This is a genomic window from Paenibacillus chitinolyticus, from assembly GCF_045038035.1.
Classification (GTDB): Bacteria; Bacillota; Bacilli; order Paenibacillales; family NBRC-103111; genus Paenibacillus_F; species Paenibacillus_F chitinolyticus_A.
The window spans coordinates 1205465-1436150 of record NZ_CP173427.1; the positions used below are offsets into that span (position 1 = coordinate 1205465).

At 56.2% G+C, this 230686-nt stretch carries 218 protein-coding genes, 1 pseudogene and 1 riboswitch (2 of these 220 cut by a window edge); of the genes and pseudogenes, 177 read left to right on the plus strand and 42 right to left on the minus strand.

Features of this window, described 5'->3' with window-relative positions; genetic code table 11:
* The 3 genes from ACI48J_RS05600 to ACI48J_RS05610 form a co-directional block, all read right to left on the minus strand.
* A protein-coding gene (locus ACI48J_RS05600) for an LLM class flavin-dependent oxidoreductase (protein ID WP_405082075.1) crosses the window boundary here: on the minus strand, positions 1 to 207 show its start. 807 nt of this gene lie to the left of the window's left edge; 207 of the gene's 1014 nt are visible here — the first part of the coding sequence; it begins with the start codon at positions 205 to 207; its stop codon lies beyond the left edge, outside the window.
* Between the two features lie 305 nt (positions 208 to 512).
* Positions 513 to 2525 carry a putative bifunctional diguanylate cyclase/phosphodiesterase gene (locus ACI48J_RS05605; RefSeq protein WP_405082076.1) on the minus strand — a complete coding sequence of 671 codons (2013 nt, stop codon included), beginning with the start codon at positions 2523 to 2525 and terminating at the stop codon, positions 513 to 515.
* Entirely contained in the window at positions 2512 to 3030 is a 519-nt protein-coding gene (locus ACI48J_RS05610) for a DUF5317 domain-containing protein (protein ID WP_326056987.1), read from the minus strand. Before ACI48J_RS05610 ends, ACI48J_RS05605 begins: the two co-directional genes overlap by 14 nt.
* A 355-nt stretch (positions 3031 to 3385) precedes the next feature.
* Between ACI48J_RS05610 and ACI48J_RS05615 the strand changes: the two genes are divergently transcribed.
* Positions 3386 to 4156: a metallophosphoesterase gene (locus ACI48J_RS05615; protein ID WP_405082077.1), complete on the plus strand. Its 771-nt coding sequence runs from the start codon at positions 3386 to 3388 to the stop codon at positions 4154 to 4156.
* 153 nt (positions 4157 to 4309) lie between these two features.
* A complete protein-coding gene (locus ACI48J_RS05620; RefSeq protein ID WP_405082079.1) occupies positions 4310 to 4492 on the plus strand; it encodes a hypothetical protein in 183 nt (60 codons plus the stop codon).
* Between the two features lie 178 nt (positions 4493 to 4670).
* Here the strand turns inward: ACI48J_RS05620 and ACI48J_RS05625 are convergent, their stop codons facing one another.
* The 3 genes from ACI48J_RS05625 to ACI48J_RS05635 form a co-directional block, all read right to left on the minus strand.
* On the minus strand, positions 4671 to 5978 hold the full coding sequence (locus ACI48J_RS05625) for an aminotransferase class I/II-fold pyridoxal phosphate-dependent enzyme (protein WP_405082080.1): 1308 nt from the start codon (positions 5976 to 5978) through the stop codon (positions 4671 to 4673).
* 283 nt (positions 5979 to 6261) lie between these two features.
* A complete protein-coding gene (locus ACI48J_RS05630) occupies positions 6262 to 6588 on the minus strand; it encodes a hypothetical protein (RefSeq protein ID WP_009676401.1) in 327 nt (108 codons plus the stop codon).
* An 89-nt stretch (positions 6589 to 6677) separates the two neighbouring features.
* Positions 6678 to 8930 carry a PrsW family glutamic-type intramembrane protease gene (locus ACI48J_RS05635; RefSeq protein WP_405082082.1) on the minus strand — a complete coding sequence of 751 codons (2253 nt, stop codon included), beginning with the start codon at positions 8928 to 8930 and terminating at the stop codon, positions 6678 to 6680.
* 378 nt (positions 8931 to 9308) lie between these two features.
* On the opposite strand from ACI48J_RS05635, the gene ACI48J_RS05640 reads away from it, so the two are divergent.
* The 4 genes from ACI48J_RS05640 to ACI48J_RS05655 all read left to right on the plus strand — a co-directional run bounded on the left by ACI48J_RS05640 (position 9309) and on the right by ACI48J_RS05655 (position 13877).
* Positions 9309 to 11123 (plus strand): aminotransferase class I/II-fold pyridoxal phosphate-dependent enzyme, encoded by a 1815-nt coding sequence (locus ACI48J_RS05640; RefSeq protein ID WP_405082084.1) that lies wholly within the window; start codon positions 9309 to 9311, stop codon positions 11121 to 11123.
* Positions 11124 to 11231: 108 nt separating this feature from the next.
* Positions 11232 to 12692 carry an NAD-dependent malic enzyme gene (locus ACI48J_RS05645; RefSeq protein WP_405082085.1) on the plus strand — a complete coding sequence of 487 codons (1461 nt, stop codon included), beginning with the start codon at positions 11232 to 11234 and terminating at the stop codon, positions 12690 to 12692.
* 42 nt (positions 12693 to 12734) lie between these two features.
* Positions 12735 to 13214, plus strand: coding sequence for a GAF domain-containing protein (locus ACI48J_RS05650; RefSeq protein WP_405082086.1), 480 nt, complete (start codon positions 12735 to 12737; stop codon positions 13212 to 13214).
* A 261-nt stretch (positions 13215 to 13475) separates the two neighbouring features.
* A complete protein-coding gene (locus ACI48J_RS05655; protein WP_326054203.1) occupies positions 13476 to 13877 on the plus strand; it encodes a hypothetical protein in 402 nt (133 codons plus the stop codon).
* 98 nt (positions 13878 to 13975) lie between these two features.
* On the opposite strand, the gene ACI48J_RS05660 is transcribed toward ACI48J_RS05655, so the two are convergent.
* Entirely contained in the window at positions 13976 to 14233 is a 258-nt protein-coding gene (locus tag ACI48J_RS05660) for a hypothetical protein (protein ID WP_405082087.1), read from the minus strand.
* A gap of 196 nt (positions 14234 to 14429) precedes the next feature.
* Between ACI48J_RS05660 and ACI48J_RS05665 the strand changes: the two genes are divergently transcribed.
* Positions 14430 to 15695, plus strand: a complete 1266-nt coding sequence (locus tag ACI48J_RS05665) for an enolase C-terminal domain-like protein (RefSeq protein ID WP_405082088.1) — start codon at positions 14430 to 14432, stop codon at positions 15693 to 15695.
* Between the two features lie 27 nt (positions 15696 to 15722).
* Here ACI48J_RS05665 and ACI48J_RS05670 read toward each other — a convergent pair whose 3' ends face one another.
* Both ACI48J_RS05670 and ACI48J_RS05675 read right to left on the minus strand, forming a co-directional pair.
* Positions 15723 to 16394, minus strand: coding sequence for a hypothetical protein (locus ACI48J_RS05670; protein ID WP_326054209.1), 672 nt, complete (start codon positions 16392 to 16394; stop codon positions 15723 to 15725).
* A gap of 144 nt (positions 16395 to 16538) precedes the next feature.
* On the minus strand, positions 16539 to 17354 hold the full coding sequence (locus tag ACI48J_RS05675; protein ID WP_405082090.1) for an alpha/beta fold hydrolase: 816 nt from the start codon (positions 17352 to 17354) through the stop codon (positions 16539 to 16541).
* Positions 17355 to 17577: 223 nt separating this feature from the next.
* Here ACI48J_RS05675 and ACI48J_RS05680 point away from each other — a divergent pair, with 223 nt between their 5' ends.
* The gene (locus tag ACI48J_RS05680) at positions 17578 to 17703 is read left to right on the plus strand and encodes a hypothetical protein (RefSeq protein ID WP_326054213.1); all 126 of its coding nucleotides are present in this window, start codon (positions 17578 to 17580) and stop codon (positions 17701 to 17703) included.
* 73 nt (positions 17704 to 17776) lie between these two features.
* Here the strand turns inward: ACI48J_RS05680 and ACI48J_RS05685 are convergent, their stop codons facing one another.
* Complete coding sequence (locus ACI48J_RS05685) at positions 17777 to 19030, minus strand: MFS transporter (protein ID WP_326054215.1); 1254 nt, start codon at positions 19028 to 19030, stop codon at positions 17777 to 17779.
* Between the two features lie 24 nt (positions 19031 to 19054).
* Positions 19055 to 19846, minus strand: a complete 792-nt coding sequence (gene asd / locus ACI48J_RS05690; protein WP_009676406.1) for an archaetidylserine decarboxylase — start codon at positions 19844 to 19846, stop codon at positions 19055 to 19057.
* Between the two features lie 212 nt (positions 19847 to 20058).
* Between asd and ACI48J_RS05695 the strand changes: the two genes are divergently transcribed.
* The 3 genes from ACI48J_RS05695 (at position 20059) to ACI48J_RS05705 (ending at position 22355) form a co-directional block, all read left to right on the plus strand.
* On the plus strand, positions 20059 to 20385 hold the full coding sequence (locus tag ACI48J_RS05695; RefSeq protein WP_405082091.1) for a hypothetical protein: 327 nt from the start codon (positions 20059 to 20061) through the stop codon (positions 20383 to 20385).
* 92 nt (positions 20386 to 20477) lie between these two features.
* On the plus strand, positions 20478 to 20789 hold the full coding sequence (locus ACI48J_RS05700; RefSeq protein WP_326054217.1) for a DUF485 domain-containing protein: 312 nt from the start codon (positions 20478 to 20480) through the stop codon (positions 20787 to 20789).
* 30 nt (positions 20790 to 20819) lie between these two features.
* Positions 20820 to 22355 (plus strand): cation acetate symporter, encoded by a 1536-nt coding sequence (locus ACI48J_RS05705; RefSeq protein ID WP_405082092.1) that lies wholly within the window; start codon positions 20820 to 20822, stop codon positions 22353 to 22355.
* 98 nt (positions 22356 to 22453) lie between these two features.
* Here the strand turns inward: ACI48J_RS05705 and ACI48J_RS05710 are convergent, their stop codons facing one another.
* Entirely contained in the window at positions 22454 to 23908 is a 1455-nt protein-coding gene (locus ACI48J_RS05710; RefSeq protein ID WP_326054220.1) for an amino acid permease, read from the minus strand.
* A gap of 122 nt (positions 23909 to 24030) precedes the next feature.
* Positions 24031 to 24220, minus strand: a riboswitch (Lysine riboswitch).
* 204 nt (positions 24221 to 24424) lie between these two features.
* Between ACI48J_RS05710 and ACI48J_RS05715 the strand changes: the two genes are divergently transcribed.
* From ACI48J_RS05715 to ACI48J_RS05820, 22 genes are all read left to right on the plus strand, one after another.
* Complete coding sequence (locus tag ACI48J_RS05715; RefSeq protein WP_405083184.1) at positions 24425 to 25027, plus strand: glycerol-3-phosphate responsive antiterminator; 603 nt, start codon at positions 24425 to 24427, stop codon at positions 25025 to 25027.
* 394 nt (positions 25028 to 25421) lie between these two features.
* The gene (locus tag ACI48J_RS05720) at positions 25422 to 26249 is read left to right on the plus strand and encodes an HAD-IIA family hydrolase (protein WP_405082094.1); all 828 of its coding nucleotides are present in this window, start codon (positions 25422 to 25424) and stop codon (positions 26247 to 26249) included.
* Between the two features lie 92 nt (positions 26250 to 26341).
* Entirely contained in the window at positions 26342 to 27664 is a 1323-nt protein-coding gene (locus ACI48J_RS05725) for an ABC transporter substrate-binding protein (protein WP_326054226.1), read from the plus strand.
* Positions 27665 to 27755: 91 nt separating this feature from the next.
* Positions 27756 to 28646, plus strand: a complete 891-nt coding sequence (locus tag ACI48J_RS05730) for a carbohydrate ABC transporter permease (protein ID WP_016423545.1) — start codon at positions 27756 to 27758, stop codon at positions 28644 to 28646.
* Between the two features lie 161 nt (positions 28647 to 28807).
* Positions 28808 to 29584, plus strand: coding sequence for a carbohydrate ABC transporter permease (locus ACI48J_RS05735; protein WP_326054277.1), 777 nt, complete (start codon positions 28808 to 28810; stop codon positions 29582 to 29584).
* 389 nt (positions 29585 to 29973) lie between these two features.
* Positions 29974 to 30309 (plus strand): L,D-transpeptidase, encoded by a 336-nt coding sequence (locus ACI48J_RS05740; protein ID WP_326054229.1) that lies wholly within the window; start codon positions 29974 to 29976, stop codon positions 30307 to 30309.
* A 13-nt stretch (positions 30310 to 30322) separates the two neighbouring features.
* Positions 30323 to 31474 (plus strand): glycosyltransferase family 4 protein, encoded by a 1152-nt coding sequence (locus ACI48J_RS05745; RefSeq protein ID WP_326054231.1) that lies wholly within the window; start codon positions 30323 to 30325, stop codon positions 31472 to 31474.
* 123 nt (positions 31475 to 31597) lie between these two features.
* On the plus strand, positions 31598 to 37489 hold the full coding sequence (locus tag ACI48J_RS05750) for a WIAG-tail domain (protein WP_405082096.1): 5892 nt from the start codon (positions 31598 to 31600) through the stop codon (positions 37487 to 37489).
* 260 nt (positions 37490 to 37749) lie between these two features.
* On the plus strand, positions 37750 to 38472 hold the full coding sequence (locus tag ACI48J_RS05755; protein ID WP_405082097.1) for a sugar phosphate nucleotidyltransferase: 723 nt from the start codon (positions 37750 to 37752) through the stop codon (positions 38470 to 38472).
* Positions 38472 to 39488 (plus strand): dTDP-glucose 4,6-dehydratase, encoded by a 1017-nt coding sequence (gene rfbB / locus ACI48J_RS05760; RefSeq protein WP_405082099.1) that lies wholly within the window; start codon positions 38472 to 38474, stop codon positions 39486 to 39488. Before ACI48J_RS05755 ends, rfbB begins: the two co-directional genes overlap by 1 nt.
* Positions 39485 to 40354, plus strand: a complete 870-nt coding sequence (rfbD, locus tag ACI48J_RS05765) for a dTDP-4-dehydrorhamnose reductase (protein ID WP_405082101.1) — start codon at positions 39485 to 39487, stop codon at positions 40352 to 40354. The genes rfbB and rfbD overlap by 4 nt, the downstream gene beginning before the upstream one ends.
* Positions 40347 to 41459 carry a glycosyltransferase gene (locus tag ACI48J_RS05770; protein ID WP_405082102.1) on the plus strand — a complete coding sequence of 371 codons (1113 nt, stop codon included), beginning with the start codon at positions 40347 to 40349 and terminating at the stop codon, positions 41457 to 41459. Before rfbD ends, ACI48J_RS05770 begins: the two co-directional genes overlap by 8 nt.
* A gap of 28 nt (positions 41460 to 41487) precedes the next feature.
* Complete coding sequence (locus ACI48J_RS05775) at positions 41488 to 42606, plus strand: glycosyltransferase (RefSeq protein WP_405082104.1); 1119 nt, start codon at positions 41488 to 41490, stop codon at positions 42604 to 42606.
* A 134-nt stretch (positions 42607 to 42740) separates the two neighbouring features.
* On the plus strand, positions 42741 to 43157 hold the full coding sequence (locus tag ACI48J_RS05780) for a hypothetical protein (RefSeq protein ID WP_405082106.1): 417 nt from the start codon (positions 42741 to 42743) through the stop codon (positions 43155 to 43157).
* Positions 43158 to 43437: 280 nt separating this feature from the next.
* The gene (locus tag ACI48J_RS05785) at positions 43438 to 45348 is read left to right on the plus strand and encodes a glycosyltransferase (protein ID WP_405082108.1); all 1911 of its coding nucleotides are present in this window, start codon (positions 43438 to 43440) and stop codon (positions 45346 to 45348) included.
* A gap of 72 nt (positions 45349 to 45420) precedes the next feature.
* Positions 45421 to 46515, plus strand: a complete 1095-nt coding sequence (gene wecB, locus ACI48J_RS05790) for a non-hydrolyzing UDP-N-acetylglucosamine 2-epimerase (RefSeq protein ID WP_405082110.1) — start codon at positions 45421 to 45423, stop codon at positions 46513 to 46515.
* Entirely contained in the window at positions 46505 to 47491 is a 987-nt protein-coding gene (locus ACI48J_RS05795; RefSeq protein ID WP_405082111.1) for a polysaccharide biosynthesis protein, read from the plus strand. Before wecB ends, ACI48J_RS05795 begins: the two co-directional genes overlap by 11 nt.
* Positions 47488 to 48330, plus strand: coding sequence for an SDR family oxidoreductase (locus ACI48J_RS05800; RefSeq protein ID WP_405082113.1), 843 nt, complete (start codon positions 47488 to 47490; stop codon positions 48328 to 48330). Before ACI48J_RS05795 ends, ACI48J_RS05800 begins: the two co-directional genes overlap by 4 nt.
* On the plus strand, positions 48315 to 49385 hold the full coding sequence (locus ACI48J_RS05805; protein ID WP_405082114.1) for an NAD-dependent epimerase/dehydratase family protein: 1071 nt from the start codon (positions 48315 to 48317) through the stop codon (positions 49383 to 49385). The genes ACI48J_RS05800 and ACI48J_RS05805 overlap by 16 nt, the downstream gene beginning before the upstream one ends.
* Before the next feature lie 37 nt (positions 49386 to 49422).
* Positions 49423 to 50268: a glycosyltransferase gene (locus ACI48J_RS05810; RefSeq protein ID WP_405082115.1), complete on the plus strand. Its 846-nt coding sequence runs from the start codon at positions 49423 to 49425 to the stop codon at positions 50266 to 50268.
* A 31-nt stretch (positions 50269 to 50299) separates the two neighbouring features.
* Entirely contained in the window at positions 50300 to 51043 is a 744-nt protein-coding gene (locus ACI48J_RS05815) for a glycosyltransferase (protein WP_405082117.1), read from the plus strand.
* A gap of 43 nt (positions 51044 to 51086) precedes the next feature.
* Complete coding sequence (locus ACI48J_RS05820; RefSeq protein WP_326054256.1) at positions 51087 to 52169, plus strand: glycosyltransferase; 1083 nt, start codon at positions 51087 to 51089, stop codon at positions 52167 to 52169.
* Between the two features lie 79 nt (positions 52170 to 52248).
* Here the strand turns inward: ACI48J_RS05820 and ACI48J_RS05825 are convergent, their stop codons facing one another.
* From ACI48J_RS05825 to ACI48J_RS05835, 3 genes are all read right to left on the minus strand, one after another.
* Positions 52249 to 53445 carry a glycosyltransferase family 2 protein gene (locus ACI48J_RS05825; protein ID WP_405082118.1) on the minus strand — a complete coding sequence of 399 codons (1197 nt, stop codon included), beginning with the start codon at positions 53443 to 53445 and terminating at the stop codon, positions 52249 to 52251.
* 65 nt (positions 53446 to 53510) lie between these two features.
* The gene (locus tag ACI48J_RS05830; protein WP_326054258.1) at positions 53511 to 53642 is read right to left on the minus strand and encodes a hypothetical protein; all 132 of its coding nucleotides are present in this window, start codon (positions 53640 to 53642) and stop codon (positions 53511 to 53513) included.
* A gap of 164 nt (positions 53643 to 53806) precedes the next feature.
* Entirely contained in the window at positions 53807 to 54160 is a 354-nt protein-coding gene (locus ACI48J_RS05835; RefSeq protein WP_326054259.1) for a hypothetical protein, read from the minus strand.
* Between the two features lie 199 nt (positions 54161 to 54359).
* Between ACI48J_RS05835 and ACI48J_RS05840 the strand changes: the two genes are divergently transcribed.
* From ACI48J_RS05840 to ACI48J_RS05850, 3 genes are read left to right on the plus strand one after another with little or no spacing between them, the layout of a single operon-like run.
* Positions 54360 to 55586, plus strand: a complete 1227-nt coding sequence (locus ACI48J_RS05840) for a glycosyltransferase family 4 protein (RefSeq protein ID WP_405082120.1) — start codon at positions 54360 to 54362, stop codon at positions 55584 to 55586.
* 32 nt (positions 55587 to 55618) lie between these two features.
* Positions 55619 to 55801, plus strand: coding sequence for a hypothetical protein (locus ACI48J_RS05845; protein ID WP_326054262.1), 183 nt, complete (start codon positions 55619 to 55621; stop codon positions 55799 to 55801).
* A 56-nt stretch (positions 55802 to 55857) separates the two neighbouring features.
* Positions 55858 to 56898, plus strand: coding sequence for a glycosyltransferase family 4 protein (locus tag ACI48J_RS05850; RefSeq protein WP_405082121.1), 1041 nt, complete (start codon positions 55858 to 55860; stop codon positions 56896 to 56898).
* 262 nt (positions 56899 to 57160) lie between these two features.
* On the opposite strand, the gene ACI48J_RS05855 is transcribed toward ACI48J_RS05850, so the two are convergent.
* Entirely contained in the window at positions 57161 to 58072 is a 912-nt protein-coding gene (locus tag ACI48J_RS05855) for an NAD-dependent epimerase/dehydratase family protein (protein ID WP_405082122.1), read from the minus strand.
* A gap of 255 nt (positions 58073 to 58327) precedes the next feature.
* On the opposite strand from ACI48J_RS05855, the gene ACI48J_RS05860 reads away from it, so the two are divergent.
* The gene (locus ACI48J_RS05860) at positions 58328 to 59560 is read left to right on the plus strand and encodes a glycosyltransferase family 4 protein (RefSeq protein WP_405082124.1); all 1233 of its coding nucleotides are present in this window, start codon (positions 58328 to 58330) and stop codon (positions 59558 to 59560) included.
* A 246-nt stretch (positions 59561 to 59806) separates the two neighbouring features.
* On the opposite strand, the gene ACI48J_RS05865 is transcribed toward ACI48J_RS05860, so the two are convergent.
* A complete protein-coding gene (locus ACI48J_RS05865) occupies positions 59807 to 60271 on the minus strand; it encodes a hypothetical protein (RefSeq protein WP_405082125.1) in 465 nt (154 codons plus the stop codon).
* Positions 60272 to 60378: 107 nt separating this feature from the next.
* Entirely contained in the window at positions 60379 to 60774 is a 396-nt protein-coding gene (locus ACI48J_RS05870; protein WP_405082127.1) for a hypothetical protein, read from the minus strand.
* A 175-nt stretch (positions 60775 to 60949) separates the two neighbouring features.
* Between ACI48J_RS05870 and ACI48J_RS05875 the strand changes: the two genes are divergently transcribed.
* The 7 genes from ACI48J_RS05875 to ACI48J_RS05905 all read left to right on the plus strand — a co-directional run bounded on the left by ACI48J_RS05875 (position 60950) and on the right by ACI48J_RS05905 (position 65854).
* Positions 60950 to 61579 (plus strand): DUF1796 family putative cysteine peptidase, encoded by a 630-nt coding sequence (locus ACI48J_RS05875; RefSeq protein WP_405082129.1) that lies wholly within the window; start codon positions 60950 to 60952, stop codon positions 61577 to 61579.
* Positions 61580 to 61607: 28 nt separating this feature from the next.
* Positions 61608 to 62216 (plus strand): DUF1796 family putative cysteine peptidase, encoded by a 609-nt coding sequence (locus tag ACI48J_RS05880; RefSeq protein WP_405082131.1) that lies wholly within the window; start codon positions 61608 to 61610, stop codon positions 62214 to 62216.
* A gap of 238 nt (positions 62217 to 62454) precedes the next feature.
* On the plus strand, positions 62455 to 63282 hold the full coding sequence (locus ACI48J_RS05885; protein WP_405082133.1) for a glycosyltransferase family 2 protein: 828 nt from the start codon (positions 62455 to 62457) through the stop codon (positions 63280 to 63282).
* On the plus strand, positions 63260 to 64519 hold the full coding sequence (locus tag ACI48J_RS05890; protein WP_405082134.1) for a hypothetical protein: 1260 nt from the start codon (positions 63260 to 63262) through the stop codon (positions 64517 to 64519). The genes ACI48J_RS05885 and ACI48J_RS05890 overlap by 23 nt, the downstream gene beginning before the upstream one ends.
* A gap of 136 nt (positions 64520 to 64655) precedes the next feature.
* Complete coding sequence (locus ACI48J_RS05895; RefSeq protein ID WP_326054274.1) at positions 64656 to 64946, plus strand: hypothetical protein; 291 nt, start codon at positions 64656 to 64658, stop codon at positions 64944 to 64946.
* Positions 64947 to 65075: 129 nt separating this feature from the next.
* A complete protein-coding gene (locus tag ACI48J_RS05900; protein WP_326054275.1) occupies positions 65076 to 65405 on the plus strand; it encodes a hypothetical protein in 330 nt (109 codons plus the stop codon).
* The gene (locus tag ACI48J_RS05905) at positions 65402 to 65854 is read left to right on the plus strand and encodes a hypothetical protein (RefSeq protein WP_405082136.1); all 453 of its coding nucleotides are present in this window, start codon (positions 65402 to 65404) and stop codon (positions 65852 to 65854) included. Before ACI48J_RS05900 ends, ACI48J_RS05905 begins: the two co-directional genes overlap by 4 nt.
* A gap of 199 nt (positions 65855 to 66053) precedes the next feature.
* Here ACI48J_RS05905 and ACI48J_RS05910 read toward each other — a convergent pair whose 3' ends face one another.
* The gene (locus tag ACI48J_RS05910) at positions 66054 to 67037 is read right to left on the minus strand and encodes a ketoacyl-ACP synthase III (protein ID WP_405082137.1); all 984 of its coding nucleotides are present in this window, start codon (positions 67035 to 67037) and stop codon (positions 66054 to 66056) included.
* 214 nt (positions 67038 to 67251) lie between these two features.
* Positions 67252 to 67893 carry an ANTAR domain-containing response regulator gene (locus ACI48J_RS05915; protein WP_405082139.1) on the minus strand — a complete coding sequence of 214 codons (642 nt, stop codon included), beginning with the start codon at positions 67891 to 67893 and terminating at the stop codon, positions 67252 to 67254.
* A 371-nt stretch (positions 67894 to 68264) separates the two neighbouring features.
* Between ACI48J_RS05915 and ACI48J_RS05920 the strand changes: the two genes are divergently transcribed.
* From ACI48J_RS05920 to ACI48J_RS05930, 3 genes are all read left to right on the plus strand, one after another.
* Positions 68265 to 69014 carry a molybdenum cofactor guanylyltransferase gene (locus tag ACI48J_RS05920; protein WP_405082140.1) on the plus strand — a complete coding sequence of 250 codons (750 nt, stop codon included), beginning with the start codon at positions 68265 to 68267 and terminating at the stop codon, positions 69012 to 69014.
* Between the two features lie 2 nt (positions 69015 to 69016).
* Entirely contained in the window at positions 69017 to 70282 is a 1266-nt protein-coding gene (locus tag ACI48J_RS05925; protein ID WP_405082141.1) for a molybdopterin molybdotransferase MoeA, read from the plus strand.
* 117 nt (positions 70283 to 70399) lie between these two features.
* Positions 70400 to 71707 carry a purine/pyrimidine permease gene (locus tag ACI48J_RS05930; protein WP_405082142.1) on the plus strand — a complete coding sequence of 436 codons (1308 nt, stop codon included), beginning with the start codon at positions 70400 to 70402 and terminating at the stop codon, positions 71705 to 71707.
* 309 nt (positions 71708 to 72016) lie between these two features.
* Here ACI48J_RS05930 and ACI48J_RS05935 read toward each other — a convergent pair whose 3' ends face one another.
* Together ACI48J_RS05935 and ACI48J_RS05940 are read right to left on the minus strand one after the other, a co-directional pair.
* Entirely contained in the window at positions 72017 to 73765 is a 1749-nt protein-coding gene (locus ACI48J_RS05935; RefSeq protein WP_405082143.1) for a sensor histidine kinase, read from the minus strand.
* On the minus strand, positions 73762 to 74520 hold the full coding sequence (locus ACI48J_RS05940; protein WP_405082145.1) for a response regulator transcription factor: 759 nt from the start codon (positions 74518 to 74520) through the stop codon (positions 73762 to 73764). Before ACI48J_RS05940 ends, ACI48J_RS05935 begins: the two co-directional genes overlap by 4 nt.
* Before the next feature lie 238 nt (positions 74521 to 74758).
* Between ACI48J_RS05940 and ACI48J_RS05945 the strand changes: the two genes are divergently transcribed.
* On the plus strand, positions 74759 to 75763 hold the full coding sequence (locus ACI48J_RS05945) for a M23 family metallopeptidase (protein WP_405082146.1): 1005 nt from the start codon (positions 74759 to 74761) through the stop codon (positions 75761 to 75763).
* Positions 75764 to 75901: 138 nt separating this feature from the next.
* Entirely contained in the window at positions 75902 to 76822 is a 921-nt protein-coding gene (locus tag ACI48J_RS05950; protein ID WP_326056562.1) for an S-layer homology domain-containing protein, read from the plus strand.
* A gap of 636 nt (positions 76823 to 77458) precedes the next feature.
* On the opposite strand, the gene glpX is transcribed toward ACI48J_RS05950, so the two are convergent.
* Positions 77459 to 78433, minus strand: coding sequence for a class II fructose-bisphosphatase (glpX, locus tag ACI48J_RS05955; RefSeq protein WP_009675444.1), 975 nt, complete (start codon positions 78431 to 78433; stop codon positions 77459 to 77461).
* Positions 78434 to 78704: 271 nt separating this feature from the next.
* On the opposite strand from glpX, the gene ACI48J_RS05960 reads away from it, so the two are divergent.
* From ACI48J_RS05960 to ACI48J_RS05990, 7 genes are all read left to right on the plus strand, one after another.
* The gene (locus ACI48J_RS05960; protein ID WP_217558289.1) at positions 78705 to 78896 is read left to right on the plus strand and encodes a GapA-binding peptide SR1P; all 192 of its coding nucleotides are present in this window, start codon (positions 78705 to 78707) and stop codon (positions 78894 to 78896) included.
* Positions 78865 to 81555, plus strand: coding sequence for a pyruvate, phosphate dikinase (gene ppdK, locus ACI48J_RS05965; RefSeq protein ID WP_405082147.1), 2691 nt, complete (start codon positions 78865 to 78867; stop codon positions 81553 to 81555). The genes ACI48J_RS05960 and ppdK overlap by 32 nt, the downstream gene beginning before the upstream one ends.
* A 90-nt stretch (positions 81556 to 81645) precedes the next feature.
* Positions 81646 to 82257, plus strand: a complete 612-nt coding sequence (locus tag ACI48J_RS05970; protein ID WP_042230609.1) for a helix-turn-helix transcriptional regulator — start codon at positions 81646 to 81648, stop codon at positions 82255 to 82257.
* A gap of 20 nt (positions 82258 to 82277) precedes the next feature.
* The gene (locus ACI48J_RS05975; RefSeq protein WP_009675440.1) at positions 82278 to 83096 is read left to right on the plus strand and encodes a pyruvate, water dikinase regulatory protein; all 819 of its coding nucleotides are present in this window, start codon (positions 82278 to 82280) and stop codon (positions 83094 to 83096) included.
* Positions 83097 to 83294: 198 nt separating this feature from the next.
* A complete protein-coding gene (locus ACI48J_RS05980) occupies positions 83295 to 83639 on the plus strand; it encodes a DUF3139 domain-containing protein (RefSeq protein ID WP_405082148.1) in 345 nt (114 codons plus the stop codon).
* A 54-nt stretch (positions 83640 to 83693) separates the two neighbouring features.
* Positions 83694 to 84032, plus strand: coding sequence for a hypothetical protein (locus tag ACI48J_RS05985; protein ID WP_405082149.1), 339 nt, complete (start codon positions 83694 to 83696; stop codon positions 84030 to 84032).
* A gap of 102 nt (positions 84033 to 84134) precedes the next feature.
* Complete coding sequence (locus ACI48J_RS05990; protein ID WP_405082150.1) at positions 84135 to 84767, plus strand: hypothetical protein; 633 nt, start codon at positions 84135 to 84137, stop codon at positions 84765 to 84767.
* A gap of 473 nt (positions 84768 to 85240) precedes the next feature.
* Here ACI48J_RS05990 and ACI48J_RS05995 read toward each other — a convergent pair whose 3' ends face one another.
* Positions 85241 to 85597 (minus strand): hypothetical protein, encoded by a 357-nt coding sequence (locus tag ACI48J_RS05995; RefSeq protein WP_405082151.1) that lies wholly within the window; start codon positions 85595 to 85597, stop codon positions 85241 to 85243.
* Between the two features lie 1043 nt (positions 85598 to 86640).
* Between ACI48J_RS05995 and ACI48J_RS06000 the strand changes: the two genes are divergently transcribed.
* Positions 86641 to 87960 carry a hypothetical protein gene (locus ACI48J_RS06000; protein ID WP_405082152.1) on the plus strand — a complete coding sequence of 440 codons (1320 nt, stop codon included), beginning with the start codon at positions 86641 to 86643 and terminating at the stop codon, positions 87958 to 87960.
* 322 nt (positions 87961 to 88282) lie between these two features.
* On the opposite strand, the gene ACI48J_RS06005 is transcribed toward ACI48J_RS06000, so the two are convergent.
* Both ACI48J_RS06005 and ACI48J_RS06010 read right to left on the minus strand, forming a co-directional pair.
* Complete coding sequence (locus ACI48J_RS06005) at positions 88283 to 88441, minus strand: hypothetical protein (protein WP_405082153.1); 159 nt, start codon at positions 88439 to 88441, stop codon at positions 88283 to 88285.
* 66 nt (positions 88442 to 88507) lie between these two features.
* Positions 88508 to 88660 (minus strand): annotated as a pseudogene (locus tag ACI48J_RS06010) (LuxR C-terminal-related transcriptional regulator); the annotation flags it as partial.
* 437 nt (positions 88661 to 89097) lie between these two features.
* On the opposite strand from ACI48J_RS06010, the gene ACI48J_RS06015 reads away from it, so the two are divergent.
* The 3 genes from ACI48J_RS06015 (at position 89098) to ACI48J_RS06025 (ending at position 91673) form a co-directional block, all read left to right on the plus strand.
* Positions 89098 to 89901 (plus strand): hypothetical protein, encoded by an 804-nt coding sequence (locus ACI48J_RS06015; protein WP_405082154.1) that lies wholly within the window; start codon positions 89098 to 89100, stop codon positions 89899 to 89901.
* 552 nt (positions 89902 to 90453) lie between these two features.
* Positions 90454 to 91296 (plus strand): serine protease, encoded by an 843-nt coding sequence (locus tag ACI48J_RS06020; protein WP_405082155.1) that lies wholly within the window; start codon positions 90454 to 90456, stop codon positions 91294 to 91296.
* A gap of 194 nt (positions 91297 to 91490) precedes the next feature.
* A complete protein-coding gene (locus ACI48J_RS06025; protein WP_405083185.1) occupies positions 91491 to 91673 on the plus strand; it encodes an HNH endonuclease in 183 nt (60 codons plus the stop codon).
* A gap of 274 nt (positions 91674 to 91947) precedes the next feature.
* On the opposite strand, the gene ACI48J_RS06030 is transcribed toward ACI48J_RS06025, so the two are convergent.
* Positions 91948 to 92172, minus strand: a complete 225-nt coding sequence (locus ACI48J_RS06030) for a response regulator transcription factor (RefSeq protein WP_009672290.1) — start codon at positions 92170 to 92172, stop codon at positions 91948 to 91950.
* 234 nt (positions 92173 to 92406) lie between these two features.
* On the opposite strand from ACI48J_RS06030, the gene ACI48J_RS06035 reads away from it, so the two are divergent.
* The 3 genes from ACI48J_RS06035 (at position 92407) to ACI48J_RS06045 (ending at position 94453) form a co-directional block, all read left to right on the plus strand.
* On the plus strand, positions 92407 to 93132 hold the full coding sequence (locus tag ACI48J_RS06035) for a stalk domain-containing protein (protein WP_405082156.1): 726 nt from the start codon (positions 92407 to 92409) through the stop codon (positions 93130 to 93132).
* Between the two features lie 109 nt (positions 93133 to 93241).
* Positions 93242 to 93940, plus strand: coding sequence for an aspartate/glutamate racemase family protein (locus tag ACI48J_RS06040; protein ID WP_405082157.1), 699 nt, complete (start codon positions 93242 to 93244; stop codon positions 93938 to 93940).
* 36 nt (positions 93941 to 93976) lie between these two features.
* On the plus strand, positions 93977 to 94453 hold the full coding sequence (locus ACI48J_RS06045; RefSeq protein ID WP_405082158.1) for a hypothetical protein: 477 nt from the start codon (positions 93977 to 93979) through the stop codon (positions 94451 to 94453).
* A gap of 181 nt (positions 94454 to 94634) precedes the next feature.
* Here ACI48J_RS06045 and ACI48J_RS06050 read toward each other — a convergent pair whose 3' ends face one another.
* Positions 94635 to 95318, minus strand: a complete 684-nt coding sequence (locus ACI48J_RS06050; protein ID WP_326050902.1) for an LrgB family protein — start codon at positions 95316 to 95318, stop codon at positions 94635 to 94637.
* Positions 95315 to 95791, minus strand: a complete 477-nt coding sequence (locus ACI48J_RS06055; RefSeq protein WP_405082159.1) for a CidA/LrgA family protein — start codon at positions 95789 to 95791, stop codon at positions 95315 to 95317. Before ACI48J_RS06055 ends, ACI48J_RS06050 begins: the two co-directional genes overlap by 4 nt.
* A 132-nt stretch (positions 95792 to 95923) precedes the next feature.
* On the opposite strand from ACI48J_RS06055, the gene ACI48J_RS06060 reads away from it, so the two are divergent.
* The 6 genes from ACI48J_RS06060 to ACI48J_RS06085 all read left to right on the plus strand — a co-directional run bounded on the left by ACI48J_RS06060 (position 95924) and on the right by ACI48J_RS06085 (position 100481).
* The gene (locus tag ACI48J_RS06060) at positions 95924 to 96817 is read left to right on the plus strand and encodes a LysR family transcriptional regulator (protein WP_405082160.1); all 894 of its coding nucleotides are present in this window, start codon (positions 95924 to 95926) and stop codon (positions 96815 to 96817) included.
* Positions 96818 to 96935: 118 nt separating this feature from the next.
* Positions 96936 to 97886, plus strand: coding sequence for a magnesium/cobalt transporter CorA (gene corA, locus ACI48J_RS06065; protein WP_405082161.1), 951 nt, complete (start codon positions 96936 to 96938; stop codon positions 97884 to 97886).
* A 54-nt stretch (positions 97887 to 97940) separates the two neighbouring features.
* Positions 97941 to 98696, plus strand: a complete 756-nt coding sequence (locus ACI48J_RS06070) for a class I SAM-dependent methyltransferase (RefSeq protein ID WP_405082162.1) — start codon at positions 97941 to 97943, stop codon at positions 98694 to 98696.
* The gene (locus tag ACI48J_RS06075) at positions 98693 to 99679 is read left to right on the plus strand and encodes an MBL fold metallo-hydrolase (RefSeq protein ID WP_405082163.1); all 987 of its coding nucleotides are present in this window, start codon (positions 98693 to 98695) and stop codon (positions 99677 to 99679) included. Before ACI48J_RS06070 ends, ACI48J_RS06075 begins: the two co-directional genes overlap by 4 nt.
* 168 nt (positions 99680 to 99847) lie before the next feature.
* On the plus strand, positions 99848 to 100048 hold the full coding sequence (locus tag ACI48J_RS06080) for a helix-turn-helix transcriptional regulator (protein ID WP_326050911.1): 201 nt from the start codon (positions 99848 to 99850) through the stop codon (positions 100046 to 100048).
* Positions 100049 to 100076: 28 nt separating this feature from the next.
* On the plus strand, positions 100077 to 100481 hold the full coding sequence (locus tag ACI48J_RS06085) for a hypothetical protein (protein ID WP_405082164.1): 405 nt from the start codon (positions 100077 to 100079) through the stop codon (positions 100479 to 100481).
* A gap of 299 nt (positions 100482 to 100780) precedes the next feature.
* Here the strand turns inward: ACI48J_RS06085 and ACI48J_RS06090 are convergent, their stop codons facing one another.
* Positions 100781 to 101308, minus strand: a complete 528-nt coding sequence (locus ACI48J_RS06090; RefSeq protein WP_405082165.1) for a phosphatidylglycerophosphatase A — start codon at positions 101306 to 101308, stop codon at positions 100781 to 100783.
* Between the two features lie 306 nt (positions 101309 to 101614).
* On the opposite strand from ACI48J_RS06090, the gene ACI48J_RS06095 reads away from it, so the two are divergent.
* From ACI48J_RS06095 to ACI48J_RS06125, 7 genes are all read left to right on the plus strand, one after another.
* Positions 101615 to 102670, plus strand: a complete 1056-nt coding sequence (locus ACI48J_RS06095) for a GerMN domain-containing protein (protein ID WP_326050913.1) — start codon at positions 101615 to 101617, stop codon at positions 102668 to 102670.
* Between the two features lie 264 nt (positions 102671 to 102934).
* Entirely contained in the window at positions 102935 to 103684 is a 750-nt protein-coding gene (rph, locus tag ACI48J_RS06100; RefSeq protein ID WP_405082166.1) for a ribonuclease PH, read from the plus strand.
* On the plus strand, positions 103677 to 104402 hold the full coding sequence (locus ACI48J_RS06105; protein ID WP_405082167.1) for a non-canonical purine NTP pyrophosphatase: 726 nt from the start codon (positions 103677 to 103679) through the stop codon (positions 104400 to 104402). The genes rph and ACI48J_RS06105 overlap by 8 nt, the downstream gene beginning before the upstream one ends.
* Before the next feature lie 262 nt (positions 104403 to 104664).
* Positions 104665 to 105561, plus strand: coding sequence for an ABC transporter ATP-binding protein (locus ACI48J_RS06110; protein ID WP_405082168.1), 897 nt, complete (start codon positions 104665 to 104667; stop codon positions 105559 to 105561).
* A 16-nt stretch (positions 105562 to 105577) separates the two neighbouring features.
* The gene (locus ACI48J_RS06115) at positions 105578 to 106333 is read left to right on the plus strand and encodes an ABC transporter permease (RefSeq protein ID WP_405082169.1); all 756 of its coding nucleotides are present in this window, start codon (positions 105578 to 105580) and stop codon (positions 106331 to 106333) included.
* A complete protein-coding gene (locus tag ACI48J_RS06120; protein ID WP_326051105.1) occupies positions 106334 to 107485 on the plus strand; it encodes a sensor histidine kinase in 1152 nt (383 codons plus the stop codon).
* Positions 107482 to 108084 carry a response regulator transcription factor gene (locus ACI48J_RS06125; protein WP_218228195.1) on the plus strand — a complete coding sequence of 201 codons (603 nt, stop codon included), beginning with the start codon at positions 107482 to 107484 and terminating at the stop codon, positions 108082 to 108084. Before ACI48J_RS06120 ends, ACI48J_RS06125 begins: the two co-directional genes overlap by 4 nt.
* Positions 108085 to 108352: 268 nt before the next feature.
* Here the strand turns inward: ACI48J_RS06125 and asnB are convergent, their stop codons facing one another.
* Positions 108353 to 110197, minus strand: a complete 1845-nt coding sequence (gene asnB, locus ACI48J_RS06130) for an asparagine synthase (glutamine-hydrolyzing) (protein WP_405082170.1) — start codon at positions 110195 to 110197, stop codon at positions 108353 to 108355.
* A gap of 241 nt (positions 110198 to 110438) precedes the next feature.
* Between asnB and ACI48J_RS06135 the strand changes: the two genes are divergently transcribed.
* From ACI48J_RS06135 to ispG, 17 genes are all read left to right on the plus strand, one after another.
* Positions 110439 to 110792 carry a hypothetical protein gene (locus ACI48J_RS06135; protein WP_217558551.1) on the plus strand — a complete coding sequence of 118 codons (354 nt, stop codon included), beginning with the start codon at positions 110439 to 110441 and terminating at the stop codon, positions 110790 to 110792.
* A gap of 160 nt (positions 110793 to 110952) precedes the next feature.
* Positions 110953 to 111066: a DUF4023 domain-containing protein gene (locus tag ACI48J_RS06140; protein WP_016423522.1), complete on the plus strand. Its 114-nt coding sequence runs from the start codon at positions 110953 to 110955 to the stop codon at positions 111064 to 111066.
* Between the two features lie 90 nt (positions 111067 to 111156).
* Positions 111157 to 111285, plus strand: coding sequence for a hypothetical protein (locus tag ACI48J_RS06145; RefSeq protein WP_256123684.1), 129 nt, complete (start codon positions 111157 to 111159; stop codon positions 111283 to 111285).
* 273 nt (positions 111286 to 111558) lie between these two features.
* Positions 111559 to 112758 carry an ROK family transcriptional regulator gene (locus ACI48J_RS06150; protein WP_405082171.1) on the plus strand — a complete coding sequence of 400 codons (1200 nt, stop codon included), beginning with the start codon at positions 111559 to 111561 and terminating at the stop codon, positions 112756 to 112758.
* A gap of 31 nt (positions 112759 to 112789) precedes the next feature.
* Complete coding sequence (locus ACI48J_RS06155; RefSeq protein WP_405082172.1) at positions 112790 to 113878, plus strand: extracellular solute-binding protein; 1089 nt, start codon at positions 112790 to 112792, stop codon at positions 113876 to 113878.
* 143 nt (positions 113879 to 114021) lie between these two features.
* A complete protein-coding gene (locus ACI48J_RS06160) occupies positions 114022 to 115104 on the plus strand; it encodes an ABC transporter ATP-binding protein (RefSeq protein ID WP_405082173.1) in 1083 nt (360 codons plus the stop codon).
* A 52-nt stretch (positions 115105 to 115156) separates the two neighbouring features.
* Positions 115157 to 116863 carry an ABC transporter permease gene (locus ACI48J_RS06165; protein ID WP_369994055.1) on the plus strand — a complete coding sequence of 569 codons (1707 nt, stop codon included), beginning with the start codon at positions 115157 to 115159 and terminating at the stop codon, positions 116861 to 116863.
* Between the two features lie 161 nt (positions 116864 to 117024).
* On the plus strand, positions 117025 to 119550 hold the full coding sequence (locus ACI48J_RS06170; protein ID WP_405083186.1) for an NEW3 domain-containing protein: 2526 nt from the start codon (positions 117025 to 117027) through the stop codon (positions 119548 to 119550).
* Between the two features lie 163 nt (positions 119551 to 119713).
* Positions 119714 to 120460 (plus strand): creatininase family protein, encoded by a 747-nt coding sequence (locus tag ACI48J_RS06175; RefSeq protein WP_009674203.1) that lies wholly within the window; start codon positions 119714 to 119716, stop codon positions 120458 to 120460.
* Positions 120461 to 120518: 58 nt separating this feature from the next.
* Positions 120519 to 122030 carry an argininosuccinate lyase gene (argH, locus tag ACI48J_RS06180; RefSeq protein WP_405082174.1) on the plus strand — a complete coding sequence of 504 codons (1512 nt, stop codon included), beginning with the start codon at positions 120519 to 120521 and terminating at the stop codon, positions 122028 to 122030.
* Positions 122027 to 122989 carry an N-acetylglucosamine kinase gene (locus ACI48J_RS06185; protein ID WP_405082175.1) on the plus strand — a complete coding sequence of 321 codons (963 nt, stop codon included), beginning with the start codon at positions 122027 to 122029 and terminating at the stop codon, positions 122987 to 122989. Before argH ends, ACI48J_RS06185 begins: the two co-directional genes overlap by 4 nt.
* 24 nt (positions 122990 to 123013) lie before the next feature.
* Positions 123014 to 123751, plus strand: a complete 738-nt coding sequence (locus ACI48J_RS06190; protein ID WP_405082176.1) for a PIG-L deacetylase family protein — start codon at positions 123014 to 123016, stop codon at positions 123749 to 123751.
* A gap of 237 nt (positions 123752 to 123988) precedes the next feature.
* Positions 123989 to 124912: a hypothetical protein gene (locus tag ACI48J_RS06195; protein WP_405082177.1), complete on the plus strand. Its 924-nt coding sequence runs from the start codon at positions 123989 to 123991 to the stop codon at positions 124910 to 124912.
* Between the two features lie 154 nt (positions 124913 to 125066).
* The gene (tig, locus tag ACI48J_RS06200) at positions 125067 to 126434 is read left to right on the plus strand and encodes a trigger factor (RefSeq protein WP_405082178.1); all 1368 of its coding nucleotides are present in this window, start codon (positions 125067 to 125069) and stop codon (positions 126432 to 126434) included.
* Positions 126435 to 126637: 203 nt separating this feature from the next.
* Complete coding sequence (gene clpP, locus ACI48J_RS06205; RefSeq protein ID WP_009674201.1) at positions 126638 to 127231, plus strand: ATP-dependent Clp endopeptidase proteolytic subunit ClpP; 594 nt, start codon at positions 126638 to 126640, stop codon at positions 127229 to 127231.
* 12 nt (positions 127232 to 127243) lie between these two features.
* On the plus strand, positions 127244 to 128509 hold the full coding sequence (gene clpX, locus ACI48J_RS06210) for an ATP-dependent protease ATP-binding subunit ClpX (RefSeq protein ID WP_326051083.1): 1266 nt from the start codon (positions 127244 to 127246) through the stop codon (positions 128507 to 128509).
* 146 nt (positions 128510 to 128655) lie between these two features.
* Complete coding sequence (gene ispG, locus ACI48J_RS06215) at positions 128656 to 129804, plus strand: flavodoxin-dependent (E)-4-hydroxy-3-methylbut-2-enyl-diphosphate synthase (RefSeq protein ID WP_009674222.1); 1149 nt, start codon at positions 128656 to 128658, stop codon at positions 129802 to 129804.
* A 188-nt stretch (positions 129805 to 129992) separates the two neighbouring features.
* Here the strand turns inward: ispG and ACI48J_RS06220 are convergent, their stop codons facing one another.
* Positions 129993 to 130916, minus strand: coding sequence for an N-acetylmuramoyl-L-alanine amidase (locus ACI48J_RS06220; protein WP_405082179.1), 924 nt, complete (start codon positions 130914 to 130916; stop codon positions 129993 to 129995).
* A 165-nt stretch (positions 130917 to 131081) separates the two neighbouring features.
* Here ACI48J_RS06220 and lonB point away from each other — a divergent pair, with 165 nt between their 5' ends.
* From lonB to ACI48J_RS06430, 42 genes are all read left to right on the plus strand, one after another.
* The gene (lonB, locus tag ACI48J_RS06225) at positions 131082 to 132806 is read left to right on the plus strand and encodes an ATP-dependent protease LonB (RefSeq protein WP_326051111.1); all 1725 of its coding nucleotides are present in this window, start codon (positions 131082 to 131084) and stop codon (positions 132804 to 132806) included.
* A gap of 149 nt (positions 132807 to 132955) precedes the next feature.
* Positions 132956 to 135295: an endopeptidase La gene (lon, locus tag ACI48J_RS06230; protein ID WP_326051079.1), complete on the plus strand. Its 2340-nt coding sequence runs from the start codon at positions 132956 to 132958 to the stop codon at positions 135293 to 135295.
* A gap of 67 nt (positions 135296 to 135362) precedes the next feature.
* On the plus strand, positions 135363 to 136001 hold the full coding sequence (yihA, locus tag ACI48J_RS06235; protein ID WP_405082180.1) for a ribosome biogenesis GTP-binding protein YihA/YsxC: 639 nt from the start codon (positions 135363 to 135365) through the stop codon (positions 135999 to 136001).
* A gap of 252 nt (positions 136002 to 136253) precedes the next feature.
* Entirely contained in the window at positions 136254 to 136946 is a 693-nt protein-coding gene (locus ACI48J_RS06240) for a hypothetical protein (RefSeq protein ID WP_405082181.1), read from the plus strand.
* A gap of 78 nt (positions 136947 to 137024) precedes the next feature.
* Positions 137025 to 137306 carry an autorepressor SdpR family transcription factor gene (locus tag ACI48J_RS06245; RefSeq protein ID WP_405082182.1) on the plus strand — a complete coding sequence of 94 codons (282 nt, stop codon included), beginning with the start codon at positions 137025 to 137027 and terminating at the stop codon, positions 137304 to 137306.
* The gene (locus ACI48J_RS06250; RefSeq protein ID WP_326051073.1) at positions 137299 to 137967 is read left to right on the plus strand and encodes an SdpI family protein; all 669 of its coding nucleotides are present in this window, start codon (positions 137299 to 137301) and stop codon (positions 137965 to 137967) included. Before ACI48J_RS06245 ends, ACI48J_RS06250 begins: the two co-directional genes overlap by 8 nt.
* Positions 137968 to 138271: 304 nt before the next feature.
* A complete protein-coding gene (locus ACI48J_RS06255; RefSeq protein ID WP_009674206.1) occupies positions 138272 to 138859 on the plus strand; it encodes a hypothetical protein in 588 nt (195 codons plus the stop codon).
* Between the two features lie 408 nt (positions 138860 to 139267).
* On the plus strand, positions 139268 to 139669 hold the full coding sequence (gene speD / locus ACI48J_RS06260) for an adenosylmethionine decarboxylase (RefSeq protein ID WP_016423520.1): 402 nt from the start codon (positions 139268 to 139270) through the stop codon (positions 139667 to 139669).
* 141 nt (positions 139670 to 139810) lie between these two features.
* Complete coding sequence (locus ACI48J_RS06265) at positions 139811 to 140344, plus strand: hypothetical protein (protein WP_405082183.1); 534 nt, start codon at positions 139811 to 139813, stop codon at positions 140342 to 140344.
* A gap of 145 nt (positions 140345 to 140489) precedes the next feature.
* The gene (hemA, locus tag ACI48J_RS06270) at positions 140490 to 141887 is read left to right on the plus strand and encodes a glutamyl-tRNA reductase (protein WP_326051070.1); all 1398 of its coding nucleotides are present in this window, start codon (positions 140490 to 140492) and stop codon (positions 141885 to 141887) included.
* 36 nt (positions 141888 to 141923) lie between these two features.
* A complete protein-coding gene (locus ACI48J_RS06275) occupies positions 141924 to 142766 on the plus strand; it encodes a cytochrome c biogenesis protein CcsA (RefSeq protein ID WP_326051069.1) in 843 nt (280 codons plus the stop codon).
* Entirely contained in the window at positions 142763 to 143518 is a 756-nt protein-coding gene (locus tag ACI48J_RS06280) for a bifunctional precorrin-2 dehydrogenase/sirohydrochlorin ferrochelatase (RefSeq protein ID WP_405082184.1), read from the plus strand. The genes ACI48J_RS06275 and ACI48J_RS06280 overlap by 4 nt, the downstream gene beginning before the upstream one ends.
* Before the next feature lie 81 nt (positions 143519 to 143599).
* Positions 143600 to 144553: a hydroxymethylbilane synthase gene (gene hemC, locus ACI48J_RS06285; protein ID WP_405082185.1), complete on the plus strand. Its 954-nt coding sequence runs from the start codon at positions 143600 to 143602 to the stop codon at positions 144551 to 144553.
* Positions 144554 to 144864: 311 nt separating this feature from the next.
* Positions 144865 to 146427 (plus strand): uroporphyrinogen-III C-methyltransferase, encoded by a 1563-nt coding sequence (gene cobA, locus ACI48J_RS06290; RefSeq protein WP_405082186.1) that lies wholly within the window; start codon positions 144865 to 144867, stop codon positions 146425 to 146427.
* Between the two features lie 95 nt (positions 146428 to 146522).
* A complete protein-coding gene (gene hemB, locus ACI48J_RS06295) occupies positions 146523 to 147518 on the plus strand; it encodes a porphobilinogen synthase (RefSeq protein ID WP_326051063.1) in 996 nt (331 codons plus the stop codon).
* 257 nt (positions 147519 to 147775) lie between these two features.
* Positions 147776 to 148879 carry a uroporphyrinogen decarboxylase gene (gene hemE, locus ACI48J_RS06300; RefSeq protein WP_405082187.1) on the plus strand — a complete coding sequence of 368 codons (1104 nt, stop codon included), beginning with the start codon at positions 147776 to 147778 and terminating at the stop codon, positions 148877 to 148879.
* 3 nt (positions 148880 to 148882) lie between these two features.
* Complete coding sequence (hemH, locus tag ACI48J_RS06305) at positions 148883 to 149827, plus strand: ferrochelatase (RefSeq protein ID WP_405082188.1); 945 nt, start codon at positions 148883 to 148885, stop codon at positions 149825 to 149827.
* A gap of 98 nt (positions 149828 to 149925) precedes the next feature.
* On the plus strand, positions 149926 to 151419 hold the full coding sequence (gene hemY, locus ACI48J_RS06310; RefSeq protein WP_405082189.1) for a protoporphyrinogen oxidase: 1494 nt from the start codon (positions 149926 to 149928) through the stop codon (positions 151417 to 151419).
* Between the two features lie 96 nt (positions 151420 to 151515).
* Positions 151516 to 151812, plus strand: a complete 297-nt coding sequence (locus ACI48J_RS06315; protein ID WP_405083187.1) for a hypothetical protein — start codon at positions 151516 to 151518, stop codon at positions 151810 to 151812.
* A 38-nt stretch (positions 151813 to 151850) separates the two neighbouring features.
* The gene (gene hemL / locus ACI48J_RS06320; RefSeq protein WP_405082190.1) at positions 151851 to 153152 is read left to right on the plus strand and encodes a glutamate-1-semialdehyde 2,1-aminomutase; all 1302 of its coding nucleotides are present in this window, start codon (positions 151851 to 151853) and stop codon (positions 153150 to 153152) included.
* A gap of 291 nt (positions 153153 to 153443) precedes the next feature.
* Positions 153444 to 153587, plus strand: a complete 144-nt coding sequence (locus ACI48J_RS06325) for a hypothetical protein (RefSeq protein WP_326051055.1) — start codon at positions 153444 to 153446, stop codon at positions 153585 to 153587.
* A complete protein-coding gene (locus ACI48J_RS06330; protein ID WP_405082191.1) occupies positions 153556 to 154422 on the plus strand; it encodes an RluA family pseudouridine synthase in 867 nt (288 codons plus the stop codon). The genes ACI48J_RS06325 and ACI48J_RS06330 overlap by 32 nt, the downstream gene beginning before the upstream one ends.
* Positions 154423 to 154524: 102 nt before the next feature.
* Positions 154525 to 156042, plus strand: coding sequence for a LysM peptidoglycan-binding domain-containing protein (locus tag ACI48J_RS06335; RefSeq protein WP_405082192.1), 1518 nt, complete (start codon positions 154525 to 154527; stop codon positions 156040 to 156042).
* Between the two features lie 959 nt (positions 156043 to 157001).
* Positions 157002 to 157769: a CpsB/CapC family capsule biosynthesis tyrosine phosphatase gene (locus ACI48J_RS06340; protein WP_326054783.1), complete on the plus strand. Its 768-nt coding sequence runs from the start codon at positions 157002 to 157004 to the stop codon at positions 157767 to 157769.
* 147 nt (positions 157770 to 157916) lie between these two features.
* Positions 157917 to 158672, plus strand: a complete 756-nt coding sequence (locus ACI48J_RS06345; protein WP_405082193.1) for a YveK family protein — start codon at positions 157917 to 157919, stop codon at positions 158670 to 158672.
* Entirely contained in the window at positions 158656 to 159339 is a 684-nt protein-coding gene (locus tag ACI48J_RS06350) for a CpsD/CapB family tyrosine-protein kinase (RefSeq protein ID WP_326054786.1), read from the plus strand. Before ACI48J_RS06345 ends, ACI48J_RS06350 begins: the two co-directional genes overlap by 17 nt.
* Before the next feature lie 84 nt (positions 159340 to 159423).
* On the plus strand, positions 159424 to 161259 hold the full coding sequence (locus ACI48J_RS06355) for a nucleoside-diphosphate sugar epimerase/dehydratase (RefSeq protein WP_326054780.1): 1836 nt from the start codon (positions 159424 to 159426) through the stop codon (positions 161257 to 161259).
* 30 nt (positions 161260 to 161289) lie between these two features.
* Positions 161290 to 162642 carry a flippase gene (locus ACI48J_RS06360; protein ID WP_326054778.1) on the plus strand — a complete coding sequence of 451 codons (1353 nt, stop codon included), beginning with the start codon at positions 161290 to 161292 and terminating at the stop codon, positions 162640 to 162642.
* Between the two features lies 1 nt (position 162643).
* Entirely contained in the window at positions 162644 to 163867 is a 1224-nt protein-coding gene (locus ACI48J_RS06365) for a polysaccharide pyruvyl transferase family protein (protein WP_326054776.1), read from the plus strand.
* Entirely contained in the window at positions 163857 to 164990 is a 1134-nt protein-coding gene (locus ACI48J_RS06370) for a glycosyltransferase family 1 protein (protein WP_326054775.1), read from the plus strand. The genes ACI48J_RS06365 and ACI48J_RS06370 overlap by 11 nt, the downstream gene beginning before the upstream one ends.
* A 49-nt stretch (positions 164991 to 165039) precedes the next feature.
* Positions 165040 to 166302, plus strand: a complete 1263-nt coding sequence (locus ACI48J_RS06375) for a hypothetical protein (RefSeq protein ID WP_405082194.1) — start codon at positions 165040 to 165042, stop codon at positions 166300 to 166302.
* Positions 166214 to 166816 (plus strand): acyltransferase, encoded by a 603-nt coding sequence (locus ACI48J_RS06380; protein ID WP_405082195.1) that lies wholly within the window; start codon positions 166214 to 166216, stop codon positions 166814 to 166816. The genes ACI48J_RS06375 and ACI48J_RS06380 overlap by 89 nt, the downstream gene beginning before the upstream one ends.
* Positions 166794 to 167981, plus strand: a complete 1188-nt coding sequence (locus tag ACI48J_RS06385; RefSeq protein ID WP_369993038.1) for a glycosyltransferase — start codon at positions 166794 to 166796, stop codon at positions 167979 to 167981. The genes ACI48J_RS06380 and ACI48J_RS06385 overlap by 23 nt, the downstream gene beginning before the upstream one ends.
* A gap of 4 nt (positions 167982 to 167985) precedes the next feature.
* A complete protein-coding gene (locus ACI48J_RS06390) occupies positions 167986 to 168993 on the plus strand; it encodes an NAD-dependent epimerase (protein ID WP_405082196.1) in 1008 nt (335 codons plus the stop codon).
* A 36-nt stretch (positions 168994 to 169029) separates the two neighbouring features.
* Entirely contained in the window at positions 169030 to 170823 is a 1794-nt protein-coding gene (locus tag ACI48J_RS06395) for a sugar transferase (RefSeq protein ID WP_405082197.1), read from the plus strand.
* A complete protein-coding gene (locus ACI48J_RS06400; protein ID WP_405082198.1) occupies positions 170820 to 171455 on the plus strand; it encodes an acetyltransferase in 636 nt (211 codons plus the stop codon). Before ACI48J_RS06395 ends, ACI48J_RS06400 begins: the two co-directional genes overlap by 4 nt.
* A gap of 285 nt (positions 171456 to 171740) precedes the next feature.
* Positions 171741 to 172982, plus strand: a complete 1242-nt coding sequence (locus ACI48J_RS06405) for an aminotransferase class I/II-fold pyridoxal phosphate-dependent enzyme (RefSeq protein ID WP_326053789.1) — start codon at positions 171741 to 171743, stop codon at positions 172980 to 172982.
* 22 nt (positions 172983 to 173004) lie between these two features.
* Positions 173005 to 173916 (plus strand): UTP--glucose-1-phosphate uridylyltransferase GalU, encoded by a 912-nt coding sequence (gene galU / locus ACI48J_RS06410; protein ID WP_009672971.1) that lies wholly within the window; start codon positions 173005 to 173007, stop codon positions 173914 to 173916.
* A gap of 1 nt (position 173917) precedes the next feature.
* Complete coding sequence (gene tuaD / locus ACI48J_RS06415; protein ID WP_405082199.1) at positions 173918 to 175270, plus strand: UDP-glucose 6-dehydrogenase TuaD; 1353 nt, start codon at positions 173918 to 173920, stop codon at positions 175268 to 175270.
* Between the two features lie 10 nt (positions 175271 to 175280).
* A complete protein-coding gene (locus ACI48J_RS06420) occupies positions 175281 to 175784 on the plus strand; it encodes a VanZ family protein (RefSeq protein ID WP_405082200.1) in 504 nt (167 codons plus the stop codon).
* Positions 175781 to 176476, plus strand: coding sequence for a hypothetical protein (locus ACI48J_RS06425; protein WP_405082201.1), 696 nt, complete (start codon positions 175781 to 175783; stop codon positions 176474 to 176476). Before ACI48J_RS06420 ends, ACI48J_RS06425 begins: the two co-directional genes overlap by 4 nt.
* 43 nt (positions 176477 to 176519) lie before the next feature.
* Positions 176520 to 177458, plus strand: coding sequence for a hypothetical protein (locus tag ACI48J_RS06430; RefSeq protein ID WP_405082202.1), 939 nt, complete (start codon positions 176520 to 176522; stop codon positions 177456 to 177458).
* A 72-nt stretch (positions 177459 to 177530) separates the two neighbouring features.
* Here the strand turns inward: ACI48J_RS06430 and ACI48J_RS06435 are convergent, their stop codons facing one another.
* Positions 177531 to 177695 (minus strand): hypothetical protein, encoded by a 165-nt coding sequence (locus ACI48J_RS06435; RefSeq protein WP_009672975.1) that lies wholly within the window; start codon positions 177693 to 177695, stop codon positions 177531 to 177533.
* Between the two features lie 498 nt (positions 177696 to 178193).
* Between ACI48J_RS06435 and ACI48J_RS06440 the strand changes: the two genes are divergently transcribed.
* The 3 genes from ACI48J_RS06440 (at position 178194) to murC (ending at position 183710) form a co-directional block, all read left to right on the plus strand.
* Positions 178194 to 180860 carry a valine--tRNA ligase gene (locus ACI48J_RS06440; RefSeq protein WP_326057132.1) on the plus strand — a complete coding sequence of 889 codons (2667 nt, stop codon included), beginning with the start codon at positions 178194 to 178196 and terminating at the stop codon, positions 180858 to 180860.
* A gap of 79 nt (positions 180861 to 180939) precedes the next feature.
* Positions 180940 to 182316, plus strand: a complete 1377-nt coding sequence (locus ACI48J_RS06445; protein ID WP_405082203.1) for a bifunctional folylpolyglutamate synthase/dihydrofolate synthase — start codon at positions 180940 to 180942, stop codon at positions 182314 to 182316.
* Between the two features lie 8 nt (positions 182317 to 182324).
* Positions 182325 to 183710, plus strand: coding sequence for a UDP-N-acetylmuramate--L-alanine ligase (gene murC / locus ACI48J_RS06450; protein ID WP_405082204.1), 1386 nt, complete (start codon positions 182325 to 182327; stop codon positions 183708 to 183710).
* Between the two features lie 155 nt (positions 183711 to 183865).
* On the opposite strand, the gene ACI48J_RS06455 is transcribed toward murC, so the two are convergent.
* Positions 183866 to 184183, minus strand: coding sequence for a hypothetical protein (locus tag ACI48J_RS06455; RefSeq protein ID WP_405082205.1), 318 nt, complete (start codon positions 184181 to 184183; stop codon positions 183866 to 183868).
* Between the two features lie 152 nt (positions 184184 to 184335).
* On the opposite strand from ACI48J_RS06455, the gene ACI48J_RS06460 reads away from it, so the two are divergent.
* On the plus strand, positions 184336 to 186174 hold the full coding sequence (locus ACI48J_RS06460; protein ID WP_405082206.1) for an SPOR domain-containing protein: 1839 nt from the start codon (positions 184336 to 184338) through the stop codon (positions 186172 to 186174).
* A 61-nt stretch (positions 186175 to 186235) separates the two neighbouring features.
* On the opposite strand, the gene ACI48J_RS06465 is transcribed toward ACI48J_RS06460, so the two are convergent.
* A complete protein-coding gene (locus ACI48J_RS06465) occupies positions 186236 to 187444 on the minus strand; it encodes an N-acetylmuramoyl-L-alanine amidase (protein ID WP_405082207.1) in 1209 nt (402 codons plus the stop codon).
* 148 nt (positions 187445 to 187592) lie between these two features.
* On the opposite strand from ACI48J_RS06465, the gene ACI48J_RS06470 reads away from it, so the two are divergent.
* The 18 genes from ACI48J_RS06470 (at position 187593) to obgE (ending at position 202985) form a co-directional block, all read left to right on the plus strand.
* The gene (locus tag ACI48J_RS06470) at positions 187593 to 187835 is read left to right on the plus strand and encodes a DUF4321 domain-containing protein (protein WP_009672966.1); all 243 of its coding nucleotides are present in this window, start codon (positions 187593 to 187595) and stop codon (positions 187833 to 187835) included.
* A 51-nt stretch (positions 187836 to 187886) separates the two neighbouring features.
* Positions 187887 to 188513, plus strand: coding sequence for a Maf family protein (locus ACI48J_RS06475; RefSeq protein WP_326052095.1), 627 nt, complete (start codon positions 187887 to 187889; stop codon positions 188511 to 188513).
* 86 nt (positions 188514 to 188599) lie between these two features.
* A complete protein-coding gene (locus tag ACI48J_RS06480; protein WP_042230469.1) occupies positions 188600 to 189055 on the plus strand; it encodes an Rrf2 family transcriptional regulator in 456 nt (151 codons plus the stop codon).
* A gap of 857 nt (positions 189056 to 189912) precedes the next feature.
* The gene (radC, locus tag ACI48J_RS06485) at positions 189913 to 190602 is read left to right on the plus strand and encodes a DNA repair protein RadC (RefSeq protein WP_009672984.1); all 690 of its coding nucleotides are present in this window, start codon (positions 189913 to 189915) and stop codon (positions 190600 to 190602) included.
* A gap of 149 nt (positions 190603 to 190751) precedes the next feature.
* Positions 190752 to 191783 (plus strand): rod shape-determining protein, encoded by a 1032-nt coding sequence (locus ACI48J_RS06490; RefSeq protein WP_009672964.1) that lies wholly within the window; start codon positions 190752 to 190754, stop codon positions 191781 to 191783.
* A 36-nt stretch (positions 191784 to 191819) separates the two neighbouring features.
* Entirely contained in the window at positions 191820 to 192698 is an 879-nt protein-coding gene (mreC, locus tag ACI48J_RS06495; RefSeq protein WP_009672970.1) for a rod shape-determining protein MreC, read from the plus strand.
* Between the two features lie 2 nt (positions 192699 to 192700).
* A complete protein-coding gene (gene mreD / locus ACI48J_RS06500) occupies positions 192701 to 193228 on the plus strand; it encodes a rod shape-determining protein MreD (RefSeq protein WP_009672985.1) in 528 nt (175 codons plus the stop codon).
* A gap of 54 nt (positions 193229 to 193282) precedes the next feature.
* Entirely contained in the window at positions 193283 to 193951 is a 669-nt protein-coding gene (locus ACI48J_RS06505) for a septum site-determining protein MinC (protein ID WP_405082208.1), read from the plus strand.
* 63 nt (positions 193952 to 194014) lie between these two features.
* Positions 194015 to 194809: a septum site-determining protein MinD gene (gene minD / locus ACI48J_RS06510; RefSeq protein WP_009672982.1), complete on the plus strand. Its 795-nt coding sequence runs from the start codon at positions 194015 to 194017 to the stop codon at positions 194807 to 194809.
* A 7-nt stretch (positions 194810 to 194816) separates the two neighbouring features.
* Positions 194817 to 195971, plus strand: a complete 1155-nt coding sequence (locus ACI48J_RS06515; RefSeq protein WP_405082209.1) for an FtsW/RodA/SpoVE family cell cycle protein — start codon at positions 194817 to 194819, stop codon at positions 195969 to 195971.
* 95 nt (positions 195972 to 196066) lie between these two features.
* Positions 196067 to 197002: a peptidoglycan DD-metalloendopeptidase family protein gene (locus ACI48J_RS06520; protein ID WP_405082210.1), complete on the plus strand. Its 936-nt coding sequence runs from the start codon at positions 196067 to 196069 to the stop codon at positions 197000 to 197002.
* On the plus strand, positions 196995 to 197870 hold the full coding sequence (locus ACI48J_RS06525; RefSeq protein WP_405082211.1) for a site-2 protease family protein: 876 nt from the start codon (positions 196995 to 196997) through the stop codon (positions 197868 to 197870). Before ACI48J_RS06520 ends, ACI48J_RS06525 begins: the two co-directional genes overlap by 8 nt.
* 142 nt (positions 197871 to 198012) lie before the next feature.
* The gene (locus ACI48J_RS06530; protein WP_405082212.1) at positions 198013 to 199176 is read left to right on the plus strand and encodes an Rne/Rng family ribonuclease; all 1164 of its coding nucleotides are present in this window, start codon (positions 198013 to 198015) and stop codon (positions 199174 to 199176) included.
* A 567-nt stretch (positions 199177 to 199743) separates the two neighbouring features.
* The gene (rplU, locus tag ACI48J_RS06535; protein WP_009675460.1) at positions 199744 to 200055 is read left to right on the plus strand and encodes a 50S ribosomal protein L21; all 312 of its coding nucleotides are present in this window, start codon (positions 199744 to 199746) and stop codon (positions 200053 to 200055) included.
* An 11-nt stretch (positions 200056 to 200066) separates the two neighbouring features.
* Positions 200067 to 200414, plus strand: coding sequence for a ribosomal-processing cysteine protease Prp (locus ACI48J_RS06540; RefSeq protein ID WP_405082213.1), 348 nt, complete (start codon positions 200067 to 200069; stop codon positions 200412 to 200414).
* A 4-nt stretch (positions 200415 to 200418) separates the two neighbouring features.
* A complete protein-coding gene (gene rpmA, locus ACI48J_RS06545; protein WP_009675465.1) occupies positions 200419 to 200730 on the plus strand; it encodes a 50S ribosomal protein L27 in 312 nt (103 codons plus the stop codon).
* A gap of 168 nt (positions 200731 to 200898) precedes the next feature.
* Positions 200899 to 201672, plus strand: a complete 774-nt coding sequence (locus ACI48J_RS06550) for a Spo0B domain-containing protein (RefSeq protein WP_405082214.1) — start codon at positions 200899 to 200901, stop codon at positions 201670 to 201672.
* A 5-nt stretch (positions 201673 to 201677) separates the two neighbouring features.
* The gene (gene obgE / locus ACI48J_RS06555; protein ID WP_326054308.1) at positions 201678 to 202985 is read left to right on the plus strand and encodes a GTPase ObgE; all 1308 of its coding nucleotides are present in this window, start codon (positions 201678 to 201680) and stop codon (positions 202983 to 202985) included.
* A 67-nt stretch (positions 202986 to 203052) separates the two neighbouring features.
* Here obgE and ACI48J_RS06560 read toward each other — a convergent pair whose 3' ends face one another.
* The 4 genes from ACI48J_RS06560 to ACI48J_RS06575 all read right to left on the minus strand — a co-directional run bounded on the left by ACI48J_RS06560 (position 203053) and on the right by ACI48J_RS06575 (position 206313).
* Complete coding sequence (locus tag ACI48J_RS06560) at positions 203053 to 203910, minus strand: IS3 family transposase (protein WP_405082215.1); 858 nt, start codon at positions 203908 to 203910, stop codon at positions 203053 to 203055.
* Entirely contained in the window at positions 203907 to 204209 is a 303-nt protein-coding gene (locus tag ACI48J_RS06565) for a helix-turn-helix domain-containing protein (protein WP_326054379.1), read from the minus strand. Before ACI48J_RS06565 ends, ACI48J_RS06560 begins: the two co-directional genes overlap by 4 nt.
* A gap of 197 nt (positions 204210 to 204406) precedes the next feature.
* Complete coding sequence (locus ACI48J_RS06570; protein WP_405082216.1) at positions 204407 to 205777, minus strand: aldehyde dehydrogenase; 1371 nt, start codon at positions 205775 to 205777, stop codon at positions 204407 to 204409.
* A gap of 29 nt (positions 205778 to 205806) precedes the next feature.
* A complete protein-coding gene (locus tag ACI48J_RS06575; protein WP_405082217.1) occupies positions 205807 to 206313 on the minus strand; it encodes an NUDIX hydrolase in 507 nt (168 codons plus the stop codon).
* 381 nt (positions 206314 to 206694) lie between these two features.
* Here ACI48J_RS06575 and ACI48J_RS06580 point away from each other — a divergent pair, with 381 nt between their 5' ends.
* From ACI48J_RS06580 to yajC, 16 genes are all read left to right on the plus strand, one after another.
* A complete protein-coding gene (locus ACI48J_RS06580; protein WP_009675461.1) occupies positions 206695 to 207168 on the plus strand; it encodes an ACT domain-containing protein in 474 nt (157 codons plus the stop codon).
* Positions 207169 to 207222: 54 nt separating this feature from the next.
* Positions 207223 to 208512 carry a homoserine dehydrogenase gene (locus tag ACI48J_RS06585; protein WP_326054374.1) on the plus strand — a complete coding sequence of 430 codons (1290 nt, stop codon included), beginning with the start codon at positions 207223 to 207225 and terminating at the stop codon, positions 208510 to 208512.
* A 36-nt stretch (positions 208513 to 208548) separates the two neighbouring features.
* On the plus strand, positions 208549 to 209619 hold the full coding sequence (gene thrC, locus ACI48J_RS06590; RefSeq protein WP_405082219.1) for a threonine synthase: 1071 nt from the start codon (positions 208549 to 208551) through the stop codon (positions 209617 to 209619).
* The gene (thrB, locus tag ACI48J_RS06595; protein ID WP_405082220.1) at positions 209619 to 210581 is read left to right on the plus strand and encodes a homoserine kinase; all 963 of its coding nucleotides are present in this window, start codon (positions 209619 to 209621) and stop codon (positions 210579 to 210581) included. Before thrC ends, thrB begins: the two co-directional genes overlap by 1 nt.
* A 2-nt stretch (positions 210582 to 210583) precedes the next feature.
* Positions 210584 to 211522 (plus strand): prephenate dehydratase, encoded by a 939-nt coding sequence (locus ACI48J_RS06600; RefSeq protein WP_405082221.1) that lies wholly within the window; start codon positions 210584 to 210586, stop codon positions 211520 to 211522.
* Positions 211523 to 211531: 9 nt separating this feature from the next.
* A complete protein-coding gene (gene ilvE / locus ACI48J_RS06605; RefSeq protein WP_405082222.1) occupies positions 211532 to 212413 on the plus strand; it encodes a branched-chain-amino-acid transaminase in 882 nt (293 codons plus the stop codon).
* A 293-nt stretch (positions 212414 to 212706) separates the two neighbouring features.
* A complete protein-coding gene (locus tag ACI48J_RS06610; protein ID WP_405082223.1) occupies positions 212707 to 215322 on the plus strand; it encodes a LysM peptidoglycan-binding domain-containing protein in 2616 nt (871 codons plus the stop codon).
* A gap of 214 nt (positions 215323 to 215536) precedes the next feature.
* Positions 215537 to 216214: a BofC C-terminal domain-containing protein gene (locus ACI48J_RS06615; RefSeq protein WP_405082224.1), complete on the plus strand. Its 678-nt coding sequence runs from the start codon at positions 215537 to 215539 to the stop codon at positions 216212 to 216214.
* Positions 216215 to 216412: 198 nt separating this feature from the next.
* A complete protein-coding gene (locus ACI48J_RS06620; protein ID WP_326054364.1) occupies positions 216413 to 216829 on the plus strand; it encodes an organic hydroperoxide resistance protein in 417 nt (138 codons plus the stop codon).
* 286 nt (positions 216830 to 217115) lie between these two features.
* Positions 217116 to 217619 (plus strand): crossover junction endodeoxyribonuclease RuvC, encoded by a 504-nt coding sequence (gene ruvC / locus ACI48J_RS06625; RefSeq protein WP_009671937.1) that lies wholly within the window; start codon positions 217116 to 217118, stop codon positions 217617 to 217619.
* Positions 217616 to 218242 (plus strand): Holliday junction branch migration protein RuvA, encoded by a 627-nt coding sequence (ruvA, locus tag ACI48J_RS06630; RefSeq protein ID WP_009671933.1) that lies wholly within the window; start codon positions 217616 to 217618, stop codon positions 218240 to 218242. The genes ruvC and ruvA overlap by 4 nt, the downstream gene beginning before the upstream one ends.
* Positions 218243 to 218260: 18 nt before the next feature.
* Positions 218261 to 219268 (plus strand): Holliday junction branch migration DNA helicase RuvB, encoded by a 1008-nt coding sequence (ruvB, locus tag ACI48J_RS06635; RefSeq protein ID WP_405082225.1) that lies wholly within the window; start codon positions 218261 to 218263, stop codon positions 219266 to 219268.
* Positions 219269 to 219514: 246 nt separating this feature from the next.
* On the plus strand, positions 219515 to 221587 hold the full coding sequence (locus ACI48J_RS06640; protein WP_405082226.1) for a SpoIID/LytB domain-containing protein: 2073 nt from the start codon (positions 219515 to 219517) through the stop codon (positions 221585 to 221587).
* 9 nt (positions 221588 to 221596) lie between these two features.
* Positions 221597 to 222718, plus strand: coding sequence for a tRNA preQ1(34) S-adenosylmethionine ribosyltransferase-isomerase QueA (gene queA / locus ACI48J_RS06645; RefSeq protein ID WP_405082227.1), 1122 nt, complete (start codon positions 221597 to 221599; stop codon positions 222716 to 222718).
* A 20-nt stretch (positions 222719 to 222738) separates the two neighbouring features.
* Positions 222739 to 223875, plus strand: a complete 1137-nt coding sequence (gene tgt, locus ACI48J_RS06650) for a tRNA guanosine(34) transglycosylase Tgt (protein ID WP_103993343.1) — start codon at positions 222739 to 222741, stop codon at positions 223873 to 223875.
* 19 nt (positions 223876 to 223894) lie between these two features.
* A complete protein-coding gene (yajC, locus tag ACI48J_RS06655; protein WP_217558169.1) occupies positions 223895 to 224215 on the plus strand; it encodes a preprotein translocase subunit YajC in 321 nt (106 codons plus the stop codon).
* An 88-nt stretch (positions 224216 to 224303) separates the two neighbouring features.
* Here the strand turns inward: yajC and ACI48J_RS06660 are convergent, their stop codons facing one another.
* Positions 224304 to 225149, minus strand: coding sequence for a phosphatase PAP2 family protein (locus ACI48J_RS06660; protein WP_326054352.1), 846 nt, complete (start codon positions 225147 to 225149; stop codon positions 224304 to 224306).
* Between the two features lie 93 nt (positions 225150 to 225242).
* Positions 225243 to 225635, minus strand: a complete 393-nt coding sequence (locus ACI48J_RS06665) for a TIGR04086 family membrane protein (RefSeq protein WP_405082228.1) — start codon at positions 225633 to 225635, stop codon at positions 225243 to 225245.
* Positions 225636 to 225755: 120 nt separating this feature from the next.
* Between ACI48J_RS06665 and ACI48J_RS06670 the strand changes: the two genes are divergently transcribed.
* Positions 225756 to 227075 (plus strand): SLC13 family permease, encoded by a 1320-nt coding sequence (locus tag ACI48J_RS06670; protein WP_405082229.1) that lies wholly within the window; start codon positions 225756 to 225758, stop codon positions 227073 to 227075.
* Positions 227076 to 227157: 82 nt separating this feature from the next.
* Positions 227158 to 227847, plus strand: coding sequence for a DUF421 domain-containing protein (locus ACI48J_RS06675; RefSeq protein WP_009671932.1), 690 nt, complete (start codon positions 227158 to 227160; stop codon positions 227845 to 227847).
* Between the two features lie 64 nt (positions 227848 to 227911).
* Here ACI48J_RS06675 and spoVB read toward each other — a convergent pair whose 3' ends face one another.
* Positions 227912 to 229483, minus strand: a complete 1572-nt coding sequence (gene spoVB, locus ACI48J_RS06680) for a stage V sporulation protein B (RefSeq protein ID WP_405082230.1) — start codon at positions 229481 to 229483, stop codon at positions 227912 to 227914.
* 182 nt (positions 229484 to 229665) lie between these two features.
* On the opposite strand from spoVB, the gene ACI48J_RS06685 reads away from it, so the two are divergent.
* Both ACI48J_RS06685 and secD read left to right on the plus strand, forming a co-directional pair.
* The gene (locus tag ACI48J_RS06685; protein WP_405082231.1) at positions 229666 to 230367 is read left to right on the plus strand and encodes a post-transcriptional regulator; all 702 of its coding nucleotides are present in this window, start codon (positions 229666 to 229668) and stop codon (positions 230365 to 230367) included.
* A 111-nt stretch (positions 230368 to 230478) separates the two neighbouring features.
* Positions 230479 to 230686, plus strand: the 5' end (the start) of a protein-coding gene (gene secD, locus ACI48J_RS06690; protein ID WP_326054345.1) for a protein translocase subunit SecD. The gene runs 1025 nt beyond the window's last position; the window shows 208 of its 1233 coding nt (coding positions 1-208); its start codon is at positions 230479 to 230481; its stop codon lies off the right edge, out of view.

Consider the following 230686-nt stretch of genomic DNA (forward strand, 5'->3'; position numbering starts at 1 on the left):
GCGGGAAGTCGCCGCCGCGAGATGGGCCAGGAGCACCTCGGGGCTCGAGTGGGCCAGCGATTTCGAAGCGTGATGCTCCGAAACCCAGTAACGGGTGAAGCCGAGACGGTCCGCTTCCTGCGCAAGCCGGGTCGTTTCTTTAAGAGCGTCGGAGGCCGTACGGCCTTCGGCTATTTGCGATTGATCCAGAATCCCCAATTTCAACATAAGCTCACCTCTTGTGGGTAACTGTAACAAAAAAGATTTAACTGTAATCTTAACTGTAACAAAATTAAGTTCCAAGGTCAAAGTTCCGTCCGTTTTCGTTCCATACACCTTGATGCGTGAGGGAGAGGCGGCTTCTTGCAGGAGAATTGCTTTCCCGGAAGATATGAAATTCGGCGGGACGGCTTCTTAGCTGTCTGGGGGACTTTCCTAAAACTTTCTCCCGGGCCGCCGCCCATGCCGTTCCTTGGCGCCCCCGACCCGCCCGAACACGGAAAAGACCCGCAGCCGCCTGCGGGTCTTCCGTATTAAACCGGCCGGGTATCCGGCGTTCCGCTTCCGCCCCAGAGCTTTTCACGCAGCCGGGACGGGGCCAGGGGCTTGCTGATCAGGAAGCCCTGAATGCAATCGCAGCCCTGCTCTTTCAAATAAGCGAGCTGCTCTTCCGTCTCGACTCCCTCGGCAACGACTGTCATATGGAGACCGTGGGCCAGTTGGATGACCGTGCGGACGATCCATTCATCTCCCGTGCGGTCGTTCATATGATGGATGAAGGACTTGTCGATTTTAAGCCGGTCGAACGGATAGTAGTTCAAGTAGCTGAGAGAGGAGTAGCCGACGCCGAAATCGTCCATGGCGATGTGAACGCCAAGTTCCTTGAGCTGCCTGAGCGTACGCATCGTTTTGATTTTATTGCGGAGCAAAAGACTCTCCGTGATTTCCAGCTCCAGCCACCGGGCTTCCAGTCCGGTTTCGTCCAATATGCGCCGGATCGTGGGGATCAGTTCGTCGTGTTCAAACTGGATGGAAGATAAGTTGACCGCCATTCTGACGGGCGGGAAGCCTTCGTTCTGCCAGGCTTTGTTTTGCTCGCAGGCTGTCCTCAGCACCCATTCGCCGATCGAAAGAATTTGCCGGCTTTCTTCCGCAAGCGGGATAAAATCTTCGGGAGATACGAGGCCAAGCTCCCGGTTGTTCCAGCGGACGAGAGCCTCCATGCCTTGAATTTGGCCCGTATCCAGCTGGAGCTGGGGCTGATAGACGAGATGGAATTCGCCGCGTTCCAGCGCCTTATGTAGATTTCTCTGTAAGATCAGTTTCTTTTCAATATTTTCTTCCAGGTCGGAGGTGAACATGGAGTACAAATTGCCGCCGAGCTCCTTGGCCCTGTACATGGCGGTGTCCGCGTTTTTCACGATCGTTTCCGAATCGTATCCGTTGTCCGGATACAGGCTGATGCCGATGCTCGGCGTAATATAGATGTCTTTACCCTGAAGGAAAAAGCCCGTTTTCAGGGCGGAAAGGACTGTTTCGGCGACCAGAACGCAATCCTGCGCCCCCGCAATGTCCCGCACGATAATCGTAAATTCATCGCCCCCGAGCCTGGATACCGTGTGGTCCTGTCCCAGACAGCTTTGCAGCCGTCCGGCCACTTGAACGAGCAGGGCGTCCCCGCTGATGTGTCCCATGGTATCGTTAATATTTTTGAACTGGTCGAGATCTAGAAAGAGCAGTCCGATTTTTCCCTTCGTTTCCCGTGCCACGGCAATGTCCTGAGTCAAGCGTTCGTTAAAATGAGCCCGGTTGGGCAGACCCGTGACCGAGTCGTAATAAGCCATCTTTTTATAGCGCTTGTTGCTTTCTTCAATGATATCGATCTGCTTCAAATATCCGGAAACAAAATAATGAATGATTTTAATCGCAATGATCGTGAATACGATTTCCGAAATGAAAAGTTCGTAGCTGGGCTGCTTCAGCATCTTATAAAGCACGACCGAGGCGATCAGGATACCGATTTGAAGACTGCGCGCCTCATAAATGGCTTTGCCTGCGGAAACGGGCTCACCTGTGACCGAACGTATGATGCCGAGCCTCAGCAGGAGGTTCACTCCCTCGAACGCGAGAAATACGCATACGATTTTGACGTACAGAGGGGCCTGAGCGGTCAGAACGCCCGTACCCCAGGCAGCCAGCATACTGATGCCGTACATGCCGAGCGTAGAGAAGAAGCGGAACCATCTTATTTTATAGAAAGGCTTGGAATGCAGCGTAAAAAACGTAAGCGTGTTCAGGACAAGAAAGAAAGTGCTTGCAAAAAATCCCATTTCAAAGAGAGAAAGAATAAAACCGATCGTGACCCCGCTGAAGTAAGTGCCGTTAGGCATTTTAAGGGGCATCATTTCAAAGACGATGACCATGACGGCGATAGGCAGCAAAATTTTCGGATCGTAAGCGTTTTGCGCGATAAAAGCCGATGCGGTGATCAGGGTGAGGATTCCGAGAGCCGACAGCAGGGAAGTAAACGGGTTATGGTCCTTCATTCTTCCTCCTCATCACCGAATTTCCGAGCATAAACCGGATGAGTCCGGCTCCGATTCCTATATCGCCGATGCTGATTACTCTTCGTACAAGGGGAATCCAATCGCCCATCCACCAGAAGGCGGACGCGGCCATGAGCTGATGGCGGGGTTCATTCTCCGGCAGGGAAGCAAGTCCCGCCCATGCAAGCGCCGTATCGGATACGGGCATCAGTCCTCCGTGTATGACAAGAGCCGTCCAGTTCCAGAGAGCGCCCAGGAAAATAAGGGGGATGCCGGGAACTTTCCGGTTCAGCCACAAAAACAGAAGCACAGCCAAAATGGCCGCTTCCGTCCAATAGGGGTACGTCCGGTTTGTCCGGACCGTTACGGCGAAAATCACGATCTGGGCGGCAAAACTTCCGAGCAGGAGATAGGGTAATTTGAAGTTCACTTTCTCTACCAGGGAGAGCGGATTACGTCCGGACAGAAGGGTAATGACGACAGCCAGAACGATGAAGTAGATCATATTAACCTCCAAATAAAAAAAGAACCAGGCTCAGCCCAGTTCCTCTAAGTGGCTCACGGACCCCAAGGAAAAGCCAGTCCGGATGAGTAAACCAATGCCGCAACCGTAAGAATAGCAAAAACCCAGCGTTTCATCGCGTTTACCTCCAATCCTTCAAAATAATAGGTACTAATTGCCATTATGTAATCTCATTATAGCTTCCGGGCTCTATTTGTACAAGGTGTCCTATTCGACAAAAATAGACACATTTTGAGTTTGTTTTTATCGGCATTATCCGGGATACCCGGTCTCTTGACGAACGCCGGATGTGTGGCTTATGGTGGAAGGAACCTTTATCTGGAACAGGATGAGACTAATGACCGTACTTGTGTGGCTTTTGCCTGCGGCAGCCTGCGCGTATCTCTTCTTGATCGTTCCTACCATGTGGCTCAAAGTGGAGCGCGTGAGGGTACCGGCCGGGCTCGGCATTAAGATTTTGCAGATCAGCGATCTTCACGTCGAAAAGCTGAGGGTCCGCCCCGGCAGGCTTACTCGGCTGATTGACGCGGAAAAGCCGGATTACATCGCGCTAACCGGCGACTTCACCCGCAGAAGCAAGTATTTGCCGGAAGTTGAAAAGGTGCTGAAGGCGGTCGCTTCCCGCGGAATTCCGGCCTTTGCCGTTCTCGGCAATCACGATCACCGTCTGGATCCTGCCGGGATGAGGAAGCTCAGCGCGATTCTGGACGAAGCGGGCATTGCTCTGCTGAACAACCGGTCGGCCGATCTCGGCGCCTTCCAGTTCGTCGGCGTGGACGACCTCGGCACCGGACACAGCCGGATCGGAAAAGCGTTCCGGCATACCGCGGCGCACAAGCCGGTCGTGGTGCTGACCCACGATCCGAACCTCGTCCTCCGTTTAAAGCGCCCGTTTACTTACTTGATGGCGGGGCATTTTCACGGCATGCAGTTTCATGTTCCGTTTCTGTTCCGTTTTATCCGGAAGGGGGAGCTCGCGGCGAGAGGGATCACGAAGGGCTTGCATGAAACCTCTTACGGACGATATTACATTTCAAAAGGGATCGGCCAGGCGGGTCCTAACGCCCGGTTTATGATCCGCAGCGAAGTTACCGTCCATGAGCTGTGACGACGGGAGGAGTGTTCGGCTGCCGGATGCTAACCCGTCACGCGGCGGGCAAATACCGAGCACCGGGAGCAGCGCCAGAGCAGGGTGCACTTCCCGGCGGGACAGGGAACGAAAGACGCCCGGATTAAAGACACGACAACGGAGGTACAACTAATGCAGGAGAAAAGCGGCTGCAAAATCCGGCGTTCCGGTCTCGTGCGGGAGCTGGACGGATCGTCGGCGGTTCTGGAGATCGAGGGCAGGAAGGTGCGTGTGCCCGCCGGTAAAATCGCGGCCGGAACGGCCGCGGGAACGCCGGTGCAGTGGAATGGAACCTTGTGGATTCCGTTCAAGTGACTCCGCGTTCTCGTGTGCACTGCCGTGACTCTTGCGGCTCCGATGACTTTCATGATCTGCGACACGCCTATGGGTCTGAGGTCTGAATGGAATCGCTTCTGTGACTTCCTGCATACAAATATAAAAAGCCCGGCTGCAGCAGCCGGGCTTTTTGCATATGGAGCAACGGAAGCAGCGCTTATTTCGCGGAAACCGTCTCAAGGTCGCGTACTCCCTGATAAATCAGGTCGAAAAGCTCCTCAATGTTTTCTTCGTCGATGCAGGAGAAAGCGACGCGAAGATCCGTGTCGCTGAGGGCGATCGTTCCGACGCCGTAAACTTCCAGCAGACGCTGGCGGAGCGCTTCCGCATCGACGGTCTTCAACTTCAGGCACATGAAGTAGCCGGAGTTGAACGGATAGTAATCCCAGGAGTCTCCGTACTTGCCGCTGTCGAGCAGAGCTTTCACTTTGTTCGCGCGGCCCTTCATGATTTCGAACTTTTCCTGCTTCTGAGCGTTGAATTCCGGAGAGTTCAAGGCGTGCAGGACAAACGTCTGCGAAGGATGCGAGCACGAGGAGATCGTGGCCCGGATAATCCCGAGCGTTTTCTGTTCCAGCGCGCTGAGCAGCGCTTCATTCTTGCCGGCGTAAGTGATAAAACCTACGCGGAAGCCCCACACGTACTCTTCTTTCGTAGCACCGTCCACTTTAACCGCGAGTACGCGGTCGTGAAGGTCGGCAAGCTGGCCGAAAAGAGATTCCTGGAGGGAATTCTCGAAGAAGAGGGCGAAGTACGCATCGTCGGTAACGGCCACGACATTGATGCCCGCTTCAGCGGCTTCGCGGATTACGGAAACGATCTGGCGTCCTTCTTCCGGTCCCGGTGTATATCCCGTCGGATTGTTCGGGAAATTCAGAACGACGAACGCTTTGCCTTTGTCTTGCTGGGCAAGAAGCTGTTCGCGGAGTCCCGCGGAATTAAACGTGTTGTCTTCATTGTAAAGCGGGTACGTAACGATTTCGGCGCCCCGGCGGATTCCGAAGGTGAGCTCGTAGTTTTCCCAGTTTTTATCCGGAATAATGACGCGGTCCCCCGCTTCTACGAACAGGTCGGCCGCAATGCTCAGGCCGTGTGTGAGGGCATTGGTCACGATCGGGTTGCCGAACGTTTTATTGCTTAAGGACGGATTCTCCTTCAGCATTTTTTTGCGCCAGGCGGTACGCAAACCGGGTTTGCCCGCAGGAGGCGCGTATTCGTATAGATCTTTCGGATCATAGGCGGACAGCGTGTCCTGAATGACCTTCAGGTGCATAGGCTGACCCTTCTCGATGGCAGTACCGATCGTGGCATTATATTTACCGGCTTTGGTTTTCGCCTCGGCCGATTGGCTCAAAATGCCGACTTTCGGGAAATAGATTTGCTTGCCCAATGACGACAACATCTCATACACATAGGCGTTTTCTTTTTCGATGGTTTCATTCAACTGCTTAGCAAGGGGGTTCATTCCGCTCCATCCTTCCGGGGTTATGGAAATTCATTTTAGCCATTATTATAGCACTTCTTACCGGAATGCGTCACTGCGTTACCTAAAAAAAACGGCTCCCGGTATCCGGAAGCCGTTTGAACCCGCAAGAACCGGTGATAAAGCTCCGGAAAAGCGTGCGGAAAGCCGAAGAGAAGCGCCGAATGTATTGCCGAAGGAATAAGAAACCCGGGCAAAGAACAAGCGAATTTGCAGCTAGAGAGTAAGGAGACACAGAGAGAGACGCGCTATCAAGTCCGGTACGTTAAGCTTCCATCCCCGCGTCGTACAGCAAAAGGATTTTGCGGATATGAGCGGCCAGCGATTCCCGCGGACAGACCAGATTCGTCTCGTAGTATTCCATTTCGACAAGCTCCGGGTGCTCGAGCACGCGCTCGAACTGGATTTCACGGAACCCGATTCCCTGATTCGTTTCGCTCTCCAAGGCGGAGGCGACGGCTTGAAGCGCCGGGGGATCCAGGGCATCTTCTTCCATATTCAAAATCATATAATGCCAGATATCATCGGCGTCGCTATCGACGGGGCGGTGAATCTGGGCCAGATGCCGCAGCAGCTCTATGTTGGCTTCCATGGTTGTCCTCCTTTCCGGACGTTCCGTATATCGCCTTCTTCCTTAGCGGTGGTACATGAGTCCGTGTACTTGCGACATTGCGGTAAAATTTAGTCCTGCTCCGCAGAAATCCGTCGGAACGACACCGTCCGGCGGTGATTGTAAGGAAAATGGTCGATAATTTCCGTCAGATTGCCTTCGGCATCGGGGAGGACTCTTCCCTGAACTCCGATGATTTTTCCGTCGGGTCCAACCACTTCTTCTCTAAATGTGTATGCTTGAAGTCGGCCGCGATGGTCATTCTGGGATTGCAGCCGGTTATGAAGAATAGCCTTGTTCAGCGCATCTTCCCCTAAACGATCAATCTCCGAATCGTTGTAGTGTTTGGGATAAAACGTTTTGCCGTACGTCAGGGAAGTGAACGTTTCCCCGGTAAGAGGGTCCGTTCCCTGCCGTCTGATAACGGCTCTGCGGATTCCGTTCTCCGGCAGTTCCTCGGTTCTCACAACGGTGAAGCGGTCCCGGCGGGCGGCGTCTATAAAGCCGTTCCAGTTATGCAGCCCCCCGATCGTCCACCCGCCTCCATAGCGGGTTCCGGCAGGCAAATAAGCCTGCTTCCCTTGGTGGACGGTCTGCCGCGTGCGCTCCGTTGTGAAACGGTGTCTGCGTTCCGGAACAGTTCCGGAACGCGCCGCGCCAGCCGCACCGGCCGTATCGTCAGCGCCGCAGCCGGCGTCCGCCGCGCTTTCCGCGGCGGGCGGGGCTTCTGCGGACGGGGCCGCGGAAGGCTGTTCCTGCGCGCCGGAGGAAGCCGCGGGCGCGCTTGGCGCGGAAGGCTTCCTCCCGGCTTCGAGACCTGCCAGGAGGTCGAGGAGCCGCCGCAGGCCGGCGGCCGCCGCCATGCGCGGAGTGAACGCGCCGAGCAGCGGCAAAATCTCTCCGGGCTGAAGCCGCCCGGCGTGTTTGCGGCGGGCTTTGAAGTCGCCCGCGAGCGTATCGCTTACCGCGCCCCACAGCGGGAAGAAGGAAGTGAAGAGAAAGGCGGTGCCGAGCAGGAGCACCCCTTTCGCGGCGGCGCTCTGCCCGCTCCACCAGGCCGCGGTGGGGGCGTACAGGCAGGAGACGCAGGCGCTGCCGCCAGGGCTTGATCCTGCGGCGGCTGCAAGCCCCCCGGTCCAGGTTGCGGCGCTCAGCAGAAGGAACCCCGCCGCAAACAGGACGGGGACAGCCGCCTTGTTCAGCGTCTTCATTTCATCCTGGAGATCTCCGAGGCTGCGCTTGGCGTCTTTTTTGCCGTACAGCAGGGTGAAGGCCAGGCGGCGCCGGATTCTGTAGAAACGAAGAAGGCTGACGTAGCGTTTGGCACCTTCCGGCAGCATGCTCAAAGAACGGTAGAGCTCGCGGAACGGTTCGATCAAGTTTTCGGAGCGGAACAATGTCAGCCCCTTCCGCGTGCGGTTCAGGTCGGCGTAGTCGTATGCGACAGCACCGATCAGCAGAACGATAAACAATGCCTTGGTATAAGCGCCGCCGCCCAGCGTCATATGGAACCCGTTCAGCCAGGTCGCCTGTGTTCCGTTATGCACCGCGTGATCCGCGGCGACCCAGACAAGCAGAAAGACGGGCAGCGCGTAAGCGGCTTTCCCGATGACCCGGCGCAGGCGGATGGCGATTCCGAGGCCGAGGGCGCATAGGGCGGTGGCCGCCGTATGCCCGGCCCAGGGCGACGCGAGACCCTGCTCGAGGGACGGCAGGAAGTGAAACAGGTTCCAGCTCATCGCGCTATCCGGCGAAACCGCCGCGGACCCGGCCGGCTCCAGACCGGTATGCAGCCGCATCCAGTACTCCTCCAGGAACTGGAGTCCGGCTCCGGTAGCCCCGCCAATCAGGGCGAAGTCGGCCAGACTAAGCGAGGTTGCTTTGCGCGAGCCCCACAAAAACAGGAGCAGGGGAGCCAGCTTCATCAGTTCTTCCGTCAGCGGAGAAACGAGCGACGCATTCCAGACGGCGTAAACCGCCGGATCGAACGGCAGGAAGACCAGCTGAATGAACAGTGTATTGAGCGGAGCCACGATCCAGGTGCCGATGATAAAAAAAGCGGCGTACGCGGACCAGCCGACGGTTTTGGAACGGCAGACGATCCACAGTTGCCAGAGTACGTAAAAAGAGGCCAAAGCCTGCACCAGCAAAGTGCGGCTGTCTTTCATAAACGGCAGGGACAGGCATAAGAGAGCCAGGCCGAGCCAAGATAAAATCGAATAGAAGGCGAACAAACGCGGAGCCTGCAAGGCTCTTTTTTTCCAATGGGTACGAAACCGGTCGATAGCGGTCCGGATGGTTAAACGCAAACCAGGCAAAATCATATCATTTTCCTTTCTGTGCGCCGAAGGCAGACAACAAGCGTCTGTCCTGTTACCGGAGTGCGGGTGGAGACGGGCACAGAACCCGTGCTTCGCTCCGCTGCCGGAAACAGCCCCCTTAAACGGGGCGGCGGCTTCGAATATGCCTAAACGGAACAGGTGAAACGGCTTATGGAGCTTCCTTGATAGGGGATCGGGAAGTTCCTCAAGCCTGCTTCCTCCTCATAAAAGTTCGTAGAGACCGCCTGAAATGGGACTCAGGTGAACGGGGCCGGAGCCGGCTGCCGCGCTGTTGATTTTGAACACGTCTCTGTGAGATGGTAAGAAGATAGAAACGATCAGGCGGCTTTTTATTTTCACCGGAATTCGGCGGAGGTTTATGTGAAGATTTTAATCCCTTTTAATCACTATGCACAACTGTTTCCCCATAAAAATACCGCCCTCTACCGAGCGCTGCGGGAAAGTATAGTAGAAGGAAGACTGGAATCGGGCTCTAAACTCCCTTCAAGCCGGGAGCTGGCGGAGGTATACGGAATCTCCCGTGGACTCGTTATGCAAGTGTACGAGATGCTGATGTCCGAAGGATACATAGAAGGCAAACCGGGAAAAGGAACGTTCGTTGCCTACCGGAGCGATCAGGCGGCGGGAACCGGCTCCTCTTCGGATGAGCCCCTCCTTTTGTCGGCATGGGGACGCCATTTGATGGAACCGGGGGGCGGCGCAGGAAGGCGGGAAGATGGGAGCGGCGCCTCGGCAGGAAACAAGGAGGAGAGCCGCGAGCAGGAGTACGGCGGAGCAGAACGGCGGCCGGGCGGCGCACCCGCAGGCGAATCGGGAGGCGGAGTGCAAGAAGAGGAGAGCGGGGTAAACGCCGCGGATGCAGGGACTGTCGGGCAAGGGCAGACAGGCGGCATGGAGCGAGCCGAAGCAGGTACGGCGGGTTACGTCGAATCGAGAGGCGGAGAACTGACAAAGGCGAGCGGGGTAAGCCCCGAGGATGCAGAGACTGCCAAGCAAACCGCGGCCCTTGCAAGCCCCCGCGCGCGGGCGGACGACGCGCGCAGCCGCAGTGCGGCCTCCTGGAGCGCGGACCCGCATACACCCGCGGGTCCGGCTTCCGTCGTCTTCGAGCTGTCCGGCACCGACAGCTCGGCCTTCCCGCGGCAGGCCTGGAACCGCTGCCTGCACGAGCAGGTGCGCAGCGCCGCCTTCCTTGAGAGTCCGCTGCGCGACCCTCAAGGCGATTATTCGCTGCGCTCGGCTATCGCGCTGCATCTGCGGCGCTCGCGAAGCATCGACGCGGACCCCGATTGCGTCGCAATCGTGAACGGGTCGATGCAGGCGATCGCGCTGACGATGCAGCTGCTGGTAGGCCCGGGCGACGAGGTAGTCGTCGAGTCGCCCGGTTACAGCGGCGCCGTTCGCGCTGCGGCCGCCGCAGGCGGCGTGCCCGTCGATGCGCCCGTCGACGGGCAGGGCATCGTCCCGCAGCCATGGAATGCGCGGCTGCTGTTCGTCACCCCCGGACGGCAGTTTCCGACCGGGGCGGTTCTTCCGCTGAAGCGGAGGCAGGAGCTGCTCCGCTGGGCGAAGGAACGCGGCGCGGTCATCATCGAGGACGATTACGACACCGAGTTCCGCTACGCGGGCCGGCCCCTGGAGCCGCTTAAGGCGCTGGACCGCGAAGGCCGAGTCCTGTTCGTCGGCACGTTCTCGCGGACGATGTACGCGGGCCTGCGCCTCGGCTATGCGGTGCTGCCGCCGTCTCTCGTCGAGCCTTTCCGGCGCGCCAAGCAGCATTACGAGCCTTTGACGACGGGGATGATGGAGCAGCGGGCCCTGGCGGCCTTTGTGAACAGCGGCGCCTACGAGCGTCATCTGCGCAGGATGCAGCGGGTGTACGGGGAAAAAGCCGCCTTGCTGCGTTCGAGGCTGGCCGCGCTTGATCCCGCTTTTGAATGGATGCCGAGCGAAGCGGGACTCCATATTTTCGGCTGGTGGAAAGGCGGCTCGGAAGAGTATAGGCGATTTGCCGCCGAATGCGCCGGGCGGGGTGTCTTCTGGCGGGACGCCGGACAGCATGTCCGCTGCGGGGGAAGACCCGCGGCATGTTTCGGCTTCGGACATCTGTCCCGGGAGGAGATCGGCCGCGGCATCGCCGTGATGGCGGAAGTCCTGAGGGAAACTTTTTTGTAAACATACAGGAATCTCCAAAAGGTTTGTGCTATGATGTGAATGAAGGACGAGCCCGGTTTGACTCGCCGAGGCTTTTCCGTAATAGAAATACCGTAGGAGTGATTGGATATGGCCGGATTTACCGGAGGTACAAGTATTATTTTGCGGCTTGAGATGATGAAAGAACGCACGAATTTCGGACAGATCGCGACTACGATCGGCGACGCCGGCGGCGATGTCGTGGCAATTGACGTCAACCGTTCAACGAAAACCGTTACCGTCCGGGACATCACCGTCAAAGTCAGCGACCAGAATCAGACGGATGCCATCGTGAAGGCTCTAAACGAGCTGGATGGCGTAAAAGTCATTAACGTGTCTGACCAGACGTTCCTGCTTCACTTGGGCGGTAAAATCGAAACGACGCCGAAAATACCGATCAAGAACCGTGATGATCTGTCCCGCGTGTACACACCTGGGGTGGCAAACGTTTGTATGGCCATTCATGAAGATCCTTCGAAAGCGTTCTCATTGACGATTAAACGCAACACCGTTGCCGTTGTATCGGATGGTACGGCAGTTCTGGGGCTGGGCAATATCGGTCCGGAAGCGGCCATGCCGGTTATGGAAGGTAAGGCGATGCTGTTCAAGCAGTTTGCCGGCGTAGATGCTTTCCCGATCTGCCTCAATACACAGGACCCTGAAGAAATCATATCGATCGTAAAAGCGATTTCCCCGGCTTTCGGCGGAATCAACTTGGAAGATATTTCGTCCCCGCGCTGTTTTGAAATCGAGAACCGGCTTATCGAAGAGCTGGATATTCCCGTTTTCCACGATGACCAGCACGGCACGGCGGTCGTTCTGCTTGCCGGCATGCTGAACGCGGTCAAAGTTGCGGGCAAGAAGCTCGAGGACTGCAAGGTTATCGTCTGCGGCATCGGAGCTGCCGGTATCGCATGCACCAAGATTCTGCTCGCGGCAGGCGTTAAGAATGTAATTGGAGTCGATCGTCAGGGTGCGCTGGTCCGCGGCGAATCGTACCCGTACGAATCGTGGCAGTGGTACGCGGAGAATACGAATCCGAATGAGGAAAAAGGCCGTCTCTCCGACGTGATCGAGGGAGCCGATATTTTTGTCGGTCTGTCGGGTCCGGGTGTGCTTAAAGTGGAGGACGTCAAGAAGATGGCGGCTGATCCGATCGTATTCGCCATGGCGAATCCGACACCGGAAATCGCCCCGGAAGAAGCGGAGCCTTACGTGCGCGTGATGGCGACGGGCCGCTCCGACTATCCGAATCAGATCAACAACGTCCTGTGCTTTCCGGGTCTGTTCCGCGGTCTTCTGGACTGCCGCGCTACGCGGGTCAACGAGCAGATGAAGCTCGCGGCCGCCAAAGCTATCGCGTCCGTCGTGTCGGAAGAAGAGCTCAACGAGCTTTACATTATACCGAGCGTGTTCAACAAGCAGGTCGTGAAAAAGGTCCGCGAGGCCGTGATTGCGGCCGCTTACGAAACCGGCGTAGCCAGACGGAAAAGTGCGGATATCCGCAGTGACGAAGCCGCCCAGTCCGCAGACGTCGCGGGTATGCTATAATAAATTCCTGGTTAAAGTCTTACTAGGAAAGCAGGCGAGAACATGTTTCATACGGAAACTTACGGAGGAACCCGTGAGGAGCAGTACACTCTGGTCATTGCCCAGTTGAAGGCGCTGATCGAGGGGGAGCCGAGCCGGATCGCCAATCTGGCGAACGCTTCGGCGCTGCTCGGCCAGTTTCTCCGGGATATAAATTGGGTCGGTTTCTACTTGCTCGAAGGAGAGCAGCTGGTGCTCGGACCTTTCCAGGGGCTCCCGGCTTGCGTGCGCATACCGCTCGGACGCGGAGTATGCGGTACCGCTGCGCAGAAGCGCGAGACGCTGGTCGTCGAGGATGTGGAGCAGTTTCCCGGGCATATTGCCTGCGACGCGGCCTCCCGCTCGGAGATCGTCGTACCGCTTGTTAAAGACGGCGAGCTGCTGGGCGTCCTGGATATCGACAGTCCGGACCTGTCCCGTTTTGACGAAACCGACCGCGTTATGCTGGAGCGTTTCGTGACGGAGCTGGCGGCTCAGCTGTAAACTCCCGATCGGGGTACCCTATGCACGACGTTAGTTTTTTAATGTAAGGACAGGTTCTTAGCTTTGAGAAGCCCTCGTACCAGCCGGTGCGGGGGCTTTTTTAACAGGCCCGCAAAACATTTTGTAATTTTGTATTTATTTTCCAAGATGGATTCGTTAGAGTAGAAGAAGAGAACACATCGGCGCTTTAGGCCGGAGGACGAAATATAGAAGATAAGGCTTGCTGTAAAAAGAAACGCTCATTGCCGAGGAGGAGAGCCTATGAAAACGATTGAAATACGAAATCCGCTGCTGCCTCTGCTGGCCGGGTCGGTATTCAGCGCTTTTATGTTTGCCACGCTGATGATACAAGGCTGGGAACAGTCCGCCTTTCTTAGGCCGCTGACGGTTCTCGGCCTGCTTTTTGCGCTTTTTACCGCCGGATATGTCCTGTTCGATCTGATCGAATCCCGTCACGTTGAATTTGAAGGCCGGGTAACGGACTATAACAACGGCAGGCTGTCGCTGAAGACGCGGGAGGGCAAGGTAAAGCGCTACAAGCTGCCGTCCAGGGAAATACCGCCGGAGGAAAGCGGAGAGCTTCTGGAGCCGGGGAACCAGGTGAAGGCTACCGTGACGAAAAGAACCGGTCAGCTGCTGACCTTGGAGGTCTTGTCCGGCTAACCGGGCGGACTTCCCGCAAGCGATAAACATCGCCGGTAGCAGGGCTGCGTCCCGAGGAGTTCCGATTCCGATAGAGGAGGGAAAAGCCGAATCGGGCCTTATCCGGGCTCTTGATCCGGCTCTTTTTTCGGCCTGTCGGCCAAATATAGAGTCAGATAAAAAAACGTCATGATCAGAGCCAAAACGGCGCAGGGCAAGCCTTTCGAAAACAAATTCTCAAAATGCTGCGCGTTTCCCAGAGGCCCGGTCCGCTGCTTGTAAACTTCCGGCATCCCGCTGATAAATTGGACGGTGTATATGACCGTCATTAGCAGGGACATACCTCCATAGAACAAATAAATCGGTCTTGTACGCATGGTTTTCACCCCTTCCTCTTTCTACCATTTTACGGCTTCCGTGTCTATAAAGTTGCGATAAATGGCCGATTCATTGACAGGCTCTGTCGTGACTCCTAAGATATGGGTACAATGAAATGTGCTTATGCGGGTATGAAGTTAAGCTGCCCGACAAAGAAAGCCCCGGCGAACGGGGAGAAAGAGGGCGAGAAAACGCATGCTGACAATTACGGAAAGCAACCTGCGAGCCGACCGGGAACCGCTGCTTCATCCTTTCGGATTTAAAGGAGGACAATTAACGGAGCTGTGGCAGCCGATTGTTACGCTAACTAGTGAAAGCGGTCACAAGGGTACGGGAGTGGGCGTCCAGAGCCCATTGTGGTCGGATGCGAATCTGATGGCGTCTCTCGGGGAACAGGGAGCTAACGAGCTTATGTACAAATTTGCGGAGGAGACCGTAAAGTCCCTGGAAGGAGCCTCCTTCGGGCATCCGATGGAGCTGTTCGAAGAATTGTATGCGCGGCCTTCGCAGTCCTGGTTCGCCCGTCAGGGGTATTCGGATGTCCGGCCGACTTATGTTCTGAACGCGCTGGCGGCGGTCGATTTCGCGGCCTGGGTTCTCTACGCGCGGGAGCGGGAGATTTACCGCTTCTCGGATCTGCTGCCGGGCGAATACCGCAGCCTAGGCGAGCAGAAGACGGAGGCGGTTGCAGCCGTTCCTGCTATCGCGTACGGTACGGACGACGGGGAAATCACCGGGTTGCTGGAGCAGGGCTGTACCGTGCTCAAAATCAAGCTGGGGTCCGGCGGCAGTGATATGATCGACTGGGACAGCAGGCGCCTGAGGCATATTCACGAGCTGACCCAAGCTTATTTGCAGACCCGTCCGGCCCCGGCAGCGGTGTCTTACTATCTCGATCTGAACGGCCGTTACGCGGCCAAAGACGACCTCCTGCGGCTGCTGGAGGATGCGGACCGCAGCGGATCGCTGCCGTATGTCATTCTGGTGGAAGAGCCGTTCCTGGACGGACGTGAAATCTCCGTCGAGGATGTGCCGGCCCGTATTGCCGGGGATGAAAGCATTCAATCTGAAAACGATGCCCGCTACTATATGGATCTCGGCTATGGAGCCCTTGCCCTTAAACCGGCGGCGAAGTCGATGAGCCTGAGCCTGAAAGTGGCCGCTCTGGCCGCCGAGCGGGGAGTGCCGTGCTTCTGCGCCGACCTTACCGCCAATCCGCTGCTGGTGGAGTGGACCCGCGTGCTGGCCGCTCACCTCCGTCCTCTGCCGGGGATGGCTTACGGCCTGATCGAGTCCAACGGCGGGCAAAATTACCGCGGCTGGGACCGTCTCGCAAGCTATCATCCGGCGGCGGGAGCGGGTTGGACCCGCACGCGCGGCGGGTTGTTCGAGCTGGACGAGGCTTTCTACGCGGAAAGCGGCGGCGTATTCCGGCCGAGTTTTTACTACGAGAACCGCTAGGTATTTGCCGCAGGCTGTGTGCCCGTGTCAGCGCCCTACGGCTTCGAGGCTGAGAATATCTTTCAGATAGCCCGGAAGGGCGTCGAGGTGGTTGCCGAGGAACGCGTCGCTTTCCCTGCCGACCCGCTGGGCGGCGGGCACCATGGAAAGCTGGGCCGCGAACACCGTTTTGCGGGGATGGTCTTCGATGGCATGGAACAGCCCTCTGGAAACCGCTTCGATATAATCGTTCTTCTTGCCCTGCATGACGAGCTGGAACGTATTTTCAAGTAGGACCGGCTCCGCCTGAATCTCCTGGCCGGCCGCGGCCGCAAACTTATGGAGCTGTTCCATCGTGCCTTCGACAGTCGAAGGATTGGTGAAAACGAGAACCGAAGGCCGGTTCAGCTGCAAGATTTTATGAAACAAAGGATCGTCGATCTTAATAATCGGCACCGGGCAGGAGAAACTTTCCGGCAGATGAGCCGTAAAATACGTACAGGTAATCAAAATGGCATCCACATGACAGCTGGCTAACCAGTCGAGTGTGGATTTTATTTTGTTCAGGGCCAGTTCCTCCGTAAAATCGCTGTCGTTCTTAATCCGGTCCAGACCGGGATCGACGAAATGCACCAGCTCGATGTCATAAGAGCCGAGGGCTTTCTCGATATGTTCGATATTGGAGTAGTGGGCATGATAGCAGCCAAGTTTTCTTTTCATCCGATAGACACCCCGTCCGAAGTTTTCTATGAAGTATAGCAAGGTTAACAATATTTGGCAATGGGAACACGGGGCCGGGCGGGTAAAAAAATGTCTTTTCACCCTGTGCCAAGAGCCGGCTGAACCGAATAACGAACCGGATGACTAGGAACCGGCGAACCGCATCAGCTCCCGGTTGAATTTGCCCATTTCACAGTAAAACAAGCCGTGTCCGCTGTACGCGAACGGCACGAGCTCCGAGTTCTTGATGCCCGCTTGTGTCGCCTGGGCTAACGGATAGGGACAGATCATGTCCTGCGCCCCCTGGAAAATCACGGTGGGCACCGTAATCTTGGACAGATCGGGACGCAGATCCTCGTCTCTCAAAAGAGCCGCCCCCATGGCGGTCGCGTGCCCGGAGGATGACAGGGCGATCCCGTGAAACCAGTTTTGAAGAGGGGCCGACACATACCGGGCAAAAAAACGGCCGCCGAGATCTTCGAGCATTTTAGGGCGGTCGGTATAGGTTCCTTCTATGAAATGGTTCAGCTCTTCGATTGAATTGCCGTACGGGAAGTCCGGACGTTTGGTAAATAGTGGAGCCGCCGGAGCGAACAGAGCCAGCCTGGAAACGCCAAACCCGCCGTGTCTGGCCATATACCGGATCGCAATGGCTCCTCCCATGGAAAATCCGCCCAATATAATGCCTTCGAGCCTAAGCGCCTCGATCACACGGCGGATATCGTCCGCCATCCGGTCGTAGGAATAGCCTCCCCAAGGGCGGTCGGATTTGCCGAACCCTCTCAAATCGACGCCGATACAGCGGTATCCGGCTTTGGGAAGCTGATCGAACTGGTACTCGAACATCGTGTGGTTAAGCGGCCAGCCGTGAATGAACAGAATCGTTTTGCCGCGGCCCCCGGGGTTCAAATCCTCGACATAAAGGTTAACTCCCTGCTCTACGGGGATATAGATGCCCATGCTGCGCCTCCTCTTTGAAGAAAAATAAATAAGGACGGTGAACGGGAACGGGGATTGATTGCATGAAAGAGACCGCAACTCTTATGAACCGAACACCGGTCGGTGTTTAAAGAATATCCGCATTTTCTAGTGTATGTGTGAAGGTTTGGACGATATTTCTACCAGCTTGAGCGATTGCGGAGGGAACGGACGTAGTACATAATAAGCGAAGGAGGGGAGTTGGATGAGAAGAGCGTTTTTAGTGTTTGCAAAAATCGCGGGGGCCGCCGTGGCGATCGGGATCGGGGCGTTCTATCTCTTATCGCTGATCGCTTTCACGATCTTGGCATTAAACGAATGGTTGGGTTGAATCATAGTACGAATAAACACCTTTATGACAAAAAACCGGTATTCCCCGAGGGAATACCGGTTTTGGCTTATGCTTATACTTCTGCGGACCATTCACGCAGCTTGCGGTCTGACGGAAGAAAGAGCGTTAAGATGCCGAGAATCGGCAGAAGGCTGGACAGCTTCATGATGAGGCTGATCCCGTGCGCGTCGATCAGGTTGCCCAGAACGAGCGCTCCTATCCCGCCCATGCCGAACGCGAAGCCCGTAATCAGGCCGGATACCATGCCGACTTTCCCCGGAATCAGCGTCTGCGCATACACGACGGTGACGGAAAAGCTGGAGAACACGATGAATCCGGTCAGCACGAGCAGCACGGTTGCCCATCCCAGACCGACGTAGGGGATGAGGGCGGCCAGCGGAGCCGCGCCGCACATCGAGACGAAGATGACGGTTCTCTGTCCGAACCGGTCGGCGAGAGGTCCGCCGAAGAACGTTCCGAGCGCGCCTGCGGCGAGGAACAGGAAAATATAGATTTGCGCCTGGTCGATGGTCGTGCCGACGACATCGCGCAAATAGAAGGCGTAATAGCTCGTCATGGCCGCCGAGTACCACGAGCGGATAAAGACCAGGAACACCAGCACGACGATCGCGGCGGCGATCTTATTCCGCTTGGCGGGGTCCATCGTGCGCTGCACGGTCTTCTTCGCCGTCACGGCTCCGGCCTCGATCACACCCTTATACCAGCGGGCGATAAAGGTTTGCACGAGCATGGCGGCGCCCGCCACGAGGGTGAACCAGATCGAGCCGAACTGGCCCAGCGGGATGAAGATCCACTTCGTCAGCAGCGGAGCCAGCGATTGCCCCGCGTTGCCGCCGACCTGGAAGATCGACTGGGCCAGTCCCTTGCGGGAGCCAGCGGCCAGGTGGGCGACCTTCGAGCCCTGCGGATGGAAAGCCGCCGACCCCAGACCCACCAGCGATACGGCCAGCAGCACAAACGCGTACGAAGGCGCGAACGCGAGCAGGAGCATGCCGAGGAAGGTGGAGGCCATGCCGAGCGGCAGCATGTAGGGTTTGGGCTTCCGGTCGGTATACATGCCGATGACCGGCTGCATGATGGAAGCGGTCAGATTGAAGTAGAACGAGATCCATCCGATCTGGGCGTACGAAAGCGTCATGCTGTCTTTTAAAATCGGATAGATAGCCGGGATAACCGACTGAATCGAGTCATTGAACAGATGCACGAGACTGATGGCAAGGAGTACCTTATAAACCGTCGGTTTCGACGTAGGGATTCCTGCTGAGGGTCGTGCTGTGCCGGCATTGACTGTCGCCTGCGACGCCATAGGGCACGCACTCCTTTCGAGAAGCTAGTGTGTGGATTGCTTAAGCGTACCGATCCGTTCGCCCATGCGGACTTTGCTGCCCACCTGGAGATCGGAGCGCGGCGTCAGGATACCGTTCTCGGTGACGAGCACAACGGTCGAGCCGAATTCGAAATAAGCGAGGTCGTCGCCCGCCTGCAGGTGAGACGGAAGGCCTTCCACATACTGAATGGAGCTGACGTTGAGCGCGCCGACTTTGACTACGGCAATCTCCCCGGCTTCATGCTCCATCACGGTGATGAGACGTTCGTTGCGGCTGAGCACGCGTGTCATATGGCGCAGGCCGAATTCGTTCACGGGATACACCTTGCCCGGAACATGTTCTTTCTCCAGGATCTCGCCGGTAACCGGAGAGTGGATACGGTGATAGTCCGTCGGGCTTAAATAAAGCACCATAAAAAAGCCCTTCTCGTAATTGATCGTACGCGGGGAGCGGTTGAGCAGTTCCTCGACGGTGTAATCCTGCCCCTTGACGCTGAGCATGCGGCCCGCCTCTACGGGACCGTAGCCGGTAATAACGGCGTCTACCGGGCTGACAAGCGCGGCCGGGTCCGTATCGACCGGACGGAGTCCGGGTTTCAGGCGGCGGGTGAAGAACTCGTTGAGTGTCGCGTATTCCCCGATTGCCTTCTCCGCTTCTTCTACGGGAATGCCGTAAGACTTGGCAAACCAAGGAATAAGGGAGCGGCTGAGCGGAGATTTGGAAAACGAACCGGTCATCCGGGAAATCCATTTGCGGGATGAGAGTTCCGTCATAAGTCGAAACAAAGGTTTCATGCTTGGTTCAATGCTCCTATCTGTACGTTGACTATAGTCTTCGTTTTATCTTGCCATAGAATGAACGTTTTGACAATTGCCGCGACCCGGCGATTTCGGGCGCTCAACAGCCCCAAACGCGGCTTTTCGCCGGGACCGTGCCATTATCCTCGCGCAGACAGGTATGATTCGGACCAAGGCTGCCCAAGCTGATTAAAAAAGGAGGAAGACCTATGTCCGTTTTGGTGTGGGGAACGGTTGTTGCCGTTCCGTGGCTGCTCGTTTGGCTTCAAAATAAAGTGGCCGGGGCCAAATTTATTATAGATGCCTTGGCTTACGCGGCACTTGTGCTTTTTTCCGGTATTGCGGGAATAACCGTGGCGGAGATTCTCGTAAACAACACGGTTTTTATGACAAGCGTGCATAAGGTGTTCCTGAATCCTTTCTTTCTGGCCAGCGGCGGGTGGCTCGGCCTGTATGCGCTTCAGCGGCTTATAGTAGAAGGAATTTTTTCAGGGAGAATAAAGAAGCGCCAAACCGGGGAGCTAGCGAAAAAATAACTGGTACAAAATGTAAAGGTTATATATAATAAGGTTGGATTAATGAAAGCGCTTACCGATACAGAGAAAACAAATTTAGGAGGAGGAAGCAAATGAAAAAGCGAGCCAAGGAGCTCAACTACACGGAAATTGCGCAGTCCAGCCAGTTCCAAACTTTATTGAAACGAAAAAGACAATTCATTTTACCGCTCTCCCTGTTCTTCTTTGCCTTTTATTTTACGCTCCCGATTCTCACCTCTTACACCACCGTGCTTAATACACCTGCATTCGGTTCCGTCTCCTGGGCGTGGGTATTTGCCTTTGCGCAGTTTATCATGACCTGGGTGCTGTGCATTCTTTACTCGCGCCGGGCCGCTAAATTCGATGCGATGGTGCAGCAAATCCGGCAGCAAATGAAAGGCTGATCTTATTTCTCATAATTGGAGGGAAATCAAGTGAATTTGACGGCATTCTGGTTATTTCTGGGCATCGTGGCGATCACACTTCTGATTACATATTTTGCGGCCAAAAAAACCAACTCGACCGATGAGTTCTATACGGCGGGCGGAGGTTTGACAGGCTGGCAGAACGGGCTGGCCATCGCAGGGGATTACATGTCCGCCGCTTCTTTCCTCGGAATCGCGGGCACGATCGCGCTGGCCGGCTTTGACGGGTTCTTTTACAGCATCGGGTTTCTGGTGGCGTATCTGGTCGTTCTCTACCTCGTAGCGGAGCCTCTCCGCAATCTCGGGAAGTATACGGTGGCGGATATGATTGCCGCCCGTTTCAACGAAAAAAAAATCCGCGGTGTGGCGGCTTTGAATACGATCACGATCTCCACGTTCTATATGATCGCCCAGCTCGTGGGCGCGGGGGCGCTCATCAAGCTGCTGCTGGGACTCGATTTCACGACGTCCGTGCTGATTGTGGGCCTGCTGATGACCGTTTACGTCGTATTCGGCGGGATGACCGCCACTTCGTGGGTGCAGATCGTCAAAGCCGTGCTGCTGATGGGCGGAACTTTTATTCTTTCGATTGTCGTGTTCTCGAAGTTTAACTTCAGCGTTACCGAAATGTTCGATCAGCTGAAAGCCGTTACTCCTCTTAAAGAGAAGTTTCTGGACCCCGGAAACAAATATAAAATTCCGCTCGACACGCTCTCGCTTAACCTGGCGCTTGTGCTCGGTACGGCCGGTCTGCCGCACATTCTGATCCGCTTCTTCACGGTGAAGGACGCTCCGACCGCGCGCAGCTCCGTCGTGTACGCAACTTGGATCATCGGCATCTTCTACGTACTGACGCTGTTCCTCGGCTTCGGTGCGGCCGCGTTTGTCGGATACGATAACATCATCGCGGAAGACAAGGGCGGCAACATGGCGGCGCCTCTCCTGGCCCGGGCGCTAGGCGGCGATTTCTTCTTCGCCTTTATCGCGGCCGTCGCGTTCGCGACGATTCTGGCCGTCGTCACCGGTCTGGTTCTCTCCGCCGCTTCCGCGTTCGCGCATGACTTCTACAGCCATATCGTGCGCAAGGGAAAAGCTACGGAGGCCGAGCAGATGAAGGTAGCCCGCTGGGCGTCCGTCGGCGTCTCCATCCTCTCGATCATCTTGTCGCTGGCCGCATCCAAGCTGAACGTCGCGTTCCTCGTGTCCGTCGCCTTCGCGATCGCCGCCAGCTCCAATCTGCCGGTCATTCTGTTCACCGTCTTCTGGCGGCGCTTCAACACGGCGGGTGCGGTAACGGGCATGCTCGTCGGTCTGATCTCTTCCCTGGTGCTTGTGGCCCTGAGCCCGAGCGTATGGAGTCCGGAAGCGGGCAAAGCCATCTTCGTGGGCACGCCGTTGTTCCCGCTGACGAACCCGGGCATCATCTCCATTCCCCTCGGATTCCTGGGTGCAATACTCGGAACGGTCCTGTCGAAGAAAAAATCGTCCGGCGCCAAATTCGACGAGATTGTCGTTAAAGCCAACGTCGGCAATATCAACATGTAAGCGGGCGGCAAAATGCCCGACACAGCAAAGAACCTCCCGGTCCTTGACGGACGGGAGGTTCTTTGGCTATGCGCTATGTGCTGTGCGCGCCGCCGCGCTTAATCGTCGAAACGGCATTCTTCGAGGCGGAGAACTTTCGTTTTCTTCTTGACTTTATAAGCGATCCAGACGATCAGGAAAAGCGGAATTCCGATGTAAGAGGCGGTCAGGCCGGCCCAGTCGACACCGCTCTCCGAGATCGCCGAGTAGTTTTGGCCGAGGATCACGACGATACAGACGATCAGGGCGAAGATGGGGCCGAACGGGAACCATTTCGCCAGGTACGGCAGATCGCGCAGGTCGCGGCCCTGCGCCTTATAGGCGCGCCGGAAGCGGTAGTGGCTGACGGCGATGCCGAGCCAGGCGATAAACCCGCACATGCCGGAGGCGTTGAGCAGCCAGATGTACACGACCCCGTCGCCGAACATGGAGGCGAGGAAAGCGAACATGCCCACGGCTGCCGTCGCGATCAGAGCGGCCACCGGCAAGCCCCGCTTGTCGAGCTTGGCGAGGAAGCGCGGCGCTTTGCCTTCGCGGGCAAGCGTCCAGATCATCCGCGTGGACGCGTACATGCCGGAGTTGCCGGCGGACAGAACGGACGTCAGGATGACGGCGTTCATGACGGAGGCGGCGAATGCCAGACCGGCTTTCTCGAACACGAGTGTGAACGGGCTGATCGCGATATTTTCGACGTCGCCGCTGATCAGGTTGTCGCTTGTGTAAGGAATGAGCAGGCCGATGATGAAGATGGCGAAAATATAGAACAGCAGGATACGCCAGAAAATGGTGCGGATCGCTTTGGGCACGTTCTCGCGCGGGTTCTCGCTTTCGCCGGCCGCCACGCCGACAAGCTCTGTTCCTTGGAACGAGAAGCCCGCGGCCATGAACACGCCGAGTATGGCCATAAATCCGCCGCTGACGGGAGCGTCTCCCAGCGTAAAGTTGCTGAACCCGACGGACTCGCCGCCGATAATGCCGAAAATCATCAGAATTCCGACGATGATGAATACGATGACGGTCACGATTTTAATCAGGGCGAACCAGTATTCGGACTCCCCGTATCCGCGGACAGACATGTAATTCAGGGAGAACATCAGCACCAGGAACAGCAGACTCCATAGAATGGAGGGACTGTCGGGCAGCCAGAATTTCATAATGAGCGTGGCCGCGGAAAGCTCGGCGGCAATCGTGATGGCCCAGTTGAACCAGTAGTTCCAGCCTAGCGCGAATCCCAGCGCCGGATCGACGAAGCGGGAAGCGTAGGTGGAGAAGGAGCCGGATACCGGCATGTAGGCCGACAGCTCCCCGAGACTGGTCATGAGAAAGTAAACCATGATGCCGATGGCCGCATAAGCGATTAAAGCGCCGCCGGGACCTGCGGAATGAATCGCTCCGCCGCTGGCCAGGAAGAGTCCGGTTCCGATGGAACCGCCAAGCGAAATCATGGTCAAATGTCTGGCTTTAAGGCCGCGCTTAAGTTCCGTTGTCTCGGAACCGGAGTTCGGTTGTTTCATAAGGAACACCCCTGTGAATAAAATTGTTTCTTGCCGATGCGCTAACCGACGGTTAATTAAGAGGAAACCACAAAGAGCCCCGAAAAGGATTTTTCGCGGCTGCTGCTTCTATCTCGCCTTTCCATGAAGATAGCGCAACACTGCTGCTTGGAAGGGCGGCAGTGACAGTTCCGCCCCTGTTCGGGAACGGACCCAATCCGGACGCAAGAGAAACGGCCCGAATTTCGGCGGCTGCTCCTTTCTCCCGGCTTCGCTGACGTCTCTCTCGTCTCCCCCGGCATACTCCTAGCACCCGCAACCTCTACCTCATCGAAATTGGATGAGGAACTTGCTATTAAGTTTTTGTAAAAAGGTACATCGTTCAGTATAGATAAAAAGAGGAATAGTGGCAATAGGAGAAACTGGAAACGGATACAAAAAATTTTCCAATTGAATTTACAAGGGAAAAACATGCCGTTAATACTGGCGAAACAGGGCGGGGCTACGATAAAGGGGACGGGAGAAAGAAGGGTGACTATGGATAAAGGAATCGGAAATCTGGGACCGAGACGCATCATCGCGGCCGTCCGGCATTCGGAGGATTTGAAACTGGCGTGCGCAAGCGACCTGCCGGTTGTTTTTCTGCTGGTCGGTGATTTGTTTACCGTACAGGATTATGTGAAGCAGGTGATCGACAGCGGCAAAAAAGTGTTTTTGCACGTCGATTTTATAGCCGGTCTCGGAAGCGATCCCATCATTATTAAATATTTGGCCGAGAAGGTCAGGCCGACCGGTATTATTTCCACGAAAACGCATCTGATCAAGCACGCGAAAAAGAATGGTTTGGCAGCCGTTCAGCGCTTGTTCCTGATCGATTCGGCGGCTCTGGAGAACGGCATCGCCAACGTCCAGCAGAGCGGACCCGACGCCGTGGAGATTATGCCGGGACTGATACCGCGCGTTATTACGGAAGTCAGCGAAAGGCTGAGCGTACCGGTCATAGCGGGAGGGTTGATCCACCACCATGAAGAGATTGAAACGGCTTTACAGGCGGGGGCTGCGGCGGTTTCCATGGGCAGCCGGGCTCTGTGGGTGAAGGAAACGAAGCGGCCGCGTACGGATGAGGCGTTTGCCCGGTAATCGGGCGCGCCCGTTTCGGGATCGGCCGAGGATCGGTGCGGCAAACCAAGCAACCGGCGGCTGCCGCTTTACGCGGAGGGAGCTGTCACATCGCGAACGGCTCTCGGCGCGCGCGTGTACCTTTTGTCTTTACAAATCTTTAAAATCGCGTTCATACAGAGCTAACACTTGGCGGATAAAGTAGAAACATAGAGAGAACCAACTGAATCGGCAAGGGTTGAGATGAGGAGAAAACCCTTTATGCAATATTCGCCGCAGGGCATGGCACGGCGGAAGTTCCGTTAACTAACGGGCTCCGGTCGTGCGGTAGTTTCCTGTTCCGGGCGCGTATTGGATGAAGGGTTTTTTGGGTTGTCTTCTTCCGGCCGGTGAGGTGTTCAAGGAGGAAAAACGCTTGCGGGGCCTGACAGAATGGAACGATGCAGAAGCTTATTTTTTTGATCTCGACGGGACGATCTTCCTCGGAGGCCGCCTGCTTCCCGGAGCGGCGGAGCTGCTCCGCTCGCTGGAGGGAGCCGGCAAGACGGTCGGCTTCCTGACCAACACGACGACGCAGACGGCCGCGGACTGCGGCCGCCGCCTGCGGGGGCTGGGTCTAAACGTCCGCGACGAGCAGGTCGTAACCGCAGCGGCGTCGGCCGCCGCCTACCTGGCGGAGCAAGCTCCGCAGGCCCGGGTGCTCGCCGTCGGCGAGGAAGCGCTGATCGCGGAGCTGGACGCGAGGAACATCCGCGTCGTGCGGACGCCGCCGGAGGCGACGCACGTGGTCGTCGGCATGGACCGGCGCTTCGACTATGCGAAGCTGCATGCCGCGTCCAGGGCGCTGCGGTCCGGGGCGGAGCTCATCGCCTGCAACCCGGACACGTTCTGTCCGGTGGAAGGCGACGAGCTGCCCGACACCGGGGCCATGACGGCCGCGATTGAAGCGGCCTCGGGCGTCCGCGCGTCGGTCGTCGCGGGCAAGCCGTCGCTGCACTATGCGCAGGTCGCTCTCCGCAGAGCCGGCAAGACCGCAGACCGGTGCGTCATGATCGGCGACCGTCTGGAGACGGACATCCGGCTGGGCCTTGCCAGCGGCATGCGCACCGCGCTCGTGCTGACGGGCGCGGCGACTTTGGAGGAGGTGAGAGCGGGGACGGTCATGCCGGACTGGATCGTACCGACACTGGAGGCGTTCACGAAGCCGTCCGACGAAGAAATATTTAACATCCCCATTACATAACGTTAACGCAGCGGTGGAAATGGAGTGTTACATTGGGACAAGCACGGCGAACTGCAAAAACCGAAAACATTTTATTTGGGGGAGACTATCCAATGCGGACAATCGCGAAAATGAGTGTGTTGACACTGCTTACGGCAAGTTTGATGGCGGGCTGCGCCAAGCCTCAAGCGGAAACGAACGCAAGCACCACCCCGGGGGCGGGAACGGATAAGCCCAAAGAGAAAACAGAGCTGACGTTCTACTACCCGATCGCCGTAGGCGGCCCTCTGACGGCAACGATCGAAGCGATGGCGGCCGATTTTACAAAAGAAAACCCGGATATCACCGTGAAGCCGGTGTACACCGGAAGCTATGCGGATACGACCGTGAAAACACAGGCGGGCGTACAAGGTAAAACGCCTCCGGACGTAGCGGTTAACCTGTCGACGGAGCTTTACAGCCTGCTGGATATGAACGCGATCATTCCGCTGGACGAATTTATCGCCAAAGAAGACAAGAACTGGCTGTCGGATTTCTACCCGGCTTTCCTGGCCAACTCCCAGACGGGCGGCAAAACGTACAGCATTCCGTTCCAGCGCAGCACGATCGTCCTTTACTACAATAAGGACATGTTCAAGGAAGCGGGTCTCGATCCGAACAAGCCGCCGACAACATGGGAAGAGATGGCCGAATACGGCAAGAAGCTGAAGAAGGAAGGCCGCTGGGGGCTTGAAATTCCGGTATCCGGGTTCGCTTACTGGATGATGCAGACATTCTCCCTGCAAAACGGCAAGAACCTGATGAGCGAAGACGGCAAGAAAGTCTTTTTCGATACAAAAGAAAATGCCGAAGGGCTTCAATTCTGGTCCGACATGGCCCGCAAGGACAAAATTATGCCGGAAGGCGTAACGGAGTGGGCAACGGTGCCGTCCGACTTTATCGCCGGTAAAACCGCGATGATGTACCACACGACAGGCAACCTGACGAATGTGAAGAAAAACGCGAAGTTCGATTTCGGCGTAACGTTCCTGCCGCAGAAGAAATCGTACGGAAGCCCGACGGGCGGCGGCAACTTCTACATTTTCAAAGACATCGACAAGAAGAAGCAGGAAGCGGCCTGGAAGTTCGTCAAGTTTATGACGGAGCCGGAGCGTGCGGCCAAATGGAGTATCGAAACCGGCTACGTGGGCGTGCGCAAGTCCGCTTATGAAACCGACGTGATGAAAAAGTACGTAGCGGAGTTCCCGCCGGCGCTTGTCGCCCGCGATCAGCTCCAGCATGCGGCAGCCGAGCTGTCCACGCACAACAACGGTAAAGTGTCCAAGGCGCTGAGCGATCAGCTTCAAGCGGTGCTTACCGGAGCGGCGGAACCGGCGGCTGCGCTGAAAAAAGCTCAGGAAGAAGCGGACAAGGCGCTGGCGCCGTTCAACAAGTAAGCGGGCCGGAGCGGAAATGCGGTCGGCAGGGTCTCCTTTGGCTCTGCCGATTCTTTATTCAACCGGCCGGAAACCGCAGGGAGGGAAGACAATGACCGGGAAAGTCGCGGTTTGGAAAGAAAACGGGTTTGCGTGGCTGCTTCTGCTGCCGTCGCTGGTGTTTCTTATTCTTTTTACGTTTTATCCGATGCTCAAGACGCTGATCTTAAGCTTCTATCAGGCTGATCTGGCTACGCCGCAGCCGATTTTTGCGGGTCTCGACAATTACAAGCACATGGCGGAAGATGCCGTCTTCTGGAAAGTACTCCGCAACAACGTCTGGTTTGCGCTGGGCACGGTGCCGACGGCCATCGCGCTCGCGCTGGTCATGGCGGCGTTCGCCAATAAGGCGCTCCGGGCGAAAGGTTTCGTCCGCACGGCTTTCTTTTACCCGAACATGATTCCGATGATCGCCATCGCCAACGTGTGGCTGTTCATTTATACGCCGCAGTACGGGCTGCTCAGCAGAGCGATGGGCTGGCTGGGGCAATCCCAGGCGGTCAATATTCTGGGAAGCCAGGACACGGTCATGTGGGCGATGATTGCAATGATCGTCTGGAAAGAAGCGGGATATCTGATGATTTTTTATCTCGCCGGCCTGCAGAATATTCCGAAGGACTTGTACGAATCCGCCGAAATGGACGGGGTCGGACGCTGGACCGTTTTTCGTAAAATTACGTTTCCGCTCCTTATGCCGACGACGCTGTTTGTCATGATCGTGGCTTTGACGAATTCGTTCAAGCTGGTCGATCACCTGTTCATCATGACCAAGGGCGGACCCGACAACGCAAGCAACCTTCTTCTTTTCTATATTTACGATACGGCTTTCAGCTTCTGGGATCAGGGGCTGGCCTCGGCTTTGACGATGGTGATGATCGTTCTGCTGATGGCGCTTGCGGCGCTCCAGTATTTCGGACTGGACAAGAACATTCATTACCGTTAATTTCGCGCTAAAAAAGGAGGGTGGAACTCATGACTTCCACAACCGCCGGGACAGCGGCACCCGAAGCTTCGCGCCGGGGCGGGACGGCAAAGCCCGCATCCGCCAGACGCAGGCTGTTTGCACGCGGACCGCTGACCCTCGATTTCTGGCTGAATGCGCTTATGTTTCTCGTTGCGCTCGTCTGGATCGTACCACTGGTCTGGATGCTGTGGACCGCATTCCGGCCCAAAGATTCCGTGATCAATCCCACGCTGTCGTGGGATTTTACGCTGGAGCATTTCCAGCATGTCTGGTCGGCCGCACCGTTCGGGCTGTACTACGGCAACACGCTGCTCATCACCGGAGGCATTCTGGTCGTTCAGCTGCTCACCGTTACGATGGCGGCCTTCGCGTTCGCCCGGCTGAACTTCAAAGGCAAAGAATTTGTATTCATGCTGTTTCTCGTGCAGATCATGATTCCGGCCGATGTGCTCGTTTTCCCGAACTATAACGTGCTCAAGGAGCTGAACCTGCTCGATACGAAGCTGGGGATCATGCTTCCGTATTTCGCTTCGGCTTTCGGTATTTTTCTGCTGAGGCAGATGTTCAAGACGATTCCCCCCGAGCTGGATGAAGCGGCCGTGATGGAGGGGTGCTCGAAGTGGCAGATCCTGTGGCGCATCTATGTGCCGCTTGCCCGGCCGTCTTACGTGGCATTTGCCCTCGTATCGGTCAGCTATCACTGGAACAACTTCCTCTGGCCGCTTATCGTGACGAACTCGGTAGAAAACCGTCCTCTGACGGTCGGTCTGGCTATTTTCGCCCAATCGTTCGAGACCGGAGCGCAGTGGGCCGAGGTGAGTGCGGCGACGCTGATCGTGATTGCGCCGCTTCTGGCCGGATTCCTGCTGTTCCAGCGCCAGTTTATGAACAGTTTTATGCAGTCCGGCATCAAGTAACCTCATGTGCGAGAAACCGGTATGTCAGCAAGGAACACGTCCGTTTCACCGCCATGCCGGTGTGATTTTACGATAAAACAGGGCCGCTAACCCAATAGCGGCCTGTTTTATTTTTGGCCGAATGATGGCATTATGTTCAGCGTTGCATAGGGGACTGTGCGGCTTCTCCGTATAAATGAAGGACAGCTTCATTTATACGGCCTCCAGAACGGTTCAAAGACACCCTTCCTCCGGTTCGTGCGCCCTATTGTTTGCAGGCGGTCCCGGCTCCGGGTGTTTTTCTATTGGCAATTTACCCAACCAAGGCGAGTCCGGCCGCATATCCTAAAGAAGGAGCGTTACACAGCAGGTTTGAAGGTCTTGGATGCCGTACCTAAGGAGGTCACAAGATGGCATATCGCATCGACATCAATACCTCGACATTCGTCCTGACGTTATACGATGACGGCAATACCGTGAGTACTTATCCGGTCGGTGTGGGGAAGGTGGGAACGAGTACTCCGGAAGGCACGTTCACCATCGTCAACAAGGAGCCGAATCCCGGCGGACCCTTCGGAGTTTTCTGGATGGGATTGTCGAAGAAGCATTACGGTATCCATGGAACCAACGATCCCTCTTCCATCGGCAAGCGTTCTTCCCATGGCTGTATAAGAATGCAAAACAAGGATGTGCTGGCGCTGTCCCGCGTCGTTCCGATAGGTACTGCCGTGCGGATTCACCCATAAGAGAGGAAGGTGAATGATGAACATCTCATCCATCGCTATTGTGTCGCCGGGATCGTTCGCCGTTCCTTCCGGTACCAGCAGTTCGGTCGAGCACGTGGTGGAGCGGCTGGCGGACCGGCTCAGTGAGGCGGCTCAGGTCACCGTATTGGGCAGAAGAACGAGACGCAGACCGGCAAGAGAGCAGATCGGAGGAGTCACTTATGTGCGGCCGAGCTACAAAAGCGGCCTTCCGTATATAGAGGCCGTTTACCGGAAGCTGAAACCGATGAATCCCGATCTTATTCAGGTGGAGAATCGTCCCCGGTTCGTCCGGTATTTACGGAAGCGGATGAAGCGGGCGACCATTTGCCTCGGGCTGCATTCGATCACGTTCATATCGAAGCCTCACATCGGGCGCAAAGAGGTCGCCGAATGCCTCCGCTGCGCCGATCTTATTTTCGTCAACAGCGATTATTTGCGCCAGGAGGTTATCCGGCGCGCGCCTTCTGTTGCCAATAAGGTTGTGGTGAATCCGCTGGGAGCGGACCCGGCCATTTTCGCTCCCCGGATGTTTCACGAGGAAGCCCGGCAGGAAATGCTGGCGTCCCTGGGGCTGTCGGGACGCAAAGTGATTGTCTTCGCCGGACGGCTTATGCCGATGAAGGGCGTCGAGCAGCTCCTGCGCGCGATGCCCGCCGTGTTTGCCGCTCATCCGGATGCGGCGCTGCTCGTCATCGGCGGGGCGGGCTACGGCAGCACGAGACAGACCGCTTACGTCAGGAAGCTGAAAAGACTGGCGGCCCCGTATCCGGACCACATCCGCTTCATTCCTTACGTGTCGCACGATTCGATCCCGGCCTGGTTCCGTCTCGCCGATGTCGTCGCCGTTCCTTCGATGCGGATCGAAGCGTTCGGCCTCGTCAACGTGGAGGCCATGTCCTCGGGGGTGCCGGTTGTAGCCACGCGTGTCGGAGGGATTCCCGAGATTGTTCTCCACGAAGCGACCGGGCTGCTGGTGCCCCTTCAGTCGGTGGAAGCGGAACTGGCGCAGGCCGTCTCCCGGCTTCTGGCCGACGACGAGCTGAGGCGGCAGATGGGCAGGCGCTGCCTGGAGCGGGTGGCGGAGCTGTACACGTGGGAGAAGATGGCGGAGAGACAGCGGGCTTTTTACGATCTGCTGCCCTGAAAAAAAATAGGTGATCGGGGCCGGACCATGTCCGTGCCTTTTTTTTTCATAAATAGGCATAAACACCGGAGCGAAACGCTGCATAGGATACAGGAGGGAGAAGAACCGGAAAGGGAGATGGGAATGAAAAAAAAGAAAAACCCGGCGGGAGGCGCGCAGCGTCCGGCTTCCAGTAAATACAATGCGAGCATGAATGAGTTGCGCTGGCTGGATGAGGAACCGAAGAAGAAGAAAGAGCGTGAAGATGCCGTCCTATCCAAAGCGGAAGCCGAAGCGCTCCGTAAAGCCGAGCGGCCAAAACCGCAGGGTCTCCTCAGGGCGAAAGCCGAAGGAGCTGCCGGCGGAGGAAAGCAGACGGAATCGGACGGAAAAGGTTTTACGAAGGCATCCGCACCCGCCGCGCAGGAAAAAAGCGAGATCAAGTCGGTTGCCTCTGAGCTTGCGCAAGACGATGATATCTACGCGGGCGAAGAAATGCCGGAGGATTTCGAAGAATCTTTGCTGGTGCACGATACGGCCAAAGACCACTCGATAAGTGAGGAGGACGACGATGCAGTCGTGGCTTCCGATGTTCAGGAAGCTTTAGAAGCTCCGGCAGCCCCGGAAGCCCTAAAGGCTCCGGAAGCACCGAAAACTTCAGAAATACCAAAAGCTTCAGAAACACAAAAAGCTCCGGAAGATACCGGTAGTTCAAACCGTCAAGCCCAGCCGGACACTGTCAAAACCGGCAGAAACGGTTCGCCGCTGCTGCTTTTGTCGGAGCGCAAAGAAGAACGCGGCAGCGAAGGTGTCGTGTATACCGACGATATTGTGGAAGCCGCCGTTACGGGTGAGAAGATCGCCAGCCGCGCCATCGACGAGACGAAAATGAAGCCGAACAGTATCGGCACACGCTCCCTTCAAGACTTTTCGGTTGAGCGCTCGAAACTGGCCGACGGCAGTGTAACCAGCGAGAAACTCGCTCCCGGTGCCGTGCTCCGCGAGCATCTGGCTTATGGCATCGTGAACGGCGATCATATCCAGATCCGCTCGATCACCAGCGATAAAATCGCGGATAAAAGCATCACGGTCGAAAAACTTGCCGACGGGACGATCGATGCGGCCAAGTTCGCTCCTTACTCGATCCAGTCTCATCATTTGGCCGAAGCCAGCATAACCCCTGAACTGCTTGAAGATCAGGCCGTGACCTCGGATAAAATCAAAAGCGGCGCCGTCCAGTCCCGACATCTGGGCAACTATGTCATTAATTCGGCGAAGCTTGCCGAAGATGCGATAACTACCGAGAAGCTGCGGCACGAAGCGGTGACCGGGGAAAAAATTGCGCCGGCCAGTATTTCGGCATCCCATTTGGTGTCGGGAACGGTATCGGGCGACAAACTTTCCGCCGGAGCGGTGAATGCCATCCACTTGGCGAAAGGTTCGGTGGGGGACCAGCATATCGGAGCCGGAGTGATCGGCAGCGAGCATTTGAAACCGGGCTCCGTGACAACGGAAAAGCTGGCTCCCGGCGCCGTCGATTCCGCCCGGCTGGCGGAAGAAGCGGTGGGCTTCCGAGAGCTTGCGAGAAAGTCGGTTCGTCCCGAACATTTGGCGGACGGTTCTGTTCTATCGGTTCATATCGCGGAGGGAGAAATCCGTTCCAGCCATATCGGTTCGGCTCAGATTACGGAGGAGCTGATTGAGAACGGAGCCGTAAAATCGTTGAAAATCGGCCGGAGAGCTGTCGAAAGCCGTCATATCGACGAGAGTGCGGTTTTGACATCTCACTTGGCGAATCAGGCCGTCACCACATCGAAACTTGCGACGGAATCGGTCTCGACGGATAAACTGACGGATTATGCGGTCAGTACTGCCAAACTGAACGACAGCAGCGTAACGAGCAAAAAGCTGGCCCGCGGAGCCGTAGAAAGCGAGCATATCCAGCCGTTCAGCGTACAGTCCGTTCATATTGCGAACAACGCGATTACGGCGGCTAAAATAGCCGAGCAGAGCGTGAACGGAAGCCACTTGAAGGAAGGCGCGGTTAGCGGTATTCATCTCGCCTCAAGCGCTGTGGAAGGACGCCATCTGGCGGCGGGCTCTGTTAAGCAGCAGCATTTGGCGAAAGGCGTGGTGACAAGCGAGACGCTGGCGAGCGGAGCCGTGACGGGCGATGCATTGTCGGAGGGGGCCGTGACCAGGGAAACGCTGGCGGAAGGCGCCGTGACGACCGAAGCATTGGCGAGCGGAGCCGTGACGAGCAAGGCGCTGGCGAGCGGCTCAGTGACGAGTGAAGCGCTGGCGGGCGGGGCGGTAACGAGTGAAGCGCTGGCGGCGGGTTCGGTGACGAACGAGAAGCTGGCGGCAGACTCGGTGACCGGTAAAGCGCTGGCCGTAGGCGCCGTGACCAGCAAAACGCTGGCGGCAGGCTCGGTGACGAGTGAGGCGCTCGCGGCAGGTTCGGTGACGAGGGAAGCGCTGACGACAGGCGCCGTCACGAGTGAGGCGCTGGCGGAAGGTGCCGTGACGAGGGATGCTCTGGCGAGCGGAGCCGTGACGAGGGATGCGCTGGCGAATGGGTCGGTGACGAGCGAAGCGCTCGCGGAAGACGCCGTAACGAGCGAAGCGCTGGCAAGCGGAGCCGTGACGAGTAGGGCTCTGGCGGAAGGCGCCGTCACGAGTGGAGCGCTAGGGAAAGGAGCCGTGACCAGTGAAGCGCTGGCGTACGGAGCGGTAACGAGCGAGGCGCTGGCGGAAGGCGCGGTGACAAGCGAAGCGCTGGCTGCGGGCGCGGTGACGAGTGAGGAGCTGGCGCACGGAGCGGTAACGAGCGAAGCGCTGGCGGAAGGCGCGGTGACAAGCGAAGCGCTGGCTGCGGGTGCGGTGACGAGTGAGGAGCTGGCGTACGGAGCGGTAACGAGCGAAGCGCTGGCAGAAGGTGCCGTGACGAGCGAAGCGCTCGCGAAAGGGGCCGTAACGAGCGAAGCGTTGGCTGAGGGCGCGGTGACAAGCGGGGCGCTGGCAGAAGGTGCCGTGACGAGCGAAGCGTTAGCGGCAGGAGCGGTGACGAGCGAAGCGCTGGCGGAGGGCGCGGTGACGAGCGAAGCGCTGGCGTACGGATCGGTGACAACCGAAGCGTTGGCGTACGGATCGGTGACGAGCGAAGCGCTGGCGTACAGAGCGGTGACGAGCGAAGCGCTGGCAGAAGGTGCGGTGACAACCGGAGCGCTGGCGGAAGGTGCGGTGACGAGCGAAGCGCTGGCGTACGGATCGGTGACAAGCGAAGCGCTGGCGGAAGGCGCGGTGACAAGTGAAGCGCTGGCGGACGGATCGGTGACAAGCGAAGCGCTGGCGGACGGAGCGGTGACGAGCGAAGCACTGGCGGAAGGTGCCGTGACCAGCGAAGCGCTGGCGTACGGATCGGTGACCAGCGAAGCGCTGGCGGAAGGCGCGGTGACAAGTGAAGCGCTGGCGGACGGATCGGTGACCAGCGAAGCGCTGGCGGACGGAGCGGTGACGAGCGAAGCGCTGGCGAACGGAGCCGTAACGAGTGAAGCGCTCGCGTATGGAGCGGTGACGAGTAAAGCGCTGGCGTACGGATCGGTGACGAGCAAAGGACTGGCGAGCGGATCGGTGACGAGTAAAGCGCTGGCGAGCGGATCGGTGACGAGCGAAGCACTGGCGAGCGGATCGGTGACGAGCGAGGCGCTGGCGGAAGGCACGGTAACGAGCGAAGCGCTGGCGGCAGGCGCGGTGACGAGCGAAGCGCTGGCGAGCGGATCGGTGACGAGTGAAGCGCTGGCGGATGGAGCCGTGACGAGCGAAGCGCTGGCGTACGGATCGGTGACGAGTGAAGCGCTAGCGGCAGGCGCGGTAACGAGTGAAGCGCTGGCGGATGGAGCCGTGACGAGCGAAGCGCTGGCGGCAGGCGCGGTGACGAGCGAAGCGCTGGCGAACGGGTCGGTGACGAGCGAAGCGCTAGCGGAAGGCGCCGTGACGAGCGAAGCACTGGCGGCAGGCGCGGTAACGAGCGAAGCGTTGGCGGCAGGAGCGGTGACGAGCGAGGCGCTGACGGCAGGCGCGGTAACGAGCGAAGCACTGGCGGCAGGTGCCGTGACGAGCGAAGCACTGGCGAGTGGAGCCGTGACAAGCAAAGCGCTAGCGGCAGGAGCCGTGACCGGTGAAGCGCTGGCGGTTGGCGCGGTGACGAGCGAGGCGCTGGCCGAAGGATCGGTGACGAACGAAGCGCTGGCGAACGGGTCGGTGACGAGCGAAGCACTGGCGGCAGGCGCGGTGACGAGTGAGGCGCTGGCCGAAGGATCGGTGACGAGCGAAGCGCTGGCGAACGGGTCGGTGATCAGCGAAGCACTGGCGGCAGGCGCGGTGACGAGTGAGGCGCTGGCCGAAGGAGCGGTGACGAGCGAAGCGCTGGCGAACGGGTCGGTGACGAGCGAAGCGCTTGCGGCAGGCGCGGTGGCGAGCGAGGCGCTGGCGAGCGGCGCCGTGACAAGCGAAGCGCTGGCGGCAGGTGCCGTGACGAGCGAAGCGTTAGCGGCAGGTGCCGTGACGAGCGAGGTGCTGGCGAGCGGCGCCGTGACAAGCGAAGCGCTGGCGGAAGGTACCGTGACGAGCGAAGCGTTAGCGGCAGGCGCGGTGACGAGTGAGGCGCTGGCGAAAGGAGCCGTGACGAGCGAAGCACTGGCGAGCGGCGCCGTGACAAGCGAAGCGCTGGCGGAAGGTACCGTGACGAGCGAAGCGTTAGCGGCAGGCGCGGTGACGAGTGAGGCGCTGGCGAAAGGAGCCGTGACGAGCGAAGCACTGGCGAGCGGCGCCGTGACAAGCGAAGCGCTGGCGTACGGATCGGTGATGAGTAAAGCGCTGGCGTACGGATCGGTGACGAGTAAAGCGCTGGGGAGCGGATCGGTGACGAGTAAAGCGCTGGCGTACGGATCGGTGACGAGCAAAGCGCTGGCGAGCGGATCGGTGACAAGCGAGGCGCTGGCGGGCGGCTCTGTGACGAGCGAGGCGCTGGCGGCGGGCACGGTAACAAGCGAAGCGCTGGCGGCAGGCTCTGTGACGAGCGAAGCGTTAGCGGAAGGCTCTGTGACGAGTGAAGGGCTAGCGGCAGGAGCCGTGACAAGCAAAGCGCTAGCGGCAGGAGCCGTGACCGGTGAAGCGCTGGCAAAAGGAGCCGTAACCGGCGATCACGTCCAACCGGGAACTATAACACTGGCGCACCTTCATCCGGACGCGCTTTCGTTCCCGGAGCTTGCCGATCCACGCGGGGCCCGCTTGGCTCCGAAGAGCATCACGGAAGATCACCTGGCGATGGGATCTGTGGCGAGCGGGCATTTGCAGGCTTCCTCGGTTCTGTCCCTCCTTATCGCGAACAGGGCGGTGACCGGTGAAAAGCTTGCGGACGAAGCGGTATCTTCCGCTAAACTGGCGCCATCGTCCGTGGGAAGCGCGCATTTGCAGGCCGATGCCGTGAACACGAATCATCTCGCAAACGGTTCTGTCACGGAAGACAAAATCGCTTCGGGTTCGATCGGGGCTGGGCATCTCCGGAGCCAATCCGTCGAGAACGGCCATTTGGCCGAGGGCAGCATTACTTTCAACAAAATTTCCGCTGGCGCGGTCCAGCCGATCCATCTGGCGGAAGCTTCCGTAACGGAAGCGAAGCTGGCCCCGGAATCGGTGCATGCCGAGCATCTGGCGGCAGGGGCCGTAGAAGAGAGCAAACTGGCCTTCCGGCCGGTGCAGGCTCCTTCGGGCAAAAAGGCCGTACTTCAGCAGTTCGGTCTGACGGACTTCCGTTTCCAGGAGCAGGACGACGTACTTGAAATCGGCATCTCCTTCGAGGAGCCTTTTGCGAATGCCTCTTACACGCTTGTGGCGACAGGCAGCCATCCGGCCTGCTATGCGGTATGCAAACAGAAAACGGTGAAGACGGCCGTCCTCTCGATTGTCCGGACACAGCCGGGACTTGCGTTCGACGTTGTTCTAAACTGGATTGCGGTCGGCTCCAGGGACTGATTGCGGCAGACGGAGCTTTGTAAATAGCGTTCATTGAAAACCTTCCTTTAACGGGAAGGTTTTTTCTTTTTACACCGGGATAAAACAGCCCCGTACAAAAGCCAATTTTGAACAGAGTGGTTGGGAGTCCTTATTCGCGGAATGGGGAAAAGCATATGATTTACCATGTGATCTTCAGGTGTGAACTGGAAATTAAATCGTGAAAGTTTGGCAGCGGCTTTCTTGTTTTCCGGAAAGCATGCGGGAAAGGGGTATGCCTGGTGAAAGGAGTTATACTGGCGGGTGGAACGGGAAGCAGACTGCTTCCCCTGACGAGCCTGATGAATAAGCATCTTCTGCCTGTCGGGAAATATCCGATGATTCATTATTCCGTGATGAAGCTGAAGGAAGCGGGCGTGAACGAAATTTTGCTGGTCACGGGCAAGCAATCCGCCGGTCTGTATACGGAATATTTGGGGAGCGGCTCACAGTGGGGCGTGTCCATTACGTACGCGGTCCAGGAGCAGGCCGGGGGGATTGCCGAAGCGCTTGGCCTTGCGGAGCGTTTTATCGGGCGGGATAAGAAATTCGTGATGCTGCTCGGGGATAATCTTTTTCAGGATTCTCTGGAGCCTTTTCTTCGCGATTTCGAAAGCCAGTCTGAAGGAGCCATGGTGCTGCTGAAAGAAGTGCCCGACCCCGAACGGTACGGCGTGCCTGTTTTGAAGGACGGAAGGATTGTCCATATTGATGAAAAACCGGCAAGGCCGAAATCCTCTTACAGTGTGACGGGGATTTATTTCTATGACGCCGAGGTGTTCCATGTTCTGAAAACGTGCCGTCCCTCCAAGCGGGGAGAGCTGGAAATTACGGACGTAAACAACGCGTATGCCCTCAAAGGCCGGCTTTCCTACAGGATATTGAACAATTGGTGGGTGGATGCGGGAACTCACGAATCCCTGTATGAAGCGATCCGTCACATGTGGAAGGAGGAGGAAGGATAATGGCCGTTCTCCTTGTAACAGGCGGTATGGGGTTTATCGGAAGTCATTTTATCCGGTTCTGGCACAACCGTCATCCGCAGGATTCGCTGATAAATCTGGACCTGCTTACGTATGCGGGCAACCCGTATAATCTGACGGATCTTCAGGATTCGCCCCGTTACCGGTTTATTCGCGGAGATGTGGCGGACGCCCCGTTTCTTGAGCGGCTGATGGGCGGAACCTCCATAGACGCTGTCGTTCATTTCGCCGCCGAATCTCACGTGGACCGGAGCATCCGGGAACCCGCCGCTTTCGTGCGGACGAATGTGCTGGGGACCCAGCAACTGCTGGAAGCCGCGCGCCGTGAGGGTATCCCGAAATTTGTCCATGTCTCCACGGACGAGGTATACGGGACGCTCGGACCCTCCGGCGTTTTTACCGAAGAGACTCCCCTTGCGCCCAACAGTCCCTATTCGGCTTCCAAGGCGGGCTCGGATCTGCTGGCGCGGGCTTACCACGAAACGTACGGATACCCGGTTGCCGTCACACGCTGCTCCAACAATTACGGGCCTATGCAGTTTCCGGAAAAACTGATCCCCACTCTCATCATCCGGGCGCTGCGGGATTTGCCGCTGCCTCTCTACGGAGACGGGGAGCATGTGCGCGACTGGCTTCATGTCGAAGATCATTGTGCGGCCATCGCCGCCGTGCTCGAATCCGGCAGGCCGGGTGAAGTTTACAACGTCGGGGGAGGCAGCGAGCGCACGAACCTGGAAGTCGCCCGGACCGTCCTGAAGGCGCTTGGCAAGCCCGACACCCTGATCTCCTTTGCTCCGGACCGGCCGGGTCATGACAGAAGGTACGCGATCGATGCTTCCAAGCTGACCGGCGAGCTGGGCTGGAAGCCTGCTTATACGTTTGAGGAGGGACTGCGCTCTACAGTGGACTGGTACGTCCGGAACCGGACCTGGTGGGAGCGGATTTTAAGCGGAGAATACCGGGGTCATCCGCTCTTGAAAGGAGGCGGTCCCGCATGAAAATACTGATTACCGGAGCGGGCGGACAGCTCGGAAGCGATCTTGTCCGGGTACTGTCCCCGCGGCATAAGCTTGCCGCATTGACCCGGCACGAGCTGGATGTGGGAGACGGAGCGGCCGTGGACGCGGCCGTATTCCGGGAACGGCCCGAGATTATTATCCATGCGGCGGCTTATACGGACGTGGACGGAGCGGAACGCGAGATCGACCGGGCCTACCGTGTAAATTCCGCAGGCACTTGGCACATGGCGGAGGCGGCTGAGCGCATCGGAGCGAAGTTCGTCTACGTCAGTACGGATTACGTGTTCGACGGATGTAAAGGCGCTCCTTATATTGAGCGGGATAAACCGAATCCGCTCAGTGTATACGGGACCTCCAAGCTGCACGGGGAAAAATTCGCGTCGATGCTGTGCGAGCGTCATTTTATCGTCCGGACTTCCTGGCTGTACGGCCGCGGAGGCAACAATTTCGTCGCCAAAATCGTGGAGAAGGCAAGGAGAGGGGCTGAGCTGAGCCTGGTGGACGATGTATTCGGATCGCCGACCTACAGCCGCGATCTGGCCGTCTTCATCGGCTCGCTCCTTGAAACGGAGGAATACGGGACTTATCACGGCTCGAACGTAGGCGTCTGCACCCGGTACGAATTCGCCCGCGAGATCATCCGGGTTCTCGGTATGGAAGGCGTGAAGCTGCACAGGGCCAAGGCCGACATGTTTCCTCTCCCGGCGGCAAGACCAGCACACTCGGCGCTGGCCGACACGGCTGCCGGGGCGATCGGCGTCAAGCCGCTCCGGCCGTGGAAGGAAGCGCTCCGTCACTTTCTCCTGACGGACCTGGCGGACGGGAGAGAAGCCAGCCATGCGTAAACGGGTTAAACGCGGCCGGCATCCCGTGAAAACGCCGGAGAAAGCCCGGAGCGAAGGCTACATCCGAGGCTGGGAACAAGGCTGCCGATACGGCAGCTGCCAGTCGGTTCTGAACCGGCTTACCGCTCCGGCCTTCGGCTTTATCGAGAAGCGGGTTCTGTTTGTCCTGCAGGGTTTCGAAGCGATTGATGCGGGAATCCAACAGGGGCTGGCAAGCTTGACGCGGGAGCTTATCGTGTGTAAGCCGGAGCATATGCTCCAGACGGCAGCCGCCTCCATGCCGGATATGATGCTGGTACTGAACGGACTCCATGTGTTCCCGGAAGATCATCTGGCCCAGGCGGACGGAGTCCGGAGGCTCGGGATCAAGACGGCTATCTGGTTCGCGGACGATCCGTATTTTATGGATCTCACGCCGGCAATTGTGCCTCATTACGACTACATTTTTACCCATGAGCGCAACGCGGTGGCGTACTACCGGTCCTTGGGGTGCGAGCGTGTATTCCATCTGCCTCTGGCGGCGGCCGGGCATATTTATTACCCGCAGCCGGCGGAACCGTCCTATCTCAGCGACGTGTGTTTTATCGGGAACGCCTTTCCGAACCGCATAGCTTTTATCGACGAGCTGGCTCCCGCTCTGGCGGGGAGCAAAGTGGTGCTGATCGGGGCGCTCTGGGACCGGCTGAAGCATTACAAGAAGCTGCGCGGGGGCATTCACCTGGGCTGGAAGCCGATGGACGAGGCGGCGAAGTATTATAACGGCGCCAGAATCGTCTTAAACCTGCACCGGGCTCCCCTCGACCGCGTGTACAGCAAAAATAAAATCGGGCTGCCGGCGGGTTCCATCAACCCGCGCACCTATGAAATAGCGGCCTGCGGCGCGTTTCAATTGACGGACCTGCGCGGGGATCTCGCGGAATTTTATACCCCGGGTGCGGAAATAGAGACGTTCGAATCGCCGGAGGACTGCGCAGGCAAGCTGCTGTATTATCTTCGGAACGAGGAAAGAAGAAGAGAGATAGCCGTCCGCGGAATGATGAGGACGCGCGCAAGCCACAGCTTCGAGGCAAGGCTAAGCCGACTGCTTCAAATCGTTTTCGGCTAGACGGAATTTGCAGAAGGAGGTGGAGCAGATGGCTGCTCTGTCCAAAAGAGGCCGTTCTCTCGCGGTAAAACAAGCGGAAGGTTGGCAGAACGGGTACGCCCTGGGCGCCCGGGCCGGTTACCGGATGGGAAGGTGCGAATCGGTTATGCGCCGGATTTCTCTTGCGCCCACGGCTTTTTGGGATAAAAAAGTGCTCTATGTAACGTCGGGGAAGGGACTTCCTTATTCCCCTCTGGATACGGGGATTATCGAAACCATACGGCCGATGGTGCGGGAACTGGTCTTTGCCCAGCCTGTTCACGATCTGGCTTTGACGGTTGCCCGGGAAATGCCCGACTTTGTTCTGGTGCTCGATGGGATGATGCTGCCCATGGACCAGCTGGAGCTGATCCGCAAATGGGGGATCAAAACGGCCGTCTGGCTGCTGGACGATCCGTATTATACGGACGTGACGCTGAATCTGGCGCTGTCTTTCGACTACGTGTTCACGATAGAGCTGAACTGCGTCGGCTTTTATGCCGAAAGCGGGTGTCCGAACGTTCACTATCTGCCCCTTGCCGTAGACCCCTCCGTGTACCGTCCCAAAGCCGTTGCGGCAGGGAACAACAGGGGAGCGTGTTTCGTAGGGTCGGGGTATTGGAACCGGGTCCAGATTTTTAATTCCTTAACGCCCACGCTGCTTAGACACGACGTTCACTTTACGGGCTTATGGTGGGACCGGCTCGCCGCCTATTCCAAACTGTCCGGGAGAATCAATCTCAACAAATGGATGGGTCCCGAGGAAACGGCCGATTACTACAACGGCTCGCAAATCGTTATCAATCTGCATCGGGCCTACGATGATGAACAGTTTAACAACAACAGCCGCGGAATCCAAGCCGTGTCTCCCAATCCGCGCACGTTCGAAATTTCTGCCTGCGGTGTGCTTCAACTGACGGATATCCGGAACGATCTGTCCCGTTTTTACGAGCCCGGCACGGAAATCGTGACCTACGGATCGGCGGAAGAGCTCCGCGATAAGCTGGAGTATTACCTGACTCACGAGGAAGAAGGCAGGGAAATTGCCCTGCGCGGCTTGAGCAGGACGATGAGGGAACATACATTTACGAACCGGCTGACGGACTTGTTCCGGGTCGTATTCGGTTGATTTTTCCCGGGATTCCCGGCGTGCAATAGGGCGCGAGCGGAAAGCGGCGGGGACGGCAGCGGCATATAGTGAAGGAAGCGCGTAGGGGCGGCAGCCGCCTGTCCGTATCACTTACGGGGAAGGGGGGAATTACCATGAACAAGAAGACAGGAGCCAAACCGGCACGGGTAAAAAAAAGGCGGAGGGCCGGAACGGCCGCCGCAAAATCCGCTAAAAAGCGGCTGATTACGGCCGCTGCAGCTTCATCGAAACCGCCGGTAAAACGGAAGGCCGGGCTAAAGAAGGCGTCCGGGACGGCCGGCGCGAAAAGCAGGAAAGCGGGAGTTGTTTCCCCGAAGGGGACCGGCGGCAGGAAGAAAAGCGCGAAAGCCGGCCGGGGGAGAAGACTGAGGAAAAAACGCCCCCTGTCCGCTTCCGGGAGACGCAGAACCGCGGTCGATGCCGCCTACAATCAGGCATTTAACGAAGGGTACGATTCGGGCTTCCAGGCCGGCTTCTCTCAGGGCATTGCGGACGGAGAGCATATTCCGGCAGAGGCGGCGGCCGGGTAGCGTTCCGGTGCGGATACCCGCCAGGGACTTCCTTAGGGGAAGTCCTTTTATTGCGGCCGGATTTCGCCAAACCGCTCCGTTTCCGCGCAGGCGCGGGATACCCGCCGGGGCACTTGGGAGGAGGAAGGCCGGTTTTTCGCGAAAACGTCCCGCGTTTTTCCAAATTGTACGAATGCTAGGGGTTCAACTGTCGTGCCGTGTAGAATGTCCCGCTAATATATTGTACTACCCACACAGATAAGGAGGTGAACACCATATCTGATCCGCAGGTATGTATCCGATGAATGCACGAAGGATCATGCTGTTCTCGCATTTGTCCTCCCGGCAGCATATAACCGGAGCCGAGAAGCTGCTGCTTTTCATGGTCCGGGAACTGAAAGAAAGGCATGACTGCATCCTGGTCGTACCGGGCGAAGGTGTTCTTTCCAGGGAGGCGCGGGCGGCCGGCATTTATACCCTGGTTGTACCGTTCCCGCTCGTGTGGGAGGTGTACACCCCGGATGCCGGTCTTACGGAACAGCTGGATGGGCTGCCGGCCAGGGAGCCGGGAGCTTTGGTGGAATTGCTGCGCGTGCTCGGTCAATATCGGCCTGATCTGGTCATCTCTAATACATGTGTCAACGTGCTGCCCCCCGTGGCGGCCAAGGCTCTCGGGATTCCGGTGCTCTGGATGATTACGGAAAAAATGACGGACACGGCTTTCACGCCGGTTTCGGCGGAGTTTATTTGCCGGCATGCGGATCTCGTAGCGGGCATCTCGGAAGCGACTTTAGCCCCTTTTGGCGCCAGAGAAGCGGAATCGCAGATCGTGGTGTATCCGTCCTGGCATGCGGAAACAACGAAGAGCGGTGACTGGAGCGGACTGCGCGAGCGGCGCAGAGCCGGATTCGGCATCGGCGGCGGCAAAGTGCTGGCGGGCTATATCGCTTCGGACATCTATCCGCTCAAGGGATTGGATCACTTTATCGGGGCCGCGCTGGAGCTTTGTCCCGCTTACCCTAACGTTCATTACCTGATTGCGGGCAAACCGACGGACGCCGCTTTTTACCGGCATTGCCGTGATTTGACAGCCCAGTCGGGATACGGCGGAAGATTTCATTGGACCGCATTTGAAAAAGAAGTGGCCCCGCTCTACACGGCCATGGATTTCGTCGTCGTTCCGAGCTTGACGGAAGAGGGCTTCGGCATGACCGCACTGGAAGGCATGATGTTCGGCAAACCGGTGATCGCTTTCGATTCCGGCGGATTGCGGGAAATTCTTGGGCATACCGGGAATGCCCGTTTTCTTGTGCCGAGAGGAGATACCCGGACTCTCTCGGCACGGATGAGAGAGCTGGTCGAGGACTCGCTTCTGCGGGTGCAGACCGGGGAAGCGAATTTCCACGCAGTCCGGAGCGTCTTCGGCATCGAGGCTTACCGGTCCAGACAGGAGCAGCTTCTGGCAAGGCTGGAAAACAAGCTGGCGCTCCGTCAAAACAATCCGCAGCCGCAGGACCCGCCTGTTCTCGGCGGTGTGCCCGGACCTCTGGTCATCGTCAGGGGCGTGAGGCCGGACTTCTACCTGCTGCGGGACGGCATCCGTTACCCGGTGACCGAAGCGCAGCGGCTGCGGCTCGGGGCGGGCGCGGTGCGGGTTCCGGAGGCGCTCTTGGCTTCACGGCCTGTCGGCGCCGCCCTGAGCTTCCCGGACGAAGCCGCACCGCCGCCTTGGACCGGCGCGAAGCCGGCCCGCCGCAAGGGCGTGCGCGCGGCGCGCAAGAGGCGCTCCGGCGCGAAGCCGGCCCGCCGCAAGAGCGTGCGCGCGGCGCGCAAGAGGCGCTCCGGCGCGAAGCCGGCCCGCCGCAAGAGCGTGCGCGCGGCGCGCAAGAGGCGCTCCGGGGCGAAGCCGGCCCGCCGCAAGAGCGTGCGCGCGGCGGGCAAGAGGCGCCCCGGGGCGAAGCCGGCCCGCCGCAAGAGCGTGCGCGCGGCGCGCAAGAGGCGCTCCGGCGCGAAGCCGGCCCGCCGCAAGGGCGTGCGCGCGGCGCGCAAGAGGCGCCCCGGCGCGAAGCCGGCCCGCCGCAAGAGCGTGCGCGCGGCGCGCAAGAGGCGCCCCGGCGCGAAGCCGGCCCGCCGCAAGAGCGTGCGCGCGGCGCGCAAGAGGCGCCCCGGCGCGAAGCCGGCCCGCGGCAAGGGCGTGCGCGCGGCGGCCTGACAGCCCGTCCGCAGCCGGTCTGCGGTTCAAGGACTGAAGGAATCAGCCTATCACGGAAGGAAGGTGGCACCGTTGAAAATCGTGACGTTGCTCGGCACACGGCCGGAAATTATCCGGCTGAGCCTGATCATGCGCAAGCTTGACGAATTGGCGGAGAAACATGTCGTGGTGCACACGGGCCAGAACTTTACGTATACGCTCAGCGACGTGTTCTTCCGGGAACTCGGATTGCGGCAGCCTGACCATGTGCTTCAGGACCGGCAGCAGTCTCTGGGTGCGCAGCTTGCGACGATGTTCGGCGAGCTGGAGACGATCCTGAACACGGAGCGGCCCGACCGTGTCCTGCTGCTGGGCGATACGAACAGCGCCCTGGGCGCGGTACTGGCCGAGAGAATGGGCATTCCCGTCATTCATATGGAGGCGGGCAACCGCTGCTACGATCTGACTGTACCCGAAGAGAAAAACCGCCGCATTATCGATGCGGTGTCCACGATAAACATGCCGTACACGAAACAGAGCAAAGAACATCTGGTCAGGGAGGGCGTGCCGAGCCAGCGCATCGTCCGTACCGGCAATCCGATTTACGAAGTGCTGCGGCACTACAGCGGCCAAATCGAGCAAAGCGACGTGCTGGAGCGTCTGAGCCTGACGCCGGGCGGGTATTTCGCGGCAACCATCCACCGGGCGGAGAATGTGGATCATCCCGTTCATCTGCGCGAAATCATGAACGGCCTGAGCGGGGTGGCGGAACGCTTCGGCAAACGCATCCTGTGCAGCCTGCATCCCCGCACCAAGTCCCGCCTGGAGGCGGAAGACAGCCTGAGCATTCATCCGCTGGTCGAGTTTCACGAACCTTTCGGATTTTTCGATTTCGTGAAGCTGGAGAAGAATGCGGACTGCGTCCTGACGGACAGCGGGACGGTTCAGGAAGAATGCTGCATTTTCCACGTGCCTACCGTTACCGTGCGCCGGACGACCGAACGTCCGGAGACGATTGACTGTGGCAGCAATGTGGTGTCGGGACTGGATGCGGAACGGATTGTATCCGCCGCCGGCCTGATGACGCGTATGCCCCGGGACTGGGAATGCCCGGAAGGCTATCTGGACACGGACGTATCGGCAAAAGTCGTGAAATATGTACTGGGAGGGAACCTTCATGTTTCGTAATACGAGGATATTGGTAACCGGCGGAACCGGTTCTTGGGGCTTTGAATTGATCCGGCAGCTTCTTCCGCAGGACCCCAAGGAAATCATTGTATTTTCCCGGAACGAATCGACTCAGGTGGCGATGCAGCGTTCTTTTGAAGATAACCGTCTCAGCTTCTGCATCGGGGATATCCGCGACCGCGAAGCTTTGATCCGCGCGACGGAAGAGGTGGATTATGTGTTCCATCTGGCCGCCCTCAAGCACGTTCCGGTTTGCGAGGAGCAGCCCTACGAAGCGCTCAAAACCAACGTAGTCGGCACCCAGTATGTTATCGAGGCGGCCATCGAGAACAAGGTCAAGAAAGTCATCTACATCTCGACGGACAAAGCGGCCAATCCTTCCAACTTCTACGGCATGACCAAAGCGATCGGGGAGAAGCTGATCGTTCAAGCCAACCTTTTGCGGACGGATACGAAGTTCGTCTGTGTCCGGGGCGGCAACGTGCTGGGAACCAACGGCAGCGTGATTCACTTGTTCCACAAGCAGATCCACGAGAAGAATCAGATTTCGATTACGGATAAAGCCATGACCCGCTTTTTCCTGACGCTCGAAGAGGCGATTTCCCTGCTTTTTAAAGCTTCGGAAGAAAGTGTAGGCGGCGAGATATTCGTCATGACGATGCCGACCTGCAAAATTCTCGATCTGGCCGATGTGCTTGTCGAAGCTTCCGGCAAGACGGGAGTGGCAATCGTGGAAACCGGAACGAGACCCGGCGAGAAGATCCACGAGATTTTGCTTACGGAATTCGAAAGCCAGACGACGGTGCTTTACGACGAGGTATATCTGGTCATTCTGCCGACTCTGGAGATTCCCGGGCTCAAGGATCACTACGCTTCTTATCCCAAGGCGGAAATCAGCAGCTTTTCGTCCAAAGACAATTTGATGGAAAAAGAGGAGATCCGTGCCCTGCTCGTTAAAGGAGGTTTTCTTGCATGAAGCTGCTCGTCACCGGCGGACAGGGGATGGCGGGACATGTGATGGTCCGGTACCTGCGCCGTCTGCCCGGATTTCAGGTCGCTTATACAACGCGGGACGGGAACGACCGGGAAGGGCTGCTTGCCGATGCCAGGGATACGGCCCGGATCCGGGGCATCATCGAAACGTTCCGTCCCGATGCCGTCATTAACTGTATCGGTGTGCTAAACCAGTTTGCCGAAGCGGACCCCGTTAACGCCTATCGCGTCAACGGGATTTTTCCGCACGATCTGGCGGAAGCGGTCCTCGGGACCGGGGGCCGGCTTATTCATATCAGCACGGACTGTGTCTTCTCGGGCCGCCACGGGGACCATACGGAGGATGACGTGCCGGACGGCACCAGTGTATACGGGCGGTCCAAGGCGCTTGGGGAGGTCCGGGAGGCCCCGCACCTGACGGTCCGCACGTCGATCATCGGCCCTGAAATCCGGGCATCGGGCATCGGGCTTCTGCAATGGTTCCTGAGCCGGGAGGGGGAAGTGGGCGGCTACACGAGAGCTTACTGGAACGGCGTCACCACGCTGGAGCTCGCCAAATTTGTCGGGCACGCCCTGCAGCGTCCGGAACTGACGGGCCTCGTACATTTGACGGCGCCTGTCAAGGTGAGCAAATACGAGCTGCTGAATCTGTTCCGCAAGCAGTTCGGGCGCACGGATATAGAGGTGCGCAAGAACGCTTCCGTCCGCTTGAACCGCACGCTTAAAAATACGCGCAGCGATCTGAACTACGCCATTCCGGGGTATGAAACGATGCTGAAGGAACTGGATGAATGGATGTGTGTGCAATGCCTCGAATCCTGATCACCGGGGCGGGCGGCTTTACGGGCCGCGCCGCCTGTGATTATTTTGTCTCCAAAGGCTATGAAGTCGCCGCGGTCGTCCGCAGCGCGGATCCGTCGCAAGGCAAGCCGGGGGGCGGGGGAGCCTTGGACGGCAAACCGGACGGGGGCGCCGGAGCCGTACCGGACCGGGCGGAGGCGCACCGCGAACCGGGCGCGGCCGGCGGGCCCGGTTCGTCCCATGCGGGTTATCCGCCGGATGCGTTCCGTGCGCGTCAAGCGCCGTTTTCCGCCGGCCGGCCCGGCGGGATGCCTGCCGGAACGCTCTATGCCTGCGATCTGACCCGGCGGGAGGACGTGTCGGCGCTGGCAGCGGAAGTGGAGCCGGACTGGGTGCTCCACCTGGCCGGGCGCAATTCCGTCGCCGAATCGTGGAAGGACCCGGCCGCGTTCCTGCAGGCGAATGTGATGGCTTCCGTGTATCTGCTGGAAGCGCTGCGTACGCGGCCCGGCACGCGGATTCTCGTCGCGGGCTCCATGCTCGGCGCGGCCGAACCCGGCGAGCCGCTCCCGCATCCGTACGGCTTCAGCAAAATGCTGCTGCTGTACGCCGCCCGGTCCTGGCACCGGTGGTTCTCGCAGCAGATCATGGTGGCGCTGCCGTCCAACCTGGTCGGTCCGGGTCCTTCCGGCGGCATCTGCGGGCTGCTCGCCCGCAAAATCGCGGCCCTGGAGAAGGGCGGTCCGCCGGAACCGTTCCGGCTGTCGTCCCTCGGCGAGGAGCGCGATTATCTCGATGTGCGGGACGCGGTCTCGGCCTACGAAACCATCCTCGGCCACGGAGAGCCGGGAGCGGTTTACCGCATCGGATCGGAGCGGCTGCGTCCGCTCGGCGAGATCGTCTCGGTCTTCCGCTCGCTGACTCCGGCGGCGCTGCCTCTGGAGGTCGAGAACAAGCCGCGTCCGGAGCCTGTCAGGCCGATGGATGTCTCGGCCCTGAAGGCGCTGGGCTGGTCGGCGCGGATTCCGTTCGAAACGTCCCTGTCGGATGCGCTGGATTATTACAGGCGGATCTGACGACCGCTAGCACCTTTGAAGGAAAAGAGGTGAATGCATGCTGCCGAAAGTAACGGTCGTGATTCCCTTCTATAACTGTCCGTACGTGGATCAGGCGGTTTCCAGCGTGCTGAACCAGACCTATACCAATATCGAGCTGATTGTAGTGGATGACGGCTCCACGCTGCACAAAGAAAAACTGGAGCCCTATATGGACCGGCTGATTTATATCGGAAAAGAAAACGGGGGAGCCGCATCCGCTCTGAATATGGGTTTCGCTCTCGCCACGGGGGACTATGTGGCCTGGCTGAGCTCCGACGATCTTTTTTACCCGGATAAAATCGGGCGTCAGGTGCAGTTCATGCTGGAACGGAACTCGATCTTCAGCCATACGGCCTTCGACCAGATCAACGAGGCGGGAGCCGTCACGCAGGCGAATGTGGCGTCCAGGTACCGGTATCCTCATGAGTTTACGCGCGCCTTCCTGTCGATCTGTCCCGTCAACGGCTGCACGGTCATGATGCGCCGGGATTTGTTCGGGGCGGTCGGATATTTTGACGAGACACTCCTTTATACCCAGGATTACGAGTTCTGGATCCGCGTGCTGCTGGCGGGTTATCCGCTGGATTTCCTGGATGCCCCGCTTACGCTGTACCGCCTTCACGGCGGCATGGGAACCATGCTCTACCAGCCTGCCATCTGGGAGGAAGTGTTAAGCGTCCGCAACCGTTACCGGAACGATTTGCTGCGGCATTCGCGAAGCCAGAGGCGGCTTCTGTCCGGAAGAAGGCGTCCGGCATTGCGGCCTCGCAAACGCCCGGCTGCACGGCCTCGCAAACGTCGGACTAACACGGTCAAATCCCGTAAGGGGAAGCCCGGCAAAGGGGTTAAAAAGCGCAGATAACGGGCAGGCGACTGCGGGAAGGAGGTGGGCAATGCCGCCCCGGGTGAGCATCATAATCCCTTTTTACAATTGCGCATATGTGGATCAGGCGATCGTCAGCGCGCTAAGCCAGACGTATCCCGACCGGGAAATCATCGTGATGGACGACGGTTCGACCCTGCATCAGGATAAAATAACGCCGTACTTGCCGTGGATCCACTATTTGGGGAAAGCAAACGGGGGAACGGCCTCGGCGCTCAACCACGGAATCCGGCACGCTTCGGGCGAGTATATCGCCTGGCTCAGTTCGGACGACCGTTTTCACCCGCATAAACTGGCGGTTCAGCTTAACGGGCTGGCCTCGGCGAATGCGGACATCGGCTTTACGAACTACGAGATTGTCGACGAGCACGGGAGAGTCCTGTACGCGCCTAATTTTCCTACCGATCCGGGAAACACGCAGTATTTCAATACGTCCACGAAGCTGTACACCTACATGCTCCAGTACAACCCGATCAACGGATGCACCGTCCTGATGCACAAAAGTCTGTTCCGCCGTTACGGATTTTTCGACGAGACGTGCAAGTACACGCAGGACCTGGAGATGTGGCTCCGCCTTGCCGCAGCAGGGGTCCGGATCGAGTTCCTGAACGAGAAGCTGACCCAATACCGGCTCCACCGGGAGATGGGCAGCCGGAATCACCAGCCGGCAATCCAGCGCGAGGTGGATATGCTGCGTGCCCGTTACAACCCGCTGCTGGCCGCCCGTATCGCTTCCTTGGAAGCCGGGAGATAGGGACCCGTCCCGTCTCCCGCATCAGCTTGAAAGAAGGTGTGCCATGAAGCTTTTATTCGTGTTCTATATCCCGAGCGGAGGGATGGAGACTCTGAACCGCCAACGGGTTATCGCGCTGAAGAAGATCGGCATCTCGTGCAGCCTGCTGTATTTGCATGAAGGAACGGGGATGCAGAACCTGGACGGGGTGCCCGTTTACGTGACGAAAGACGAGAAAGAGATTACGGAGCTTGTCAACCGGGAACGGTTCGAAGCGGTTATCATCTCTACGGTGGCCGAACTGATTCTGCCCCTGCGGTCAAGCGGCTACACGGGCAAAATCATTTACGAGGCGCAGGGACTGGGGAGCGTGGAGGAGGCGGAATTTATTCTGAAACGGATTTCCCCGCTGCTCATCCTGCACGCCGATGCCGTGCTGTATCCCCGCACCCCGCACCTGATCCGGATTTTCGAGACGTACTACGCCCGGATGAAAAGGTTCAGCTTTCATAATTGTATCGATATGGAAAGCTTCCGTTTTGAAAGACATTCCGTAGCTCCGGTTCCCATCGTCGGGTGGGTAGGAAGGATCGAGCCGAACAAGAACTGGCGGAGTCTTCTGGAGGTCGGACGCTTGTTCAAAACGCGGGGCCGTCCGGTCGAAATTCGCATGTATGTGGATAATACGCTCGGATCGGAAGAGGGAGAGTTCCGTAAGCTGGTTGCGGATTACGAGCTGGGTTCCCGCTTGACGGTGCTGGCGAACCTTCCGCACAAAGAAATGGCACGGCAGTATTCCGTCATCGGCGATTCCGGCGGCGTGCTGCTCTCGACCTCACGCGTGGAAGGATTCGGCTATGCGGTGCTGGAAGCCATGTGCTGCCGGTGTCCCGTCGTCTCGACGGATTCGGACGGAGTCAGGAGCTTTATCGCGGACGGCGTAACGGGAAGGTTCTATCCCCACGACGACCATGAAGAGGCGTACCGGCAAATTTCGGAGCTCATGGACAACGTCCCGCTGCGGGAGGAAATCCGCTTCAGAGCGAGCCGGCATGCGGCGGAACAATTTTCTCCGGGCCTGTACGCCCGGCAGTTTTCCTGCATGCTGGGCGCGCTTGGAATCGGGCTCGTTACGCAGCATGGTTAAAAACGCTTGGCGGACTCCGCCAAGCGTTTTTTCGCGTACGCGCACGATAGAGACCGAGGCACAAGAAGACTGAGGCGGTCTAGCGAAGCAGTAGCTCCTTCAGCTTCGCTGAACGAAACAGTTCGGTTGAGGGCATGCCCGCACGAGGATCGAAGCGGTACGCGAGATCGCTCCGGTCGCCGTTGTAGCAGACGGAATAAGCGCCTTCGGGGGCGCTTCGCAGGGCGGCCGTCAAGATTTGCAGATCCATGTATTCAAAATCTCGCTCCCTGTAAGCGATGGCGGCGAACGGGGTCGCAAGCTCTTCCAGGCAGGCGTGAACGGCTTCGATAGGCGGCATGCCGGGAAAGAATCGGGTGCTCAGCAGAGGGTCCCGTATCTCGTGAAGCAAACCCGCTGACGCTTGACCGGGGGTTACGTCGACCACGACCACCTGAAAGTTGCTGTAGTACTGGTCCAGGAGCCGGTCGAGCCGGTCGGGGAGACTCCCGGACGCATCGGTCACCGGTAAGTAAACGGTCGTTTCCAGAGGAATGCTTTGTCTTTCCCTGGCTTGCTTTTTGGTCAAGCGGAATGCGTGACGCCAGCGCCGGTGCTGCTGGATAGATCCCTTGAGCTTGGCGGAAATGCTGTAATCCGAATCGACCCGGTATTCCACGAGTTCCACGGGAATATAGCGCAGCTCGCACAGATGAGATAATCTCAGCCAATATTCGTAGTCTTCGACGGGCTCCATGTGATACCCGGCGATTTTCCGGGCGTAGCACGATTTGTACATAAAAGATACGCCGACGATGCATACGTCGAGAAGTTCTTCTTTCGGCTTATTCTGATACCGGCGGAATTCCTCCTGAAAAGCCTCGTCGCGAAGCGGCAGTCCGTCCGCGTCTATCTCACGGAAACAGCTGTAGACCAGCCCGACTTCCTCAGGCGCATGCGCAAGCTCATGCCGCAGAAGCTCGATAAAGTAGGGATGGGTGCGGTTGTCGCTCGACACCCAGGTCACATACCGGATGCGGGGATCTTCAAAAAGCCGCCGGAATCCCCGGTTCAATGAAGCGGATACGCCTGCATTCCGTTCGTTCTCCAAAATCTCAACGCGCGGATCGTGGGCCGTCAACTGCCGGATTTGCGGTCCCATTTGTTCCGATACGCCGTCGATCACAATGATAAAGCGGAAATTTGCATAGGTCTGGTTAAGGATGGTTTCGATGGCTTCTTGCAAATAAGACGGCCTCTGCAAATAAACCGGCATAACAATGCCGACATCACTCATGTAAAGCTCCCTTCTTTCCTGGCTGATTGCTCGGACAGACAACGTACCGCCGTCGCGCCGGATGTTTACTTCAGTTTATTCCGCCGCATTTGACGGGTGTGGACATTGGCAGGGGAGACGAATAATTTCCGGTCGCAGCTTCCGTATTCGGATTGGACACTTTCAACAATATCGTGCCTGCGCATCGTGTTCTTCAAACGGAGCTTCCCCCTATTCCGTCGTTGGCATGAAGCTGGCTCGGGAAGTGATCGAACGCTTGAAACCGTCGTATCGGTAGCCGCAAGCCGCTAAAGAAAACAACCCTAAAAGGCCGCTTCCGAAAGAAGGGCCTTTTTTTACGGGCAAATCCCGGCACAGTCAGTCAGAGCGGATCGATGACCGTCAATTCATTCGCTGTGAATGTGGCGACAAGAACCCCTTCGTTTTTAGCGTACATAGTCATCGCCAGGGGATAAGGATTGGTCAGATTCGTGTGAATGTGGAGCGTAAAGGGCTGGTTGTGATTATATACCGTCGGCAGATGGGCAATCGAACCGGGCAGCGGAGCGGGATCGAGATGGTAGAGCCCCAGAAGAAAACGGTTCTGGCCTTGATAGCCCTGTATAAGAACGTCGAAATGCCGCTGGGCGATGTTTTGAAAGACAAGATCGAAACTCTGGATATAACGCGAGTCGTAAGGTCCGAACTCGTAGGCGTCAAAAAGGTAAATAGACATGGTCACCTTCCCTTCCGTTCAATCCGGCATAGTTCAGTATATGAAATTGCCGCGCAGACGTATGGACACGTACACATTTTGAGCCCGGTGAGGCAAACGACCCGTGAAGGAGGAGAACAGCCGCATATAGTGTAGGGATAAAGGCATGCCGGTGCTGAACGCAGCTTTGTGAGTCTCACGCAGAAAAGAGGGGACATTCTTGAAAATACTGCTTGCCACTTACTGGCGGTTACCGCATTTGGGCGGAGTATGGCCGCTTATGGTCAAAATGAAAGAAAAGCTGGAGGCGCTCGGCCACGAGGTCGATGTATTCGGCAACAGCGAAGATGAAAGTGTGTTTCATATGCCGTTCAGCGGCCGTGTTTTTCATAAAGAGGCGGTCAGGCCTTTTCTGGAAAAGAAAATAAGCCCCGAGCTGTATCCGATTCTTCATTCCAGCTCCTGGCTTTCGCATTTTGAAATGAACACCTTGTGCATGGAGCTGGCCGCCGCCTATTTCGGGCTGGAGCAATACGACGTGATTCATACGCAGGACGTCCTGGCCACACGTTCTTTCCGGCGGGTCAAATCTCCGCGGACGGGACTCGTCGCCAGCCTGCACGGCTCGGTGGCCCACGAGATCAAGCTGCATCTGATGGAAAATAACGTCAACCTGGGAGAGTCGCTCATCTGGCGGTTCCAATCGGCTATCGAGCATCTCGGCGCCACGAGCAGCGATATTACGATCGCCTCCTCCCAGTGGCTGAAACGCCTGCTGACCACGGAATACTCCGTTCCCGAGCATCAGGTCGAGGTGTTTCAGTACGGGTACGCTACGGGCGATTTCTATGCGCAGATGGCAAGCTCCGCCACCCCGATTTATAAACCGCCGGGAAAAAAAGCCATTATTTTCACCGGCCGCCTCATCCCGATCAAGGGGGTGTCGCTGCTTATCGAAGCGGTGGGCCTGCTCCGGACGGTGCGGGACGATTTCGTCTGCTGGATCGTGGGAGAAGGCGAGCTGGAAGCGGAGCTTAACCGGCAGTGCACGGAGCTGGGGCTGCTGGATACGGTCCAGTTTCTGGGCAGGCGGAGTGACGTGCCTTATCTGCTTGCCCAGTCCGACATCTTCGTGCAGCCGAGCTATGTAGACAATCAGCCGTTGTCGCTGATAGAAGCGCAGCTTGCAGGGAAGCCGTCGGTCGTCAGCGACGCCACGGGCGTACCCGAGATGGTCGAGCACGGCCGTACGGGACTTATCTTCCCGTCGGGCAACAGCCAGCAGTTGTTCACCCACTTATACACGCTGCTGGAGAACACGGCTATGCGGGAAGCGATGGGCAGAGAAGCCGGGGAGTGGGGGGCCGTCCACTGGTCCATGGATCTGATGGTTCAGCGGCTTCTCGATGTATACGGCAGGGCGATCGCCAAAGCCGCTCAAGCCTGATTTTCCTTGCGAGGACAGAAAGGAGAAGGAACATGAGCGAGAAAGTGTATGTGATGGGCGACCTGTACAATTCGCTTTTTTCCGTGCAAGTGTCGAACCCGGAGTATCTGGTCGATTACAAGCTGTGGAACCGGATCAGAGCCGGGCTCCCGGACAACTACCGGATGCCGGACCCGGTTATCCAGCATATTTTGAACAGCCACCCGAACGGGTAGGCCGCCGGCACGCAGAGAACCGGTACGGCCGACGTGTCCATGAAAGGAGGAAAAGCATGAGGCTGGTGTTTCCTATCCTCACCTTGAATTTCGGCGGGGCCCAGCGGATGCTGGCGGAAATTACGAACGGATTGGCGGACCGCGGTTACGACGTCACCATCGTGATGCCCGCTCATGCCGAAGTCAAGTTCGATATCCGGGCCCGGATTGTCCGGGGTCGTCACAGTATTACGCTGGACGCGGATGATATTCCGCCCGGAGACGTAGTCGTCTCCAACTTCTACACGACCGTGCCCGCATGCGTGGAAGCGAGCGAGCGGGACCGGAGCGTTCATGTTCGGTTCAGTCTTTGTTACGAGCCGACTTTTCTGCCGGACGATCATATCACGTTCCCCACCTATCATACGACGCCGCATCTTATCGTCCTGTCCCAGTGGCAGCAAAGGCTGATCGAGCTCAATCACGGCATCCGCGGACATATCGTCCCGATCGGACTCGGACCGTTCATGCAAAATCTGAACCTCCGGGAATCCACCCCGCCCGCTGTCAAAATTTCCGCTGTCGTCCGCAACTCGGAGGGAGGGATCGCCTGGCACCGCGACCAGGATTATCTGGTCAGCCAGCTTGCGTTCGTCAAACATCATTATCCCGATACGGAAATCAATCTGATCTGCCCGCCCGACGAATTTCATACCGCACCGAGTCTGCAGCGCCTTCGCGACACGGGCAATTTTCAATTCTGTCTGCCCAATAACGACGAGGAGCTGCGCTACCTCTACAACAAAACCGATATCTACGTCAGCTCTTCGCTCTACGATTCCGGTTCGCTGCCCGGCCTGGAGGCCATGAGATGCGGGGCGGCGCTCGTCACGACGTATTCGGGCGGGAATGCGGATTATGCGCGGCACGAGCACAACTGCCTCCTTTCCTACCGGTACCAGAACCGGCTGGGGGCAGACATCGTCCGGCTGATCCACGATAAAGAGCTGCGGGCCCGTCTGGCTCTCCAGGGCCTGTATGATTCTTATCAATGGCCGTGGACCAGAAGTGTGGATGCGTTCGCCCAAGCTATTCACGATATCTGGAACAGCCGCTGACTGTTTCGCAAAAGCAAGCCCCGGTATTCCGGATAATCCGGAATAGACCGGGGCTTGCTTTTTGGGGCGCCGGCACGGCAGCGGCAATGACACCGTATTCGCATAGACGATACGCAGCGACATGGCACCGGTATCGGCACGATAAGGCCTGCGCGCGGCTGGCATGGCACCGGCATGATAAGGCCTGCACCAGCAAGCCGACGGTCCAGTATCGGCATGGGACCGCCGGGTTCCCGGCCCTTTCCTGCAAACCGCGACCCGCTTAAGGCAGGAACGCGGCGCAGGTTTCCCGCAGCCCGTCGGCGATGCGGTACCGGGGGCTCCAGCCCAGCTCTTCCCGTGCCCGGCGGTTGTCCAGACAGCTGTGCCGGATATCGCCGGGCCGGGCTTCGCCGAACAGGACCGGAACAGGCGCCGACCGGGTCTCGCGGATGAGCTCGGCCAGCTGCCGGATGGTCGTGCTCCGGCCCGTGCTGACATGGTAGAGCCCGCAGCCCGTAGATGCGGCCGCCGCCAGATTGGCCTCCACCACATCCCGGACATAGACGAAGTCCCGGGTCTGCCCGCCGTCTCCGTGAATCGTGATGGGCTGCCCCCGGCGCAGCTGCTGCAGGAACACGGCGACTACGCCGCCCTCCCCTTTGGGCGTCTGCCTCGGGCCGTACACATTTCCGTAACGGAGAATCGTATAGGGCAGTCCGTACAGCTTGTGAAAAATCCGGATATATCCTTCCGCCGCAAGCTTCGACTGACCGTAATACGAAATGGGCGCGGCCGGGATATCCTCCGTTATTTTTTCGTGTACGCTGTCTCCGTACACCCCGGACGTCGAAGCGAAGACGAACCGCCGCACAGCCGATTTCCGGCACGCGTCAAGGAGCGACACCGTTCCGGTAATGTTGACCTGCGCATCAAAAGCCGGATCGGCTATGGATCTCTGAACGTCGGCTTGTGCGGCCAAATGGAACACGATTTCGGGGCGGATACGTTCGACAAGCTTGTGAAGCTCCGGGCTGTTCAGTTCCAGGACATGAAGAACGGCTTGGCCGGGCACCCATTCGGCCCTTCCGCTCGACAAGTTGTCGAGCACATGGACTTCATGGCCCCCGTCCGCGAGCGCTTGGGCCAAGTGGGAGCCGATAAAGCCCGCCCCTCCGGTGACTAAGGCTTTCATAACGCACCTCTTTTCTCTGTGCTTGTATCCTCCATATGGTATGAAAGCAGCGGGACGAAGGTCCGGGCGCAAGCGGACGAAACGGCAGGTCCGGCCGGTTTCCGCCGCCTTTTTTAAAGGATAAAGGCCTCTCTCCATGTCAATCCGGTTATCCCGTCCATATGATAGAAGAAGATGCTTGTTCTCCGCGCAAAGGGTGCGGGCTGCAGGGACGCCGGTTAAGAAGGAAACAGAGGCGAAACGGGGGGAAGGCTCTTGAAAATATTGCTTGCGACCTATTGGCCTGTTCCGCATGTCGGCGGGGTATGGCCGTTTATGCTCCAGCTCAAAAACCGTCTGGAAAACTGGGGGCATCAGGTCGATTTGATGGGAAACGGACCCGACGAACCCAAATATTACATCTACGGAACCGGACAAAAGGTGATGAAAGACGATCTGATGCACATGCTTCAGGCAAAATTAAACCGGGACGCGCTGCCGGTCCTTCATCAGGACCCGCTCGTCCACCGCGTGGAAATGGACCGCTACTGCATGGAATTGGCCGCAGCTTCGTTCGGACTTCAGCAGTACGACGTCATCCATGCCCAGGACGTGATTGCCTCGCTCGCATTAAACCGGGTAAGACCCCCGAGCACCGGTCTGGTGGCGAGCCTTCACGGATCTCTGGCAAGGGAGATCAAAATCTTGCTGGACGAGGACGGCAGACTGGATTCCGAGACGCTGCGGCCGCTTGCGCACCTCTATTACCGCACGCTCGAATATCACGGCGCCATGGCGGCGGAGAAGGCGGTAACAGCCTCCAACTGGCTGAAAAACGTCCTCTCCCGGGAATACGGCGTACCCGCCGGGCATATCGAAGTATCGCCCTACGGATTCGATATGGAGCCGTTTGCGCGCAAGCTCGCTGCCGGTACGCCCCTGGTCCGTCCGGAAGGGAAAAAACTGCTTGTATGCCCGGCGCGTCTGGAAACGATCAAGGGTATTCACTTTCTGATCGGTGCCCTGGCCAAATTGAAACAAAGACGCTCCGACTGGCTCTGCTGGCTGGTCGGCGACGGCGACAAACGCGACGAGCTGATCGCTCAGGTGCGGGCTGCCGGGCTTGAGGGCGATGTGCTGTTCCTCGGGCACCGGGAAGATGTGCCGGCCATCCTGGCGCTCTCCGATATCTTCGTGCACCCGAGCGTGCAGGATAACCAGCCCTTTGCCGTCATGGAAGCGCAGACGGCGGGCAAGCCGGCCGTCGTCTCCAATGCGGGCGGGCTGCCGGAAATGGTCGCGCACGGCGAGACGGGGTTTGTCTCTATGGTAGGGGACACCGATACGCTGGCCTACCACCTGGAGCTGCTGCTTGCCGACGACGAACTCCGGCTGAAGATGGGCGAAGCCGCCCGCCTCTCGGGCTGTGAGCGCTGGTCCCTGGACCGGATGACGGAGCATTTCATAAAGGCCTATCTGGCGGCAGGACGCAGCCGGGGACGATTTTAGCGGGCGCGGGTAATCACCGTTTGTCGCCGATAAACGCCGATAAACGCCGATAAACGCCGATAAACACGGATAAACACCGATAAACACCGATAAACACCGATAAACACCGATAAACACGGATAAATGCCGATAACGCCGAAAAACCCTCACGTTAGTTGTGGGGGTTTTTTGTGTGAGCCGCAGGCGCCCTATACAAAAAAAGCAGACAGGATAGTATCCTGTCTGCCTTTGCCGCAAAAGATCCCGTTACGGAGCGATAACGAAGGCCCCGAAGTGAACGGGTCCGCGAATCGATATGCTGCCCAGTCCGCGGACGGCAACGGTCAGGAAGTAAGGCTGCGAACCCGCCGGAACGACAGCGGCTGAAATCGAATGCTGGAACGAAACCGTCAAGATATTGTCCGTGATGGTCGTCAGAACGCCGGTACCGATCAGAGCCGAATCGTCCGTCTCGTAAATGACGGTTCCCGTCGGGCTGCCCACGCGGATTCTGACCTGCAGAATCGGGAGCAGCGGAGTGGCGAGAAGAAGGTCGGGCTGCCAGCCGATCGTTCCCTCGAAACGAAGAAGATCGGTAGTCGCCGAAGGCGTCAGGTTAATGGTGGCGACTTCGAGCTCGACGCCGCCCAGCAGCGGATTCGTAACCGGAAAAGGCAGGGAGCCTCCGCCTATGAGAGCATCATTGGTCTGATAGTCCAAAATGGTAGCCATGGTATGTCATCCCCTTCTGAAAATTATACTTACAAGATTAGTAAATTCACTCGCCGGCTCTTTCGGAACGGACAAGTAACCCGGTAAAAACAACCAATTCACTGGGGTCAGCCCTCTTCCAGGACGAATCCCTCGAACACAATCGGGCCTTCGATCAGAGCTTTGCCTCCGGGCGAACGCACGGTCAGGTAATAAACCGCGATTTCGGCCGCGCCCCCTTCGTCTTCCCCTTCCATCTTGGCTGTCCCCCCGCGGAAGCGTGAATCTTCGCTGCTCTCGATAACGGGTCCGCCCGGATGGTCGCGCCGTATTTTGATTTCAAGCTCACCGATGTCGTAAGTGACGGGGTTGCTCCAGGCAATACTCACATTAAAAAGAATCCGGATGCCCGGCGTAATTCCGTACAAATAAAGGGGGCACAGGAATACTTCCTGGTCGCCCGCTTGAAGCGGCAGCGCATGGGTATGCGGATCTATTTCCACCTTCTGATAGTACTTGTACATGACGTTTACCTCCGTGTTCCGGATGCTCGCGGCTCACATCCTTTCTAACAGAGTATGCCGGGACGCGGCGGGGGATTGGATGTGCGCGTCCATTTTTCCGGGCAAGGACGGGGGTCCACGCTGAACGTTCCCTTCGCGCATTGTATACAAGAGGATGCCAAAAGGAGGGAGTACGATGCGTTTACAAGACTTGGCGGGGAGCTACGACTCCGTATTCAGCCTTGGACAAAACTGCCTGCCGGCTATTCAAATGGAAAAGCACGGCCTGCGCTCTTCCGCAGGGGTGCTGGATTGGATGATGTCGGATTCGCTCGCGGACGTGAACCGGCTGCTGGGCAGACGGTTTGACGGATTCATGGAGCTTGCCCATATGAGCGTGGTGGAGCCGGTTACCCTTCAGCCGAATTATCAAGTGAAGGACTCCGCATACGGCGTCATATCCGTCCACGATTTCCCGGTGAACCGCAATTCGCCGGAACAGCTTTTAACCTACGGAGAATTTAAGGAAAAGCTGAACCGCCGGATTAACCGGTTTTTAAAAAAATTAAGCGAGGAAAAGCATATCTTGTTCATTCGCATGCATGGAACGTACGAGGAGACGGCCGAACTGGAGCAGGTGCTGAACGGGCTTGTCACGCATGAATACAAGATCCTGCTGGTGGAATACGAACAGGTACCGGGCCTGGTCGAGCTAGACTGGCCGCTGCCGCATACGTGCGCCGTCCAGGTCCCCAATGCGGATATCTGGAATTTTAACAGCGACCGCTGGTGGGATACTTTTTTTGCCGATATCAGCTTGAAATAAGGCGCGGTAGAAGGGAGCCGGGGCGTCCATGGACTTAAGCGGAATAGCCGGAAAGTACGATTTGATTTACAGCCTGGGAGAGAATTGCACCCCTTCCATTCAGTTGAAAAGAATGAACCTGCGCTCGTATTCGGGTGTATTCGACTGGATGATATCCGAATTGGAAGACATAAGCGGGGTACTGGAAAACAGATTCCAAGGCTTTATGGAACTCCCTAATCTGAAAGCGATCGGGGTCGATTACGCAGGCGGTAATTTCCTGGTTAAGGATAGAAAATCCCGGATTATTTCAGCTCATGATTTTCCGCAAAAACAAAATCATATTTTCCATCTGGCATCATATCCGGAATTCAGGAGCAGGCTTGACCGCCGCATTTACCGGACCCTGCATTACCTGACGTACGCCAAACGGCTGCTGTTTGTCCGTACGAACGCGTCTTACGAGGAGGCGCGGGAGCTGGAGCGGGTGCTGAACGGGCTGGTGAATTACGATTACCGGGTATTGGTGATCAATCACAGCAACGCCGACGGCATCGCAGACCTTCAATGGCCCCTCCCCCGGACGTGCGCGGTCAGCTGTTACAGTATCAACCCGGATTGCTGGGATACGCTTTTCAAAGACGTCAGCCTGGGCTGAACCCGGGGACCGGCGGTCCCCAAAGAGCCGTCCGCTCTCCGGGGGGTGTGCCGGCCGTTCGCTGCCGGTTCCGCAAGGCGGGTGTCCGGGCTCATTTCAAAAGGCATGGGTCCGCTTGCTCCGGCGGAAAAGACAGCCTTTTTTTGCGCGTCTCCACATCCGCCCTCCCGATCCGGCGACCCGGCCCATACGATATGACAGAAGATGCCGCAGAGAAGGGGACGGAGGTGAGCGGCAGGTGAAGAAGAGACGGAAGACACCGCTTGCGCAAAGCAGGGGCGGAAGAAGCCTGCACACGTACCGCAACGATCCCGCTCCGAAAGTGTCCGTGGTGATTCCGGTCTATAACGAGCGGCGGTCTCTTGCGGCCGTCATAAGGGAAGCGTACCGCGTTCATCCGAGCGTGGAGGTAATAGCCGTAGTAAACGGCTCTACGGACGGTTCCCGCCGTATCGTGGAGAAAATGGGGCCGAGGATGATCGCGTTCGATACGGTGCTCGGCCATGATGTCGGCAGGGCCGTCGGAGCGCGGGCGGCACGAGGAGATATTGTGCTTTTTACGGATGGGGATATCGTGATTCCCGCCGCAAAGCTCTCCGCTTTCGTCAAAGCCGTGGAAAACGGGGCCGATGTGGCCATGAACACCTACATCGGCCCGGTCAAGCGCGACAACGTTCACCGCGTTGTCCTTGCCAAGCATGCGCTGACCGCCATGCTGGACCGGCCGGACCTGGCGGGAACGTCGCTGACGACGATTCCGCACGCGTTAAGCCGCAAGGCGATAAGCGAGATCGGGGCGGAGGCGCTCGCCGTCCCGCCTAAGGCGCTCGCGCTTGCGCTGCGTAAGGGGCTGAACGTTAAGGCCGCGGCATATGCGGCCGTGGGAGCCAATAATCCCAGGAGGAGAAAAGGCGCCGGAAGCGATCCCGTAGGGGATCTGATCCTGGGCGATCACCTGGAAGCGCTGCATGCCTGGATCGAAGCCGCGGCGTTTTCGGAAGAGGCGGCCAAGCCTCTCCGGACAGAGACGGGGAAGGAGGGAGATGATGAAGCGGCTGACGACTAAGAAGAAGCCGCCCGGCACAGCGAGAGGGCAGAAGCCGCGAAGCCGGATGCGGTCCCGCGGCGGAAATCCGGGAAAAACCGGCGCGAAGGCGGGAACATCCCTGAAGGGACGGCGGATTGCCGAGCTTGCGGCGGCCGGACGGAGACTGGGAGGTCTGCTGGCCGCAGGCTTACCGGTCCGGTCCGCTTCCGTAGACGGAGACGAGGCGGGCTCCTGCCTGACGGATGAAGCGGCGGCGCGCAGACAGATGAACGATCTCTGGGCCCGCCACGGCGGAGTGCTGAGCGGTCTGAATCCCGCCGGACCGGAATATGCGGCTGCCGCGTCGGCTTTTGCGCAGGGCTATTGCGAGAGAGCGGGGCTGCCGGACAGGGGCTGGTTTCCGTTTCCTTCGGAACAGCGGGTATCCGCCGTCATTCTTTTACACGACGCCGGACCGGAAGCCTTCGCTGTGCAGGATTCGCCCTTGCTGAGACTGCTCGGGGAGCTGGAGAGGCTGGCTCTGCACGAGGTTATCCTCGCTTCGCGTGACGAGGCGGTTACCCCGCAGCTGGTTCAAGAGTTTGCGGCCCCGCGCCTTGGATCGGAAGTGAAGCTTATTGGCGCGGGAGGCGTGTCCGCCGGGACCGTATCCCGGGGCGGAGAAGAAAGACCGGCGGCAGCGGCAGCGGCGGAAGGCGATATCCTGGTGTTCCTGGATGCGTCCGTGTCTTCTGCGGCCGAGGAAATAGCGGCGCTTGCCGGTGTGATCGCCAGAGGGAGCGATGCCGCCTTGTGCGGCGTTTCCGCGGAGCTGCCTCTCTTTCACAAGCGCCCGCCCGAAGTCATGGCGAAGCAGTTCGTCAACTACGCGCTGGGCCGCCGGGATTTGCAGGCGGACAGCTTGACCGTGCTGCCCCACGCCCTGTCCCGCCAGGCGGTGACGAAGCTCGGCGCGGAGCTTGCCCATCCCGCCAGGGCGCATGGAGCCGCTCTGATCGAAGGCCTCGCGGTTTCATCCGTGCGGCTTTCCGGCGGGGTTACGCGGTCCGCGAGGGATGTCCGGCCCTACGCCTGGCTGGACCGGAGCCGGGCGTCCGATCACTTGGAAGCGCTCGGGTTCGCCATGGAAAGGCTCGGTCCGAGGCTTTTCTACCCGGACAACTGGCGCCGCCGGGGATACGCTTCGGATGCGGATTCTCCGGGTATGGCGGAGGAGACGTCCGTTTCGGAAGATTTTTCGCGGGAAAGCATCTGAGCGGGAATTAAGGAAGCGGGGTCCGCCGAGTCCGGTCCGACTGCAAGCGCCGCCGCTTGTCCGCGGACACCGGCGGTTCTCCGTGCATATACTTTTGAATATAGAAATCCGGACGGTACAGGAAAGGAGGCGCGGGATGGAGCGCGAAAAAGACACGCTGGTGCGGCATATTTCCAGATCCCATCTGGAGCTCGCCAAAATCCTTCACTATAAAAGCGAGGTAGCCGCGCATATGGCGGGATTGATCGGTCAAATTCCGGATAAGAACCCGGCGTTTGCGGATATCGAAACGCTTCTGAACCAATCGGTTAACGTCACACGGAATGTGACGAGTTATTTGTCCTCGCTCGCGGATCTGGAGGAAGCGCTGGCGACCAACCTCGGGCTCGCCGTGAAGGAATTGGAAAGCGGCGAAGAGAACGAATAGCCTCCGGAAGACGGGAACCGTAAGCTGAATGACGGGCGTCGGAAGCATGCCGAAAGCCGAAGCGGTAAGAGGCGGAGGGCGGACACGGCAGAGTACGCAAGGCATGAGAAAGAAAGGAGGGCGGAGCTTGTGAGCAGGGAAGACTCCTATGTACGGATTCTCCAGTCCGTGGCGCAAATGCAGGTGAGCATCGCGTCGATACTGGAAGCGAAGGCGGCGGAAGCCGAGAAATCGAAAGCGTGGATATGCAATCATCTGACGGCACAGCAGTTTGCCGCGCATCAGGATCAGGTGCAGCAGCCGCTGGAAGTTCACGACGGTTTGATCGAGCTGATCGAGGCGATGACGAGAATGGAACAGTCGCTTGGCAGGCATCTGCAAATCGTAATCGGGGAACAGGAAAATCAGGGCGGTGGTATGGGCGATTACTCCGATTTGCTCGGAGGCGGGAACAAATGAATCCGCGCCTGACGGAGGATGCCTGGAAGCTCGAGATGCTGCAGGCTCTGGCCCGCAGCCAGCGGGCGATGATGCGCGTAACCGAGGCGGCCGCCGCACTGCCGGGAGCGGCTGTGCCGGACGCGGACTCCTCCTGCGGAGAAGCGGGTACGGCGGGCGGCAGTCAGCCCGCCGATTTGCTGCTTCCGCCGGAGGAGTTTCCCGGAGGGCGGCGGCCCGGTTCCGCGGCCGGCGGGCTTCTTCAGGCGCTGGCCGCCTATCATTTCGTGCTGCAGCGCAAAATCGACCTGCTGCTGCAGCCGCGCCGCCGCCGGTCGAAGACCGCCGCAAAGCCGTGGCTGAACACGCGGGAACGGGTCCGTTCGGGCACGCGGGCGCTTGTCTGCCCCGGCGCGGAAGAGCCCGGGGGAAACGCTGAAGGAGCGGCGGCTTCCGCGCCGTCCGGTTGAGCCCGGCGGGAGCGGGAGCCGCCGCTTGCGCCGGCTTATGCGCGCCGGTGTGAGCGGGTAAGCGGGGGCAGGAGCGGGAGCAAGCGGACGCGCAGGCAAAAGCGCTGGAGCCGGTGCGGAAGCAGGCACTGCGCCGGTCTGGCGGCGGATGAGAATGCAGAAGGGACAGATGCGGCAGATGCGGCAGGCAGCGGGTTTCTCATCCCCAGCGCACGAGCAGTCCGCCATGTACCAGTCCGCCGCCGAAGCCATAAAGAAGCAGCAGATCGCCCGGTTTGATTTTGCCTTCTTTCAACCCCATATGGAGCGACAGCGGAATGGTGGCCGCCGAGGTATTGCCGTAATACTCCAGGCTGTACAGCGTTTTCTCGACAGGGAAATCCATGCGCTCGCAGACGGATTCGATAATGCGCAGATTAGCGCTGTGCGGGATAAACCAGTCTACCTCGGACAGCGCCATACCGGCCGTTTCCAGCAGTGAGCTTACCCCTTTGGGGACCGTGCCGGCGGCGAATTTGTACACTTCCCGGCCGTTTTGGACAAGCTTCCCGGCGCCCTCCAAGTTCTTCTCCCCGAGACGGTCCGCCAGTCCGGAACGGTACAAATGCACGCCGCCCGTACCGTCCGATCCCAGATGATGTCCAAGGAAAGCACCGGGAGTCCCGTCGGCCGCAGCCTCAACGAGAGCGGCTCCCGCACCGTCGCCGAGCAGAATGCACGTGGTACGGTCCGTATAGTCGGTAATGGCCGACATGTGATCGGCGCCGAGCACGAGAATTTTGCGGTGCAGGCCCGCCGTAATAAAAGCGTTCGCCGTGTGAAGCGCGTAAACGAAGCCCGCGCAGGTCGCGTTCAGGTCGAGAGCCCCCGTCGACGGGATGCCGAAGTGCGCCTGTACGAGACAGGATACCGTCGGGAAAGGAAGATCCGGCGTATTGGTCGCCGTCAGGATCAGATCCACATCCTCCAGAGAAACCCCATATTCGGCGATCATGTTATCGATGGCGGAGATGCACATATGACTCGTATATTCTCCGGGAGCGGCAATCCGTCTTTCCCGCATGCCGGTTCTCTGGACGATCCATTCGTCGTTCGTTTCCACCAGGCGCTCCAAGTCGGAGTTCGTCAATCTTTTCTCGGGAACATAGCTGCCGACCGCGGAAATTCGTGCTTTCGAGTTCATCCGATCACCTCATCAAGAATATAGTAGTTGATATTAGTACCAGGTACTAAAACTAATGTACACTAAAAAAGACCCCACTGTCAATCGGCTGCTTCCCCTTTAAAAATTTAATTTCAGTCGGAGAGTCCGTTTGACAGGTGAGTCTTTTTCGCCGTATCTCAGAGGAGGTTACCGCGCTATATGCGTGTACGAGCGGCGGGTGTCCCAAACATGCTCAGTTTTCGTCCCCCGGATGCCGCTTCTGCGGCAGTTCGGCCCTTTTCACAATCGCAAGGGCCACATCGGCCATCCGTCTGCGCTGATCCATCGCCTGTTTGCGGAGGAAGGCGTAAGCCTCCGCTTCGCTTATTTTCCGGGCGTCGATCACGATCCGCTTGGCCCGGTCGATCCACTGCCGCTCCTGCAGCCGCACGCCGGCATCCGATTTTTCTTCTTCCCGGCGGTTTCTCCCGGTATGGTGGCCGAGAGCCAGCGCCATAGAGGACTGCAGCTGCCGGAAATTCATTCCCGGGCCGATGAGGCCGTCCAGTTGGCCAAGATCCGCGCTTTCGCCGGGCGGAAACGTTTTTTCGTCACACCACCAGAGAACGGGAACGGAACGCCGGTTTCGGATTAGAGGCAGCAGGTCTCTGTAACCCGAAGGGGGAACGGCCAGGAGAACGGCATCCGCTTTCTGCAGGGAGGCAGTAAGATGCAGGACGGATTCTATCCCCGACTCTATCAGCCGGCAATCACATAACAATATCGCTTCTTCGGGGCTTGCGGCCGTTAACGCGGCAGCTCTGCTGCGGTTCCGTTTGGCGAAAGCGCGGCTTCTTTCAATGCGGATATCTTCGATCAATAAAATCGAACGCACGGTGCGGGCCCCCTTTAGCCTAAATGTTTAGTTTGTAAAATTTATGTTAATTAATATAACATAAAATTCAATTCAATAACTCTTTTTTTACTAAAAACGAAAAAATACCCGTAAATTTTTACTTATGAGTGAAGTTTATTGACATGAAAGATTGAATTTCGTATAATTCATTCATCGAAGTCAGTAAATCTGACGTGAAAATCGTCGGCGTCACGATATCCGTTTTGCATCCGAATCAAGCTTCGGCACAAAGGCGTGCCGGAAAAGAGGCAATGAAGCCTGCTTCCTTTGTAGGGAAACGGGCTATTTGCGCATTCGTCGAAACGTTCGAACCTTATCCGTAATGCGGGGACATATCCAGGAAGATCATCATGGACGTGAGGATGAAAGGAGAGGAAGCCAGGATGAACCGGTTGTCAGTGGTGAAGGGAGCTGTCCGGAAAGAAGCGACGGCCGTTATTCTTGCCGGGGGCAGGAGCGTCCGGATGGGTAGGGACAAAATTACGCTTCAAATCGGAGGCGTTCCCGTTATCTGCAAGCTGGCCTTAACGCTGGCCTCACTCTGCGAGGAAGTGATTATCGTCATATCCGCCGATCGTAAAATGGAACAAATCCGGCTGCTGCCGGATTCGCTGGAAGCTGTTCCGGGTCTTCGTCTCGTTCACGACAGGCAGAGCAGAACCGGGCCGCTGGCGGGTATTCATGCGGGAATGACGGCCGCCCGTTTCCGGCACTGTCTCGTCACGGCATGCGATATTCCTTTTCCGTCCAGAAAATTGGCGTCCGGTCTGCTGGCCGAAACGAAGGATACGGTCATGCCCGTAGTCGCTCCTCAGGCGGAAGAGGGCCTGCATCCGCTTTTTGCCGTTTATAACCGCGGCTGCCTTCCTCTTCTTGAAAAGTTTATCGCGAACGGGGAACGCTCGGCGCTGGAATTCATCCTCGAGGCGGGGGTAAGAACGCTGCCTCCCGAGCGGGTGAGGGAGCTGGACCGGACGGGGATGGGACTCTTCGATATCAACCGTCCCATCGATTATATGGCCGCTCAGAATTATGCGGCCGGACAACTGGCGGCGGGAGCCGGGCAGAGGGTGCGGCGAATGAGCGAAAGGAGAGGATGAGCGTGGCCAAACGGGTATACGGGCAGGCGGCGAAGACGGTTACGCCGGAGGAGGCACTCGATCTTGTGCTGCGATTTTCTCACATGACGGCTCCGGAGATCGTTTCCCTAAGCGAGGCGGGGGGACGTACGCTGGATCAGGACGTGATCGCCGCCGAACCTCTTCCGGGAAATGACCGGTCGCTCGCGGACGGATTCGCCGTCGGGAGGGAAGACTTGACGGTTGCGGCCCAAGGGAAGCCCCTGCGGCTGAATGTCCGGGACGGAAATTGTTCCGCGGATGCGGAGATTCCGTCCGGAACGGCCGTCCGGTTAAGCGCGGGGGAGACGATTCCGCCGGGAACAGGCGCCGTCTGCCGCTTCGAAGCGGCGCATGTCACCTGGGACGGGCGCCGTCAGGTGGTCGACATCCCGGGACCGGTCCGTCCCTGGGAAAATATCGTCCGCCGCGGTGAAGAAATCGCGCGCGGGACCAGGGTGCTGGCGGCCGGGAGCGTCGTCGGGCCGGCCGAAGCCGCTGTTCTGGCCGCGCTCGGCTTTGCCCGCGTCTCCGTCCGCCGCAAGCCTGTCGTCGCCGTGCTGGCTATCGGCCCGCAGCCGGTGGACGCGGGCGCGGACCCGCAGAGCGGCCGGGTCCGCGCCTCCAACAGCCGCGGTATCGCCGTGCTTGCGGAGCGCGCCGGCTGCACGGTGCTGGAGGCGGGCTTGTGCGCCGACGATATCGACCGCCTGTCGCAGGCCATCGTGGACGCCGCCCGCAAGGCGGACGCGGTCATCACGACCGGAGGCATCTCCGTCGGCGACTACGATCTGCTGCCCGCGATCTACGATCTGATCGGGGCCGAGACTCTCTTCCGGCGCGTGAACATGCAGCCGGGAAGCCTCTGCCGCTTTGCCGTCCGGGAAGGTAAGCCGATTCTCGGGCTGCCGGGGGACGTTACGGCGGCTTTCGCCTGCGCGCAGCTGTTCGCGGTCCCCGCCATGCGGCGGATGGCCGGCCGGGCGGAGGCCGTTCCCCGCTGGATCGGGGCGGAGCTTGCGGCGGGCTTCGTGCAGCCGAAAGCGGATCGGGTCCGCTATACGGGCGGGACCGCATACATCCGGGACGGGCGGTTGCGCGTCGAAATGACGGGAAGCGGGAACCGGCCCTCCGATCTTTGGGAAGGTCTGCTCGGGGCGAATTGTCTGATCCGCCAGCGGGAGCGGGAGCTGCCGGGACCCGGCGGTACGGTCGATCTTATGCTGACGGATGCGGTCGGTATCCGCTAAAAGATTTTCGGGGTTTCTTGCCAAACTTTGTCCGGGTGGGATATGATTATTTTTTTAACATACCTTAAGACTGTAAAGATTTGTTTATAGTCGAGCCCGACAAGGAGTCTTGTTCCGATGAAATTGTTTTTTTCTACGATTCAGTGGCTGGCCTTTATTCTGGCCGGGAGCCTGGTCGCTCCGCTAGCCGTAGGCAACGCGCTGCACCTGCCGCCAGCGGATATCGCGACGTTTATGCAGCGGACTTTTCTGCTGATCGGCGTCTCCGCCCTGCTGCAAACGCTTTTCGGCCACAAGCTGCCGATGATGGAAGGCCCCGCCGGCCTGTGGTGGGGTATTTTCGTTGTGTATGCGGGCCTGATCTCTTCGGGAGCCCTGGCGCTCGCGGATGGTCTTCGCCAGCTTGAAACGGGCATGCTTTTGACGGGAGCGCTGTTCCTGCTGCTCGGTGCCTTGGGGTGGATAGGAAAAATCCGCAAGCTGTTCACGCCTCTCGTTACAGGCACGTACCTGCTGATTCTGGTCGCCCAGCTCAGCGGCTCTTTTATGAAAGGACTGCTTGGAATCGGCTATCTGCAGGATGCCGTGGATTCGCGGGTTGCCCTGCCGGCCTTCGCCGTGCTTCTGCTTTCGATGCTCCTGCCGCGGACCAGCAGCCGGTTTCTCCGGAATTATTCGATTCTGCTTTCGCTGCTGACGGGCTGGGTCCTGTTTATGCTGCTGGGTATCGCGCCGGACGTACCGGCTTCGGCTTCGGCGTTCGCCCTGCCGGGAATTTTCGAGTGGGGACTTCCCCAGTGGGATGCGGGCATTCTGCCGACGTCCGTCCTGATCGGTCTGCTGCTGCTCGCGAACCTCATTGCAAGCATTCAGGTCGTGGAAAAAGTATCCGCCGACAAAAACGCGGCCGCAGCACCCGTGAACTACAACCGCACCAGCCTGATGATGGGCGTCTCGACGGCGCTCGGAGGCTTGTTTTCCGCGATGGGCTGCGTGCCCATTTCCGGAACCGCGGGTTTCATACTGACGACGGGGCTGGTTCAGCGGCTGCCGTTTGTGCTGGCTTCCGTCTGCATGGTGCTGATCAGCCTGTTCCCGCCGGTCACGGCCATTTTCACTTCCCTGCCGATGCCGGTAGGCTATGCGGTCATCTTCGTGCCGTTCGCTTCGATGATCGGCCTGGCGCTGCGCGAATATCATTCGCTCAAAGGCGGCGACCGCGATTATTTTATTATCGGGGTGTCGCTTATGATCGGCATCGGCAGCTTGTTCGTTCCCGCTTCGGCGATTGCCCAGCTTCCGGGTCTGGTCCGCACGGTAGCCAACAACGGGCTTGTGCTGGGTATGCTCGTCTGTATCGTCCTGGAGCAGTTTTTTCTTTACCGGGAACGTTCCGCACGTAAAAAAGACGCCGCCGCGATGTAAGCCGTACGTATGTAAAAAAGCCTCTGACAGGCCGATGCGTTGTATACGCATCTCCTTTGTCAGAGGCTTTTTTGCTTGCCGCGCGGAAGGGGCGGCAAGCAGCTGCGACAACGGCTGCTGCTCGCCCGGCCGCCCGCCGTCATGCGCACCATCCCGATGCCGCCAAGGGGCCCCCGCCGCGACGCCCGGCAGACACTCCTGCCCCGCCCGGCTGCGCCGCTGCCCCGCGGAGCCTGACGCGCAGCTCCCGCCGGCTGGCGTGCGGCAGGCGGGTGACACCCGCGCGCCGCTCAGCCGCAGCAGCGGCTCCTACAGCGTCACCGTTACGGCCGTCCCTCGTCCCGGCTCGCTTTCCGCCGCAATGGAGCCGCCGAGCCGCAAAGCCAGCTGCCTGGCGATCGCCATGCCGAGGCCGGTCCCACGCGTGGTGCCTTCCGTGTTCGTCCCGCGGTAATAGCGGTCGAACAGCTTACCCAGGGTCTGCTTATCCATGCCGACTCCATTATCTTCGACTCGAAGGGTGAACCCTGCTGGCGAGGAAGCGTCTCCCTCCGGCGCTTCCCGAAGGATGACCCGGATCTGCGTGGACGGAGGGTTATGGCGGACGGCATTGGCAACGAGGTTGTCGAGGATGCGGCGGAGCGCCTGCCGGTCAACGGAACGGACAAGCGCTTCTTTTTCCGGCTCGAACGACACGTTGGCGTGGGCGAACTCCGCATCGTTCACCACTCCCAGAATACAGCGGCGAACGAATTCGTTGAGCTCGGTTTGTTCCGCGGCCTGGGGCCTCTCGCCGTTGCTGAGACGGAAAGTCAGACTGAGATCGCCGATCAGCTCATCCATAAAATCCGCCTTATCTTTGATGATAGCCGCAAATTCCCGAATTTCCGGTTCCGTCCACGTGTAGTGGGGCGCTTCAAGCATATGGGCATACCCCTTGATGGAAGCCAGAGGTGTCTTTAAATCGTGCGAGATGCCGGAGATCCACTCGTCCCGCGTCCGCTCCAGACGCTCGCGGGCTTCCTCGGCGGAGCTTAACGCGCCGGACAGATGCTCCATTGACTGCATCACATCGCCGTAAAGGCGGTAGCGCCGCTTCAGGCGCCCGTCCCTGCGCCGGCTGCCCGATCTCCTTTTCGCCACGCCGGGCTCCGTATATTCACCCCGGCTGAGCCGGTGCAGCCAAGCGAGGATATGCACGATCGGCGTGCCGAAGCGGTGACCGTACCAGAACGCCGCTCCGACGAGCAGCACAAGCAGCCCGGCGGCCAGGCCGACGAATGCCGTGAGCACGACCTGCGCTTCCGTAGCCGGGAAGACGCTCTGCTCCGCGCTGCGCGCGGGGGCATGGACGATCCAGGTGCGGCCGTCCTCCAGGCTGCGCGAAGCGGAGGCGAACCCGTAACGCTCGCTGTATTGGCGGCGGAGCGCCAGATCCTGCAGCGTATAGACCGCGGGGATCGAATCCGGCCGGTTGTACGAAGCGAGCTCCCTGCCGCTGCGGTCGAGAAGCTGGAGAACGGCGCCGGACCGGTCCAGCCGCTCCCGGATGGAAGCGGGTATCTCCGGCTGCTTGTCCCCGGGCGGTCCCGCGGCGAGAATCTCGTCCAGCAGCACGTTTTCGGCGCTCCGCTTTCCGTAGAGCAGCGTATAGGTCCGGCCGTCTTTTTCTTCGATCCAGAGAAAAAGAGAATAGGGGAACGGCTTATTTCCCATCCAGTAATCGATAAATTGCCCGGGCTCGTACTGTGCCGGAACGTCGGCAGGCGTCCCGTAGGATTGGATAACCGCCCCGGTTTCGTCCACCGCCTGCAGCCAGCCTCCGGACCGGAGCGCTTTGTCCAGCAAAGCCTCGTCGAAGACCAGCTTCCCGTTCTCTGTCCGGACCGTTTGGACGAGCATGGACATGCCGGCTTTGCTGAAATCACGGTTCATTTCGAGTTTCGCCATGCCGGTGAGCATATAGGCGACGGCTCCGCCGATCAGCAGCAGAATAAAACCGCTCACGGTCACAAGCTGGATGACAAAACGGAGAATCAGCCGTTTTCGGACCGTCACGGTACGCGTACCTCCCGCGGGGCCGCCGGGCGTACAAGCTTGTAGCCGAGTCCGCGCACAGTCACGAGAAAGCGGGGATCGCCGGGATTTTCCTCGATTCGTTCGCGTATGCGGTGAATATGCACCATCACGGTATTGTCGTCCCCGTAGCTGTCCGTTCCCCATACCTGCTCATACAGCTGCTGCTTGCTGAAAATCCGGTTCGGATGGCGGCACAGAAATACAAGCAGCTGAAACACGAGCGCCGGACACGCCAGGCTTTGATCCTGCACCCGGAGTTCCCCGGCCTGCACGTGAACCTGGAAACGTCCGTAGTCGTAGTGTTCGGGAGCTTCTTCCGCCGACGAATAAGCGGCTCTCGGACCCCCGGCTTCCGGCGCGGATCGGACATTCCGTCTCAAGCGGGCTTTGATGCGGGCCGCTACTTCCAGAGGGTTGAACGGCTTCGTCACATAATCGTCTCCCCCCAGGGCGAAGCCGGTCAATTTATCGAGATCCGAGCCCCTGGCGGTCAGAAAAAGAATCGGCGCATCCGTTTCGGCCCGCAGCAGCGGGCAAATATCGAAACCGCTTTTTCCGGGGAGCATGACATCCAGAACAATCAGATCATAAGTCTGCCGCTTGCAGGACTCCAGAGCCTCCTCGGCGGTTGAGGCGGTATCAATCCTCGTAAAACCTTCTTTGGCAAGAACTTTCTCCAGCATATGCAAGAGAGCCGGTTCGTCGTCGACGATCAACAGCCGGGCTTCTTTCATACAAAACCGCTCCTTTATTCCATTCTTGTTCCCATCATATCACGACCGGGTGAACCCGTCTGAAACAACACCTTAACGGAACCTTAACGAAAGAGGAAGAGGAAGGCTTTGAAAATAAGCTTCCGGTAATGCGGCATTTCGGCTGAGGTAATGTCCGTATTGTACGCTAAACGTGCCGGAGCAGACAGACAAGACAGAGGCTCCGCGTTCTTCAAGAAATCGTAAAGGAGAGGGAGAAATGAGACGAACAACGACGATCTGGGGGATGGCAGCCGTACTGCTGCTGCTTCCGGGACTTGCCGGCTGCGGCAGGACGGAGGCGGAGCCGTCCTCGGCCGTTTCGCCTGCACCCCCGGCGGCTTCGCCGGATTCGGAGACAGAGGCGAAGTTTGAGCCGGGGAACCTTGCGGCCCTATTTTTGCAGGGGAAGATCAAAGAAATTTACAGCCGCTTCAGCCCTGAATTCAAGAAAGAGGTCAGTCTGGAGCAGTTAAGCGAACTGGCCGGGGACTTCAATAAAGACGTCCGCGCGTATAAGCTGCAGAGCAAATTGCCTCTCGGGGAGGGGGATCGTTACGTATGGACGGACGAGTCCGGGCAAAAAGGGCTGACGGCCGCTGTCGACGGCAAGGGGATCATCCGGGGGCTTCAATTCGTGCCTCTCAAGACGTATCCCGCTTCGGACGAAGCATTCAGCCGCACGGAATTTTCTCTTCCTTTCCGGGGGGAGTGGACCGTGTTCTGGGGCGGAACGAACGTGCTTCTGAATTATCATTACGAGCATGAATCCCAGCGGTATGCCTACGACCTTGTGCAAATCAAGGGAACTTCCAGCTATACGGGCGATCCGGGCAAGCTGGAGAGTTATTACGCGTACAACCAGGAAGTGACGGCTCCGGCTCCCGGAATCGTGAAGGCGGTGGAGAACGGCAAACCGGATAACGAAATCGGCAGGACCGACGAGAACAATCCCGCCGGCAATCACGTGGTCATCGATCACGGGAACGGAGAGTACAGCTTTCTGGCCCATTTCAAAAAAGGCACGATCACGGTAAAACCCGGGGACAAAATCGAACGGGGCCAGCTGCTCGGGCGTGTCGGGAACTCGGGCAATACGAGCGAGCCCCACATCCATTTTCACGTTGCGGACGGAGCGGATTTGTCCGGGTCGAAGTCGGTCCGCATCCGTTTCGAGGGGGGAGCCGCGCCCAAGCAGGGCGACGTTATAAAGGGAGTCCGCTAAGAGCCGGATGTCCTCCATTCCTTTTGTCGAAAGCCGCTCTTTTATCTATAGAAGGAATTTATGGAATCGGTTAAAATAGGTAAAAGAGATGCAACATATCGCATGAACGGCTCGTCAGAAAGAGTGGAGGTGAACATTATGAAAAAAATGACGAATATCGTCCTGTTGGCCTCGTTGCTCGTTTTCTCGCTCGGTTCCTCGGCCTTCGCGTTTTCCGATTTGAAGGGCAGTCCCGATGAGGCGGCCATTCAATCTCTGCAAGAGAAAGGAATCGTTGAAGGAATGGACGGCGACCGATTTGCACCGAATACATCGATGACGGCGGCTCAGGGCGTACAATTGATCGTTAAAGCACTTGATTTGAATCTGGGAAAAATCCGTTTCGTCCGCGCGCCCAAAGCGAGCGACAGCTTCACGAAAGCCAAGGATGACGTCTGGTATTCCGAATCGTTCATCATTGCCGCTATGAACAGTCTTCCGATCGGCCGGGATATCGATCCCCAGCAGACGCTGACACGGGAGCAGTTCGCCGAATGGCTTCATGCCGCGGTGGAGAAAACAGGTCCTTATCCGGTTGCGAACATGTTCGTGAACATCGCGGATCAGGCGGAAGTAACGCCGGGCAGCATGAACGCGATTCAGGTTCTGCTCCTGACCAAGATAGCCAAGCTGGACGATGCGTCGAAATTCAATCCGAAGAAGCCCGTTACCCGCGCGGAAGCGGCTGTAATGGCTTATAACGCGATGGAATTCGTTGCCAAGCACAGCAAAGCGGAGGAGCCTGCGACAGCTCCTTCCGAGGAAGAAGGCGTTAAGGTCATCGTGGAGAAACAGAGCGATGAGCTTAACAAGGTAACCCTTTCCCGCGGTCTTCAGCCTAACCCGGGCTACAGCATTACCATTGACCGGGTCGACTACGTGTCGGATTCGGAGGCCGTAGCCTACTACACGCTGCGCAAGCCCGACCCGGACAAAATGTATCCGGCCGTCATGACCGAAGCGAAAGCTTCCGTCACGGTCAAAGCCGGTTATAAGGTAACGGCTAAGCCGTCGAAGTAAACGGCCGCGGTATAAAGTCCCGGAGGTCCGGCAGAAGGGGAGTGAAGCTCCTCCGCTGTCTCGGACTTAGGGCGATGCCCGGCATCCCGAACACCTCCTTGAAATCGGATTCCGCGATTTCAAGGAGGTGTTCGGCGTTTTATAAGCAGCTCGGGGCCAGCGGCGGGCAATAGGCGATTATAGAAAGGCCGCTTGGGCGGAAGCTGCGGCGGTTCTATGACGGAAGAGAAACGGGGTTTGATTTCGTTTTCACCCGGGTCGAACAAGAAAAACGGCCGATTTTGTTCAACGGCAGCAGCCGGACATATCAAAAAGGACGCGGATCATCAGATCGCGTCCTTTTTTGATGTTTATCGCTGCAAGGAAGGGGCACTCCTGCCCTGCCAGGAGTAGAGGGATTGCACCGGCCGCCGGGAATCGGAGAGAGTGATCGCCAAGCTTCCCGTATCGTTGTTTCGCATCCGGTACCGCTGCCGGGTATCCTCATATGAAGAGGCTTGCGTCAGCCGGGAGCGAAAGTGCAACCCTGCAAGCTTTGCAACCCCGAAACCCGAAACCCGAAACCCGAAACCCGAAACCCGAAACCCGAAACCCGAAACCCGAAACCCGAAACCCGAAACCGTAACCCGTTTACCCCTAGCCCACCACTGCCACCGCCACCGGCTTGCTCGGCAGATGGTGAATCGAGCGGACATACCGGATCGTCCGCGTTTTCGCGCGCATGACGATGGAGTGCGTCTCGGCCCGCTCGGCGGAGAGAAAGCGCACGCCGCCCAGGAAATCGCCCGGCGTAATGCCCGTTGCGGCGAAGATGACATCGTCGTCGCCGATCATATCCGGCAGGCGCAGCAGCTTCGCCGGATCGTCGATGCCCATCGCGCGGCAGCGCGCCGCGTCTTCTTCGCCGGAGGGCATGAGGCGGCCCTGCAGCTCGCCGCCCAGACAGTGCAGCGCGGCCGCGGCCAGCACGCCTTCCGGCGCGCCGCCGGAGCCGATGTAGAGATCGACGCCGGATTCCGGGAACGCCGGCGCCATCGCCCCGGCCACATCGCCGTCGCTGAGCAGCTTGAGCCGGACGCCGACCCGGCGCAGAACGGCGATGTGCTCCGCATGGCGCTCGCGGTCGAGAATCGACACCGTCAGATCGGCGATGTTCTTGTCGAGCAGGCGGGCCGCCGATCGCAGCGTCTTCTCCAGCGGCTCGTCCAGACTCAGCTTTCCGCAGAGCGCGGGTCCGACGGCCAGCTTCTCCATATACATGTCGGGCGCGTGCAGGAGTTTGCCTTTATCTGCGGCCGCGATAACCGCGAGGGCGTTGTTGAGCGCCTTGGAAACGAGCTCCGTGCCTTCGACGGGGTCTACGGCAATGTCGACTTCCGGTCCGTCCCCGCTGCCTACGCTCTCACCGATATAGAGCATGGGCGCCTCGTCCATCTCGCCTTCGCCGATCACGACGGTTCCTTTCATGGAAACGGAACGGAAGGACTCCCTCATAGCGGCGGTTGCGGCGCCGTCCGCTTCGTTTTTATCCCCGCGTCCCATCCAGCGGGCGGCCGCAAGAGCGGCGGCTTCCGTAACACGTACGATTTCCAAAGACAGTTCTCTCTGCATCTTCTGTTTTCCCTCCACATGTTTAATATGACTCATATTTGAATTTATGTGTTGTACTAAATACTAATATATGATATAAAATAAGTGAAATCAATCCTTGTTTGAGGATTATTTCGAAATGTGCAGCCCAAATGCTGCATGTTATGCTCATGATGGGACGAACTTTCCTCTTTTTTAAAAAGATTGAAAGGGATTTCATCATGAACGGGATTATGACGTCATATATCTTCATTAAGAACCAACAACCAATCACAGAGGAGCGATGAAAACAATGAGCAAGGCGAAATCGGACGTCATGCTGGGAACTCTGCTCTGCAAATGGTGCAACGAGATCGTCGGGGAATTGGATACGGAGAAAGTCACGCTGTATTACACGCAATGTAAAGATGGCGCCTGCCGGGCGGCCGTAGACAAAGAGGGAGTGGGACACAATGAGCAAACAATGGCTGATGCACTTTTATGAGGGAAATCAATCACTAGCGGGACTTCTTGGCGGCAAGGGCGCCAATTTAGCCGAAATGACCCGGGCGGGGCTTGCCGTTCCCCCGGGGTTCACTCTGACTACGGAAGCTTGCAGAGCTTATTATATAGAAAGCCGGCTGCCGGACGGTCTGCTCGCGGAAGTGCGCGAAGCGATGGCGGAGCTTGAACAGCGCAAAGGACAGCGTTTCGGGGACGCGGCTTCGCCGCTCCTCGTCTCGGTCCGTTCGGGTTCGGTCACGTCCATGCCGGGCATGATGGATACGATACTAAACCTTGGCCTTAACGACGACACGGTGGAAGGCTTGGCCGCCGCCACCCAAAACCCCCGTTTCGCCTATGACTGCTACCGCCGCCTGATCCAGATGTTCGGCAGCGTCGTTTTCGGAATCGAGGGAGCCTGGTTCGAGAAAAAACTTCACGCGCTGAAACAGGCCGCCGGGACGGAATCCGACCAGGATATCCGGGCGGAGGACTGGCAGGAGCTGATCGGCACGTATAAAGCTCTAATTCTGAAAAGAGCGGGCGTCCCGTTTCCACAGGACGTTTACGAGCAGCTCCGGCTGGCCGTCGAAGCGGTTTTCCGCTCCTGGAACAACCAGCGCGCGCAAATTTACCGCCGGTTGAACGGAATCCCGGACGAACAGGGGACCGCCGTCAACATCCAGGCGATGGTGTTCGGCAATCTTAACGAAGAAAGCGGCACCGGCGTTGTATTTACACGCAATCCGAGCACGGGAGAGAGAGTCCTGTTCGGTGAATATTTGACGAATGCGCAGGGGGAAGACGTCGTCGCGGGCGTACGCACGCCGCAGCCGATCTCCAAGCTGGCGGGGGACATGCCCGCCGTTTACGAGAAGCTTGTAGGAATGGCGGAGCTGCTGGAGCGGCATTACCGGGATATGCAGGACATCGAATTCACCGTTGAAAACGGGACGCTTTACATGCTCCAGACGCGCAACGGCAAAAGAACGGCTCAAGCGGCCATGAGAATCGCCGTGGAGCTCGTCCAGGCGGGCATCCTGACGAAGGAAGAGGCGCTGCTCCGCGTAGAGCCTTCGCACCTGGATCAGCTGCTTCATCCGAGTCTGGATGAAAGCGAAGCTCCGGCCGCGCTGGCGACGGGCCTTCCGGCATCGCCGGGGGCGGCCTGCGGACAGGCCGTGTTCACGGCGGACGAAGCCGACGCCTGGGCCCGTGCGGGCAAAGCCGTCATTCTCGTCCGGACGGAAACGACGCCGGAAGACATCCACGGCGTACTCGCCGCGCGAGGCGTGCTGACGTCCCGCGGCGGCATGACGAGCCATGCGGCGGTCGTGGCGCGCGGCATGGGCAAGCCGTGCGTATGCGGCTGCGAGCTGCTGGCCATCGACAGCGAGGAGAAGCAGGCCTTCATCGGCGGAGTGGCGATCGGCGAAGGCGACTGGCTCACGATCGACGGCGCCACCGGGCGCGTCATGATCGGCGAAGTGCCGCTCAAGGAAGCGGATATGTCCGCCGAGCTTCAGCTGATGCTGGAGTGGGCGGACGACGTGCGGCAGATGAAGGTGTACGCCAACGCGGACAATCCCGAAGACGCGGCGAAAGCGCGCAGCTTCGGAGCGGAAGGCGTCGGCCTGTGCCGCACGGAGCACATGTTCCTGTCGCCGCAGCGGCTGCCGATCGTCCAGGAGATGATTCTGGCCGACTCGGATGCGGCCCGCGGAGCCGCGCTGGAGAAGCTGCTGCCGATGCAGCAGGGCGATTTCGACGCCATCTTCCGCGCGATGGCCGGCCTGCCGGTGACGATCCGGCTGCTGGACCCTCCTCTGCACGAGTTCCTCCCGAACCTGGAGGAGCTTGTGGCCCGCCATGCGCAATTGACGGCCGCCCGTGACGGCGCTTCCGGTCCGGATGCCGAGCTGCAGAAGCTGGAGTTCCTGATCCGTAAAGTCCGCGGTCTGCACGAAGTGAACCCGATGCTGGGGCAGCGGGGCTGCCGGCTGGGCATTCTGTTCCCCGAAATTTACAGCATGCAGATCGAAGCGATTTTCGGGGCGGCCCTGGCCTGCCTGGAAGACGGCGTGGACGTGTCGCCGGAAATTATGATCCCGCTCGTGGGTCACGCCAACGAGCTGCGCATTATGCGCGGGCTGGTCGACGAGGTTGCGGACCGCATGCTCGGCGACCTGCGCGCCCAGGTCAATTACCGCGTCGGCACGATGATCGAGGTGCCGCGCGCCGCGCTGACCGCACCGCAGATTGTGCAGCACGCCGATTTCTTCTCGTTCGGCACGAACGATCTGACGCAGATGACGTTCGGATACAGCCGCGACGACGCGGAGGGCAAATTCCTCACGCATTACGTCGAAAGCAAGCTGCTGCCGGACAATCCGTTCCAGGTGCTGGACCGCGACGGCGTCGGCCAGCTGATCGAACTGGCCGTTACCCGTGCGCGCGCCGCGAAGCCGAAGCTCAAAACCGGCGTCTGCGGCGAGCACGGCGGCGATCCGAAGTCGATCCGGTTCTGCCGGGAAACCGGTCTCGATTACGTATCCTGCTCCCCTTACCGCGTGCCGCTCGCCCGTATAGCGGCCGCGCAGGCCGAAATCGAGATCGCCGCGGAAGAAGCCGCCGCCGGGCAGCAAAAGATTGTATCCTGACCGCATTTTATATATCATGGAGATATACCCGATTCACCTGCGGGAATCCGCCCGTGAGGAGTGAGAGTCATACAGCTGTCTCAGCGCCAGATGGAAATTCTGGAACTCATTCATAAGCAAGCGCCCATAACCGGGGAGCAGATTGCCGAACAGCTTGGCGTAAGCCGTCCGACCATCCGCTCGGATCTGTCTCTTCTGGTGATGCTCGGCCATATCAACGCGAAGCCGAAGGTCGGTTATTTTCCGAACCAGTCGTTTCGCGAAGAACAGGCGGGCGGGCTGAAACTGAAAGTCAAACAGGTGCAGTCCATGCCTGTCATCGTACGCAAAACCGCTACCGTGGGCGACGCCGTCGTCGCCCTTTTTGTAGATAACGTGGGCGGTCTGGTCGTAGCGGATGAAGAGGGCATGCTGCTCGGCGTCATTTCGCCGAAAGACCTGTTGAAAGTGACACTGGGCAACCCTGCGGCCGCCTCCATGCCGGTTTCGCTGGTCATGACGCGCAAGCCGCAGCTCGTTACGGTGACTCCCGATGACGACGTCATCGAAGCCGCCCGTAAAATGGCGGAGAACCAGGTCGATATGCTGCCTGTGGTCGTGCCGCATGAGAACGGCAGCGATACGCCGTCTCTGGAAGTGGTAGGGCGCATCTCCAAAACAACAATGACCAAAGTGCTGCTCGACGCAGCCAGGAAGTGGTAAGGAAGGGGAACACATACCGGATGGTCCAGGATGCACATGAGGCGCAACAAACGATCACAATCTGCTCCGATTCTGTCGGAGAGACGGCGGAGACGGTCGTACGCGCCACAATCCGCCAATTTAACGGCCACAATGTCAAGATGCGGCGCATCGGACATATCAAGCATGAAGATGAAATCCGCGAGATTATGGAGGAAGTGCATCGCGAAGGCGGCTTCGTCGCTTATACGCTCGTCCAGCCTGAACTGCGGGAAATGATGAAAGAAGAGGCGATCCGCCTGGGCGTCCGTGCCATCGACATCATGGGGCCCATGATGCAGGCGTACATCGACACGTTCGACGGGGCGCCGAGCCGCAAGCCCGGCCTCATGCACGAGCTCGACGACGCCTATTTCCGGCGGGTCGAAGCCATTGAATTCGCCGTCAAATGCGACGACGGGCGCGATACGACCTCGATGATGAAAGCCGACATCGTACTCATCGGCGTGTCCCGGACCTCGAAGACGCCGCTGAGTATCTTCCTGGCGCACAAGGGCTACAAAGTCGCGAACTTTCCGCTCGTGCCCGAAGTGAAGCTTCCGAAGGAGCTGTTCGAGTTCCCCGGCAGCCGCATCGTGGCCCTCACCATGAACGCGGAGAAGCTGTTCAAGATCCGGATCGAGCGGCTGAAGACGCTGGGCCTGCCGTTCGGCTCCCAGTATGCCACCATGAACCGGATCAACGAGGAGCTGGAGCATGCCAGCAGTATTGCGAAGCGGCTCCGCTGCCCGGTCATTGACGTGACGGACAAAGCCATCGAGGAGACGGCGGGTCTGATCATTGAGTTTTTGCAGGCGTAACAAACCACCGCTTGAGCGGTTGGGTGAAGCTCCCCGGTTATGGACCGGGGGGGCTTTTTTTGTGCTGTATTTTCATTAAATGCAAGCAGTAGATGGGTTAATGCAATGGGTTAATCCAATATTTGACAATACTTAGTTGTGCCATTAGCATGAAATTATCTTGACCTGGCCCTATTGGGCAAAAAAGGAGCGGAATTCATGCCTTTTGTCCGAATCAAAAAGTCCTCTCTGATCATCGGGACCGTTATCCTGCTGCTTGCGCTTTCCCCCTTTGCTTATTCCCGGTACACCCTTTATAAACTCGAAAATGGAATTCTGGCTTATTTAACCGAAACGAAACACTACCAAGAGGAGGAAATCCTCAGCATTGAGGCAAAAATCAGCAAGAGTCCGAGATATCCGATCTATGTAAAATTCGCGGACGAACCCGATATCACGTATCTCTACATATACAGGGACGATAAGTACATTCAAGCTCCTCCCACCAGGGATGCTCGCGGAAACCTGATTCTTCACAAACATACCGAAAAAGAGACGTTATGATCGTTTTAAACCTTCGCTTGCTTATGATTATTGTAAAAAGAGGAGGGACCTTCCGTGAAAAATAGAAGACTTTATTATTTTCTGGGGGTAGTAGCAATTCTGCCGGCCTGGTATTTTATAGACATTCGAATGAACATCAGCAACTATGAAAAAGAGCTAAGAAAGTACCTCATTGAGTCCAGGAAATATGCCGATGAGGAGATTTTAAGTTTAGAGGGGGAGCATAGTAAACTTCCTGCATACCCCGTTTACGTTAAATTTAAAAATGAGCCCAACGTAACCTATGTGTATACCCATATCGGGGACAAGTGGATTCAACTCGGAGGAGCCCGGGATCAATATGGAAATCTGCCTAAGTACAAACATGATGAAAACCCGAACTTGATAAAATAACAAATCAACCGGAATTATCAAAGCGGCACGGCATTACCGGGAGCAAGAGCGCGCATGCTTGTCCGAAGAAAAGCTAATAGGGAGGAGATGAACTCATCTGTCATGGTCGTGTTTACTATAGACATTAGAAAAGTATATGTGTACACCCATCGTCTTCAAAAGAACGGCACATTTAGAGAGGTCAATCAAAACTTGAACATACAAGAGGGAGATGCGGTGTTTGAGGATTACGATCTTGCCGAACAATGGATGAAAAACAACCCCGTGGTTTACGTGGATGATGAAAAAATTTATAACGAGTCTGAAACCTATTCGTTTGGATCACCCGCTTTCAACATCAGGCAGCATCGTACATCACTTCCCCAAAATATTTTCTTCACGAAAGAGGGAGTCGCGAACGTTCTGGAAAATGGCAATGACGAAGTTAACCATGTTCTGGTTGTCGATTACGACGGAATTGTACATTCACTACCGGAATGCAGCAATTTACGCGGTTACGCTGTAAGATTCGAGACTTTTATAGCTGGAAAAGGTTATGTGGGGCCCACAGGTAATCTCCGTCATCTGGATGAAACCTATCGTGCTTTGTTAGATGCCTGGGTCGAGCATTTGCATCACGGAGATGAGGCTTACAGGGATTATGACATCGGGAAGATCACGGTAGAGGAACTGCAAAAAGAGGCGGAAGCTTTAGTGGCTAAGATGAGGACCCTGGGTTCTGAGAAGGAGAGTTGATTAACTTTTGACCTATTTTATTACTTTTATCCTTAACTTTATAGTAGCTTACTTTATTTATGACGATTCCAGTTTCCTTAAACCTTTCATCCATTCTGTCTTTATACTGATTTTGGTGGCCGGGATGGATTTAATTTCGAAAAACAAAAAGAAAAGAATGGACCGTTTGAGTCAAAGCGCAAATAAGAAATAAACAACGGAGGATGGGCTGATTAATTCGATAATCACCAGGAGGTGTTCTTGTATGAAAGACATAATATATAGTGTGCTCATCGCCATCCTCATAACAATAGCCGCCTCTTACGTCGAAAGACCTGTTAGCCTTTATTTTTTCGTGATTTGCCTAGTTATCTGTTACGTTGTAGGCTGGATCGTTGAAAAGATAAGCAAATATATTTCAAAAAATAAAAAGAATAAGCAATTTAAAGGTTAATGGAGGGTGACGGAATAAATTCAGGGAATCTATCATCCGGTCACTTTTGTAGTTGACAAATGGAGAACTCGCCTTCGTAAATAGAAACATTCAATAAGGTTCCGTCTGATTTCTTAAACATGTAAGTTGCGCCCATACTTAGATCCCCTGCATAAGTCCAGCCATGTTTTTCAATTTGTCTCTTATAGCTGTTTTTCAAGCCATCTGTCTGATGAATGCCCGGAGCTGTATAAACGTGTATGGTGCCTGCTGAATCCGGAATGGTTTTTTTGAGAACGGCGTTACGTGGGACGGGATACCCTTCTGGTGAAATCGTGTATTGAGCTGTTCCTGACCAAAAAAGGTAACCAACACACAAAATAACCAAAAGTAAAGCTGATATAAACATTTTTCTCATAGTCTACCGCCTTCTTGATTTTGTCACTATTTTTAATGCTGGTGGATATGCAACTAAAAAGAACTCCGATAAGAAGACTCTTACAAACGATACTCCTTTAACAGCAGAAAGTTACGATTTTCATGTTTTTTTGAGCGTTATACAAAAACCACCCCCAAACAAGAAAAGACCTTCCGTTATCCCCCAAAGGATGGACGGAAGGTTTTAACCAATAAAAGAAGAAAGAAAGGACAAGCTTTCTTAATCTATCTATTCCTTCGGAAAATGCCAACGACAACAATATACACTTACCCCAGGTCGTTAAGGAAGACGTCGAGCATAAATCCTTTAATTGGGGTGAGGAATGGGAAAAGGATTTCCGCGATGCAGACCGAGAACGTAGACGTAAATCCGAACGCCCATTAACCGCAAAAGAAAAGGCGGATATTGAAGAAACTCAGAATAGCCGAACGGTGACTTATTCGCTATCAGACGAAATGTTCGAAGCAGCATTCGGGGTTAAAAATAATACTTCGACTTCTTGTTAAAGTCACAATTAGTATAACTGTATATATGACAAGACGTGTACTCCTACGGGTTCGGGGTTCGTCTTTTTATTTACCCGTAGCGTCACAAATTGTATAACGCGAGGTGACATAATGAATGCAATTGAACAGTGATACAGTCCGCCTTATCCGGGCGAACACGCAAATGAACCAAGTACAACTTGCTAAAATCGTCGGGATTTCACGCGCACTACTTGCAAAGATCGAAACTAATGCGAAGCCGATTTCGAATAGCGTCGAAAGGCGTATTCGTACCGCATTCGGGCTAGACGACGAGAAAATAAGTCAACTACTTAACAATGCGCTTTACAGCGTACCGGGGAGGAATTAACCAATATTACCAGACTGCCCCCCGCTAATATGAAGAACATTTTGAATGACTTTATGTAGGACTGCAACGAAACTTAATGAATTTTTTATGGAATCGGAGTTAACTATTTACTTATTACGCCGATATATTACAAATAACATATACTTCAATGAAGAGAGAGGTCCGCGATGCAAACGAATGGTATTTACGCATCATCAACTCCAAGCACTATAGTAGCAAAGAATAACCAGCTTGCTACTAAAGTGCTTGTCCCTGCAAGTAACAATGCTTCTGATGCAGTAGAGATGTACACCCCGAGTGTGATTGATAAAGGACAACAAGAGCTTCGTGCATTGGGAGGCCAGTGGATTGTTGGAAGGGAATTTACATCAGTTCAAGGTACGGACTACTCAAAGAATTTTCTGGATGATGTAAGCGGGTTTCTGGTAAAAAGCGCATATGAGCGTGATCTACTGCTTCAGCGTTACACAGGAGACGAATTGAGTCAGCATCTTGAGCAATACGATAAGCAAGTTCAACTCAAAATAGAGGATATCGCGCAGACAACAGCGAGCACTTTGTCTCAATATTTGAATTTTGAAAATGATTCTATTTTTGGAGGTAGCAAAGAGACACAAGGAGAGTTCCTCTCCACCTATAAGCCGATCTTCGACAAGGATGAGTTGACCGATCGTATTAAGAATATGCTACAGGAACAGTCCCGGCTTCTGGGCAAGTTACAGGAGGAGCAGGGGGACCAGTGGCAGCAGATCATGGAACAAGGCGGCAAGGGGATTACAGACTTTCGGGATTTACTGAAGGAGGAGGCAAGTAAAGCCTCTGTAGGAGAATCTACCTCTTTTCAAGATATTAGTTACCGTGACGTAGCAGGAGTATTCGATGCACTGGTACACACAACAGCTAAAGCTATGAACACGTTTACTTTTGATACGGAATGGATGGCTAACAATTTAGGGACCGCACGTCTCAAGCTGGATCTTTATTTGCAACAATCGCCTATGTCGTCAGCGATTAAGGAGCAGCTCACGCAGTCCATAGATAAGGCAATGAGTACCAAGATGGGAATCGCAGAATATGACGACTATAAACTCTCTCTTATCTCAACGCCTTCCTTCCGCAAACAATTTGCTTCACATCAAGAAATGTCATTGGAAATAAAGCGAAAGTACAGCGCCCATCTACAAGACCTTAATGCCAAGAAGTCTGTAGGAACGATCATGTGGGAGAGCATGAAGGGATTATTGAATCAGAAGCCGGAAGATCTTCTCAGTGGCCTGATGAACGCCTCCAATAGTCTGCATCACAGCCTCATATCAGCACCGAGTATGCAAGGGGATGTAGGTCCAAAGGCCAAGCTTGAATTTGCAAACCAGGTACGAGATGCGAATCTAGAGGACTGGAACAGCTTCATTTCTTCTCTGAATATGGGTCAACAGCAGAAGAGCGCGCTTACGATACCCAAGAATAGTATTGATATTAAAGTATAGTCGTGAATAATGTAGAGCTTCTGTCCGGAATTCAGCCGGGTAGAGGCTCTTCATATGTGTTCTAGTTCGCAGCTTCAATTCCCGATAAGGGGAATATCAAGCCGAATATTGCGAATGAACCTGAAAATGGGTAAGAGCTAACCGTCATCAGCAGTGGACCGTGGGCATTGGCGCCATTTTCAAAAGTGAGTACGGTCTCGAGAAAATAGGGGAAACAATATATGTCCCAACTCCTCTGTCGAAGAAAAATGCACAAATGTAAGGACATTGTACACAAACGACACAAATCAGAAGACATTATCGCGAAGCGGTCAAACAAGCGTTAACCCAGCTTAACGAGATTGACGATTACGAAGACTTCGATCGTGTTCGTATCGTCATGAATCGTTTGATTGATCGTATCGAACTTAACGTTGCCGGCGTTGCCGACGTCTATTCGGTACTGGGACAAATATAGGGAATTACTACGGGGGGCGTACATGCTCGCCTTTTTTCGTTATATACGCTGATTTATTAGAATACCATCAATTTTGCGTGATACATAACACACTACATTCGATATATGGTTACGCATGGTCTTCTCGCTGATAAAAAGCTGCTGTGCGATATCCTTCGTCGTTTTGTCCTGTACGAGTAATTCAAAGACTTCGCGTTCACGATTTGTGAGTAAGAATTTGTTTTTATGGTCGCTGCCCTTCAAGGGCAAATATTGTTGTTCACTTACTTTCACTTCTAGTCACTTCTAGTCACTTCATATCACTTTTAAACACTTGCTGTAACTGGGTTTGTCCTATTTTCCTTTCACTTATTTTCACTTCTCTTCATTTCGTTTCGTCTGCTGTATTCTGCTCTTTTTGCATCAAAATTGCATCAAGTGCATCAATCATTCTCGTTATAAAATACAGGGCTATTCGGGACTGTTTTTTCGTTCATTTGCTCATTTAATTACCCGTTGAAAATCATTCGAAAATCAAGTCATAACCGTGCGACGTTTGCCTTTAAACGTGTTATATTTATAGCATAGGAATAAAGAGAGCAGCCCGAATTGATCGGAGCTGCTCTTTGTTTGTCATCAAATAAAGGAAATTCACACAGGCCCAAGAAATTAACTGTATAAGTTTTCTTGGGGTGAAGAGTATGGAATTGTTAGATATTGCATGGACATGGATAGTTACTGATGGTTGGCAATTCATTGTATCTATATTAGCAGGAACGGGCGCAGCAAAATTATTCGCTGATTATAGCTTCAAAAAAAGGCTTGAAAAAGATAAGCAGGTTCTGAATAAGGAACTAGAAAGCCACAAGAAAGAACTTAACGTGGAGTTGGAAAATCACAAGCAGTCTCTATCTGTCATGACAGAAAATAGCAAATTTGATTATCAGAGAATGATGCATGATTTTAGTCTGTATAGAACCAAAAAACATGAAATATATCCGGAATTATATAAAATGATGGTTGGATGGCATAGTGAGGTTAAGCCTCTATATAAAAATTGGAATTGGCCTAATTTCAGCAAGTTTACTAAAGAAATTATGAAAAGGTACTTAATTGACAACGAAATTAACGAAGATGTTGCTGATAATTTATTAATGGAATGGAACACAGGAAATAAGAATATAAATGAAATAAAATATCGATTAAAACGAGTGTCTTATCAAAAAGCGACTAAAAATCTTCGGGACGCATTTAATTTTTTTGTATCGAATGAATTATTTTTTACAGAGGACATTTCTAAAGTCTCCTTTGAACTTCATAGGCTGGGGATAAAGTACTTTGACGCAATGTATTTATACATTATGAAAAAAAGTTATGATTTAGAGATTTACGACATTACGGAAGACGCCATTGAAAGAAAGATTTACGAAATTGATGAAAAAATAGCTACCCTTAAAAAGTTATTAAAAGATGAATTATCCATTGCAGATTATGTTGCAAAGTGAAGCTATACAATGATGAGAAGTCACAAAACGTATTCTGCTAACATTAACTAGGGTTTCTGCATACATTAACTACACTTCATCCATTGTTATTGTACCGCATCTACTACAATAACTCGATTCAACTGGCATTGATGTATACATTAACTACACAAAAGAAAAGAAATTAAATTAAATAAAACATACATAGTCATGACCTGTCGGATCATGACTTTTTGTCATGCCTTTAAAATTGATTCTAAGGCGTTTTATGTGCTGGACATAAAAATATTCGTTTGTAGATAGAAAACCCAAATAGACGGCATTATGTTCGTCTGAGGATGAAATAAAGGATATGTTTGGAAGTGGAGTGAGGATATACCACCAAAAGCGAGAAAACCGTGCAATTCTCCATACTGTCCTGAACTCACTACAGAAAGATATTGGGATAAGCACGCAAAAGAGAAACAGCAGTTACAGGATCGACAGAGAGGGAGGTAGTAATAATTTGGAAGGTGAAATGACACAAAATGTTGAATTAAAAACCTTATTAGAATAAATTGGGGGGAAATTAAAATGTCAATTGCTGAGAGTTTAATGCATAGTACTATAAGGATAGTAAGTAAAGATGACAACGGAGAAACCATAGGGACGGGTACAGGTTTTTTTTATCAAATTTTATGCGATATCGAGAAAAAAACTAATGTAATAGTTATAGTTACAAATAAGCATGTGGTGGAACAAGGCTCTGGGGTTGAATTAATCTTTAATATAAGAGGCAAAGATGGTAAGCCAGTCTTAAACGACCATCAAACGTTCTATCTTCCAAAAAGCGATAAATTGTGGATTAACCACCCAGAAACTGATGTAGACCTGTGTATATTACCTATTGGAACTTTGTTGAACTTAGCAATGTCTAAGAATGTGCACTTATTGGCAATTCCCTTTCCTGAAAAAATAATTCCTGCTGCTGAAGAGTTATCAAAATTTACGGCCATTGAAGAAATAGTGACTGTGGGATATCCAAATGGAATTTGGGATGAGGTAAATAACCTCCCTATAATTAGAAAAGGGATAACAGCAACGCATCCATCTATTGATTACACTGGTAAAAAAATATTTTTGATAGATGCAGGTATTTATCCAGGTTCAAGTGGATCGCCAGTGTTATTGTACAATAGTACTTCTTATGCTGATTCAACAGGTGAAATATATTTTGGTGATCGAATTCATTTACTAGGAATAGTCTATGCGACATTTAATAATATTGGCACCGGTAAAGTATATATTGATAAGGAAAATGATGTGCTATTCACCACGCCAAATCACTTAGGCTTAGTTATAAAAGCTGAGAAACTAAAAGATTTCAAGCCTATTATTAAACAGATAGTAAAAAAAATTCCTCAAGGACACATTTGAATAATTTTACAAAAGTCACTTATCAGAGTGACTTTTTATTTTCATATGCCAAGGGGGGGAATAATTACCAAAAAAAGGTTAACCCTTTCTGCAAGACTGCGGCATGGCTCAAGTGTAGGGAAGTTGCCTTGATTCGGGATAACTTTCTGTGTCAGCCCTGCTTTAAGAACGATCGCCTTGTATCTGCTGAGATTGTGCATCATATCAAAGAGCTGGAACGATACCCGGAGCTTGGGCTGTCATTGGACAATCTAGAGAGTGTATGTACATCGTGCCATAACAAGCTGCATCGAGAGAAGGGAAAAGGTAATAAGCTTGAACGGAAGATGCGTATGACGACGGTGATCGAAGTTAAAGCGAACATTGAGAGGTTGTGACCGGATGTTCGATACTTTGAATTGACTTGTGAGGCGCTCAGATGATTGGATAAGCAAAACGGTCCAAATAAGCATCCTAGCATTTTGACGAGATCCACGATTTTAAGGATTCCAAGTCTAACAATGTTAACAAAAACTCAATGGTTTCCTGACAGCCCCCTTAACCATGTTTAAAACTAACCCCAAAAAACCACCCCCAAACAAGAAAAGACCTTCCGTTATCCCCCAAAAGGATGACCGGAAGGTTTTCTGTGCCCTGGCAAGGGTGGCTGCGTCAGATTTTTAGCTCCCCGAGCTTGATTAGCTCGACTACCGCCTGTGAACGACCTTTTACATTCAATTTTTGCATGACATTCGAGATATGGTTACGCACGGTCTTCTCGCTGATAAAAAGCTGCTGTGCGATATCCTTCGTCGTTTTGTCCTGTACGAGTAATTCAAAGACTTCGCGTTCACGATTTGTGAGTAAGAATTTGTTTTTATGGTCGCTGCCCTTCAAGTTGTCATCCCTCCTTGCTCGGGTTTTGGAGTAATTACAAGGGTAAGGGATACAGTCAACTTAGTGTATGAAGGGCGCTTACCAATGGTGCGATGGCGGGGGGAAAATAGGCGGGAACCGAGGCTGTTTTAATACCGGTGATCCCTCGTTCCGATTTTGATAATCGTTTGTAACTAATCCCGGTCGTCCCTGCTGTAAAATGTTCTGTAGAGTATTAGGGAGGAGATTCAAGCCATGCGGAAAAGTTGGGCAGCAGCGGGAATGACGGCGGCGCTTCTGGTCGGTATTACGGCCGGGGCTTACGCGACGAGCAATTTGAAGGAGATCAAAGCTTTTTTAAACCCGGATTTGAAGGTGGATTTGAACGGTGCTACGTTTACGCTAAAAGATGAGCAGGGGAACGATTTGGTCCCCATCACGTACGAAGGCAATACGTACCTGCCTCTCCGCGATCTTGCTCAGCGACTTGATTTAAGTGTGGCTTGGGACGGCACGAACAATAAGGTCGTTCTGAAAAACAAGCCTTACATGGAATTTTCCGGGGAGGACGAGGCCCTGCTTGAGAAATACGGATACGGATTCCGGGTTCCAAGATGGCTGGAGAATGTGATGGTGAGCGTCATACCGGAGGAAAACGTGAAAACGTCCATCGAAGAGGGCCGCTTGGATAAACGGGCCCAGTCGCTGACGCTGATCCACTATATGATTCAGGATGAGAATTTGCACCGTCTGCACGACGTGGTGGCCCGCATCGAAGTGTACAAGAAAGAAGACTGGCCCGAGGTGAAGAAAACGGCAGCGGGCGCGGAAGTTCTCGGCGAGAACGACCGGTACGTGTATATCGCGAAGAAGGCCGCGGAAAATCCCTACGAGCCCGGAACGCTGGATGCGGAAGGCTTTGGAGATTTGCGGGATTGGCTGGATCTGCACGACTATTACTTCACTCAGAGCGGCAAATAAGCGGGCAGGAAATCATTTAGTTAAGCGCTTATTTTATAGGCGGAAAAACAAAACGTCTCCGGGAGGGGGCGTTTTTTTGGTAAACTTGATTAAAAAAGGGGGAGTATCCATGATCGGTATATTGGCGGGAATGGGACCTAAATCAACCGGTCCGTTCGTGGACAAAGTAGTTGAGCAATGCCGGCAGATGTATGGAGCGGAGCGGGACACCGACTTTCCGCATATGATGATCTATTCTTGCCCGACGCCGTTTTATACGGACAGGCCCATTTGTCACACGGATATGGAAAAAGCAATCCTCCAAGGAGCGAAGAAGCTTGAAAGCACGGGCGTCGATTTTATCGCCATGCCCTGCAATACGGCGCATCTTTACTACGCTTCCATACAAAAGGAGCTCTCCGTGCCTCTGTTGAACATGGTAGGCGAGACGATAAAGGAAATTCCGCGGGGGGCCCGAAGAACGGCTCTTCTGGCTACGGCAGCTACGGCGGAGTCTGGGATTTATCAGCAGGCGCTGGCGTCAGCGGGGTTAAGGTGCGTGGACAGAGAAAGCTGGCAGACGTGTATAAATGAACTGCTGTCCCTCATCAAAAAAGGGCAAAACAACGAAGCCGCCGTTCTGTGGAACCGGCTGTGCTCCGAATTGGCCGAGTCGGTCGATACCGTCCTGATCGCTTGTACGGATTTGAATGTCGTAGCGGATTCGAACGATAATTCGTCCCGGGGGATTCATTTTGTGGATTCGTCGGCATGCTTGGCGAGGGCTGTTGTAAGGAAATATATGAATTCAGGGGAAATACCAGTATAAATTCCTCATCCGGAAATACAGCCAGAGGTGAGAACGGTGAAAAAGATTATCATTTTTATTATTCTTTGCGTAAGTTTATTAACTTATTTTCTTTACGAAAATACTATGTACAGGGTTGTATCAAGAAGTACAGATGCCGTTTTATCCAAAAAATCTTTAATTACTATTGCCGAAAATAACACGAAGGTTGTTCTTGCAACAGATGAAAATGGAGACACGCATGCGTTTCTCGTTGAAAGAGGTACAGTAATTCAAAGAGTGAAGTTGCCACAAGGAAACGTTACGGATGAACAAGTGGGTTGGCAGATGATGGGGAAAGATACAAAGATCATTATCGGTGCAATTTTTAATCCTCAGATTGAGTCGTTAGAAATGAAGGGGATCGAAAAGGTTTCTTATTTAAACTACACTGATAAAAGATTGTTTTATAGTTTCTCGACTACGCTAGATGTTCCAATATTCATCACTGGTTTTAACAAAGATCATCGTATTATCTACTCAAATATTCCTTAATAGTTATAATCACCAACCAAGACCATATACAAAGTCCTAATAAAGGACATTTATGAAAATTGGATGTAATAGCATAGAGGTCTTGTTTGTGTACATTGATAATGATGAGATTATATAAAAATAGGACGAAAAACAGACCGCTTCTTTCAGGAGGCGGTCTAAAAGTTTTTTCACTCCGCTCTCACAGGAACGGCGCCATGATCGGCTGGATCAGCCCCAGCGAGAACAGCGCGGCCAGGATCATCGCGACGCTGGCGATGGCCCCCTCCTCGCTGCCGAGCTCGTGGGCCTTGCTCGTGCCGGCCCCGTGGGCGCCCATGCCGAGCAGCAGGCCCCGCGAGATGCCGCTGCGGATGCGCAGCGAGCGGATGACCAGCGGCCCGATCACCGAGCCGCAGATGCCCGTCACGACCACGAACACGGCCGTGATCGAAGGAATGCCGCCGAGCGAACGCGACACCTCCATGGCAATGGGAGTCGTGATGGAGCGCGGCGCCACGCTCTCGATCATCTGCGGGCTGGCGTGAATCCAGCCCGCAGGCAGCACCGACGTGAGCACGGCAACGACGGAGCCGCACAGTACGCCCGCCACAAGCACGATGGCATGCTTGCGGAGCAGCTTGAACTGGCGGTACAGCGGGATCGCGAACGCCACGGTGGCGGGCTGGAGCAGATCCGTCAGCGGCTTCGTGCCCGCGTTGTAAGCTTCGACCGGCGTACCGGTGAAGAAAAGGCCCGCGATAAGCAGAACCGGCGCGACGACGAGCGGCGACAGATAGGCTTTGCCTGTCTTCCGGTACAGCCGGTTGGCCGCCCAGAAGACGACGACGGTGATCAGCAGGTACAGAAGTCCGGTTCCGGTCATAAGGACGCTTCCTCCTTCTTGTCTTTGACGGCGCGTCTGCGGCCCAGAAACTCCGCCACGAGTCCCGTGCTGGCCATGACGAAAAACGTGCTGATTATAATGATGAGCAGGTACTGGCTCCCCGATACCGAGAACATTTCCTTATATTCCAAAATGCCGACGGCGGGCGGGACGAAGAAGAGCAGCAGCTTCGACAGCAGAAAATCGGCGCCCTTCTCGACCCATTCCAGCCGGACCCAGCCGAAGTGGAGGGCGGCGAAGACGATGAGAATGCCGACGATGCTTCCCGGCACCGGCAGGTGCAGCCGCTCGGATACGAGGCGTCCCAGATAGGCGAACACGATCAGCAGGCCGATCTGACCGGCCGTGACGAGCGCGCGCCGGACGTGAACCGGAGCAAGCCGGTCCGGCGTCCAAGCGAAACGTTGTTTTTTATGCGGACCGCTTAATGGTGGTGCGGGTTGTTTGTTCATCCGGATAATCCCCTTCCATAATTCCGAGTATACGCAGGGGACAAGGATAGGTAAAATACATATATCGAATGGTTTTCATTCCTTTTCTCTATGGAAGGGGAACCAATGCAGAAGGCTAAAGGAGGCGATGACTTGGACGTTCGGCATCTGCAATATTTTTTGGAGACGGCTAAGCGCAGAAGCTTTACCAAAGCGGCGGAAGCCCTGCACGTCACTCAGCCCACCATCAGCAAAATGATCCGCATCCTGGAGGAGGAGCTCGGTGTCGAGCTGTTTGACCGCACGGCCCGTCAGATTGTGTTGACGGATGCCGGCGAAGCCGTAATGATCCAGGCGCAGCAGATTGTCCGTTCTCTGGAAAATCTCTCCGTCGATCTCGAAGACGTGACTTCCATGCGCAAGGGGCAGATCCGGATCGGCCTGCCGCCGATGACCGGAGCGCCTTTCTTCCCGGAGCTGATCGCCGCCTTCCATAAGCTGTATCCCGGGATCGGAATCCGGCTGATCGAGGAAGGGGCCCGCACGGTCGAACGCGAGGTGGAGAGCGGGAGCCTCGATCTCGGCGTTGCGGTGCTTCCCGTCGATGCGGAGCGCTTCGAGATGTTCGCCTTCGTCAAGGAAGAGCTCCGGCTTGTCGTGCATCTCGGGCACCGGCTCGCCCGCAGGCAGACTGTCCGCCTTGCGGAGCTCAGCGGCGAGAAGTTTCTTATGTTCCGCGAAGGCTTTACCCTGCACGAGAGCATTCCCGAAGCCTGCATCCAGGCGGGATTCAAGCCCGACATCATCTACGAAAGCTCCCAGTGGGATTTTCTGAGCGGGATGGCGGAAGCGGGCCTCGGCGTCGCCCTGCTGCCCGAAACGATCTGCCGCAAGCTGAGTCCGGACAAAGTGGCCACGGTTACCCTCGTTTCTCCGCGGATTCCGTGGCATCTTGTTATGATTTGGCGCAAAGAGGGTTACTTATCTTATGCCGCCCGCGAATGGCTGCGGTTTTCGAAGGAGTGGCTGTCCCGGCCGAACCGATAAGGAGTCAAGGAGGCCGGCTCCAATCGCTTCCGCGCTCGGCACCGTTTTGTTTCCAGGCAAAACATGGTACGATATACCCAATGCTTTCACCTTGATTACGGACGAAATGAGGACCTTTATGATTCGCACGGTCGCCGTTACCCGCAGCGGAGAACTGGTCTTGGACCTGCCTTTGCAGGAGCTGGACGGAGATTCTATCGACTGGTACTGGGTAGACTTTAACAATCCCACTCACGAAGAGGCTTTGCTGCTCGACACCCATTTTCATTTTCATCCGCTTGCGGTTGAAGACTGCTTTCATCTGCTGCAGAGGCCGAAGCTGGACCACTATGAGGATGTCCATTTTTTCGTTCTGCACGCCATTCATCCACAGACGCTGGAAGCCGATGAGGTCGATCTTTTCGTCGCGCCCCGCTTCCTCGTTTCTTTCCATTTCACCGAGCTCAAAGAGATCGACGACGCCTGGCAGAAGCTTCAAGCCGAACCGGACAACTGGAAAAGAGGCTCTTCCTTCGGCGCTTATCTCGTCATGGACAAGCTCGTGGATGAATATTTCCCTTGTATACATATGCTGGAAGACGAAATGAACGATTTCGATTCCGACCAGAAAGGCACGTCCATCCACGCGCTTATGCGCGGCGTTTTCGACATCCGCTCCAAGCTGGCGCATCTGAGGCGGTCGATCATTCCCATGCGCGACCTGCTCTACCGGGTCGTCAATTCGGACAAGCTGCCGAACGTGCGCGAGCAGCAGATTTATTACGCGGACATTTACGATCATCTGCTGAAGCTGGCGGAAATGATCGACTCGATCCGGGACACGACCGCGGACATGCGGGAAAATTTCATTTCATTGAATTCTTACCGGATGAATACCATTATGAAAACGCTGACTGTCATCACGACGATTTTTATGCCGCTGACGTTTCTCGCGGGAATTTACGGAATGAACTTTGACAACATGCCCGAACTTCATTGGCCCTACGGTTATTTTATTGTTCTTTTGTTTATGTTCGGAATCGGGTTTGCCATGTATGTCTGGTTTAAGCGCAAAGGCTGGTTCGATTGAGAAATCGGCCGCTTATTTATAATCCGTACTAAAAAAGATCGGGAGGATGCGGGCATGAAAGTTAAAAGCGCGTGGTACCGGGAAAGCTTCGGAAAAGACTATCTGCTGGTGTACAAACACCGCAATTTCGAAGGAGCTTACGCCGAGGTCAAACGGATGATGGACTGGCTTCATCTACCCGAAGGCGCCCGTGTGCTGGACCTGTGCTGCGGCATGGGCCGCCATTCGCTGGCGCTCGCCGATTTCGGCTATACGGTGACGGGGATCGACTTGTCGGATACCCTGCTTGAGGAGGCGCGGAAGCAGGACCCGGAGGACCGGGTAACCTGGCTGCACGGAGATATGCGGCGTGTTCCGAGCGAGGAATCTTTTCACGCCGTGGTCAATTTGTTCACTTCCTTCGGATACTTCGAGCAGGAGGAAGAAAACCGCCTGGTGTTATCGGAAATCGCGCGGCTTCTGCAGCCGGACGGGAAATTTATTATTGACTATTTAAATCCCGCTTATGTCAAAACGAACCTCGTTCCCCATTCAAGCCGCGAGGAGAACGGCCTTTTTATAGAAGAGACACGCTCCATCGAGAACGGGTATGTCCGCAAACAAATTTGCATCACGGATGAACGGGACGGCCCGCGGCATTATTCGGAACAGGTGCGCCTGTACAGCTGCGAGGCTTTTGTCGATATGCTGTACGCGGCGGGCTTGCGGGTCGACCGGATCTACGGCAGCTATGACGGAAAGGATTACGACCGGGAGTCGTCTCCCCGGATGATTTTTGTCGGAGGAAGGGAAGGAGAAAGCCTGCAATGAGTCATTCAACAACGGTCATCGCTTTACGGGAGGGGCTTTGGCAGATCAAAGTCCCTCTGCCTTTTCCCCTGCGATGGGTCAACAGCTATCTGCTTCGAGAGCCGGACGGGAGCCTGACGGTGATCGATCCGGGCCTCCGCACGGAAGCCGCGGAGACGCTGTGGAACGAAGCGCTGGAGGGGCTCGGCTTCGGGTACGACCGCATCTCGCAGGTCGTACTGACCCACCACCATCCCGACCACTACGGGATGGCGGGCTGGTTCCAGGAGCGCACGGACGCGCCGGTTTACCTGTCGGAAACCGGCATCGGTCAGGTGCGGCTCCTGTGGGGTCCCGGTCAGCCGATGACATCGCTGCTGACCGGGCTGTTCGCGCGGCACGGCATGGATGCCGCGCTGTGCGGGGAGCTGGCGAAGCATATGGACAGCTTCGTCCCGCTCGTTTCGCCGCAGCCGCAGCTGACCGCGCTGCGGGCGGGAGACCGCGTGCGTCTGGGCGGCACATCGTACGAAGCGATCGAGACGCCCGGACATGCGGCCGGGCATCTGTGCTTCTACGATGCACAGACGCACGAGATATTCTGCGGCGATCATGTGCTGCCGCAAATTTCGCCGAACGTGAGCTTTATGCCGGGCGTCGAAGACGACCCGCTCGGCGCGTATATGGGCAGCCTGCGGGAGATCAGCGGGCTGCCGGTCAAGATGGCGTACCCGGGCCACAGGTCGCCCTTCGCCGCTTTCGGCCAGCGGGCGGAAGAGCTTGTCCGCCATCACGAGGAGCGGCTTGCGCTCATGGCGGACAAGCTGCGCGAGCCGATGACGGCTTACGCGCTCTGCCGCGATACGTTCGGCGACCGGCTTACGCTGCATCAGCTCCGCTTCGCCATGGCGGAGACGATCGCGCATACGGTGCGCCTTGCGCTTGACGGCCGAGCAGCCGTGAGCGAGAGGGAAGGGCTGATCGTGTACGAGGCGCGGGATTAAGGGCAGACGCGGATGCCAAACAAACAACCATACAGCGGACTCTCCGGTAAGGGGGTCCGTTTTTTATGCACTGCACCGTTGTACATGCTTTATGTAAAAAACATTTGACATTCCAGGCGCTTCTTTTTATAATCGAGATGTAAAAACATTTTGACATTGGAGTCTGTTATGGAAAATCGGATTCATGAGCTGCGCAAACGAATCAGGCTGTCTCAGGAAGATCTCGCCAAAGCGTGCGGCGTGTCCAGACAGACCATTAACGCCATCGAAAACAACAAGTACGATCCGAGTCTCCAACTGGCTTTTCATCTGGCCCGTACGCTGGGCGTCACGGTGGATGACTTGTTCCAGGCAAACAAAGACACGTAAAACGGCAGTATACAAGGAGGCGGAAACTGTGACCGGACGGAAAACACCGAAGCAGCGGCTTATTGCTGCGGGGTTCGGACTTACCTCACTGGTTGTCATCGGATTTACGCTTAAAAAATACGCGTCCGGAGAACCGGTCGGAACCAGCGAATTAACGAGCATAGCGGCTGCCCTGGCAGCGATGTTCGGCGCTCTGACCTGGGGGAGCAAGGAGGACGGGGAAGGTATTACCCAGGAGGAAGAGATGGGCAGGCACATTACCTTCGTAAGCGCCAAAGCGGCCTATTTTATTATGCTTGCCGCTTCCCTGATCGTCTGTATAGTGGAAAAACTGGCTTTCGGCCGGGATAATATGGCTGTGCTGATATTACTGGGACTGGGCATCGTGCTCCTTCCGGCGGCGGAATATATCGTGGCCCGGAAGTACCGGTAACCGGACAGGAAGCTGCATGCCGCCGATGTTAGGGGAACGGGTAAGAGGGAAGTTGCAGCAATCTTGGGATGAAAAAGGAAAAAGGGAACCGCCTCACGGCGGTTCCCTTTTTGTGTCGGCTCCTCTACTCGGAGCGTCCTTTACACAGCCGGAAAACGACTCTCCTGACGGACCGTTCGTCCGCTTTAACCCGTTTCCTCCTAAGCTGTCCGTCTTCTCACACCGCCCGCAGTTCCCCGCAGCGCACGGTGTATGGCGCCGCATAACGGGGGAACACATCCCGGTTTAAGAAAGACCTCTCAGTTCCCGGGAGCGTCGCCTTTCTTCTCGGCTTCGGACTGCTTGCGGTGGGCAATGCGAGAGCTTGCGGCAGCGGCGATGGCGCCTACGATATCATCGAGAAACGTATGCTTTTCGTAGGTGCTTTTATCGTTGAGCTTTTTCAGGATGCCCGGTTTCAGCTTGTCGATATAGCCGAAATTCGTGAATCCGATGCTCCCGTAAACGTTCACGATCGACAGGGCAAGGATCTCGTCGCAGCCGTACAAGCCTTCGTCATGCTGAATCATCTCCTGCAGAGGGGAGATCAGCTTGCCTTCTTCCGCAAGCATGTCCAGCTGAATGCCGGTCAGGACGGCGTTTTGTACTTCCCTTTTGGCCAGGACGGATTCTACGCTCGCCAGACACTGCTCCAGCGTCAGCGATTCGAAATAATCTTTTTGCAGAAAATAGGTCAGTTCGGCAATCTGAGACGTCTGAACGCCTCTTTTTTCTAGCAGCTCGCGGGTAGCCGAAGCTACTTTTTCACTATCCAGGGAATATTTCACGTGGGGTTCTCCTCCGTTGTCAAATGAAAGCAGATACCCTAGTATACCCTTTTTTTAGGAAAGAGTATCGCTTGGAACGGAATTGTCCGCCGAAAAGAAGGACGGAAAGGGAACAAGCCCGGAAATTGTCCCGTTTTTTCGGACAACTCGGGCATAAAGCGGGCAGGCCCCCTGTATACATAGGAGTACGAAGGACAAACGTCATCCGGACCGGCAGGAAACTCCCGGAAGAAGGCGCTGCCGGCGGCGGGCCCCGGGCCATGCCGAACCTTTGCGCAACGCACATACGAACAGGAGGGGATGGAAATGAGAAAGGTACGCTGGCTTCAGGCGGCAGCCATGACAGGAGCGATCGCGATTCTCGGGACGGGATGCGGTATGTGGGGGTCGGAGTCCAAACCGATCGACGCGCCGCCGCCCGGTACCGAAACCGCGATGGAGACGGGAACCGGTACGGGGGGAACCGGAGCGGACGCAGGCGTCAAGACGTCGCAAACCGCCAAAATGACCGTCTATGCGAAAGACCCGAAAGGCTTCGTCGTTCCGGTCAGTCTGGATTTGCCGAAGACACAGTCGGTGGCGAAGACTACGCTGGAATATATGGTGGCCAAAGGTCCGGGCGAAAGCCGGCTTCCCGCCGGGTTTGCCTCTCTGCTGCCCGAAGGGACTACGCTAACGGTGGACATAAAGGATAAACTGGCCACGGTCAATTTTAACCAGGCCTTCAAAAAATACGACGCCAAGGAAGAACGCAAAATCATGGAGGGGATCACCTGGGCCATGACCGGTTTTTCAACCGTCGAGCAGGTGAAGATCAAAATAAACGGGCAGGAGCTCAAGGAAATGCCTGTGGCCCGCACACCTCTGGACGAACCGCTTTCGCGCAAAATCGGCATCAATCTGGAGAAGCAGGAAGGGGTCGATTACGGCCAGTCCACGCCGGTAACGCTGTACTTCACGAATGCTACGGCGCAAAACGGCAAATATTATGTACCGGTTACACGCCTGGTAAAAAGGACCGACGACGTCGCCAAGGCGGTCATGGACGAACTTTTGAAAGGCCCCAACACGTCGAAGGGTCTCCAGCCGGTATTGAACGCTTCCGCCAAGGTGCTGGATGTGAAGAAGACGTCGGACACGGTGCTGACGGTAAACTTCTCCGACCAGCTTCTGGACGAGAACAAAAAAGCGCCCGCGGACGGGCTCCAGTCGGTTATTTTGTCTCTGACGGAGAATACGAACGCCGCCAAAGTTCAAATAACGGTAAACGGCAGTCCGAAGGTGGAAACCTCCGATTCCCAAACCTACAGCCAGCCCGTCTCCCGGCCGCTTCATTTGAACCCGAACCCGGAAAAGCTGTAAGGAGTTCTGCCGTGGTTCTGTCCGGCGTTCCCACAACAGGGCTTAGCGCGGGGCTGACAGTCCAAAACCGGACGGCCTTTAGTCGGGCAAAGTCCTTCCGGACGTATGCCGGGTAAGGCCCCATCGAGGAACTTACGAAGATTTCAGGGGAGAGGAGATCTCTCCCTTTTTTCGTCGAAACCCGCGGTGCTTTTGCTCGGCTCCTTTGTTTGCTACAATAGGAAGGATAGAAATGGATGCTATGATCGTACAGGAGGATACAGAATGCGAGCCGATGGAAGACAGAACGACCAGCTAAGACCGATGAAAATTACGCCGCACTATATCAAACATGCCGAAGGTTCGGTTCTAATAGAAGTCGGGGAGACGAAAGTCATTTGTACCGCAACCGTGGAAGAGCGGGTTCCTCCCTTTATGAAAGGCCAGGGCAAAGGCTGGGTAACCGCCGAATATTCGATGCTCCCGCGCGCTACCCAGGTCCGCAACCAGAGAGAAGCGGCCAGAGGAAAGCTCGGCGGCCGCACGATGGAAATCCAGCGGCTGATCGGACGCGCGCTGCGCTCCGTCGTTAACCTGGAAGCGCTCGGCGAGCGTTCCGTGACGCTCGACTGCGATGTGATCCAGGCGGACGGAGGAACGAGAACGACTTCCATTACGGGAGCCTTCGTAGCGATGGCGCTTGCCATGGAGAAGCTGGTGGCCAATGGCAAGCTGAGCAAACTGCCGATTACGGATTACCTTGCCTCCGTCAGCGTCGGGATCGTGAACGGCAAGCCTCTGCTGGATTTGATGTACACGGAAGATTCCCAGGCGCACGTCGATATGAACGTGGTCATGACCGGAACCGGGAAGTTCGTGGAAGTACAGGGGACGGGAGAAGAGGCGCCTTTCTCGCGCGAGGAGCTGAACACCCTGCTGGCCTTGGCCGAGGGCGGCGTCTACACAATGGTCGAGGAGCAGAGAAAAGCGCTCGGACGCGTAAGCGGCCTGATCGGAGCGGGTGTCCGTGCCTGATCTTTCCGCTTCCGGGGTCGTGGTGATCGCCACGCGCAACAAGGGCAAAGTGCGCGAGTTTGCCCACTATTTCGCCCGCTTCGGCAAGGAAGTGCGCAGCCTCGACGATTTCGACGATATGCCCGACATCGTCGAGGACGGCGCGACCTTCGCGGCGAATGCCCGGATTAAGGCGTCGGCGATTGCAGGCAGGCTGAACCTGCCGGTACTGGCCGACGACTCCGGGCTGTGCGTCGACGCGCTCGGCGGCGATCCGGGCGTATACTCCGCCCGGTATGCGGGCGAGCACGCCGCCGACGCGGCGAACAACGCCAAGCTGCTGCGCGAGCTTGGCGCGGTCTCGGCCGCGGCCGGCCGGCCCGGCGCCGCCGGCGTGTCCGCGGCGGATCGCGGCCCCGCGCGGGCAACGGGCCTCACGGACGGCCCGGAGGCCGCGGACGCGGCTGCGCCGCAGGTGCTCAGCACCGCGCGCTTCGTGTGCGCGCTGGCGCTGGTCGACCCGCTCCGCGGGGACACGCTCGAGGCGGAGGGGACCTGCGAGGGTGTCATTGTCGCGGAGCCGCGCGGCACGGACGGGTTCGGCTACGACCCGTTGTTTTATCTGCCGGAGCGTGGAGTGACGATGGCGGAGCTTCCGCTCGAAGAGAAAAACGCGATCAGCCACCGGGCCTCAGCGCTCGAGCAGTTTTTTGAGCGCCATTCCGGCCGCTTGACTTAACCGAATAAACAACGTGTCCGCTTGGCGGGCACGACCCAAACCGGTTTCCGATTCGTTTCGGAACCGGTTTTTTCGTTCTTTTTTCGTATCACGGCGGGTTCGGCGGACGAAGGTGACAATTGTCATCCGGAAAAGGTTACGGTTGTGGGTAGGGAGTAAATCCGCCGCGCGGTATGATGGATTCAGGTTAAAGAGCTTAACGAAACGATGAACGACGAACGATGAAACGGAAAGCCCACATAACAGAAGGAGCTGAACCCCTGTGACAACAGCTATCGAATTGATGCAGGTTACGAAACAATTTAAAGGCAAAAAGGCGGTCGACGGGTTAACGCTGACTGTGGAAAAAGGAACGGTGCTCGCATTGCTCGGTCCGAACGGGGCGGGCAAGACGACCACGATTTCGATGATTCTCGGCCTTCAGGAGCCAACGAGCGGAACCGTCAAGCTGCTGGGAGGCCATCCGAAAGACCGGCGGGTTAGGGACCGGATCGGAGCCATGCTCCAGGATGTCAGCGTGATCGACAATCTGAAAGTAGCCGAGACGATCGACCTGTTCCGCCATTATTACGCGAACCCGCTCTCGCTGGAGCAGCTTCTGCTCATCTCCGGTCTGGAAGCCGAGCGCGGCAAGATGGCCTCGGCTCTCTCCGGCGGACAGCAGCGCAGATTGGGCTTCGCGATGGCCGCGGCCGGAGACCCGGAAATTATTTTCCTGGACGAACCGACCGTCGGCATGGACGTGACTTCCCGGCAGCTGTTCTGGGATACGATCCGCGCCATGGCCGCAAGAGGAAAAACCGTCGTTTTGACGACTCATTATCTGGAGGAAGCGGATCAGTTGGCCGACAGAGTCGTCGTGATCAATAACGGCAAGCTGGTTGCGGACGGGACGCCGAGCGAGATTAAAGCGGAAACGACGGGGAGAGTCATTTCTTTTACAGCGGGCTCGGGGGTTACGCACGATCTGCTGAAGGCTTTCCCGGGAGTCAGCGATATCAAGTGGAACGGGCGGCGCGTCGAAATGTTCGGACCGGACACGGACCGGCTTCTTACCGCGCTGATCGACAAACGCATCGATATGAAAGATATCGAAGTGCGAAGCGGCGGACTGGAAGACGCCTTCCAGACTTTAATTCAAAATACGAATGCAGGCTGAAGGAGAGATAACGAATATGAATGCGACGATTCTGAAAGCGACTATGGCCCAGTGCCGCGCGGAGCTGCTGCGCACCTTCCGTAACAAACGATTTATTTTCTTTTCGATCGTTATGCCGGTGGCCTTTTATTTTCTGTTTACGAGTACGATGGGAAGCGATACGAAGATCGGCAATGTGGACTGGACATCCTACTATCTCATGTCCATGACGGTATATGGCGTTATCGGCGCCAGCCTGACTTCCTTTGCCCAGCGGATTTCAAGGGAACGCACCCAGGGCTGGGTCCGCCTGCTCAGCATTACGCCGCTGCCTTCCTGGTCTTACATGGTATCGAAGGTAGCCGCCCAAGGCATTATTAATTTATTTATCATTCTGATGATGTTTATTATCGGAGGGCTCGGCAAACAGGTTGATCTGCCTGTTTCCGTATGGATCGAGAGCTTCCTCTGGATTTGGATCGGCGGTTTCTCGTTCATGGCTCTCGGTACGCTGCTCGGTTCCATGCGCAATCCCGATGTGGTTCAGGTGCTGACGATGATTCTGTATATGGGTCTATCCATTCTGGGCGGGTTATGGTTCCCGACCGCGTCGATGTCCGGGACACTTCAGACGATCGCCAAGTTCACGCCGACCTACCGGTTGGGGCAGGGAGCCTGGAATTTGATCGGAGGCGGTTCGATCGACTGGACGGGCGTGCTTGTTCTGGCTGTGTACGTCGTCGTTTTTGTGATATTATCTTCCTATATCATCAAGAGACAGGAAGCGGTTTAAATGTTTCGTCGGCAACCGGCAAGGCCCCGCGAGGGGCCCCCTTTTATTTTTACGATCATCTGGCTGGTGTATCTGATCTTCCCGGTCGTTTCGGTTCTGCAGCTTCCTTTTCCGGAAAAAATACTGGGTTCGGGATTGCTTATCGCCTTTGTGGCGGCTTATTTGACTTCTTTTAACCGGTCGGCGGGGAGGTACTGGTTCATTCTGTTTCAGACGGTCGTTATCGGCTTTCTGGCGGTCCGGTACAACGAAAACTTTATTTACCTGGCGTTTTATCCGTCCCCGGTGATCGGGATGCTGCGTAGCGTCAGGCAGATGGCCGCCGCGATAGCGGGTTTGTTTCTGATGTTCGTGGCGGTAGGCTGGCACTACAAGTTAATGAACGATGTCGACTTGTTTTTGCAGCTTCTTCCGGCTCTTGTCATTATCCTGATCATGCCGGTTGCGATGCGCATCGGACGCAGGTCGAAGGAGCTCCGGGGCAAACTTCAACTGGCCAACGAAGAAATCGCCCGTCTGTCCAAAATCGAGGAACGCCAGCGGATATCCCGCGATTTGCACGATACGCTCGGGCATACTTTGTCTCTCATCACGCTCAAGGGCGAACTGGCGGAGAAAATGATTCCGAAAAATCCGGAGAAAGCGGTCCGGGAAGTTCAGGATATCCAGGCGACCTCGAGGGCGGCGCTCAAACAGGTGCGCGAGCTTGTATCGGATATGAACATGGTCACGATCCGGGAAGAATTCGACCGGGCCAAGCAGATTCTTGCGGCGGGGGGCATTGTGCTGGAATTAAAAGCCGGAGAAGGCGGCGGAGACGAAGCTCCCCCGCTGATCGGCAACATCCTCGGCATGTGCCTGCGGGAAGCGGTGACGAACGTTGTAAAGCACAGCAAAGCGAAGGTGTGTATCGTGGAATGGGCTTCCGATGAGGAGGGGTACAGGCTGATCGTGTCGGATAACGGAGTCGGCTTCGACAGGAACGAAAGGCAGCCGGACTTGGGTACGAACGGGCTCAGGGGCATGAAAGAACGGCTTAAGCTGGTGGACGGGCACTGCACGTTCGAATCGGCGGGCGGCCGGGGCACCCGGGTCGTTTTTACGATCCCTAAAGTGACCAAAAACGGAGAAAAGGAGGCGGGCGGCGAATGAAGGTCATTGTCGCGGAAGATCAGGGCATGCTCCGGGGAGCGCTGAGCGCCCTGCTGGATTTGGAGGACGATATCGAAGTGATCGGCCAGGCGGCGGACGGCGCGGAAGCGCTGGAGATGATCCGTACGCTCCGGCCGGATCTATGCGTCATGGATATTGAGATGCCGAAAATGTCGGGCCTCGATGTGGCAGAGGCGCTCCAGAAAAGCAAGGACCCGTGCGGAGTCGTCATATTGACGACCTTTTCCCGATCCGGCTATTTTCAGCGGGCCATGCGTGCGGGAGCGCGCGGCTTCCTGCTCAAAGATTCGCCGGTCAGCGAGCTTGCGGCCGCGCTCCGCGATGTGCAGGCGGGCAGGCGCGCGGTCAGCCCGGAGCTGGCGCTCACGTTCTGGGAAGCCGAGAATCCGCTGACGGAACGGGAGCGAGAGGTGCTTAAGCTTGCCAGAGAGGGGCTTTCGTCCGGCGAGATTGCGTCGCGTCTGTTCCTTTCGGGCGGCACGGTCCGCAATTACTTATCGGAGGCGATCCAGAAGCTGGAGGCCAAGAACCGGATCGACGCCATTGCCGCGGCAGAGAAGAACGGCTGGCTCGATTAGGGCGGAATTCGGTGTTTGGCCCGGGAATACAAATTCTGAATGCGGACACGAAGGCAGGGTCCGGCAACGGCTGCGGCTGTGACAGAGGCATAGGCAGAGGAAAAGGAAAAGGTACAGAAACTCTTGAGCTCCGGGTGAAACGCAAAACCTCCAGTGCCATTGAGATGGCGGCTGGAGGTTTTTTTGAAGTTCCCGGTACCGCTCGGAAACCGGTTTGCGTTTAAACAGATAAGTTTAGTCGTGAATAGACAGACGTGCGGTAAGATCCTTAACGGATCGATACCTTATATTCGCGCAGCCACGTGTCCACCTGGATCAGATACGCGAACATTTGCGGACCGGACATGAGCTGGCCGAACCAGGGGAACTCGGTCGCTTCGGCTCCCGGAGCCGCCATGGCGCGCAGTGTTTCGGCATCCACAAAAGGAAGAAGCGGCGACGAGGGATCGCTTAAAATTTCAAGCGCCCGCTGTTTGACCGCAGTCGCATAATTCGGGTTGTGCGTTTTGGGATAGGGACTTTTTTTGCGGGCCAGCACATCGTCCGGCAGCACGCCTGCGAGCGCCTTCCGCAGAATCCCTTTCTCGCGGTCCCCGGCCGTTTTGATGTCCCACGGGATGTTCCACACGTATTCCACGAGCCGGTGGTCGCAGAAGGGAACCCGGACCTCAAGCCCGACGGCCATGCTCATCCGGTCTTTGCGGTCCAGCAGGGTCGGCATGAAGCGGGTGATGTTCAGATAGGACATCTCCCGCATCCGGTTCTGCTCCCGCGTTTCCCCCGCCTGACGGGGCACCTCGGCCAGCGCCTGCTCATAGCGGCTGTGCACGTAGTCCTCGGGCTTGATCCAGTCGGCGAAATCGCGCGACAAAATGCCGGCCCGCTGCGGCAGCGAAAGCGACCACGGGAACGTGTTCGCGTTAAGGGCGTCTTCCCGGTGGAACCAGGGGTAGCCGCCGAAAATCTCGTCGGCCGCTTCGCCGGAAAGCGCTACGGTCGCGCCTTTCTTGATTTCGCGGCAGAACAGGTAAAGAGAGCCGTCGATGTCGGCCATTCCGGGCGTGTCGCGGGCGAGTACGACGGTGCGGAGCGATTCGACGAGTTCCGGCGTGTCGAACTCGATGTAATGATGCTCCGTGCCGAGGTACTCCGTCATCCGCTTGATCCACGGGGCGTCGGAGTTGGGCTGGAACGCGTTCTCCTTGAAGTTTTTGTCGTTGTCGGCATAATCGACGGAGTACGTATCCAGCACGCCGCTGCCGCTGTCCCGGTAATGGTGGGCGGCGAGTGTCGTCAGCGCGCTGGAATCCAGCCCGCCCGAAAGCAAGGTGCAGACCGGAACGTCCGAGACGAGCTGGCGTCCGGCGGTATCGGCGAGGAGCTCCCGGATATGGAGCGCCGTCTCCTCCACATTTTCCGTATGGGGCCGGTTTTCCAGCTTCCAGTAAGGACGGATCGTCAGCCCGCTGCGGTCGTAAACCATAAAATGGCCCGGCTTCAGTTCGGCCAGGTTGCGGTAAATGCCGTGACCGGGCGTGCGCGCGGGTCCGACGGCGAAAATCTCGGCAAGCCCTTCGGCGCCTACCTCGGTTTTGATATCTGGATGGGCAAGTATTGCCTTCGGCTCCGAGCCGAACAGGAAGGCGCCGTCCGTGTGGCTGTAGAATAGAGGCTTGACGCCAAGGCGGTCCCGGGCCAGGAACAAGGTCTGCTCCTGTTCGTTCCAGGCCGCGAACGCGAAGATGCCGTTCAGCCTCTCCAGGCAGCTCCGGCCCCATTCGACGAAAGCGGCCAGCAGAACTTCGGTGTCGCAGGAGGTCGCGAACCGGTGGCCCCGGTGTTCCAGCTCGCTGCGCAGCTCGGGAGCGTTATACAATTCCCCGTTATATACGATGGAGTACGTCCGGTCCCCGTCCTTGCGGATCATGGGCTGAGCGCCGTTAAGCGGGTCCATGACACTCAGCCGTCTGTGCCCCAGGGCGCAGTGGCCGGATATCCACGTGCCGGAAGCGTCAGGACCGCGGTGGGCCAAGGTTTCCGTCATATTTTCGAGAATGGATGAAGATGTGGTCAGATCTTTGCGCCAGTCTATCCATCCTGTTATTCCGCACATGATATTCACCCTTTCGAAATACGTTCTAAGCGAGCCTTTCGAGAAGACTGCCGAATGCGATGATTAAAGGGTATGCGGCGCCGGCAGCGAAAATGTCTGTCCACCCCGGAAGGACCGGAAGAACCGCAAGGGCGAAATCGGTTTTGTTTCCAGAAAAATTTTGTTACAATAGAATCTGGTAGAAGAAAACTCCCCCTGCAAGCGCTATCGGGGAAATCATGCTAAAGGTGGACTGTTATTGATGAAACGTAAATACGCCAGGGCGCAAATCGATTATTTGGCGGCCAAAGAACAATTTCTCGCAGCCAGCCAGCAGGCTGACAAGAAACTGAACGACATGAGACAAAACGGTGCGGAAATCGGTCAGAAAGAAATGGAAGACGCGATTGAACGCAGCGGTTTCCATAAAGCTTTCAATGAGCTTCGCCAGGCGGAGAACCGTCTGATCGAGTGGAGCCATTTCACGATCAAGAACGAAGGCGAGTTCAAAGAAAACAAAGCGGCTTTCGAGAAGCTTTACAGCGAAGTGAAAACGAAGCCGGAAGCGCGCGCGGTTCTGGTTGACATGGCCATGAGACTGGAAGCGGAAGCTTAAGATCTTTCCTGAACGGACAAGGACTTATACGTACAGAGAACCGAGGAGCGCCGGCAGGTGCTCTTTTTCTTTTTTTCGCCGTCCCCGGCATGCTTCCCCCTAAAGCCCGGACATACTAAGACGGCTTCACGAAACTTACTTCTCGGGGAGGCTTGCGGAGATGGACAGTCATTTCATCAGCAAACTGCATGACACTCAGCGTAAAGACGAACGCAACCGGAGGACACAAGGCAAAAACCGCCCGGAAAAACGGCTCCCGAACAAACAGCACTGAGCAGTGCGGCTTTGAGAATTCCGTTCGCCGTCCAATTTGCGGCAGAGGCCGGAATTAAGGAAATCGACAACCGGGCGGGGGGTGATGAACATGGCGAAGGTTTCGAAAGCGACCAAAGGCAAAAAGTACGAAGTAAACGCGGAATTTGCCGAGGAGATGGAGGCCAAAAACGTCAAGCATACGGCCCAAAACAACCTCAGTCACGGGACGGAGAAGTAAGCGTAAGGAAGACGAAAGCCTGCTGCGGCTGCAGCGGGCTTTTTGACGCGGACGCATAAGGAGGCGGAAAAGTAAATAAACTGAAGGGAAGAATAAACGCTTTTTAAGGATGAAAAGGGTTGAAAATATATGAAATTATTAATAATAACGCGCTTAATACTTATTTTCTATGATTAATTTCACTTTTTATATTGACATCATGTAAACGTATACATATACTTGATTTAATTAGTTTGTTAGTCATTTTAACTAAGTAAGGTGGTGATTGGGCTTGTGATCGGCAAGGGGAAAACGGGAAATACGAAATTAGTAAAGCAAATGAACCGGGAAGGCATTCTGTACCAGCTGCGCCAGCATCCCCGCTTGTCGAGAGCCGAATTGTCGGTCCGGACCAAGCTGAGCAGACCCTGCGTCTCCTCTCTCGTGGACGAAATGATCCATGAAGGGCTTATTCATGAAGTGGGAACCGGGGAGTCGAAGGGCGGGCGCAAGCCGATTCTCCTTGAATACAACGTTCAGGCGTATACGGTCGTCGGGGCCGTTTTTGAAGGCAGTGAGCTGGAAATGGCCATTGCCGATATGAAAGGCGAGCTGCTGCATCATGTGCATACCCGCCTGGAGCAGCCGGTTGACGGCGATTCCGCTCTGGAAGCGCTCAAGACCAACCTGGATACGCTGCTGGAGAAAAGCGGGTTCGGCCGCGACCGCGTTATTGGGATCGGCGTCGGCCTGCCGGGTATTACACAGAAGCGCAGCGGCACCGTCAGCTACGCGCCGAGCACGGGTTGGATGAACTTGCCGGTCGGGAAGGAAATCGAAGAACGGCTCGGTATTCCCGTTATACTCGACAACGACGTCAATATGATGACGATGGGCGAATTTTACGAAGGCGCCGGCTCGGGGGTTTCCAGCTTGGTCTACATGTATGTGGGAACCGGGATCGGGGCCGGGATTATCATCGACAAGCAGTTTTACAGAGGCAGCAAAGAGGCTGCCGGCGAAATCGGCTACATGCTTATCGGAGGCGACCGGCTCCGCAGACAAGGCGAATTCGGCGTTTTCGAGAAGAACTACTCCGTTACCGGCATCGGCGACAAAGCGAAGGCTGCCGGCCTGACCGTCGATCCGGGGCGCAGCATCCTGCGGCAGCTGGGCGAACAGGCGGATCAGGGAAGCCGTCAGGCCCGGACGCTGCTCGAAGATGTTTACATCCATTGGGCGTCCGGGATCGCCAATACCGTCAGCGTGCTGGACCCGGAGCTGCTCATCCTGAGCGGCGAAATGGTCCATCTGAGCGAAAGCGGCCTGGCCCGCATCCGCGAGCTGCTTGCGCAGTGGGTTCCGGTGCTGCCGGACATCCAGCTCGCGGGTCTGAGGGAGCGGGCAGGTTTGCTGGGGGCCGTCCACAGTGTGCTGGAAGCGTTTCCGTCCGCCCAGCCGGCCAGATCCTCCGGATCTGCCGGCGCGGATTAAACGATACAATCTAGAACTAGGGGGAGTACAAGTGAAAAACAAGATGACCAAATGGACCAGTTTGACTCTTATCGCGGCAATGGCTGTCGGCCTGTCGGCCTGCGGCGGCGGTGACGACGGTGCGAAGAAGGGTGCCGAAGGCGCCGGCGGCGGAGCCGCTTCCGGTTCCCAGAAGCTCGTGATTTACACGGCCCGCGACAAGAACGTGGTCGACGAGATTTTGCCGAGATTCAAAGAGAAAAATCCGGGCATCGACGTGGAAGTCATGACGATGGGCGCTCAGCAGGTTCTGGAGCGTATCCGCGGCGAGAAATCGAATCCCCAGGCGGACTTCTGGTGGGGAGGCACGCAGTCCTCTTTCATAACCGGGGCCGAGGAAGGTCTTCTTGAGCCGTATAAGCCGACCTTCGCGGATAAGGTCGCGGCCGAGAACAAGGACGCCCAAGACCGCTGGTACGGCGAAATGCTGCTGCCAGAAGTGATCATGTACAACTCCCAGGCGCTGAAGAAAGAAGAGGCTCCGAAGGACTGGGATGAGCTGCTGGACGCGAAATATAAAGATAAGCTTCTGATCCGCGGCGTTATGGCGTCCGGTACGATGCGCACGATCTATTCCTCGATGATTTACCGCCAGGACCCTGCGGATCCGCAGAAGGGCTACGACTGGCTCAAGAAGCTGGACGCGAACACGAAGGAATACACGCAGGATCCGACCAACCTGTATCTGAAAATGGCTCGCCAGGAAGGTACGCTTTCCCTCTGGAACCTTCAGGATATCCTGATTCAGAAGGAAATGAAAAAGCAGCCGTTCGATTTCATTTATCCGGCCAGCGGCGCTCCGATCCTCGTAGACGGAGTGGGTATTGTCAAAGGCGCTAAAAACATGGACGCCGCCAAGAAATTTTACGAGTTCCTGTTCGATAAAGAAGAACTGAAGAAGAAAGCGGAAAAGTTGTTCCAGATCCCGACCCGGACGGACATCAACAAGGACGAATTCCCGGCTTGGCTGAAAGGAATCGAAACGAAACCGCTGCAACTCGACTGGAAAGTACTGGCCTCCAAAGAAAAAGAGTGGATGCAGTACTGGGATGAAAACATTAAGGGCAAAGGCAAGAAATAAAGCCCGAAGCCTGACAGATCCGGGTGGGGGAAGCCCCATCCGGGCCCGTTTAGGCCGGGCACGTCATACGATTTGTGCCTTTGTGCCTGCGGAAGAGACGAACGGATAGGTAGGGAAGTTTTACTTTCTAGGAGGGATTCCACTTGATAGAAGTCAAGCTCGATAAAGTAAGCAAGCAGTTTAACGGCGCACGCGGCGTTGAAAACGTCGACATCCACATCCAGCCGGGCGAATTCTTCACGTTCCTCGGACCCAGCGGCTGCGGCAAAACGACAACGCTCCGCATGATCGCCGGTTTCTATTACCCGACGGAGGGACGGATCATGTTCGGCGAGAACAACGTGACGTATACGCCTCCGAACAAACGCAACACCGGGATGGTGTTTCAGAACTACGCCTTGTTTCCGCACATGACCGTGTTCGAGAATATTGCTTTCGGTCTCCAAGTCCGCAAACAGTCCAAGGCGGAAATTATGGATAAGGTGACGCGCGTCCAGAAGCTCGTCCACCTGGACGGATACGGCGACCGCAGAATCGACCAGCTGTCCGGCGGGCAGCAGCAGCGGGTGGCACTGGCCCGCGCCTTGGTGATCGAACCGAATATTCTCCTGCTTGACGAGCCGTTGTCCAACCTTGACGCGAAGCTGAGGGAAGAGACGCGCCTCGAGATTAAGCGCTTACAGCTGGAGCTCGGCATTACGACGATTTACGTCACGCACGACCAGGCCGAGGCTATGTCCATGTCCGACCGGATCATGGTCATGAAAGACGGCGTCGTGCAGCAGATCGGCACCCCGCACGACATTTACAACCGTCCCGTCAACCGGTTCGTCGCTTCCTTTATCGGGGAGTCGAATCTGTGGGAAGGGACCGTGGAGCGCCTGGAAGGCGACACGGTGTACGTCCGCACCTCGTCCGATACGCTTATCACGGGGTTTGCCGCCAACGCTTCGCCCGAGTGCCGGTTGGCACAGGGCAGCAAGGTGACGGTTTCGGTCCGTCCGGAATCGATCCGCGAGGCCGCGGCGTCGGAGAGAGGCCTGGAGAACATCCTGGCCGGCAAAGTGCTGATGTCGGAATTTACGGGCGTGAGCGTCAATTACGTCGCGCAGGTCGGCACACTGCCGGTTAAAGCGATGTTTATCGGCCCCGGCCAGCGCATGCGCCACCGCGATGAGGATATCGCTTTTGCCGTCCCGAAGGAAAGCGTCTATTTCGTAGAATAAGGAGGGTGCGCCCGTGCAGACGAACAAACCGCAAGCCAAGCAGCAGCCGGCCATCCGTCCGAACAGCCGATGGACCACGATCACGACGTCGCCTTACTTCGTCTATGTGCTCATCGCGCCGTTGTTTCTGATTTTGCTTGCCTATGTCATTTATCCGTTTTTTCAGACGTTTTTACAGAGTGTGAAGCTGGAAGGGGCTTTTTCGTTCAAAAATTATGCCCGCTTCTTCAGTCTTGATCATACATCGAATCTGGAAGCGCTGTGGAACAGCGTTTACATCTCCGTACTCAGCGTGATCACCTGCGGTATCGTCGGTGTCGCGATGGCGTTCCTGCTGGAGCGCTACGAGTTTCCGGGACGCAAAATTTTGTCCGTCCTCGCGATCGTGCCGATGGCTCTTCCGCCCCTGATCGGGGTGCTGTCCTTCTCGTTCCTGTACGGGGACAGCGGCATTATCCCGCGCGCGCTGCAGAAGCTTTTTGACCTGGATCACGCGCCGCTTGCGCTTAAGGGCATCTGGGGGGTCATCGTCGTCCATACGTTCACGATGTACACCTATTTCTATATGACGGCGTCCACCGCTATCAGAGGCCTGGACCCGTCGCTGGAAGAAGCGGCGGCCAATCTGGGCGCCGGACGCCTGCTCATCTGGCGCAGAGTCATTCTGCCGATGCTCACGCCGGCCATTATCGCGGCTTCGCTGCTCGTCTTCATGATCTCGATGGCGTCCTACACGGCGCCGCTCGTGTTCGGGATCGACCGGACGCTCACCATGCAGATTTACCTGTCCCGCACGAACGGGGACCTGGACATGGCGGCGACTCAATCGACCCTGCTGTCGATCGTGTCGATCCTGTTCCTGATCATGATGCGCTGGTACCAGAACGCGCGGAACTATCAGAACATGAGCAAAGGCGTCAGCGTCCACCGGACCGAAGTGAAAAGTAAGGCGGGCAAGTACACGGCGATGGTGTTGTCCTTTATCGCCACCCTCGTGCTGATGCTGCCGATTCTCGTCATCGTCCTGCTTTCCTTCTCCGAAGACAGTACATGGACGGTCCAGGTCCTTCCGCCGGAGTATACGCTTCAGCACTTTAAAGACCTGTTTACCGATCCGAAAACATGGCGCCCGATCGCCAACAGCTTCAAGATGAGCTTCGTGGCGACCATCGGCAACCTGCTCTTCGGCGTTGCGGCGGCTTATGCCATCGTGCGGATGAAATTCAAGGGCAAAACGCTGCTCGACATCCTGATCATGCTGCCATGGGCGCTGCCGGGTACGGTCGTAGCCGTCAACCTGATCACGGCCTTCAGCGAGCCGAACGTATTCTCGTTCAACCAGGTTCTGATCGGCAGCTTCTGGATTTTGCCGCTCGCTTATTTCGTCCGCCACCTGCCGCTGATCTTCCGGTCGACATCCTCGACGCTGATGCAGATGGACAGCTCGGTCGAGGAAGCGGCGCGCAACCTTGGAGCTTCCTGGTGGTACAGCTTCCGGCGGGTCGTCTTCCCGATGGCCCTGAGCGGTATTCTCGCGGGAACGCTGCTGGCCATGGTGGAGGGTCTCGGCGAGTTCGTGGCGTCGATCCTTCTGTACACGAATAACACGACACCTATGTCGGTTGAAATTTTCCAGCGCATGTACGCGTTCGAATTCGGTACGGCATGCGCCTACGGAGTCTTGCAGATTGTCATGATCATTCTCGTTCTTTTCGTTTCCAGGAAGCTGACCGGCGGCAACGCCGGGTCCGCTATCTGACCCGAGCTACGGTTCATTATCGTAAGGTCGCGGGCCGTTCCCCCGCGGAACGCCGCGTCCGCCGCGATTTTGATAAAGGCAGGGAGTCACGCAGGATTCCTGCCGCCACTTTTACGCCTGAGGAGGAGAAGCGATTGAGTCAAGCAAGTGCAAACAGATGGATGAAAAAGTGGGTGGCAGCCGCCGTCTCGCTGACGGTTGTCGGAACCGTCGCCCTACCGGCGGCGCCGCAGACAGCCTCGGCCGACAGAGGGGTTGTCGATCTCTGGAAATCGATCAAGCCGCTCACCACAATCGCCAGTGCCATGAATACGGGGGCTCACCCCGACGATGAGCACAGTGCTACACTCGCGTATGTATCTCTCGGTCAAGGGGTCGACACCTCCAGTGTCATCGCCAACCGCGGGGAAGGCGGACAGAACGAAATCGGCAGCGAGCTCGGCAATGCCCTTGGCATTATCCGGACCCGGGAACTGCAGGAAGCTTCCAAAATCACCAACATTACGCTGGCGAACCTTAGCGTGAAGCTCGACGATCCGATCTACGATTTCGGCTTTTCCAAAAGCCCGGACGAAACGCTGGAGAAGTGGGGCGAATCCGTCGCCTACGAACGGCTGATTCGCCAAATCCGCCAGAAACGGCCGGACGTCCTGATTCCCGCTTTCCTGAACGAAGATTCCACTCACGGCCATCACCGGGCCATCAACGTTCTGACGGTACGGGCGTTCAAAGACGCGGGAAATCCGGCTATTTTCCCGGAGCAGCTTAAAGAAGGCCTTGCCGTATGGCAGCCGAAGAAACTGTACCTGCCGGCCACGGACAAGGATTACGATGTCGCCCTTCCGGTCGGTGACTATAACGAAATTTTCGGAGCTTCCTACTCGCAGCTGGGGGAAGAATCGCGTTTCATGCACAAAAGCCAAGGCATGGGCCGCCATGTAGATGAAGGTCCCGGAAACTCCTATTACAAGCTGGCAGGGACCGCCGGGGACAACAAGACAGCCGTTTCAAAAAGCAGCTCGCTCTTCGACGGCATGTCCTTTACGTTCGAAGATCTGGCCAAAGAGCTGGACACTAAAGGCAAAGACAACAAGATCGTCAAAGATCTGAAAACCCTGCAGCAGGATGCCAATGAAGTCATTGCCGCCTATCCTAAATTCGCGAACGTCGCACGCGAGGTTCATGAAATGAAGGCGGACGTGAAGTCAGCGATTGAAAATGTGGAAAAATCCACTTTAGATTCTTCTATTAAAACTGATCTCCTTCATAGGCTTCAGGTGAAAACCGATCAGCTTAACAAAGCGAGCATGGAAGCGGCCTCTCTGACCGTTAAAGTGAAGCCCGTATCCGGCGAGCTTGTAGCCGGACAAACGGCGAAGGTGGCAGTCACCGCACACAGCGGCGGCAGCGTGGATATCTCGGACATCGCGATGAAGCTGAATGTTCCCGAAGGGTGGACAGCCAAGCCGGCGGGCGATGCCGAGTTCAAGAAACTGGGTTACAACCAGACGGTCAAAACCGAGTTCGAAGTGACCGTTCCGGCGAAAGTCGCCGACTTCAACCCGTATGCCCTGCCGCTCATCAACGCTGATGTTACATACACGGCCTACGGCACGCAGGCAGCGGTCCATGCGGTGCCGGACAACGCGGTTGCCGTTCTTCCGGCAACGTCCTTGACCCTCAGCCCGGAAGCGGCCGTGTTCAACACGCTTAAACCGGACGAAGCCGTACCGGTTAAAGTAACCGCCCGCAATTACGCGCCGGGAGCTTCCAAAACGACCGTTGCGCTGAAAGCTCCGGAAGGCTGGACGGTCGAGCCCGCTTCCCGGGACGTAAGCTTTGCGGCGAAGAACGAAACGAAAGCCGTCGAGTTTACCGTAAAGGCGCCGAAGGGCGTGAAACCGGGCAAGGTGGACATTTCCGCCGTGGCCAAGGAAGGCCAGACCGACACGAGCCGTACGGTGCAGGTCATTACGTACCCGCATATCGGCACGACTTATTACGTGAAACCGGCGACTTTAACAATTCAAGCTTTTGACCTTAACGTGCCGAAGGATCTTAAAGTCGGCTATGTTTCCAGCGGCTTTGACAATATCGACGCCGTGCTGCGCCAGGTAGGCGTTAACGTGACGAACCTGGATGCCAAAGCGATCCAGTTCGGAGATCTGTCCCAATACGATACGATCGTGCTCGGCATTCGCGCTTACGCGTTCCGTCCGGAACTGATTCCGAGCAACCAGCGTCTGCTTGATTACGCGAAAAACGGCGGCAACCTGGTCGTTCAGTATCATAAGCCGGAAGACAAATGGACGCCGGACCTCGCGCCGTATCCGATCAAAATCGGCCAGCCTCTCATTCAATGGAGGGTAACGGACGAGAATTCGAAGGTAACGATGCTGGCTCCGGATCACAAGATCTTCAATACGCCGAACAAAATTACGGACGCCGACTGGCAGAACTGGATTCAGGACCGTTCGGCCTACAATCCCGCCGAGTGGGGCAAAGAATACACCGAACTGATTTCCAACGGCGATCCGGGCGAAAAAGAATTTACGGGCACCTTCCTGTCTGCCGATTACGGCAAAGGCACGTATACGTACAGCTCGCTTGTCTGGTACCGTGAAATGCCGAGCCTTGTTCCGGGTTCCATCCGGATGTTCGTGAACATGATCAGCTTGAAGCAGTAAGCTTGGCAATTGACTTATCCCGTTCTTTTATTCAAAAAGCCCGATGAATCAATCCTTATTTAAATGAAGAAAGACCGCAGCGGGGGATCTTCCGATCCTCCGTTCTATCGCGGTCGGCTTGATCCGGCAGCAGGAACAAACGAAAGAAACCGGAGGGGACAACATGAAGGCCCTGGATATACACGGAAGGCATGCCGAGTCCGCTTTCAGGAATGCCGCCTTTGCGGTCGTTCCGCTGGGAAGCTTCGAGTACCACGGTCCGCATTCTCCGCTGGGGACGGATTTTTTTCTCGCCCAAGGCTTCGCGGGACTTATTGACCCCGGGTTAAAACCCCTCGTTTATCCGGCTATTCCTTACACGGCATGTCCGGGCAAAACGGGGGATTATCCCGGCACCATATCCATCGATCCGGCCGTGTTTCACCGGTATTTAAGCGATGTGCTGGAAGGCATCTGCCGTTCGGGATTCAGACGGATCGTACTGCTCAACGCCCATGACGGCAACATTGGAGCCTCCAGGACAGTTGCCGAGGAAGTAACTTCCCGCTGGAAGGATGCAAGCTTTCTCCTGATCAACTGGTGGCAGCTGGCTGCTGCGGACGCTCCGGAAAAGCTCGGATTTTTTCAAGGGACGACAGGAAGAGGACACGGCGGGCCTTACGAAATGTCCGCTGTCAAAGCATTCCGTCCCGACCTGGTTCATGTATCGGAAGAAGATGCGGAATTGACTCCGCCTCCTCCGCTTTCCCCGATGCCTTACGTATTGGTGGAAGGCACGCCGGAAGGCTGGGCGGGCTATACGGGTCACATCCGTCAGACTTCTCTTCAAGCGGGCGATTGGATTGTAGGCGAGGTCACGGCCAACATGAACGCCCTCATTGCGAACTGGCTGGGCCGACCCGCTCCCTGAACCACACCGCTTGCCTGTCATAAACATATAGAAAGTACCACTAGGAGGAATGGACCGCATGAGAAACCGCGAACAGATTTTACAGGAAGAAGGCGCCGTCTTTCCAGGGCTGACCTATACGGAAGCTGTGCTTAAACCCGCTTTCAACGAAGCGAAAGCAAGTCTTCTTGGCCCGATGATGGCAATCAATAAAGCGCACCTGATTATGCTTAAAGACCAGGGGCTCGTTACCGAAGAGGAAGCGTCGCAAATTGCGGACGCGATCCGCGGACTGGATCTGGAAGGGCTGCGTCAAGCCGAGTATACGGGACAGTTCGAGGACCTGTTCTTCCAAGTGGAAAGCGACCTGCTGGAAGCGGCCGGAGACATCGCCGGCAATCTCCATCTGGCCCGCAGCCGCAACGATATGGGCATCTCGATTTACCGGATGGTGCTCCGGGAGAAGCTCCAGACGACGATCCGGGGAGCGCTTGCCCTCAAAAGCCAGCTGCTCGCATTCGCCGAGGAACACGCCGAAACGATCATGATCGGCTACACGCACACCCAGCAGGCGCAGCCGACAACGCTCGCTCATTACATCATGGCGGTGGCGGATTCGCTCGACCGGGACGTGCGCCGTCTGCAGGCCGCCTACGCCAACTGCAACCGCAGCAGCATGGGCTCCGCCGCTTTGACCACTTCCGGGTTCAATATCTCCCGGGAGAGAATGCAGGAACTGCTCGGCTTCGACGAGCTGATCTACAACTCCTACGACGCCATCGGCGGGGCCGATTATGTCGGGGAGATTGCGACGGCCGTACAGCTGGCCGCCATTAATCTCGGCCGCGCTTCCCAAGATTTCCTGCTGTGGTGCACACAGGAATTCGGTGTTCTGCGCGTAGCCGACCCGTACGTCCAGATTTCGTCGATCATGCCGCAAAAACGCAATCCGGTCTCGTTCGAACACATGCGCTCGCTTCTTTCGAGCTGCGTGGGGAACACCCAGACCGTACTGACGATGATGCACAACACGCCGTTCGGCGACATCGTCGACACCGAAGACGACATGCAGCCGTACGCATGGAAGGCTCTGGCTGTCCTCGATCAGATGTACCGCCTCCTTTCCTGCGTAATCGGTACGATTCACGTGGACAAGGATGTGCTGCGCAAGCGGACGGAAGGCAGCTTCGCCACGGTGACCGAGCTGGCCGATACTCTGGTGCGGACCGACAATCTGTCTTTCCGCAAAGCTCACCACATCGTCAGCGGAGTCGTGAAACGCGCGGTATCCGAAGGGCTGGCCGCCAACGAAATATCGCTGGCTATGGTTAACGAGATTGCCCGTCAGGTGATCGGCCGCGACTTGTCGATTACGGAGGAAGCGTTCCGCAGCTCGCTGGACCCTGTCCACTTCGTCTACATCCGCACTCTGCCCGGAGGACCTGCCCCGGACGAAATCCGCAGCACGATCGCCGACCGCCGCAGCCGTCAGCAGATCCAGGAAGCCTGGCTCCGGGACTCGCGGAGCAAAACGGAAGAAGCGCTGTCGCACCTGGATGCGGCGCTTGAAGGATGGAGCTCCGGTCAATGAAGGGGCGCAGCATTCCGCTGCTTGCCGTAGACGGCGGTGGAACCAAGTGCCTGGCTGTTTTTACCGATAGGCAGGGAAAAATAGAAGGAACCGGCCGGGGAGGTTCCTGCAATTACCAGACGACAGGCACGGAAGCCGCTGTGGATGAGCTGGTGCGGGCCATGAAGATCGCCAGGGAGGATCTGACGGAACCTCCCGCTCCGGACGAGACGCTGCGCGTCGAATGCGCGGTCTTCGGGATGGCCGGGCTCGATACCGGCTACGACCGGCAGATCATTGAAGGGCTCGTCCGTGAAGCCCTCTCCAGGGGGGAGATTCAGGCGGACCGGGTCGTCGTGGAGAACGACGGACTTGCCGCGCTGCTCGGAGCGACGGACGGCAAGCCGGGCGTCCTGCTTATCGCGGGCACCGGCTCCATCGTCTACGGCGTCAACGGGCAGGGCCGCAGCGCCCGGGCGGGCGGCTGGGGCTACCGGGTCGGGGACGAGGGGAGCGCCTACTGGATCGGCAAGCAGGCCCTTACCGCTATCCTGCAGACCCTGGACGGCAGGCAGGGGCCGACGATTCTCGCCCGCAGAGTCCTGCCCTATCTCGACCTCCGTTCGGAGGAGGAACTGTACAACTGGGTGTATTCGGCCGACTACCGGGTAGACACCGTTGCGGAACTGTCGCTGCTTGTCAGCGATTCCGCGCGGGAGGGAGACGCGTCTTCCCTGCGTATTCTCGAAGCCGCCGCGGATGAGCTTTTTTACGGGGGGCGGGCCGTTATCGAAAAGCTTGGAATGAAAGACACTTCCTTCACTTTGATCCTCCAGGGAGGGGTTCTCCAGAATAATGAATTTGTGCGGAGCCGTTTGACGAAAAAATTGCGCGAATTCGCCCCTTCATGTAATCTGGAAGAAATAAAAAAAGAACCGATTTACGGAGTGATCGCCCAGGGACTCAGCCTGCTGCCGTAAATCCGGAGGAGGTTGGGGGACGTTATGAGGAAAACGCTGCTCTTTGTGTTTGCGCATCCGGACGATGAATCGTTTGCCTGCGGAGGCACGATGGCCAAATATGCGGAGAGTGGACATGCTGTCCATCTGGCCTGCGCCACATCCGGCTGCAAGGGCAAAACGGGGGAGTACACGTTTACCTGCAGGGAAGAAATCGCGCTGTACCGGGAAGGGGAGCTCCGCCGGGCCGCCGCCGTTCTCGGGGTGGAGCGGGTTCACTTCTACCGTTATCCGGACGGAGGCCTGGCCGAGGTCCGTGAAGATCTCCTGACCGCCCGTGTGGCCGCGACGATTCGGGACCTGCAGCCTCATCTCGTCGTCACGTTTCCTCCGGACGGAGTAACGGGGCATCCCGATCATATCGCCATCTCCAAGGCGGTGCTGCGGGCGGTCGAGGAATTGGACGCGGACGCCGGAGCGGCGCCGGACCTTTATTACGCGTCCATTCCGAACTATTACGACCACTGCGGGGACTGCGGCCCGTCCGAGTGCTGCCCCATTACGGCACGCGTGAATATTTCGGAATTCCGCGGCCGCAAGGGAGAAGCGCTCCAGGCGCACAAAAGCCAGGTGTATTCCGTAGACCGGGCCTACCCCGGCGTCATGCACGGCGACTACTCGGTGATCGGGCGCTACGAATACTTTACGCTTGTGCGGCGGGGCGGACAGCCAGCGGGATTAAACAAATGCGCCGGTGAAATTCCGGTCGTCGAACTGGTCTGATCTTCTTTTTTATTAAGCAGCTCAATAAACGAGGTCGGCTTTCCTTCGACAGGAGGCTGGCCTTTTTTGCGTGTCCGGCCTTACGGAAAGACGCCGGGAGCAGCGAGGCGAGGGGACCCGCCCAAATCCCGTTCTTTGATTTCCTCCCGTTAATCCGGTACACTTTATGGATGATCTTTTGCAGGAGGAACTGCGGGAGAATATTTCAAAATCAGCCGGGACGAGTCCGGCTTCGAGGTGGAACCTTTGACTCATTCCTACGATAATGTAGTTTTATTTCCCAAAACGGCCGCTTCCTACGAGAAGCAGATGACTCAGCTGCTGGAGCAGGAGCGCTATGAAGAGGCGGTCCGCCTGCTTCGTTACCTTCTGCAGTTCGCCAGGGACGACGCGGAGAAACAAGCCCAGTGGAGAGCTCTTCTGCAGTGGCTGGAAACGATGTTCCCGGAAACTCTGTACGACGATGCCGTCATGCAAGAGGGCGGTGAAGAGGAGGAAATCACCGAGGAAGACCTCAAGCGCCAATCCGTGGCCGGGAAGTCGGCGGAAGGCCGGCAATATGTCGGGCGTCTGCTGGACATGCTCGAGGACGGTACGGATATGGAGCGTCAGATGATCGCTCTGGAGCAGCTTGCTTTTGCGGAGGACGACCGGATCGACGAGTTTGTAAAAGAGTGGCTCCATACGGCCCCGAGCCATCCGTTCGTCCAGTTCAGAGCTTTGCAGATGCTGAAGCAGCGGGGAGGCAAAGGCCCTGTCGTGCTTGCGCGCGCGCAGAACAAAATGGTGCTCCGCATCGAGGATACGCCCCTGAAGCTCGAAGAATTTCCGGACCGGATACGCGAAATGGTATACCGGGTTCAGCAGATCAGCGAGTCGGAGCAGCCGGACTTCGGTTTTTTTGCCGAGCAGACGTGGCTGGAATTTCTCAAAACGGTGTACGGCACGGAATTGTACACGTCGATGAGCGGCTGCCGGGAAGAAGAGGTGGACGTCTGGGCGAGCGCTCTGCATACTGTTCTTCACGAATCTTTATTCGGGAGCGCGGACAGGGAGCATCTGCGGGAGCAGTACGGAATCACGGCTTCCATGCTGCAGGCGTGGGGCGAAGCTTACGCTTGTCTGCAATCTTTTATCCAGGCTTTGTACACGGGCGGCTAAAATAAAGCCATTCCGGTCATTCGCTTGAAAAAGCAAGGGTTTGTGGTATACTAGAATGGTTATAATGGCCACTAAAAGGCTTACGAGCTTAATTATGAGGTCAGGACGTGAAAAAATACTTGTCAGGGTACATTTTTGGAGGGGAAAGCATAAAATGAAAGCAAGCTGGGAAAAAATAGAGAAGAACACTGCAGTTCTTGATATCGAAGTGGAAGCGGAACAAGTTGCCGACGCTCTCGACAGAGCTTTTAAGAAAGTCGTAGCCAAAGTAAACGTTCCGGGATTCCGTAAAGGTAAAGTACCGCGGTCCATCTTTGAAAAGCGTTTCGGCATCGAAAGCCTGTACCAGGATGCGCTGGACATCATTCTGCCGGAAGCTTACATGCAGGCCGTTCAAGAAACGGGCATCGAGCCTGTTGACCGTCCTGAAGTGGACGTTGAACAATTCGGCAAAGGCCAAGCCCTGAAGTTCAAAGCGAAAGTAGCCGTGAAGCCGGAAGTGGAACTCGGCGACTACAAAGGCATCGCGATTCCTGCAGCGGACAGCGCGGTAACTCCGAAGGAAATCGACGAAGAGCTGGAACGCCTGCAGCAAAGACACGCTGAGCTTGTCGTGGTTGAAGAAGGCGCGGCGGCAAACGGCGACATCACGATCATCGACTTCGAAGGTTTCGTGAACGGCGAAGCGTTTGAAGGCGGCAAAGCGGAGAAGTACTCCCTTGAGCTGGGCTCCAACAGCTTCATCCCTGGTTTCGAAGAGCAAATCGTCGGCATGACCAAGGACGAAGAGAAGGACATCGAAGTGACATTCCCGGAAGAATACCACTCCGAACAGCTTAAAGGTCAAGCGGCTACTTTCAAAGTGAAGCTGCACGACATCAAGCGTAAAAACCTTCCTGAGCTTGACGACGAGTTCGCTAAAGACGTAAGTGAATTCGACACGCTCGAAGAGTACAAGCAGGACATCGCGAAGAACCTGGAAGAGAAGAAGAAGCAGGATGCCGAAGTTCAGCGCGAAACAGCCGTGGTCGAGAAGGCCGCTGCCAACGCGAACGTTGAAATTCCGGCTTCCATGATCGAAACCGAACTCGACCAGATGGTAAGTGAATTCGAAAGACGTCTGCGCATGCAGGGCATGACGCTGGATCTGTACTTCCAATTCTCCGGCCAGAACGTGGACGTGCTGAAATCTCAAATGAGAGAAGACGCCGAAAAACGCGTCCGCAACAACCTGGTTCTCGAAGCGATCGCGATCGCAGAGAAAATCGAAGCGACGGACGAAGACGTGAACGCCGAGCTGGATCGTCTTGCCGAGCAGTACCAGAAATCCGTTGAAGAGCTTCGCTCGATCTTCGAAGCTAACGGCAGCCTGGAAGGCATCAAGCAGGATCTGGCTGTTCGCAAAACCGTAGACTTCCTGCTCGCCAACAGCACGGAAGAGAAAGAAAAGCCGGCTAAGAAAGAAACGAAAGCTAAAAAAGCAGCGAAAGAGGAAGCCAAAGAAGAAGAAGCGGCCGAGTAATCGCTTCGCCTTCCCAAGGCACTGCACGATCCCGACAAAAGCTGTATAATAGGACACATACAAAGGCACGTAATCCAAAGCGTGCCTTTGTTTTACCCGAAAACAGCCGCGGAAGCGATATTTAGCGGGATTTATCCTAAAAATGACTTTACCTTTTAAACATGGTAAAATGAAAAGTAAGTACCCGCAAAGGAGTTGGTCCAATGAGTCTTATCCCTATGGTTGTGGAGCAAGAAGCCCGTGGTGAGCGTTCCTACGACATCTATTCTCGCCTGCTCAAAGACCGTATTATCTTTATCGGCAGCGCGATTGATGATGATGTGGCTAACCTTGTCATTGCCCAACTGCTGTTTTTACAGTCCCAGGACGCAGAGAAAGACATTCACGTATACATTAATTCTCCGGGTGGCTCGGTAACGGCCGGACTCGGAATTTACGATACGATGCAGCACATCAAACCGGACGTGTCGACGATTTGCGTAGGCATGGCAGCGAGCATGGGTTCCCTGCTTCTGACGGCCGGTGCACCCGGTAAGCGTTTTGCCTTGCCGAATAGCGAGGTTATGATCCATCAGCCGCTGGGCGGTGTCCGGGGGCAGGCGTCGGACATCAAAATTCACGCCGATTGGATCATCAAAACGAAGCAGAAGCTGAATAATATCTATGTGAAGCATACCGGCCAGCCGTATGATAAAATAGATCGCGATACAGACCGCGATAACTTTATGAGCGCGGAAGATGCGAAGGCGTACGGATTGATCGACGAAGTCATCACTCGAAGCGACCTGAAATCTTAAAGGAGTGATCCAATGTTTAAATTCAACGATGAAAAAGGTCAGTTGAAATGTTCTTTCTGCGGAAAGTCCCAAGATCAAGTCCGCAAACTCGTTGCGGGTCCAGGCGTTTATATCTGCGACGAGTGCATTGAATTGTGCACGGAAATCGTGGAAGAGGAGCTCGGGCACGAGGAAGAGCTGGATCTCAAAGACATTCCGAAGCCGAAAGACATTTGCGGCATTCTCGACCAATATGTAATCGGCCAGGATCAGGCGAAGAAATCCCTGTCCGTTGCCGTTTACAATCACTATAAGCGGATCAACTCCCAAAGCAAGCTGGAAGATGTGGAACTGCAGAAGAGTAACATCATTCTTGTAGGTCCTACGGGAAGCGGGAAAACCCTTCTTGCCCAGACGCTTGCCAAAATCCTCAACGTTCCTTTCGCCATCGCCGATGCGACTTCCCTTACGGAAGCCGGCTACGTGGGCGAGGATGTCGAGAACATTCTCTTGAAGCTGATCCAAGCAGCCGACTACGATGTGGAGAAGGCCGAACGCGGCATTATCTACATCGATGAGATCGATAAAGTAGCCCGCAAGTCCGAGAATCCGTCGATTACACGCGACGTTTCCGGCGAAGGCGTACAGCAGGCCCTTCTGAAAATTCTGGAAGGTACGGTCGCTTCGGTACCGCCGCAAGGCGGACGCAAGCATCCGCATCAGGAATTTATCCAGATCGATACGACGAACATCCTGTTCATCTGCGGCGGCGCGTTTGACGGCCTGGAACAAATCATCAAACGCAGAATCGGGAAGAAAGTCATCGGCTTCAGCTCCGATGGTCTGAAAACCGATTTGAAGCCGGGCGAGTACCTCTCCCTGGTACTGCCGGAAGACCTGCTGAAATTCGGACTCATTCCGGAGTTCGTAGGACGTCTGCCGGTTGTCTCCACGCTGGAACCGCTGGACGAAGCCGCGCTCGTTCGTATTCTCACCGAACCGAAGAACGCCCTCGTGAAGCAGTATCAGAAGATGCTGGACATGGATAACGTCAAGCTTGAATTCGATGCGGAATCGCTGGATGCTATCGCCAAAGAAGCCATTAAGCGCAATACCGGCGCCCGCGGTCTTCGTGCTATCATTGAAAGCATTATGCTTGATGTGATGTTCGACGTGCCGTCCCGTACGGATGTAACGAACTGCACCGTTACAAAAGATACGGTTCAGGACAAATTGACCCCTATTCTTTCCTCTCAGGAAGGTCAGGATGTCAACAAGAAGAAAGAAGAAAGCGCCTGATCTCGGTTGAGATAGGAGCTCATACTATAGAGTAACCGACAGCCTCCAAGCTGCCCGGCCTTGGCTGCCCGCTTCATCATTTGAGGCCGGCGCGGCTTTGCCGGTGCGGCGCGGAGGATGTTTGGTTCATGGGAGAGAAGACACGTATGTTTCACAGAAAAGATACGAGACCGGTTCGTGTCGGAGATTTAACGATCGGCGGCAGCGACGAGGTTATCATTCAAAGTATGTGTACGACGAAAACGGCGGACGTCAAAGCGACCGTAGCCGAAATCCACCGGCTGGAAGAAGCCGGCTGCCAGCTCGTTCGTGTGACCGTGAACAATATGGAAGCGGCGGACGCCGTCAAGGAAATCAAGAAGCAGATTAACATTCCGCTTGTATCCGATATCCATTTCGATCATCGTCTCGCATTGGCGGCCATTGAGAACGGCATCGACAAAGTCCGGATCAACCCGGGCAATATCGGCCGCCGTTCGAAAGTCGAAGCCGTTGTGAAGGCTTGTAAAGAGCGGGGAATTCCGATCCGGATCGGCGTAAACGCGGGTTCTTTGGAAAACCACCTTTTGGAGAAGTACGGATATCCGACGCCTGAAGCAATGGTGGAAAGCGCCTTGTTCCACATCGGCATTTTGGAAGAGCTCGATTTCCACGATATTATCGTGTCCCTGAAGGCGTCCGATGTGCCGATGGCTATCGCCGCGTACACCCAGGCTGCGCAGGCATTTAATTACCCGCTTCACCTCGGCATTACCGAAGCCGGAACACTGTTCTCCGGCACGGTGAAGAGCGCTGCGGGGCTCGGTGCGCTGCTTAGCATGGGCATCGGCTCCACGATGCGGATCTCGCTCAGCGCGGATCCGGTCGAGGAAGTGAAAGTCGCCCGCGAGCTGCTTAAAACGTTCGGCCTCATTACCAATGCGGCGACGCTTATTTCGTGTCCGACCTGCGGGCGCCTGGACATCGACCTCTTTTCCATTGCGAACGAAGTCGAGGCCTACATCGCCAACCTCAAGGTGCCGATCAAAGTTTCCGTACTCGGCTGCGCCGTGAACGGACCGGGTGAAGCACGCGAAGCCGATATCGGAATCGCCGGAGCGAGAGGCGAGGGCTTGCTTTTCCGCTACGGGGAGATGGTCCGCAAGGTACCGGAAGCCGAGCTTCTGAACGAGCTGAAGAAGGAAATCGACATCATCGTCCACGAATTCAACCGTACGGGTGAAATTCCGGGACGCCGCCAGCATCAAGAACGTATCGAGCTCGCTCAAAAGCAGGCTCAAGCTCAGCATTCCTGATGCATAAAGGATTCACCCGGCTAAGGGCGGGTTCAGCCAACCGGCGTACTCCGCTTTAAAAAATCAAAAGTCACGATCCCCTAACGGATCGTGACTTTTTTTGTTGGAGCTTAATCCTGCAAGCTGCCGGGGGACTTTTGTCCTTCGCAAAAAAATCGACTTCTCCTGAAAGCGAAGGAGGCTGTCCGTCATTTTGCCGGTGCGGAATCCTTGTTCTGGCTGCCGCCGGGCCCGGGGCCTAAATCCCCATGGGCGATATAAGCGGCAACGGCATCCCGGATCGCCGCTGCGATTTTTTGCTGGCCTTCGGCGCTCGTCATCCGCGCCCGGTCGTCCGCATTTGTGATAAACCCGATCTCTACGATGACCGCCGGGCTCTGGGCTCTTTTCAGAAGGTAATACGTTTTACCCAGGATGGGGAGGTGCCGGGTTCCTGAAATGGCGTTCAACCGTTCTTGGATCTGAGTGGCAAGAAAAAGGGAACCGGCGCTGTTTTGATGCAGCACATAGGGTCCTTTTTTGGAGCGGCTGAACGAGGAATTCACATGAAGCGAAATGAGCAGTTTCGGTTTAAGGTCGTTGGCCATCTGCATCCGCTGGGCAAGGTCCCGGATATGCCGGCTGCGGTTATTAAGCCATTTGTTATCGTCGCTTAGAGCGTAGTCCTTGTCTCTGTTCAAAACGACCTGATAGCCCGCTTTCGTCAGCAGTTGATAAGTCTGCTTGGCTACGGCCAGGTTGATGTCCTTTTCGAGCAGATCTCCGTGGGAGGCCCCGCCGTCAATGCCTCCGTGTCCGACGTCAATCAGCACATCGGGCGGATTGATATGGCTGTTGGTCCTGGAAGCGGATTTGGGAGGCTGCGCGTTGAGTGTTGAGTCGGGTGTCGTCGCCGGTTCCATTATATCGGGCAGCGATTCCGCATGAGCTTTTCCCGTAGTAAGCGATTTTTTGGCGTCGGCGGCAAGTTTGGAAGCCTCTAAGGCGGTACCGCTGGTATGAGGTTTGGTTTCGGCAAGCCGGTTTTGCGTTCCGCAGGCCATGGCAAACAAAGATAGGCCGGTCATGCAAGCGGCCAGACAGGTGCACGTTAGTAAGCGTTTGGTAAACATCCGGTCCATCCTTTCCGGAGAAGGTTAACCGTAGTTTTCTACGACGGCCGTCCTCTCATTCATTATTAGCCGAGAAAACATTTGGACGGCATGATTATTCCTTCACAGGAGGGGAATACTGCCATGTATGAGATCGGACCGGAAAGGACTGAAGAAAAAATGGATATGAGCTTTAGTATGATTTTAATGTTGATTCAGGTGTTTTTTGCAGTTGTCATCGGGATGTACTTCTGGAATTTGCTGCGCAACCAGCAGACCAACCGGTCTGCCATCGATAGAGAATCTAAGAAAGAGCTGGAGAAGCTGAGAAAGCTCCGATCCGTTTCGCTGACCAAGCCTCTGGCGGAAAAAACCCGGCCTTCCAGTATGCAGGATATCGTCGGGCAGAAGGAAGGGCTTAAGGCGTTAAAAGCCGCTCTGTGCGGTCCCAATCCCCAGCACGTGCTCATATACGGCCCTCCGGGTGTAGGGAAGACGGCCGCGGCTAGGGTCGTCCTGGAAGAGGCGAAGAAAAATCCGCAATCGCCTTTTCGCAATGAAGCGAAATTCACTGAAATCGACGCGACCACGGCCCGTTTCGACGAGCGGGGCATTGCCGATCCGCTGATCGGCTCCGTTCACGACCCGATTTACCAGGGCGCCGGTGCAATGGGTGTTGCCGGAATTCCGCAGCCGAAGCCGGGTGCCGTTACGAAAGCTCACGGCGGCATTCTGTTCATTGACGAAATCGGGGAACTGCATCCGATTCAGATGAATAAATTGCTCAAGGTGCTGGAAGACCGAAAAGTGTTTCTGGAAAGCGCCTATTACAATTCGGAAGACAACAACATTCCGAACTTTATCCATGATATTTTTCAGAACGGGCTGCCTGCGGACTTTCGTCTCGTCGGCGCGACGACACGCACGCCGAATGAAATTCCTCCGGCCATCCGTTCCCGCTGTATGGAAATCTTTTTCCGTCCGCTCTTACCGGAGGAAATCGGCGAGATTGCGGCCAATGCGCTGGCCAAAATCGGGTTCCCGGCGAACGAATCCGCCATCGATGTCGTCAAACGCTACGCCACCAACGGCCGTGAGGCGGTCAATGTGATCCAACTGGCGGCCGGACTCGCTCTGACGGATAAGCGCGAAGAAGTGACCGCGGCCGATATCGAGTGGGTCGTCAACAGCTCCCAGATCCAGCCCCGACCGGAACGCAAAATCCCTTCGGAGCCGCAGGTCGGCTTTGTAAACGGGCTTGCGGTATACGGTCCGAATTTGGGCACGCTATTGGAGCTGGAAGTTATCGCAATCCCCGCCGCCCGTCCGGGAAGCGGTTCGTTCAACATCACCGGAGTCGTCGACGAGGAAGAGATGGGCGGCGGTTCCCGCACGCTGCGCCGCAAAAGCATGGCCCGCGGGTCCGTGGAGAATGTGCTGACCGTTCTGAAGCGCATGGGGCTGCGCACTTCGGACTACGATCTGCACATTAATTTCCCCGGCGGTACGCCGATTGACGGACCGTCCGCGGGAATCGCCATGGCAACGGCAATCGCATCGGCCCTTCACCAGATACCCGTGGACAACAAGCTCGCCATGACCGGCGAGATGAGCATACACGGGAAAGTGAAGCCGGTCGGCGGCGTTGTCGCCAAGGTGGAGGCCGCCTTCCAGGCGGGTGCGACGCGCGTGCTTATTCCGAAGGAAAACTGGCAGGAGCTTTTCGCGGATCTGCCCGGTGTCGAAGTCGTCGCGGTAGAATCGGTCGAAGAAGTGCTTTCGCTTGCCCTCGGCCTCCAGATCGCCAGCAATGTCATTCCGATGCCCGCGGCGGGAGAGCAGATGATGCCCGGCACGATGCCGTTCCTGCATGCGGGGCCGACCGATGGATCGGAATCCGCCAAATCGTAACATTTCCGTCTCCGGGCAGAAGCGGCTTTCGGCAGGGAGAAATTCCTTTCCGGGGGCCGTTTTGTGCCCAATTGGTGTTTTGCAGACAATTTTGTTAAAATGTTATCTACAGCATTAGCCCACCAGTAAAAAAGTGGAGGTGTCGGAACATGGGGCCTAATAAAACGCGGATACGCCGCCTGCCGTTATTGCCTCTCAGGGGACTGCTCGTATATCCGAGCATGGTACTGCATCTGGACGTAGGCCGGGAGAAGTCGGTCAAAGCCTTGGAAAAAGCAATGATCGAAGACAGCATGATCCTGCTCTGTTCCCAGGCCGAAGTGAATATAGAAGAACCCGCCAAGGAAGATATTTACCGGGTGGGAACCATTTCGAAAGTGCGTCAAATGCTCAAGCTTCCGAACGGAACGATTCGCGTACTGGTAGAAGGAGTCGTAAGGGCGGAAATTGCCGAGTACATCGCCAACGACGAGTTTTACGAAGTCAACGCGAAAGAGCTTCCCGAAGAAGAAGTGAACGACGCCGAAATCGACGCACTGATGCGTACGGTGCTCAATCAGTTCGAGCATTATATTACGCTGTCCAAAAAAGTAACGCCGGAAACATTGGCTGCGGTATCCGATATTGATGAGCCGGGGCGACTTGCCGATGTCATCTGCAGCCATCTTTCCCTTAAAATCAAAGACAAGCAGGACATTCTCGAAACGGTGGACGTGCGAAGCCGTCTGGAGAAGCTGCTTAGTATTTTGAACAACGAGCGCGAAGTGCTTGAACTGGAACGTAAAATCAGCCAGCGCGTGAAGAAGCAGATGGAGAAGACACAGAAGGAATACTATCTGCGGGAACAGATGAAGGCGATTCAGAAGGAACTCGGCGATAAAGAGGGCCGGGCCGGAGAGATCGAAGAACTCCGCAGCCAGCTTGCCGCCTCGGAAGTGCCTGAGAACGTTCAGGAAAAAATCGAGAAGGAAATCGACCGTCTCGAGAAGATGCCTTCCACATCAGCGGAAGGAAGCGTTATCCGCAACTATATCGATTGGCTGCTTGCTCTCCCGTGGACGAAGAAGACGGAAGACGATCTGGATATCCATAAAGCGGAAGAAATTTTGAACGCCGATCATTACGGACTTGAAAAACCGAAAGAACGCGTGCTGGAATATTTGGCCGTCCAGAAGCTGGTCAAGAAGCTGAAAGGGCCTATCCTCTGTCTCTCGGGTCCTCCGGGAGTAGGTAAAACGTCCATCGCCCGCTCCATCGCGAAATCGATGAACCGCGAGTTCGTCCGTATCTCGCTCGGCGGCGTACGGGACGAGGCCGAAATCCGCGGCCACCGCCGCACGTATGTCGGAGCCATGCCGGGCCGGATTATTCAGGCCATGAAGACGGCGGGCACCGTGAATCCGGTGTTCCTGCTCGATGAAATCGATAAAATGGCGATGGATTTCCGCGGAGACCCGGCTGCCGCGCTTCTTGAAGTGCTGGACCCGGAACAGAACAACACGTTCAGCGACCACTTCATCGAAGTGCCGTTCGATCTCTCTAACGTGATGTTCATTACGACGGCCAACGCGCTGCACAACATTCCGCGGCCTCTGCTCGACCGGATGGAAGTCCTGTATCTTCCGGGCTACACGGAAATCGAGAAGCTTGAAATCGCGGACAGCTACCTGCTTCCGAAGCAGAAGCGCGATCACGGGCTCGAAGACGGCCAGATGGTGATGAACCGCGATGCTCTTCTTCAGGTGATCCGCGAATATACCCGTGAAGCGGGCGTCCGCAACCTGGAACAGCAGCTTGCCGCGATCTGCCGCAAGACCGCCAAGAAGATCGTCTCCGATCCCGGCCGCACGGTCGAGGTTACGGTGGACACCGTCAAGGAAGACCTCGGTCCGCCTAAATTCCGCTATAATATGGCGGAGGAGCAGGATCAGATCGGTGCGGTCACGGGTCTGGCCTGGACGGAAGTGGGCGGCGATACGCTGGTCATCGAAGTCACGGTCATGCCGGGCAGCGGCAAACTGACGCTGACGGGCAAGCTCGGCGACGTGATGAAGGAATCCGCCCAGGCGGCATTCAGCTACACGCGCTCGAGAGCGGAGCAGCTCAAGATCGCGCCGGATTTCCATGAAAAGAATGACATTCATATTCATATTCCGGAAGGCGCGATCCCCAAAGACGGACCGTCGGCAGGGATTACGATGGGAACGGCGCTGATCTCCGCGCTGACGAACATCCCCGTGTCCAGCGAGGTGGCCATGACCGGCGAGATTACGCTTCGCGGCCGCGTCCTTCCTATCGGAGGACTGAAGGAGAAGGCGCTGGCCGCACATCGTGCGGGAATCCGCACCATCCTCCTGCCGAAGGATAACGAGAAAGACATCCGGGATATTCCCGAAAGCGTCCGTAACGATCTTACGTTTATTCCGGTCGCTCATATGGACCAGGTACTGGAACACGCGCTCGTCAAGGAAGTGGATCTGAAGGCTTAAGCCGGTCGGAGATCTTCCTGTCTTCCAAGCGGAGACCGGGCGCATATCGATGAAAAGAGTGTGAAACATGAAGGTCAACCAGGCTGAATTTATTATCAGTGCGGTGGGACCGGGACAATACCCTGAGGATGCCTTGCCGGAGATTGCTTTGGCAGGGCGTTCCAACGTGGGTAAGTCTTCGCTCATCAACCGTATGATTTCCCGTAAAAATCTGGCCAGGACAAGTTCCCAGCCGGGCAAAACCCAAACCCTCAATTATTACCGCATTAATGACGACTTATATTTCGTCGATCTTCCCGGTTACGGCTATGCCAAAGTTTCCAAAACGAAACGTGCCGAATGGGGCAAGTTTATCGAAAATTACTTGCTGAAGCGGGAACCGCTGAAAGCGGTTATGCAGCTGGTCGACTTACGTCACCCGCCGTCCAAGGACGATCAGGCCATGTATACCTGGCTGAAGCATATGGATGTGCCGGTAATTGTCGTTGCGACCAAAGCGGACAAGGTGCCCAAAGGCAAATGGCAGAAGCACGCCAAGATCATCAAGGACGACCTGGAGTTTGACCGTTCGGGTCCCTTCATTATTTTCTCGTCGGAAACGGGAATGGGGAAGGACGAGCTGTGGGAGATTCTGGAGTCCGCGATCGGTTGGGGACAGCCGCAGCCGGATACCGAAGCTTTACCGGAATCGGCTCCTTCCGAATAATATCCGCCGCCTATCGTTAGCTTGCGGGGTATAGGGCACGAACCGTCTCTTCACGGAGACGGTTTTTTGCTGTCTGCCGGGTGGAGGCTGACCAGCGTACTGGAACGCTAAGCATCACACGCCGGTAGACTCGGTGCGGTCGCAACAAGAAGGGCGGAGGGTCTCTTGACGGAATGGAGAAAACCTTGTATTCTTTATTTAGACATTTATCTAAATATCTAATTAAGAACGATAAAGGATGTGCAGCCGAACGTGAACCAGCCTGCCGATACCAAACAACTTCAGGATCATCATATCCGCTTGTCCCAGCTCATGTCCCCGCTTTATCTCCTGATACCGCTTGCCTTCTGGGCGTTTTTCGACTACCACGTAGTGGGCGTAACTCTAAAACTTGTCCTGCTGGGCGCAGCAGGCTGGATTGCGGCTCTCGTTCTGAGAGGGCCGGTAAGCTTTCTTGCATCCCGGATGCCAGCCGCTAAAGGGCGGCTGCTGCTCGTTTCGTCTTCCGGACCTCTGGAAGAACTTGTCCGTCTTTTTACGCTGCTTGCAGCCGGTATGACGATCGGCTCCGCGGCTTCGATAGGCATCGGCTGGGCCGCTATCGAAATTGTGTACACGCTTGTAACTCTTTTCGCGGTAGTCTCCCTTTCCAAGCGCACGGATGAGAAAGCGATGCAGGCCAAAGCCATGCTGGAGGCGCAGGGAACGTACGGGGCCCATCCGGCATGGGGGCTGATCGAACGGGTTTTCGCCAGCGCTTACCACATCGGCGCTGCCTTGTGCATAGCCCGTTATCCCTGGTCGGCCGTGATTCTGATTCCGCTTCATTCTCTGCTCAACCTGGCCGTGCTGGCAGCCGCCAAAAAATCGCTGGCTCAGGCCGAAGCCATCGCCGCTTTTGTCGGAACGACGGTACTTGCGATCGGTTGGCAGCTCTACCTGTAACCCGCAGGCTTTCGCGACAATGATATTTGCCTTTTTTAATCGGAATTCAAACAAGTTTTTCATGAGGAGGTGAGGGTGGTGAATGATACCTTTAAAGCCCTGTCGGACCCGACGCGGAGACAAATCCTGAAACTGTTGAAGGAAAGGGATTTATCCGCCGGTGAAATCGCCGACCATTTTCAAATGTCCAAACCGAGCATCTCCCATCACCTGAGCGTCATGAAGCAGGCTAAGCTGGTGCTCGACGAACGCAAAGGGCAGAACATCATCTATTCGCTGAACACGACCGTCATTCAAGATGCACTCGGATGGCTGATGGATTTTACGCATAAAGACGAAGGAGGAAATCAACATGACTAACGCGATTCGTAAAACGCCGAGATGGACGTGGAAAGACACCCTGCTGCTGATCATCGCCGCGGCGCCTATCCTTTACGCCATAGGGGTCTACGGCCAATTGCCGGAGCAAATGGCGGTCCACTTCGGAACGAGCGGTGAGGCTAACGGATACCAGAGCAAAGGCTCGTTCCTGATTCTGATATCCGCTCTTAACTTGGGTCTTCCTCTACTGATGAAGTGGTCGCCTTCCCTTGATCCGAAACGTACGAATTACGAAAAATTCCAAGGGTTTTACGATCTTTTCCGAATTTTAATCACGGTTTTATTGAGCGGTGTTTTCTTCATCACCCTGCTGACCAATCTCGGGTACGACGTGCCCGTCAACTTCTGGGTTCCGCTTGGCGTCGGCGCTCTCTGGATGGTGATCGGCAACTATATGGGACGCGCGCGCCCCAACTATACGTTCGGAATCCGGACTCCCTGGACGCTGGCTGACGAGGAAGTATGGCGCCGGACCCACCGGATGGCGGGTCCCGTCTGGATGCTGGCGGGAATCGTGTTTATCGGAGTATCGCTGTTTCCGGCGGTCGTTCCCGCGTGGTTCGGAATTGTCGTTATTCTGCTGAGCGTGCTCGTTCCGACCTTGTATTCGTTCATCAAATACCGGCAGCGAAAAAATTAAATTTTCACCAAAGGTCAATAAGTAAAAAGCGCGGATTCCGCGCTTTTTTTGTTTAATCGGAAGCATGAACGGGTAAAACGCCGTAAGGAAGACTATTTTGGGAAGTGTGCATGGAAAGCGATGAGTTTTCAAGGCAATTGGAGACTTTACGGTGCTGATAGCCAATTTTTTCAGGCAGGAGAGCGTTTTTTCCGGTTTTCGCCGGATTTTCATGCATCGTGCGCAGGAATATTAAGTCTTGATGTAGTATAATATGAAGTAGGCAAGATCAAAGGCGTTGAAAAAATAGAATTGAGGGATTTCCATGGCACAGAGGTTAGCGACTGAATATGTCAAAACCCGCCTGCAATTAACGGAAGCCGAAATGTCCAAATTTGTCCAAATGTTTGCCGATCAGCAAATCACGGCTCAGGTCAAAGTCATCGAGAACGGAAACCAGGAGTTTGTCTTTCAGGAAGAGGCGGGAGAAGAGATTGTTCTTTCGTTTGAACGCGTCGGTAAGCAGTATATTAGCTCGGGATCCTGCCGTGTAACGAGTCTGCGTTTGACTAATCTTATGCGCAAGGCGATAGCCGAATTCAAAGGTTCAGCCATCGTTAAGCGGATATACGCTACGTTTGTGATGATGTATACCTACGAGAACGGGAAAGTCGTCAAAATCGTCGAGATCAAAGGACAGCATACGAACGTCGTCTATGAGTATCACGATACGCTCGGCCAGCTGGAGAACCTTTTCCGCCGGACGGAGATCGAAAGGGAAATCGGCATGATCCAGGATCAGATCAACCATCTGCTGGATATGCGTAACGAAGTTCCCTGCCCTTCGCTCAAGCGTGATATCGACGACCGACTGAAAATGCTGACCCGCCGTTTGTTCGTACTCGAAGCGTAGATTTGCTCAAACCCGGCAGTAGGCATATTATTTTACGTGCAAGTTAAGCTCTATATACAGAAGCGAAGAGCCTGTCCACAGGCTCTTTTTTTATTTTTTTGTGAAGAGAAAAAAATGGATTCGTCCGAACCTCTTTGACAGACACGAAGCGGCGTACCGTTACATAGTGTATTACGGACAGAATAGCAAGAAGAGCATTCCGAAAATGAATCTTGCGAATGTGAAAAAAACTATTGCATTTCTGTTCAATAGATGTTATTTTTAATTTCGTTGAAAACAATATAGGAACCAGGATTCACTCAGGACATTGAATGTTGCGAGAGATTATTCCCTCGGGAAGTGAATGACGTAGGTCCTAGCGGATGAAATGCGAGAACAATTTTATTCCTAGGAAGGGGGAACCGGAAGATGGAATATTCAACTTTCGGAAGACACGTTGCTGTAGATACTTGGGGAGTAGATTTTGAACTTTTGAACAATGCAGAGTGGCTGCAAGCCCAAATGGTAGACGCAGCTGAAGCGTGTGGAGCAACGGTCATGTCTGTTCAGTCCAAGCAATTTGAGCCACAAGGTGCCACAGTACTAGTACTGCTGTCTGAGAGTCATCTTTCCATTCATACGTATCCTGAGAGAGGTTTTGCCGCGCTGGATTGCTATACTTGCGGTGAAACGGTAGATCCTCAATTGGCTATCGACCACATGATCTCGCTGCTTAAGCCGGAGAAGGTCTATGCCAAGAAACTGGTTCGCGGAATGGGCGAGTTTGAAGTCGAAACGCCGGAAATCAAGCAAGCCGTATTGGCTAAGTAAGTTTGTTGTTTCAGTATACAAGATAAGCGTTTATATAAGTAAGGTAACCACGGAGTCCGCATTCCGTGGTTATTTGTTTGTCAGGCCTCTCATACAATGGTACGGGTCTTCTTAACCGGGACCCGGAAGGAGAGAGGTGCCGTGCGAAGCCGGATCAAATCGAAGATCTTCCTGTTTGTGCTGGCAGCCGGGCTGGTTGCCTGGCCGCTTGCCAGCTTGTATGGCTATGTGACGAAAGGCCCGGATAAGCCGGATGCGGAGCGTCTGTTGTTCCAGGTTTCTTTGTTCCAGATTGAGCTGCTGAACCGTTTTCTGCAGGACGCCGCACGTTCCGCCGACACACGGGAACTCGACTCGCTTAAACAGGCCTTGTACACGGCCAGTTATACGCACGAGAGACTCGTTCTCGCCGAGGGAAGCGAGAAGCTGCATACGCTGGGCAGCTTGCCCCAACTGATGCAGTACATACTGAGGCTGCAGATCGGCGGAGAACGCGCTCTGAAAGCCGATGAACAAGGCGTCCTGCAGGAATCCGCCAAGCTCTACGCGCAGCTCTACGAGGCTTACGGGAAGCTGATGACCTCCTCGGGGAGTGTCGTTACTTCGCAAAGCGAAGCCGTGTCGAAAAATGACGAAGCATTAAAAGGACTGCTTGAAAAAAAGCTGCTCCAATAATCGGTATATCTACAAGAAACATAGACCACACTAGGCATAGCGGCTTCCGGCAGCATTCAAAATTTAGTCAAAATATTTGTCGGTTACGACGGTCGGCTATGTTATAATAATTATTGTTAGCTGCAAAGAAAGGTAGGTGTGCCCCATGCATATTGTCGTCGTCGGATTAAATTACCGGACAGCTCCCGTCGCGATCCGCGAGAAGTTTACTTTTACGCAGGAAGAGTTGTCGCAAGCGCTCGTGGAGCTGAGGCAGACAAAAAGCATACTGGAATGTGTTGTCGTGGCCACTTGCAACCGTACTGAAATCTACGCCGTGGTCGATCGTGTACACATTTGCGGGCACTACATTCGCAAGTTTATGGAAGAGTGGTTTGAGATTCCGCGGACGGAATTCAATAACCATCTGTATATATATGAACATGACCGGGCCATTGAGCATTTGTTCCGTGTTGCAAGCGGTCTTGACTCGATGATTATCGGCGAAACGCAGATTTTGGGGCAAGTGAAGGACGCGTTTTTGGAAGCCCAGCGCCTTGGAGCCACGGGAACGATATTTAATACGCTGTTTAAACAGGCCGTAACGATGGCCAAGCGCGCTCACTCGGAGACTTCGATCGGAGAAAATCCGGTTTCCGTCAGCTATGCCGCCGTTGAGCTGGGCAAGCGGATTTTCGGAAGCTACGAGGGGAAGAAAATTCTGATCGTAGGCGCGGGCAAGATGAGCGAGCTGACGGTGAAGCACCTGTACGCGAGCGGCGCCGAACGGGTTGACGTCGTCAACCGCACATATGAGCGGGCTTTGGAGCTGGCCGGCAAGTTCAACGGCCACGCGTATCCGATGGAGCAGCTTTACGAGCGGCTGGCCGAAGCGGATATCGTCATTTCGTCCACGGGATCGAGCGATTACGTGCTGACGAAGAAGCAGCTCCAATCCGTGCTGCCCAAGCGGAAATCCCGTCCGTTATTTATGATGGATATTGCGGTTCCGCGCGACCTTGATCCGGACATCAGCGATCTTCCGGACGTTTTCCTGTACGACATCGACGATCTGGAGGCTATCGTGGACAGCCATCTCAAGGAACGGAAGAAAGAAGCTGTCAAAATCGAGGACATGATCGGCGCCGAGATTGCGGCTTTCGACCAGTGGACGAAGACGCTCGGAGTGAGCCCGGTTATTCACGCACTCCAGGCCAAAGCGAATATGGTGCATCAGGAAACGATGGAAAGCTTGTTCAAAAAGCTGCCGGACCTGGAAGAGCGCGAGATGAAAGTGATCCGGAAATTAACCAAAAGCATTGTCAACCAGATGCTGAGAGACCCGATTCTGGCTATTAAAGAAATGGCTGCGGAGAAGAAGGGCGACGAGGCGCTTGAAATGTTTACTAAAATGTTCGCTTTAGAGGAACTTATGGCGGAGCAGGCACAAGCCGAAGCCTTGGAACAAGCCAAAGCGGAAGCGGTCCAGACGGCTGCCCAGAAGCATGCCAAAGAAGAGCTGACCGGCGGTTTTACGATGCAGCCGGCGCTTGCACGCTCCTGATTCCCGGTTCTCCGAGATAGAGGAAGGAGAAATGCCGTGTTCACTCGCAGCTTTCTGTACGATGCGATAATATATTTATATGCCCTGAGCCTGCTGTTTTACTTCTCTGATGTTGCGCGCGCGAATCGGAGTGCGAAACGGATGGGTACGGGGCTGCTTTCTTTTGTATGGGTTTTGCAGACGGCCTATCTGGGCTACAATTTATATGAACACCTGGGACGGTGGGTGTTCTCCATGTTTGAGACACTCTTTTTATTTTCCTGGGTACTCGTTACGGTATCGCTCATTATGAGCCGGTTTTTCCGGATTGAACTTGTGGTCTTTTTCGTCAATTTATTCGGGCTTGCCGTATTGGCCTTAAATTTCTTCAGCGATTCCAATGTCTCTCCCATGATTGATTCCTGGAACGTCAACGACGAGCTGCTCTTCATTCACGTATCTCTCGCTGTCGGCAGTTACGCGGCCTATACGGTCTCGGCCATTTTCTCGGGCATGTATTTGTTCCTGCACCGGAAGCTAAAGCAGAAGAGCTGGACGAATACGATGAAAAGGCTCCCTTCCCTGGAAAAAATCGAACGTTACACGTATGTGAGCGTCGTTATCGGAACGCCGCTGCTTATGCTGGCGCTGGCTCTGGGAGTCGTGTGGGTGCTTATCGAAAAGAACGTCAACGTCCTGTTCGACTCGAAAGTCATCAATTCGCTGCTGGTGCTTTGCGCGTACGGGTTCTACCTGTTCCAGCATCATTCGCTAAGCATGTCGGGTCCGAAGCTGGCGAAGTGGAATTTGGCGGCTTTTGTCATCGTGCTGCTGAATTTTATCCTCTCCAACGTGTTTTCCGGGTTTCATAACTGGCAGCAGACGGGGGTTGGAGGATGAAGGAATATCCGGCGATGCTGAGGCTCGAAGGCAAGCGTTGCCTCGTTGTAGGCGGCGGAGCCGTTGCCGAAAGAAAAATCGCTTCCCTGCTGGAAGCGGGCGCGCTCGTTACGGTGATCAGCCCAGCGGCTGCGGCGGCCGTCGAGAAGTGGGCGGAAACCGGCCGGATAACCTGGCGCTGCGGGCGCTACGGAGAAGCGGATCATTCTTACACAAAAGATAGAGAAGGTTCGGATAAGGGCAGGCCGAGAACGGAGGCCACCTTATATCCGGACCTCTCTCCATATCTTATTGTTTTTGCGGCGACAGATAATCCGCGGGTCAACGAGCGGGTTCGGGCCGATGCCGACAAGGCCGGTAAACTGGTCAGCGTGGCGGACAAGCCCGACAGCGGGAATCTGGTCGCGCCGGCCGTTGTAAGGCGCGGCAGACTTACGCTGGCCGTATCGACGTCCGGAGCAAGTCCTGCGCTGTCTGCTAAAATCGGGCGGGAGCTGCAGGAGAGGTACGGACCGGAGTACGAGATCTACCTCGACTTTCTGGCGGAGCTGAGAGAGCTCGCACGCAGCCGGGTCGGCGATATGCCTCTGCGGCATGAGCTGCTCCGCCGGCTTCCGAACTGGCGTGTTCTGGACCGTATCGCCGCCGGTACATACGAAGCGTGGAGAGCCTCTCTGCTGGGCAGGCTGCAGGCGGCGCAGGATTCGGAAGAAATTTTTGCCGCGATATGGATGGAAGCGGATCAGCAGTAGAGCCGGCACCCGTTTACGGGCCCGGCAATGGAATCAAGGCAGCATCTTCACGGCTTAATAGAAGAAACGGAGGAATTACATATGCGTACGATCGTCGTGGGCACCCGTCAGAGCGCACTGGCCCTCACTCAAACGAATCAGGTTATCGACGAATTAAAGGAACTGAGCCGGCAATACGGCATGGAATGCGAGTTTGAACTTCGCAAGATTGTGACCAAAGGGGACCGGATTCTGGACGTAACGCTGTCCAAGGTCGGAGGCAAAGGGCTGTTCGTCAAAGAAATCGAGCAGGCGATGATGGACAAAGAAATCGACATCGCCGTACACAGCATGAAGGACATGCCGTTCGAGCTTCCCGAAGGGCTCATGGTCGGCGCGGTGCCTAAGCGCCAGGACCCGCGTGATGTGCTCATCACGAAAGGGGAGAAGTCGCTGGACGAGCTGCCCGAGGGCGCGCTTGTCGGCACGAGCTCGCTGCGGCGCTCCAGCCAGCTGCAGCACAGCCGCCCGGACCTGCGCATCCAGCCGGTCCGCGGCAACATCGATTCGAGGCTGCGCAAGCTCGAATCGGAAGGCTTCGATGCGATCGTACTGGCCGCTGCCGGTATGCACCGGATCGGCTGGCAGGATCGCATCAGCGCCTACGTTCCGCCCGAAGTGTGCGTGCCTGCCGTCGGGCAGGGCGCGCTGTGCATCGAATGCCGGGCGGACGACGAATTCGTCATGAATCTGCTGAGCAAGATTCAAGACGACGATACGGCGCTCGCGGTCAGAGCCGAGCGCAGTTTCCTCGGCAGACTCAACGGAGGCTGCCAGGTGCCTCTCGGCGCGTACGCGACCGTTGAGCGTATCGGCGGCGGCACGGAGCTGTCGCTGACGGCGATGGTCGGCTCGCCGGACGGCGCCGAGCTGCTGAAGGAGACGCTGCGGGGCAGCGATCCGGAAGCCCTCGGCGTAGAAGCCGCGGAGAAGCTTATCGCCCGCGGCGCGGACCGCATTCTGGCCGAAGCGTACGAGAGCGGCCGGATCGAATAGTCGTACGGCGCTCAAGCAAGTGGCGTCGGCGGGTGTATATCTGCCGGGCCGTATAGCTCCGTACGTGCGTGATCAACACCCGGCCGCCGCGGTTATGACGGCTGCTGCGGCTTGGTCGGCGCGGTTTTGCTCCTACAAATAGAGGCTGCCTGGGAAATACGGCGGCTTTTGCGGAATAAAGCTTAGGGATAGAGGCACGAACAGCAATAGCGGGAAAAAGCTTCCGATTGACAAGCGCCGGAAGGACCACGGGAGAAAGAAAAGGTGGCCTTTCCCGCAAGGGATGGAAGCAGCTGAGAGGGAGTGGGCGAGTGGAGAGAGGGAAAGTTTATTTAGTCGGCGCAGGACCCGGCGATCCGAAGTTAATTACGGTTCGGGGACTCCAGGCGATTGAGCGGGCCGACGTGATTGTCTACGACAGGCTGGCGAGCCCCAGGCTGCTCAAACACCGCAAACCGGATGCGGAGCTGGTGTTTGTAGGAAAGCTCCCGGATAAACATATGATGAAGCAGGAAGACATTAACCGTCTGCTTGTTGATCTGGCCCTCCAGGGCAAGGTCGTGACCCGTCTGAAAGGCGGCGACCCGAGCGTATTCGGCCGTGTCGGGGAAGAAGCCGAGCTTCTGGCCGATCATGAAGTTCCGTTCGAAATCATTCCCGGTATCACTTCCGCCATAGCGGTTCCGGCTTATGCGGGCATCCCCGTCACACACCGGGATTTCACTTCCTCGGTCGCCATCGTAACCGGGCATGAATATCCGAACAAGACATATACGAAGCTCGATTGGGAGCATCTGGCCAAAGGAATCGGCACGCTCGTGTTCCTGATGGGCGTAGCGAATCTGGAGCAGATCAGCGAGCAGCTGATCCGAAACGGAAAGCCTGCCGATCTGCCGGTCGCGCTGATCCGCTGGGGCACATGGACGGAGCAGCAGACGCTGACCGGCACGTTGTCCGACATCGGCGTCAAGGCGAAGGAGGCGGGTTTTCAGTCTCCGGCCGTCATTATCATCGGCGAAGTGGTGAAGCTGCGCGAGAAGCTGGCCTGGTTCGAAAAGAAGCCGCTGTTCGGCAAACGCGTGCTCGTTACGCGGGCGCGCAGCCAGGCCAGCGAACTCGTTGCGATGATCGAGGAGCTTGGAGGGGAGCCGGTCGAATTTCCGGTGATCAAGCTCCAGCCGCCGAGCAGCCCGGATGCGCAGCGCCTGCTGGACGAAGCGCTCCGCGGACTCGCGAATTACAATTGGGTCGTGTTTACGAGCACGAACGGGGTGGAGTTCTTCTTCCGCCGTATGCGGGAGCTGCGCCTTGATATACGCGGTCTGGCCGGCGTGCGGATCGCGGCAGTCGGCCCCAAGACCGCGGAAGCTCTGGAATCCCGGGGGCTGCTCGTCGAGACGCTTCCCGGGGAATTCCATGCGGACGAGCTGCTTGCGGAGCTGGCAAAAGCGGTCCGCTCGGGAGAGCGCGCACTGCTGCCCACTGCGGACATCGCCCGCAACGCACTTCCGCAGGGCTTGCGTTCGCTCGGTCTCGAAGTTAACGAAGTGGACGTTTACGAGAACGTCCCCGAAGTCGAAGGCGGCGAAGACGTGGTCCGGCTGCTGGAGGAAGGGCAAGTTCACATCACGACGTTCACGAGTTCTTCGACGGTCACGAATCTGATCGGAGCGCTTCAAAAGCTCGGGGTCCAAGACCCCGTATCCCTGCTGAAAAACACGGAGATCGCCTGCATAGGTCCGAAGACGGAAGCGACGCTGGCTCATTACGAGCTGGCGGCCGCCTATATGCCGCCGGAAGCGACCATCGCGTCCCTCGTGGAAAGCATTGCCGCAGGCCGGGCCGTTAAAGCAGGAGAGTCTGCCGGCTCTTGAATCTACTAAACTTTTCGTTATGCGGCGGGAGCGGCCGGGCTCGAAGTTTCGGGGTCCGCTGCCCTGCCGGCATTGATTAAAAGGAGGAAGTTATCATGAGTTTCCCATTAGTGCGCCACCGCCGTCTGCGCGGTTCGGCTGCAATCCGCAACCTCGTCCGTGAAAACGCGTTGTCCGTTAACGATCTGATTCAGCCGGTTTTCGTGGAGGCCGGTCATAATATCAAATCCGAAATTCCGTCTATGCCGGGGGTTTACCATTTTTCCCTGGACCGTCTGGAAGAAGAAATCCGCGAGATTTCCGAGCTGGGTATCCAGGGCATTCTTCTGTTCGGTGTTCCCGAGACGAAAGACGCGGTCGGAACGTCGGCTTTTCATGAGGAAGGTATCGTCCAGCAGGCATCGCGCCTGATCAAGAAGATCAATCCGAATCTGCTTATTATTGCGGATACCTGCCTATGCCAGTTTACGGATACCGGTCACTGCGGCGTTGTGCATCATAACCCGGAGACTGGCTGCACGGATATCGCCAACGACGAATCGCTGGAGCTGCTCGTTAAAACAGCCGTTTCCCAGGCGAAGGCGGGCGCGGACATTATCGCTCCGTCCAATATGATGGACGGCTATGTGCATGCCATCCGGGCGGGACTGGATGCGGAAGGTCTGGAACATGTGCCGATTATGGCTTACTCGGTCAAATATTCATCCGCTTACTACGGCCCGTTCCGTGAAGCGGTGGATTCGGCGCCTCAGTTCGGGGACCGCAAAACCTACCAGATGGATTCGGCGAACTCCCGCGAAGCTCTCCGCGAAGCCGAGAGCGACGTCCTGGAAGGCGCGGATTTCCTGATGGTCAAGCCAGCGCTTGCCTACATGGACATTCTGCAGCTGCTCAAGCAGAACTTCGATCTTCCGCTTGTGGCTTACAACGTAAGCGCGGAATATTCGATGGTAAAGGCTGCGGCCCAGAACGGCTGGATCAATGAAAAAGAAATCGTGCTGGAAACGCTGCTTGGTTTTAAGCGCGCGGGAGCCGATATTATTTTGACCTACCATGCCAAGGATGCGGCGCGCTGGCTGAAAAACATTTAACCGAGGTGCACCGTACCTTCTTTCTCCGCAGGAGCCCGGCCGGGAAACTGCGGAGCATTTTTTATCCGGGCAAAAAAAACGGCAAACGGCCGGAGCAACCGTTTACGTACGAAACGGTACCTCCGGGAAATGCGGTTTCATTTCTCTTTAAAGAAGGTAAGAGCACGAGGGGAAAGCCCGCTCCCTGCGGCTTTGTCAAACATTTGTCGGAAGTCGGAGCGCGGTTCCGGTTGTGACCGAGGTATAATTAGGGCATAATGGTAACAAATCATGACAGGGTCAGGAGAAGGTGTCTTGTGATAAATAATGACCGTTTTATTCGAGCCTGCCGCAAGCAGGAAGTAGACCGGCTGCCCGTGTGGTACATGCGTCAGGCCGGACGCTACGATCCCGAATACCGCAAGATCAAAGAAAAATACTCGCTGCTTGAAATATGCGAACAGCCGGAACTGGCTGCAGAAGTCACGTTGATGCCGGTAAAGAAGCTCGGTGTGGATGCGGCTATTTTGTATTCCGATATTATGAATCCCGTAGCGTCGCTAGGCATTCAATTCGATATTGTTAAGAACGTGGGGCCGGTGATCGAGAATCCGATCCGTTCCCGTGAAGATGTGATGAAGCTGAAACCGATCGACGTGGAAGGCGATTTGTCCCATGTCATCGAAACGATCCGGATTTTGGACCGCGAGCTGACGGTTCCGCTCATTACGTTTGCCGGAGCGCCTTTCACCATTGCCAGTTATTTGATAGAAGGACGCCCTTCGAAAAGCTACATCCGCACGAAAGAACTCATGTACGGAAATCCGGAAGTATGGCACGCACTGATGGATAAGCTCGGAGACATGGTCATTACATATTTGCGGGCTCATATCGCAGCAGGCGCGAAAGCGGTCCAACTGTTCGATTCCTGGGTCGGCGCGCTTGCGCCGGAAGATTTCCGGATGTTCGTCCTGCCTACGATCCAGCGGATTTTCCGCGAACTCGGCGATCTGAAGCAGCCTAAGATTTATTTCCCGGGCGTGAGCTCGGGCGAACTGCTTCCTCTGCTTGGCGACCTTCAGGCGGATGTGATCGGCCTCGATTGGCGCGTATCCATTCCGGAAGGACGGAGAAGAACCGGAGGACGCTATGCCGTCCAGGGAAATCTCGATCCTTACCTGCTTACGGCGCCGATGCCGGTCATTCAGGAACATGCGAAGCGCATTATCGATCAGGGGATCACGGAGCCGGGTTATATTTTCAACCTGGGTCACGGGCTGTTTCCGGAAGCGTCTCTGGATAAATTAAAGGAACTCACTGATTTTATACATGCCTATTCTGCCGAGGCGCTGGCCGGGCGGAACGCGGGCAAGGGGGTCTGAGCAATGAGCAGGAAGAAAGTCGGCGTACTGGTGATGTCTTACGGCACTCCTCAGAGCATGGAGGATATCGAAGCTTACTACACGCATATCCGGCGGGGTAACAAGCCGAGTCCGGAACAGCTGCATGAGCTGACCAGCCGTTACGAAGCGATTGTCGGAGGTGTTTTTCCGCTGCGGGAAAATACGGACAATCAGGTGGCGGGTCTGCAACATGCGTTGGCTTCCGAGCATGACGACGTGGAATTCGTCTGCTTCCAAGGCTTGAAGCACGCATATCCGTTCATCGAAGACGGCATTGAGCAAATGGCGCAGAGCGGAATTACCGAAGGAGTGGGCATCGTTCTCGCTCCTCACTATTCGACGATGAGCATCGGCAGCTACAACAAGCGCGCACGCGAAAAAGCGGCCGAGCACGGCATTGCCATGACGTTTGTCGACAGCTACCATCTGCATCCGAAGCTGCTTCAAGCTCTGACCGAGCGGGTGGAACGCGCACTGGGCAAGTTCGGAGAGGAGAACCGTTCCTCCGTCCGCGTCCTGTTCTCGGCGCACAGCCTGCCGGAGAAAATTCTCGAGCTGGGCGATCCGTACCCGGAGCAGCTGCTTGAAACTTCGCGCGCGATCGCGGACAAAGCCGGCATCGAGAACTGGCAGTTTGCGTGGCAGAGCGCGGGGCAAACGGCTACTCCATGGCTTGGCCCGGACATCTTGGATGTCCTGCGTACTCTCGCGGAAGAAGACGTGAAGCGCGTACTCGTGTGCCCGATCGGATTCGTTTCGGATCACCTGGAAGTGCTGTACGATCTGGATATCGAGGCACAGCAGCTCGCCAAGGAAATCGGCCTGCACCTCGAACGTACGGATTCGCTTAATACCGACCCGCTGTATATGCAGACGCTCAGCGATGCCGTATGGAAGCAGTACGGCGAACTGACGAAACAAGCTTAAAGCAAGACGACAAGGGAGCGCAGACATTCGGATGCGCCTCTTTGCGATTTTATAATCCGGGCGGCCTTAAGATGCTGTCCGGGCGGAAAGGACGTTGCATGATGAACGAGGCCCGTAAAGTAATCGTTGTCGGAGGAGGCATCACCGGTCTCACCGCCGCTTATTACGTGCAGAAGCGGTTGAAGGAGGCCGGGTGTACGGCGGATGTTACCCTGGTTGAAGGAGCGGAAAAGCTCGGAGGCAGAATCCATACCCTGCGTAAAGAAGGATTCGTCATTGAGAAGGGCCCGGATTCTTTCCTGGCCCGGAAGCTTCCGATTATCGAGCTGAGCCGCGAGCTCGGGCTGGAAGGGGAACTCACGGGTACGAACCCGGAGGCGAAGAAGACCTACATCCTGCGGGACGGCACCCTGCACCCGATGCCTGCGGGACTGGTGCTCGGCATTCCGACGGACATCGAACCGTTTATGAGAACGGGTCTCGTTTCCGCGAAAGGCAAGGCGCGTGCGATGATGGATCTCGTGCTGCCCAAGAAGGAGGACGACAGCGACGAATCGCTCGGCCATTTCCTTCACCGGAGACTGGGCAAAGAAGTGCTGGACCAGATCGTCGAACCGCTGCTGGCGGGCATCTATGCAGGCGACACGTATGCGCTCAGCCTGAAGTCGACCTTTCCGCAGTTCGGCGAAATGGAGCGGCAGTACCGGAGTCTGATCTACGGCATGATATCGAATCGCAAGAAATCCCAGCAGGAGGCTTTGAATTTGCCGGCTCCAGGCCGCAACTCCACCTTCCTGACCTACAAGAACGGCCTGCAGACGCTGGTTGAGCGGCTGGAGGAAGTGCTGCGGGAGGAAGGGGTTACAATCCGGACAGGCACGAAAGTGACGGAACTCCGCAAGGAAGGGGACCGCTACGAGGTCGGATACGAAGGCGGACAGCGGGAAACGGCCGACAGCGTCATTCTCACCCTGCCGACTTATCACTCCGCCGAGCTGCTCGGCGACCATCCGGCCGTCGACAAGCTGAAGGCGATCAATTACGTGTCGGTTGCGAACGTAGTGATCGCTTACCGGGATAAAGACGCGAACGTCAAATTCGACGGATCGGGTTTCCTTATCCCGAGATCCGAGGGGCGCTCGATCACGGCATGCACCTGGACGTCCACCAAGTGGCTTCATACGGCGCCGGAAGGTCACGTCCTGCTTCGCTGCTATGTCGGCCGCTCGGGCGAGGAAGACTGGGTGCATCTTACGGACGAAGAAATCGTGGCAAAAGTCCGCAAAGACGTTGCGGAACTGATGGGTATCACGGCGGAGCCTCTGTTCTACGAAGTGACCCGCCTGTACCGGTCCATGCCGCAGTATCCGGTCGGTCATCTGGATCATGTCCGGGAGCTGCGGAGCGATCTCGCCGAGCGTATGCCGGGCGTGTACGTGACGGGCGCGGGCTTCCACGGCGTGGGTCTACCGGACTGCATCCGGCAGGGACGGGAAGCGGCATTCGAGGCCGCGGATCGCTTGACGGGCGCGGCCGACGGATCGGCGGCGAAAGCTCCGGCGGAAGGCACGAAGACGGCTGCGAAGGTCTAGTCGCGGAAACTAGAGCCCGAGGCCGAAGCGGCAAAAACAAAAGTGATCGCGAGTGCCTTGGTTAACTCCAAGCATACGGCACCTCGCGTGACGCTTATGGACGAAACCGACGTGAGGCGGCTCGCTGCGCTCCGCACTAGAACGAAACCTTTTGCCGATAAGAAGCAAATGCTGACTGCTCTCAAAGCGAACGCGCGGGGCCCGGCGGCAGCGAATGCCGTGCGCCTCTTAAAGCAATCGCATGCGGAAGCGTGTATAATAGAAACAACCGACAAGCAGATGCCGGGCCGCTTTGTTCGTTTGAAGCGTTCCGGCTTTTGTCAAGACGGACGGCAGAGGACGGCGGTGGTTGGCGGTTTTACCGCATTCGTCTGCCCGAGCCGGCCCCATTGAGCTTATTGATGACTGAAACCAGGAGGTATCCGGCTATTATGGAACTGAATCACAAACGCAACGATACGAAGTCCGCGGTTGCTTTTGCCGAAGCTAAACAAGTGATCCCCGGAGGGGTGAACAGCCCGGTCCGTGCTTTTAAATCGGTCGGTCTGACTCCGATGTACATGGAACGCGCAAGCGGCTCGCGGGTGTACGACATTGACGGGAACGAATATATCGACTACATCGGTTCCTGGGGACCTCTCATTCTCGGCCATGCCCATCCCGAAGTGATCGAAGCCGTGAAATCGACGGCGGAAAAAGGAACGAGCTTCGGAGCGCCTACGCTGATCGAGACGGAAATGGCCAAGCTGGTCGCCGAGCGCGTACCTTCCATCGATATCGTGCGCATGGTGAATTCCGGTACGGAAGCGACGATGAGCGCGCTGCGTCTGGCCCGCGGTTTCACTAAGCGCAACAAGATTTTGAAATTCGAGGGAAGCTATCACGGCCACGCCGATGCGCTTCTGATCAAAGCGGGCTCGGGTGTAGCGACGCTTGGCCTGCCGGACAGTCCGGGCGTGCCGGAGTCGGTGGCGCAAAATACGCTGACGGTTCCCTACAACGATCTGGAGACCGTCAAGGTAGTGTTTGAAAAATTCGGCGAAGATATCGCCGCTGTCATCGTCGAACCGATTGCGGGCAACATGGGCGTCGTGCCCCCTCTGCCCGGTTTTCTGGAAGGACTGCGCGAGGTGACTTCCAAATTCGGCGCTTTGCTTATTTTCGACGAAGTGATGACCGGCTTCCGCGTCCATCTTAACTGCGCGCAGGGATTGTACGGCGTGACGCCGGATCTGACCTGTCTGGGCAAAGTAATCGGCGGCGGGCTGCCCGTCGGCGCTTACGGCGGACGCAAGGACATCATGGAGCAGATCGCTCCAAGCGGTCCCATCTATCAGGCGGGTACGCTGTCTGGAAATCCGCTCGCGATGGCGGCGGGGTATACCACCCTTAAGCTGCTCGGACAGCCGGGCGTCTATGAGGAACTCGAACGCAAATCCGCCCGGTTGGCGGAAGGCTTTTTGGCCAATGCCAAGGAAATCGGCGTACCGAGCACGCTGAACCGTGTAGGGTCGATGGTGTGCCCGTTCTTCACGGAGCAGAAGGTAGTCAATTACGAAACGGCCAAAACGTCCGATCTGTCCGTATTCAACCGGTACTTCGGCCATTTGCTGGATTTGGGTGTCTCGGTAGCCCCGTCCCAGTTCGAGGGGATGTTCGTTTCGGCCGCCCACACGGATGAAGACATCGAAGCGACCATCGAGGCGAACCGCGAAGCTTTGAAACGGTTGTAGGCTTTAGCCGGCTGTTTTGGATGGTGTTTGTCCTGCTTTACGATGTATCCCCGGTCTGTCAGGACTGGGGATTTTTTTGCGTATTGGTGCGGACGCAAGGATCGGCGATTGGGCCTGCATCCGGCTAAGCGAGAGATAGCCCCGCAGGACAGCCTGTGTCTCCTGCCGTGAAGCGGGCCGATGGCGTTAATACGAACGAGGAGCCTGGTCCGGACCTGCTTGTTTTCTTTTAAAAGGCGGAAATGATAAAATGGGAAAGACTTTCGATGACGAACGGAGCTGTTTATTCGCATGAAACGCTATTATTTCTTCGATTTTCCGATTGATCTGATTTTTATCGTGTTCGTGTTTGTCGTGCTGCTTGCCGCTTTGGCAATCGTGCTGCGGAAGGGAGGGCGCCATCGTGACGGGCAGAAGAAAAGGGGAATGGATTGAGCTGACGCTCCCGGGCGATGTGTGTGCATGGGAAGAGGTCCATGCGGTACTGCCGGTTCCGCTTAAGCTGTGGCGCAAGCTGGAACGCGAAGGCGGAATCCGCCGGCAGGGGAAGAAAGTTCTGTTGAAGGTATTTCCCGATGAGCCTTCTTCGCCCGTGCCCGGGGAATGGACCGACCTGCAAGTCTTGTTCGAGGACGACTACCTGCTTGTCGTTAACAAATCGGCGGGGATGGCGGTTCATCCATCGGAGCCGGGGCAGCGGGGGACGCTGGCGAACGCGGTAGCCGGCTATTACGAATCCACGGGCCAAAGCTGCGGTGTCCGCCACATTCACCGGCTGGATCAGGATACAAGCGGAGCCGTGCTGTATGCGAAGTACGAGCTGTCGCATCTTCTGCTCGATGAGGCGATGCGGGAGAAAGCGATCGGGCGCATTTACGCCGCCGTCTGCGGCGGACTGCCGGCGCCTCCGGCCGGAACGATTTCAGCTCCGATCGGTAAAGACCGTCATCACCGGGCGCGCCGCCGGGTGTCTCCCGGAGGGGACGCGGCGGTGACCCATTACCGCACGGTAGAGAGCTTCAGAGACGCGGCCCTGCTGGAGCTGCGCCTCGAAACCGGGCGGACGCACCAGATCCGCGTACATCTGAGCCATATCGGCCATCCGCTGCTCGGAGATGGGCTGTACGGCGGACGGATGAACGCTTTCGGGAGGCAGGCGCTGCACGGCGCACGCCTTCTGTTCCGTCACCCGGTCACCGGCGAGGAGCTGGCTGTCGATGCTCCTTATCCGGATGATTTCCGGGAACTCCTTGGGGCATTGAACGCATAAATGCGAAAATGCAGTCATGCCGTCCTCCTTCTATCATATACATAGTAAAGAACGGAGTCCCGCGATAAGGCGCAGCTTTACTAGAGGACAACCGAAGGGAGGATGGCAACGTTGACGGAAGAGCAGAACGGTCTGCGATTCGACATCTACGAACGCGTACATTTGGCGGAAGGAGCCGCCGGCATACGGGATTTGGACGATGTGGAACTGATTCCCCGCATAGAGGTGATTTCCCAGCAGGAACACGCTTTGTTGAAAGGCAGTCTGCTGCTGAACGGAAGCTATCTGGATGAGCAGGAAACGAAACAGTCGCTGGAGCATTCCATTCCGGTGGAGATTACGCTGCCGCTCAGCCGGGTGCATCGGATCGAGGATATTTTGGTCGATATCGAAATGTTTGATGTGGACGTACTGAATTCACGGAGCCTGAATGTGACCGGGGTCCTTTCTCTGCACGGGGTGGAGATGGCTTATGAAGCTGGCGGTTGGAGCGAAGAGGACGAAGAGGTTGTTTTCGTGCACGAAACGGCTTCCGCCCCGCAAAATGCTCCGGCAGAGAGGTTGGTCGAACCTGCCGGACCAGCCGATGAACTCGAGCTTCGCCAGCAGACGGAATATGCGGCTGCGGCGGACGGGCAGGCGAAGCTGCAGCCGCCGACGAGATCGGCCCAGCCCCAGTACCAGCCCCCATACCAGGCCCAGCCTCAGGCTCCGGTTTATCCGGGCAGCGCGCACAAGGCCGATAACCCGTGGCTGCGCGAGACGCGGGCAGAGCAGCCCGAGGACCAGGCTGCGGCGCCGTCCGGGCCGACGCCAAGCGCCTGGGACCGGCTGGCCGCGCCGAAGTCCCCTCCGCCGCAGGCGGATCCGTCCGCTTCGTATGCGGACCGGTCTTTCGGCGAGCTGACGATGAACCAGCTCTCGTCCGAGCGCTCTTACCGCAGCGCGGGCGAGGAAGAGGCGCAGGAGCGGCGCACGCCGTCTGCGGCTGCGGGGCAGCAGCCGCTTGCCCAGGCGGCGGACCCTGCTTCGGCTTCCCCGGCGGAGCCGGAGGCGGCCGGTCAGGCGGAGCGGGAGGAAACGGCTCCGGTCTTCGGCGTCGAAGCGGAGGTGATCGAGCCCGAGAGTGAGCCGGTGATTGCTTCCGCTCCCGCTGAGGAGAGCTTGGAAGTATTCGCAGATGAAGAGCCCGCCGCCCAGGAAGAAACGAAGGAACTGAAGGTGGCGTTCGGAAGCAAGAAGCAGCAGGACTCGCCATCGTCCGGAGGTTCCGGTCTTCAGTCTCTCTTCGCAAACGGTGCAGGCAGCGGTGCATCTTCTTACGAACGGACCGAAAAGGATGAGCGGGAATACGCCGCGGCCGCAGGTTCGGAAGAATCCAAAGCGGATGCCCTGGAGTGGAAAAAACTTTTTATCCAAACGGAAAAAGAGGATCAGCAGTTCCGCAAAGTAACGATGTGCATCGTTCAGAAGGAAGACTCGCTGGATCTTATCGCCAAACGGTATGAGATCAATCCGAGAGAGCTTCAGCTTTACAACCGGCTGGAGGATCAGGAAGTCAGCCCCGGCCAAATCCTGTATATCCCCGGGAAAGCCGTAGTTTCTTCCTCCGACCAATAATCCGGCAGGCAATCAGGCAAGTTCCGGTAGCACAGATGAACAGAATAATTGGGGTTGAAAGAGAAGCCGCCGCGCGCGGCTTTTTTCTTTTGGGCTGCGGGAAGCCGGACGGACTTTCGGCACACGAAAAGGAAAGTACAGGAGAAGCCCCTAAAAATTTGAATGGAAACGCTTGCAAAAAACAGCTCTTGAGACCGTGTCGGATTGGGCTGAAAGAAGGAAGGCGCACGCCTCCTTGTGTCCAAAGTCACTGCCCGGAGGCAAATATAACCTGAACCGGCCGAAAAACGGCGTTTTTCGCGGGGTTGAGTCTTCACAGGAGAACCCAATGTCGGCTTTTCCGCATGCAAAGCTCACGCCGGACGGGAATTTAGTAGCGGTATTGCCCGGAAGACTGGGACGAAAAAACGGATTTTGTCCCGGTTTTCGAAAGAGGTAGGTACAGACCGGGACTATTCCAAGTAAAATTGTGGGAATTAAATCCGGTTCCTTTTCAGTCCCTAAATCCATCCCTAAGACCTAGGTTAGTTACCCCGTCCCACCCTTAAATCCGAAATTGAGCCGAACGGCTTTCCCTGGGACCTGTCTTTGGTAGCAACTGTTAAAAATTCGTTTACGACCCCCTGAAAGCCCGCGGAGCCAGTCTTTTACAAGCATTGGAGGGCTTTCGCCTTGCAAAAGAAACATGTACGGACGGTGAGCGCGTAGAGATAAAGGTCTGATTCGTTGTACCTTGCAAGCCGTCGAAGAAAGCATTTTAAACGTAAAATACTGCCTAATAAATATAAATAACTGGAAAATGAGATAAATAAAAACAAAAACAAACAGGAAATCCAGCTCATACTTCGCTTTGTAAAATAAGCAAGAGTAACTACATGAATTTATAACTATACACCCTCATGCAATCCATACGTTTTGTGACATAATTTTAGTAACATTCGGATCTGGAGGGAAATTGAATGATCGATATCCATACACACATCCTTCACGGTCTGGATGATGGGCCAGGCAGTCTGGAGCAATCACTCGAAATGGCGCGAATGGCGGTGTCGAATGGAATAACGACGATTTTCGCTACGCCTCATCACCGGACGAGCCGCTATTTCACCCCCTCCGCAGACATCGAAGAAGCGGTAGCCGGGCTGAATGCGTCCTTATTGGAGCACGGCATTCCGCTTCACGTTAAAAGCGGCCAGGAGATCCGCGTTACCCCGAATCTGATCAATGACTGGTACGAGGATACTTTGCTCACGCTTGGGGGAACCCGTTATCTGCTGATTGAATGTCCCGCTTACTCCCTTCCCGCGGAGCTGGCCGAGATCTGCCATGAATGTTCGGTTTTGGGACTTGTGCCCGTAATTGCGCACCCCGAGAGGAATGCGGAGGTTGCGGGAGATCCGGACAAGCTGCTGCAGCTTGCGGAATGGGGAGCGGTATTTCAGCTCACCTCGGATTCCATCCTGGGCACATTCGGCTCGAAAGTACAGTCGCTCGCCTATGAGCTTTGCTCCCGCCGGTTGATTCATCTGGTTGCGTCGGATGCGCACGATCTGGTCCGCAGGCCGTTCAGGCTGAGTGAAGCCTATGAGAAGATAGAGGCGAAGATAGGCGGGGATTACGCGGAGTACTGCCGCCGGAACGCCATCCGGGTAGCGAACGATCTTCCTTTGGAAAAAAGGGAACCGGTCGCAAGCAGGCCCCGAAGGATTTTTGCGATGTTCCGTTGAATGGCGCACCTCTGTACTTTAAGGTTACAAAGCGGTAATTAACCATTGTTTTAATGCGATGAAGCATGTAGAAAGCAGCTTGCTGTTCGCAGGCCCTCATCGGGCCGCGTCATACGGATACCAAAGGAAAGCGAGGGATTCAGTTCGGTGAGTATAGATTTTGAAATTAAACGGTATTTGGCTGTCCTCCGTAAAAGACTCTGGCTTATTCTGCTGATCGTGGCGGCGGGCTGTCTGATTACCGGCGTCGTAAGCAAATATTACTTAAAGCCCGTTTACCAGGCTTCCACGAAGCTGATCGTCAACTCCCCTGCGGATAACCAGGGAATGCTGCGGCTCGATATGAATGCGATCAACACGAATATTTCCCTGATCCACACTTACAAAGAAATTATCAAAACGCCGGCGATTATGGATCTTGTCGTCAAGGAACATCCGGAATACGGAGTTACCTCCGACGATCTTATGCGGCGTATCCAGTTCAGTTCGGTCAGCGATACGCAAATTTTTACGCTGAGCCTTGAAGATGCTTCCTACTCCAAAGCGGCTCAGATGATTAACACGGTGGCGCAGATGTTCCAGAAGCAGATTCCTAACATTATGAAAATCGACAACGTCTTCGTGCTCCATGAAGCGGACCCGGCCAAAACGCCGGCGCCGGTCAAGCCGAATGTGCCGCTTAACGTGGCCATCAGCTTCCTGGCTTCGCTCATGTTCGCGATCGGACTCGTTTTCGCACTCGAATATTTTGACGATACGCTGAAAACGGAGGAAGACGTGGAACATTATCTCGGCCTTCCGACCCTTGTAGCGGTCCCTGAAATACGGGCCGGAGATATGTTGCCCAAACGCACCCCGATCGGGAAGAAAGTAGGTGAAGCATCCGGTGTCCCCATCCAATAAGCAGCGACCGATTATCGCTCACAGCAATCCCATGTCGCCGATATCCGAAACGTACCGCACGCTGCGGACAAACATTCAGTACTCCGGAGTGGATGGAGAAATCCGGACGCTGATGGTCACCTCGGCAAGTCCCTGGGAAGGGAAGTCCACGACCATCGACAACTTGGCCGTCGTGTACGCCCAAACGGACAAAAAGGTGCTGCTGATCGACGCGGACTTGCGCAAACCGACGGCTCACCGCACGTTCGGCCTCTCGAACCGCACCGGATTGACGGATGTGCTGACGCGCCAGGCCGAAGTGGAGGAAGCGCTCAAGGAGACGGATATCCCGGGCCTGTACGTCATGACCTGCGGCACCGTACCGCCTAACCCGTCCGAGATTCTCGGTTCCCGGCGGATGACGGATCTGCTGGAGCGGCTCAAGCAGGAGTTCGACGTTATTCTGGTCGATACGCCTCCCGTCCTCGCCGTCAGTGACGCTCAGGTCGTGGCGACCCAGTGCGACGGCGTCGTGCTCGTCGTTAATGCGGGCGCAGTCAAACGCGAGCTGGTGCAGAAAGCGCGGGACAGCCTCCAGTTCGTCCATGCAAGGATATTGGGCGTTGTGCTGAACAAAGTCGCCCGCAAGGACGCCAAGATGAACACGTATTACGACTACAGCAGCTGATTTGCTTAGGGAACGGCGGCTTCATCCATTTAGATTCATCATCCTTTTATCAAAATGGTTTCCAACACTAAGGGAGGGGAAAAGATGAGTTATTCTAAACGGACGCCCATGCTTGTCCTGATTGACATGATTATCGTATGGGCGAGCATTTATCTGACTTTCCTGGCGCATTTCCGGGGCGGAATTCCGCAGGAAGTCATGAGTGTCATTATGCTCTACACACTGGTATCCGGTATCTCGCTGGCGTGCGCGATGTTCTACTTCCAGCTCTATAACCGGATCTGGCAGTATGCCAGCGTCGGTGAAATGGTAGCGATCGCCAAAGCGGTCATCGTCTCCTGTCTGATTTCGTATGCGGTGACATCGTTCCTGTCCGCGGGAGAGATTACGCTGTACATGTTCCTTCAGAATCTGAACGGGATCCTGCTTATGCTGGGCGGTTCAAGGTTTGTCTGGCGCGTGTTCTGCGACAATTTTTACGGCAGCTCAAGGTCCCGGGGCGGCAAGCCCGCCCAAAGGACGCTTGTCGTCGGAGCCGGGAGCTGCGGAGTCATGTTCGTGAAGGAGCTTGCGCACAACGACAGCTTCATGATGAAGCCGGTCGCCTTCGTGGATGACGATCCCTACAAACAGAAGCTTCAGCTTCACGGCATACCGGTCATGGGAAACCGCCTTGACATTCCCCGGATCGTGGAAGAGCAGCGGATCGACGATATTATTATCGCGCTGCCTTCGGTGTCGAAGACGCAGATTTCGGACATTATCAATATTTGCAAAACGACGAAAGCCCGTCTGAAAATCATTCCGCACATCCAGGAATACATCCAGGGTAAAATGGCGGCCAACCAGATGCGCGACGTGCAGGTGGAAGACCTGCTGGGGCGCGATCCCATCCAGACGGATCTACAAAATATCGCCGATTACGTGCAGAACAAAATCGTGCTGGTCACCGGCGCGGGCGGGTCTATCGGCTCCGAGCTCTGCCGGCAGGTAGCTCCGTTCAAACCGGCCCGGCTGCTCCTTCTTGGCCATGGCGAGAACAGCATTTACGGCATTGAGATGGAAATGCGCAGGCTGTTCCCGAATCTTCCGATCGAAACCGTGATCGCCGATGTGCAGGACCGGACACGCATTGCGGACGTGTTCCGCGAATTCGGCCCGCAGGTCGTCTTCCACGCCGCAGCGCACAAGCACGTGCCGCTCATGGAGCGCAATCCGTCGGAGGCGATCAAGAATAACGTGTTCGGCAGCAAAAACGTGGCGGAATGCGCGGACGAGTTCGGCGCGGAGCGATTCGTGCTGATTTCCACGGACAAAGCCGTCAACCCGACGAGCATTATGGGGACGACCAAGCGGATCGCGGAAATGTTTATCCAGAGCCTGGACAAGCACAGTAAAACGAAATTCGTGGCCGTCCGCTTCGGGAATGTACTGGGCAGCCGGGGCAGCGTGATCCCGAGATTTAAGGACCAAATCTCCCGCGGAGGCCCGGTAACGGTGACCCACCCCGAAATGGTGCGTTATTTTATGACCATTCCGGAGGCGGTGCAGCTCGTGATTCAGGCCGGAGCTTTCGCCAAAGGCGGCGAAGTGTTCATTCTCGACATGGGCAAACCCGTTAAAATCGTCGATCTGGCGACCGACCTTATCCGGCTTTCCGGCTATGAACCGAACGTCGATATCGATATAGAATTTTCCGGCATCCGCGCGGGCGAAAAGCTGTACGAGGAGCTGCTGACCAGCGAGGAAGGCATGTCTTCCACGATGCACGACCGGATTTTTATCGGGAAGCCGATGAATATCAACCGGACCGAGCTGGAATTCGAAATGCGCCGGCTTGAACGCGTGCTCGGCAGCGATCCCGAGGAAATCCGCGCGCTGCTTCAGCATCTGGTGCCGACCTACCGCAATGTTTCTTAAAACTCAAGCAGGAATGGAATTGAATCCGGGATGAGTATGAATACAACCGCGAAACCACTTACACAGCGCTCTTTATCGAAAATGCTGATGAAAAGCAGCTCGCTGTCTTTCCTGGTCAACGTGGGGGGAATCGGCATCGCGCTGATTCTGCAAATCCTGCTGGCCAGACAGCTGGGCGCCGTCAGCTACGGCTATTATTCGTTCGTCACCACCGTAGTGACGTTCCTTGTTTTCCCGACGAAGCTCGGGTTCGACACCGCCATCGTCCGCTACGTTTCGTCCTACCGGGCGCACGGGCAGTGGGCGGAGGTGAAAGGCCTGCTCCGCCGGGCGAATCAGATCACGGCGGGACTGTCGCTGGCCGTAACGGTCATTTCGCTCCTCGTCGTGCTCCTGATGAGCGGAACGATGAACGGCGAACTGCTCTACACCTACATAGCCGGTCTGCTCGGCATACCGGTGATGGCCCTGGCCCTGCTCCGCCAAAGCTCCCTTCAGGCGCTGAAGGAGATGCTGCACGCGCAGCTGCCGGAGAAAATCATCCGCCCGGTCGTGTTCATCGCGCTGCTGTTTCTCTACAACGCCATCGCAGACACGAAAGCCGGAGCGGGCGAGGCGATGCTGCTCTTCCTGGCTGCCATGGCCGTGTCCTACGCTATCGGCGCATGGGTGCTGAAGCGCAGGCTGACGCCCAAAATCCAAGGAGCGGACACCGCCTACAATACCCGCGAGTGGGTGAACGTCTCCCTGTCGCTCATGTTCGTCTCGGGCATGTACCTCGTACTGGGCCAGCTCAACGTGCTGATGCTCGGCTGGATGGAGGGAACGACCGAAGCGGGAATTTACGGGGCGGCCGTCCGGATCGCAACGCTCGTTTCGTTCGGTCTGACGGCTATCAACATGACGGCGGCTCCTTTCATTTCGGAGTCCTACGCCAAGAAGGACGACAAGCAGCTCCAGCATGTGCTCAGCCTGAGCAATTTGGCGGGATTCCTGTTTGCGGGCGTCATCTATGTCGCCTTCCTGTTTCTGAACGATCCCATTCTCGGCCTGTTCGGAGAAGAGTTCAAACGGGGATCGCTGGCGCTGCTGATTTTGTCCACCAGTCAGCTCGTCTCCGCTTTCAGCGGGCAGACGGGTACGCTGATGACGATGACGGGGCAGCAGAAAACACTGGGCCGGATTTTGGCCGGTTCCGCCGTGCTGAACATCGTGCTGAACCTTGCCCTGATCCCCGCCTTCGGCATGCTGGGGGCCGCTATTACGAATCTGCTCTGCACCGTCTGCTGGAAAACAGCCATGGTGATCGTTATCCGGCGCAAGCTTAATATCTCGATCGGGATGTTTGCCTGGATGACCGCCAACAAAAAGCGAGGGAACTAACGTGAAACATATATTGCTTGCGGGCGTGCCCCATTCGACGAACCTGGGAGACGGTCTTATCGCGATGACCGTCAACCAATTGATCCGCACCTGCGGGGAATATACCGTCACCAACTTTGATTTGACGGCCGGTCTGTACAGAGAGACCCCGGCCCGCAGCGGTTCCGTTCAGCGAACGGATGGAGGACCCGCTCTAACCCGCGACTACAAACTGAACGAAGTCAGCGTGAAAAAAAAGCTGACGCCGGATTTTCTGCGCTACATGAAATCGTACTCGGTCCATAAGCGCAAAGACGCCGTACTCGGCGAGCAGATCCGCGAACTTGTCACGCAGGCGGATGCGGTGCTGATCGGCGGAGGACATTTGTTTATCGACACTTACTTGTCGTTTCCCATCGCCATGCGCCGCCTGGTCCGGGAAGTAAAGAGACAGGGCAAGCCGCTTCACGTCGTGTTCGTCGGCATGAGAGGGCCTTGGAGCTTTCTGGCCCGGAAGTGGTTTACCGATATTTTGCATTACGCCAAAACGATTTCAGTCCGCGACGAAGATTCGCTGGCTTATTTACTTTCCATCGCCCCGTCTCTGGCGCACAAGGCCGTGGCTCTATCCGATCCGGCGCTCGTTACCCTGGAAGCATTTCCGGGAAAGCATGCAGCCGGGGGCGCAAGGCTCTCTTCCGTCCATACCGTCGGGCTCGGCATCATGGACCCCAACGAAATGAGGCGGCATTCCCCTTACGTATGGGAACGGGACGATTGCGCCGATTGGTGGTACAGTCTGGCGAAAGGGGCGGCCGACGGCGGCAGCCGCGTCCGGGTCTTTACGAACGGGGCGGACACCGACAACGCCTTCGTGGAACGTTACGTCAAACCGCGTCTGGCTGGAATGCCCGGTGTGGAATTCGCCCCTTATCCGGGCGATGTCGGGGATCTGGTCGAGAGCATCCGGGACTGCGATACGGTAATCGCCCAGCGCCTGCATGCGTGCATCCCGTCCATTTCCTTCGGCAAGCCGACCTACGGCATCGCCTGGGACAAAAAGCTGGCGAGCATTTTTAAAGATCTGGGCCTCTCCGGGCACGTGCTCGATTTCCGTACGGACCCCAAAGTAGTGCTTGCCGGGCTCGTCCCGGAGAAGAACCGCCACGAAGGCTCCGTACGAATCGTCAACCAGAAAAAACGGGAGCTTGTTACTTACGTCGGGAGGATTCTGCATGAAGCCTAAAACGAAAATTCTTCACGTCGTCGGAAAAATGCATCCCGGCGGGATCGAAACTTTATTAATGAACTTGTACCGGACCATTGACCGGGATCAATACGAATTTCATTTTGCCGTACAGTTTGAGGAAAAAGGATTTTACGATGACGAGATCATCGAGCTGGGGGGCCGCATCTTCAGGCAGCCTCATCCGAAAAAAGGGCTGCGCGCCTTCCGCCGTGCTTTTCTCGCCAACTTGAAGGAACACGGGCCGTATCAGGTCGTGCACAGCCACATTTACCAGTTCAGCGGCTATGTGCTGAAGCTTGCGGGAGAGATGAACGTGCCGGTGAGAATCAGCCACAGTCACAACACGCACGACAGCAAGCGGGAATCGTGGCTGCGCAGCCTCTACCGCAGGTACATGCGGGGGCTGATCCGCAGCAACTCCACGACGATGCTCGGCTGCTCCCGCTCCGCCTGCGAAGCGCTTTTCGGGCCCGACTGCTGGAGGGACGAGCGGGTCGTCGTGTTCCCGAACTCGATCCAGGTCCAGCCTTACGGGCAGCTGGAGAGAGACCGCTCGGCTTACCGCAGAGCGGTCGGGATCACGGACCCTCATGTGCCTGTGATCGGGCACATCGGAAGATTCAGCGAGCAGAAGAACCACCGGTTTCTGCTCGAGATCTTTGCCCGCTTCCTGCGGACCCGTCCGGACGCCCGGCTTGTGCTGATCGGGGACGGGCCGCTGCGCAGCGAGATGGAAGCCCGGGTCCGCGAGCTGGGAATCGCGGACAACGTGCAACTGCTCGGGGTCCGCAAGAACATCCCCGAGCTGATCGGCGCCTTCGACCTGTTCCTGCTGCCTTCGCTGTACGAAGGACTCGGCATCGTAGTCATCGAGGCGCAGGCTGCGGGCGTTCCGTGCCTCATCTCCGATCAGGTGCCCGCGGAAGCGGACCTGAACCTGGGGCTGGTCAGCCGGCTGTCATTGAACGAACCGGCCGATACATGGGCCGGGGCGATCCGGGAGCAAACCGCCGGATCGCGGCTGGACTGGCCCGTCCGGCTGGAGGCGCTGCAGGAGTGCGGATACGACATTCAGACGAGTGTGCGGAGACTGGAGCGGATGTACGCTGCGGCGCCATAGCCCCGCAGCCGGGCTGCCGAAGGGAGCGCCTCCTCTTCGGAACCTGTTCGTGATCGGATATGTACTCCTTATGCTGCTTCTGGAAAAAGGAATTTTTCTGCTGGATGAGCGCATGGGAATCATTTCTTTTTTCGTACTGCTTCTGCCGCTTTTCTGCATGATCCGTTGGCCGGATCAGCCGTTCCTGCTGTATATCGGCTTTTGCGTGATGCTGATCGGGAAGTTCGTTTATGCGCTTACGGCGACTCCCTTGGCGGGACCCGACGAAAATCATTATTACGAGCAGGTCGTCACGTACCTGGGACTGGGTGATTTTCTGAATTACGCCTTTGAGCATATTTCGACCTACCTGTTCAATTCATCGGCTTACCCGATTTTCGGGCTGATGTATATGCCGTTTTTTAAATTTCTCGACGTGTCCGATCCGCTTGTCATCATTACGTACAATTCGGTGATGCTGATCTGGATCGCTTATCTGATCTATGCGCTGAACCGGTCGTTTTTCGGCTATGAGCAGGCAAACCGCCGTTTGTATGAAGGCTGGATCATTCTGGGGCTGTTCGTCAGCCCGTCGTTCATGATGATGACTTCGCTTTTCGCGAAAGACGTCACCTGCGTGGCGCTCGGCTTGTACTGCACGCATCTGCTGCTGAAGCGGAGGTACGTTTTGTTCCTGCTCGTGATGCTGTACGCAACCGGCCTGCGCGATTATGCCATCGTGTACACGCTTTGCTTTTACCTGCTGTTTACGAAAAAATTCAAAACCGCGGTCGCCATGCTGGTCGTATCGGCCGGGGTGCTCGCCGTCAAAATCGGCGGATTGGGCATCGTCAATGCGGTATTGCTGACGGCCTTCCTGTTCCTGAGCCCCAATCCCGTTAACCCGGAAAATTGGGACACGAACGTGATGTACCGTTCCATGGAAGCCGTCGCGATGCTCGTGGCGCTTGCTTTTGCGGCGCTGATGTTTATCCGATATAAGGAGACGAGGGCGTTTTACGGAATTGTCGTGGTGCTGCTCTTCGCTTACGCCTGCACGCTGGTGCTCGTCGGCTACATGACCGTAACGGGACGCGATCTGGAATACGGCGTCGGTACGATCGGGGACAACATGGTGCGCAAGAAGCTGCCCATTCTGCCTCTGTTATATATGTTTCAGGCCTATACGGCAGGCTGGACGCTGAAATGGCTAAAGTCTATCCGCAACAAAAGGAGAGGAATTCATGAGAGGCCGAGACCGGTTTCACAAATTCAAAACGGTACTGGACATCGTCATCCGCATTCTCCGTCTCTTCCCGAGGCCGGCGCTTAAATACGCCTGGACGCTGACCGATCTTCTGCCGGACACGGCGGGGGTGGCGATGCGGTACTGTCTGCTGAAGTGCCTGGCGCTGAGCTGCGGGGACAATGTCTTCGTCGGCCGGTCGGTGGAGATCAAATATTGGGAACGCCTGCGGATCGGCAGCAATGTCAGCATCCACAAGCAGTGCTACCTGGACGCGTGCGGCGAGCTTCAGATCGACGACGAAGTGTCCATCGCGCACCAGAGCTCGCTGATTTCCTTCCAGCACAGCTGGGAGGACGAGTCTCTTCCCATCCGCGACAATCCGGTCGTCTGCTCCAAAATCCATATCCACCGGGATGTCTGGATCGGCTGCGGATGCAGGATCTTGGCGGGCGCGAGCATCGGAAGCCGTTCTATCGTCGCTGCGGGAGCCGTCGTAACCAGACCGGTTCCCTCCATGACAGTGGCGGCGGGCGTGCCGGCCAAAATCATTAAGTCAATCAGAAAAGAGGGTCACTATGAACGTTCTGTGGGCACATGATCATACGTTTTACTTTACGGATTCGGGGAAATTTTACTCAAGCGGCAAGCTGCCTTACGCCGTATGGGAGAGGTATCTTTCCGTATTCGACTCTCTCACGGTCGTGTCCCGGGGCAAGAGAATGACCTCCGCCCATGAAATGGAGAAGAAAAGCTTGTCGAGCGGAGCGGGCGTCAACTTTATCGTCCTGCCTTCCCTCAGCAATCCTGTTAATAAAATTACGAAAAAAGGCTACGTCGAGCGCGTGCTGACGGAAGCGGTCATGAAAGCGGACGCGGTGATCGCCCGGCTGCCGAGTGAAATCGGCTCCGAAGCGATTGCCATTGCCAAGAAGCTGGGCAAACCGTTTGCGGTCGAAGTTGTAGCCTGCGCTTGGGACGGTTTGTGGAACTACGGCAGCGTGCAGGGCAAGCTGTACGCACCGATCGCCACGTGGAAAACGAAGTCTGACGTCAAGGAAGCCCCCTACGCCATCTACGTCACCGAGCAGTTTTTGCAGAAAAGGTACCCGTGCCCGAGCGGCCGCACCCAATCGTGCTCGAACGTCGAGCTTCCCGAAATGGGCGAGGACGTGCTGCAAAGAAGGCTGGAGCGGATCCGCAGCATGAAAACGCCGGTCACGATCGGTTTGATCGGTTCGTTAAACGGCAAAACTAAGGGCATCGACACCGCCCTGAATGCCCTGGCGCGGATCAAAGGCCAACTGCCCCCGTTCAAGTTCCGTATTCTGGGGGACGGGGACAAGTCGCGCTGGATCGCGATGGCGGGCAGCCTCGGGCTGCAGGAGAACGTCCAGTTCGACGGCGTCCTTCCAAGCGGCAGCGCGGTGTTCGGCTGGCTGGACAGCGTGGACATCTACATCCAGCCGAGCTTCCAGGAAGGACTTCCCCGCGCCACGATCGAAGCGATGGGAAGGGGCTGTCCCGTCATCGGCTCGACGGCCGGAGGCATTCCCGAGCTTCTCGATCCGGGCTGCCTGTTCAAGCCGGGCCAGGATAAACAATTGGCCGCTCTGCTTACGGGAACGGTTATCAACCGGGACTGGATGCTGGAGCAGGCGAGCCGCAATTTTGCCAAAGCGGCTAATTTCACCAAAACGAAGCTGGACCGCGACCGAAGCGAGTTCTGGCAGTCTTTTCATCAATATGTAAGCAGGGGAGTGTAGGCAGGTGTCCATTCTGATCACCGGATCAGCCGGTTTTATCGGCTATCATTTGGCTTTAAGGCTGCTGGAAAGCGGGGCGAAGGTAGTCGGTTACGATAATCTCAACGATTACTATGCCGTAACGCTCAAACAAGACAGGCTGAAGCAGCTTCAAAATTACCCGAATTATCATCATTATACGGCGGATTTATGCGACCACGAGCAGCTTAACCGGGTGTTCGGCGAGCATGAAATCCGGGTGGCCGTCAATCTGGCCGCTCAAGCGGGCGTAAGGTACAGCCTCCAGAACCCGAGGGCTTACGCCGATTCGAATCTGACCGGATTTCTGAACGTCCTGGAAGCGTGCCGGACTTACAAAATCGATCACCTCATCTACGCGTCTTCCAGCTCGGTATACGGCGCCAATACCAAAATGCCGTTCTCGACGGACGACCCGGTCGATCATCCCGTGAGCCTGTATGCGGCTACCAAAAAAGCGAATGAGCTGATGGCTCATTCTTACAGCCACCTGTACGGGATACCGGTGACGGGGCTGCGCTTCTTTACGGTATACGGACCGTGGGGGCGTCCGGATATGGCGTATTTCTCTTTTACCCGCAACATTCTCGAAGGCAAGCCCATTCAAGTGTTCAACGAAGGCAAAATGCGGCGGGACTTTACGTACATCGATGACATCGTCGAAGGCATCGTGAGGCTGCTGGACCGCCCGCCTGTGCCGAATAAGGATTGGGATAGGGAAAATCCCGACCCGAGCACGAGCTATGCGCCCTATAAAGTGTACAACATCGGCAACAATTCGCCGGTCGAGCTCATGACGTTTATCCGGACGCTGGAAGAGAGTCTGGGAACGAAGGCGAACATTGAGATGAAGCCAATGCAGCCGGGTGACGTCAAGGCGACTTTCGCGGACATCGACGCTCTCCAGCGAGATGTCGGATTCCGCCCGTCGACGCCCATTTCGGAAGGGCTCCGCAAGTTCGCCGAATGGTATGTCGGGTATTACGGGTCTTAAAGCAAACGCATCTTAGACGGAAAGGGGAGGCTTCGCTTGAGCAAAATCGCCCATATCTGTACGTCGGCTATCTCTCACAAAATTTTGGCGGACAAAATGTCCGTCCTGCAGCGGGCCGGGCATGAAGTCCATCTGATTTCATCCCCGGAAGGCTACGATGAGCAGGCGATGAAGAACAGCGGACTCAAACTGAAGTTCGTACAGATGAACCGCAAAATACGTCCTGTTGAAGATGTGCGTTCGATCCTCCGGATGAGACGGCTTATCAAGCGCGAGGGCTATGACATCGTCCATACCCATACGGCCAAGGCGGGAATTATCGGACGAGCCGCCGCCTGGCTGGCCGGGACTCCGGTCATAATGCACACGAGCCACGGCCTGCCGTTCTATGAAGGCCAGTCGAAGACGTCCTACACGGTTTACCGGACGCTCGAACAAATCGGCACGTACTTCTGCGATGCGCTTGCTTCCCAGAACCGGGAAGACATGGCGAAGCTTCAGTCGTTGAACGCGGGCAAGATCGTGTACTACGAAGGCAACGGCGTCGACCTGGACAAGCTGGACAAGGCGGCCGGCAGAATCAGCCGGGAAGAGCTGGAGACGTTAAAGGCGACTTACGGCGTCCCGCAAAATAAGACCGTTCTGCTCATGGGAGCGAGAATGGAGCCGGTGAAGGATCATCATTTTCTGCTGGACGCGCTTGCCCTGTTGAAAAGCCAGGGAATCACGGATTTCGTTTGTCTGCTGGCCGGCAAAGGCCCGCTGGAAAAGCAAATCCTCGAACGGATCGCCGAGCTCGGCCTGCAAAAAGAAGTGCTGCTGATCGGGCACCGTTCCGACCTGTATGCCTTTCTGAAAATGGCCGACATCGTCGTCCTGACTTCCGAGAAAGAAGGCATTCCGCGTTTTCTGATGGAAGCGATGGCTTTTTCCAAACCCGTGGTCGCAAGCGATGTACTCGGTACGCGGGAGCTGGTCCGGCATGAGGATACGGGCCTGCTCGTTCCTTACAAAAACACGGGGGCGCTCGCCAAAGCTTTCCGCACCCTCATCGAGAACAAAGCGTACGGCACCTTGCTGGGACAAGGCGGACGGCGCAGAATCGAACGGGAATTTACCGAGCAGATTGTCGTCAAAAGGCTGGAGACGATGTACCGAGAGCTTCGTACGGGACAAAGGGAAAAGGGCCGCATCGGAAGATGGCTTGGGCATACCGTCCTGCGTACGGCGGATCTTGCCATCGCATTGCCTCTGGTGCTTTTGCTGCTTCCGGTCTACGCGGTCGTGGGGCTTCTTGTCCGCATGAAGCTGGGTTCGCCGGTGCTGTTCAAGCAGAAGCGGCCGGGACGATTCGGACAGCCGTTCCACGTCTACAAGTACCGGACGATGACAGACAAGAGAGATTCATCCGGGAATCTGCTTCCGGACGAAGTCAGGCTGACCGCTTTCGGCAAGCTGCTGCGCAAGCTCAGCCTGGACGAAATTCCGCAGCTTTTGAACGTGATCAAGGGCGATATGAGCCTTGTGGGTCCCCGGCCGCTGCTTATGGAATATCTGGAGCTGTATACGGACGAGCAGAAGCGGCGCCACTGGGTACGCCCCGGGATTACGGGATGGGCGCAGGTGAACGGGCGGAACGCGATTTCGTGGGAAGACAAGTTCAAACTCGACGTGTGGTATGTCGACAACCGGTCCTTCCGCCTCTATGTCAAAATTCTTCTGCTGACCGCCGTTAAAGTCGTCCGCAGGGAAGGCGTGTCGCAGGAAGGGCAGGCCACGACGACCAAGTACACCGGAAGCGCCGCACCCGGTATCGGAAGCCCGTCGTGAGGAGACTTCTCCTGATCGGCGACGGGGGCCACGCCAAGGTCGTGCGCGACATCGCGCGGGCCGGCGGGCGGTACGAGCTTGCCGCCGTGCTCGACGACCGGTATGCGGTCCCGGCCCCAGGGGCGGACGGCCTGCTCCGCGGACCGGTTGCGCTGGCGGTCCGCATGCTCGCGGAAGACGAAGACCTGCACGTCTTCGTCGCCATCGGCAGCTGCGCGGTCCGCCGCAGGGTCGCCGAGTCGCTCGGCGCGGAGCCCGGTCGCTTCGCGCTGCTGATCCATCCCCGCGCCGTCGTGAGCGGGGACGCGAGCCTGGCGCCCGGCACCGCCGTGATGCCGGGCGCGGTCGTCAACGCGGGGGCCCGGATCGGCGCCCACGCGATCGTCAACACCGGCGCCGTCGTGGAGCACGACTGCGTGATCGGCGACTACGCGCATGTGTCGCCGAACGCGGCCCTGGCGGGCGGTGTCGCCGTGGGAGCGGGGGCGCACATCGGCATCGGCGCCTCCGTGATCCAGGGGCTCGCCGTCGGCGAGTGGAGCACGCTGGGCGCCGGAGCGGTGGCGGTGCGCGATATCCCCGCCGGATGCACGGCCGCGGGCGTGCCTGCCCGGGTGATCCGGCAGGCGTGAAGCGGGTGAACGGTCCGAACGCCGCGCAGGGCCGCAGGCGTGAGCTTGGGATTCGCGCGCGTTGGTTCACCCGCCCGGGAAGGCGGGCCCGGCAATCGGGCGATATGCGGCTGACCGACGTCATGCTGCAGCGCAGCGTGCACCGGGAGCCGAGCTGTGCTCGTTGTTACCGGGATTTAGCGAAATGATTCGTATTTCATTCAATAAATCGTATTTCGTCAGGTACATAAACACGCTCTTATTCCATTTGACCGAATGACCAGATCAATCAAAGGAGGATCGAATATGGCTGCTCAACTTCAAACTCATGCTTCACCGGCCCGCGCCGCACAGCTTCAAACAGGGGCCGCCCCCGGAACGGCGGATGGTCTGCCGGGAACCGGCCGGAGCCGTATTCTCCTGTCTCCTCCGCATATCGGCGAGGAGGAGCAGAAGTTCGTCCGCGAAGCGTTCGAGACGAACTGGATCGCTCCGCTCGGACCGAACGTGGACGCGTTCGAAGCCGAGCTGGCGGCCTACACCGGCTCGAAGGGAGCCGTGGCCCTCAGCTCCGGCACCGCCGGTATCCACGAGGCGCTGCGTCTCCTTGGCGTAGGCCCGGGCGACCGCGTCCTGTGCTCCTCGCTCACGTTCGTCGCCAGCGTCAACCCGATCGTGTACCAAGGCGCGGAGCCTGTGCTGATCGACTCGGACGAAGCGACCTGGAACATGTCGCCGGCCGCATTGGAGCGGGCTCTCGCCGAGTCGAAGCGGGAAGGGCGGCTGCCCAAAGCGGCGGTCGTCGTCAACCTCTACGGGCAGAGCGCGGACATGCTGCCGCTCCTGGAACTCCTCGACGCTTACGGCGTTCCCGTTGTCGAGGATGCGGCCGAGTCGCTCGGCGCGACCTGTTCCGGCAGGTCGAGCGGAACGCTTGGACGTTTCGGCGTCTACTCGTTCAACGGCAACAAGATCATTACGACTTCCGGCGGAGGCATGCTGGTGTCCGACGATCTGGAAGCCTTGGAGAAAGCCCGCTTCTGGGCCACGCAGGCAAGAGATCAGGCTCCCCATTACCAGCACAGCGAGGTCGGCTACAACTACCGGATGAGCAACATTCTCGCCGGTGTCGGTCGCGGGCAGCTGCGTGTGCTGGATGAACGCGTGAACGCCCGCCGGGCCGTGTTCGACCGGTACCGCGAGGCGCTTGGCGGCATCGAAGGCATCGCGTTTATGCCGGAGGCGCCGTACGGCCGCTCCACGCGCTGGCTGACCGCATTGACGGTCGATCCGGCAGCGGCAGGCATCACGACGGAAGAGCTTATCGCGCGTCTGGCGGCCGAGAACGTGGAGTCCCGGCCGGTCTGGAAGCCGATGCATCGGCAGCCGCTGTACGGCAAGTGCGCTTACTACCCGCACGCAGAGGGAACAAGCGTGTCCGACCGCCTCTTCGAACAAGGGTTGTGCCTGCCTTCCGGTTCCAGCCTCGGCGAATCGGATCAGGATTTTGTCATCGGCATTCTGCTTCATGCTTTGAACCGCAGTTAACGACCATAAGGAGGAATGAATCATGAAAGTGCGTAAAGCGATAATTCCGGCGGCAGGTCTCGGCACCCGGTTTCTGCCAGCTACGAAAGCCCAACCGAAGGAAATGCTCCCGATCGTGGACAAACCGACGATTCAATACATTATCGAGGAAGCCATTTCGTCCGGCATCGAAGATATTCTGATTATCAGCGGACGGGGCAAGCGCGCGATTGAAGATCATTTCGACAAGTCGTTCGAACTGGAAGAAACCCTGGACAAGAAGGGCAAACACGGAGAACTTAAACAAATTCAGGCCATCTCCGACATGGCGAATATTCATTATATCCGGCAAAAAGAACCGAAAGGCCTCGGCCACGCCATCTGGTGCGCCCGCAGCTTCGTCGGCAACGAGCCGTTCGCCGTCCTGCTCGGCGACGATATCGTGCAATCCGAGGAGCCCTGCCTGAAGCAGCTGCTCCGCATTCATTCCCGCTACTCCTCGTCCGTCGTGGGCGTGCAGCGGGTCAGCGACGAAGACGTTTCCAAGTACGGTGTTATCGCGCCGAGAGGCTCCTCCATCGAACCGGATGTCTTTTTCCTGGAAACGCTCGTGGAAAAGCCTTCGCGCAAGGCGGCTCCTTCCAATTATGCGATTATGGGACGCTACGTGCTGACCCCGGAAATTTTCGAAATTCTGGAAAATCAGGCGCCGGGAGCGGGCGGCGAAATCCAATTGACGGACGCGATCCGCAGACTGAACGAGCAGAAGCCCGTTGTCGCCTATAACTTCTCGGGCGTCCGTTACGATGTGGGGGACAAATTCGGCTTCATTAAAGCCACCCTCGACTTCGCTCTTCAGCGCGAGGATTTACAGCAGGATTTACTGGGATACATTCAATCGGTTCACGAACAGCACGCTGCGCTTCACAATCCTATCAGTAAGGTGGCGAAGTAGAATGGAAAAAATTACAGTAGTCGGCAGTGGTTATGTAGGGCTTGTTTCCGGAACTTGCTTTTCCGAAATCGGCAACCGGGTCATCTGCTGCGACGTCGATCCGTTCAAAATCGCGATGCTGCGCAAAGGCGAGATTCCGATTTACGAGCCGGGTCTCAAAGAACTGGTGAAGAAAAACGTCGATGCCGACCGTCTGTTTTTTACTTCCGAAATCGGCGACGCCATCGAAGCGTCGGACATCATTTATATCGCGGTCGGCACGCCGATGGGCGATAACGGCGAAGCCGATATGCGCTACGTGCACGAGGTTGCCCGGACGATCGGCCAGCATTTGAACAGCTACAAAATTATCGTGAACAAAAGCACGGTTCCCGTCGGAACCGGTGAGCAGGTCCGGCAGATTATTATGGAAAACCGGAAAAACCGCTTCGTCCAGTTCGACGTCGTTTCCAATCCCGAGTTTTTAAGGGAAGGTTCGGCTATCGAGGACTGCATGAACATGGAGCGCGCCGTCATCGGCGCCACGAGCGACAAGGCGGCCAAGCGGATCGCCGATCTTCACGCCCCTTTCCGCACCCGCATTTTCCAGACGAATCTGGAGAGCGCGGAAATGATCAAATATGCGGCCAATGCTTTTCTGGCCACTAAAATTTCCTTTATCAACGGAATCGCCAACGTCTGCGAACGTGTCGGCGCCGACGTCACCTCCGTTGCCGCAGGCATGGGTCTGGACAGCCGGATCGGCGCGAAGTTTCTGCAGGCGGGCATCGGTTACGGGGGAAGCTGCTTCCCCAAAGATACCTTTGCGCTTTCTTATATCGCCGAAGAAGCGGGATTCGATTTCGCCCTGCTGAAATCGGTTATCGCAGCCAACGACGAACAGCGTTTTGTTGTCGTGGACAAGTTGAAACAGGCGCTCGGCTGTCTGGAAGGCAAAAAGATCGGCGTTCTCGGACTTGCCTTCAAGCCGAACACCGACGACATGCGCTACGCTCCTTCCTTGACCATCATTCCGGAACTGGTCCGGCTCGGCGCCTCCGTACGCGCCTACGATCCAATCGCGATGCAGGCCGCGCGCAATCAGATCGCCGAGTATTACGAAGATTTCGAGACGCTTGAAGAAGCACTGGAAGGCTGCGATGCCTGCCTCATTTTGACGGAATGGAGCGAGATCGTCGAAATGGATCTGGCCCGGGTGAAACAACTGCTGACCGCTCCGATTATCGTGGACGGGCGCAACTGTTTCTCCGTCCGGGAAATGAAAGAGCGGGAGTTCGTCTATTATTCCGTCGGGCGTCCCGCCGTCACAACCGGCAGCGCAAATGCCAGTGCGGCCAAAACCGTCTCGCTCTGAGCTTTTATGGATGTTGCCTGTATTGCTGTGGACGCTGCTCGTCTTCCATTGGTCTCATCAATCGTTTCGCGAGCAGAGCATACAGCCTTTATTGCATAAACTTTTCACAAAGGAGGAGATTCATGACTATATCCCGCAGGTGACGGTGCGCTACCATCATACGATTATTCGGGCGCAGTCCGATCCGATGCGGTTCATCGAATTTATTTTCCGTAAAACAGCCCATCTGGTTGTTTATGCCGTACTTGCCGCACTTGCGTATCAAGCTCTTTCTCTCTGGGGGAGCCGGCGGAGGAAGCGGGCGCTCTTTTCCCTGCTGTATGTCGTCGCGATCGCGATGGGGGATGAATGGGTTCAATCGGCCGCAGCCATGCGTACCAGCGCAATACAGGATGTTGTCTTGGATACAGCCGGAGGCTTGGCGGGACTATCAGCAGCCGTGTGGGCGGCGCCTTGGGGGATTCGGCTTTGGCGGACAAGCATCCGGACTAAAAGGCGGGAGGCCGGGAGATGAACAAACGACGCCGCTTGTTCCTTTGGGTGGGGACAGGCATCCTTATAACGGGAATGGCCGGGAGTTTTGCGGCCGTCCGGATTTTAGATGCAATGATTCGGACGGCGGCCTCCTTAAGTTTTGGGCAGGCAGCCGGCGAAGCCGACGCTGCGGGCAGGGAAGCGCCGGAAGGCCGCCCGGTCCCGGGTGGCGGGGCGCCGGCTTTGCCCGGTGCGGATGCACGGGACGGCTCCCGTCCGCAGGAAGCTTTCCCGGCCGTAAAGGCCGCGCCGGGCAGCGGGAAAGCTCCTGCGTCTGCGGCGCCGTCCGCCCGGCCGGACCCGGGGCAGGCCGGGCATCAGACAGCCGGATCGGCGGAGGAGGGCAGCGACGGACGCGGCAGCGGAAGCGCGAAAAGCCGCCCCAAAGACCCGGCAGCCATACCGGCGGACCGGGCCGAGCGCCTAAGCGGGGAGATTTCCTGGTCGGAGCGGATGAAGATTACATCCGTTCTGCTGAAGCGGCTGCAGGCAAGCGACATCAAGCAGCTAAGCCTCCTGATGAAGAACGGCGTGTCACGCGAGGAAAAGAAAAAGGCGAAAGCGATCATAATGGCCAAGCTGAGCGAAAGCGAGTATAACGAGCTGATCGCCATTGCGGGCAAATATGGCTTGAGCAAAGGCAAGTCGTATCAGCAATCCGTTAACGAGTGAGCTGCGGTTTGGTCGGAACGCCTGCCAAGAGGAGAGTGAAATTGTGAAAAAGTTAAATAAAGCGCTCGTGGCCGCACTGCTGCTGGCTCTGCTGTCCCCGGCTTTCCAGCCGGGCCAGGCGAATGCGCAAGCGGCGGTGAATCAGAACGCCCGCGCGAGTTTCGATCAGCTTGCCAACAATGTATGGGGCTTCCTGAATGAATATCTGCTCCCGATTCTTACGGGCGGCAATCAGAAGTTTCCTGTCCCTAAGCCAGACCCGACGCCTGTCCCTAAGCCGGTTCCAACACCTGTTCCGGATTCCGGTAACGGGAAGGGCCAGAACAACGGCGGCGGTCAAGGCAACGGAAACGGCCCGGACAAAGGCCAGGACAAGAACAACGACAAAGGCAATCAGGCCGGCGGTAACGGTAATGGTAACGGCCAAGATAAAGGCAACAACGGCAACAACGGCAACAACGGAAACGGTAACAACGGCAATGGCCAAGGAAATAATGGCAACAACGGAAACCAAGGCAACGGCCAAGGGAACGGCCAAGGGAACGGCCAGGGCAATGGTAACAACGGTAATAACGGTAACGGCAATAACGGTAATGGTAACAACGGCAGCAATGGAAATGGCAACAACGGCAACGGCCAAGGTAACGGCAATGGCGGCAAGGACCGCGATGACCGTTACGATTCCATCAACAAAGAAACGATTCAGAAGCTGAATGCGCTGAAATCGGCGTGCCAGCGTGACCTCGTTTCTTACGCGATGCAGTTTTCCCGGGCGACGACAACGCACCAGAAATCCACTCTTTATAAGGAAGCTTCCGAGCGCTTCGCCCAGTGCGTGTCCGATTTCAGGGATATTGTGGGCAGTGCCCGGAATACGCTTCAGGATGAAGGATTCAGCACCGACATTATCAATCAGTATCAGCGTGAGTACGATCTTCAGATGGAAACAGGCCGCATGCTGCTGGATACCATTGTGAAGTAAGGAAGGCACGGCCGGTGACGCATCCAGCGTTGCCGGTTTTTTCCGTCCCGTTTTTTTGCAAACCTACTATTATTAATAGACGTCCAGAAGAAAACCGAGATAGGCGAGAAAAAGAACGAACAAGAGAAAGACATCGAGGCCGTTGGGAAAAATCAGCGTGCGGACAAATTGAATGCAGATGAGCGGGAAAAGCACGCCCCGAACGGTGAACCGGGTTTTCCACCACCATTTTTGCATGAGTATCCCCCTCAGATAATAAAAATTTCCGCTACCAGTTTATGCGGGCACCCCCTTGGATATGATGGGTAATAGCCCTTTTCGTATTGAAAAGATTGACGTTTTTGGTCCGTTTGGTTTATCATAAAGTGTAATTTAACGGTTTGCTTTACAAACATTTTTCATTAAGTTGAATCGACGTGGATGGGGAGTAGTAGACGGCGAGCCCTTCAGAGAGTGGAATTGCAGCGCTGGAAGGTTCCACAGGGAGATAAACGGCCGTTCGAAGTCGCCCCGGAGTTGTTTGCGTGAGCACTCATCCGCTTTAAGGCGGTAAAGTCTAGCGTGAACCGGCCCGCACCGTTATATGCGTCTCAAGTGTCACGTTCCGCTCGTTTCGGGAGCAGGCGTGAAATGAAGGTGGTACCACGGAAGCACATCCTTTCGTCCTTTGCGGCGAAGGGATTTTTTTGTTAGCTGGAGCAGCTGCGCAAGGCACCTGAATGGAGGAAATGGACTATGGCAGAAACAAGCGATAAAAACTCGGTATCCATGCCGACAACCTACGATCCCTCGCAAAGCGAGAAAAAATGGTACGATTACTGGATTTCCAATGGATTTTTCCGTGCGGGGCAGCGTCCGGAAGCGGAAACCTATACGATTGTAATCCCGCCGCCGAACGTAACGGGGATGCTGCACCTGGGCCACGCGCTCGATTTTACGCTGCAGGATATTCTGGTGCGCACGAAGCGGATGCAGGGCTATGACGCGCTCTGGCTGCCGGGCTCCGACCACGCGGGTATCGCCACGCAAACCAAGGTGGAGCAGAAGCTGCGCGAAGAAGGGCTTTCCCGCTACGACCTCGGACGGGAGAAGTTCCTGGAGAAAGTGTGGGAATGGAAAGACCTGTACGCCGAAACCATCCGTGAGCAATGGGCGAAAATGGGCTTTTCCCTCGATTATTCGCGTGAACGGTTTACGCTCGACGAAGGGTTGTCCAAAGCCGTGCGCGAAGTTTTCGTGAGCCTGTACAACAAGGGCCTGATTTACCGCGGCAAATATATCATCAACTGGGACCCGAAAGCGCGGACCGCTTTGTCCGACATCGAGGTTGAATATAAAGAAATCCAGGGCAGCCTGTACCACCTCGTGTATCCGCTCAAAGACGGCAGCGGCTCCATTACGGTAGCGACTACCCGTCCGGAAACGATGCTCGGCGATACGGCCGTGGCCGTTCATCCGGAAGACGAGCGTTACAAGCATATGATCGGAAAAATGCTCGTGCTGCCGGTGGTCGGCCGTGAAATTCCGGTTATCGCCGACGAGTACGTCGAGAAAGATTTCGGAAGCGGCGCGGTTAAAATCACACCGGCGCACGACCCGAACGACTTCGAAGTGGGCAAGCGCCACGACCTGCCGCAAATTCTCGTGATGGACGAATCCGGCACGATGAACGCTAACGCCGGCCCTTACCAGGGGCTGGACCGTGCGGACTGCCGCAAGAAAATCGTCGCCGACCTGCAGGAGCAGGGAGTCCTCGTCAAAATCGAGGAACACGTCCACCAAGTCGGACACAGCGAGCGCAGCGGCGCCGTTGTAGAGCCTTACTTGTCCACGCAGTGGTTCGTGAAAATGCAGCCGCTTGCCGAACGCGCCATTGAAGCGCAGAAGAACGGCTCCGGCGTCAACTTCGTTCCGGACCGTTTTGAGAAGATCTACCTGCAGTGGATCGAAAATGTACGCGACTGGTGCATTTCCCGCCAGCTTTGGTGGGGACACCGCATTCCGGCGTGGTACTGCGCGGACTGCGGCGAGGTGACCGTCGCTCAGCAGGACGCTCATGCCTGCGGGCACTGCGGAAGCGAAAATATCCGTCAGGACGAAGACGTCCTGGATACCTGGTTCTCCTCCGCGCTTTGGCCGTTTTCGACACTCGGCTGGCCGGAGCAGACCGAAGATTTGCAGCGCTACTATCCGACGAATGTCCTTGTCACCGGCTATGACATTATTTATTTCTGGGTAGCCCGCATGATTTTCAGCGGCCTGGAATTTACGGATCAAGTTCCGTTCAAGGACGTGCTGCTGCACGGTCTCATCCGCGACGCGGAAGGCCGCAAAATGTCCAAATCGCTGGGCAACGGCGTCGACCCTCTGGAAATTATCGAGAAGTACGGCGCGGATGCGATGCGGTATATGCTCTCGACTTCGAGCACGCCGGGACAGGATTTGCGCTTCCGCATCGAGCGCGTGGAGCAGACACGCAACTTCGCGAACAAGATCTGGAACGCTTCGCGTTTTGCGCTGATGAATCTCGAAGGATTCACGGCTGCGGACATCGACCTGAGCGGCAAGCTCGGAACGGCCGACCGCTGGATTCTGCACCGTCTGAACGAAACGGCACGCGATGTAACGCGTCTGATCGACCAATACGAATTCGGCGAAACCGGCCGTCTGCTGTATAACTTCATTTGGGACGATCTGTGCGACTGGTATATCGAATTCAGCAAGCTCTCCCTATATGGGGAGGACGAAGCGGCCAAGAAAACGACCAAATCCGTTCTGGCCTATGTGCTTGACCGGACGCAGCGCCTGATTCACCCGTTTATGCCGTTTATTTCGGAAGAAATCTGGCAGCATCTTCCTCACGAAGGCGATACGATCACATTGGCCGCCTGGCCGGTGTACGATGCGCAGTTCGAAGCGCCGGAAGCGGTACGCGAAATGGAACTGCTCATGGACATTATCCGTGCCGTGCGCAACATCCGTGCGGAAGTGAACGTTCCGATGAGCAAGAAGATCGAGCTGCTCGTCAAACCTTCCGGCCGGGACGTGGAGACGATTCTTTCCCGCAACGAAGAGTACCTCCGCCGTTTCTGCAGCACCTCGGAGCTGAGCATTTCCGCGGAACTCGCGTCGCCGGATAAGGCGATGACGGCTGTCGTGACGGGAGCGGAGCTGTTCCTGCCGCTCGCGGGACTTATTGATATCGCTCAGGAAGTGGCCCGTCTGGAGAAAGAAATGCAGACGCTCATCGGGGAAGTGACCCGGATCGAGAAGAAGCTTTCCAACGAAGGCTTTATCGCCAAGGCTCCAGCCAAGGTCATAGAAGAAGAAAAAGCGAAAATGGCCGACTACGCGGATAAGCGCGACAAAGTCGTTGCCCGTCTGGCCGAATTGAAAGCCTAAGCCTGCATTATATCGCGGTGCACCCCGTCCGGTTTGACGAGGAGCACCGCGATTCACATCAATCAAAGGGATGATAGTCATGGAACAACACACAGAAGCGGCTTCCCCGTTCAAGACTTACACCGAAGCAGTGAACTGGATCACCGGACTCGTGCCGGTCGGCATCAAACCTGGACTCAAACGAATGGACCTGCTGATGGAGAAACTCGGTCATCCTCACCGGAGACTGAAGTTCATACACGTCGGCGGCACGAACGGCAAAGGCTCGACCTGCGCCTTCCTGACGAAGGTTCTTGTCCGCAGCGGATACGATGTCGGAACCTTTACGTCCCCATATCTCGAAAAGTTTACGAACCGTATACAGTATAACGGTCAAGATATTGAAGAAGAGGCTCTGCTGCTCCTGGCGAACCGGCTGAAGCCGGTCGCCGACGAGATGGCGGAGACCGAACTGGGTTCCCCGACGATGTTCGAAATTTGCACGGCGCTGGCGCTCTTGTATTTCGGCACGGTCACGTTCCCGGATTATGTCGTCCTGGAAGTGGGGCTCGGCGGCCGTCTCGACTGCACCAACATCGTGTCGCCGGTCATTTCCGTCATCACGAACATCGGCCACGATCATATGGATATTCTCGGCGATACGCTGGAGCAGGTGGCGCTTGAGAAGGCGGGCATCATCAAGCCCGGCGTGCCCCTGGTTACGACCGTGGAACAGCCCGAACTTGCGGAACTGTTTATCCGGGAAGCGAAGAGCAAACGAACGACCGTTTATCTCCTGGGCAAGCAGTTTACTTACGAGCCCGTATCGACGGAGCTGAACGGCCAGAAGCTGAACTTCACGGGACCGTTCCGTTCGATCGAGAACGTGCCTGTTTCCCTCAACGGGGCGCATCAGCTGAAAAATGCCGCCGCGGCATTGATGACGCTCGAAGTCCTGCGCCAGTATAACGCGCTCATCGTGGACGACGAAGATCTTTTCGCCGCCATGAGCGAAACGCAGTGGCCCGGCCGACTTGAGATGGTTTCCGACAATCCGCGGATTCTGCTGGACGGAGCCCATAATCCCGAGGGGGCGCAGACGCTGGCCACCGCCCTGAAAGATACGTATTCCTATAAGAAACTGCATTTGATGGCCGGCATGTTGTCCACGAAGAATCAACCCGGCTATTTCAGGCATATACTACCAATGGTGGATACGCTTATCCTTACGGAACCGGATTTTCATAAAAAAGAAAGTGCGTCCCGTCTGGCCGACCGGGCCCGGGAGACCCTCCGGGAACTGGACGTGAACCGGGATATCGATATCGTGGTGGAACCGGATTGGAAGAAGGCCCTGGAACAAATGAAGCAGCGAACGGGACAGGATGATCTGGCGGTCGTATCCGGCACGCTCTACTTGATTTCCGATGTTCGTTCTTGGCTCTTATACACGACCGACTCTGAAAAAGGATGGTGAGAACGACATTGAATACCCCAGAACACGTACATTTTATCGGCATCGGCGGCTACGGTATGAGTGCGATCGCCAAAGTGATGCTGGAAATGGGCTACCAGGTGTCCGGCTCCGATCTGGCCCAGCAGGAACTGACGGAAAAGCTGCGGGCCAAAGGCGCCCGCGTCTATATCGGGCATGAAGCCCGGAACGTGAACGGAGCGGACCTCGTGGTCTACTCCACGGCGTTGTCCAAGGACAATGTGGAAATGGTCGCGGCGGGAGAGCAGAACATTCCGGTCATTCACCGCTCGCAAATGCTGGCGAGATTGATGAATGAGCGCAAAGGGATCGCGGTTGCCGGGGCGCACGGCAAAACGACCACTTCTTCCATGATCGCGCTTGTGATGGAGCGCTGCGGAACTGACCCGACGTATATCATCGGCGGAGAAATCATGAACATCGGCTCGAACGCCAAAGCGGGCAAAGGAGACTACGTCGTAGCCGAAGCGGACGAGAGCGACGGCACTTTCCTGCAGTATCATCCGACGCTCGCCCTTGTGAATAACATTGAAGCGGATCATCTGGAAAACTATGACGGAGATTTCGAGAATCTGAAAAAAGCCTATGCCCAGTTCCTCAGCCAGGTGAGAGAAGACGGCAAGGCGATCATCTGTCTCGATGACGAATATTTGCGGGGGATGCTTCCGCAGATCAAAAGCGAGACCCTTACTTACGCCATCGACCGGGAGGCCGACTATGTGGCGACGGACATCGAGCTGGGCGACCGGAAAGTATCCTTCAGCGTCCGCCGCGGCGGCGAAACGCTCGGTAAGGTGCGCTTGTCGGTTCCCGGCCGGCACAACGTATACAATGCGATGGCTACGCTGATTACGTGTCTGGAAGCGGGCCTTACCTTTGACCAGATCGCCGAGGCGATCGAGGAGTTCCGCGGCGCCAAACGGAGGTTTCAGGTGCTGGGCGAAGTGAACGATATTCTCGTAATCGACGATTACGCCCATCATCCTACGGAAATCGAGGCGACGATCTCTGCGGCCAAAGCGACCGGCAAGCATCTGATCGCGGTGTTCCAGCCCCAGCGCTATACGCGTACGTTTTACTTATTCGAACAGTTCAGCCATGCTTTCAAAGAGGCGGACGAGGTGCTGATCACCGACATCTACTCACCCGCGGGGGAGAAGCAGATCGAAGGCATCAGCTCCGAGAAACTCGTCGAACTGATCCGCAAGAACAGCAATCCGAACGTCACCTACATTCCGACCCGCGGCGAAGCGGAAGTCTATTTGACGGACCGCGTTAAACCGGGCGACCTTGTCATCACGATGGGAGCCGGAGACATTTGGAAAACGGCGGACGGTCTTGCGAAAACGCTTCGCGCCCGCTACGAAGCGGAATAAAGAAGCTTTTTCAACATAACATAACATAACATAACATAACATAACAAAACATACTGCATGCCGCAGTACGAAAACCTTCCTCAGCCTGTGCTGACGGGAGGTTTTTTTATGGGGAAAATAAGAGTATGCCGGGAAGCGCTTCGCGAGTTAAACGCCTAGTTGCTTTTCTTTCTCAGGCTCCCTAGTTCCGTAAAATCGTTAGTTATCCCGATTAGCTCCTGCGTTTTGGTTTTTACTAGAACGTATGTAGGGTACGACGTGATTTTAAACTTATCCATAGGCGGATTGTAAGAGACCACGTCAATATCGAGCCCTTTAAGCTGCTCCTCCGTCAAAGGAACAGCGGGATTAAATACGTACAGAGTAGTGGATGGGTTGGAATTTGTCAGGTTTGACGTAAAAGCGATAAAGCCCAAAACAGCGAGTATACTTGCAAGCAGCGGTAAAGAGTTTTTTTTGTTGTTGAGGGTCATGATTCGGCTACCTCCGGTTATTTAATTCACATGTATACCATATACCAATATTTTGGAATCCTCCACTCTAGTAAAATTTACAGAGGCCCGGACATATTTTTCCGCTTCCGTTCATAGGCTGATAGCAGAACGCGGATAAGGAGATGGGCCGTATGAATAAAGCGAGAATTTCTTACCGTATAGACGGAAACGACCGGACAACCCGTAAAGAAGATAAATCGGGCGGCAAAATTATTCCTTTAACGAAAGAGGAGTTTTCGGTTTCGGAAGCTCTTTGGAGAGACTCGGAGGCGGATCGAGCGAAAAAAGCCCGGCAAAACCGGAGGGACACGGAAGCGGAATCCCGGAACCGGGAAGGACTGAATGAATATACGGCCGACTTCGGTACATGGCAGAGTCCGTATGATGCCGAAACGGAACGGATCGCCAAGCTTATCCGGGAATCCGAACCGGGTTACCGGGGAGATTCCGGTTATTTTGAGAGCACGATTAACGAACGCTTCAGAGAAGAAAAAGAAAGAAGACAGGAATACGAGGATTTGGAACGGACCGCGTACAAAGAACGCAGAGACGAAGAAGCAGCCGCACGTCAGTTGAGGGACTTTGAGGGGCCTTCCGAGCAGGAGGACGAATATACGGATTACCGGTTTCGGGAGAATCCGCCGGTAGAGCCCGGCAATTCAGGTGAACGGGAACGCGAGGAACGCTATCCCCTTCCGCCAAACCTCGGCTGGCCGGAGGATCCCAGCGGCTTTATCGATCATGGGACGGCCTCCCTGCCCGGCTATAACAGCCTGCGCGCCGCCGAAGAAGACGAGAGGGAGGATGCCGGCTATGCGCGTCCCGTAAACGGCCGCGTAGCGGTGCCGGATACGAGGGAGAGAAGGACGTCCGAAGAGAGGGATTACTATGAACGGCAGCTTGCGCAAGTGCCTCCTCCCGAGCAGAACCGCAGCCGGAACCGGAACGAGTACGCGTCCTATGAGGACGAACCGTCCGGATACCGCAGGGAACCCGTCTACGAGGATCCGTATAACCGCCTTCAGTGGGAGGAACCCGAAAAGTCGGGCGTGCGCATTTCCCGGTCCGGCCGCGGAGGCTTGCTGCGCATCGCCACATCGGTTGCGGGAGCGATGGTAACCGGGGCGGCCTTCGGCTATTTTGTCCTTTCCATGTTCTCGGGAGGGGCGGAGAAACCCATCACGATCGACGCGGGTCCGGCCGCGACCGCCCAGGCCCAGCCGAGCCCCGGAGCCGTCACGCCGCTGAAGCCGGATGCCTCCGCCCCGGTCGCCTCGGCTCCGTCCGCGGGCACGGCCGCCGTCGCCGTCCCGCCGGTCGGAGGGCCGACTGCGGCGGCCTCCATCCCGGCGCGCTCCTACACCGTGCTGCAGAACGGCATCTTCAGCACGCCGCAGAGTGCGGAGACCGCCCGCGCCGACGCGCGGGGCAAAGGCGCCGCGGCGGTAGCGGAACCCGGCACGAAGACGACGGTGTACGTCGGATTGGCCGGGAGCAAGGAGGACGCCGCGAAGCTGAAAGCCGCCCTTTCCGCCAAGAAAATCGAAGTCTTCGCGAAGCCGCTCGATCTTCCCGCTGTCGGCAAGGTGTACTGGAAGAGCGGCAGCGCCCAGCCGCTCGCGGATTATCTCGCGCAGGGCGCGAAGGTCGCCGGCACGGCCGGCAGCCTCTCCGCCGCGAAGATGGCGGAGGCTTCGCCCGGCGCGATCGACGCGGCTTCGCTGCAGCCGCTCGACGCCGCCGCCAAGGCGTGGGCGGCACTGCAGCCGGCGGTAGCCGCGGGAATCCCCGACGCGGCCAAGCCGCAGGTCGAGGAGATGAACGCGGCTCTCGCCAAGGCGGTCGCGAAGCTCGGCGAGTACGGCAAGTCGCCGTCCGCCCCGCTTCTTACCGAAGCCCAGGAAGCGCTGATGCAGTACGTCGTCTCTGAGAAGCGCTTGATGCAGCAGCTGACGGCCGCATCGGCGTAGACGCAAACCGCCGCTCCAGCACGCAAAAACACGGCCTGCGAATTCGCAGGCCGTGTTGGTTTTAGGGCTGAAGCTTGGAATAACGGTCCATCATGACGGCAATTTCCGCCCGGGTTATGTAACGGTTCGGCTTGAATTCCGTCAGGCTTGTCCCGTCGACGATACCGGCCTTCGTCAGCGTATAGACCGCGCCGGCGCACCACATGGAGGCGGGAACATCGGAGAAAACGTCCTGCCCGGCCGGCGGCGTTAAAGCCGGGGTGCCTTTCATTTCGCGAAGCCGCTGAAGAATGGCGGATACCTCGCCGCGGGTGATCGACTGGTTCGGTCGTACGGTATGATCCGCGTATCCGTCGAGAAGTCCGAGGCGGACGGCTTTCGTCATCACCGGATAGGACCACTGGGTCGATTTCAAATCGCCGAAAGCGGGCGCGGGGGCGGAATTTCCCGTCCCGAGCAGGCCGTCGAAACCGAAGACGCGGTCCATCACGGTTACGAATTCCGCGCGTGTCAGCGCCCGGTTAGGCTCGAAATTGTTTCCGATGCCTTCCATCCAGCCTTTGTCTTTGATGCGCAGGATAGCTTCGCGTGCCCAGTGCCCGGCAGTATCCGGGAAAACCGGCGGCTGGTAAGAGACGACCCCGTCGGCGATCGCTTTTGCCATTTTGGCGCGGAACGCCGGATCGGCCAGTAAATCCGCTTCTTTTTTGTTGCTCAAAAAGCCGGTTTCGACAAGGATGCTCGGGATTTTTCCTTTGCGGACGACATACACCGCACTCGGCACCAGGCCCTGATCCTTCAAGCCGGTTTGAGACAGAACGGAGCTTAACACCTTTTGGGCCAGCAGCTTGCTGGAAGGCGTAAGGGCTTCCATTTCCGGACTGGCGGGATAATCGTCCTGGGGATAGCGGCTGTCGTAATACAGTACTTGCGATCCGTTCGCGGTCGAGCTCGGATTTGAATTGGCATGCACGGATACGAAAACGTCCGCGTTCTGGGCATTTGTAAATTGAACTCGCTCGTCAAGGGACAAATAACGGTCGTCCGACCGGGTCATCACGACTTCGACGCCCTTCTTCTTGAGCTCGTCGCGGAGCTTCAGAGAAACGTCGAGGTTGACCGTTTTTTCATTAAGACCGTTTACACCGATGGCTCCCGGATCTTTCCCGCCGTGACCGGGATCGACGACAACCTTGTAGGCCATCGCCTCGTAAGGAAAGACCAGCAGAAGCGCGAGGGTCAGCCCTGCTAATTTTGTAGTTTTTTTCATTGTGTTTTCCCCTCCCGTTTCCAATTGTACAGGTACTTTCCAGGTTAGTAAGCCGGAAATATGTTACAATTTGTTGTTTTTTCGGATTGATGCGAATCCCGCCGCTCCGTATAATAAGGGAGAAACAAGGGAAGAGAGAGGATAACGGATGAAGAAAAACGGCTTCACCCTCGTTCTGTTTTTAGTGATCGGTCTTGTCGTCGGCATCATTGTGGGACAATTGCTTGCACCGGTCAAAGCACTGGCGTTCCTGACCAAAACGACGGATATCGTCTGGCAGCCCAAAGCGGACCTGCAGGTCATCCAGTATGATATCCTTTTGCAGATTAAACTGAATTTGTGCAGCATTATAGGCCTCGCGGCCGCATTCTGGCTTTACCGCAAGGTGTAGCCCGTGAGAAGACGAAAGTAAATTTAAAGAGAAAAGTGGAGGCATACCGCTATGAGCCAATCCGGCAGCGCGCCCTATGAGCAGGGCATTAAACTGATTCTCGCATCCTCTTCGCCCAGACGGCAGGAGCTGCTGAAAGGGATGGGGCTGGATTTTGAAATTATCGCCAGCGATGCGGATGAAACCGTGGAGGAGAGCCTGAGTCCGCGAGAGATCGTCGAGACGCTTGCCGTGCGCAAAGCGGAGGCGGTATCCGCCTCTTTACCGGGTTCATACGCGCCGGACAGAACCGTCATTATCGGGTCCGACACGATTGTGGTCCTAGGCGGGGAAGTGCTCGGCAAGCCTAAGGACGAACGGGACGCTCTCCGCATGCTGTCCGCTTTGCAGGGCCAAACACACGAGGTATTCAGCGGGGTCGCCTGCCTGAGCGCGGACCGCAGGAACGTTTCGGTGAGCCACCGCCGGACGAAAGTCACGATGAAAACGATGGACGAGCAGCGGATTCTCCGGTATATCGGGACTGGCGAGCCTTCGGATAAGGCGGGGGCATACGCGATTCAGGGGATCGGAGCTACATTGATCGAGGGAATAGAAGGCGACTATTTCAATGTCGTCGGTCTTCCGGTTTCTCTTCTGAGCGAGATGCTGGAGACTTTCGGCATCCGCGTCATCTAAGCAGATGTCCCCGGCCCTGAACCGTTTTCATTAAGAGCCGATTCTGCTACAATAGAGAGAACATCAGGAGAAAGGAGGGCTATGTCATGAACAGCGAGTTTACGATTGCCGTGCATAGTCTGGTGCTTCTTGCCCACTTGCCGGAACACATGGCTTCGAGCGATGATATTGCTTCCAACGTTTGCACCCATTCCGCGCGCATCCGCAAAATTATGGGCTGTCTGCGCAAAGCCGGATTTGTTCGTACCAAGGAAGGATGCGGAGGCGGATTTATTCTCAATCACGACCCGGATGAGATTACGCTCGGCGACATTTATCAGCTAACTTCGCTCGGCACCCTCAAACCGAACTGGTGTTCGGGCGATCAGGGAAATGATTGTCTTGTTTCCGCGAACATGCAGAATGTGATGGACAACATGCTGGATGGAGCCGAACAGAATATGATTCAATATTTGAAAGGCGTGACGATCGGCAGCATGCTCCGTACCTTGAACGAGACGGAGAAGAAAGCCGCCGATGCCGAGAAGAATCTGATTTCCTGAAGCGGCGCCCGCCTTCGCTAAGCGTTCAAGGACATGCAGGGCGCCCGCTTTATTGTAACGATACATGAGGAAAAACACCCGGTGCTGCGGGGGGCGGCGCGGACTCGGCTTTCACAAGGCGTGATTTCTCCCGTCAGGGAGACGCTTTACCGGTCCGTCCGCCTGTCTTCTTGGGCCCCGGACGCCTCCGCTTTCCTTGCCGCTTCCTCATTCGCCGAATCGGTTAAATGGCTAAGCTTGATTCGACCCTTTCATACACCTCGGTTTCTTTCCGCTTTCGGGCCCTTGCGCTCTTGCTTTTTTACTCTCCCATTACCATTTCATTCTTCATGAGTTTACTGCCTGCCGCTTGTCTCTTCCGCATTCCGTTTTAATTTTCCTTCTCCGCTGACGCACCTTGTTTTCTGCTTCGTTCTTTCCTGTACTGCTGCCTTCTCTAGTACACCCGCTTTTCAATTCTGCTGTTAGAAAAATCCCTCTAAGTCTATCTCCAGATCAGGAATCCGTCGTAAGAATCTTTACCCGTGAGTCATCTTTAGTATTTTTTGTCGAGGTGTGCAGACTTTTTTGGGACCTGTATCGTCCTATTTAACAGTCCCTCTGACCTCTGTTGGTTTTGTGCGGTTTTATAGGATGACCGCATAGGTATAAACGAATGATCTCTGCCGATTTTCCCAGGCATTTCCGTTCTGGTCGCCCGGCTTTTATTGTTTGGGGTGCTCCAGTTAAAACCGGGCCGCACAGTGACCGAATGAAGACGGCAAAAGCCCGGCAGACGGCGCTTTTCGGTCGATCGCCGCCGGTTTTAAAGGAAATGTTGGAAATTGGCCTAAGAACATACCGGAAGAGGGGAATATATGATATCATCAATTGTCACCCTGCGTGAAATTCCGCCGGAAGAGAGACCCCGCGAAAGAATGATGCAGCTCGGGGCTTCATCGCTCAGCAGTGCCGAACTGCTGGCTATCCTGGTTCGTACGGGAACCTATTCCGAGTCTGCTTTGGCGCTCGCACAGCGGATTCTTTCCGAAACGGGAGGACTCCGGGGGTTAGTCGAAGCCAGCCGGGAAGAGCTTGTCCGGATAAAGGGGATAGGCGACGCCAAGGCGCTCCAGGTTATGGCCGGAATCGAGCTGGGAAGACGGATTTCCCGGACCCGCACGGAAGAAATCACGACGGTGCGCTCTCCGTTTGATGTTTTCGATCTGCTTAAGGACGAACTGCGCTATTTGCAGAAAGAACACTTCGTTTGTTTGTTCCTCAATACGAAAAACCACATCATCGGACGCGAAACGCTGTCCATCGGAAGTTTGAACGCCTCCATTGTGCATCCGCGCGAAGTTTTCCGCGCCGCGATTCAGCGCAGCAGCGCCTCCATCGTTTGTGTACATAACCACCCCAGCGGGGATCCAACGCCAAGTCCACAGGACATTGAACTTACGCACAGGCTGACAGAAGCCGGTGATATCATAGGGATCGAAGTCCTCGATCATATTGTCATCGGAGATGACCGCTATGTCAGTTTGAAGGAGCATGGTCATATGTAATATAATAAAGATTATGTTCGTGGAAAGACCCCTAATTTCGACAATGACTACGAAAACTATGACGAAACAATAAACCGTCGGTATTTTTCTGCTGCCGTTTAAGCAGTTAATCAGAGAGAAGATGGATTTTGGGAAGGAGCCGTTTTATTATGTTCGGAGGTTTTACAAAGGATTTAGGTATCGATTTGGGTACTGCCAATACATTGGTGTATTTGAAGGGCAAAGGAATTATCGTGAGGGAGCCGTCGGTAGTCGCCATCCGCACGGATACGAAAACCATTGAGGCAGTCGGCGATAACGCAAAGAAAATGATCGGACGTACGCCGGGCAACATCCGTGCCATTCGTCCCATGAAAGACGGCGTAATCGCGGATTTCGAAACGACCGCCACGATGATCCGTTATTTCTTACGTCAGGCACAGAAGGATCGTTTCATGTTCCAGCGCCATCCGAATGTGATGGTCTGCGTACCGTCCGGCATTACGGCGGTCGAGAAGCGCGCCGTGGAAGACGCGACTAAGCAGGCCGGCGCACGTGACGCTTACACGATCGAAGAGCCGTTCGCGGCCGCAATCGGCGCGGATCTTCCGGTCTGGGAACCGACCGGAAGCATGGTTGTGGACATCGGCGGCGGTACGACCGAAGTGGCCGTTATTTCCCTCGGGGGAATCGTGACGAGCCGTTCCATCCGCATCGCGGGCGACGAGATGGACGAAGCCATCACCCAGTACATCAAACGCACCTATAACCTGATGATCGGCGAGCGCACGGCCGAAACGCTGAAAATGGAAGTGGGCTCCGCTCTGCCGATGGAACAGCCGGAGTTTCTTGAAATCCGCGGCCGCGATCTCGTGACAGGTCTTCCGAAGACGATTTCCGTCACTTCCGACGAAATTACGGAAGCGTTGACCGACACCGTGAACGCTATTATCGATGCGGTTAAAGTGACGCTGGAGAAATGTCCTCCTGAGCTGGCCGCCGACATTATGGACCGCGGTATCGTGCTGACGGGCGGGGGAGCCCTTCTGCGCAACCTCGATAAACTGCTTGCAGGCGAAACCGGGATGCCGGTTATCGTCGCGGACAATCCGCTTGATTGTGTAGCCATCGGGACCGGCCGCGCCCTGGACCACATCCATCTGTTCAAAGGTGCCAAATCCGGCGCCAAATACAGACGCTAGTCTGACACTGTGCCGACGTGAGAAGGTGTTGAATTGTTGAAATTCATGGGGAACAAGAGGCTGATGGTTCTGCTTGTGGGTCTCATCTGTTTTTTCATTCTGATGGGACTTACGCTGAGCGGACGGACGAAATTTTACTGGCCGGAAAAATTTCTGAAAGATTCGATTGCCTGGACGCAGAGCGTATTTTACAGACCGGCAGCGGGCGTGGCGGGCTTCTTTGAAGACGTCGGCAAACTTAAAACCATCTATGACGAGAATCAGATCTTGAAAAAAAGACTGACCGACTACGCACTCGCTACCCAGCAGCTGAACGCGCTTGAAGATGAGAACAAACGGTATAAAGAAGCCCTGGGGTTCACGGAGCGCCAGAAACAAGTGTCCAATTATAAATACCGGATTGCCGACGTGATCGCGGCAAGTCCCGACCCTTATAACGGGACCATCACCGTAAATCTGGGCGAGAAAGACGGCATCAAGCCCAATATGGCCGTTATTAACGTGGACGGTCTTCTCGGCCGGGTGCTCACCGTAACGGAATTTACCTCCAATGTGCAGCTTCTTACGGATTTGAGCGATACCAACAATAAGGCGCCCGCTATTTCCGCAACCGTCAAAGGCAAGGAGTACAAATCCGCCGAAGGCCAAGGTTCTTACGGGATCATTGAGTCGTACGACAAGGAAAAGGGTCTGCTCGTGATGAACAAAATCGATCAGAACGACAAGCTTGCGGTCGGCGACACCGTCATTACCTCCGATATCGGCAAAGTATTCCCGAGCGGTATTCCGGTAGGTACGGTCGTTTCCCGCGAGCCCGGGGATTTCGGGATTACCCAGAAAGCGATGATCAAGCCTTTCGCTGATTTCAGACATATCCGGGAAGTCTTTATCATCGAAATACCCGAGGTGAAATAGCCATGGTACGCAACTCGCTCTGGCTCATTTTGTTCTCGCTGCTCATATTGGAAGGATCGCTCATTCACTGGCTGATTCCGGATTCCTGGCAGCAAAGCGTCCGGATTTCTTCCAATTTCATGCTGATCATTATTTTGTATATCGGACTTTATTTAAACCGGCATTCTGCACTGCTGTATGGCCTCGGTTTCGGGCTGCTTCACGATTTCGTCTATTTCGGACACATACTCGGCGTCTATTCCTTCGGATTCGGATTGGTCGGCTACATAGCGGGGCTTCTTCCCCGCAGGCAGACGAACCTTATTTTCACGACTTTGATGACGATGGGAGTCGGCGTTCTTATTTTCGAGATTATCAAATTCGGAATCAACCGGTTATTTAACATCGTAACGGTGAATTTCCAGTTTGCGTTTACCCATATTATGCTGCCGAGCGTGCTGCTCAACATGCTGTTCGCCCTGGCGGTATACATTCCGATGCGCAAGCTTATGGAAGCCCTCCAAGGCCAAGGATCCAGAGCGGAACATTAATTTTGACCGTTCTTTTTCACCCGGCAGGAAAACCCGGACAGCAGGCCGAATTGTATGGGGTGGGAGGTTGGAACGTTTATGACGACGGCAGGTAAACATCATGTGATTATAAAAGGAGTCAAAGACGGCCTGAACTTTCTTCTCGACGATTCATGCGAGCTTGCGACTGTCCTGGAAGAACTGCGGCACAAGGTGGAGAGCACTCACGACCGCATTCTGACCGGACCTATCGTGCGTGTTCAAGTCAGACTCGGTAAGCGCAGCGTCAGTGACGAGGAGAAGGAAGAAATCCGCGCCATCATCGGACAGAAGGGCAACCTGCTCATTCAGTCCATTGAATCCGATGAAACGGAGCCGCTTGTCGGAACGGCTGCTCCCATCACCATGCTTAAGGGGATGGTCCGGTCGGGACAGACACTTAAACATGAAGGCAATCTGCTGTACATGGGGGATGTCAATCCCGGAGGCACTATACTGTGCACCGGCAGCATCTACATCATGGGTTCCTTGCGGGGAATGGCACATGCGGGTGTGGACGGGGACGAGGCTGCGATCGTTGCGGCATCCCATATGCGTCCGACTCAACTGCGCATTGCCGGCGTAATCAGCCGGCCTCCGGATGAATGGGGATTCCAGGAGGCATTTATGGAATACGCTTATATAAAAGACGGGCGTATGGAAATTGATAAATTGAACGGTCTGCACCGTATGGTGCTTGCTTAATAGCCGGATGGCCTTTTGCAAGCCGGCAGCTCGCAATTATCGTAACGCTGAGGAGTGAATACCATGGGAGAGGCAATCGTTATCACTTCCGGAAAAGGCGGCGTCGGCAAAACGACCACGTCGGCCAATGTGGGGACAGCACTCGCTCTGCAGGGCAAGAAAGTATGTATGGTCGATACCGACATCGGGCTGCGCAACCTGGATGTGGTTATGGGGCTGGAGAACCGGATCATTTATGACCTGGTTGACGTTGTGGAGGGACGCTGCAGGCTTCCTCAAGCGCTGATCAAGGACAAGAGGTTCGAAGAACTGTATCTGCTTCCGGCCGCACAAACCAAAGACAAGCATGCCGTTTCCCCGGAGAGCGTCAAGGATATCGTGCTGGAATTGAAAAAAGATTTCGATTTCGTCATCATCGACTGCCCTGCCGGAATCGAGCAGGGCTTCCGCAATGCGGTGGCCGGAGCCGACAAAGCGATTGTCGTCACGACCCCCGAGAATGCGGCTGTCCGGGATGCGGATCGGATTATCGGCCTGTTGGAGAACGAGAAAATCCATGCTCCGAAACTGATTATTAACCGCATTCGCCAGAACATGGTCAAAAAAGGCGAAATGCTCGATATCGACGAGATCTGCTCCGTACTGGCCATCGACCTACTGGGAATCGTGCCGGATGACGAGCATGTCATTAAGGCGGCGAATTCCGGCGAACCGACCGTGATGAATCCGACTTCTCGGGCAGCCATCGCTTACCGCAATGTCGCACGACGCATACTTGGTGAATCGGTCCCGCTTATGCCGCTTGACGAAAAGCCGGGTATGCTGGCTAAATTGAAAAAGTTTTTTAAATTAGGATGAGTGCGATATGCTTGCCAAATTAAAAAAATTAGATTTGACCATCATTTTTTTGCTGATGGTATTTATGGCCATTAGTTCTCTGCTTGTTTACAGCGCGGATATTGATGATCCCACGATTTCGGTGAGCTGGAGCAAAATGATCATCAGCTATATCATTGCTTTGATCGCCTTGATGGGAGCCAGTTTTCTGGATTACCGGCTTCTTGTCCGTTTTGCTGTTTATCCATATGCGATTAGCGTCATCCTCCTTGTAATCGTTTTGAAATTCGATCAGAAAATCAACGGAGCAAGCGGTTGGTTTCAACTGCCGGGCGGGTTCTCGTTTCAGCCCGCGGAGTTAATTAAAGTTGCTCTGATTATTGCTTTAGCGGCGTGGCTTCATAAAAGAAGGGGAGAAGATCTCAGGCTTTTACAAGATATAGTTCCTATGGGGCTTATCACGCTTCTTCCTTTCAGTTTGGTTTTTATCCAGCCTGACTTAGGAAACGCCATCATTCTTATCGGAATTTTGATTGGTATGGTCTGGATCGGGAATATCAAGTATTCCCACGCGCTGTTTGCTTTAATTGTGTTCGGCGGAGGGTTGTTTGCTTTTTTCTACTTTTATTCGATGTATCCGAAAGAAATCAGCGGGTATCTGGTCGAACACTTTCATTTTAAAGACCACTGGTTCCAAAGGATCAATACATTTTTGGACCCTATGCAAGCAAGCCGGGATGAACGTTACCAGATGGAAAACTCACTTCGTGCTATCGGTTCGGGCGGGTTAACGGGTGAAGGTTACTTGAACGGGAGCTCCATTCATTCTAACTTTATCCCTTACGCTTACTCGGATTCGATTTTTGTAGTGGTGGGTGAGGAATTCGGCTTCCGGGGAGCTGCCGTTCTCCTGATGCTTTACTTTTTCCTTATCTACAGGATGATTCTGATCGCCATTCAAAGCAAAAACCGAAGCGGCTCTTATCTGGTAGTCGGTGTTGTAGCCATGTATGTGTTCCAGATATTTGAGAATATCGGGATGTTGATAGGTTTGATGCCTTTGACCGGTATCACGCTTCCGTTTATCAGTTACGGAGGAAGTTCCTTGTTAATCAACATGCTCTGTATCGGAATGGTGCTAAGCGTTAAAATCCATGATCATTCCATAGAAGACGATAAATAAACAGGCCCGTGAGGCCTGTTTTTTGTATGCTCATATTTCGTACAAGCCGCACATATGCTGTAGTAAACAAGCCCCGCCTCACAGGAGGTTAAGTCATGGAGAACAAGCATAACGTGCGCCAGCGAAGATTGGAAAAAATCAGGAAGCTGCAGGGGAGCCCCCCTGGAAAAGCTTCTCCGCACCCTCAGTCAAAAGAACTTTTGCCCTTTGGAAATCAAGCTTCGGATGTGGAGCCCGGGCCTGATAGGCTGTCTATAGTCCGGCGGGGTCCAGAGTTTGACGACAGATGGAACGATCCCGAATATGTATGGAAGCAAAAAATGCAGCGCGAGCTTCAGCTGCCCGCCGCTTACTATGCTCGTAGACCCGGCGTTATGGATCCGGAAGATGGAGACGGGGGCGGATACTATCCTCGTATTCCTTACCGTATCCGGTTTCTGCGGCAGCTGGTCGCGAGTGCCATGCTGTTCGGTCTTATCTGGGGCATGTTTCAGCTTCAGCATCCTTTGATCGAACGCGGGAAAGGGGTTGTCACGACGGCCCTCAATGAGCCGCTCGATTTTCAGCAGCTGTCGGCCTGGTATCAGAAAACATTTGCCGGGGCGCCTTCCTTTATTCCGGCTTTTCATTCGGATGAAGAAAATCCGGCTATAAAAGCGGATGCCCAGAAACGCTCCTATTTTGTTCCCCTGAAAGGAAAAATCCATCAGACTTACACGGCTGACAAGCCTTTCGTAAGCGTAGCGGCCGATCCTCATACCCCCGTGTATGCGCTTGATGCGGGACAAGTCACCTTTGCGGGTCCCAAAGACGAGACAGGCTACACGATCATCATCCGCCATCCGGGGGGCCTGCAGTCCGAGTACGGGCAGATCGAGCAGTCCCGCGTCGAGGTCAACGACTGGATCAAAGGGGGCGAAGCGATCGGTCAAGTGTCTAGAGACAGCAAGAGCGACAACGGGCTTCTCTATTTTGCCGTCCAAAAGGAAAGCCGTTACGTCGATCCGGCGAGTGTGATCCCGTTTGAATAACCGGCTGCAGGTACATTTCCGCTTTCATCCCCTTTTTACAATGGTGATGCTGCTTTCACTGGCGACCGGACATTTCTTGGAATCGGCCACGTTGTTTGGCATCGTTTTTCTCCATGAGCTCGGTCATTTCGGAGCCGCGGCCGCTTTCGGCTGGAGGGTGCGGGAGGTTCGCCTGCTGCCGTTCGGCGGCGTACTTGTCGTCGACGAGTTGGCATCCGTTCCTCTGCGGGAAGAAATGATCGTCGCGCTGGCGGGACCGCTCCAGCATCTCTGGCTGATCGCTCTCGGCTTCCTCTGCCGCTTTCTCGAAGCGGGGGACCCGGAATGGTGGTCCTATTTTATCGAAATCAATGCGGTTATCGCCTTGTTTAATCTGCTGCCGATTTTGCCGCTTGACGGGGGAAAGCTGCTGCAGGGGCTGCTCAGTCTGGGCTTGCCTTACCAGCGTACCCTGGTGTGCACAGTCTGGGTGTCTATCGTACTCGGATTGATGATGACCGTTATCGCCATTTGGCCTGCTGGGACGGGACAGATTCACATGAACGTCCTTATCGTCGGCTTGTTTCTGCTCTATCAAAATTGGGTGAGCCGCAGGCATCTGCCTTTTTATTTTCTCCGGTTTTTGATGAACCGCGAAGCGAATACGGAGCGCCTTATGCAGAAGGGAACGCAAGCAAGGCCGATTGCGGTCGCCAGGCAGCGGAAGATCGGAGAAGTGGTGAAGCTTTTTATGCGTGAAAAATATCATCCCGTCTACGTGATGGGCAGCCGGGGAACGATCGAAGGGATCCTCCCGGAGCAGCGGGTGGTCGATACTTATTTGACGCACCAAGACCGTTCGTGTACGGTTTCCGAATTGCTGCCTTGAAGGGCGGAAACGGGTCGGCTGCAGTTTCCTAATCCGATCAATCTGGTGTGCGGGGTTCCGGTGTCCGGCCCGCTTTCCCGCTTTTATTCAGTAAAGTGCGAAACTTCTCTCCTTCATGTACAATAATGATGGGGTGAACGCCATGAAACAACTGATCGTAAGCTGCGAGGCGGCTTCGCTTCAGGCGGCTCTGCTCGAAGATCGCAAGCTCGTGGAATACGAGGCTCAGCATCCTAGCGAGACGCAGCGTGCCGGAAGCATTTACATCGGCCGTGTCGTAAACGTACTGCCTGGCATGCAGGCGGCATTTGTAGATATCGGATTGGATAAGAACGCTTTTTTATACATAGATGACGTACTGCCTGTCAACATGCAGAAGCAGCCTAAGACGAAACCGCCTATCGGGGATCTTCTTCAGCAGGGCCAGCGTGTGCTTGTTCAGGTCGTCAAAGAACCGGAAGGGTCCAAAGGGGCGCGCGTCACGACCCATTATTCCATTCCGGGCCGCTGGCTGGTGTACATGCCCGGAGCGGGGTACACGGCCGTCTCCCGCAAAATCGAAGCGGAAGAAGAGAAAGTCCGCCTGAAGCAGGTGGCGGACAGCCTCCGCTGCGGAGAAGAAGGACTCATTCTCCGCACGGTGTCCGAGGGGCGCAGCGAAGAGGAGCTGCGCCGCGACCTGCTCGATCTCCGCGAGCTGTGGACGGTGATCGAGCAGAGGGCGGAGGCCGGCGCGGCGCCGGCGTGCATCTACCAGGATCTCGAGCTGCTCCCGCGCCTTGCGCGGGACGTGATCACGGAGAACGTGCTCGAGATCTGGGTGGACGACGAAGCCGTCCGCGCGGAGCTGCAGGGGCTGCTGCGGCAGCGCAGCCCGGAGCTTGCGGCGCGCGTCCGCCTGGACGGCGGCGATGTCCCGCTCTTCGAGCGGTTCGGCGTCGCCGATGAGCTTTCCCGCTCGCATCGCCGCAAAGTGTGGCTGCCGAGCGGAGGCTATCTCGTCATCGACCCGACGGAGGCGCTGACGGTCATCGACGTGAACACGGGAAGGTTCACAGGGACTTCGTCCCTGGAGCAGACCGTGTTCCGCACGAACATGGAAGCGGCCGCCGAGATCCCGCGGCTGCTGCGGCTGCGCAATTTGCGCGGCATCATCATTGTCGATTTCATCGACATGGAGCAGTCCGCGCACCGCGACCGCGTGCTGGAGTGTATGGCGGAGGCGGTCAAGAAGGACCGCTCCAAAACGATACTTCTCGGCTGGACGAAGCTTGGCCTGCTGGAAATAACGCGCAAACGCAAGTAGGAATCCGCAGCATTAATCCTCCCGCGTACGTGGCGACATCCGGCTGCCGGGCCGGAAGGCTGCAAGGTGTACTAGCACTCCGTACTAGCACTCCGTACTAGCGCTCCGTACTAGCGCTCCATACTAGCACTCCGTACAAGCAAGCAATACCATCTAAGGTTAAGCCTTTGGCAGGACAACGGCCGTTGTCCGGTTCTCTTAAACCGGATTGATCCGGTAATCGGCACGGCATGCGGCACAGGCACGGATAAAAACCGGCCAGCGGGAAACTTTCGCTGGCCGGTTTGTTTTACGCATGGCTCAAGCATCCGGCATCGGGCGCAGTGTTCTAAGACTTTGCCGGCCGGAGATATAATCAGTCAGGGAGCTAGGAAGAGAGCATCGCCGTCCTGAACTGTTGAATAAAACGTTGCAAAGGACGAACCCTTTTGCTATACTACTATGAGTGCGTTGCTTTAGGCATGCGCTGTAACCGCACGGATCGGGTTTGTGAAGCACGGGCAGAGGCTCTGCCGCTGAACGTCACCTGGATATTGGCGAGTCTGAGACATGAGGAGGTGCAACGAAATGTACGCAATTATTGAAACAGGCGGCAAGCAATACAAAGTACAACAAGGCGATGTTCTTTACATCGAGAAGTTGGAAGCCGGCGCAGGCGATGTGGTCACTTTTGACCGTGTTCTGGTTGTTTCTGGCGACAACGGTCTTCAAGTAGGAGCTCCAGTCGTAGAAGGTGCTAAAGTTTCCGGCAAAGTCGAGAAACAAGGCAAAGGACGCAAAATCATCGTTTACAAGTACAAGGCGAAAAAGAACTACCGTCGTAAGCAAGGTCATCGTCAACCGTACACGAAAGTCGTAATCGAGAAAATCGAAGCTTAAGAGGCCATCAGATGATCCACGTTACGGTTTCAAGACGGTCTGAACAAGACCCGACGATAGAAGCATACCAAGTCGAAGGCCATGCGGAATTCGACGTTCCCGGCAAAGACCTTGTCTGCGCCGCGGTATCGGCCATTACGGTCGGGACGGTCAATTCGATCGAAGCGCTAACCGGAGTTGTACCGGGTACAGAGATGGAGAAAGGCTGGCTTGACGTTATCCTTCCTCTCGATTCGGAACCGGCACAGATGGCTCAGGTTCAGCTGATCATCGAGTCTATGATCGTGATGCTTTATACTATTGCAAGTTCCTACAGTGACTATATAGCAATTCATACAGCCTATAATGAAGGAGGTTGACACCATGTTGAAATTGGATCTTCAGCTGTTCGCATCCAAGAAGGGTGTAGGTTCCACAAAGAACGGTCGTGACAGCATTGCAAAACGCCTTGGCGTTAAGCGTGCAGACGGTCAAACCGTTACCGCAGGCAGCATTCTCGTGCGTCAGCGCGGAACGAAAATTCACCCGGGCAACAATGTGGGCATCGGTTCCGATGACACACTGTTTGCTAAAGTGGAAGGCGTTGTTAAGTTCGAGCGTTGGGGTCGTGAGCGCAAGAAAGTTAGCGTCTACCCGGTAGAAACCGCTCCAGTAGCGGCTACTGTAGAAGCATAAGTTAAAAATTCATGCATGTACAGCCCTGGCGACGTAATGTTTGCTGGGGCTTTCTTGCTTTTTAGAGGCATCCAACCGGAACCTGCGGCCATTTATGCACGGATGCGTTTTGGGACCGGAAATGGTATAATGTGCTAATGGGAAGTCGGAAACGGAGCGTATGCGTACATGGGGAACAGGTTGTGGATACCGGCAGCCTTGCTGGGTCTGCTCGGTTTGATAATGCTGGCTGCCGCGCCTTTGACGGCAGGTCTTCGTCTGGCTGCAGGGGCCGTTACCGCTGCAAGTTTTGCAGCGGTTCTGTACATCAGGCACCGGATGAAGCTTAAGGAAGCGGAAGAAGAGCGTGCGCGGATTCAGCAGCTCGCTCAGCAGGAGATGCTTCTGACGATCAATCATCTTCGGCACGATTGGATGAACGATATCCAGGTGCTTCTTGGATATATTCAATTGAAGAAATACGATCATCTTCACGGGGTGGTTGCCGGTGTGATGGGAAAGCTCCAGCATGAGAGCTTTATGGCCAAGCTGGGCGATCCGGGTCTGATCGTGTTTCTGCTCACCGCGAAAGCGGGAGGCAGGCACATGAAGCTGGAGGTCGAGCTTGACCAGGAGGTCAACATCCGCAAGCTCGCGCTGGACGGCGACGCCGTCTGCAAGTTGATTCCCGAGCTGATTGAAGGTTTCAAACAAGCGTCTGCGGGAGAAAATGAAGAAGGCGGCATGCTCAGCATGCAGCTCGTTCCCGAAGAGGATTCGCTGCTGCTCGATTTTGTATATCAGGGACCGTATAACCGGCGCCTTCTGGAAGAGGCTTTGTCGCTCGTATTGGAATCGGGGACAGGCCGAACCTTGGCTGCGGTTGTGGAACAGAATGACTATCAGGAACAGGAGGCGGCCCTCGCCCTGCGGCTGCCTTACCGGACATCAGTTGAGGTGTGATGCACATGTTTGTAGATAAAGCGAAGATTTATGTAAAAGGCGGCGACGGTGGCGACGGTCTCGTCGCGTTCCGCCGCGAGAAATATGTACCCGAAGGCGGCCCTGGCGGCGGCGACGGAGGCGATGGCGGCGATGTGATCTTCCGCGTGGACGAAGGACTCCGGACGCTGGTCGATTTCCGTTACCAGAAGCACTTTAAAGCCAAGCGCGGCGAGAAAGGCCGCAACAAATGCCAGCACGGAGCCAACGCCGACGATATGGTCGTTCGCGTTCCTCCCGGCACGCTTGTCATCGATGACGACACCGGCGAGATTGTTGCCGACCTGACGCGTCATCAGCAGGAAGTGGTCGTTGCGAAGGGCGGACGCGGCGGACGCGGCAATATGCGCTTCGCAACGGCCAAGAATACCGCTCCGGAAATCGCGGAGAACGGCGAGGAAGGCCAGGAACGCTGGGTCGTTCTCGAGCTTAAAGTGATGGCCGACGTGGGCCTCGTCGGATTCCCGAGCGTGGGCAAGTCGACGCTGCTGTCCGTCGTATCGGCGGCGACTCCGAAGATCGGCGCCTACCACTTTACGACGATTACGCCGAACCTGGGCGTCGTCGATCTCGGCGAAGGCCGAAGCTTCGTCATGGCCGACCTGCCGGGTCTTATTGAAGGCGCCAGCCAAGGCGTCGGGCTCGGCCACGAGTTCCTGCGCCATGTGGAGCGGACACGCATCATTGTGCATGTGGTCGATATGGCAGGCACAGAGGGCCGTGACCCGTACGAGGACTGGAAGAAGATCAATGAGGAAATCAAGCTGTACAACGCCAAGCTGGAAGAACGTCCGCAGGTGGTAGTCGCCAACAAGATGGACATTCCGGAGGCCGAAGAAAATTTGGCCGCTTTCCGCAAGCAGCTGGAGGAAGACGGCAAATCCGTTGAAATCTTCCCCATCTCGGCCGTCACTAAGGGAGGCATTCAGCCGCTCCTGTACCGCGTGGCCGATATGCTGGACGCGATCCCCGACGCTCCGCTTCTTGAAGAAGTACAGGAGGTCGAAGAGCGCAAGGTTTACCGGATGGAGAAAAAGAACGAATACGACAACGATTTCGTTATTCGCCGCGAGAACGATATATTCGTTGTAGAGAGCCCGAGCATCGAGAAGCTGATGAAACGGACCAACTTTACCACGGAAGAAGGCGTGCTTCGCTTTGCCCGGATTCTGCGGAATATGGGGATCGATAAAGCGCTTCGCGAACGCGGCGCGGTCGACGGCCAGACGATCCGTCTGAACGATTATGAATTCGAATTCGTAGAAAAATCTTAATGAAAAACCCCCTTGCCGGCTGGTCAAGACCTGGTCAAGACCCCATTTAACGGACATTGAAAAAAGCCTAGGCTGCAAGCTGGCGCCGATACTCCATCGGCGTCAGCTTGTTTAGCTTTCGCTGCGGACGATGGTGGTTGTAAAAATAGATATAATTCGAAATTCTTCTTTGTGCCTCGTCGAGACTTCGGATATTATACAGGTAGAGCCCTTCCGTTTTGAGATGCGAGAAGAAGCTCTCCATGGAGGCGTTGTCTAAACAATTGCCCCGCCTAGACATGCTGGTTCGGGCGCCAACCTTTGGCAGCATGTCGTGATACGCGTGAGACGTGTACTGGAACCCTTGATCGCTGTGAACGATCAATCCGGTCACGTCTTTGCGCTTTTTAAACGCCTTTGCAAACGTTTGAAGAACGAGCTCATTGTCATTACGCGTACTCATATGACTGGCTACAATCTCCTTGTTGAACAGATCTTTGATGGCTGAGAGGTACAGCCACGTCGTTCCGACGCGGTACTGCGTGACGTCAGTCACCCATTTCCGGTTGGGAGCCGGCGTTGTAAAATCTCGCTTCAGAACATTCTCCGCGACTCTCTCTCCGATGGACGACGCGTAGCTGCCCCGATGTTTCCGACGCACGCGGGATCTTAGACCCAGCGCCTGCATCAGCCTCAGCACTTTCTTGTGGTTGATCCAGATCCCATGGTCTTCAAGGAGAAACAGCTGCACCTGCCGATAGCCATATTTGCCATCATACTTGAAGTATATCGCCTGAATGAGATCCTTGAGCGGCTTGTCCCGATCCTGCTCTTTTCGTTTCTTGTAGGCATAAAATCCACTTCTGGATACACCGAGCAGGCGGCAGAGTTCCGTGACGGTTCCGGTTCCCGCCGCCTGCTCGATCACCTCGTATTTTCGCTTCACACCTCCCGCATCCAAATTTCCAAGCACTTTTTTAGCAAGTCATTCTCTCGTTTCAAGCGAGCCAATTGCCGATTTTCATCGACGTACGATTCCTTCGCTGCTCCTCTTTGGTCCAAGAGGCCATACTCGCCTTGTTTTTTGTAGCGAGCCATCCACTTTTTCACCCGATCTTGGTCATGAATGTTCAAGTGAGTTGTCATTCTTCGATACGTCCAACCTTCTTCAACATGAAGGCGTATGGCTTCCTTCTTTAGTTCCTCCGTATAGCGCTTGAACTTTTGTCCTTTTCTCGCTGGCATAAAAATGCACCCCCTAGAATTTCATCGGAATTACCCAAGGGGTTTTTCCAATGTCCATTCTAAGGGGTGCACTTCAGACAGGCACGGGGGTTTTTGGCGTTGTGCGATTGATTCATACGTTGTAAGCGGCAGGTAAAATAAAAAGGCGATTCTCTTACGGGAATCGCCTTTCTTTCAGACCGTTCAGCTTGTTCGGGTTATTTATAAACGTTTCTTAATCTTTTCAAAGCGTTTTTGGCGTTCGGATAGCGGAAAGGCAGGTCGAAGCGGCTCGTCTGCTTCAGCACGCTTTTACGGTGAGTGAACGCCTCGAAGCTCGCTTGGCCGTGATACCCGCCCATCCCGCTGTTCCCGACGCCTCCGAAAGGGAGGTACGGCGTGGCGATATGGAGGATCGTATCGTTGATGCAGCCTCCGCCGAACGAAATCGAGTGGATGATCCTCTGCTGGATTTCTTCGCTTTCGGAGAAAGCGTACAGGGCGAGCGGCTTCGGGCGGGCGTTTACTTCCCGGATCACGTCCTCCAGATTGCGGTAGGTGAGGACCGGAAGAAGCGGGCCGAAAATTTCCTCCTGCATAACCGGGTCCTCCCAGCCGACTTCGCCGATAAAAGCGGGCTCGATCTTAAGAGACTGTTCGTCCGTTCTTCCGCCGTAGACCAGCTGTCCGGCTTCCATCAGGCTCTTAAGCCGATTGTAGTGGCGGGCATTAATGATGTTCGGGTAGGGACTGCCTTCCGCAAGCGGGTCGCCGTAGAAGGCGTCCACCACTTCCTTCATCCGCTTCAGCAGATCGTCCTTTACGCTCTCATGGACGTATAAGTAATCCGGAGCGATGCAGGTCTGTCCCGCATTCAGCGTTTTGCCCCACACGATGCGCTTGGCCGCGTGCTTGATGTTGGCGTCGGCATGCACGATGCAGGGGCTTTTGCCGCCCAGTTCCAGCGTGACAGGAGTCAGATGCTTGGCGGCCGCTTCCATGACGATCCGTCCGACCCCGGCGCTTCCCGTGAAGAAGATCGTATCGAACTTCTCCGCGAGCAGGGCATTGCTCGTTTCGACGCCGCCTTCGATAACGGCCACATATGCTTCGTCGAAGGTCTGACCGAGAAGCCGGGCGAGCAGGGCGGAAGTATGCGGCGCAAGCTCGGAGGGCTTCAGAACCGCGCAGTTCCCTGCGGAGATGGCCCCGATCAGGGGCGAGATTGCCAACTGGAACGGATAGTTCCACGGTGAGATAAGAAGCGCGATGCCGTAAGGCTCGGCATAAATGCGGCTCTGCGATCCGATATGCGTAAGGGGCGTTTTAACCCGCCGCGGCTTGCTCCAGCGCTTGAGATGTTTAAGCGCGTGGTTGATTTCTTCGAGCAGGATGCCGATTTCCGTAGCGAACGCTTCAAAATCGGATTTTCCGAGATCAAGCCTCAGCGCTTCCATAATCGCTTCCTCATGATCCCGGATCATGGCTTTTAACCGGCGGAGCTGTTCCGTGCGGTAGTTCAGCGGTTTGGTCGCACCTGTTGCGAAAAAGTTTCTCTGCTTGTCGAGAAGCGTGTGTATCCGATTCAAGGGTCTTCGTCCTTTCCGGGTCTGCTGACTCAAGTTCTTTCGGGATCTTGGAGCGGAGTCCAGCTCACTTCGGGAATGCCGGAGGAGCCCGGAACAGCCGTTCCGATCCATGTATGGGGAGTGTCGCCGTAAGACAAATAATGTTCAAGCGCATAACGGAAAATAAACGGAAGCTCCCGGTTCAGAATCTCGCTGCGGGGAATCCAGTGCAGATCGCCCTCGGAGGTCCGGATTCGGGGAGATACATCCGTGTGTCCGACATAAATAAACTGCTGCCGGATATCGTGATCTTTTAACCTTATTAGAATGTACTGCAAACGGAGTCCCGAAATTTCGTCCTCGCGTATTCCGGTTTCTTCCTCGATTTCACGCAGGCAGGCTGCCCGGGGGCGGGCCATTTCAAAGCTTTCCAGATGGCCGCCTACGGCCGCCCACATACCGGGCGAGAGCGTCCTTTTCATGGATCGTTTCATCATAAGCAGTTCGCCTCGGGCGTTGAACAAAAGAGCCGCGGATATTAATCGCAACGTGATCAAAACGTGTCGCCTCCTTGCTGATTTTCAGCTTACCATAGGGGGAGAAGGACAAGCAAACCCCCGCCCGGAAAGCATTTTGACGCCTTCCGTATCTGAACGGCGCTTTCTTTTTTCAAACGGATGACAGAAAAACCGATAAAAAGAGAGATGCCTGAAATTTTTCCGGCTGTAACGAAGAACTAACGCAGATCATCTTGCAAAATCAGCGGCTGCGTGCCCGGTCGGATCGAAGCCGCGGCGGGTGAGTTCTTCATTTTGAAACCGGTGAAAGCAGGGCGAAAGGAAGGATGCCATTTTCCTATTGCCGAAATTTGTAGAGTTGAAGTATAATGTCCTCTATATAAGAACACACGTCTTTCTGGAAAGGACGGACTTTCTGTGATGGAACCTAAACAGGCCGCCGGTTGGAGCGAGTCCGGCTTTTATCTCGTAAACGAGCAGATTTTGCCCGAAGGCATTCTGAAAACGGTGCAGGCCAAAGAACTGCTGGCCCGGGGAGAAGTAAAAACGATCCACGAGGCGGTTGAGCAGGTAGGGCTGAGCCGGAGCGCTTTTTATAAGTACAAAGACGGCGTATTTCCCCTGAACAAGCTGGATAAAGAGCGTATTGTCACCATTTCCATGAATTTGGAGCACCGTTCGGGCATATTGTCCCGGGTGCTGGCGCTTATTGCCGGACAGGAAGGGAATGTGCTGACGATCAATCAGAGCATCCCGCTGCAGGGAATGGCGAACGTGGTCATATCCGTGGAAACGTCCCTGATGGGCGATAAAGCGAAAGAGCTGGTTCAACTGCTGGAATCGCAGGACGGGGTCAAAAAAGCCGCGGTGATCGGACAGGGAAGCTCGATTTAACGCAAAGCAAGAAAACAGAAAAAGAACAGCACGTATACGGGAGGAATTGTGACTATGAAAAAACCTATTAAAATCGGCTTGCTGGGACTGGGAACCGTCGGAACGGGTGTCGTCCGGATTGTGGAAGGCCACCGGGAAGATCTAGAGAAGCAGACGGGCTCCGCCATCGTAGTGGAGAAGGTGCTGGTGCAGGATTTGAGCAAGCTGCGCTCCGTTACCGTCGACCGCGACAAACTTACCGACCAGCCTTGGGATATTATCCGCAACCCTGAAATCGACGTTGTCGTCGAAGTGATGGGCGGCGTTCAGGACACGAAAGCGTATATTCTGGAAGCGCTGGAGCAAGGAAAGCACATCGTGACCGCGAACAAGGATCTGATGGCCATGCACGGTCCCGAGATTCTTGCCAAAGCCGCCGAAAAAGGCTGCGATGTATTCTATGAAGCAAGCGTGGCCGGGGGAATCCCGATTATTCGTACGCTGGTGGAGGGCTTCTCTTCGGACCGGATTACGAAAATCATGGGGATCGTCAACGGAACGACAAACTATATTTTGACCAAAATGAGCCAGGAAGGCGCCGCCTATGCGGACGTGCTCAAAGAAGCGCAGATGCTTGGCTACGCCGAGGCCGATCCGACTTCCGACGTGGAAGGACTGGACGCCGCCCGCAAAATGACCATTCTCTCCACGCTGGGCTTCCATTCGGAAGTGGCGCTGACCGACGTGAAGGTCAAAGGGATCTCCAAGGTCAGCAAAGAAGACATCCAGTACGGCAAAAAGCTCGGCTACGAAGTGAAGCTTCTCGGCATTGCGGAAAAGCATGACGAGCATATTTCCGTATCGGTCGAGCCGACGATGGTCAAAACGTCGCATCCGCTCGCTTCGGTCAACGGAGTGTTCAATGCCGTGTACGTGTACGGCGAAGCCGTGGGCGAGACGATGTTTTACGGCCCGGGTGCCGGTGAAATGCCGACCGCGACTTCCGTCGTTGCGGATCTCGTGGCTGTCGTGCGCAACCTGAACCTGGGTGTAAACGGCCAGCACAGCACGGCGCCTTACTTGGAGAAGAAATTGAAAACGGACGAGCAAATTTCTTCGAAATATTTCGTGCTTCTCCATGTGGAGGACAAAGCGGGCGTTCTTGCGCAAATCACGCAAATTTTCGCCAAGCACGAAGTCAGTCTGGAGTCCGTGTTCCAGCATCCGAACGAGCATAATCCCAAAGCGGAAATTATTATCATTACCCACGACGCCAATCAGGCGGGCATGAATAAAGTTCTGGCCGAATTCGAACGCCTGGATGTCATCCAGACGATTCAGAGCGTTTACCGCGTCGAAGGCTAAATTATATATTTTCAAGAAAAGAGGCTGCAGAAGAAAATGAGATACATGGGCTTGCTGCATCAATATAAATCCTATCTTCCGGTTACGGAAAAAACTCCGCTGCTTACTCTGCACGAAGGAAACACTCCGCTTATCCGCGCGGAAAAATTGTCCGAGGAGCTGGGGCTCGACCTTTACGTCAAATATGAAGGGCTGAACCCGACGGGTTCGTTCAAAGACCGCGGCATGGTAATGGCCGTGGCCAAAGCGATGGAGGAGGGAAGCTCCACGATCATGTGCGCTTCCACCGGCAATACGTCGGCGGCAGCTGCCGCCTACGCCGCTCGCGGCGGGCTGAACTGCATCGTGCTTATTCCGAACAACAACATCGCGCTCGGTAAGCTGGCGCAGGCTATCATTTACGGGGCGAAAGTGATCGCCATCGAAGGCAATTTCGACCGGGCGCTGGAGATCGTCCGCGAAATTACGGCGAAGCAGCCGATTACGCTCGTCAATTCCGTCAATCCCTACCGGATTGAAGGCCAGAAAACCGCCGCTTTCGAGGTGTGCGATCAGCTCGGAAAAGCGCCGGATTATCTGGCGATTCCGGTCGGCAATGCGGGCAACATCACGGCGTACTGGAAAGGCTTTAAGGAGTATCAGGCGGCAGGCAAATCTTCTTCCCTTCCTAAAATGATCGGATTCGAAGCGGAAGGGGCCATGGCGATCGTCAAGGGAGAGCCGATCCTCAATCCGGAAACCGTGGCGACCGCCATCCGGATCGGAAACCCGGCCAGCTGGGACGGAGCCGTAAACGCGGCCGGCGAATCCGGCGGCCAGATCAACTATGTCACGGATGACGAAATTTTGGCGGCTTACCGCAAGCTTGCTTCGCAGGAAGGCATCTTTGCCGAGCCGGCGTCGGCGGCATCCCTTGCCGGCGTCATTAAGCTGAAGCGGGAAGGACACTTCCGGCAGGGACAATCCGTCGTGTGCGTGCTGACCGGCAACGGCCTTAAAGATCCGCACAACGCGATTCAGAGCGTAAAAGCCGAGCCGCTCGTCGTGGAAGATTCGGAAGCCGCCGTGATGGACGCGATCCGGCAGCTGGAGCAGGTGGGCAGCTAATGGCCCCCGCTGCGGTACGCGTCCGCGTTCCGGCCAGCACCGCCAATCTGGGACCGGGCTTCGATGCGCTCGGCATGGCCCTTGATTTGTACGCCCGGATTGAGATGAGTGAAGCGGACCGGACACAGATCGAACTTTTCGGAAGCAATATGCAGGGAATTCCGACGGACAAGACGAACCTGATCTATAAAGTGGCCCGCACCTTGTACGACCACGCGGGTCTTCCCATGCCGGAGCTGAGTATCCGCATGGACAGCGACATTCCGCTCACGCGCGGCCTGGGCAGCAGCGCCTCCGCTATCGTCGGAGCGCTTGCCGCGGCAAATGCGCTGAGCGGAGCGGACCTTCCGCCGGACGAGCTTTTCCAGATCGCCTCCGGTATGGAAAAGCACCCCGACAACGTCGGCGCCTCGCTGTTCGGCGGCATTATCGCGGCCTACTGGGACGGCCGAGAGGCGAAGCACGTGCGCATCGAGCCGCACGAGCGCCTGGAGGCGCTGGTCGCCGTGCCGGCGTTCCAGCTCTCCACGGAGCATGCGCGCCGCGTGCTGCCGGATCAGGTGCCGATGAAAGACGCCGTCTTCAACATCGGCCACTCGTCTCTGCTCGTCGCGGCCCTTGCCGCCGGCGAGCTGGGCATGATCCGGCACGCGATGAAGGATGCGCTCCATCAGCCGTACCGCGCGGCTCTCGTTCCCGGGATGGAGAAGATTCTCCGGGAAGCGGCCGATCACGGCGCGCTGGGAGCTGCGCTCAGCGGCGCGGGACCGACTCTTATCGCATTCGCCGATAAGAGCGAGGGAAGGCAGGAGGAACTGGAAGCGTTCCTCCGGGAAACGTTCCGCGCCGAAGGAATCGAGGCGGAAACGAGATGGCTGAGGCCATCCCGCGAAGGCGTCCGCGTCTGGAAGCTGGCGGGCGGGGAACCGTCCTTCGAGGAATTTGCGGGAGGAGCGGAATAGCGATGGCGAAGCAGCGGATTGCGATGCTGGGACCGGGGACCTTCTCCGAAGAGAGCGTGCACCATTTTCTCGGGAGGGACCGGTACGAATATGTGCCGTTCAAGCTTATCTCCGATGTATTCCTGGCGACCGCTTCGGGAGAAACGGATTACAGCGTCATTCCGATCGAGAATACGATCGAGGGTTCCGTAACCCTGCATATCGACTGGCTCGTCCACGAGGTAGATTTGCCGATGCAGGTGGAATGGGTTTATCCTATAGATATGAACCTGATCGGTCTTCCCGGCAGTGCCCACCGGGCGGCCGATGACAAGAACGGCTTGGCGAGACTGGAAAACGGGGAAATGGCAAGCTCCCCGCCCGTCTCCTGGTCGAGCATTACCAAAGTGCTGTCCCATTCGGTCGCGCTTGCCCAATGCCGCAAGTTTCTGCGCACGTATATGCCGCAGGCCGAAATCGAGCAGACGGGTTCCAACGGGGAGAGCGTCCGCCTTGTCAGCGAGCTGGGAGATCCGAACGTGGTGGCGATCGGGACGACAAACGCCGCCGGCATGTACGGAATGGAGCTTCTCGCCTCGAAAATACAGGACAACCCCGACAATTCGACCCGTTTTATTCTGATCGGGCGTGACAAGCTTGACCTGCCGGTCTCCGGCCAAACAAAGACGACCATTCTGGTCACACCGCCCGAGGATTATCCGGGAGCGCTGCACCAGGTGCTGTCGGCCTTCGCCTGGCGCCGGATCAACTTGTCGAGGCTGGAATCCAGGCCGACGAAACGCAAGCTCGGCAAGTACTATTTTTATATCGATGTAGAAGGTTCGCTGGAATCGGTTCTCGTCCGCGCCGCATTTGAAGAAATCGAAGCGATTGGCTGCCAGGTGCGGATTCTGGGCTGCTACCCGACGTACCAGTACGAAACCCAAACCCCGGAGGTGTAAGAACGAATTATGGCACAGCAGTGGATTTACCTGGACGGCAGCTTCGTTACCAAGGAAGAAGCCAAAGTATCCGTTTACGATCACGGTTTTTTGTACGGGGATGGAATTTTTGAAGGCATCCGCATTTACGGCGGCAACATTTTTAAATGCAAGGAGCATCTCGACCGCCTTTACGATTCGGCCAAATCGATTATGCTCAACATTCCATTGAGCTATCAGGAAATGCAGGACGCTCTGGTGGAGACGATCCGCCGCAGCGAGCTTCGTGACGGATACATCCGTCTCGTCGTTTCCCGCGGTCCCGGGGACCTTGGACTCGATCCGCGCCGTTCCCCGAAAGCCAGCGTCATCATTATCGTCGAGCAGCTGTCGATTTATCCGGAGGAGGCCTACATTAACGGTCTCAAAACCGTTTCGGTTTCCAGCCGCCGCAACATTCCCGACGCGGTCAATCCGAAAATAAAATCGCTCAACTACCTGAATAACATTCTCGTCAAAATCCAGTCCAATCTGGCGGGCGTAGGCGAAGCGATCATGCTGAATTCGCAGGGTTATGTAGCCGAAGGTTCTTCGGATAACATTTTTATCGTAAAAAAAGGTGTCGTATATACACCGCCTTGCTACATCGGTGCGCTGGAAGGCATCACGCGTGCGGCGATCATCGAGATTTGCGAGCGCAAGGGCTATACCTTGAAGGAAGAGCCGTTTACCCTTCATGACGTGTATGTGGCCGATGAAGTGTTCTTTACGGGCACAGCCGCCGAAGTTATCGCGGTTCGCGAAGTGGACGGCCGTATTATCGGGGAAGGCAAAGCCGGCCCGATTACGACGAAACTTTTGCAGGAATTCCGCAGCATAGTGACTGTCGACGGGGTTAAAGTTTACAAATAGGTCGTTACGCACGTCGCGTTTCATTTCATGACCGGTGCCGACTTTCTATCGGTTGGACCGTTTTTTGCCAAAACGACTCATTAAACTCTCAGAAAACCGTTTCCGGGGAAGGGGCACTTCCTGCGGCAGCGGTTTTTTTATGCCCGGAATTGCTGTATTTGCGCCTGTCCCCCGGAAATTTCCGCGGCTTTTTTTCGTCCGGGGATGTCAAATGCCCATGGGTCTGCATAAGATGTAATGTCAATCGGATTGGGGAAGACGGATATGTACTTAGAAGAAGGAGGTAAGACCCGTTGAAAATCCATATGGTTAAAAAAGGGGATTCACTGTATAAAATCGCCCAAAAATACAACGTCGATCTCGATAAACTGATCGAAGCGAATCCTCAGATCGCGAACCCGGACCAAATCAACGTCGGCGAAAAGGTGAAAATTCCGGGAACGCCGACGAAGCCCCATCACCATGAAGGGCAGCACCATGAAGGGCAGCACCACGAAGGGCATCATCATGAAGAGCAATATCATGAAGGACAGCATCATGAAGAGCAGCATCACGAAGAGCACCATCATGAAGGGGATCATCATGAAGAGCACCATCATCTGGTAAAGCACATTGTGCAGCAGGGAGACACGCTGTGGAAGCTCTCGAAGGCATGGGGAATTCCGCTGAAGGAAATGATTGAGGCCAACACCCAACTGAAAAATCCGAGCGTACTTATGACCGGTGAAACCGTCTATATTCCTAAAAAGGGCCACAAAGAGCAAGAAGGCGTTCAAGGGTATCAGCCTCATCACGGAGGGACAGCTCACGGCAAGAAGAATACTTCCCCGATCCAGCCGGCTGTACCCGTACCCGAAGCGGTGGAGCAAAAGCCGGAAGCCGTTCAAATTCCCGAATTACCGGAAATTAACCAAATAACGAAGATAACGGAAATTAACTTAAATCTGGCGAAGGTGACCGAGAACAAAGAGGAAGTGAAGATCGAACTTCCCATACAACCTATGCCTCAGGTACAGCTGCCGGTTATCGAGCAGCCTCCCGTGCAGCCGGCTCCGCAGCCGCCGGTTCAGCCGCCAGTGCCTGAATACCAGCTGCCCCAGCTGGTGCTGCCGCAGATCGAGCTGCCGTCTTATACACCGCAGCCTCCGCCCCAGCACCCTTGCGAGCCTGTTGTTCCGGCTCCTTATCCCGCTTATGTAAAAGAGGCGGAGGCTATTCCCGATTGCGGAGGCTATCCGGAAATTCTTCCGATGATTCAGCCGTGCCCTCCTTATGCGCCTTTTGTGTCTCCATATGGGCATCATCATGATATGTGGAAAAAAGAACCGTGCGGATGCGACGGTGAACTGCCCGTCCCGTATGGCCATCACGGAGCATACGAAGGAGGCTGGGGACAACCGCAGACGCTGCCGTATCCGAATGTGGAAATTCCCCAGGGCATTCCGTCCTATCAGACAATGGTCGCTGCCGAGGAAGAATTCATCCAGCCGGCCGGGCAGATTCAAGTACAGCCCTACCCGTCCCAGCCGTGGTTTCCGAGCCAGCCCGGTTTGTACGGAGGCGCTGGAGCCGGCCCGGATTTGAATACCCCTTACACGGACGGAGCCTATTGTGCGGAAAAACCGGTATTCGGTCAGGAGCCTGGCTGCCCCGAGCCATACGCGCCATTCGGCCATGGAGGCTTTGAGCATGGAGGTTACGGTCACGTAGGCGGATGGCCGCAGAGCTACGAGCAGGGAGGCGTCTGGCCGCAGGGCTTCGCGTCCCCGCAGGAGGCGGAGCAAGCCGTGTATGCGGCTGGCGGCTACGAGCAAGGAGGCGCTTGGCCGCAGGGCTTCGCGCCGCAGCAGCTGCCGGAGCCTGGCCCCTACATGCCCGGAGGCTACGAGCAAGGAGGCGCTTGGCCGCAGGGCTTCGCGCCGCAGCAGCTGCCGGAGCCTGGCCCGTACATGCCGGGAGGCTACGAGCAAGGAGGCGCCTGGCCGCAGGGCTTCGCGCCGCAGCAGCTGCCGGAGCCTGGCCCCTACATGCCGGGAGGCTACGAGCAGGGAGGCGCCTGGCCGCAGGGCTTCGCGCCGCAGCAGCTGCCGGAGCCTGGCCCGTACATGCCGGGAGGCTACGAGCAAGGAAGCGCCTGGCCGCAGGGCTTCGCGCCGCAGCAGCTGCCGGAGCCTGGCCCGTACATGCCGGGAGGCTACGAGCAAGGAGACGCCTGGCCGCAGGGCTTCGCGCCGCAGCAGCTGCCGGAGCCTGGCCCGTACATGCCGGGAGGCTACGAGCAAGGAAGCGCCTGGCCGCAGGGCTTCGCGCCGCAGCCTTACGAACAGCAAGCTTTTACGGCCGGTCTGGCGTCTATCCCTCCGGTGACGGGCAAGAAAGATTGCGGTTGCGGCTGCGGAGGAGCCAAGAAAGGGCACGGTCGGGCACCGGAAGCTGCTAACTTCCAGGCATTCGCGTCCGGCTTCTCACCTTATGCGGGAGACGCTCAGCAATCGCCGTACACGCCGTTTACGAGCTACGGCCAGCCGGATTGGCAGCGGATCTGCCCGCCCGCGTTTCTCGCCCCGTACGGCTACGGGACCGGGCAGGAAGGAGCGGTGAATCCTTACGCCCAGTTTCCCCAGCCCGCTTACGCCGTTTCGGGTCCGCAGGATCAGGAGGCCGCTAACCGTATAGAAGGCCTCCGGGAATCCGCACAGGGAACCGGAGAAAGCGAAGCCCGGATTCATCTGGTCGATGAGGAAGGGGAATCGGGCTCCTTCTTCGAATCTGAGGCCAAGACGAAGAAAACGTTCGCTCCCAAAAAGGCCAAAACGTCCAAGAGCTCCGCACGCACGGTCATCCGCAAAACGGGCCGGAGTACGCCCAAACAGGCGTTTAACGCAAATGTTCCTTGGATGAATGTTTAAGACCTCTGCTCACAAGCTCCGCGTATCAAGCAATAGTGAGCCCGCTCCGGCGATTCCTTCTGGGACGCCGGAGTTTTCCTTTTATGCCTACAACGATGAGTTCTTGGAATTTCCGGCCCTGCAGCCTCGCATCCAGCACGCTGGAAATACATGTATAAGCTTTTAGGCGGGGGGAACAATAAGGGAAAACAGAGGATAGAAGGGGATTGCCGTGATGGTTTTCAACTTGCTGAAGCAATTGAAGAAAAAAATCCGTCTTAAACGCAAACGGCTGATATTCGGCAGTTACGTTGTGCTTGCCGCAGCCGCATACCTGCTGGTTGCCTATGAATTCCCCAAGCCGGCCTACCGGGAAGCCGGCGCACCGCTCGGACAAGCCGCCGCGCCGGAAATCGATCAGGCTTTGAAAGCGCAGCAGGAACAAACGCTGCGGCAAATCCGCTCTGAAGGCGGTCAGCGGCTGACTTTTATACAGCGCTCGTATGTATGCGGAGAAGAACAGCAGGAGCTGGGGCTGAAATCCGCGGAGGAGATTGCGGCTTTGAACGGAGAACATCCCGATTGGATTTTAAGCTTGAATTCCGGGGGAAGTGTCATCTTTACCCAGCATATCGACGATCTGTCGCCGAAATGCAAACAGAGCGCATACTTCGGCGTTGACGAGAGCGGTAACTTGTCTTTGTTTGACGGACTGCCGGCCAATGATAAGGTGATCCGTACTTTTTTCCAGCTCAATATCCAATACCTCGAAAGCACCCTGCCCAAAGAAACGGTCCATCAGCTTCTTGAAGGAATAAGGGTGTCGGATGTGGCTGAGTTCAACAGTGTCTTGTCCACATTCAGCGATTATGCCGTACAGGAGAGCGAAAAGGCGATGTCGCCCAATTACTAAAGCTTTTACGGGACAGGCCGGCATTTTCAACAAATTTCTTTAAAAAGGCTCCGCTTTAAAGGCGGAGATTTTTTTACAAATATATATTTTATAAAATTATATTGCACACAATATAATGTTGTGTTATCATTCAATCATACAACGAAGCGCCTTCTGCGGCGCCTCCACTTCAAACTTTTAAAGGGATGGTGTTTGATCATGGAACATTTATACACAGCGGTCGCAACGGCTCAAGGCGGACGGAACGGGAAAGTGACTTCGGATGACGGCGTGCTGAACCTGGAGGTCAAAATGCCGAAAGAGCTGGGCGGTCCGGGCGGAGCGGTTACGAATCCCGAGCAGCTTTTTGCGGCGGGTTATGCGGCCTGCTTCGACAGCGCCCTAAACCTTGTGATGCGGCAAAAACAGATCCGTTCCGAAACACGGGTGACGGCTCACGTCACGATCGGTAAGGACGAGGAGGATGGAGGCTTCAAGCTGGCTGTCGAACTCAAAGTGAGCATTCCCGGGGTGGAAATGGGAACGGCTAACGAGCTGGTCGCCGCCGCACACCATGTCTGCCCTTACTCGAAGGCTACACGGGACAATATCGACGTGTTTATCGATGTTGTCTGAGCGTAAATTAACTGCGAAACGAGACGGTTTCCGCGAGGGAGCCGTTTTTATTGTTGCAAAGGCGCGATAGGGTGCTTGCGGGACTTCTATTTAGTTCAGGATTGGACCGAAGAGGTTCCTGAACATACCTGTAATTCAGCCGGCGGACAGACCGCGAACAAGACGGTGAATATTTGCGGCTTGTCCCCTTTAAACACGCTATCCCTTTCGGCGAGAATTTGCTATAATGGAAAGCGATACATATGTTCGCTTTTTGGGGCATACAGGGGATGGGAGAGAACTTCTTTTGCGTATTCTGGGAATCGACCCGGGCATTGCGATCGTCGGTTTCGGGTTTATCGACAAGACCGGCAGCAAACTAACGCCCGTTCAGTACGGCTGTATACAAACCGAGGCCCATACCGATCCGGGACTTCGGCTGAAGCAGGTTTATGATGCGGCCTGCCAGCTCATAGACAAATATAAACCCGACGCGATGGCCGTCGAGAAGCTGTTCTTCAACCGGAACGTCACGACGGCCTTTACCGTCGGCCAGGCGCGCGGCGTGATTATACTCGCAGCCGTCCAGCGCGGAATACCCGTCGGCGAATACACGCCGCTCCAGGTTAAGCAGGCCGTTGTCGGCTATGGCAAAGCGGAGAAAATCCAAGTGCAGGAAATGGTCCGCATGTTTCTTAAGTTGTCCGCGATACCGAAGCCGGATGACGTGGCCGATGCGCTCGCCGTAGCGATCTGTCACGCGCATTCGTCCACGCTGCACGATAAAATCAAAGAGGTTACCAAACGATGATTGATTTCTTAAGAGGCAAACTAGCTGCGCGTGAAACGGAATACGTCGTTCTCGACGTGAACGGAGTCGGCTATCGCGTTTTTTGCGCCAACCCGTACGCGTTCGGATTGAAAGAAGACGCCGATGTCACGCTTTATACTCACTACCATGTGCGCGAAGACGCACACCTGCTGTTCGGCTTCCCGACAAGGGAGGAGCAGATGCTATTCCGGCAGCTTATCGATGTCAGCGGCATCGGTCCCAAAGTCGCGCTCGGCATTCTTGCCGGAGGCCGCCCGGAAACGGTAGTCGCGGCTATCCAGCAGGAGAATATCGCTTTCCTTACAAAGCTGCCCGGTATCGGCAAGAAAACCGCACAGCGGCTTATTTTCGATTTGAAAGAAAAGCTGGGCGCACTGCCGGTTACGGAGCGCGATCTGGCTGTATCGTTCGGCTTGGTGGACCCGTCGGATGAATTCGGTACCCAGGGAGTCTGGGGCGAAGTCAAGCAGGGTCTGCTCGCGCTCGGCTACACGGAAGCGGAAGCGGACCGCGCGTGGTCCCGCATCCAGCCGAAGGTCAAGGATACCGATCCTGCCGATGTCATCATGAAACAAGCCCTCCAGGCTCTGTTTCAAATGTAAGTTTTGGGGGAGATGACGATGGAAGACCGCATTATATCCGCGAATTTGATGATGGAAGACGAAATCGTGGAATTTTCCCTGCGCCCCCGATACCTGGCGGAATATATCGGACAGACGCAGGCGAAGGAAAATCTCAAGATTTATATCGAAGCGGCCAAAATGCGCAAAGAGGCGCTTGACCACGTTTTGCTTTACGGACCGCCGGGGCTCGGAAAAACGACCCTGTCGAATATCATCGCCAACGAGCTTGGCGTCAATATCCGTACGACGAGCGGCCCCGCTATCGAGCGGCCCGGCGACCTCGCTGCGATTCTGACGAATCTGCAGGAAGGCGACGTGCTGTTCATCGACGAAATCCACCGCCTCCACCGGACGGTGGAGGAAGTGCTGTATCCGGCGATGGAGGATTTTGCGCTCGATATTATCATCGGCAAGGGGCCGAGCGCGCGTTCCGTGCGGCTGGATCTGCCGCCCTTCACGCTGATCGGCGCGACAACTCGCGCAGGGCTGCTGTCGGCCCCTCTGCGGGACCGCTTCGGCGTAATCAGCCGGCTGGAGTTCTACACCGTCGACGAGCTGTCGTATATCGTCAGCCGCACCTGCGATATCCTCCAGGTGCAGATCGTCGGAGAGGCTTCGCGTGAAATCGGGATGCGCTCCAGGGGCACGCCGCGTATCGCGAACCGGCTGCTGAAGCGGGTACGCGATTTCGCCCAGGTCAAAGGAGACGGGATCATTACCGTCGATCTGGCCCGCGAATCGCTCCGGCACATTCAGGTGGACGATCTCGGCCTTGACGAGATCGACCACAAAATGCTGAGAGCGATCATTACTTCGTTCCGCGGAGGCCCGGTCGGACTTGATACGATCGCAGCCACCATCGGCGAGGAAAGCCAGACCATCGAGGACGTGTATGAGCCTTATTTGCTGCAAATCGGCTTTTTGCAGCGGACTCCCCGCGGACGGATGGTCACGCATCAGGCGTACAACCATTTGGGGCTGCCGATTCCGGAGCAAAATGCTTAACTAATCTTATGCCATTTTTCCAATCAGGCTTTTTCCAGTCTCCGATAGCTGCTTCCGTGCAGCTTCGGGGACTTGAAAAAGCCTTTTTTAATGCCGATATAAAGGATGGAACATGGAATCGAACTTGGGCTTATTTGGAATTCTCACAACTTATCGTTGAAAGCTGCGTCTAATAGTTGATAGAATACTAGAGTTGGATTCATTTACCAGACCCATATCCCCAAACGGAAAGGATTGTTTGCACCTATGAAAAACAGCCGGATAAGCTGGAAAGTGGTCACGGCCGTCTTGCTGGCGCTGGTGCTGGCAGCGGGATTGTTCGGCAGCGCCGCGCTCCCGCTACAAGCAGCGGTTCCGAAACTCGATACGATTCGGGTCGGCCTTTTTATCGAACATGAAAGCTACCGCACCCCCGAGCAGGTGGTCACCCTCTCATCGGACAAAGGCTTTAAGCTGGGAGTGCGCACCCCCGCCGGGGTTGTGAACCTTGCGGCGGAGGGGGGCGCGACCCTGAAAGCCTCTCTGGACTCTTACGGGGTCCGCGTGCTGGAAACGGCCAACTGGAATGAAGCGAAGGCGGCTTACGACAAGCTCCAGAGCTCGCCTTCCGACCGCGCCTACATCATCGGCCGCTCCAAAAAAGGAGCCGCCGTGTATCAGGTATACTACGGCAGCTATGCGTCGAAAGAAACGGCCAATACGGCGAAAGCCAAAGCGGTCAAAGCGACCGGCTCCGCGCAAGCGGTTCTGTCCGGGCCTCTGCATTGGTCTGCCGGCACGTACGCAACGGCCGCCGAAGCGGAGAAGCAGGCCGAGGCCGTCTCTCAGGCGGGAGCGGACGCAGACCTCGTTCTGACGCCGGATGCTTCGGGACAAGCCGGGTACAGCGTATGGGTCGGCGGCGAAGCGGACGAGGCCGGGCTGGCCGCCGTCAAAGCCGCTTTGCCGGGCGTAGCCCTGCAGCCGGCCGATGTGGCATCGGCGTACCTGATCAAACGGGCGGACGCCACGGCCGCTGCAGCGGCGATTCCCCATTATTTCTCGGGTGCGGGCTCGCAGAAAACCTGGCTCGACGGCAACGGTGCCGGAATCAAAGTAACCGAAAAGTCGAATCAGGTCTACCGGGGCAGCATGGAAATCAGCCGCTACAACGGCAAATTCGCACTCGTTAACGAGCTTCCGTTCGAGGAATACTTATACTCCGTGGTCAGCTCCGAGATGGACGGCAGCTTTCCGCTGGAAGCGTTGAAAGCGCAGGCGGTCGCCGCGCGTACGTTTGCGATTAAAAAAGGAATGAAATACGGCATCGCGCACCTCAGCGATTCGACGACCGACCAGGCTTACAGAGGAATGCTCCGTGAAGCCGAGATCGTCCGTCAGGCGGTCGATGCGACTAAAGGTGAAGTGCTGGTGGACAAATCGGGGATTATCGGAGATCCTTTGTACTCTTCCAATTCCGGCGGGCAGACCGCCGACGCTTCCGAAATCTGGGGCAATGCGGTTCCCTATCTGAAAAGCGTAGCCAGTCCCGACGAGGGAGCGGCTAAAGGCAAGCCTGTCTGGTACCGGGTTGCTCTGCTTTCCGGTGAGACCGGCTATGTCAGCGGCACTTACCTGAAGAAAACGGGCGAGAAGAGCGCGGCCGGTCTTGAAATAGCCGCATCTACGCAAGGAGGCGTAAATGTCCGCACGTTGCCGAGCACGGACAGCGCCAGTTCTCCGGCTGTCGCTCAGCTTAAGGACAAGGAGCGTGTCACCTTGCTGGAACAGGTAACGGAGTCGAATTCCTACAGCTGGTTCCGGGTGTACGACCGCGCCCAGATGGAGAAGCTGCTCGCAGGCGCGGGAGTCAAGCTGAACGGACCGCTCCAGTCGCTGGAGGTAAGCAAAAGAGGCCCGTCCGGACGCGCTACCGAGCTGAAAGCAAACGGGGAAGTGGTGAAGGTCAAATACCCGAACGACCTGCGAAATGTTTTGGGCGGCCTGCCCAGTACCCTGTTTGAAATTGAGGAACCGGGAAGGTATACTATAGTTGGTGCAGACGGTAAACCGGCCGCTCAAACGGCGGGTTCTGTCCAGGTTATCGGGGGAACCCAGGCCAAACCGCAAAAAGCGGGGGCCGACCTGTTCGTCATGGGAGCGGACAGCCAGGTGCGGAGCGTCGCATCGGGCACGGCAAGCTTCGTGATCCGCGGGACAGGCAACGGGCACGGACTCGGCATGTCCCAATGGGGAGCCAGAGGTCTGGCGGAACAGGGGAAAACCTACACCGAAATTTTACAAACTTACTATACCGGAGTTTGGACGACTAAGGAATGAGAGACATAAATGGACGTACAAGATTTTGATTACGATTTGCCGGAAGAATTGATTGCCCAGACTCCGCTCCTGGAACGGACGCAGTCCAGGCTGATGACGCTCGACAAGCAGTCGGGCGCCATCGCTCATCATACGTTTGAACAGTTGGCCGATTATTTGAAAGCCGGGGATCTGCTCGTGATGAATGACACGCGAGTCATTCCAGCCCGGCTTTTTGGCGTGAAGGCGGACACGGGGGCCAAAGTGGAGCTTCTGCTGCTCAAGCCGCTGGGCGAGGACCGCTGGGAAGCTTTGGCCCGCCCGGGCAAGCGGATTAAAACCGGCACCGAGCTGCTGTTCGGTGTACAGCCGGAGACGGCCGCGGACGGTACGCCGGTCGTTCCGAAGCAGGCTCCGCTTTCGGCGGTGGTCGAAGCCGAAGGGGAGATGGGAGCGCGTACCGTTCGCTTCCGTTACAAAGGTATTTTTAACGAAATCCTGGATAAGCTGGGAGAAATGCCGCTGCCTCCTTATATTAAGGAACAGCTGCCCGAGAAGGAGCGCTATCAGACGGTCTATGCCCGCCATGCGGGTTCCGCTGCAGCTCCGACCGCCGGCCTGCATTTTACCGGCGATTTTCTCGACAAGCTGAAAAGCCGGGGCGTCCGTCTGGCCTTCGTGACTCTTCACGTCGGGCTCGGGACGTTCCGCCCCGTATCCGCCGACAAGGTGGAAGAGCACGAGATGCATGCCGAGTACTATGAACTTCCGCAGGAAACGGCGGACCTCATCAACGAGACTACCGCCGCAGGCGGCCGCGTCGTCGCGGTCGGCACGACCTCGACGAGAACGCTGGAAACCGCGGCCCGCCAGTCGCGTTCGGCATCGGAAGCGCAAGGCGGCTCCGTCCATACGGACAGCGGGAAGCCTTACATTCGCGCTTGCAGCGGGTGGACCAGCATTTTCATTTATCCGGGCGTGGAATTTCAGCTTGTCGATGCGATGCTGACGAATTTCCACTTGCCTAAATCGACGCTGCTGATGCTAATTTCCGCCATGGCCGGCCGGGAGAGCATTTTGAACGCTTACCGTGAAGCCGTGGAGCGGAAGTACCGTTTTTTCAGCTTCGGCGACGCGATGTTTATTTATTGAATCCAGAAGGGAAGACAACTATGGCTGCGGTTACTTATGAACATATCAAGACCTGCAAGCAGACCGGGGCAAGGCTCGGTCGCGTGCATACTCCGCACGGTGTGATCGAAACGCCGGCTTTCATGCCGGTAGGCACCCAGGCAACGGTGAAAACGATGAGTCCGGAAGAGCTGAAAGCGATGGACGCTCACATTATTTTGAGCAACACGTATCACCTCTTCCTCCGGCCGGGTCACGAGCTTGTAAAAAAAGCAGGCGGCCTTCATAAATTTATGAACTGGGACCGCCCGATTTTGACGGACAGCGGAGGCTTTCAAGTATTCAGCCTGAGCGATATCCGTAAAATTACGGAAGAAGGCGTGCAGTTTCGTTCCCACCTGAACGGGGACAAACTCTTTATCTCGCCGGAGAAAGCCATGGAAATCCAGAACGCGCTCGGCTCCGATATTATGATGGCCTTCGACGAATGTCCTCCCTACCCGGCGACTTACGAGTATGTGAAAGACTCTCTCGAACGTACGACCCGCTGGGCGGAGCGCTGCCTGAAGAGTCATGCCCGTCCGGGCGACCAGGGACTGTTCGCCATCGTGCAGGGCGGCATGTACGCCGATTTGCGCAAGCAGAGCGCGGAGCAGTTGACTTCCATGGATTTCCCGGGGTATGCTATTGGAGGATTGAGCGTAGGCGAGCCCAAGCACCTCATGTATGAGATGCTGGAATGCACGACACCGCTGCTTCCGGCCGGGAAGCCCCGCTACCTGATGGGAGTGGGTTCACCCGACGCATTGATCGAAGGCGCTATCCGCGGCGTGGATATGTTCGACTGCGTACTGCCGACACGGATTGCCCGCAACGGCACCGTGATGACGAGCGCCGGACGTCTCGTTATCCGCAACGCGAAACACGCCGACGATCTCGGACCGCTTGATCCGGAGTGCAGCTGCTACACGTGCACGAACTACAGCCGCGCCTATATCCGTCACCTGATCAAGGCTGACGAGACCTTCGGCATCCGGCTGACCACGTACCACAATTTGCATTTTTTGCTTGAACTGATGAGGGGTGTCAGACAAGCCATCCGCGAAGATCGCCTCGGCGATTTCCGGGACGAGTTTTTTACAAAGTATGGTCTTCACGACAACGACAAAGGTTTTTAACTGAAGGAGGATCTCAACGATGTCCAATCTGGCCGCAGCAGCCAATGCTAGTCCGTACGGAAGCTTAGTGACGTACATTCCGCTTATTCTGATGTTCCTGGTTCTTTATTTCCTGCTGATCCGCCCGCAGCAGAAGCGGACGAAAACCCGCAACATGATGCTGGCTAACTTGAAGAAAAACGACAAGATCGTTACGATCGGAGGCCTGCACGGCACGATCCTTGAGATTACCGACGACATCGTCGTTCTGCGCGTTAACGATGCCACCAAAATGACATTCGACCGTTCCGCGGTTAACACCGTTGTAACGAGCAGCGCGGTTGCAGAAGAGAAAAAATAAGAGCGAATCACATACACAAAAGGCGAGTTCCTCGACCAGCCGGTCTAAGGAACTCGCCTTTTTTACGTATCCGCAGCCCATTGCAACATTATTCGCCGACTTCCTGCTCCTGGAGCCTGCGCTGCGGCAGAAGAACTCTGCTGAAGAACGGACGCTCTTCGCTGATGCTCAGGCCGAGACGGGCCGCGAACACACCGAGAAGGACACCGCCGCACATATCGGTCAGCCAGTGGATTCCCAGGTAGAAGATCGAGAAGATAATCACCACGCAGCTGAGGAGGGAAAACCATTTCCAAAACCGGATCCGGGAACGGCCGGCAAGCAGCGCCATGGAAACGGAAATGGAAGTGTGCAGGCTCGGGAAACAATTGTCGAGCCCGGACAAAGGCCGGTATTCCGCTTCGAATTTAGGAAACACTTCCAAGATCAGCAGCTTTACGTTGGGATGGAACGCCCACACTTCCTGGACAGGGAAGAACAAATAAAACGGAATGGCAATGATGTAATTGATCATGACCGTATAGCAAAGCGCATAAAAAAGACGGTATTTCTTCTGGTACGTATAAATCAGAATCGATACGATCATGAGGCAGGGAAATACGATCACATAAAAAATACTGGTAACCAGAGTGACGGTGTTGTTATAGAACAAGTGCTGGAAACCTGCTACGAAGTCTCCTTCCAGCCCGTGTATTTTTGCCGTGAAATCAGCTGTGTAGTGCATTTTGGATTCAATCCAAAGCTCGACTTTGTTGAAAAAGAGAATAGCCATGACCGCCGCAAAATGAAAGAAAAACTTCCGTTTTGTGAAAAAGTCCTGTACGAATGCTCCTGCGACAAGAAACGGATTTTTCCGCAAAGACAAATACAGGAGAACGTAGATGGAAATCACAATATATACGGTTGCGTGGGTCATGGATTGTAACGGATACATTGCATTTCCCCCTAAAATTCAAAAAGGTATAAGAGAACTAAGATATTATATCATAGTCGGAGTAGTAGGTGTGCAATTTCAGGGGTTGGTCCATTATTTACTGCTGGAATTAACGCCGATCATACCGCCGAGAGCGCCCGCAACGAAAGCGAATCCGGCCAAGGTGAGCGTTTTCAGATCGAATGCGGCATCAACCGCAAGGAAGCCGATAGTCCACACAATCAGCGCGTAGAAAATGCCCAGCATCCCGCCGTAATACCAGCCTTTGCGTCCCGCGCGTTTACCCGCAACCCAGCCTCCTACAAAAACGGAAATCCCGTGTGTGATATAAGCCAAGGTGGAAAGCGAAGACTCCTGTGTACGGCTGAGTAGCAGGATCAGCGACGTTAATATAGTTCCCGCAACCAGCATAATGAACGCGTAGAGAAGGCCGGAAAGAAATGGTGAAGATAGACGGACCTGGCTCACCTTATTAATCGGAATCATGACATAATCCTCCCTTTCCCTTAAGAACATTTCGGTATCATCATTCTATGGGCCTGTTCATAAGAATAGTACAGGTTCCGCTTGTACGGCGGTTCCGTGGGAAAGGGGGACGGGAACAAGATGCATGAAGCTGTGCAGAATGCCGGCTGGCAGGCCGCAGCGGCTGCAGTTGTCGCCCTGATGGCGGTAGGCTTGAGTCTGAAATTTGTCCGCTGCCGCGCCTGGTTTCCGCTGGCGGGAGCAGCTGTTTTATTGGCGGCCGGAATTGCGGGTTCCCCAGCCGCCGTGATAGAGACCGTCCCGTGGAGGGCGCTCGCGCTTGCGCTGACCATGGGAATAATCGCCGCCGTAATCGAAGAAGCGGGATGGCTCCAACTGACGGCGGTAAGATTTTACCGGCTAACTTCGGCGAATCCGCAAAAAATGCTGGCCATGTCTATGATGCTGGCCGCCGCCGCATCGGCACTTCTGGACGCATTAACCGCCATGGCGGCTCTTCTGCCGCTTCTCCTGGCTTTTACGAGAGCCTGGAAGATACCGCCTTCTCCGTTCGTAATCGGCATGATGCTGGCCTGCAACCTCGGAAGCGGCCTCTCCGTTGCCGGAACCATGCCGGCCAGGCTGATCGGAACAGCCGGCGAGCTTGGCCTGACGCGCGTCTTGCTCGTGCTGGGTCCCCTCCATGCCGTTCTTCTGGTTCTCGCTTATCTGATGATCCGGACGGTGTACGCCGATAAGCTGAACGTAAGCCCGGAAAGGCTCCGGGAGCTCCAAACCGCGGCTTCCGGCATGAATGGAAACAAGGGGGATATCCGAAATCCGGCCATCGCTCTGGGTTTGATCCTGTTGGCCTATATTTGTGCCGATCTGTCGGGTCTTGACCTGATTTGGATTTCCGGAGCGGGAGCAGCCCTATTGTTCCGGTCGGTAATTAAACGACGGGAAAGCCTCGAAAGTTTCGCGGCCGGTTTTGTCCCGCTCCTGGCGCTGACTGCCGGCTGGCTTCTTATCGCCGGCGCTTTCGTCCAGACAGGCGTGCTTGAGACCGCGGCCGCGTGGCTGATGAAGGCAAGCTCGGGAGACGATCAGCGGGCCGTGCTGGCCGTTCTCTGGATGTCCGCCGCCGGCGCGGCTTTTTCGGACGGGACGGCCTGGACCGCATTTTCCGTTCCCGTCGTTCGGATTGTGAGTGAACAATTGCAGGCTGTCTCTCCGGATCATGCGGGAAGGCTCTGGTATGTCCTGCTTTCGGGCATCCACTTAGGCGCCAATGCGACCAGCTTCAGTTCTTTTTCCAGTCTTTTGGCCTTCGGAGTCGCTGTCTCGCGGAAAAACGGGCTGACCTTCCGGGAATATGCACGGATCGGCGTGCCGTTTTCTCTATTTTCACTTACCCTGGCGTCCCTGTATTTAGTCGGAGTCTGGTTTGGCAACAATTGAGGGACTTCGGGCCGCATGAAGGGGAAGAGGGGCGGTCAGACTACCAGGTAAACTCCGAGAACGGACCTTCCGGGAGGATACCATGGAACTGCTGACGATTTTTTTGCGCACCGTTATGATCTATTTTGTCGTTTTCGTCATGCTCCGTATTATGGGGAAACGCGAAATCGGCAAGCTTTCGGTTTTCGATCTGGTGATTTCGATTATGATTGCCGAAATCGCCGTATTTGTACTGGAAGACATACGCATGCCCATGGCTAACGGAATGGTGCCGATGATTACGCTCGTGCTCATTCAACTGCTGATGGCGTTCATTACGCTCAAAAGCCAGCGTTTCCGCACGTTATTCGAAGGCCGTCCCAGCGTCCTCATCGAACACGGGAAGCTTAACCGCGAAGAAATGCGTAAACAGCGCTACAACCTCGATGATCTGATGATGCAGCTGAGACAGCATAAGGTTATGAACGTGGCCGATGTCGAGTTCGCTATCCTAGAGCCATCCGGTAAGCTGAGTGTGGTGGAAAAGTATCATCCCAGCCGCAAACCCGAAATGGGACCGGTCGAGAGCGGGCGCATCCGTTATGCGGGACTGCCCGTTGCTCTGGTCATGGACGGCAAAGTCCAGGAAGATAATCTGCAAAAAGTGGGCCAAACCCGTTTCTGGCTCAAGAGCGAGCTTAAGAAGAAGGGGATAGCCGATTTTAAGGAAGTTTTCTTCTGTTCCGTCGATCACCGGGGTTATTTGTATGTGGATAAAAAGGACCGGGTTTAAACGATGAAAAAGCCGGACTGCACAAGAATCTGTGCGTACCGGCTTTTCCGTATGCGGCGTCGGATCAAGGTTTGCGGATGATTTTCCGCCCGAGCGTAAGCAATCGGGACAAGTCCGATCTATTAATGATTTTAAGTACCGTTACGGCCGCCAGATAGGCCGTTAAGGCGGCAGCCGAGGCGAGGAGGAAACTGACACCGGCGGGCAGGCTGCCGATGGACCGGTAAACGGCGTAGCAGCATAAGGAGGCGATGCCCATGGCGGCGGACACTTTGGCCACATCGCTGCCGCGCAGTGTAAACTTCAGATGCCGCAGTACACTTAACCCGTGGAGGAGGGTGACCAGCACAATGTTCACGCAGCTGGCCATAACGGCGCCCAATATGCCGAATTCCGGTTTGCTCGCCAGCCATACGATCAGCAGAAGCTTGACGAGGGAGCCGATCAGCGTATTGACGAGCGCGCTGCCGGGTTTGTCCAGCGCCTGCAGCGCGGCCTGAAGAGGAGCCTGCAGGTAGATGAAAATCGCGACCGGTGCCAGCATTTTAAGCATGACTGCGATATCCTTCTGCCCGTACATGAGCAGACAAAGAGGGTCGGCCAGCACATACATGATGACGGCGAAGGGAGCGCCCGTAACAAGCGCGAGGCGCAGCGACTGATGCATGCGTTTGTGTATGGTCTTCAGATCTTTGCGCGCCGCCGCCTCGCTGAGCGACGGAACGAGCGAAACCGAAAGCGAGGAAGTCAAGGCGCTCGGCAGCAGGATGATCGGAATGATCATCCCTTGCAGGGCGCCGTACTGCGCGGTCGCGAGTGCGGTGGCGATACCGGCGGCCGCAAGACTGTGCGCGATGAGAATGGATTCAAGCAGGTAGGAGCCCGCCCCCACGAGGCGGCTGGCCGTAATCGGCAGGGAAAGCGTCAGCAGACGGCGCAGCTGGGTCATCCGGCCCTGCGCGGCGCTTGTGCCGATCTGCGCCTTCTTCACGGGCATGTTATTTTTGCGCTGCAGCTTGTAATGGATGAGAAGCACGAGCATGCCCGCGATTTCACCGATGGTGACGCCGATCATGGCACCGGCGGCCGCCCATGAAATGCCGTAAGGAAGCAGGGCGAAGGAGCAGAGCAGAACCATGACGATGCGCACCAGCGTCTCTATGGTCTGGGAAGTCGCCGTGGGGATCATGTCCTGCTTTCCCTGGAAATAGCCCCGGAGAACCGAGGATACGGCGATAATCGGTATAATCGGGCTCATGCAGAGAAAAGTATAATAGACGCGCTCGTCCGTCAGCAGATGGGAGGTTATCCAGCGCGCTCCCAGTATGCAGACTGCGGTAAAGATCCCCGATATGCTCACGGAAAGCGTGAGGGCGAGCTTAAGAATGCGCGCCGAACGGCGGTAGTTGCGCTCGGCTTCCGCCTCGGCCACGAGTTTGGATACGGCAAGGGGAATGCCTCCGGTTACAATCGTAAGAATAACGATCAGGAACGGCCAGCCCATCTGATAGAGGCCGACACCTTCGGCGCCGATTACCCGGGGAAGCGTGATCCGCGGGATGAAACCGAGAATCCGGTTTACGATGCCTGCGGCCAGCAAAATCATCGTCCCTTTTAGAAAAGACTGCTTGGTCAACGTTCACTCCCTCTTCCGTAACGGGTTCTACTAGAGGATATGCGGGCAATGGCCAAGCTCATGCCAAACTTTTTGGGAATAGGGGCAGGGCGATGCAGGAAAACCCGTTTTTGTAAGCGAATATAGCAAGTAAGGAACAGAACGTGTACGTTGCCGTTACAGCAGCTAAGGGGGGAATAAATATGAATTCGGAAACGGACAAATTGGAGACGGCATCTGCCGCGGCAGCGGAGCAATCCGTGGCGCCGGAAGACGCCAAAGAAAAAACGGAAGCCCCGCTGTTGCCGGAAGGACTTCTTGAAGCGGAAGCGCTGGCCGAAGCGGAGTCCCTGGAAACGATGCTGGAACCCGAAGAGATAATAGAAGAAGAGAATGAAGCGGGTGTCCTGGACGGACGGTCAGAAAGCCGCGGAACGCTGCATGAATCCGGACGCGAAGCCGAAACAGACGAGGCGCCGGCAACGTCAACGGTAGTGGAAATCAGCTCAATGGATGAAACGGCGGCTGCTGCCGAACCCGTGCAAGCGGTCGTGATCGATCCTGCCGATTCGTTTGAAGTGGAAGCGGAGCCGGCATTCGACATGGCGGTCGAAGGGGAAGCTGCCATTCCGGTTGCGCAAGACAAGGAAGAGGAACCCGAACCCGAGCGTCTCACCGACCGGGAACTCAACGAGATGATCGAAGGCTTATGCCTCAGCAAGGCGGAGGAGTTCCAGATGATCGGTTACGAGCATGTTACGGGGGAAGAAATCTGGGAGTGCATAAACGACAGGTATAAGAAGAAAGGACTGCCGCCTCTTCATCAGGTTGTCAACGATATTTTGTCGCTTAAACCTAATCAGTTTATGAATTATTTGACGTTAAGCATGTATCGAAGGTCCTGATCGGCTTTTCGGGCCTTTTTTTGTTTGGTGTGGTAAAAAACGTCAAATTGACTCGTTTTTCGCGTGTGGGTATAATAGGAATATTGAGTTGGGAAGGGAGATTATCAAGGCATGAATGTAAAACGGATCTCGGCGTTTTTCATAACCGTCATTGTCACGCTGGCCGTGATCGCAACGACGAGTCCCGGGCTTCTTGGCAAGATCAAGCTCGGTTTGGATTTAAAAGGAGGGTTTGAGATCCTCTACGTGGCTGAGCCGTTTACGGCCGGTCAGAAAGTAACACCCGCAACTTTGAAGAAAGCGGCGGAAAGCATCGCGC

What these genes read in the sequence shown, in the direction of transcription:
- ACI48J_RS05605 (WP_405082076.1), bottom strand. Translation starts at nt 2,525, where the DNA reads ATGAAGGACCATAACCCGTTTACTTCCCTGCTGTCGGCTCTCGGAATC.
- ACI48J_RS05610 (WP_326056987.1), bottom strand. Translation starts at nt 3,030, where the DNA reads ATGATCTACTTCATCGTTCTGGCTGTCGTCATTACCCTTCTGTCCGGA.
- ACI48J_RS05615 (WP_405082077.1), top strand. Translation starts at nt 3,386, where the DNA reads ATGACCGTACTTGTGTGGCTTTTGCCTGCGGCAGCCTGCGCGTATCTC.
- ACI48J_RS05620 (WP_405082079.1), top strand. Translation starts at nt 4,310, where the DNA reads ATGCAGGAGAAAAGCGGCTGCAAAATCCGGCGTTCCGGTCTCGTGCGG.
- ACI48J_RS05625 (WP_405082080.1), bottom strand. Translation starts at nt 5,978, where the DNA reads ATGAACCCCCTTGCTAAGCAGTTGAATGAAACCATCGAAAAAGAAAAC.
- ACI48J_RS05630 (WP_009676401.1), bottom strand. Translation starts at nt 6,588, where the DNA reads ATGGAAGCCAACATAGAGCTGCTGCGGCATCTGGCCCAGATTCACCGC.
- ACI48J_RS05635 (WP_405082082.1), bottom strand. Translation starts at nt 8,930, where the DNA reads ATGATTTTGCCTGGTTTGCGTTTAACCATCCGGACCGCTATCGACCGG.
- ACI48J_RS05645 (WP_405082085.1), top strand. Translation starts at nt 11,232, where the DNA reads ATGGCCGGATTTACCGGAGGTACAAGTATTATTTTGCGGCTTGAGATG.
- ACI48J_RS05650 (WP_405082086.1), top strand. Translation starts at nt 12,735, where the DNA reads ATGTTTCATACGGAAACTTACGGAGGAACCCGTGAGGAGCAGTACACT.
- ACI48J_RS05655 (WP_326054203.1), top strand. Translation starts at nt 13,476, where the DNA reads ATGAAAACGATTGAAATACGAAATCCGCTGCTGCCTCTGCTGGCCGGG.
- ACI48J_RS05660 (WP_405082087.1), bottom strand. Translation starts at nt 14,233, where the DNA reads ATGCGTACAAGACCGATTTATTTGTTCTATGGAGGTATGTCCCTGCTA.
- ACI48J_RS05665 (WP_405082088.1), top strand. Translation starts at nt 14,430, where the DNA reads ATGCTGACAATTACGGAAAGCAACCTGCGAGCCGACCGGGAACCGCTG.
- ACI48J_RS05670 (WP_326054209.1), bottom strand. Translation starts at nt 16,394, where the DNA reads ATGAAAAGAAAACTTGGCTGCTATCATGCCCACTACTCCAATATCGAA.
- ACI48J_RS05675 (WP_405082090.1), bottom strand. Translation starts at nt 17,354, where the DNA reads ATGGGCATCTATATCCCCGTAGAGCAGGGAGTTAACCTTTATGTCGAG.
- ACI48J_RS05680 (WP_326054213.1), top strand. Translation starts at nt 17,578, where the DNA reads ATGAGAAGAGCGTTTTTAGTGTTTGCAAAAATCGCGGGGGCCGCCGTG.
- ACI48J_RS05685 (WP_326054215.1), bottom strand. Translation starts at nt 19,030, where the DNA reads ATGGCGTCGCAGGCGACAGTCAATGCCGGCACAGCACGACCCTCAGCA.
- asd (WP_009676406.1), bottom strand. Translation starts at nt 19,846, where the DNA reads ATGAAACCTTTGTTTCGACTTATGACGGAACTCTCATCCCGCAAATGG.
- ACI48J_RS05695 (WP_405082091.1), top strand. Translation starts at nt 20,059, where the DNA reads ATGTCCGTTTTGGTGTGGGGAACGGTTGTTGCCGTTCCGTGGCTGCTC.
- ACI48J_RS05700 (WP_326054217.1), top strand. Translation starts at nt 20,478, where the DNA reads ATGAAAAAGCGAGCCAAGGAGCTCAACTACACGGAAATTGCGCAGTCC.
- ACI48J_RS05710 (WP_326054220.1), bottom strand. Translation starts at nt 23,908, where the DNA reads ATGAAACAACCGAACTCCGGTTCCGAGACAACGGAACTTAAGCGCGGC.
- ACI48J_RS05715 (WP_405083184.1), top strand. Translation starts at nt 24,425, where the DNA reads ATGGATAAAGGAATCGGAAATCTGGGACCGAGACGCATCATCGCGGCC.
- ACI48J_RS05725 (WP_326054226.1), top strand. Translation starts at nt 26,342, where the DNA reads ATGCGGACAATCGCGAAAATGAGTGTGTTGACACTGCTTACGGCAAGT.
- ACI48J_RS05730 (WP_016423545.1), top strand. Translation starts at nt 27,756, where the DNA reads ATGACCGGGAAAGTCGCGGTTTGGAAAGAAAACGGGTTTGCGTGGCTG.
- ACI48J_RS05735 (WP_326054277.1), top strand. Translation starts at nt 28,808, where the DNA reads ATGTTTCTCGTTGCGCTCGTCTGGATCGTACCACTGGTCTGGATGCTG.
- ACI48J_RS05740 (WP_326054229.1), top strand. Translation starts at nt 29,974, where the DNA reads ATGGCATATCGCATCGACATCAATACCTCGACATTCGTCCTGACGTTA.
- ACI48J_RS05745 (WP_326054231.1), top strand. Translation starts at nt 30,323, where the DNA reads ATGATGAACATCTCATCCATCGCTATTGTGTCGCCGGGATCGTTCGCC.
- ACI48J_RS05750 (WP_405082096.1), top strand. Translation starts at nt 31,598, where the DNA reads ATGAAAAAAAAGAAAAACCCGGCGGGAGGCGCGCAGCGTCCGGCTTCC.
- rfbB (WP_405082099.1), top strand. Translation starts at nt 38,472, where the DNA reads ATGGCCGTTCTCCTTGTAACAGGCGGTATGGGGTTTATCGGAAGTCAT.
- rfbD (WP_405082101.1), top strand. Translation starts at nt 39,485, where the DNA reads ATGAAAATACTGATTACCGGAGCGGGCGGACAGCTCGGAAGCGATCTT.
- ACI48J_RS05770 (WP_405082102.1), top strand. Translation starts at nt 40,347, where the DNA reads ATGCGTAAACGGGTTAAACGCGGCCGGCATCCCGTGAAAACGCCGGAG.
- ACI48J_RS05775 (WP_405082104.1), top strand. Translation starts at nt 41,488, where the DNA reads ATGGCTGCTCTGTCCAAAAGAGGCCGTTCTCTCGCGGTAAAACAAGCG.
- ACI48J_RS05780 (WP_405082106.1), top strand. Translation starts at nt 42,741, where the DNA reads ATGAACAAGAAGACAGGAGCCAAACCGGCACGGGTAAAAAAAAGGCGG.
- ACI48J_RS05785 (WP_405082108.1), top strand. Translation starts at nt 43,438, where the DNA reads ATGAATGCACGAAGGATCATGCTGTTCTCGCATTTGTCCTCCCGGCAG.
- ACI48J_RS05795 (WP_405082111.1), top strand. Translation starts at nt 46,505, where the DNA reads ATGTTTCGTAATACGAGGATATTGGTAACCGGCGGAACCGGTTCTTGG.
- ACI48J_RS05800 (WP_405082113.1), top strand. Translation starts at nt 47,488, where the DNA reads ATGAAGCTGCTCGTCACCGGCGGACAGGGGATGGCGGGACATGTGATG.
- ACI48J_RS05805 (WP_405082114.1), top strand. Translation starts at nt 48,315, where the DNA reads ATGCCTCGAATCCTGATCACCGGGGCGGGCGGCTTTACGGGCCGCGCC.
- ACI48J_RS05810 (WP_405082115.1), top strand. Translation starts at nt 49,423, where the DNA reads ATGCTGCCGAAAGTAACGGTCGTGATTCCCTTCTATAACTGTCCGTAC.
- ACI48J_RS05815 (WP_405082117.1), top strand. Translation starts at nt 50,300, where the DNA reads ATGCCGCCCCGGGTGAGCATCATAATCCCTTTTTACAATTGCGCATAT.
- ACI48J_RS05820 (WP_326054256.1), top strand. Translation starts at nt 51,087, where the DNA reads ATGAAGCTTTTATTCGTGTTCTATATCCCGAGCGGAGGGATGGAGACT.
- ACI48J_RS05825 (WP_405082118.1), bottom strand. Translation starts at nt 53,445, where the DNA reads ATGAGTGATGTCGGCATTGTTATGCCGGTTTATTTGCAGAGGCCGTCT.
- ACI48J_RS05835 (WP_326054259.1), bottom strand. Translation starts at nt 54,160, where the DNA reads ATGTCTATTTACCTTTTTGACGCCTACGAGTTCGGACCTTACGACTCG.
- ACI48J_RS05845 (WP_326054262.1), top strand. Translation starts at nt 55,619, where the DNA reads ATGAGCGAGAAAGTGTATGTGATGGGCGACCTGTACAATTCGCTTTTT.
- ACI48J_RS05850 (WP_405082121.1), top strand. Translation starts at nt 55,858, where the DNA reads ATGAGGCTGGTGTTTCCTATCCTCACCTTGAATTTCGGCGGGGCCCAG.
- ACI48J_RS05855 (WP_405082122.1), bottom strand. Translation starts at nt 58,072, where the DNA reads ATGAAAGCCTTAGTCACCGGAGGGGCGGGCTTTATCGGCTCCCACTTG.
- ACI48J_RS05865 (WP_405082125.1), bottom strand. Translation starts at nt 60,271, where the DNA reads ATGGCTACCATTTTGGACTATCAGACCAATGATGCTCTCATAGGCGGA.
- ACI48J_RS05870 (WP_405082127.1), bottom strand. Translation starts at nt 60,774, where the DNA reads ATGTACAAGTACTATCAGAAGGTGGAAATAGATCCGCATACCCATGCG.
- ACI48J_RS05875 (WP_405082129.1), top strand. Translation starts at nt 60,950, where the DNA reads ATGCGTTTACAAGACTTGGCGGGGAGCTACGACTCCGTATTCAGCCTT.
- ACI48J_RS05880 (WP_405082131.1), top strand. Translation starts at nt 61,608, where the DNA reads ATGGACTTAAGCGGAATAGCCGGAAAGTACGATTTGATTTACAGCCTG.
- ACI48J_RS05890 (WP_405082134.1), top strand. Translation starts at nt 63,260, where the DNA reads ATGATGAAGCGGCTGACGACTAAGAAGAAGCCGCCCGGCACAGCGAGA.
- ACI48J_RS05895 (WP_326054274.1), top strand. Translation starts at nt 64,656, where the DNA reads ATGGAGCGCGAAAAAGACACGCTGGTGCGGCATATTTCCAGATCCCAT.
- ACI48J_RS05905 (WP_405082136.1), top strand. Translation starts at nt 65,402, where the DNA reads ATGAATCCGCGCCTGACGGAGGATGCCTGGAAGCTCGAGATGCTGCAG.
- ACI48J_RS05910 (WP_405082137.1), bottom strand. Translation starts at nt 67,037, where the DNA reads ATGAACTCGAAAGCACGAATTTCCGCGGTCGGCAGCTATGTTCCCGAG.
- ACI48J_RS05920 (WP_405082140.1), top strand. Translation starts at nt 68,265, where the DNA reads ATGGACGTGAGGATGAAAGGAGAGGAAGCCAGGATGAACCGGTTGTCA.
- ACI48J_RS05930 (WP_405082142.1), top strand. Translation starts at nt 70,400, where the DNA reads ATGAAATTGTTTTTTTCTACGATTCAGTGGCTGGCCTTTATTCTGGCC.
- ACI48J_RS05940 (WP_405082145.1), bottom strand. Translation starts at nt 74,520, where the DNA reads ATGAAAGAAGCCCGGCTGTTGATCGTCGACGACGAACCGGCTCTCTTG.
- ACI48J_RS05945 (WP_405082146.1), top strand. Translation starts at nt 74,759, where the DNA reads ATGAGACGAACAACGACGATCTGGGGGATGGCAGCCGTACTGCTGCTG.
- ACI48J_RS05950 (WP_326056562.1), top strand. Translation starts at nt 75,902, where the DNA reads ATGAAAAAAATGACGAATATCGTCCTGTTGGCCTCGTTGCTCGTTTTC.
- glpX (WP_009675444.1), bottom strand. Translation starts at nt 78,433, where the DNA reads ATGCAGAGAGAACTGTCTTTGGAAATCGTACGTGTTACGGAAGCCGCC.
- ACI48J_RS05960 (WP_217558289.1), top strand. Translation starts at nt 78,705, where the DNA reads ATGAGCAAGGCGAAATCGGACGTCATGCTGGGAACTCTGCTCTGCAAA.
- ppdK (WP_405082147.1), top strand. Translation starts at nt 78,865, where the DNA reads ATGAGCAAACAATGGCTGATGCACTTTTATGAGGGAAATCAATCACTA.
- ACI48J_RS05970 (WP_042230609.1), top strand. Translation starts at nt 81,646, where the DNA reads ATGGAAATTCTGGAACTCATTCATAAGCAAGCGCCCATAACCGGGGAG.
- ACI48J_RS05975 (WP_009675440.1), top strand. Translation starts at nt 82,278, where the DNA reads ATGGTCCAGGATGCACATGAGGCGCAACAAACGATCACAATCTGCTCC.
- ACI48J_RS05980 (WP_405082148.1), top strand. Translation starts at nt 83,295, where the DNA reads ATGCCTTTTGTCCGAATCAAAAAGTCCTCTCTGATCATCGGGACCGTT.
- ACI48J_RS05990 (WP_405082150.1), top strand. Translation starts at nt 84,135, where the DNA reads ATGGTCGTGTTTACTATAGACATTAGAAAAGTATATGTGTACACCCAT.
- ACI48J_RS05995 (WP_405082151.1), bottom strand. Translation starts at nt 85,597, where the DNA reads ATGAGAAAAATGTTTATATCAGCTTTACTTTTGGTTATTTTGTGTGTT.
- ACI48J_RS06000 (WP_405082152.1), top strand. Translation starts at nt 86,641, where the DNA reads ATGCAAACGAATGGTATTTACGCATCATCAACTCCAAGCACTATAGTA.
- ACI48J_RS06005 (WP_405082153.1), bottom strand. Translation starts at nt 88,441, where the DNA reads ATGTACGCCCCCCGTAGTAATTCCCTATATTTGTCCCAGTACCGAATA.
- ACI48J_RS06015 (WP_405082154.1), top strand. Translation starts at nt 89,098, where the DNA reads ATGGAATTGTTAGATATTGCATGGACATGGATAGTTACTGATGGTTGG.
- ACI48J_RS06020 (WP_405082155.1), top strand. Translation starts at nt 90,454, where the DNA reads ATGTCAATTGCTGAGAGTTTAATGCATAGTACTATAAGGATAGTAAGT.
- ACI48J_RS06035 (WP_405082156.1), top strand. Translation starts at nt 92,407, where the DNA reads ATGCGGAAAAGTTGGGCAGCAGCGGGAATGACGGCGGCGCTTCTGGTC.
- ACI48J_RS06040 (WP_405082157.1), top strand. Translation starts at nt 93,242, where the DNA reads ATGATCGGTATATTGGCGGGAATGGGACCTAAATCAACCGGTCCGTTC.
- ACI48J_RS06050 (WP_326050902.1), bottom strand. Translation starts at nt 95,318, where the DNA reads ATGACCGGAACCGGACTTCTGTACCTGCTGATCACCGTCGTCGTCTTC.
- ACI48J_RS06055 (WP_405082159.1), bottom strand. Translation starts at nt 95,791, where the DNA reads ATGAACAAACAACCCGCACCACCATTAAGCGGTCCGCATAAAAAACAA.
- corA (WP_405082161.1), top strand. Translation starts at nt 96,936, where the DNA reads ATGATTCGCACGGTCGCCGTTACCCGCAGCGGAGAACTGGTCTTGGAC.
- ACI48J_RS06070 (WP_405082162.1), top strand. Translation starts at nt 97,941, where the DNA reads ATGAAAGTTAAAAGCGCGTGGTACCGGGAAAGCTTCGGAAAAGACTAT.
- ACI48J_RS06075 (WP_405082163.1), top strand. Translation starts at nt 98,693, where the DNA reads ATGAGTCATTCAACAACGGTCATCGCTTTACGGGAGGGGCTTTGGCAG.
- ACI48J_RS06080 (WP_326050911.1), top strand. Translation starts at nt 99,848, where the DNA reads ATGGAAAATCGGATTCATGAGCTGCGCAAACGAATCAGGCTGTCTCAG.
- ACI48J_RS06095 (WP_326050913.1), top strand. Translation starts at nt 101,615, where the DNA reads ATGAGAAAGGTACGCTGGCTTCAGGCGGCAGCCATGACAGGAGCGATC.
- rph (WP_405082166.1), top strand. Translation starts at nt 102,935, where the DNA reads ATGCGAGCCGATGGAAGACAGAACGACCAGCTAAGACCGATGAAAATT.
- ACI48J_RS06115 (WP_405082169.1), top strand. Translation starts at nt 105,578, where the DNA reads ATGAATGCGACGATTCTGAAAGCGACTATGGCCCAGTGCCGCGCGGAG.
- ACI48J_RS06120 (WP_326051105.1), top strand. Translation starts at nt 106,334, where the DNA reads ATGTTTCGTCGGCAACCGGCAAGGCCCCGCGAGGGGCCCCCTTTTATT.
- ACI48J_RS06125 (WP_218228195.1), top strand. Translation starts at nt 107,482, where the DNA reads ATGAAGGTCATTGTCGCGGAAGATCAGGGCATGCTCCGGGGAGCGCTG.
- asnB (WP_405082170.1), bottom strand. Translation starts at nt 110,197, where the DNA reads ATGTGCGGAATAACAGGATGGATAGACTGGCGCAAAGATCTGACCACA.
- ACI48J_RS06135 (WP_217558551.1), top strand. Translation starts at nt 110,439, where the DNA reads ATGAAACGTAAATACGCCAGGGCGCAAATCGATTATTTGGCGGCCAAA.
- ACI48J_RS06140 (WP_016423522.1), top strand. Translation starts at nt 110,953, where the DNA reads ATGGACAGTCATTTCATCAGCAAACTGCATGACACTCAGCGTAAAGAC.
- ACI48J_RS06145 (WP_256123684.1), top strand. Translation starts at nt 111,157, where the DNA reads ATGGCGAAGGTTTCGAAAGCGACCAAAGGCAAAAAGTACGAAGTAAAC.
- ACI48J_RS06170 (WP_405083186.1), top strand. Translation starts at nt 117,025, where the DNA reads ATGAAAAAGTGGGTGGCAGCCGCCGTCTCGCTGACGGTTGTCGGAACC.
- ACI48J_RS06175 (WP_009674203.1), top strand. Translation starts at nt 119,714, where the DNA reads ATGAAGGCCCTGGATATACACGGAAGGCATGCCGAGTCCGCTTTCAGG.
- argH (WP_405082174.1), top strand. Translation starts at nt 120,519, where the DNA reads ATGAGAAACCGCGAACAGATTTTACAGGAAGAAGGCGCCGTCTTTCCA.
- ACI48J_RS06185 (WP_405082175.1), top strand. Translation starts at nt 122,027, where the DNA reads ATGAAGGGGCGCAGCATTCCGCTGCTTGCCGTAGACGGCGGTGGAACC.
- ACI48J_RS06190 (WP_405082176.1), top strand. Translation starts at nt 123,014, where the DNA reads ATGAGGAAAACGCTGCTCTTTGTGTTTGCGCATCCGGACGATGAATCG.
- tig (WP_405082178.1), top strand. Translation starts at nt 125,067, where the DNA reads ATGAAAGCAAGCTGGGAAAAAATAGAGAAGAACACTGCAGTTCTTGAT.
- clpP (WP_009674201.1), top strand. Translation starts at nt 126,638, where the DNA reads ATGAGTCTTATCCCTATGGTTGTGGAGCAAGAAGCCCGTGGTGAGCGT.
- clpX (WP_326051083.1), top strand. Translation starts at nt 127,244, where the DNA reads ATGTTTAAATTCAACGATGAAAAAGGTCAGTTGAAATGTTCTTTCTGC.
- ispG (WP_009674222.1), top strand. Translation starts at nt 128,656, where the DNA reads ATGTTTCACAGAAAAGATACGAGACCGGTTCGTGTCGGAGATTTAACG.
- ACI48J_RS06220 (WP_405082179.1), bottom strand. Translation starts at nt 130,916, where the DNA reads ATGTTTACCAAACGCTTACTAACGTGCACCTGTCTGGCCGCTTGCATG.
- lonB (WP_326051111.1), top strand. Translation starts at nt 131,082, where the DNA reads ATGAGCTTTAGTATGATTTTAATGTTGATTCAGGTGTTTTTTGCAGTT.
- lon (WP_326051079.1), top strand. Translation starts at nt 132,956, where the DNA reads ATGGGGCCTAATAAAACGCGGATACGCCGCCTGCCGTTATTGCCTCTC.
- yihA (WP_405082180.1), top strand. Translation starts at nt 135,363, where the DNA reads ATGAAGGTCAACCAGGCTGAATTTATTATCAGTGCGGTGGGACCGGGA.
- ACI48J_RS06250 (WP_326051073.1), top strand. Translation starts at nt 137,299, where the DNA reads ATGACTAACGCGATTCGTAAAACGCCGAGATGGACGTGGAAAGACACC.
- ACI48J_RS06255 (WP_009674206.1), top strand. Translation starts at nt 138,272, where the DNA reads ATGGCACAGAGGTTAGCGACTGAATATGTCAAAACCCGCCTGCAATTA.
- speD (WP_016423520.1), top strand. Translation starts at nt 139,268, where the DNA reads ATGGAATATTCAACTTTCGGAAGACACGTTGCTGTAGATACTTGGGGA.
- hemA (WP_326051070.1), top strand. Translation starts at nt 140,490, where the DNA reads ATGCATATTGTCGTCGTCGGATTAAATTACCGGACAGCTCCCGTCGCG.
- ACI48J_RS06280 (WP_405082184.1), top strand. Translation starts at nt 142,763, where the DNA reads ATGAAGGAATATCCGGCGATGCTGAGGCTCGAAGGCAAGCGTTGCCTC.
- hemC (WP_405082185.1), top strand. Translation starts at nt 143,600, where the DNA reads ATGCGTACGATCGTCGTGGGCACCCGTCAGAGCGCACTGGCCCTCACT.
- hemB (WP_326051063.1), top strand. Translation starts at nt 146,523, where the DNA reads ATGAGTTTCCCATTAGTGCGCCACCGCCGTCTGCGCGGTTCGGCTGCA.
- hemE (WP_405082187.1), top strand. Translation starts at nt 147,776, where the DNA reads ATGGTAACAAATCATGACAGGGTCAGGAGAAGGTGTCTTGTGATAAAT.
- hemH (WP_405082188.1), top strand. Translation starts at nt 148,883, where the DNA reads ATGAGCAGGAAGAAAGTCGGCGTACTGGTGATGTCTTACGGCACTCCT.
- hemY (WP_405082189.1), top strand. Translation starts at nt 149,926, where the DNA reads ATGATGAACGAGGCCCGTAAAGTAATCGTTGTCGGAGGAGGCATCACC.
- ACI48J_RS06315 (WP_405083187.1), top strand. Translation starts at nt 151,516, where the DNA reads ATGGACGAAACCGACGTGAGGCGGCTCGCTGCGCTCCGCACTAGAACG.
- hemL (WP_405082190.1), top strand. Translation starts at nt 151,851, where the DNA reads ATGGAACTGAATCACAAACGCAACGATACGAAGTCCGCGGTTGCTTTT.
- ACI48J_RS06325 (WP_326051055.1), top strand. Translation starts at nt 153,444, where the DNA reads ATGAAACGCTATTATTTCTTCGATTTTCCGATTGATCTGATTTTTATC.
- ACI48J_RS06335 (WP_405082192.1), top strand. Translation starts at nt 154,525, where the DNA reads ATGGCAACGTTGACGGAAGAGCAGAACGGTCTGCGATTCGACATCTAC.
- ACI48J_RS06340 (WP_326054783.1), top strand. Translation starts at nt 157,002, where the DNA reads ATGATCGATATCCATACACACATCCTTCACGGTCTGGATGATGGGCCA.
- ACI48J_RS06355 (WP_326054780.1), top strand. Translation starts at nt 159,424, where the DNA reads ATGAGTTATTCTAAACGGACGCCCATGCTTGTCCTGATTGACATGATT.
- ACI48J_RS06360 (WP_326054778.1), top strand. Translation starts at nt 161,290, where the DNA reads ATGAGTATGAATACAACCGCGAAACCACTTACACAGCGCTCTTTATCG.
- ACI48J_RS06370 (WP_326054775.1), top strand. Translation starts at nt 163,857, where the DNA reads ATGAAGCCTAAAACGAAAATTCTTCACGTCGTCGGAAAAATGCATCCC.
- ACI48J_RS06380 (WP_405082195.1), top strand. Translation starts at nt 166,214, where the DNA reads ATGAGAGGCCGAGACCGGTTTCACAAATTCAAAACGGTACTGGACATC.
- ACI48J_RS06385 (WP_369993038.1), top strand. Translation starts at nt 166,794, where the DNA reads ATGAACGTTCTGTGGGCACATGATCATACGTTTTACTTTACGGATTCG.
- ACI48J_RS06405 (WP_326053789.1), top strand. Translation starts at nt 171,741, where the DNA reads ATGGCTGCTCAACTTCAAACTCATGCTTCACCGGCCCGCGCCGCACAG.
- galU (WP_009672971.1), top strand. Translation starts at nt 173,005, where the DNA reads ATGAAAGTGCGTAAAGCGATAATTCCGGCGGCAGGTCTCGGCACCCGG.
- tuaD (WP_405082199.1), top strand. Translation starts at nt 173,918, where the DNA reads ATGGAAAAAATTACAGTAGTCGGCAGTGGTTATGTAGGGCTTGTTTCC.
- ACI48J_RS06420 (WP_405082200.1), top strand. Translation starts at nt 175,281, where the DNA reads ATGTTGCCTGTATTGCTGTGGACGCTGCTCGTCTTCCATTGGTCTCAT.
- ACI48J_RS06425 (WP_405082201.1), top strand. Translation starts at nt 175,781, where the DNA reads ATGAACAAACGACGCCGCTTGTTCCTTTGGGTGGGGACAGGCATCCTT.
- ACI48J_RS06435 (WP_009672975.1), bottom strand. Translation starts at nt 177,695, where the DNA reads ATGCAAAAATGGTGGTGGAAAACCCGGTTCACCGTTCGGGGCGTGCTT.
- ACI48J_RS06440 (WP_326057132.1), top strand. Translation starts at nt 178,194, where the DNA reads ATGGCAGAAACAAGCGATAAAAACTCGGTATCCATGCCGACAACCTAC.
- ACI48J_RS06445 (WP_405082203.1), top strand. Translation starts at nt 180,940, where the DNA reads ATGGAACAACACACAGAAGCGGCTTCCCCGTTCAAGACTTACACCGAA.
- ACI48J_RS06455 (WP_405082205.1), bottom strand. Translation starts at nt 184,183, where the DNA reads ATGACCCTCAACAACAAAAAAAACTCTTTACCGCTGCTTGCAAGTATA.
- ACI48J_RS06460 (WP_405082206.1), top strand. Translation starts at nt 184,336, where the DNA reads ATGAATAAAGCGAGAATTTCTTACCGTATAGACGGAAACGACCGGACA.
- ACI48J_RS06465 (WP_405082207.1), bottom strand. Translation starts at nt 187,444, where the DNA reads ATGAAAAAAACTACAAAATTAGCAGGGCTGACCCTCGCGCTTCTGCTG.
- ACI48J_RS06470 (WP_009672966.1), top strand. Translation starts at nt 187,593, where the DNA reads ATGAAGAAAAACGGCTTCACCCTCGTTCTGTTTTTAGTGATCGGTCTT.
- ACI48J_RS06475 (WP_326052095.1), top strand. Translation starts at nt 187,887, where the DNA reads ATGAGCCAATCCGGCAGCGCGCCCTATGAGCAGGGCATTAAACTGATT.
- ACI48J_RS06480 (WP_042230469.1), top strand. Translation starts at nt 188,600, where the DNA reads ATGAACAGCGAGTTTACGATTGCCGTGCATAGTCTGGTGCTTCTTGCC.
- radC (WP_009672984.1), top strand. Translation starts at nt 189,913, where the DNA reads ATGATATCATCAATTGTCACCCTGCGTGAAATTCCGCCGGAAGAGAGA.
- ACI48J_RS06490 (WP_009672964.1), top strand. Translation starts at nt 190,752, where the DNA reads ATGTTCGGAGGTTTTACAAAGGATTTAGGTATCGATTTGGGTACTGCC.
- mreD (WP_009672985.1), top strand. Translation starts at nt 192,701, where the DNA reads ATGGTACGCAACTCGCTCTGGCTCATTTTGTTCTCGCTGCTCATATTG.
- ACI48J_RS06505 (WP_405082208.1), top strand. Translation starts at nt 193,283, where the DNA reads ATGGGGTGGGAGGTTGGAACGTTTATGACGACGGCAGGTAAACATCAT.
- minD (WP_009672982.1), top strand. Translation starts at nt 194,015, where the DNA reads ATGGGAGAGGCAATCGTTATCACTTCCGGAAAAGGCGGCGTCGGCAAA.
- ACI48J_RS06515 (WP_405082209.1), top strand. Translation starts at nt 194,817, where the DNA reads ATGCTTGCCAAATTAAAAAAATTAGATTTGACCATCATTTTTTTGCTG.
- ACI48J_RS06520 (WP_405082210.1), top strand. Translation starts at nt 196,067, where the DNA reads ATGGAGAACAAGCATAACGTGCGCCAGCGAAGATTGGAAAAAATCAGG.
- ACI48J_RS06530 (WP_405082212.1), top strand. Translation starts at nt 198,013, where the DNA reads ATGAAACAACTGATCGTAAGCTGCGAGGCGGCTTCGCTTCAGGCGGCT.
- rplU (WP_009675460.1), top strand. Translation starts at nt 199,744, where the DNA reads ATGTACGCAATTATTGAAACAGGCGGCAAGCAATACAAAGTACAACAA.
- ACI48J_RS06540 (WP_405082213.1), top strand. Translation starts at nt 200,067, where the DNA reads ATGATCCACGTTACGGTTTCAAGACGGTCTGAACAAGACCCGACGATA.
- rpmA (WP_009675465.1), top strand. Translation starts at nt 200,419, where the DNA reads ATGTTGAAATTGGATCTTCAGCTGTTCGCATCCAAGAAGGGTGTAGGT.
- ACI48J_RS06550 (WP_405082214.1), top strand. Translation starts at nt 200,899, where the DNA reads ATGGGGAACAGGTTGTGGATACCGGCAGCCTTGCTGGGTCTGCTCGGT.
- obgE (WP_326054308.1), top strand. Translation starts at nt 201,678, where the DNA reads ATGTTTGTAGATAAAGCGAAGATTTATGTAAAAGGCGGCGACGGTGGC.
- ACI48J_RS06565 (WP_326054379.1), bottom strand. Translation starts at nt 204,209, where the DNA reads ATGCCAGCGAGAAAAGGACAAAAGTTCAAGCGCTATACGGAGGAACTA.
- ACI48J_RS06580 (WP_009675461.1), top strand. Translation starts at nt 206,695, where the DNA reads ATGGAACCTAAACAGGCCGCCGGTTGGAGCGAGTCCGGCTTTTATCTC.
- ACI48J_RS06585 (WP_326054374.1), top strand. Translation starts at nt 207,223, where the DNA reads ATGAAAAAACCTATTAAAATCGGCTTGCTGGGACTGGGAACCGTCGGA.
- thrC (WP_405082219.1), top strand. Translation starts at nt 208,549, where the DNA reads ATGAGATACATGGGCTTGCTGCATCAATATAAATCCTATCTTCCGGTT.
- thrB (WP_405082220.1), top strand. Translation starts at nt 209,619, where the DNA reads ATGGCCCCCGCTGCGGTACGCGTCCGCGTTCCGGCCAGCACCGCCAAT.
- ACI48J_RS06600 (WP_405082221.1), top strand. Translation starts at nt 210,584, where the DNA reads ATGGCGAAGCAGCGGATTGCGATGCTGGGACCGGGGACCTTCTCCGAA.
- ilvE (WP_405082222.1), top strand. Translation starts at nt 211,532, where the DNA reads ATGGCACAGCAGTGGATTTACCTGGACGGCAGCTTCGTTACCAAGGAA.
- ACI48J_RS06615 (WP_405082224.1), top strand. Translation starts at nt 215,537, where the DNA reads ATGGTTTTCAACTTGCTGAAGCAATTGAAGAAAAAAATCCGTCTTAAA.
- ACI48J_RS06620 (WP_326054364.1), top strand. Translation starts at nt 216,413, where the DNA reads ATGGAACATTTATACACAGCGGTCGCAACGGCTCAAGGCGGACGGAAC.
- ruvA (WP_009671933.1), top strand. Translation starts at nt 217,616, where the DNA reads ATGATTGATTTCTTAAGAGGCAAACTAGCTGCGCGTGAAACGGAATAC.
- ruvB (WP_405082225.1), top strand. Translation starts at nt 218,261, where the DNA reads ATGGAAGACCGCATTATATCCGCGAATTTGATGATGGAAGACGAAATC.
- ACI48J_RS06640 (WP_405082226.1), top strand. Translation starts at nt 219,515, where the DNA reads ATGAAAAACAGCCGGATAAGCTGGAAAGTGGTCACGGCCGTCTTGCTG.
- queA (WP_405082227.1), top strand. Translation starts at nt 221,597, where the DNA reads ATGGACGTACAAGATTTTGATTACGATTTGCCGGAAGAATTGATTGCC.
- tgt (WP_103993343.1), top strand. Translation starts at nt 222,739, where the DNA reads ATGGCTGCGGTTACTTATGAACATATCAAGACCTGCAAGCAGACCGGG.
- yajC (WP_217558169.1), top strand. Translation starts at nt 223,895, where the DNA reads ATGTCCAATCTGGCCGCAGCAGCCAATGCTAGTCCGTACGGAAGCTTA.
- ACI48J_RS06660 (WP_326054352.1), bottom strand. Translation starts at nt 225,149, where the DNA reads ATGTATCCGTTACAATCCATGACCCACGCAACCGTATATATTGTGATT.
- ACI48J_RS06665 (WP_405082228.1), bottom strand. Translation starts at nt 225,635, where the DNA reads ATGATTCCGATTAATAAGGTGAGCCAGGTCCGTCTATCTTCACCATTT.
- ACI48J_RS06670 (WP_405082229.1), top strand. Translation starts at nt 225,756, where the DNA reads ATGCATGAAGCTGTGCAGAATGCCGGCTGGCAGGCCGCAGCGGCTGCA.
- ACI48J_RS06675 (WP_009671932.1), top strand. Translation starts at nt 227,158, where the DNA reads ATGGAACTGCTGACGATTTTTTTGCGCACCGTTATGATCTATTTTGTC.
- ACI48J_RS06685 (WP_405082231.1), top strand. Translation starts at nt 229,666, where the DNA reads ATGAATTCGGAAACGGACAAATTGGAGACGGCATCTGCCGCGGCAGCG.